Here is a 230686-nt window from a genome sequence, read left to right as displayed (position 1 = left end):
TTCCATAGAAAAAGGAAGAAAAACAAATTGGAAAAAATGCAATTGTGAAAGAAAAAGAACAATCTGCAAAAAATGCAATTGTAAAAGGTGTTATTGTGTGTTTTGTAACTGCAGTGATAGTTGGTGTTGCACTTGCATTTGCTACTGCCCTATCTGTACCAGCAATAATTGGACTAGCTGCAGGATCTGCGCTCATAGTTGGTGCTGGTCAATATATAATGTCAAAGCCTAAAACTGAAATGAAAGAAGTAAAGGAACTTGTGCCTAGAGAGACAGAAAAAGCACTTACTTGATTTTTGTTATCCTGTTGCTATCAGACTAGCCTGGCACCTTATATTTATTGGGATAACTGTTTTATTATGAATTAAGTCAAAAACTCTGTAATATATTGAAGCTTAAAGATATCTTTAGATATGGAAGTTATTGCAGAAAATAGGAAAGCAAGGTTTGAATATTTCATCTTAGAAGAATTTGAAGCGGGTATGGTCTTATTAAGCAGTGAAGTTAAATCGCTAAGAGAAAGAAAAGTAAATATTTCCGACGCCTACGTTGTTGAAAAGAATAGCGAAGTATGGCTGCACAATATGCATATTGCAGAATATAAAGCTGCGAACCGAAAAAATCATAAACCAAAAAGGGAACGTAAATTACTCTTGCATAAAAAGGAGATAAATAAACTAATTGGTCAAATCAAGACTGCTGGGATAACTGTTGTGCCGCTTTCGGTCTATTTTAACGATAAAGGATTTGCAAAAACTAAAATTGCCATTGTAAAAGGAAAAAAACTCTACGATAAGAGAGCAACCATAAAACAGAGAGAGTGGGATCGTGAAAAAAGTAGATTGTCTAAGAATAATTTATAGCAAAATATGTCTTTAAATCCAGTAATTTTCAGCATCGGTCCTGTTTCTATATATTGGTATTCTTTAGCATATGTTTTAGGTATAGTGTTTGCATATTGGTATTTACATAAGCTAGATGACCAAAAAATATTTACTAAGAATTTTTACGATTCGTTATTAACAGCCACTATTGTAGGTATTATCCTTGGAGGCAGACTTGGCTACGTATTGATATATGATCCAGTTCTTTATATAAGCAACCCTATCGAGATATTGAAGACCTGGGAAGGAGGGATGTCATTTCATGGTGGTGCTATAGGAGTTTTGCTTGCAGTAATAATCTCCTGCAGAAGACATAACATTCCTATATTTTATGCACTGGACCTAGTTTCTTGCGGAGTTCCCATAGGTTTATTTTTAGGTCGCATAGGCAATTTTATAAACGGAGAGTTATTTGGCAGAGTTACAACTATGCCATGGGGTATGGTATTTCCAGAGAGTGGTGATAATTTGCTGCGTCATCCAAGCCAGCTTTATGAGGCACTTTTTGAAGGACTGCTACTTTTTGCAGTTGCAAATTCACTGTTTTTCTTAACTAGAATAAGACTGTATCACGGTGCGTTAACTGGTATTGCAGTTATGTGGTATGGAATAGCACGTTTTTTCGTTGAGTTTTTTCGCGAACCAGACTATCAAATTGGCTATTTGTGGCTTGATTTAACTATGGGGCAGTTGCTTTCTATACCTATGGTTTTGCTAGGAATGCTTGTATATCTAGGCGCATTAAATTTAAAATTTAATACGAAATCTGTCACATAGAGAAAAGGTGAGTTCAATAGAAAAATGTAGCCAGAAGCCCCACATTATGCACAATTGTACGAATTTTCTGCGTTGCAGTAGAATGAATCGGTGGGCTTTGTTGCATCGCTAGCTATAATGGATTAAAGATAAAAAAGGTGGAGAATATCAGTAGCTTATTATTCTGGTATTTACAACAAGAACGGTCAGTGAATACCTAAATTTGAGTAAAAGAAATTTCACTACCACTCACTAATCCGGCTAAAATTCAAGAATTTCAATGCTTTAGCTATTTTCAATAGAATTAAATTTATTAATATAAATAACAAATTACTATTCTTAAATTTGATCAGATTGATTGCAAAAAAACAAGATTTTCAATAAGTTGCTTATAATCCTAATTATAGTTAGCCTTTCATAAGTAGCGATGCAACAAAGCCATCCCAGTGTCAGCTACTTTCATGACACCATCTGCTGTGCAGTTTACCTTCAAAAATGAATGTTCGTACAGCTATAGAATGAATCGCGGTATGACGTAGCTTCGCTATAGGCAATGAAGGAAATATTAACTATACTTCTTTTTACCATTGTTTATATTTCCTATTCACATATATTAATATTTTACTCACTTAAAGTAAGCTAACTACCGTTATTAATATTTTTGTAATAAAAATTGTATATGGTGCATGTAATCAAATTAAGAGGAAGATTGTGGAAATTACGCCATCAATAAAAAAAGAATTGAAGCAAAGTACTCTATATGTTTGCCTAGAAAAATGCAAAAGTGCATTTTGGTTTATCTTTTGGTTTAGTGCGGGAATCAATTTATTAATGTTATTCCTACCACTTTATACCTCTCAAGTGCTTGATCGGGTGATATCGAGCGAAAGTGTATCAACACTAACTATGCTGACAATTATCACTTTATCTGCATTTGCATGTTCTGCAATGCTTGAAACTTGTCGATATTTAGCCATGGCAAAAATAGGTGATTGGATCGATAAAACTGCAACACCAGATCTGATAGTAAGGTCAATCAGGCTAACGTCAGTGCAGAGCTCAACTTCAAGTGGTGAAGCAATACGAGATCTCGGAGTGATAAAAAATTTCATTACAGGAAATGGTATATTCTCACTGTTTGATACTCCATGGTCGTTAATTTACCTTGTTGTGATTTTCATGATACATACCTCCACGGGGTTTATAGCTATTACTGGAATTATTATATTAGTCTCTATGGCAATATGGAATGAACTTGCCACTAAACGAATATTACAAGAAACCAACGAAGAAACTATACGGAATATCAATGCTATAGATGTTGCAACAAGAAATGCAGAAGTGGTTGAAGCTATGGGCATGTCAGAATTCATAGTCTCTGATTGGTGTAAACGAAATGATCAGAACCGAGCAATGCAAATTAAAGCACAAAATCGCTCTAATGTAATTACTGGAATCACTAAATTTTTGCGCTCAACTCTGCAAATATCAGTGATTGGAACAGGTGCATTACTTGCAATCACAGCTCATAAGACTGCCGGTAGCATCATCGCTGCTTCAATTTTAATGGGTAGAGTATTAGCACCATTTGATGCTGCGGTTCATACTTGGAAGTTTTTAAATCAGGCTAGAATGTCATATGGAAGGCTACAAAGACTTATATTAACATCGCCAAAAAGAGAGCAAACGATGGCTCTACCAGAACCTGAAGGAAAATTGGAATTTTATAGAGTATTTTTTACTCCTTATGGAAGCAATAAGCCGACAGTAAAAGGAATATCATTCATTATAGATCCTGGAGGTGTAGTTGGTGTTATTGGTGCAAGTGCTTCTGGTAAATCCACTATCGCAAAATTAACTGTTGGTGTATGGAAGCCAATATCTGGTGTAGTCAGACTAGATGGCGCTGATGTATATACTTGGAATCGAGAAAATTTTGGTAATTATGTTGGCTACTTACCTCAGGATATTGAGTTATTTAACACTAGTGTCAAAGCTAATATTGCTCGCATGAGGCCAGATCCAAATCCTGAAGAAATAATCAAAGCAGCAAAAATTGCAGGAATACATGAACTAATACTAAGCTTACCAAATGGATATGATACAACAATAGGAGGTCCTGGAGGAGTAACGCTCTCTGGCGGCCAAAAACAGCTTCTTGGACTTGCCAGAGCTTTTTATGGTCACACAAAACTTTTAGTACTTGATGAACCAAACGCTAACTTAGATAGCAATGGAGAGGCATGCTTAATTAATGCAATTGGCATTGCAAGAAAACAAAATACTACTACTGTTATCATCACTCACAAGCTACCGTTATTGTCCGTAGTTGATAAGGTGATCCTCATGTCAGATGGTGTCATTTACGCTATGGGACCAAAAGATGAGATTTTGAGCAAATTAGTTGCTCCATCATCAAGTACCACAGAAGATGAGCGCTCTTCAGCAAATGGTTAGTTTACTTACAATAAATTCTGTATCTGAAATAACAACTGTTCCAGAAAAATATATATTTCTTTACCATTAGAAATAATATTACAAGAATAGTAAATAGATTAATAACTCTTATTAATTAAAGTCAATCGGCAGATATAGCTAAAGTGGCTTAGGTTTACCTACAATTTGAAAAACAACAAATTCGTCTTAATGAATTTTCTTAATTTGTTATCTAAATAACTTAATATTAGTGGTAATTTTATAAAAAAAATTATAATATAAATAATGTTGCTGCGAAAATTTATAACAATATTTCCCTCTAACGTTTAATGAATTTCAATAAATTGCCTTTTTAATTCTAGATAAGTATATGCTTTGTTAATATGTTTAGTTCAAAATCCAAAAGTAAGTTTATGCTTTCTATTGGAGAAGAAGGCATAATGTTACTATATTTTAAAAATAATACTTTAAATAAAAGGTATTTTGTTAAGGGCAAAAACGATAAAGCAGTTTCCGATTTAATTTCATGTCTTTCGTCAGATAAAAAAGCACCTTTATACCTGGTGCTTAATCATGCAGATCAAAATTACTCGCTACAGTTTATTACAAGGGCAAACAAGATTAGTGCCTATCTATCAGCAAAAACAAAGATGGAGCATTTTTCTCGTAATAATGACATAAGTTCAGTTTTTTTGGTTGAGAAGCCAAACAAATTCAATCAAAACTGGTGCTATCTTCTTGTTTCATCAAAAGCAAAGCATTTAGTAGAATATTGGTTGAATGTGTTTATTGAGATAGGCTCCAACTTTAAGGGAATATTAATGTTTCCTATAGAAATAAGTAATATAACAAAAAAGATTCTACATAAAGATCCTAATAATTGGAAAATTATAGTTGCTGCAACTAAAACGGGAGGCTATAGACAAGTGGTTCTTAAAGAGAATAAAATGGTATTTACGCGCTTAACATCATTTACTAATGATAATTTACCAGGAATTATCGCTGGTGGAATATATCAGGAAGTGCAAGATACTATTCGATCCTTAACTAAGTTTGGGTTTGAAAAAAATAACCCTATCGACCTTTGTATCATAGTGTCAGAAGATATTAAAGCTAGTTTATCAGTCATAAATTTTTCAGAGAACAGTGTGAACATATTAACTCCATATGAGTTAGGCAAACTATTAGGAGCAGAACTAGCTATAAGTGAAAAAGATAACTTTTGCGATACCATAATTTTGTTTCATAGCTTTAAGAATAAATTAGCAGCTATTTTTAATACAAAGGAAACTAAAGAATTTTATCTATTCAATTACCTTTATTTAAACTCTCCTCGAATTTTTCTATACTTCGCCCTGGTTTTAGTTATAATAAACACCCTTTGTTTGCTAAATTTGTATTCAAATTTCAATGTCGCTGATAATTTATCAGCAAAGCAGAACACCTTAAATAACCAATTAACAAAACTTAGCCAAAGCTATAATGTAAAAAAAATAGATGAAATTTATGATTTTATTAATATCAATAATATTTTATCAAAAATAGAATACTCTCCTCTTACACAAGTTAAGTATGTAGAAAAGTTAAAAATACCAGGTATAGAGCTTCGATCATTTGAATGGAATTATAATGAGGCAAAAAGTTATATTACCACAACTTTAAAGTTTAATTTTCAATCCGGTAAAAATATTTCTCATCAATACGAGAAACTACGAAAAAATTTAAACGATAATTTTCGTACCTATGACATTAATATTTCTAGCTTACCTGCTGCTAAAGAGCAAAATCTATCTATTGATGTTGAAATAGGAGAGGCAATGTAGATTAATGACTATCTCTCAATTAAAAAGAAAAGCTACAATTCAGTTTATATCGTATTTGTTATTATCTGTTGGATTAATAGGGTTATTAACATATGTTGTTATCTATAACGAAAAGATTTATAATAAAAACCAAATTGCGATTGATAAAATACGTTCTATTAATTTACAGATTACTGGAATTCAAAAAAAGGAAGTTGTTCTAAATAAAAACCTAGATTTATGGAAAAAAATTTCTTCTTCAAATTTACATAGTAGCAGATACATTGCAAATTTAAATTTCGAGCTTAGCAAGTTATATAAAAAGTACTATATATTAGAACCTGAAATATCAATTTCTATACCCGAAGAAGTTGAGCTCCACAACAAAAGTGAACGCACAAAAGTAATAAAAAGTGAAGTGGTCCTAAATTTAAGCTCAATCAGCGATAAGCATATTTTTTTATTTCTACAGTCTATTCCAAATCTGCCCGGTTATGTTATGATCAAATCTCTTATTTTAAATAAGCAGAGAAATATTGATGCTGCAACTATGAATCAGATTTTGAATGGTAATATGATAGAGATAGTGAGAGCTAATATAGTCTTTGATTGGTATACTATATTAAGTAGATAAGGTGATGAACATAAAGCTGTTTTTTATTTTTACGCTACTCATTTCCAATGTTAATGCATATTGCAGTTGTGAAGATATCATAGAAAGCATAGAAATTTGTAAGGAGTATTCTTGCCGACAATATATTGGCAATGAAGATTTTATTGAGCATAAAATATTAGGATTAAATAGTGGAAATTTATGCGTATATATAGAAAAACAAGGTAATGATGAAATGGTTTGTCATCATTCTCAGTATGGAATGATGATAGAAAAAAGATATTTTGAAAGTATTCTTAAAGTTGGCAATCAAGAAATCGACGATTTTATTGATATAGCAAATTTGCGTGCAAAAGAGTGTTTCTTTATCAACAATCAAAAACTAAGCTATACAGATCGGGACGATATAATAAGAGAAGCAGTGGAAAGTGACTTTGACGTTTTGTCACAATATAGTAACGTAAAAAGCATTTTTTTTGATGAAGAGCCAGTTAATAGAATGGTCAATGAAATGGAAAAGTTCAATTTACGATCTTCAAGAGCTGTAAAAGAGGAGGTATCAGATAATTTCAACTGTAAGGTAGTGAGTTTAGACTCAATTTTATATCTTTCTCCCGATACATGGAAAATATGGGTAAATGGAAAACTGTTTATAAATACCAAGGATTTAAAAGTGCACTCAGTCACTGAAAATTATGTAACTTTTGTATGGACCGTAGATCAAAAAGCAATAAAAAAGCATGCGAATGATTCTCAAAATGTATATTTTGGATATGGGAGTATTATGTTTACGCTTTATCCAAAACAAAAATTTGACTTGGATGGCTTATCTATTAAATAACTTAAATATACATGCGCTTGTAGCTCAGTTGGATAGAGCGTTGCCCTCCGGAGGCAAAGGCCGTGGGTTCGAATCCCTCCAAGCGCACTTTTAATTAAATTTGACAATAGTATTTTCACATAAGATAATAAAAGGATTTATTTAGAGCATAATTATGTCTGGTGGTACCATAAACAAAGTCATACTAGTTGGTAATTTAGGAAAAGATCCTGAAATTAGGACTACACAAAATGGAAAAGAAATGGCAAGTTTTTCAATAGCCACGTCTGAAAGTTGGACTGACAAACTTTCCGGTATGCGCTCTGAAAAGACAGAGTGGCATAATATCGTAATTTTTAGTGAAGGATTAGTAAAAATCGTCAAAGATTTTGCACGCAAAGGCAGTAAAGTTTATGTTGAAGGTTCTTTGAGAACTAGAAAATGGACTGACCAAAACGGTGGTGAAAGATACACAACAGAGGTGGTTCTATATAATTTTAATAGCGCTCTTACTCTCTTGGATTCACGAAATAGTGCGCCAAATTCTGATTACAAGCCAAGTGAATACAAACAAGGTGAAACAGAACAAAAAGATAAACACGAAAGTTTTGACAACGATATAAAAGATGAACTACTCGACGATGAAATACCATTTTAACAATTTAAATTGAAATCTACATTTTTATGGACTGCTTGTGTTACTCCTTTTAATTGCAATGGGGATAGCATAGATTATAGCAGTTTGCAGCGTTTACTGACAATGCAAGTTAAAGCTGAAAATGGCGTAGTGTTGCTAGGTAGCACAGGTGAGAGCCTATCGCTTACTGATTCTGAAAAGCGTACATTAGTTGAATTCGTATGTAAGCTAAAATTAAATACGAAAATTATAATTGGCGTACCAGGAGTGAATCTATATCAGACTCTTGAATGGCTTGATTTTTGCAAGGGTATGCCTATTCATGGCTATCTAATGACAACTCCCATTTATGCAAAGCCCGGAATTATGGGGCAGACTTTATGGTTTGAAAAGCTACTTGAAAAAGCACATGTGCCGGCTATGTTTTACAATATTCCATCGAGAGCAGGAGTGAGTCTTCACGCTGAAACTGTACACAACTTATCCAGTCACGAAAAATTTTGGGCTATCAAAGATTCAAGTGGCACTGTTGATACTTTAACTCAGTATAAGAAAGTTGCACCAAATATTGAGGTCTTTTGCGGAGATGATAATATGATATCTGATATGGCCGCTTATGGTGCGGCTGGCCTGGTTTCCGTTGCTGCCAATGTTTGGCCACGCATAGCGCATGAATACGTTAAGAAGTGCCTCAATGGCAGGAACCCTCAGGCAGATATCTGGCAACAGGCTTGCGAAGCGTTATTTATTGCCAGCAACCCAATACCCACTAAAGCACTTTTGCATGATATTGGGCTCATAGAACATCAAACTGTCCGCCTACCACTCAGCACAGAAGACTTGCCTTCTGTTGAAAAATTGAGGCAAGTCAATAAAATGATTCTTGGATGGAAAGAATTGGCTACTCTCTAAATAGTCTTGCAACTTTGATTTAATATACAATCCAAGTGTCATTTGAACACTCCCAAACTTATCACTTTATGCCACTGGTCTTCATCTAAAATTTCTACACCTAATTCCACTGCCTTTTTATATTTGGATCCTGGTTTTTCTCCTGCAATTAGGTAGTCAGTTTTAGCAGAAAGATGTGAGCTGACCTTTGCTCCTAGAGTTTTGGCTCTTACTTTTGCCTCTCCTCTACTCATAGCAAGTAGCTTACCAGTAAACACTATAATTTTATTATTTAAAACAGAGTTACTAGAGTTGGAGCTCACAGGAAGAATTTGAAGACAAGCAGTAAGATCATTTAACATTTTGATGTTATGTTCCTTAGAAAAAAATGATTCCAAAGATTCAGCCACTTTTTTTCCTATGCCGTCTATACCCACTAGCTCAGTATTATCTGATGACAGTTCAATCATCGAATTATACCAATTATCATAAGAAACATAATAATCTGCAAGCAATTCTGCTGCAACTTGGCCAATAAATCTAATACCTAAAGAAAATATAAACCTATCTAGAGTTATTACCCTTCTGCTTTGTATAGCATTTAATAAATGAGCTATTGATTTCTTGCCCCAACCAGACTGTTCTTCCAGATTAAATTCATCCAATCTTTCTTCTAAAGTAAAAATATCGGGAATTTGTTTTATCAGACCAAGGTCGTAAAAAAACTCTATCTGCTTATCACCAAGGCCAACAATGTCAAATGCATCTTTCGATACAAAATGCTTTAGTTTTTCTATTATTTGAGCTTTACAGGCAAATTCCTCAGGACATCTTACTGCAGCCTCTCCCTCAACCTGACGTACTTTACTACCACATTCAGGGCATACTTCAGGAAACACAAATTCAGGTGTATTTGGAAGACGAGAATCTCTGCTTACTTCAACGATCTGGGGAATTACATCACCTGCCCTTTTAATTGTTACAATATCTCCCTCTCTTATGTCTTTACGTTTTATCTCATCTTGGTTATGCAGACTTGCTCTACTAACTAGCACCCCACCAACATTGACTGGCACTAAATCTGCAACTGGAGTTAAAACCCCTGTTCTGCCCACCTGTATAAATATCTTGTTTAACTTTGTTTTTGCATAAACCGCAGAAAACTTGTATGCAAGTGCTGAGCGCGGTGCTTTGTGAGTATTCCCTAGACGATTTTGTAGTACCAAATCATTTACTTTATAGACTATTCCATCAATATCATAATCCAAGTTATAGCGACAGTTATAGACTTCATTATAGAACTTCAGCATTCCATCCAAACTACTCGTTAAGGACTGATGCTCATTTACGCAAAAACCAAGTGCCTCAAGCTTATTTAGTATTTCACTTTGACTTTTCTCTGCTCCACCAATCAAAGAATAAGCAAAATATCTAAGTGGTCTACTTGCTGTAATGTTTGCATCCAATTGCTTTAAAGAACCAGCAGCTGCATTTCGAGGATTGGCAAATTCATCGTTTTCATTTAACTTTAAAAAGTCGCTGTTACCGATGTATATTTCACCTCTTACTTCTAGTCTTCCTTGCACACCTTGCAAAAACTTAGGAAAGCCTTTTATTGTTGCAACATTGTGAGTGACATCTTCCCCTACAAAACCATCACCTCGAGTTGCAGCTTTAACAAATCTTCCATCCTCATAAATTGCAGAAAACGACAACCCATCAATTTTTGGTTCACATAATATCTCTATTTTGTCCTCAATTAAAAACCTCTTTATTTTAGACAAAAATTTCTCTACACCTTGTTCATCATAAGCATTCTCAAGGGAAAGCATAGGTTCTTGATGTTCCACCTTAGAAAACCTCTCATCAGGTGGAGCACCAACACTATCTTGTGTTGCATAAATTTCTGGCTCTATTTCAGCTAACTTTTTCTTCAGTTCATCATATTCAGCATCACTTATTTCTGGCTTATTTTTTTGGTGATACAAAACATTATGATAATTTATTTGATCTTGCAGTTTTTCTCTCATCTTTTCTAAGTTAGTCATGATACCAATATAATGCTACATTAGCCTTTGTCGTCAAGCTGTGAATTTTCTTGAATTTATCATATGGTCTTAATCCATCAAATATCAAAGGTGCCACAATGCTATAGCCATACTTATTCTTCTCTTGCTCAATTGTATTAGCAGATCTCGCTTGCTCTAGCCATATATTTATATAAAATTAAAATAAATTAGAGTAAACAATATTGCTATTTAAATGCTAACAAGATTCGCTCCAAGCCCAACTGGCTACCTCCACGTAGGAAACGTACGAACTGCCTTGGTTTGTTGGATGTACACACGCAATCAAAATGGAAAATTTTTACTCCGTTTTGATGATACTGACCTTCAGCGTTCAGATGTCAAATATATAAATGATATCATACAAGATTTGAAATGGATTGGTATCAATTGGGATGCAAGTTTCAAGCAATCAGAGCGCTTTGAGCGTTACAATGAGGTGTTTTTGCAGTTAATAAAAGAAGGGCATATTTATGCATGCTATGAAACAAGAGAAGAGTTAGACATTAAACGAAAATTGCAGTTAAAACAAGGACTTCCCCCTGTATATGACAGAAGCGCGTTACTTCTAACTGAGCAAGAGAAAATTAGTTATGAGCAAGAAGGAAGAAGACCACATTTTAGATTTAAGTTGGATAGAAATGAAGTTGTTAAATGGAATGATGAAGTTAAAGGTGAAATAAATATTGCAACAAGTCACATCAGCGATCCTGTGGTAAAAAGAGAAGATGGAATTTACACATACATGTTACCTTCTGTTACTGATGATGTTGACTTTAATGTAACTCATATTGTACGCGGGGAAGATCATGTAACTAATACCGCAGTGCAAATCCAAATGATTAAAGCATTAAAAGCGAAAATCCCTACATTTGCTCACCTTTCTCTGCTACATTTTGATGATAGCAAAATATCCAAGCGAACCGGCGTGCTGGACATTAAATCTATAAAAGAAGATGAAATTGAACCGATGGCACTAGTTAGTTATTTAGTGAAGCTTGGAACATCCAATCCAATTGAAGCTTGCGCCTGTATGCAATCTTTGATTGATTCATTTGACATTAAAAAATTTAGCTCAGCATGTACGCAATTTAGCTTGAGTGAAGCATACAAGCTAAATAGCAAAGTGCTGCAACAAATGCCATTTGAAATTATACAAGAACGTTTAAATCAAATTGGAGTGGACTCCTCAGAGTTTTGGTATTTTATAAAGAACAATATAGAAAGGTTTTCTGAGGTGGCCAAGTGGTGGAAAATATGCAAATCCGATATAGAGCCTGTGATTCTTGATAAGGAGCTTATAAAAATCGCGCTCAATACATTGCCTCAAGACGATTATAATGAAAACACATTATCAGAGTGGGTCACAACTATTCGGCACACAGTAGATATAAAGGCAAAAGACCTATTTATGCAGTTGCGCTTAGCTTTAACAGGAACAGAAACAGGACCAGAGCTCGCTAAATTATTAATTTTTATCGGCAAAGAAAATATCATTGCAAGGTTAAAAGAAAAGTGAAAACTAAAGAATTATAGCTAATGCAATCCCTACGTCATACCGCGATTCATTCGCGGTATCTCTTAGCCGCTAACAAGCAGCGGGATGACGATTGTCAGGGTGTCATCCAAGTAGCCTCTTTCTTGTCATCCCAGTGCCCAGACACTGGGATCCAGCCTTTCCATAATCATTAAAACATTGTATTTTAACTAAAACAGCTATTTTTATGCTCACCAACTTAATAAAATTCCTGGATCCCAGTGTTTGGGCACTGGGATGACAAAAAAAGGAGCACTGACCTCTCTTGGGCTCTTTTAGCTACAAACGTTAAGAAATTTACCAAATGAAAAAAAAGGCAAAAGAAGCCCCGTGGTTATTATCCGCTTTAAAATATTGGCGTTTTTTATGTTTTAAACGCTTGACAAGCGAGATTCAGCCGCTTTTAATTGCAACTAACTTACGCTGCAAATGTTTAAGAAATTTACTAGGCAGAAAAAAAGACAAAGAATCCCCGAGTTAGCTAGTCTTTTACTATCTCTGTCGAGTATTGGCATTTTTTGATGTCTTGTAACGCTTTATAAGCGCGTTCAGCTTATTTAGATAAAAATCTAGATGTAGATGAAGTTTTGTAAAGACATACAGTATCTATATACTGCAAAAAATTGAACATAAGACGCCGATACATTAAGTAATCCTTACCTTTTAATCTGCAGATTGGCGAAAGCAAATACAATAGCTTCACTATCATGATAAGGGAGCTGGCGGAGTTTGTCAAGTAAGTTTTTGTATTTTAATTTTAGAATTTTATAGGCTTTTGTTCTCATGAAAATTATGTTCTCATGAGTAAATTAATGTTATCCTTTTTTGTTGATCTAAAGTTTCTTATGTTCATACACTTACGTGTTCATAGTGTTTATTCGCTGCTTGAAAGCTCGGTTAAAATTGAGGAGCTGATCGGCCTTTGTTTGCGAAATAAAATGCCAGCGGTTGCAATTACTGATTCAGGTAATTTATTTGGTTCACTTGAGTTTGCAGAATATGCGGCAAGTAGGGGAATACAGCTAATAATAGGATGCAATATTATAGTTAAACATTCAGAACAAAATTTACCTATATTATTGCTTGCAAAAAATGAGCAAGGGTACACTAATTTAGTCACTTTGGTGAGTGAGTCTTTTAGAAAGCGCAAGAATAACAGCGATATTCCTTACGTTGATTTTGATGAGCTATTGAATTTAAGTACGGGTCTGATCGCTTTAACCGGTGGATATTTGGCTCAACTATTGTTGGGGCAAGATAAAGAAACGGTTGAAAAACTGCTTTCAGCATTCAATGGTCATTTATATGTTGAATTGCAGCGTCATGGGTTGAATAAAGAGCTAGAGCTTGAAGAAGCTTTGATAGACTTTGCTTATCAGCGCAATATACCACTAGTTGCAACGAACGATGTGTTTTTTCCAAATAGGTCTGACTATGAGGCTTATGATATATTAACGTGTATATCGGAGGGGAGTTATGCCCTGGAGAATAACAGAAAGAAGTTAACTACCGAGCATTACTTCAAGTCTGTGGCAGAAATGGAGGAGCTGTTCAGCGACATTCCCGAAGCAATTCATAACACTTTAGTGATAGCTAAGCGGTGCTCTTACATGCCAAGAAGCAGGCAGCCTATTTTGCCTAAATTTCCTTGTCGAGAAAATAAAACTGAGAATGAAGAACTGAGGGAGCAGGCAGTTGCAGGATTAGAATTCCGTATTGCGAATGAGACAGACATAGACCTTAAACAATACTACGATCGGCTGAATTACGAACTGAGTGTGATAACTTCGATGAACTACGCTGGCTACTTTTTGATAGTTTCTGATTTTATTCGTTGGAGCAAAGCAAATGGCATTCCAGTTGGTCCAGGAAGAGGCTCTGGTGCTGGATCAATTGTTGCTTGGGGCTTGCAGATTACAGACCTTGATCCAATAAAGTTTGGCCTAATATTTGAAAGATTTTTGAATCCTGATCGTGTATCGATGCCTGACTTTGATATCGATTTCTGCCAAGAGAAAAGGGACCTGGTTATTGATTATGTTCAGAAAAAGTACGGTTATGTTGCTCAAATAATCACTTTTGGAAAATTGCAAGCAAGGGCAGTATTGCGTGATGTTGGTAGAGTATTGCAAATGCCTTACTCTCAAGTGGATAAAATATCTAAAATGGTTCCATTTAATCCAGTAAATCCTGTAACTTTATCACAAGCGATAGAGTTTGATCAAAACCTGCAGAAAGAGCGGGATAGTGATGAGGTAATTGCAAAGCTTCTTGATATATCGCTAAGGCTCGAAGGAATATATCGTCACGTTTCAACTCATGCTGCTGGAATTGTAATATGTGATCAAAAGTTGGAAAATTTTGTTCCTGTGTACTACGATCCAAATTCGGCTCTGCCAATCACTCAATACAGCATGAAATATGTGGAGAAAGCTGGGCTAATAAAATTTGATTTTCTTGGACTTGGTACGCTAACGCTAATAGATCATGTATGTCGTTTAATTAATCGTGATGGAAAAAAGATTGATATTTCTTCAGTTCCTTTGAATGACCAAAAAACCTATGAGATACTCTCAAGCGGTGATTCAATTGGAGTGTTTCAGCTTGAAAGTTCGGGAATGAGAGAAGCTTTAATTAAACTAAAACCGGACTGTATTGAGGATATTATCGCTTTAATTTCCCTTTATCGTCCAGGACCTATGGATAACATTCCAACTTACGTTGCAAGAAAGCATGGACTTGAGAAGCCAGATTATATTCATCCGTTACTTGAGGAAGTATTAAAAGAGACATTTGGGGTAATAATTTACCAAGAACAAGTGATGGAAATAGCGCGTATTCTCTCTGGATATAGTCTCGCAGAAGCAGATTTGCTAAGACGTGCCATGGGTAAGAAAATTAAGGAAGAGATGGATAAACAACGTGAACTTTTTGTCCAAGGGGCAACAAAAAATGGCGTTGATTATGACAGGGCAAGTTATATTTTTGACCTTGTTGCAAAATTTGCTGGTTATGGGTTCAATAAATCTCATGCTGCAGCATATGCGGTTATATCTTATCAAACGGCTTACCTTAAAGCTAATTATCCATTAGAATTTTTTACAGCACTAATGAATCTGAATATTGATGATAGAGATAAACTGAATTTATTTTATCATGCAGCAAAGTTTAGTGGCGTTACCGTTCTTTCACCTGATATAAACAAGTCTCAAGCTGAATTCTCAATAGAGGATGAACGCATACGTTATGGTATTGCTGCCTTGAGGAATGTTGGTTTTTCTATAGCGGAAGGAATAGTGAACGTACGTTCAAGCGCTTGTAAGGACATATGGGAATTCATTCAAAATTCAGGTCATATAATAAATAAGAGAGCGCTAGAAAGCCTGATTAAATCCGGAGCATTCGATAGCGTGCATAAGAACAGAAAGCAGCTATATGAGTCAATGGACACGCTGATTTACTTTGCAAATAAAAACAAACAGGATAGAGAATCAAGTCAAGCTGCTTTGTTTGGTAGTCTTGATGTCCTCAAACCGAAACTTGAGAATGTGGAAGATTTTGATGAAGAGGAAAAATTAGAACATGAGTTATTTTCACTAGGATTTTATTTAACTAATCATCCGCTTGAAAAATTTAGAACTCTTCTGGAAAAGTTAAATATTGGGTTTATCGGAGAAAATAGAACAGCAAAAACTGCTGGGGTAATATTAAATGCACGTATGAGAACTTCAGAGCGTGGAAGGTTTGTTATCCTCACACTTTCTGATCCCCATAACGTTTCTGAAATAGCATTCTATAATAATGAAATAATAGAAGAAAAAAGAGATTTATTTTCACCAGGAACATTTGTGATAATTGATCTTGAAGCTTCGGAAAATACAACAAGATTGGCAGGCAAAGATATATCTGAGTTTACAAAAAGAATCACTTCTACAATAAAAGAATTAGTTCTCACCACTGAGTGCACGGATTCGCAAAAAGCCGCTATGGAATTAAACGCAATATTGAAAGATGAAGGCAGAACCAAAATAATGCTAAAACTTCTTCTCGAAAAACATAAAGTGAGCATCTTATTACCAGGTGCGTACTCAATTGCTCCTCAAGTTATGTATGAAATATCTAACTTAAGCTGGATTAAAGGCGTAGAAATTAACACAAATAACTTGCTTATATAAAAAAGCTTTATATAATGAAATATTTAATCGGTATTAAAGGAAGATATAGTGAATCTTTATGAATTTACTTTTATAACACAACAAGGATTATTACAGCAAGAAGTAGAGGAGATGATCCAAGAGCTAGCTGTTTCATTGAAAAATATTAAAGCAGATGTTATGTTCCAGCAAATCAGGGATATTCTGAAAAAAGGAAATGACAAGCTTACAACACAAGAGTTAGAAGTGCGTGCTGAAAACATTAAAGAAGGTCTAGTTGCTTACTCTGATTTCTTGGAAGATCTTACAAAAATTTTATGGGTTGAATTGGAAGAAGATCTTTCAAATTTGAAAGAAGTGAAGTCAAAAATCGATAAAGAGTTGAAAGATGACCTAAAAGATTTAGGAATAACGCAAGATTTTACAAAATTTCTAGGAGGCAGTACTAAAAGTGCGTTTATCCATAACGCAGTAAATGCTTTGAAGAGAAATATTTCAGAACATCTAATAAAGATTTTTCAAGATATTTTGAAAGATTTTAGAATAAACGGTCCAACTCAATCGAGCAAAGCGTTGGAAATGCTTTTGAAAAACATTGAAGCATCAGGATTAATCAAGTATGAACATTGGGGTCTTTTGGATTTTGCATATCACAAAAATAAAATGAAGAGCGGTCATTATTGTATAATGTGCATAAGTTCTACTGCAAGCATTCTGGATGAATTTATGCGTAGAATGAAACTTAATGAGAACGTTATTCGCCACTTTCCTGTGCAGGTTGATAAAATTTTTGAAGGTAAATCTCATATGATGAATAAACAAATTGAGGAGCAAAGCGCATAATGATGAAAAGACGAAATAGTTTTAATAATTCTTACGTATCTGTAAATAATAGGACTGGCTTTAGGCGTTCTAAAGTTTGCCCTCTTGCTGCGTCTAAAGATGAAGACATAGATTATAAGAATATAGATTTATTATCCAAGTTTACCTCTGACTATGGTAGGATATTACCTAGAAGATTAACAGGCGTATGTGCAAAAAAACAAAGGAAGTTACGCTTAGCGATCATAAGGGCACGTTTTTTAGCTCTTATTCCTTACTGTACTAAAAAAGTTTAGGTAATTTATGTTGATAATTTTAAAGGAAAATATAAGGACTTTAGGTAAGCTTGGTGAAGTTGTCAAAGTTAAACCAGGTTATGCACGTAATTTTCTTTTTCCACAAAGAAAAGCGGTGAAAGCTACCAAGGAAAATTTAACAAAGCTAGAGGAGCAACGTTTATTACTGGAAGAAGAGAATATAAAAAGATTAAATGTAGCAAAAGAGCTTGCATTGTCACTACATGATAAGTTTGTGGTATTGATAAAGCAAGCTTCAGAGGATGGTAAAATTTTTGGTTCTGTAACAACACGTGAAATTGCGAAAATTTTACTACAAGAAGGACATGTGATAGATCACCGTAGTTTATCTTTTGGTGGAGTAAGCATCAAAAACTTGGGTGAATACCAAGTAAACGTAGAATTACATAGTGAAGTAGTAGTACCAATTACTATATACGTCGTAAAATCCGAAACAGATGCAAATGAGCTAAGGCAAGTAAAATTGCAAAATCAGAAGTCTGAGCAACAAGAGGCAGAGCAAGATGCGAATAAAGAAGCTACTGATGGTGATGATAGCTGATCAAAGATGATCCCTTGTTATAGTCGTAAAGAAATGTCTGCCATGGCTAAGCTGGTGTCATCCCAGTGCTCCCCTCATGTCATCCCAGTGCGTGACACTGGGATCCAGTTTATTTCATCATGGACATTATTTTATGCTTCTAGAATCCGTTGTCCATTGAATAATTTGCAAATACTTTTATATCTGGATTCCAGTGTCACGCACTGGAATGACACCATTATTGGAATAAATCAAAAATGATTCCCCGCTATAGCAGAAAAGAAATGTCTTCCATTTGGGAGGAAAATAATAAATTTAATATATGGCTTAAAATAGAAAAATTAGCGTGTGAAGCTCAAGCAAAGTTAGGAGTGATTCCGAATAATATTGCTGAGAACCTCTCTGGTGCTATTGAATTTGATGTTGAATATATCAACGAAATTGAATCCATTGTAAAACATGATGTTATAGCTTTTCTGACATATGTTGCTGAAAAAGCGGGAGTTGATGTTCGTTATCTTCATTATGGAATGACAAGTTCTGATGTTTTGGATACATGCCTTGCGGTGCAACTGAAAGAGTCCTGTGATATTTTGCTCGAGAATCTAAAAAATTTACTTGCAGCATTGAAAAAAAAAGCTGAGGACTATAAAGATATTGTTTGTGTTGGACGCAGTCACGGAATGCATGCAGAACCAACAACTCTTGGAATAAAATTTGCCAGATTTTATGCTGAATTTAAACGCAATTATCAGAGATTAATTAGCGCGCAAAAAGAGATCTCAATTTGTAAAATATCAGGTGCAGTAGGCAATTTTGCAAATGTTGATCCGTTTGTTGAAGAATATGTAGCGAAAGAAATAGGACTCATACCTGAAATCATATCGTCTCAAGTCATTCCTCGTGATAGACATGCTATGTTCTTTTCAGTTTTGGGAGTGATTGCAAGCTCAATAGAAAATGTTGCTGTTGAAATTCGTCATTTGCAAAGAACTGAAATCGGCGAAATTTCTGAGCATTTTTCCACTGGGCAGAAGGGAAGCTCTGCTATGCCACACAAATGTAATCCTATTTTAAGTGAAAATCTGACTGGACTCTCACGTTTAATACGCAGTTATGTTTTTCCTGCGTTAGAAAATGTTGCATTGTGGCACGAACGTGATATATCACACTCGTCTGTGGAAAGATGCATTGCTCCTGATGCTTGTATAACAATGGATTTTGCTTTAGTGCGATTAACAGATTTGATAGATAAATTGGTGATCAATAAGGAAAACATTGAAAAGAACTTAAATTCTTCAAAAGGTTTAGTTTTCTCACAGCGTGTATTGCTTGAGTTAGTAAATAGTGGTTTGGCGAGGGAAGAGGCGTATAAAATTGTTCAGAGCAATGCAATGAAAGTGAAACAAAACAACAGTGATTTTCTGGCCGAATTGAAACAAGATAAACCCTTACTTAAGGTTATTAACTCGGAAAAACTTGAATCTTTGTTTGATTTGAAGTATTATACGAAACATATAGATCGTGTGTATAATAAGGTTTTTAATTAGGCTGAGTAGCTCAGTTGGTAGAGCAGGAGGATCATAATCTCTTGGTCGGGGGTTCAAGTCCCTCCTCAGCCACTCGAACTAAACTATGTTTAGCAAAGCAGTGCTATTGGTGAAACCCAGTGTCAGTTACTTGGAATGAGTTGTATATCCACTCAGGTGAGGAGACAATGGATAAGAGATTGTGAAAAGGGTTTAGCTTTTGGCCTATGATCTCTTTAAATGACAGAATTTCACTACAAAACTTAACTTTCTTCTATGCAGTTAGCTAAGTCAAGAAAGGTGAATCTATCTCTTGTTGTAAACGCAAGATCGACCACTTTACAATATTGTTCTTTATTCCAACTGAGGTGCTCTGGTAAGTGTGGAATTGATAGATCTTCAAATATTTTTTGCAGGTGTTTTGCAGGTAGTAAATTTTGCTTAATTAAACTGGAAATATTATGCCATTCTTTACAAATAATCTCTTGGATTTTTTGCTGCATAATTTGCTTCTGTTCAAAAGTTCTTACAAATTCGATATTATCAAAGCACTGAGTTATATGTTTTACATCTAAAGTGGTCGGTTTGATAATCGGGTTTTGTATTGATAATATCTTTTCCTGCAAATTAGCCATGGTAATCGTCGTAACAGCAATTTTTTCGCCATGTAGTAAGGAATGATCTCTTGTTACCATTTCCATTGCGTGAGCTACCATATGCTCTCCTTGGCTTGCAGAATAGCTGCCTTTTGATATTACCATTCCAAGTCCTGAAATTAGTAGAACTTCCATAAGTAATAGGACCACTTTTCTACTTCTTTTAGTAAGCGCCGTATACTCTCTTAGCAAAATTTGCTCCAAATCGCGAACAAGTGTAAAAGGTAATTCATTGTATTCTGTGCCAAGCAACAAATGAGATAGTAGCCAGTCAGCCTGAACTGTTGAACGACAAATGAAATCTGCAAATCCGCTTAATGTGAGACGCAGTGGTGCATTGGCAAGTATGTCTATATCTATATATACTGCTCTTGGAAGATGTGCTTTGAACGATTTTTTATATCCATTTACTAATATTGAAGCATTTGCAGAGGTATATCCATTCATAGAAGCGGCTGTTGGGAACGATATATAATCTTTTTTCTCGAGGTAGCTTGCATATTTGCAGATATCGTTAACAGTGCCGCTACCAAATGCAACTATTAAGTCACTGTCTTTTGCTTTGTTTCTAACTAGATTTACGGTTTCAAGAGAGGCAGCTCTGCTTGGTGTCATGCAAGTAGCTGACACTGGGATCCAGGAAAACAACTTATGGATTCCAGTGTCACGCGCTGGAATGACAGGTGGAGCTGGAATAATTAAGTTAGGAATTTTATTAAGTACGTTTTTGTTTAAAAGTTTTGCTGTATTTTTATCTGCAACTAGAAAGACGTCATTTCCGTGTCGTGTGCATATTTCATAGATATCATCAGCAAGGTAGTAATCTGTTATTACTTCCCTTAGAAAAGTTTGTTCGGTTTGATGTAATATTTGTTTTAAATAGTGCATAGAGTGTTTACAATATAGCAGTATAAGTATTTTAAGATTGACATGAAAATTGACCCTGTAGAGCTAACTAGGAAATTGATCTCTTTTGAGAGTATAACACCAGAAGACAGCGGGGCAATAGAGTATATAGCAACAATCTTCAAGAAGAGCGGCTTTGATTGTGAGATTTTAGAATTTGGTGATAAAGTTAAAAATCTTTATGCGAAATATATAAATGGAGTACCAAATTTGTGCTTTGCTGGGCACGTTGATGTTGTACCACCGGGTCAGTTAAAAGATTGGGCATTTGGTCCATTTAATCCAGAAGTGAGGGATGGAATGCTATATGGAAGAGGGGCCGCTGATATGAAAAGCGGAGTAGCTGCATTTATTGCTGCTATGGTAAATTTGATTGCAGAGAAGTTTCAATTTAATGGTTCGATAAGTGCATTGATTACCAGTGCTGAAGAAAGCATGGAAGAATATGGAACAAAGGCAGTTTTGGAATGGATGAAAAATAAGCAGAAAAAGATAGATTTTTGTGTGGTTGGCGAACCAACCAGTAGTAAGAAATTAGGTGATACCATAAAAATAGGCAGAAGAGGTTCTGTAACATTTGAATTAATTTGCCATGGAAAACAAGGGCACGTTGCCTACCCAGACCTAGCAGACAATCCAATATATAAGGTAATATCGATATTGAGTAAGGTAAAAAATACTACTTTTGATCATGGTAATAAATATTTTCAGCCTTCACATTGCGAAGTTACTACTATCGATGTTGGAAATAATACTAGCAATCTAATACCTGGCTCAGCAACTACACGTTTTAACATTCGATATAACAATGAACAAACACCGGGTGGCTTATATAAGCTGATTGATGAAATATGCTCTAGTGTAACTAACGATTATAAGCTTTTTATGCATAGCAGCAGGGACGTTTTCCTCTCTACTCCCGATAGGAATACTGATATTATGCTTGATGCAATAAATAAAGTTACCAGTATTGATGCTGCGTTGAGCACAAGTGGTGGCACATCTGACGCTGCGTTTATCAAAGATGTTTGTCCAGTGATTGAATTTGGTATAATCAACAAAACTGCACATCAGATAAACGAATGCGTATCAGTAAACGATATACACAAGTTAACAGCTATATATAAGGAATTTATAGAAAATTATTTCAATCCCACTAATAAAATATTGAATCAGGTCAACGTGGTTAGTAATATATCTAGTGGTCCATTGTTAGCTTAGATGTAATCAGATCTCTTGCATAACTGTTGTTTGAATAATAACTTGTATCATTCCAGCAAAATGTGTCAAGTAAGTTTTTTCGTTTCTATAGCTACTTGGATGACAAAAGAAGAAATACTAGACTTTATACCTTTTGCACTCAAATTCACATAAATCATGAATTATGCACGTTTCACACGAAGGTTTCTGTGCTTTGCAAACATATCTACCATGCAAAACTAGCCAATGATGAGCATAAAGCAGGTATTTTTTGGGAACCACATTTAAAAGAGATTGCTCTGTTTTAAACACATCTTTTTCTTTCACAAGCCCAATTCTATTGCTCACTCTAAAAACGTGAGTATCAACTGCCAATGTTGGAATGCCCAGCCCCGAATTTAAGAACACATTAGCGCTCTTTCTCCCCACTCCAGGCAAAGACACCAAATCATCAAAATTAGTAGGTACTTTGCTGTTGTATCGTTCTACCAATATTTTACTAAGCCCGATTATATTTTTTGCTTTGGAATTATATAAACCAATACTGCTTATGCATTTTTTCAGCTCACTCTGCCCAAAGCTCAGCATTTTTTCTGGCGTATCAGCGATATTAAATAGTTCTCTTGTAATTTTATTAACGCTTACATCAGTTGTCCGCGCTGATAAAACTATCGCAACCAGTAACGTAAAATGATTGGTATAATTTAGCTCTATTTTTGGCGCAGGATTTGATTGTTGAAACTTTTCAAATATTAGTTCTACTTTTTTTGAGTCCATTTCATTTACCACACCTCTTTTAAATATTTAAACAAAGAACCCCTCTTTCCCATCATACAAATACAATTTGTCCATTCTCACCACGTCAAAATTGTGTTCTTCAAGTTTGATTAGCAAGTTATTCACATCACTATTTGTAATAGCTTGCTTTTCATTATTTGCGATAAACCTACAGGTTATTTGATCACTTGAAGGTTTTGAGTTTCCTGGCCAAATCGCAAGACCTTTTGAGTATATTGCTATCATTTGCAGATTACTCGATTCAAATAACCTAACTATTTGGTCAAAGTTGCTGGATTTGTCCCAAGCAAGCGCTATATCACTACCTACTAGCTTTTTGGTTTTATAGTCCTGTTCATAGCTATTTTGTATTTCACTTATTTTGCTATTTGTACTGCTACCGACTGTAAGCTCAGATAATGTTTTCGGTTTTTTTCCTAGATTATCTATAACGGCTTCTGCAAATTCTTTGGTACCAATTTTCTGTTTACTCTTTTTCTCTTTATATAAATCGGCGGTATGTATTCCATCCTCCAAAGTCTTGAGCCATGCATCGTAAATTAGTTTTGCAGTACTCACTTGACTGATGTAGACCAACATATGCACTGCAGCATTCAAAAGTCCAGAAGGATTAGCTATGTTTTTTCCTGCAATATCAGGAGCAGAACCGTGCACTGCTTCAAACATTGCATATTCATTACCTATATTGCTACTTCCAGCGAGTCCAACAGATCCAGAGGTTTGCGCCACAATGTCCGATAATATATCGCCATATAAGTTCTCGGTTACTATAACATCGAAATTCTCCGGTTCTGTGGCAACACGTGCCATCCCAATATCGACTATATAATGTTCTGCCTTTATGTCCGGGTATTCCTTTGCAATACGATCAAACGCCGCATGGAAAGTTCCGTCAGTCATTTTCATTATGTTATCTTTAGTAAGACAAGTTACCTTCTTTCTACTATGTTTTTTTGCATATTCAAAAGCGTACCTGCATATTTTTTCTGAGCCGGATCTAGTAATAATTTTAGTGCATTGGTAAGAGTCACCAGTGAGCCTGTGCTCTATTCCGGTGTAAACGTCCTCTTCATTTTCACGTATTACTACGATATCAAACTTATCGAATTTATTTTCTATAACAGGATGATATGAAATGCATGGTCTGATATTTGCATACAACCCTAGATTTTTTCTGAGTGCAACGTTTAAGCTTTTGTGGCCTTTACCTTGAGGAGTTGTTGTTGGAGATTTTAATAATATTTTTGTCCTTTCAATTGATTCCCAACCACTTGGAGAAATTCCGTGAGACCATTCTTTACTATAAACACGCTCCCCTATTTCAATAATATCTATTGAGATTTTCGCTTCTGCTTCGCGCAATATCGACAGCACCGCTTCCATGATTTCTGGTCCGATACCGTCGCCATATGCAACTGTGATTGGTGTTGACATAACTTCCCTAGTTATAAATGATTTAATATTAATTTAAATAATAGAGTGGCACAAGTAGCTAATATTACCCAAGTTAGTATATTTACGGTTATTTAATAACGTATTTTTATATTATATGATGATATTATGAAATATAGGTGGGGTTATGAATACTGAAATAAATGTTAAAGTAAATTATGTAGGATTTACAAGGCGTATTGTAGCAGAAATACTTGACCTCATCATATTTTCCCCTCATTTTATCTTCGGTTTTATCTATGGTGTATTCATCGTATCATTACAAGATCAAGATAAAGACTCTTTTCAGGAACTTGCACAACTAGCAACAGAAATACCATTTATAGTTTCTACAGTGGTCGCAACATTAGTACTAACAATATCCAAAATATTAATGGTAACAAAACTTGGTGGTACCCCAGGAAAACTATTGTGTGGTATGCATATTAAAGATGCTAATACATTTACAAATGTTACCCTTATGCAAGCAACAATAAGATGTATTTCTAAGGGAAGCATCTGGATTATTTTTCGCTTTTTGCTTCATCTGCATTATCATGGTTATACTTTTCTATATCTTTTAATTGTGCTAATTTTATTTTTGTTTGCAGTATTTGATCAACGCAAACAGACTTTTTACGATAAAATTGCAAAAACAGTAGTGATAGACTATAAATCTAGTTGATATTTTTCTTTATAGGTAGTACATGGATAAAAAAGTAAACTACTCAACGATGACAAGACGTACTCTAGCATTTATAGTTGATTGTATTTTATTTATCGCAATACCATTTGGTTTAATGCTTACTTTTACCCACAATTTTGAGAGGTTATGATGTGAAGCATAACAATGCTCTCCTTAAGGTTTTCATAGCCCCGCCATAGAGTCATAGACCCTGGTAAATTATCACTTTTTCTATTCATAAATCACCCAATTTTCCTAACCAAATAATAGCTTGTTTTATGTTTGGAGGTTCTTCGGGTAATGTTGCTACCCGATACTCACGCATGTAAAGGACCTTCCACTCTTCGTTGCTTAAAATTTTAGTACAAATTTCCATGGGATTTGATAAAGCCACTTTTGTCAAATATAAAATTTTAAACGCGATTATACTTTTTATAGCAATTAACTTCTGTAATCTTTCTTTTGTAGCTAAGCGGGAGCTTTCTATCTTACATCCTGATTTTAAAATCCTAAAATACTCTTCAATTTTCCACCTTAGCTTATACCAATTTATCTTTTCTATGGCATCTAAAGTATTATTAATCGGTACATTAGTTAGTAGAGTCCAGTCGATAGCTTCCAATCCATCAGGAGGATTTGTTTCTTTTGCACTTACCACATATACAGGGATTTTATCACTTATTTTATGTATTGTATCTTTTGACCCATAAATGGAAGAAGATCTGATAGGTATATAGCCTTTCATATACTTAACTTCAATATTAGCTTTCCTTGATCTCTGGTTTCCACCTTTAGTAACTTCTAGAGAAATTTTCTTTTTTACTGGCAGTTGAGTGATGCGTGTTTGCAAATCTGTTTTTCCGACTTCAGTACAGATAAATCTTCTATTAGCTCGATTGCGGATTACATAAAAACTACCTAACGTCTCAGCCACCCATAAAAATTTGAAGATGTCTGCTTCCCTATCACCAAGGGTAACAAGTTGTACATTTGGAGGAAGGTTGTTTATAGTTTCTTTAAGAGCTGTTATCCACTTATAACTTTCTTTTTCTTCTATGGAGGTACGGTATTTTCTGTTTGCTTTTTCTTGTGCCGTTTCTTCTTCCCTAATAGAACGCGCCCAACATTGTTGGGAAGATAGACCTAAAGGTAATCCGTCTCTGCTGACTATTAAGGCACTATGCAACAGTAAACCCATTTTATGCTTTGTATAAGCTTTAGAAATACTGCCTAGTCTCTTGGTCTTTATACTTACTTTTACCCACAAATAAAAACATAGTATTGTATTTACTCAAATAATTTAATTTTATTAACCTGAAAGCTTATTAGATTAAAATTATTAAACTAAGAGTTATAATTTTAGCAACTAAAAGCTGTAAATTGCACCATATAAACAGTTATTTCAAGCAAAAGTTATGCCATTAAGAGCTATGCAACAAACATTTATATTTGTGGGTAATAGTAAGGTCTTTATATGAGAGTCAAAATCCAAATAACTTGTATCTTGAACTGAAAAGACCAACTGGTTTCCTTTTATTCTTTCCTTAGTTTCTTTATAATGGGAAGAATAAATTTCCTTATCTTCAAGCTTTTCATTGCTAAATAATCTATATGCACCCTTAGCTTCTTTCCACCCACTACAGCTTTGATTAATTGAACCAGATGCCTTACCCTCTATGCAATAACTTGTTTTTATAAGCCTTTTATTAAGCCTTTTATCTCCCAAATTAATGTGTTTTAACTCTCTTTCCAGCCATTTATCCCATAAGTGTTGAAAGTATCAAAAATAACGTGATATGAGATGATCAACGGCATGTAAATTACCTCCCGACAGTAAAACAATCGAACGTATAAAAGAGTCATTTAGATCCAATGTGAATTGCAGTAATGCTATTTTGAACCCATGTAGATTATTTTTGATTTTATAAACAAGAAATAACAAAGCCGTAATAATAATCATGTAAATATACACCTTCATGCCATTCATAGTATGGCTTAAAAAGTGCTTATATCCAAGATTTTGCTTTATAAATTTAAAGAACACTTCTATATCCCATCTGCGCCTATATAGCTCTGTTACTTCATAAGCTGGCATTTCAAACAAGTTTGTCAAAAACCATATTTCATCTCCAATTTTATTTCTGATTTTTATTAGCCGTAGATCATGCTTTTCTGCCACTTTACCTCGTGCACGATAAAGATTAACTATTATATCTTCTAAAATCTCTGATCCATCCGATTTTTGTTCTCTTATAACTTTGTTCCTGCTTATAACATCATGTTTTCTTCCTACTTTAACTCTTGTGATAAATTTGTACTCCTTTTCATCAAATTCGGCAAAAGTTCCAACTTTTCTGATTCCTCTATCAAATAATAAAATATCCTCTTTTTCAACTTTAGCTTCATTAATTGCTCTCACTAATGCTATATCTTCACTACTTTCTTCTTGTCCTTTACAAAATCTTATACTTGTCGGCAATTGATCCTTTAATCCTACACTCACTTTAACTTGACTGTCGTTACTTTTACCGCCTATTTTTAGCCCATCTTTTATGAGATATCCCGATAAATTTATGATCGTCGAATCAAACTTATGTAAGTTATTTGATGTTTTTTGGGGTAATAGCTTTTTAATCTTGCTCATCAAATCAATATATACTCCCTTAAAATATTCTGGATTTATAACTTTTAACCTTTTTGACAAACCACTGTATGTTACTGTACTTTTATCGCTATTCTTATCCATTATACACCTGTTTATTACCATTTCTAGCGCTCTTAGGCTTGTTTTTTGCCCCATTAATATTAACTTCATTAGACCTTTAAATATAATCTTGCCCAACAATTTAGTATTACATTTATCTACTTCACTTAATTTTCCTAGCCTTTCTAAATCCTCATCTTTTATTAAATTTAGTACTCTTTCTATTTGATCCATTATTGCCTCCATTTTCTTGCAATAATAGTTCTTTATGTCTTTTTTGTGTTACTTTCAACACTTATGCCATTTATCCCCTAAGCCATCTGTATATTGCACGCTTGTACTTGTTTCTATCATTTTGATCCTAAATTATTTAGCTTACTCACTTTTTACATTTGTGGGTAAAAGTAAGTATAAAGACCAAGAGACTAGGCAGTATTTCTAAAGCTTATACAAAGCATAAAATGGGTTTACTGTTGCATAGTGCCTTAATAGTCAGCAGAGACGGATTACCTTTAGGTCTATCTTCCCAACAATGTTGGGCGCGTTCTATTAGGGAAGAAGAAACGGCACAAGAAAAAGCAAACAGAAAATACCGTACCTCCATAGAAGAAAAAGAAAGTTATAAGTGGATAACAGCTCTTAAAGAAACTATAAACAACCTTCCTCCAAATGTACAACTTGTTACCCTTGGTGATAGGGAAGCAGACATCTTCAAATTTTTATGGGTGGCTGAGACGTTAGGTAGTTTTTATGTAATCCGCAATCGAGCTAATAGAAGATTTATCTGTACTGAAGTCGGAAAAACAGATTTGCAAACACGCATCACTCAACTGCCAGTAAAAAAGAAAATTTCTCTAGAAGTTACTAAAGGTGGAAACCAGAGATCAAGGAAAGCTAATATTGAAGTTAAGTATATGAAAGGCTATATACCTATCAGATCTTCTTCCATTTATGGGTCAAAAGATACAATACATAAAATAAGTGATAAAATCCCTGTATATGTGGTAAGTGCAAAAGAAACAAATCCTCCTGATGGATTGGAAGCTATCGACTGGACTCTACTAACTAATGTACCGATTAATAATACTTTAGATGCCATAGAAAAGATAAATTGGTATAAGCTAAGGTGGAAAATTGAAGAGTATTTTAGGATTTTAAAATCAGGATGTAAGATAGAAAGCTCCCGCTTAGCTACAAAAGAAAGATTACAGAAGTTAATTGCTATAAAAAGTATAATCGCGTTTAAAATTTTATATTTGACAAAAGTGGCTTTATCAAATCCCATGGAAATTTGTACTAAAATTTTAAGCAACGAAGAGTGGAAGGTCCTTTACATGCGTGAGTATCGGGTAGCAACATTACCCGAAGAACCTCCAAACATAAAACAAGCTATTATTTGGTTAGGAAAATTGGGTGATTTATGAATAGAAAAAGTGATAATTTACCAGGGTCTATGACTCTATGGCGGGGCTATGAAAACCTTAAGGAGAGCATTGTTATGCTTCACATCATAACCTCTCAAAATTGTGGGTAAAAGTAAGGTCTTTATATGAGAGTCAAAATCCAAATAACTTGTATCTTGAACTGAAAAGACCAACTGGTTTCCTTTTATTCTTTCCTTAGTTTCTTTATAATGGGAAGAATAAATTTCCTTATCTTCAAGCTTTTCATTGCTAAATAATCTATATGCACCCTTAGCTTCTTTCCACCCACTACAGCTTTGATTAATTGAACCAGATGCCTTACCCTCTATGCAATAACTTGTTTTTATAAGCCTTTTATTAAGCCTTTTATCTCCCAAATTAATGTGTTTTAACTCTCTTTCCAGCCATTTATCCCATAAGCCATCTGTATATTGCACGCTTGTACTTGTTTCTATCATTTTGATCCTAAATTATTTAGCTTACTCACTTTTTACATTTGTGGGTAAAAGTAAGGGTTATATGTTGCTGATTATTTCTTTATGGAGCAAAAATTATTTAATCCAATAAAAGGTGTCCTACCACAGGATAATTTTGCTAATCTAGTAATTGCTGCAGTGCTTACTATCGTAATAGTATATGCTTTATTTCAATTATCACAGGAACCACCACTTTCAACAGTCAATAAGATGACGAATGAAAATTTAGGACAGCCCGTGCAAAATAAGTTTAGAATTACATAAATGTAGCAACTTAAAAGCATATATTGTATAATGCTTATTCTTAAGTTAAGAGGTAATTTATGGATTTAAGTAAAATAACAGCAGGACCAAATGCGGTGAATGTGGTAATTGAAATAAGTGCGAATGCTGAGCCTGTAAAGTATGAATTTAATAAAGAGTTTAGGTTGTTACAAGTTGACAGATTTTTATCTACCTCAATGACTTATCCTTGCAATTATGGGTTTGTACCAAATACCTGCGCAGGTGATGGTGATCCTGTGGATGTTTTGGTGCTAACTCAGTTTCCCTTAGCATCTAGTGTTTTAATATCGGTGCGTCCGATAGGCGCATTACTCACTAAAGATGAAAAAGGAGAAGATGAGAAAATATTAGCTGTGCCTGTTTCCAGTGTTGATAGCTATTATGACAATATAAAGGACTATTCTGACTTATCTAAAAGCCTACTAGATAAAATTACTCATTTCTTTTCTCATTATAAAGATCTAGAAAAGGGAAAAACGGTAGCAGTTGGAGAATGGGTTGGTGTGGAAGAAGCAAAGAAAATCATTGAAAAAAGCAGAAATTAGTTTTTATTGATTTATAGCTAAAGTGGCTTAGGTTTGCCCACAATTTGAAAAACAACAAATTCGTCATTCCGCTACTTGTTAGCGGAATCTATACCGCGCACAACTGTACGAACATTGCAATATGGCACATAGTAAACGATGTCATTCCAGTGCGTGACACTGGGATCCAGACTTTCCGTAAAAACGTTATATTTTAACATAACACTTATATGCTCACCAACTTAGTGCTAATCAAAATCCTGGATCCCAGTGTCTGGGCACTGGGATGACAAGAAAGGGAGCACTGGAATTTTTGTTTCAATATTTGTACATTAGCCATGCATCTGAACAGACAATGGCGTCAACTTAAGGAAAAATATCAGCGATAGTGTATAAAATTTCTCTCTAAAACTTTTACCATTAAATTATCCAGAAGCCGCAGGAAACAGCACTTTTGTTTCTATTTTATTTCAACAAAGAAGTTTAAAATGTGTCCTTTTTAGGTGAAACATGCGTGCGCCAAGCAAAGTGCGTAAAGTCCAGTTGGTGAAAATCCAACCCAGGCAAAGCCTAGCCAGCAGGCTGGAACAAACCACTATGCTGCGTAAGGTAACGAGCGTAGTAAAGCTAGTGGAATGGACAACACAGGGTACAACGAAAGTGAAGGTATTGAGTCCCGAAATTCTCGATGTCATAGAGGTCGACACGTTGCATATAGTGGAAGACAGCAAGAAGGGTAACAATAGGGCAAGTTATCACTCACTCTATCGGGATCTGAGGCCGTATCACGTGTTGAGATGGAGTTTACGTAAACTTGGGAGATCCTTTGTATTCCTATTAAGGTACGTTGGAACAAGTCAACAAAGGCGAGTACTGACGGAAGATATAAAGGAAGTCGGACTGATTGATAGTACTCAGAGTGTGGGAAAGCCACATACAAGGGGAAGCGGTCAGCAATATAGTGACTGGTTTAGGAATTGCTATGCCAATACAACGGAGGTTGGAATAACGTGCAAAGAAAACTAAATCAGATAGCAGTAAGAGCCAGGCAAGATAAACGATTGAAATTTAATCGTTAATTCATCTGATAAACGCAGAGAATCTTGCTGAATGTTATAAAGAGCTAAAGCATAACAAAGCATGCGGTATAGACCAGGTGACAGTAGAAGCTTATGGAGAAAATCTTGAAGAGAAGCTCAACACTCTGGTGGATAGTATGAAAAGAAAGCGATATCAACCGCAACCAGTGAAAAGAGTATATATACCAAAAGCTGGAAGCAAAGAGAAACGCGGGCTTGGAGTACCGTCTACAGAAGATAAGTTAGTCCAGATAATGCTGAAGAAGATATTAGAAAATATTTATGAAGCTAACTTTCTGGATAACTCATATGGTTTTCGTCCTGGTAGAAGCTGTCATCAAGCGGTAAATGCACTAAATAAAGCAGTTATGTACAGACCAACTAACTATGTAGTAGAAGTTGATATCAAGAAATTCTTTGATAATGTCCAGCACAAATGGCTAATGAGATGCTTGAGAGAACGGATAACAGACCCAAACATACTGTGGTTAGTAAAACGATTTCTTAAGGCAGGAGTAGTCGAAGCAGGACATTATGAAGCAACTGAACTAGGCACACCTCAGGGGGGAATAGTAAGTCCTATACTAGCTAATATATAGTTGCATTATGTGCTGGATTTGTGGTTTGAAAAGAAATTCAAGCTAAGATCTAAAGGTTATATGGAGCTAGTTAGGTATGCAGACGATCACCTGATTTGCTGCGAAAGAGAAAAAGATGCTAGAGAACTCTTAGAGTCACTGAAACAAAGGCTAGGAAAATTTGGACTGGAAATATCTGAAGACAAAACAAGAATAGTAAAGTTTGGCAAAAAGGAGTGGCAACAAGGAATAAGGGAGAAACGAAAAACGGAAAGTTTCAACTTTCTAGGATTCACCCATTATGGTACAAGGAGTCGTAAAGGTAGAGTAATGGTAGGTCATAAAACCTCGAAAGAAAATCTATCTAGAAAACTTAAAGAAATCAAAGAATGGGTGAAAAAGATCCGAAATAAAGTTCACCTTAAAGACTTACTATTACCCACAAATATAAATGTTTGTTGCATAGCTCTTAATGGCATAACTTTTGCTTGAAATAACTGTTTATATGGTGCAATTTACAGCTTTTAGTTGCTAAAATTATAACTCTTAGTTTAATAATTTTAATCTAATAAGCTTTCAGGTTAATAAAATTAAATTATTTGAGTAAATACAATACTATGTTTTTATTTGTGGGTAATAGTAAGCCTTAAAGATTGGTGGTCAATACTTAAAGCAAAACTAACAGGACACTATAACTACTTCGGAGTTAGCGGAAATTACCGGTGGTTGAATAAATTCTTCTGGCGGGTAATCAAGCTAGCGTATAAATGGATAAACCGACGTAGTCAGAAGAAGAGTATGAATTCAAAGCAATTTATACACTATCTACAAGTTAATCCATTACCAAAACCAAGAATATGCTACTCATTATATACAAAATAGGAAATGCTGTGAATACTACATTGTGGAGCCGTGTGCGGGAAAGCTGCAAGCACGGTTCTGGTGGGGGAGTCATAGCGATAAAACTTAATCAGGAGGATTTAAAACTATGACTTCTACCAAACAAAAAGGAAAAAACCTTATTCTACAAATTAAAAATATAATATACTCGAAAACTTTTCAGAAAATCCATTGTGTTGAGTTTTACACGAACAAGAAAACTTCCTTTTTCGACAGTATTTTCTATGATTTTAAAGTTAGTTAAAAAAAGTTTGGGAATAGAATGTGAACTTATGGAGCCATTGACATGTACCCTCAAAGCAAGCTTTTTCTAAAGCAAGGTATAAGATTTGCCATACAGGCTTTCAAGAATTTAAGAGGTTGTCCACAAACCAGTAAATCAAGCATATTCCCTACTTAACATAACTTTACTCATAGCCAGATATATGAAACTTTCAGTAGATGTTGTAAGTAAATCGTACTCCTTTGATAGCCTTCTATTTCTATTGATCCAAGCAAAAGTCCTCTCTACCACCCACCTTCTCGGCTGTACTGAAAATCCAGGATCCCGTTGTGGCAATAGTTCTAGTGGTGTATCTTTATGCACCCAAAACCTACATGGAGGCCTTTTGACAATTTCAATATCTATCCCATATTCTCTCTTTACGTAATCCTTTAAATCTTTTCCTTGGTATCCCATATCAGCCCACATTTTCTTAATATTGCTGTATTTTTCCTTCATATTGTCCAATGCCATCTTCACCCCATCTCTGTCATTTTCGCTTGCAGCTCCTACATAGCAACCAAGCACAAATCCTTGAGTATCTGTGATTATATGTCTTTTTCTCCCCTTTACCTTTTTCGCACCATCATAACCTTTGACCCCCCTTTTTCCGTGGTTTTTACCGATTGACTGTCCACTATGCATGCGCTCGGCTTCCCATTTTTGACCTACTATATTTAGTGATATCATAGTTCATTTTCTCAAAAATTCCCTGCTTTTTCCATCTTCTAAACTGTTCATGCACAGCCTTCCACGGCGGAAAATCGTGTGGTAAATAGCGCCATTGACATCCTGTGCGCAGTATATAAAGAATTGCATCTACTATCTCACACTTACTGTATTTTGGTGGCCTTCCTCCTTTCTTGTACGATACTCTGAAGTGTTTTTCTATTCTTGCCCATTCCCTTTTACTTAAATCTGTTGGATATTTTTTCCTCATCTCTTACCTCAATATTCTTTCTTTATATACTACGTATTCCTTGGTTTGTGGACAACCTCTCAAATCTTACTATTACCCACAAATATGAGGTTCGTGAGCAAGTCGCCATCCTTCTGCTAAATCAAAGAGACGTTTATATCCTTTCCAAAGAGTAATTGGTCCTGGTTTTGGGTCGCTTTTTCTTGCTAAATGACCTCCAAGTTCACGAAACGGCTTCTTTTATAGTAGGGGCTATATTTGGACATGGTTTCCTGTGTATTTTAACATATAAAACTTTCCATTCTTCCTCAGCTAATAAGGCAGTACATGGTAATGTTGGGTTAGTTCTTGCAATTGATGTAATAAAGAAAATTCTCCAAGCAATAATGCTCATGACTGTTAAATACCTCATTAATCTTTCTGCTGTTCCAAGTCTACATTCCTCAACTTTGAGACCGGATTTAAAATTTTATGTAATATCTCTATTTTCCATCTAAGGCAATTGTAAGTTAAAAACGTGATATAAAAGAGATAAGAGAGAAAGATAACCCTGCTCACTAGGAATAGCGGGCGTGCGCGACCGAAAGGAAATTGGTATTACAACCGTTGGTATCAAGGTACGCTAGCCCTATCTCTCGATACGTTTGAATAGTTGCTTGGGACATATATATGCACCCGTTTACAATCTTAAATTAACTAAAACTATCGAGGTTTATTATGGTTACATCTTATCAAAATTTTATTGGCATTGACATCGGAAAATTTAAAAATGTCGTTGCAATTTACAAACAGAAGAATGCTGTCGAATTTGATAATAATGCTTCTGGTTGGCAACAATTATTTCAAGAGTTTTCAGATATTCTACCTAATGCTTTAGTGACTTTAGAAAATACAGGGAAATATGAGCTTGGCTTATCACATTTTCTTACCGACAAAAATATTGCCGTGCATCGAGCTAATACTCGTAAAGTAAAAAGCTTTATTTTATCTCACGGAACTTTAGCAAAGTCTAGATGCAAGAGCTCTTGCTCAATATGGATTTGAACGCCATAGAACTATCTCTCTATTTGTACCTACCTCTACAGAACAATCAACTTTGGCTGCACTTTGTCAACGTCGTGATGATATTACGCAAATGAGAACTCAAGAAAAATGCAGACTTGAAGCACCGGAAAATGATCATATAAAAGAAAGCTGTCAAAAGACCATTGAGTTTTTCGATAGTCAAATAAACGAACTCAATGATACTATACAAAAGATTATTGATGAAAGCCGCGAATTACAACAACGCCAAAAAATTCTTAAAACAGTTCCTGGAATAGGTAAAAAGTTATCACAAGATTTTTTGTGTTTAATGCCAGAGCTTGGTTACTTAAATAGAAAAGAAGTAGCAAGTCTTGCCGGAGTTGCACCGCATCCAAAAGAAAGTGGTAAAGCTGTTGGTTACCGAAGGATTACAGGTGGTAGAAGTAACGTTCGTTCAAAGCTCTTTACAGCCGCTATGGCTGCTACAAGGTCAAAATCTATACTTGGCGCCTTTTATTCTAAGCTTGTTGAAAGTGGTAAGAAGAAGATGGTGGCTATAACAGCCCTAATGCGTAAAATTATAGTAATTGCTAATACAAGACTTAAAGAAGCAATTAATTTGCATACTTAAAAATCTTCACAACGGTAACTGAAATTGGCTAATGAATATGTGCGTCCACACAGACTTAAAGCACATATTCATTAGCTTAAGCAGAAATTGCTGTGGTAGCTGTTTGATATAAAATTCTATTTCTATGACAAACGGGTTTTTATTGCCCATATAATTTGCAAAATTACACAAATAAAAAAATTTTTAAAAAACATAGTTGATACCAACTAATTTTTTCAACAGCTTCATCGAAAGTATTAACTGAAAGATTCGTTAATAGCATCCATTCTAGCGGTTTTTTTTAAGGGAAGGGGAGTTTTCTCAACAACATAAACTGCATAAAGTGGTAATTTAGGTAGTTCTTCCGTCTTATGCCTAATATTATTCTTAGATGGATTCATCATAAACTTTCCAAATCTAACTTCCAAACGTGCTGTTCTTTTTCTACCGTACCTGCACAATGAGAGGATTTAATAAATGCCCATAACTTCTGCTCACCTTTTTCAGGATATCGAGATTTTCTATTTACTGCTCTATCTCTGCATGCTCTAACTAGCACTGCCGAATTAAGACTATGTGCAAGCTCAAAAAAGTCATATATATCTGCTTCTCTATCGCATACAGTTATAGTCTCAGTTTGAGTTGGATCAATAATATTATTTGTTTTTCTTAAAGTTTCCAACCACTTTACGCTTTCTTTATCTTCAATGCGATCGCTCTTTTTTTTAAGGTTCTCAGTTTCTTCAGGTCTTGAATAAACTTTTTGATCTAGTATCCCTAGTACCAAACCTTCTATACTAACGGCAAGAGCTGTATGCATTATAATACCTTTTGCAGTATCATAACTGGACAAATTTGCTAATCCGCTTGTTTTTTTATGGTTATTATATACAATGTAACTGGTATCTTGAATGACAAGAACCCTCTTGTGAGCTTTTGTTCTTTCAACTGTTTTATCAATGTGTGAAGCTAGAATATCGACTTCTTTTACGTTCTCATTTTAAAAAAAACGATATGCTGCTTTTGCTTCTGACCAACTTCCGCATGCCTCATTAATTGAGCTTTCAGGTAAACTTATCAAACTGTCAGCAATATTTACTAATCGGTCAGTTAATCTTTTATCTCCAAGTACAGCATCTCCAAATTCATTTTTAGCCCATTCATTACTCTCGTTTGCCATTTTTATACCCTCAATATTTGCAAACTCTAATATTGTAATACTTTATTTATAAGTACATTTATATTTGTGGGTAATAGTAAGGAATGACACCGTCTTGGATGGAAACCAGTGTCAGCTACTTTCATGACACCATCATAAGGTGAAACTGGATCCCAGTGTTTGGGCACTGGGATGACAAGAAGAGAGCACTGGAATGACAGGAGAAGGGGGGCTACTACCGTCATAAAGGAACCAGTGTCAGCTACTCGGATGATACCTTCTTTCTACTTAGTTTGGGTTATGCAAGAAGTCTATTCGCGGTATAGATTCCGCTAACACGTAGCGGGATGACGGTTGTCGGTAAATCTAAGTCAGTTTAGCTATATGCTTTTAATTCCCCCAAAAGGAGAATGAAATATGTGAAATTCTAGTTGATATAATTTAATGAATGGTTAGTTTAAATTACTAATTTATTTAAGAGACTTTGATGATATTTAGCCCACTCGCTTTTCTATTTTCCATATCACGATGTGCTTGAATTATTTCATCAAATTTATATTTTTTATTGATCCGTACAGTTAAAAGTTTTTTTCTTATCATCTCGAAGATTTCCATTGTGGTAAGCACTAATGTGAATCTATCATGCTTATAATGGTATATTGAGGTTCCAGTTGCAAATAACGAACGTGAACTAAGTAAAGAAAAACTAATAGGAGCGTTACCTGATATCTGCCCATAGGAAACGTATATGCCGAACCTGCCTAAAGATTCAAAAGAGAGCTTACTTGTAGCGTAACCTATGGGGTCATACACTGCACCTACTCCTCTGTTTTGCGTAATCTCCATAATTTTAGAAACGAAGTCTTTATCATTGTAGTTTATTGCGTATGTGCAGCCACTTTGTAAAGCTATCTTCATTTTTTCATCAGAGCTTACAGAACCTATCACTACACCTTTTTTATCCTTTGCCCATTGACATATTATTTGCCCTAAGCCACCATTAGCTCCATAAACTAGCACGAAAGCACCAGGCCTGATTTTATAAGATTGATTAACTAAATAGTGAGCTGTCATACCTTTAAACAGCACTGCAGCAGCAACTTCATCAGATATGTCATCTGGAATTTTTATCAGATATTTCTGGTGTATAATGCGCTTTTCACAATATGCCCCTGGAGGAGCTGTGCAATATCCAACTCTGTCTCCAACTTTGAATCCATCACTGATTTTTTTACCAAGTTTTTCAATAACCCCAACTGCTTCCACTCCAAGCACTGATGGTAAATTTTTAATTTTGCGTGTACCTTTTCTGTGCTCTAAATCATAACGATTTAAGCCGATAGTTGTGTGACGCACTAAGACTTCCTCGCCTTTTGGCTCACCTATGCTCTTATCTACAAATTCTAATACTTCTGGTCCCCCAGTTTTTTTAATTTGTATAGCTCTAACCATGATGAATATTAAGACAAAAACTTTGATTATGTTATCTAACAATTAATATTTTGCAAAGTTATTGTTTTCACAATCAATAGACTTCTTGCGTTACCTCCTGTCATTCCAGTGTCAGCTACTTGGATGACACCCTATTGATTACTGAAATGACATGGTTTGCAAACATTCTGTTACTTAAGCTTAAAAAACGTGTATGACAGTGTTATTTCGCTCAAATCTTTTGTATTGTTATCAAGCATTATCTCAGGATCTATATAAAAAGATACGGGCATAGCTGCTTTTTGTTTTGGTAGCAACATTTGTTCTTCAAAACAAAAGCATGCAATTTTATTGAAATACTTACCTGCTTTGAAAGGCGTAACGTTATACACCGCCATTCCAAATGAAGGCTGATCAGATAGATTTTTTGCGTAATAAAACGCTAAACTTTGTTCTCCTATGTTTACGTCAACGTAGTTAGTTTCTGATTTAAACTCCCAAGGTAGATCGGACATTATATCAGCATTGAAATGGACCCTGATCTTTTGGTTAGTTATATTTGTTGTTGTGTTAGTTACTTTTCTTATTGTGCCACCATACCCAGTAGCTTTACAGAAAATGCTATATAGAGGTACCGATGCATATGCAAGACATATCATCGACACAACTAAAGATACTAAAAAGAAAACTATAGAATTCTTACTGCCTTTCCTTAAAAAGGAAAACATCTAATCCCTATTGTTGAACAAGTTAAGTAACCTGAGTAGATTGAGAAATATATTAATAAAGTCAAAATAAAGATTAGTTGCACCGAGTATTGCCAATTTAGTAGTAGCAACTTCTGATCCGTCATTATGTTTATAATAAACGTCCTTGATTCTTTGAGCATCATACGCAGTCATTAAGGTAAAGACTATTACTGATATGAACGATATTGCAAAGTGGAGAGGACTACTTCCAAGAAATAAATTTACTATAGACGCAATGATTAACCCCCAAACTCCCATAATCAAGAAAGAGCCCATACTTGTAAGATCTCTTTTTGTAGTATTGCCATATAAAGCCATAGAGCCAAACATGATTGATGTAATGAAAAACGCCCTTGCTATATTTTCTGCAGTATAAACTATAAAAACATAAGATAAGGAAAGCCCCATTAACACTGAGAACGAGAAAAATATAGTAACGGCAGACTGAGCACTTAGGTGTTGAATTCTATAAGACATGTAGAACACCAATGCAACCGGAGATAACATTACCACAAGCGATAGAACGGGATTAGAATAAATTACTTGAAAAAGACCAGAAAATACTGTTAAAAATGCAACAAGCCCTGTGACGCCCAAAGCTAAAGCCATGTAATTGTATACTTTAGTTAGGTAACTTCTAAGCCCAGCGCTATAGTAAACGCCTTGAGAGCGAATATCCTGTTCATTTCTCATATAAGACATAATATAACTCCTTTTGTCCATTATTTAACACATTATAATATAAAACCACATTTTTATCAAGTGTTTTTATTATAAACAGCTATGCGCTGGCATTTGTTTTAATATAAATAGAATATAGGCCTATTGCTGCTGCATTTGAAACATTTAAGCTGTCAATTACGTTTGATATTGGGATCTTTAAAAGATAATCACAATTTTCTTTAACTAACCTCCGCATTCCTTTCTCTTCAGAACCAAAAATAATTACTCTTTTTTTCTCAAGACTCTTTATTTCATCTATATTTTCTTTAGCATTGCAATCAAACCCGTAACACCAGTAGCCGACCTTTTTTAAATACTGCATAGTTTTTACTATATTTGTAACGTATATTAGCGGAACAATATCTAAAGCCCCACTTGCTGCTTTTGCAATAGATGCATTTTCACTCGGTGAATGGTTATGTGGTAAAACCAATGCGTTGACATTAAAACAAGCTGAAGTTCTTAAAATCGACCCAATATTGTGCGTGTCAGTGACTTGATCTAAAATGACTATAGTAGAGCTGTCGTTTGAGCTTTCAGCTACTTCTTCGATGCTTAAGTTATAAAGAATAGGGGCAACATTTAAAGCAATTCCTTGATGGTTAGCACCTTTAGATAAAACGTCATTAAGTATTTTGTTTTCTACTAATCGAACTTTAATGTCCTTACTATTTACACATTGCCTAATTTCTTTTTCATGTTCTCTATAGAAATTTTCTGTTACTAACAGTTCTATACACTGCCTATTTTTATTCTTCAGTGCTGACATGCAGGTGTGCTTTCCATACAGCCAAAAATTCTCATTAGTTTTTGACGATTTCATCGTATTATCGAAAATCGGGTTTTTATAGAATAAGCAACATTTTACTATGTTTGGATATTGTTGTAAAATTATACAATTCGATTAATGCGTTTATGTCGGACGATGAGTTGGATTGGCAAAAAAATGTTAAGCCAATAGAATGTGGAAAAGTTACTTTGAAAGTTGATCATAAAGTAAATATAAAGTCTATGGTTGATAAAGGTACCTCCGACTTACAAAGGAATTTTCTTAATACCAATAATGGTAACTCATCATTTTGTCTTGACAAAAACACAAAATCAAAAGTTGATAGGGGTAAATATTTTATAAGCGATAAGCTCGATTTGCACGGCTATAGTATAGAGGATGCTTACTGTAAATTGATAGATTTTATTATCAAAAATTATCGAGCAGGAAATAGATGTTTATTGGTAATTACGGGATACGGCAGTGCAACAAATAAAACAGACACTATAAAGAGTAACTTAAATAAATGGTTAAATGACACTAAAATCCAGCATATGGTTCTATACTACCAACAAGCTACGAAAAAACATGGTGGTAAAGGGGCTTTTTATGTTTTATTAAGAAGGAATAAAAACCTTGAGTCCTGATACTTAAAATTCCTTTTAAGCCTTAATTTTTCTTGTATAACCATACAGTGTTCGGCAGCGCGTGACGCACAACTGTGCGAACATTGTGATTTGGGTCTACCAGGAAGGATGTCTCCCAGTACCTTGTATCTTGAAAAAAGCATCTAATGCTTTAAGCTTAAGCATTAGATGGAGAAGGGAAAAACTCTGGGCAATACCTTAGATATAAAATCTGTGGGAAAGAAAAGAGTTCCCTTCTCAAAAGTAGAGGCTGGACGGTATCGTAGAAAAACCTAAATGGTTCTAATTCTGTATTCACAAGGTAAGCCTTACTTTTCATTTTTAATAGTAGTATATGGAGTTATATATGATCAACAACTTTTTAGGTATAGATGTTTCAAAAGAACGTTTTGATGTTTCTCTCTCATTCATAAGTAAAAAAGGAAAGCGTGAAACTAGGAAAAGGAAATTTAAAAATGATGATACTGGGTTTCAAGGTCTGCTGAACTTTCTACAAAAACATAACATAGAAGAAGTAAAAGCTTGCATGGAATCCACTGGTTGTTATAGCGAAGCTTTGGCTGAGTTCCTCCACAACGCTGGATATTTCGTTAGTGTTGTAAACCCAGCTTGCATAAGGTTTTATGCAAAAAGTAAGCTTACACGACAAAAGAATGACCAGACTGATGCAGAGATTATTGCAGATTATTGTCAAAGACAGAAACCTTCTCGTTGGACACTACCTTCTCTTGAAAAGAAAAAATTAAAACATCTTTATCGTTGCTCAAATGCGTTAAAGGATGAGTTAACATTAGCAAATAATCATTTAGAAAAAAAAGAGAGGCTGCCTAAAGAAGTTGCAAATGCTTGGGAAGACCTTGCAATGAACATAGAGCAAAAAATAGAAACAATAAAAAACTCCATACGCGAACTATTAAAACAACACAAAGAATTGTTGGAAGATTTTCAACTCCTATTAACTATTCCAGGAATAGGAGAGGAAACAGCAATAGCTATTTTAGCTGAAATTCCTGGTATAAAAGCCTTTATAAATGCTAGGCAATTGGCAGCATATGCTGGAATTATACCACAAAATATAACATCAGGCTCATCCGTACATGCCAAGCCCAGATTAAGTAAAACCGGTTCACGAACATTACGTAAGGCAATGTACTTTCCTGCTATAGCAGCTAAAAAGCACAATCCTATCATTATGGCTTCTTGCGAAAGATTAAAAGAGAAAGGCAAGCATGCTATGGCCATAGTTGGTGCTGCAATGCGTAAGTTACTTCATATAGTTTTTGGTGTTTTAAGTTCAAAAAAGGCCTTTGATCCAGATCATATCAAGAACTATAGGGCTAAAAGGTTAACTGAAGGTTTAGTACTTTAAAATCAAAAAATGCTTCTAATTCATCTTATGTAAAATGGCATCTTACACAAATTTATTGAATGTTGTTGGTTAGTGGATATGTTGATAAGTAAATTTCTGCTGTTTTATATGTAACTAATTTACTTATCAACATATCCACTAACTATAATCTGTGTACCGCTACACAGGATATGAATAAGAAGTATTTTTTGATTTTATGATGTAACTTGAGCAATTTTTATAATTTTTTTGTTGACTGGTGAGACGGTATCTTTACTGTTTTTAAGTGAGCCATTGCTTTAGAAAAGTCGCAATAATCTTGATCAGGTAGATATATCGTATTCAAATTAGCACGTAAATCCAGATTTACGCTATCCAAATCTCCTACTACAAGATCAGGTTTTACGCCAATTGATAGAAGCTTGTTTGCTCCTCCATCTACAGCAATAATAGGTATATCTCGTTTAAAAAACGATGAGCTCGGTATTTTTCCATTTAGCACTACAATAGAACGATATTGTTGTTGTGTACTGCAGTGCAGCACATGATCATGGTGCAGGTTTTGCATCGTAGTAACATTTTTGAATAATTGATATTATGCTAATCACTAATCCAGCAATATTGCTAAGCACCACAAAAATTGAGCTCTGGTAAAGACCATAGCCAATCCAAGACAATGAACAAATAAGATAGTTTACTAACATTAACATCGATACATCACGAGTAACTTTAGTGATATATGCTTTATATACTTGAGGTGATAATCCAATTAGAGATGCAATTAACGCAATGAAGCCGAAGCATTCTTCAATATTTATATACATACATTTTCCTACGCTTGCTTTAACAATATCAGGTTCAAAGGGTTGTACTTTATGTACTCTCAGCTTTTCTAGAGCACCCCTAATGCGTGTAATTTATAACATCATTTAGTCTATTAATCAAGAAATTAATAGTGACTTGCATTTATGAAACCCAATCGGCTTCTATGCTAATTATTATCTAAACTAATCGTCGGTTGTGCATCTTGCTCAGAGATTAGGGCAACCAACAAATTATTTATCAATTGAACCTTTTGCTTGCCATCTAATTGTAAGCTTTTGTTTTTTTCAAAATGAGCTATTACTTCCTCGACAATTCCTATTGCATTTTGCACTATATGCCTTCTTGCCGAAGTGATAGCATGTGCTTGTTGACGCCTTAACATTGCTTGTGCAATCTCGGACGAATACGCCAAATGCGATATTCTTGCTTCTGTAATCTCAATTCCTGCAATATCTAATCTTTGTTGTAACATTGACCGCAATTCATCTGAAATTTTATCAGAATTTTTACGTAAAGATTCCTCATTGCTCTCGCTGTCATACGGATAGTTACTAGCTAATTCTCTTATTACTGAGTCACTTTGTACAAAAACAAATTCGTGATAGTTGTTAACATTATAATACGCCTTTGCAGGACTGCTCACTCTCCAAACAATTACTGCAGAAATCTCTATTGGACTTCCATTTGCATCATTAACTTTTATTTTTTCTGTGTTAATATTCTGAAATTTTAGGGAAACTATATATTTGCTTGAAAAGGGAAGCGTTACACATATTCCAGACTTAAAATAAGTTCCAATATAATGACCAAAAAATTCTATCACTCTTGCTTCATTAGGGTCATTAATAAAAAATCCTTGAAGAAAAGTCAAAATTGAAACGGCAGCAACTCCAAGTGCAATTGTGCTGTCATATGCCAAAAAAAGCAGCGATAAAATTAATCCTAGCGCTATTAGTACAGGAAAAGCCCGAATTTGACTCAAATTTCTATCGTTTATCGTATTCTTATCCATATTGTCTTTAAACTTCTTTTTCACTTGAACTCTCTCTGTTGATCGTTTTGTTTATCTTATTTACAAATAGTTTAAACTCTCTTAATTCATGATCAGGCAATTTTACTTCAGTTTTATGTGCTATCGTAAGCGGATCAATGTGTTTGCCATTATATATAACTTCGTAATGTAAATGGGGTCCTGTTGCAACACCAGTGCTACCAACATAAGCGATGATCTGCCCCTGCTTTACTTTAGAGCCTAACTTTATATCGCCACTAAATCTACTTATATGCGCGTAACAGGTTGAATATTCATTTTTGTGTTTTATTTTGATGTAATTTCCATAGCCACCATTCTTTCCTATATATTCTATCACACCCTCTGCAGCAGCGTATATGGGAGTGCCAAGTTTAGCTGCATAATCCACTCCTTTGTGAAAAGCAATTTTACCGCGAACAGGATGCTTTCTATTGCCAAATTTTGAGGATATGCGATAATCTCCATTTAAAGGATTTGCAAAAATTTCGCCATTTTTTAAGCTTATTCCTTCTTTATTAAAATACCTTTCTTTGCCGTCTTGCGATTTATAATGATATAAACTAATAGCTTTCTTGTTTATTGTCAGTGAAGCATATAAAATTTTTTCTTCAGTCTTCTGATTATTAGGCAATCTCTCAAAAAGAACCTCCAATTTACTCTTCGGCACAATGTCTTTTTTAAAATCAACACCGAAATCTTTATATATGTTGATCAATTTCACCACTGTATTTGGCGCCAACCCTTGCTCAATTCCCGTGGCAAAAAAGGAAGATTTTATGGTACTGGATATGAATAATAACCTTCTATCATGGTTGCTTTCTGTCACCTCAAAATCCTCTCCTGTCATTCCAGCGCTTGACGCTGGAATCCAGTTTTTATTATACAATCGCTTGATGTGTTCATTTGTAATTGAATTTTCTGGATCCCAGTGTCTAGGCACACAACTGTACGAACATTGCAATTTGCGGGTGGTGTCATTCCAGTGCTTGACACTGGAATCCAGCTCTTTGACTGACAATGCTGCATAGTGTGCTTGAATTTTTCTGGATCCCAGTGTCTGGGCACTGGGATGACACCCTACACACTGGAACAGCACTGCAAGATCTGTTGATGTTTCAGTAGCATATGCTGGTAAAATACAAAGCAATACAAATATTACCAGCCTCATAGCTTATCAACAAAAGTAAAATTACCTTCCACATACTGTACATCGTCGTTATCTTCTAGCTCTTCAACCAATGCAGATAATTTATCAATCAACTCTTTATCGCTAATTTCAATCAGATCTTTTGGCTGCCATGAAAGACGAGCAAGTTCTGGTTCTCCGAATTTTGCATAAAAGGCATCGCGTACTTTACCAAAATCTTTTATTTCACAAGTTATAACGTGTAATCCTTCTTTGTCATTTTCCTCAACATTCAATACTTCTAATTCGATTCCATGACTGAATAAATCATCAAAATTCACACCCTCTGCTTTATAGACGATTAAGCCTACATGATCGAAAAGGTAACTAACACTTCCTGTTTCTCCTAAATTTCCACCTTTACGAGAAAAGATATAACGTACCTCAGAAGCAGTACGGTTGCGGTTATTAGTCAAGGCATGGACAATGAGTGCAGTGCCAGAAGGCCCATGACCTTCATATTGTATTTCCTCGTAATTTTCTCCAGCAACGTTACCAGTTGCATTTTTTATTGCTGTTTCTATTTTATCTTTTGGTAGATTTTCCTTGCGTGCAGCAAATATAGCAGAGCGAAGGCGCGGGTTGAGTTCGGGATCGGGCAGCCCTTGCTTTGCAGCAACTGTTATTTCTCTAATCATCTTCGTAAATTTTTGAGAGCGCTTTGCATCCTGAGCGCCTTTCCGATGTTTTATATTTGAAAATTGTGAATGACCAGCCATATTCAAATAGTTAAAAACCTAATTATATATCAAAGCATAGAAAAAGCTAAAGCAAATTTTCAAGCCTCCGGCTTGGCATCTTGCAGGTTTTCTGCTAATAACATACTTTCATACTGCTCAGCTTCTAAGTCAAGGCCAATAGCTGAATGGGCTGCTATTAAATAGTTAATAGACTTAGAAAAATATTTAGAATCCTTATAGCTTGCCATATTCTGGAAACGCTTAATTGCTGCTAAATATTCACCACGCCTCAGGTAAAATTTACCGATAGAATACTCTTTTGTTGATATATGTTCTGTGATTAATTTTGCTCTTTCCTTTATCTCGTCTACATATTCGCTGCCTGGAAAGAGATTAATGTACTCAGTGGCTAGCTCTAAAGTTTTATATGCAGTTTGCTGTCCAAGTTGCACTTTATTAATTTGCATGTAATAAGATAATACTCTTAAGTAGTATACATATGGTAAATCTTCACCATTTGAATAAACATATATATAATCATCCATATCACTTGCAGCACTGCTATAGTTACCCATATTATAGTGAGAGACCCCAGATAATAATTTTGCTTTCATTGCCCAATAAGAAAAAGGATACAAATCCTCTATCTTATGAAATGCCCTAATAGCTTGTTTATATTTTTTCTGGTCAAAAAGTTCAACTGCTTCTTCATATAGTTCAGTTTCAGTTTTTTCAAGATCATCCGCATACGATTGTGTAAAGGAGCAAATTAGGAAAATAAAGCACGTGATTAAAGTCTTATACATAAGATTTTTTTCGATCAAAATAAAGTATAGACCTAAATATTACTTAAATAAATAAATTTCTTAGGCAAGAGCCGGTCCTTCTTCTTTATAACTACGGTCAGAACTACCTGCATTTCTTGATTCACCTCGTCCTTCCACTTTTGGATCTTTCAGCGTCTTACTGTAGGAATGTATAGTTAAGACCTGTACAGCCATAAAAATTGCAATACCTATCAAGCCTAAAGTAGGTCCAACAGCAGGATTTAAGGACGATGCTAATGCTATTAACATTATCCTTCTTATTAAAAATACAGAAGAACCAGCAAGCGCCAATCCGGCTACAGATATATTGCTAGTTTTCTTGCTAGATTTCTCATCAAGATCAGACTTTTCTATTTCCTTTTTCTTATTTTTTTCATGCTTATCAATATAAGAAACAAGAGTTGCAAGAAAAGCAATTGCATTGGCAAGAAATAAAATTGCATCCTCTGCTGCTTCAAGTGAAGATGTTTCACCCATTATCATACCTACAATAACCAGTGCAGTTGTTATAGCCTCAATATAGATCAAACACTGACCTATATCAGAAATATTGTGCTCTTTTTCCTTTACTTCCTCTCCATTTTCAATAATCTCCAACTCTCGTTCTTTTTGTGCTATCTTCCTATTATTGTAAATTAAATATAGCGTACAAATAAGAGATAAGACTGTAAAAGGTAATATAGTGTGGCTTAGCGCGCCACTTATCACGCCAAGTAATACCTGATCGCTATATGTTTTTTCCAGTTCAATCGCCATCAGCAATGTAAATGGGACCATTGTTGCCAATGATGCACATTTTCTATATAGCTCTCTTTTTTTTAGTGCTAATAGTTCTTGTTCTAGCCTTTCTCTTTTGACTTCTTTATCAACTGTTGGCCAAAAATCCCAAAAAAACTCTTCTAATGGTTCAAAATCTCTTTTTTTCTTATTCTTTCCTGGAACCTTTTTAGTAGAAGAAAATTTGCCACTAGGTATTTTCATAATATTAACCTAATTAGTTGTAAGTTAATATAATTATACACCTTTTTGCTTTCTGAGTCAATATCACTAAGATATTAACTACTCTTGTCTATTAACTATTTCCTAGGAGATTTAATCAATCTGTTTGATGCCGGCTAGGATATAATTATAGCCTGACCACATAGTTATAATAGCTGCAACCCATAAACAAATCGCACCTGTATATTGAATCATATAATAATCGTTCATTATTAGCGCTACTACAGCAACCATCTGCAAAAATGTTTTAATTTTGCCAGCTTTGCTTACAGGTAGACTAACATTTGTAGCTATCAAAAACTCCCGCAAACCCGAGACTAATATCTCTCTACAGATGATGATAATCGATGGTACTATTGTAAAATCATTTATCTTATGCTTATAAACTAGCATAATTATCGTTGAAACCACTATTAATTTGTCAGCAATTGGATCAAATAGCTTGCCAAACTTTGATTGGACTTTCCACGCACGCGCCAGGTAACCATCAAAAAAATCCGTAATGCACGCAAACACAAAGATTGATATTGTTATCAGGCCTGCATATTTATTTTCTATATAAAAACTTAATATTATTGCTGGTATTGCAAGTGCACGAGAAATTGTAAGCAAATTAGGCACGTTTTTTTTAAGCATGTAATATCATCTTACGTAATAGGTAAACTTATACAGAAGTACAACAGAGTTCACAAGTTAATAGTTTACAATTGAACATTTATAAAAACTCCATATACTTAAAAAATACAAGCTTAAAATATAAGGATGTAATGATGAACGATGATTTAGATAGTACCACAAAACAAGAAGCGCTTAAGTATCACAGCAGAGGTGGTAACCCTGGTAAAATTTCAATCATGCCAACAAAACCTTTATCTACCCAGTATGATTTGTCACTTGCTTATTCCCCTGGTGTTGCAGCTCCGTGCCTTGAAATAGCTAAAAATCCTGAGGTTGTTTATGATTATACAGCAAAAAGCAACTGTGTTGCTGTCATTTCAAATGGCACTGCAGTGCTTGGACTTGGTAATATCGGTCCTCTTGCTGCAAAACCTGTCATGGAAGGCAAAGCTGTTTTATTTAAGCGTTTTGCTGATATTGATGCAGTTGATATAGAAGTTGGTACAGAAAATATAGAAGATTTCATCAATGCAGTAAGGTATCTTGGGCCAAGTTGGGGGGGGATAAATTTAGAAGATATAAGATCTCCCGATTGTTTTATAATAGAGAAACGCCTGAATGAACTGATGGATATTCCAGTGTTCCATGATGACCAGCATGGAACTGCGGTGGTTGTTGCAGCTGGCATAGAAAATGCTCTTGATATTGTTGAAAAGAAATTAGAGGACGTTAAGATCATTATGAATGGTGCTGGAGCAGCCGGTATTGCATGTTTAGAAATACTAAAGTCCATGGGCGCTAAAAATATAGTGCTATGTGATAAGCAAGGAGTAATATACAAAGGTAGAAACGAGGATATGAATGAGTGGAAGGAAAAGTATGCAATTGATACTTCCGAACGTTCTCTACTTGATACAATAAAAGGCGCTGATGTATTCATCGGACTATCTGCAAAAGATGTGTTAAATGAAGAGATGTTAAAGAGTATGGGCAAAGACCCGATTATTTTTGCTCTTGCCAATCCCGATCCAGAAGTAAGGCCTGAGTTTGCAAAATCTGTGAGGCCAGATGCAATAATTGCAACTGGTAGGTCAGATTACAACAACCAAGTCAACAACGTAATGGGTTTTCCTTATATATTTAGAGGGGCACTTGATGTACATGCAACAACAATAAATGATGAAATGAAAATTGCAGCTGCAGATGCAATAGCAAAGCTTGCCCGTGAGCCAGTACCAGGTGAGATATCTGCAGTCTATGGCGGTCGTAAAATGGGCTATGGACGTGAATATATAATACCTACTCCATTTGACCCAAGATTAATTTCTATAGTAGCTCCTGCTGTTGCAAAAGCCGCAGTTGATTCAGGTGTTGCAAGAAAGGCAATACAAGATTGGAGTAAATATGAAAATCAATTAAAATCTCGTCTTTCTAATGTTCTCAGCACGCTGAATTTACTATCTTCACATATGTAATTTATTGGATAAAGTTAAAAGTGATAAACCAACCCAAACTCTAAGCCATATATGCCAAACCTATTGGTAATGGTTGCAGTTGTTGATTCAACACGTGCAGTTTCATCAACTTTACTTCCTCCACCGGCAGGAATATATCCTTCACCAGCTAGTATCTTTATTCCTGGTACAATATCTTTAAATTGGTTATCAAGGATACCAAAATAGCGTAAACCAGCAAATGCTTGAGTTTGTGCTGTAAGTTGGTGATTGATACCAAGTTTTGCTTGGTAAGCCAAGGCATATCTGGTTTTTCCTAGAAATTTAACCCTAGTTACACCTGCACCAATACCAACATATGGGGTGAATGGCATTTTTGCTATATTAAAATCACGATATACATTGACCATTCCAGCTAAGTTATTAAAACCTTCATTTTTCATCTTAAATGCAGCTCTGAACTCTGCTTCAACACTACAATTTTCTTGAATGTGAATATCAACCTTTCCACTTCTCCAAGGTGAATTGCATTCCGCTCCAGTAGACGCATCATTGTGACGACGAAGTTCAATATATCTTGCTTTTTTCTTATCTGAATAATCTTCATCATATAAGTTAGTCTGAGAATATAAGCCTTCAAACTCAACTCTCATATTTTTGAATAAATACCCTATTGCAGCACTACCGGCAAACCCTGGAACATATTTAGGACTGTATCCAGCTTCAATTCGCTCCTTCTTATTAAAACTAAAAACCCCCTCTGTTATATTGTCACCTGCATCTTCTTTTCCTTCTAGAGAACCTATTGCATTGAAGAATGCTCCAAAATAGTTAGCTTTGATGTAAACATTCTCTAAGTTATTTATTTTATCATCGTAAGATAAGCACCTAAATGAAAAAGTTAGCAAAACCAATAGATATGTGAATTTAAATCTTTCGCCCACCACAAAGCCTCCCTGCATAACTTGTCATTCCATTATTATAGTATGCTTCTATTTTTTATGATAGCAACTTTTTATTGCGCTCAATCGTTTTAGATTTATAATGAAAGTATTGTAATTTAAAGCAAATCAATGACTATTGCAATTCACGAATTAGAGAGGATCATCAAACAATCGTTCCCCGACGCTGATATAAAGATTCATGATCTTGCTGGAGATGATGACCATTATCATTTAAAAATAAACTCCAAGTGTTTTCTTGGAAAGACAAAAATAGAACAGCATAAAATGGTATATAAAGCTCTGGAAGGTCAGTCTATACACGCCTTGCAACTGGAAACTAATACTTAAAAATAAGGTGAATTTATGAGCAATTTTGAACAAATAAAAAAAGATATAACAGAAAATGATGTGGTATTGTATATGAAAGGCACTTCTGATTTTCCTCAATGCGGATTCTCTGGACTCGTCGTGTCAATCCTAAAAAAATTGAACGTGAAGTTTAAGTATATTAACGTGTTGGAGAATGATGAAATACGTGAATCTATAAAAAAGTTTTCTGATTGGCCAACAATTCCACAATTATATATAAAGGAAGAGTTTATTGGTGGTTGCGACATCACTCGCGAGATGTACGAAAAAGGCGAACTGCAAAGTTTATTGAAGGAAAAAAAAATTATTGCGGAATAAGTACCAAGAAACCAGTGCCCAGACGCTGGATAACGTAGTATAGCTATGAAAAAGGATCTTATGTCTTAAACCGTATCCGTTCAGGCAATGGCGTCAACTTAAGAACTTTCATTAGCAAACTCTCCTAAAGACATGATGGCGTTTGGGCTTATCTACCTTATCGCGGCTATACAATCGTCCCGGTCGAATTTTAACTTTAGCGCGTATACTTGCTCTATCAAAAAGGGCTTGAAAGTTTTTTGGCGCAATAAGTACCTGATAGAGTTTCTGCCTCATTACACCAAATAAAACCGAAAAATTTAAACGATACTCAGCAATTTGATCTGGATTCCAAGGCCCTTGTGCATCACACATATGAAGCGACAATATATTACACATGACTAAGTTTGCCCAAAATTCTTGTAATACAGCCTCTAAATTTACGCCAGAAAAATTCTCTAATTCTGCACCTATTTTGAGTCGTTTATAGCACTCCTCTATATGCCACCTTAACACATAAGCTTTGCTGATATCTTCCAAAATAAATTTTACTCGGTCAAAAAGTGAAGTAATCAATACCTCTGTTTCTCAGTTGGCTAATGTCAGCACTATAACTCTTACTTTCTGTCCTTTCATTTTATTTTTTAGCTTTTCATTTTCTAATATAAAATCGAAATCTAATTCGCCAGCGTTCCCATAGCTTGCTATAATTTCTTTTTTGCAAGCGAAAAATAAAATCTACTTCCAAATCATAATGCTGCTGAATGAATTTTACTGAAGACGATCATAGATAAATAATAATTTCTTTTGATTTAATGAACGCATTTGAGTGATAACTTCGGGTAATTGCTCTTCCGCCAACGTTTGTTCACCTATATTCCAAGCCGCAAGACGAGCACTACAAATCAGCGAAGTACACAAATCAACAAACAAATTGCCAATGGTGGCATTGTGCCTGTTGTTCCATTTGGTTTAAAGCGGCCAAACTCGGATACAATTTCCTCAGAGCTGGGTAATCTCATACCAGAACCATCTGCTGCAATAAGCCTATAGCCTCTCCAACTCAGGCTCATCTTGATAGGCTGTTTGGATGCTTAAATTCTTTAAAACCTGTATGACAAATCTTATATCTTGCTTTAGAAAAAGCTTGCTTTGAGGGTACATGTCAATGGCTCCATAAGTTCACATTCTATTCCCAAACTTTTTTTAACTAACTTTAAAATCATAGAAAATACTGTCGAAAAAGGAAGTTTTCTTGTTCGTGTAAAACTGTTTTTTCCAACACAATGGATTCTCTGAAAAGCTTTCGAGTATATTATATTTTTAATTTGTAGAATAAAATTTTTTCCTTTTTGTTTGGTAGAAGTCATAGTTTTAAATCCTCCTGATTAAGTTTTATCGCTATGACTCCCCCACCAGAACCGTGCTTGCAGCTTTCCCGCACACGGCTCCACAATGTAGTATTCACAGCATTTCCTATTTTGTATATAATGAGTAGCATATTCTTGGTTTTGGTAATGGATTAACTTGTAGATAGTGTATAAATTGCTTTGAATTCATACTCTTCTTCTGACTACGTCGGTTTATCCATTTATACGCTAGCTTGATTACCCGCCAGAAGAATTTATTCAACCACCGGTAATTTCCGCTAACTCCGAAGTAGTTATAGTGTCCTGTTAGTTTTGCTTTAAGTATTGACCACCAATCTTTAAGGTGAACTTTATTTCGAATCTTTTTCACCCATTCTTTGATTTCTTTAAGTTTTCTAGATAGATTTTCTTTCGAGGTTTTATGACCTACCATTACTCTACCTTTACGACTCCTTGTACCATAATGGGTGAATCCTAGAAAGTTGAAACTTTCCGTTTTTCGTTTCTCCCTTATTCCTTGTTGCCACTCCTTTTTGCCAAACTTTACTATTCTTGTTTTGTCTTCAGATATTTCCAGTCCAAATTTTCCTAGCCTTTGTTTCAGTGACTCTAAGAGTTCTCTAGCATCTTTTTCTCTTTCGCAGCAAATCAGGTGATCGTCTGCATACCTAACTAGCTCCATATAACCTTTAGATCTTAGCTTGAATTTCTTTTCAAACCACAAATCCAGCACATAATGCAACTATATATTAGCTAGTATAGGACTTACTATTCCCCCCTGAGGTGTGCCTAGTTCAGTTGCTTCATAATGTCCTGCTTCGACTACTCCTGCCTTAAGAAATCGTTTTACTAACCACAGTATGTTTGGGTCTGTTATCCGTTCTCTCAAGCATCTCATTAGCCATTTGTGCTGGACATTATCAAAGAATTTCTTGATATCAACTTCTACTACATAGTTAGTTGGTCTGTACATAACTGCTTTATTTAGTGCATTTACCGCTTGATGACAGCTTCTACCAGGACGAAAACCATATGAGTTATCCAGAAAGTTAGCTTCATAAATATTTTCTAATATCTTCTTCAGCATTATCTGGACTAACTTATCTTCTGTAGACGGTACTCCAAGCCCGCGTTTCTCTTTGCTTCCAGCTTTTGGTATATATACTCTTTTCACTGGTTGCGGTTGATATCGCTTTCTTTTCATACTATCCACCAGAGTGTTGAGCTTCTCTTCAAGATTTTCTCCATAAGCTTCTACTGTCACCTGGTCTATACCGCATGCTTTGTTATGCTTTAGCTCTTTATAACATTCAGCAAGATTCTCTGCGTTTATCAGATGAATTAACGATTAAATTTCAATCGTTTATCTTGCCTGGCTCTTACTGCTATCTGATTTAGTTTTCTTTGCACGTTATTCCAACCTCCGTTGTATTGGCATAGCAATTCCTAAACCAGTCACTATATTGCTGACCGCTTCCCCTTGTATGTGGCTTTCCCACACTCTGAGTACTATCAATCAGTCCGACTTCCTTTATATCTTCCGTCAGTACTCGCCTTTGTTGACTTGTTCCAACGTACCTTAATAGGAATACAAAGGATCTCCCAAGTTTACGTAAACTCCATCTCAACACGTGATACGGCCTCAGATCCCGATAGAGTGAGTGATAACTTGCCCTATTGTTACCCTTCTTGCTGTCTTCCACTATATGCAACGTGTCGACCTCTATGACATCGAGAATTTCGGGACTCAATACCTTCACTTTCGTTGTACCCTGTGTTGTCCATTCCACTAGCTTTACTACGCTCGTTACCTTACGCAGCATAGTGGTTTGTTCCAGCCTGCTGGCTAGGCTTTGCCTGGGTTGGATTTTCACCAACTGGACTTTACGCACTTTGCTTGGCGCACGCATGTTTCACCTAAAAAGGACACATTTTAAACTTCTTTGTTGAAATAAAATAGAAACAAAAGTGCTGTTTATTGCACTCTTTGGATAATTTAATGATAAAAAATTTAGAGAGAAATTTTATACACTATCGCTGATATTTTTCCTTAAGTTGACGCCATTGAATGATCAGCTCAGTAATAGCAAGTTTAGCAACTGTTCCGTATACGATATATAATTTTAATTATTTTTCAATTAGTGGCATTATCACAAATTTAGTTGCTATACCAATAGTTACATTAATTATTATTCCACTTGGAATAATTTATGTCTTATTGATTCCTTTAGGTATTGAATGGATTATAGCGCCATTTATAGAGCGCCCAATTGACAGTATCTTGTATATAACAAATGCAATCGCTAGTCTTCAGTATTTGGTTATTCCCATTCGTACTTTTCCTGCCTCATCAATTATTATAATAACATTTGGGTTATTGTGGCTGTGCTTGTGGGAAAGAAATTGGCGCTTCTTCGGAATTTTCTTTATTGTGCTGGGTATTTTCTCTAGTGCTATGTATAGAACTCCTGATATCTTGATAAAGGCTGATAATGTTGCTGTAAAAGAAAGTGATAACTTACTATATTCTCTCACCAGAAAAAATAGGAACTTTGTTGTCAAAACATGGGCGAAGCAAAATGGGCAGAACCAAATTTTGAATCATAAAAAATACAATAACTCAGATAAAAGGCTAAAGTGTAACGATTATGGCTGCATATATAATAAAGGAAATAATAAATTAGTGCTGCTAGCTTATAAAAAAGAAGATATTTCAGAAAATTGTGATAAAGTTGATTTAACAATTCAATTAAGTGCTTACTATTACCCACAAATATAAATGTTTGTTGCATAGCTCTTAATGGCATAACTTTTGCTTGAAATAACTGTTTATATGGTGCAATTTACAGCTTTTAGTTGCTAAAATTATAACTCTTAGTTTAATAATTTTAATCTAATAAGCTTTCAGGTTAATAAAATTAAATTATTTGAGTAAATACAATACTATGTTTTTATTTGTGGGTAATAGTAAGAATTAAGTGAATTCGACTATTCAGCTTGCAACGCTAAAATTATTAAACATGCTGATCTAGAAACGTATGGCACACATTCTGTTTGGTTAACAAATCGTTACGTAAAGATTAATACAGTGCGCTCCAATAGGCCTTGGCACATGTTGAAAAATTAAGAAACTTGATTTTAAGGTTTGGTTAATGTATACCTAAATAAGTTTAAACTAGAAAAATGTTATGGTTACAGACACTCAAGATCCTTTCAAAGACTATTTTGATTTTTTAGGATTTAGAAAACTTTCTGACCAGCCCAGTAGAATTTTGAGCTCTATAAGAAAGTATTCTGGTACTATATCGATAGCAAGTACCATTGCTACTCTTATAGCATTTACTACCTTTTCTATTCAGCCTGTTATAGTAAGTATTGCTGGATTTGCGTTCACGCCAGCACCTCTTGCCTTTATTCCTCTTGCAGTTTTCTTATTTACTGCTGTTATAAACTTTATAAATACACAAAAAATAAAAGAGAATGAGATAGATAAAAAAGTAGGAAACTATCAAGTTGATGAACAGTACAGCCAGATTGTTCAAGAAGCCGAAAAAATTGAAATTGTAACAAATTTAGATCGTAAGAGGAAAAAGCTTTCAATAGTTTTACCAATTTCTAAGACGCAGAGAAAAATACTAGAAGATATAGAAGCAGAAAATAGAAATAGGATTCTCTTGTTTACAGGATCATATGTATTTGGTGCTATTATAGTAGTTTCAGCAATATCACAATCCATTAATGCTCCAATAATATTAATAGCTTTATTAGTCGCTATTCTTTTATGCATCATATCAACACTTAGCAATCTAATAAGTAATAGCGTGGATCATGAAAATCATACTATTAGAAAACACAGTTCTTTAGGTCTTCTATTTCCATACTGGTCTGGAAAGGGCATGGTTGTATCAGTAGTAGAAAATAAGCTTGGTAAAAGGGAAAATGAACTAATATCTCTAATGAAAAAACTACTTAGTCCGCTTTGCAACTCATTTGACAGTAACCTTAAAAAAGCTTGCGATTTACTTGATAATAGTCTTTTAAAGCCTGCAAATATTAACATTAAAGAAACGCTTGATCACCTAAAAAAAATCAGAGAAGACATCAAAAAAGATTTAGATTGGCTACATGCAGAAATTTCAGAAGTTTTAAACAACACTAAAGAATTGACAAAAAAAGCACATTCACTAGATATTGAAGGTACTTTTTCTAGGTTAGAGAATGCTATTAAAATTGCTGAAGATAAAATTGAACGATTTGAACCAAGCCGCTTTGTAGGCTGGCTTCAATCAACTACGCAGTCTAATAATAACGAGTTCCTTAGCATGCTAAAAAAGTTAAAAGAGGATACAGAAGAGGAAAAAACGGAATTGAAGGAGCAATTAAACGTAGTAAGGAATGAATTAGAAGAAATAAAAAAGAAGCAAGCTCAACCAAGTACGCCTGATTTAGAAGCTAACAATGGAAATAATACTAATAAATTATTAGTATTAGAAAATAAAGTCAAAGAACTACGTGACACAGTTAGAAAGTTAGAGCTGGAAGCAGAACAAAATAAGCTGCAGCAAAAGAAGGAAAAGTTAGAGCAAAAAAAATCTGAACAAGAAAAAACAGATGAATGGAAAGAAAAAATCAACGGCAAACCAAGTGACTTTCTATATTATTTATTAGAATCTATTAAGCTGGAAGAAAAAGATAATAAAGAAAAAAAGGTTGAGGCAACATTACGAGATTTTGATAATAAAGTTACAATCTACTGGAAAGATGGCTCTCAAACAATTTGCCATATTAAAAAACAAGGTGATCTGCAAATTGAGTCTAGTGCAACAATGTTTACAGACCCAAATGTTCAAGCAGCATGGGAAATGGCGCGGGGTAAATCACTATAGATCACTCAATAATAACCTTAAGTGTTAATAATGATAAAGAGAAATTAAGGTTAGACACCTATATAGCTGAAAAATGCAACATATCACGCAGTAAAGCTCAAAGATTGATACAAAATGAGCAGGTGAAATTACTTGGCATACCGATAATTAATAATGATCACATAGTAAAACCAGGTGAAGAGTATATAGTACATCTCGTTCAACCTGACATATCCACATCAATTGAGCCTAATTATGACATAAAACTTGATATCGTCTATGAAGATGAGGACATTATAGTTCTGAGTAAACAAAGTGGATTAACAGTGCACCCAGGTGCTGGGACAAACAATGATACGCTTTTGAACGCAGTTATCGCTCACCTTAATGTAAGACCAGGAATTGTTCATAGACTCGATAAAGATACTAGTGGGCTAATGGTAATTGCAAAAAATGAAGCAGCCCATAGTTTTTTGTCTGAATTGTTATCGAATCGCAAAATAAAGCGGGAATACTTAGCAGTAGTTTGGGGAACATTATCTTCCCAGCAGGGAACTATAGAAACTAACATTGCTCCCAAACGCGGTAATAAAGAAATGATGTGTGTAACAAAAATCACAGGCAAATTAGCAATCACTCACTATTTAGTGCAAAAAGTTATAGGACAAGTAAGCCTCGTTAAATGCACTTTAGAGACAGGCAGAACACACCAAATTCGAGTCCACATGAGCCACATAGGACATTCCATAGTTGGTGATCAAGTTTATGGAAAAAATAGTAGTAAAAGCACAAAATATGCTAAAAACTCTAGTTTCATTCGTAATTTCAATAGACAAGCACTACATGCTTATACACTGGGCTTATACCACCCAAAAAGTAAGGGATACATGGAATTTGTCTCTGATTTACCGCAAGATATAAAAACTTTAATTGGTGAGTTTGACAACATATCTTAATAACATTCGTATTAACCTGTCAATATTATCATCCATGTTATCAGGAAGTTAATTAATGAAAGAAAAACTGCTGCACTACCTAGATCTTTCACCTTTTTTGAAAGTATGTGTTGTTCACTGGAAATACGCTCAATTGTCGTTTCAAAAGCAGTGTTAACAATTTCCACAATTAACACCAGGAATAGACTGCTTATCATTACTGCACGTTCTAGATTACTTACATCCAAAACAAACAAAATTGAGACACATACTATAAAAAGCAGTAACTCCTGTCTGAACGCAATTTCTGATATAAAAGCTGATTTTATTCCTTCACAAGAGTATTGAATTGCTTTTATTAGACGAATAATGCCCTTCTTCATTATTATTCACAAAACCCTTTAATCAAAATTTTAACTCATTTGGATTTGCTACACCCTATAGCATTTTTATCATTTGTTCACCCTATTGGTTTTGAAATTAAGATTTACCGCAACTACAATAAGTACTCTTATCATCACATTTTGGTGTTAAGTCAGGATAGAACGTGAGTATAGCATCATTCTTTCTTACAAACACTGATTGATAATCGTCATCTTCCATTTCATATAGACACATTCCATCTTTTCCTAATTCCTTAAACGCCTTAGTTGCAGAAATTATCGGCATGAAGGTTATATGCGTATCCATTTGGGCATTTAACTTTCACTTCCCCATCCTTACCTAAATATTTCATTCCAAATGTATAAACTGGCGGCTTAATATCTGATTTATTGCATAGGGACTTATCATTCCAAATTGCACCTGCCCATTTATCTTCTTGAGCTTCAACATATCTACCTACAAAATGCATACCACCTAGTTTATCGTTTGGCTCACCACAAAAAATATGTCCAAACCCTATAGTTTCTTTTTCACTTCCACTATTTGTAAACCAAATGTTAGCCAGTTCATCTTTAAGTAACTCCAAATCCGCATCTGGCGTAATCACTTATATATTCCTTTCACTACTTCTTGATGCTGCGGACAACTAAGTAAAATTTTGAAATCTTCTTTATCTGGATGTGCTCCCCAATCTCCACAAACTTTCAACACTCCTCTATCGAAGTCAGTTAATTCTGAAACGGTGGCTGGTTGTGAACTGAAAAATGGTTCAAAATTGACTTCAACATTTTCTTCTACATAGCCGGTGTGAAAATAATGATCCTTAATATAAAAAATAAATCCTATTATTGGTATTATTAAACACAAAATTAGTTTAACTGTCTTCGACATAATCACGTTCACAAAAAAGCTAGCCTATAAGAAATAATTTAAAAAAGTTTTAATCTAATCGTTTTTGCAGAGCAGCAACTCCCGGCATTTCATCGCCACTTAACCAATCTAAAAATGCTCCTCCACCAGTGGAAACATATGTAAAATCCTTATCGGTAAGGCCTGCAGCGCTTATTGCAGATAGACTATCGCCTCCCCCTATTATGCTGGTTAACTTTCCTTTGTGCGTTAAGTCACTTACGATTTTCATTACCCCTATTGTACCGCTTGCAAAAGCTGAATGTTCAAAAACACCAATAGGTCCATTCCACAGCAGAGTCTTACTGCTTGCTATTATACTGCTTATTGTACTCAAAGTTTGTGATCCGATATCCAAAATTATATCACCGTCCAAAATGGACTCAGTTTTTCTTGAAATACTAGTGCTGTAATCAGAGTTTACTGCAACCAGAACGTCTTCTGGCACAACTATTTTGCAATTGTTTTTATTTGCTGTTTCAACAATATTATGTAGAAGGTCGTCAACACCATTTTGAAAGAAAGATTTCCCTATATTTACTTTGCTAAATGACAAAAAATTGTTGGCTATTGCACCACCTAGAACTAGGTAATCAACCTTTTCTGTTAGCTTCATAAGCACTTTTATTTTAGTTGATATTTTAGCTCCCCCAACTATCGCAGTAATAGGTTTAGCTTTAAACGATACAGCTTTTTCAAGACACTTTAGCTCATCTTGCAAGCAAAATCCCGCATAAGAAGGTAAAAATTCTGTAATGCGTGAAATAGAAGCGTGAGCTCTGTGAGAGCAAGAAAATGCATCATTTACATATATATCCGCTAGAGATGCTAGTTGTTTGGCAAAATTTGAGTCACTTTGCTCTTCCTCTTTATAAAATCTTAGATTCTCTAGTAATATTATATCTCCTGCATCCATAACACTTACTGCTCTTTGTACTTTTTCACCAACGCAATCGTCAATGAATTTCACTTTTTTATTTAGTAACTGCGATAAAGTGTCAATTACATTTTTTAGCGACAGATTATTGTCTCTGGCCTTTGGGCGTCCAAAATGTGATATAATAATAATCTTTGCACTCGCATTCACTAAATACTGAATAGTAGGCAATGCTCTCAAAATACGAGTGACATCACGAATTTCTCCATCTTTTATAGGAACATTGAAGTCAACTCTGAGTAAGACGGTTTTATTGTGAAGATCACAATTTTCTATACTAGGTATGTTCATTACAAAATTGAAGCTATAAAGTCACTATACAGCAGTTTGATCTAAAGTAAAGTTTTAAGCTTACGAACGTTTAAGGAAATTTGCATGCCAAACGCTTGACACTGGAACCTTATCGTCATGCCACCACGAACCGTCATACCGCGATTCATTCGCGGTATCTCTAGATCCCGCTAACAAGCAGCGGGATGACGATTGTCAGGGTGTCATCCATAAGTGTTGAAAGTATCAAAAATAACGTGATATGAGATGATCAACGGCATGTAAATTACCTCCCGACAGTAAAACAATCGAACGTATAAAAGAGTCATTTAGATCCAATGTGAATTGCAGTAATGCTATTTTGAACCCATGTAGATTATTTTTGATTTTATAAACAAGAAATAACAAAGCCGTAATAATAATCATGTAAATATACACCTTCATGCCATTCATAGTATGGCTTAAAAAGTGCTTATATCCAAGATTTTGCTTTATAAATTTAAAGAACACTTCTATATCCCATCTGCGCCTATATAGCTCTGTTACTTCATAAGCTGGCATTTCAAACAAGTTTGTCAAAAACCATATTTCATCTCCAATTTTATTTCTGATTTTTATTAGCCGTAGATCATGCTTTTCTGCCACTTTACCTCGTGCACGATAAAGATTAACTATTATATCTTCTAAAATCTCTGATCCATCCGATTTTTGTTCTCTTATAACTTTGTTCCTGCTTATAACATCATGTTTTCTTCCTACTTTAACTCTTGTGATAAATTTGTACTCCTTTTCATCAAATTCGGCAAAAGTTCCAACTTTTCTGATTCCTCTATCAAATAATAAAATATCCTCTTTTTCAACTTTAGCTTCATTAATTGCTCTCACTAATGCTATATCTTCACTACTTTCTTCTTGTCCTTTACAAAATCTTATACTTGTCGGCAATTGATCCTTTAATCCTACACTCACTTTAACTTGACTGTCGTTACTTTTACCGCCTATTTTTAGCCCATCTTTTATGAGATATCCCGATAAATTTATGATCGTCGAATCAAACTTATGTAAGTTATTTGATGTTTTTTGGGGTAATAGCTTTTTAATCTTGCTCATCAAATCAATATATACTCCCTTAAAATATTCTGGATTTATAACTTTTAACCTTTTTGACAAACCACTGTATGTTACTGTACTTTTATCGCTATTCTTATCCATTATACACCTGTTTATTACCATTTCTAGCGCTCTTAGGCTTGTTTTTTGCCCCATTAATATTAACTTCATTAGACCTTTAAATATAATCTTGCCCAACAATTTAGTATTACATTTATCTACTTCACTTAATTTTCCTAGCCTTTCTAAATCCTCATCTTTTATTAAATTTAGTACTCTTTCTATTTGATCCATTATTGCCTCCATTTTCTTGCAATAATAGTTCTTTATGTCTTTTTTGTGTTACTTTCAACACTTATGGGGCACTGGCCTACTTAACCGTCATACCGTCGCGGTATCTCAGCCGCTAACAAGTAGCGGAATGACGATTTATCAAACGCTGCTTAATTTTCCGTAACAGTTGAAAAAATCAATAGAAAATCAATATATCACTATAAATTCACGTATTTTGAGGCTATAATGGTTAATACGCTATATGGTATAATATGGACGATTTTATCAGAGTTAAGGGCGCAAGGGAACATAATCTGCAAGGTGTAGACGTCAATATACCGAAAAATAAGCTAGTTGTTATAACTGGGCTAAGTGGTTCTGGCAAGTCTAGCCTTGCATTTGATACGATTTATGCAGAAGGCCAACGCCGGTACGTTGAAAGCCTGTCAGCTTACGCGCGTCAATTTCTCAACATTCAGGATAAACCAGATGTTGAGTCGATTACAGGTCTCTCTCCTGCAATATCTATCAACCAGAAATCGATCTCAAAAAATCCAAGGTCAACAGTTGGAACTGTTACCGAAATTTACGATTACTTGCGCTTAGTATATGCACGAATAGGAGTTCCTTATTCACCTGCAACTGGATTACCAATAACAAAACAAACGGTGTCTCAAATTGTAGATACTATAATTGCGTTACCTTTAGAAACTAAGATATATATACTTGCCCCTGTTGTGCGTGGTAGAAAGGGAGAACATCTTAAAGAGATATTGGAAATTAAAAGACAAGGTTACGTAAGGTTCAAAATAGATGGTGAAGTGTACAGTGTAGATGACTTGCCTAAACTCGATAAGAACAAGAAACACGACGTTTTTGTGGTTGCAGATAGAATATCAATATTGGGCGATATAGGAAATCGACTGCCAAGTAGTATAGAATCCGCACTAAAACTTGGTAATGGTCTAATGTATGTAGAAATAGTAAACCTACCTGACAACCATAATTCCGAGTATAAAAATGGTCAAATTCTGACTTTTTCAGAGAATTTTGCATGCCCCGAGTCTGGTTTCACTCTTGAGGAAATAGAACCAAGATTATTTTCTTTTAACAGCCCTTACGGTGCATGTGGTTCGTGTAATGGGCTTGGTAAAAAACTAAGTGTTGATATAAAGCTAATAGTACCGGATGAAACTCTTTCAATATCTGAGGGTGCTTTAAAGCCAGTGGGATCAATGTTCCGTCAAGTGCACACAGGTTATGGATTTCTAAAAAGTGCAATTCTATCACTGGCTGAAAACTACAAATTTAACCTTGATATTCCGTGGAAGAACATAGATCAAGAAGTAAAAGATATGATACTCTTTGGCTCTAATAAATTTCAAGGTTTGATCAGTATCTTGGAGAACCAGATGGATTATGATGAAACACTTGTTGAGCGATATTGCTCTGTCACTCACTGCAGAGAATGTACTGGCTATAGATTGAAAAAAGAAGCGCTTACAGTAAAAATTGATAGCAAACATATAGGTGAAATATCTAGGCTCAGCATCGATGAATCCCTTAAGTGGTTTGAAAATTTGCCAGACAAGCTCACAGAACAACAGAAGCAAATCTCAAATAAAATACTAAGTGAAATAATCAAGAGGCTAACATTTTTAAAGAATGTAGGGTTGAATTACCTAACGCTTGATCGAGAATCTAGCACTCTCTCTGGCGGCGAGAGTCAGAGGATCAGACTTGCTTCGCAAATTGGCTCAGGATTAACGGGGGTTTTATATGTTCTTGATGAACCCTCGATTGGCCTTCATCAATGTGATAATGATCGGTTAATTGCCACACTAAAAAACTTAAGAGACATGGGTAACACTGTAATCGTTGTTGAGCATGATGAAGATACAATAATGGCTGCTGATTATGCGATTGATATTGGTCCTGGAGCTGGCGTAAATGGTGGAAAAGTTGTTGCAGAAGGAACACCAGACCAGGTGCAAAGAAATTCGGGGAGCATAACAGGGCAATATTTGAGTGGAGAGAAAAAAATTTTAATTCCAAGGAGAAGAAAGCAAGCAACTCAGTTCATAAAAGTAATAAATGCATGTGAAAATAACTTAAAAAATGTGAGCGTTAAATTTCCTATAGGGAATCTTATTTGTGTTACTGGAATATCAGGAGGGGGAAAATCAAGTTTAGTCATAGAAACGTTATATAAATATTCAGCACATAAGATACATCATTCGTCTGCAAGGTATGGTCAGTGTGATAGAATAGAAGGCCTTGAATATATAGATAAAGTTATAGAAGTTGATCAGTCGCCAATTGGTAGAACTCCTGCGTCAAATCCAGCAACATATGTCGGTATGTTTACTCATATAAGAAATTGGTTTGCAGGTCTTTCGGAGTCAAAAGCAAGGGGGTATAATATAGGCCGGTTTTCATTTAATACCAGAGGGGGAAGGTGTGAGGCTTGTAAAGGTGATGGGCACTTAAAGATAGAGATGCATTTTCTACCGGACGTTTACGTGAAGTGTGAGCAGTGTAAAGGACGAAGGTATAATCGGGAAACATTGGAAGTTACTTATAAAGAAAAATCAATCTCTGATGTGCTTGATATGACGATAGATCAAGCTTGTGATTTTTTTGAAAACCTTCCAATGGTAAAAGAAAAGTTGGTTTCTTTGCAGGAAGTGGGGCTTGGCTATATAAAACTCGGACAGTCGTCAACAACGTTGTCTGGGGGTGAAGCACAACGAATAAAGCTGTCCAAAGAGCTATCAAAACGATTTACCGGAAGAACATTGTATATTCTTGATGAGCCAACAACTGGATTACACTTTGAAGATATAAATAACTTACTAAAAATACTCCATAGATTAGTCGATCTGGGAAACACTGTTATAGTTATCGAGCACAATTTGCACGTTATAAAAACTGCAGATTATATAATAGACATCGGACCAGAGGGCGGAATAAAAGGCGGAGAAGTGATTGCTACTGGAACTCCAGGAGAAGTGGCAAAAATTCCAGAAAGTGTTACAGGCAGGTATCTTAAAACGTATTTATTATAAACTATTTCTTAATTATATTAGGCTAGGTTGCATATTTATGATTTGGAGATAAGAATGTCAGTATATCGATACTTTAGAAGGTACGTTGAATATGGAGTTGTACCTGCTAAGAAAGCAGAAGATAACACACTAGTTCCAGAAAATAGTTTCTATAAATCTGTACGTTACGTTGATAATGTGCTAGGACCTGTGAAAGATGTAATTTGTGGAGTTGAGAGTAAAGACAATTATAACAAGTATTATCAAGATAATGATAAACGTGGGTCACAGGGCAGAGAAAGTGTATTCATTGTGTGCACTTGGTGCTATTTTAGCAGCCAACATAATATTGCAACCTTTATGTTTGATACTATAACTAAAGTGACTTAGGTTTACCGACGATTTGATAAACGACAAATTCGTCATCCCGCTGCTTGTTAGCGGGATCTAGAGATACCGCGGCGGTATGACGTAGGAAAACCTGACTTGCACTAGCTACAGCACTCAGCAGTGGCTCAGTTTGAACTATATTGAAATGAAATAAAAAGTGAAAGAGTGTAAGCTTAAGTTACTTTAGCTATACTATATAAATTATTTTATAATATATTTAATGAGTTGTGAACCTTCTCTTACTAAAAAAAGCTACAAATCTCATATTTCCAAGCGTATGCGTAAGTTGCGAATGTATCATTGATGAAAATCTTAATCTGTGTAGTGAATGCAACAAAAAAATCAATTTTCTAACTAAGCATTACTGCAATGTTTGTGGCGTAGTAATCTCAGACAATATTTATACGTGTGGTAAGTGCATCATCAATCCTCCACCGTTTAAAGTATTAAGATCAGTTTTTGCTTATGATCAACATAGTAGAAACATGATTATAAATTTCAAATTTTTTGATAATTTGAATTACGTAAAAATCTATGCAAAGTGGATACACCAAGCTAATCAGGATACATTTCAGAACGCAGAGGTCATAATTCCTATACCGTTACATAAAATGCGCTTGTTTAAACGTAAATATAATCAAGCAGCGTTGCTTGCAAAAGAGTTGAGTAAGTTGTCCAATTTATCCTATACGCCATTTGCAATAAAACGCCTTCGCCATACTGTGCCTCAAGCTGGTCTTTCACTTAAACAGCGTGAAAAAAACTTAAAGAAGGCTTTTAAAACAAGCAACAAGAAAATTATCAAAAATAAAATCGTGATATTAGTTGATGATGTGGTAACAACCGGAGCAACTGTAAGATCTTGCTCTCAGGAAATTTTAAACTCCGGTGCAAAAGAAGTGAGAGTGCTATCACTTGCAAGAACGGTGAATGATTGGACCTCTTGCATAAAAAATTAGCAGTCAGTATCATCCAAGTAGCTTGACTACTTGGATCTATTTTTTTCTAGATTCCAGCGCCAGCGTCACGCACATAGCTGTACGAACATTGTTTGCCAAGGAGGGTGTCATCCCAGTGCTTGACACTGGGATCCAGGAAAGTTTGCTTGTAAACTGATTTGTTGAGTATGAAAAATAGCTGATCTTATACTAAATTGATAAGGCTGCATAAAAAGCTAAATTCTAGCATCAGCTACTTTCATGACACCAATTCCTGCCATCCACTGGATCTATGCTCTTTTTTTCCTGGATCCCAGTGGGCTTTGTTGCATCGCTACTTATGAAAGGCTAACTATAGTTAGGATTATAAGCAACCTATTGAAAATCTTGTTTTTTTGCAATCAATCTGATCAAATTTAAGAATAGTAATTTGTTATTTATATTAATAAATTTAATTCTATTGAAAATAGCTAAAGCATTGAAATTCTTGAATTTTAGCCGGATTGGTAAATGGTAGTGAAATTTCTTTTACTCAAATTTAGGTATTCATTGACCGTTCTTGTTATAAATACCAGAATAATAAGCTACTGATATTCCCTATCTTTTTTATCTTTAATCCATCATAGCTAGCGATGCAACAAAGCCATCCCAGTGTCAAGCACTGGGATGACATCACTTTTGCTTCAATATTCGCACATTAGCGGAGGTAAGCCCATTGCGAAAATCAGTATGTTAAGGCATGATTTTTAATAACCTCAACATCGCTAAATTCAAAAGTTTGGTTGCCTATAATTTGAAATTTCTCATTTCCCTTTCCTGCAACTAGCAGAATCATACCCTCGTTATAGGCAATATCTACGCCTTTCTCTATAGCTTCTCTCCTACCTCCTATCTCCAGTGCATCAGGGCAATGTAGCAAAATATCGTGGCGAATTTTTGCCGGATCTTCATCACGCGGATTATCATCTGTAATTATTACTTTATCTGCATACATTTGTGCTATTTTGCCCATTTCTGAACGTTTCGTCTGATCGCGATTTCCACCGCATCCAAAAACTAGAATTATTTTTTTGTTGATATGCCATTTTAAAGACAATAGGGCTTGTTTAAGCGCACTTGGAGTATGAGCGTAATCCACGAATGCAAAAGGTTTCACTTTTTCCATTCTTCCTGGTGGAGAAATGAGTTTTTCTACGCATATTTCTCTGTAATTTAATCCAGATATACCGATTGCACATAGCAGATTATATGCTTGAAATTTTCCTAAAACTGGGAAAAATGTATTGTAAATTTGGTTATCAATTTTTACTGTAAGATGTTGACCATTAGGGGTTGGTGTTTGCTCTAATAAAGTAATATCAGAGCCTTTTTTTCCATAAGTCACAACTTTATTACTGCGTTTTTCAGCTATTTTAAGCAATGCGCCGTATTCATCTATATCCGCATTTAAAATCGCTGTTTTTCCTTCTGGTAATACTTCGTAAAATAACCTTTTTTTAGTTTCTAAATATCCACCAAGACTTTTATGGTAATCTAAATGATCTTGCGAGAAATTAGTAAAAGCTGCAGCACTCAACTTTAATCCATGGATTCTGTATTGATCAATCCCATGACTTGATGATTCCAACACTAAGTGTTCTACACTTATACCACGCAATGTTGCGTAAAGGTCTTCTGCACCTGGAGTGGTAAGGCTGTTGCTATTACCTTTTCTGCCATTATTGATGCATGTTCCAAGTGTTCCAATAGACGCAGCATTATAGCCAGAGTTTTGCCAGATCTGGCGGCAAAATTCTACTACTGAAGTTTTACCATTTGTACCAGTTACAGCAGCAACATATTTGGGCTGTTTGAATTGATAAAACCTGCTGACTATTTCGCTGTATATTTCTTGAGGGTTTAGGTGTTCAAGCACTGCAAAACCCGGAGTATTTGTCATGCAAGTAGCTGACACTGGAATCCAGTTTTTATTATACAATTGCTTAGTGTGTTCATTTACAATTAAATTTTCTGGATCCAAGTAGTCAAGCACTGGGATGACATCTTTCTTGGCCCCTTGTATCACAACGTCTACACAGTTGTGTACGTAACACTGTGATTCAGTAGGAAGGATATGGATTCCAGTATCGCATGTTGCGTATTCTTTACTCCTTTCTGACACACAAACAAAAAGATAACCTTCCTTGACTCTCTTGGGATTACATGTAACGCCCTTGATTTCAATATCAAAGTTAACATCAATAATGTTATGCAGTAATTCTCTCAGTTTCATCTGCCAGCTTTGATATTCAAACATGGCAGTCTTGCTAGTGCAGCATTTAAATCAGAGATCAAATCCTCAGAATCTTCTAGTCCACAAAATATCCGCATGAAACTTCCACCATAATCTGAATTCATTACAGATCTTGACATAGATCTACGATCTATTGGTAATATCAAACTGTCACACCCTCCCCAAGAAGCACCAATACTAAAAATTTTCATATGATCAACCATGCAGCTTAGTTCTTCACATGAATATTCTCTATCCAGTATTATACTAAATACGCTACTTGCTCCTTTGAAGTAACTTTTCCATAATTCGTGTTGAGGATGGGAGGGAAGTGCTGGATACAAAACTTTTTTGATTTTTGAATGTTTTTCTAGCCACTTTGCCACTTCCATTGCTGTATTTTGGTGCCTTGCCATACGTGCATGCAGTGTTCTTAGTCCCCTATGTGCAAGGTAGCAGTCGTGCGATTGAATGGTTACTCCATAATTTTTATAGCTCTCATAAAGCAATTTAAAAGTTTCACCTTCAGCAACCATAGCTCCCATCACTAAATCTGAGTGACCGGCTAGATACTTTGTCACCGCATATAGTGCAACATCAACTCCATAATCAAGCGGCTTAAATAACAAAGGAGTGGCCCATGAATTGTCACAAACGGTTACAATTCCACGTTCTTTAGCAACTTTTACTATATGCTCTATATTCGAAATCTCAAACGTTACAGAACCAGGAGTCTCGATCATTATCAATGAAGTATTACTCTGAATTAAATCAGTTATATCCTGTGTTGGATCATAAAAAGTTACTTCTGTTCCTCTTTTTGGTAGCTCATTTTCTGCAAACCTCCTAAGCCTATAATAACTATTATCTTGAATTAAAACGTGCGAGCCTGCTTTAGCGAAAGTTAGAATAGCAAAAGTAAGTGCAAATAGTCCGGAAGGATAAATAAGCGCTTGTCCACTCCCTTCAATTTCAGCCAGTGCATTTGAAAGATAATGAACAGTAGGAGTACCAACATTACTGTAGCTATAATCCCTTGCAACACCATCATTGATTACATCGTATATACTTTCTCCATTTGCTGCATTTAAGTAGTCCTTGTAAGTAGGGAATAATATGGTAGAAGAATGATAAACTGGCGGGTTCATGGAACCTTTATAGTCATTAAATTTTCTTCCTGCTTTAACTAATATAGACTCTTCCTTCACATTTTTATTATTTATTTTTTAAATTGTACTCATCTTGCGTATACAAGTGAAGAGAAATTGCATGTATTAGCTCTATCTCACCCTTCAATAACTCATAAATCAACTTGTGTCTTTTTAGAACGCTCATTCCAATAAAGCCGTCAGATATTAATATTAATTTAATGTGCGAAGGTAATGTTGAAGATGAAGCAAAATAATGATCAGCATGCTTTGCTGATTCATCGATAATGTTGATATCAATTACATCTATCGAATCGCGTATCTTTTCTTCTATTGTTTTAATAATATCCATAATGGTTTCTTTAAGCAACAATATGCTCCTCTTGTCATCCCAGTATCAGCTACTGGGATGACAATCGCAATTACTTATTCTCTTCTTTATTATCTATGTCTTGATAATCAGAATCTACTACTTTTTCCTCTTTATCATTTGGATTTCCTTCTGATGAAAAGCCATTTTCAGCACTATTTTGTTGAGATGCTTGATACATAGCTTCTCCAAGTTTCATAGATAATTGAGAAAGATTAGTGACTTTCTGCTGTATTGAATCAGCGTCATCAATGTTATCAGATTTACTAACTTCTTTTAATTCGTTAACTGCATTTTCAATAGCAGATCTATCTTCTGGTGAAACTTTATCACCATACTCTGTCAGAGACTTTTCTGTAGAATGGACTAAGCTATCCGCTTGATTCTTCACTTCAATAAACTTTTTGCGCTTTTCATCTTCTTGCGCTTTTTCTTCAGCTTCTTTTACCATGCGATTTATTTCATCATCAGATAAACCACCTGAAGATTGAATGCGTATTTTTTGCTCTTTTCCAGTAGCTTTATCTTTTGCAGAAACGTGTGCTATTCCATTTGCATCTATATCAAATGTCACTTCAATTTGTGGCCTTCCGCGCGGAGCAGGAGGTATCCCTTCCAAACTAAACTGACCGAGTAGCTTATTATCAACTGCCAGTTTTCTTTCACCCTGATGCACCTTAATTGTAACAGCTGTTTGGTTATCTTCTGCAGTTGAAAACACCTGAGATTTTTTAGTAGGAATTGTAGTATTACGCTCAATAAGTGGAGTGAATACTCCTCCTAGAGTTTCAATACCAAGAGAAAGTGGGGTCACATCAAGTAGTAACACATCTCTTACATCACCTTGAATGATCCCCGCCTGTATTGCAGCTCCAATTGCTACAACTTCATCAGGGTTAACTCCTCTATGTGGATCTTTGCCAAAGAATTCTTTAACTTTCTCTATGACTTTTGGCATACGAGTCATGCCACCAACAAGAACCACTTCGCCAATTTGACTAGCAGATAAACCAGCATCCTCAAGAGCTTTTTTACAAGGAGCCATAGTTCTTTCGATTAAATCATTCACTAAGCTTTCAAGTTTTGCTCTCGTTAATTTCATATTTAAGTGTTTTGGACCACTTGCATCAGCTGTAATAAACGGTAGATTTATTTCCGTTTCCATTGCACTTGATAATTCAATTTTCGCTTTTTCAGCAGCTTCTTTGATTCTTTGCATAGCCATTGGATCATTTTTCAAATCAATGCCATTACTTTTCTTGAATTCATCTAGTAAATAACTCACTACTCCATTATCAAAGTCTTCACCTCCAAGATGGGTATCACCGTTTGTTGCTTTCACTTCGAAAACTCCATCACCTATTTCAAGTATTGAAACGTCAAATGTACCACCACCAAGGTCATATACTACTATTGTGTGCCCATGTTTCTTATCAAGACCATAAGCAAGTGCTGCAGCAGTCGGTTCATTTACTATTCTGAGTACATTTAATCCGGCAATTTTTCCTGCATCTTTTGTTGCTTGACGTTGAGAGTCGTTGAAGTATGCTGGCACTGTTATCACAGCATCTTTTACTTCCTCTCCAAGATAAGCTTCTGCTGCCTCTTTCATGTTTTGTAGTATAAATGCACCAATTTGACTAGGAGAATATTCTTTATTATCAGTTGTTTTAACCCATGCATCACCACTTTTTGCTGCAAATACTTTGTATGGTACACTTAGATTTTTCATCTCAGGATCACTATATTGACGGCCTATTAATCTCTTAGTAGCAAAAAAGGTATTACTTGCATTGGTGGTTGCTTGCCTTTTTGCTGGAGCACCAATCAACCTTTCTCCTGAAGAAGTCAATGCAACTATAGATGGAGTAGTTCTTGCCCCTTCTTTATTTTCTATTACCTTTGTATCCTTGCCCTGCATTATTGCAACACAAGAATTTGTTGTTCCGAGATCTATGCCTATTGCTCTTCCCATAATGAGTACCCCATTGTAAATATTATCTGATATAAGAATATATAAGTATAGGGCTCATTAATTACAAGCCCAATTTAGGTTTCTAATTAGTTATTAGAACTTAAAAGGCGCGAAAGCCACTTAGTCAGCCAAAAATTGCCTCGTAGTTTATTTGAATTATCAGCTTCTTCATTGCTGCTATCCCCAATTTGGTATCCAGAGTTCTGTAATGGCTTATAACCGTTTAAATTAACATCATCTCCTTGTTTTAAAACAAATGTATTTATATCTAAACTGTTATCAATACTAACGTTCAATGTAATATTAAACTCTTTTTCGATTGTAGAAACTGTATTGCGTTTGTTATTAAAAATGTGCGCTATAACTGCACTGTGTGCTACTAAATCAAAAGACTTATTTCGATTCTTGTTAGCAATATATTGTAAATCCCTTAGTATTGATGAAACAATTACTTCGTTTGATTTTACTCTTCCAGTACCTTTGCAGTGTAAACACTCTGTAGTATTAATTTCTTGTATGTTTGGTTTAATTCTTTGTCTTGAAAATACCATTAAACCAAAGTCACTTATGTAGCTAAATTGAACTTTAGCTTTATCATCTTTAAACGCTTGCTTTATAGCAGACTCAACAGCTCTGCAATACTGATATTTCAACATATCAATAAAATCGACTACTATTAATCCTGATAGGCCCCTAAGATTCACCTGTCTTGATATTTCAGGTACTGCTTCCATGTTGGTTCTATAAGCTGTTTCTTCTATGCTATCTTCTCCTGTCATCTTTCCTGAATTCACGTCTATCGAAACAAACGCCTCAGTTAAAGTTATTATCAAAGACCCACCAGATGGCAATTCTACTCTATTGCTATATAACTCAGAAATTTGATCTTCGATTCCGTAGTAAGTAAAGATCGGAGCATAACCTCTATACAATCTATAGCGCAACTTACTACCTTTTAGTGCATTGTTAGCATATTGCCTAACTGCCTCAAAAGCTTCCTTTCCAGACACTATAACTTCTATACCATCGCTACAAAAATCACGAACAGATCTCATAATTACATCTGCTTCATTGTAAATTAATGATGGAACGTTTACAGAGAAGGCATTTTTTTGAATGCTCTGCCATAATGAGGATAAGTAATTGTAATCCTGCTCAATTTCTTTCTTATTTTTTCCTGAACCAACAGTTCTTACTATTAAACCTGACCTTTTTGGCAAGTTTATTGAACTCAGTATCTCCTTTAACTGCTTTCTGACATTAGCATCTTCAATTCTGCGAGACACTCCACCTTTACTCATGGAATTTGGCATGAAAACACAGTATCTACCCACTAAAGTTATGTATGTTGTAAATGAAGCTCCTTTATTGCCTCGTTCCTCTTTAGTTAGCTGAACCAATACTTTTTGATTTACTGAAATAACATCTTGTAATTTGTATTTTTTATATAAAGGTACCTCTCTTACAAAACCACTACCTGACTCGTTGACATTCTTACTAGCTGCAGAATCTGAAGAGACATTTGCTATGGTATCGTTCCCTTTTTCTGTATAATCGTCATTTGAGTAGCTCTCAAAGATAGTTTCCTTTTCTTTTTCTGGAATATTGAAGTAATCTAGAGATATCTCGGAAAAAGACAAAAAACCTTGCTTATTTTTTCCATATTCGATAAATACGGCTTGCAAAGAAGGCTCTATACGCTTTATATAAGCAACGTATATATTACCTCTTAATTGTTTTTTTTCCTTGAATTCTTGTTCAAATTCTACAACCTTATTATTAACTGACAAGGCAACTCTTACCTCATTAGAACAGGTGGAATTTTCTATCAATAATAACCTTTTACCACTATTTACCACTTATTTACCGTTTGCTTTTCATTCTGAAGTTAACTTCATGCTACTTAATGCACTGTTGATTGTCAAGAATTTTACGATCTGCATTATTCGGTTGACTTTTAGTGTTTTGCGTAATAAACTCGCATAGAATTTATTATATCATTATAAGTATGGCGAAAAAAAATGCTTCTTTGCTCGTTAAGTTAGTTAGCACTGCAATCAAGACAACAAAAACTGGTGAAGAAAAATCAACAGGTTATTTTTATGTAAAAAAGCGTAATCCAAAAAAGCTTACCAAAAAACTGGAGTTTAGGAAGTATGACCCAGTAGTCAGAAGGCATGTGTTATTTAAAGAAGAAAAACTAAAGTAATTTTTTTATAAGGGATTTTATTATTATGCAAAATTTACAATTAAGTTATCCTATAATAGTAGAGTTGGGGGATGTGAAAGATACAAAACTGAAATTAATAAAGGTCATTGCACAATTAATAAGTAAGAAGTACACAACACAGAAAAAAGCAGCAAACGCTCTAAAGATTGATCAACCTAAAGTATCTCAAATCAATAGGTCAAAAATCGAAGGGTTCTCCTTAGAATACTTGCTTAACTTATTGATTGTATTGGGCCAAGACATAAACGTAAGAATAAAGCATAATTCTAAACCTGCATAATATGTAAAGGACAAATAAATGCAGAACAATAAAACAGTAAGCTAAAAGGGAACTTATTACTCAACAAAACAAGACTTAAAATTTTGTGCAATGTTATTGATTATAGCTAGATATGCATCTTTTCCAGGCTCTATGTCTGATCCAATAGGATCAAGAACTACCATTTTTGCGTCATTAGAAAGAGCATTAGGCTTTATGCTGTCTTCCTGTGAATGAGCAAATATACATTTAACGTTTTCTTCCTTCATTATCTTTTTTAGCTTCATTAAACTCCTCATACCTATGTAAGAATCCTCTTCTATGGAAAGAATGGCGCTTGGGTGATTTAAACCAAAATATTTTTCAAAATATTGATAAGCATCGTGAGTGACGATATATTTTTGATTTTTAAAATCATTCAGTTCTTTCATGATTTCTTTTACTTCTTGGTCTATTTTTTTTATAGCTTTTGTTGCATTAGAGTTGTATCGATGGGAATTTTCTTTATCTATGTTAGACAATGTTGCACTTACAGAAAGTATCATGCTCTTTGCATTTTCGGGACTCAGCCAAATGTGTAAATCTTTTTCATCTTTAATGTGAGTAATTTTTCTAGAAAATGAATGTGGCCGAGTAGGAAGTAGGTTGATTGCCTTTGACAATTGCACTAGTTCTTTATTATTTTTGGCGAAAGTTTGAACAAACGTCTCTAAGTTATCGTCAACATAAAATATAACGTCACTTGATTCTAAATTACTCGCATCAGATGGCTTTAATATATAATTATGCGCAGATGTTGCATAGCCAAGCAATTCCGGTTCTAAAATCCCTTCTGTAATAGAAGCTACAAGTGAGTGGATAGGTTTGATTGTAGCTACAACTTTTAAATTGGATGAAAAGGCGATATTATAGTATAGTGTAAATGAAAGTAATAGAAAAAAAGTCAGTAAATGTCTCATATAAACGTTGAGAAGAAGTTAAATTTTGTCAATAAATTGAATAATGTCAATAATCGTGTTCTAAAAATAGAAAATCTTGCTCTCACATATGATGGTAAAAGAATCCTTGACAATATCAATATGTTCATGGAAAGAGGAGACATAATTACAATACTTGGTCCAAATGGTGGAGGTAAAACCTCTTTAGTGAAAGCAATTGCTGGCATAAATAAAAGCTGTACCGGTAATATCGTATTTGCTGACAACATAAAAATTGGCTATATGCCGCAAAATTTTAGTATTAGTAATTTGATGCCAATAACAGTTGAATATTTCCTTTTAAATAGCTCCTTGAAAAGACTAAAGAAAAATCAATCCATTATTACAGAAACGATAGAGTTGGTTGGTATCGGTAACATTTTGAAGAATCAAGTGTTAGAAATTTCTGCAGGGCAAACACAATTATTGCTACTTGCACGTTGTTTAATTGCAGAGCCTGACTTGATCATTCTAGATGAACCAGTTAGTGCAATGGATATTAACGCGCGGGCTAAATTTTATGATATTATAAATAAAATAGCAAAAAAACGATTGGTATCGATTCTTATGACTTCTCATGATCTTAACTCTGCTCTACCATCCTCAGATTACATAATTTGTATAAATAATACTATCTATTGCCAAGGCAAGCCTGATGAGATTATGAAAAATAGAACCCTAAATGAAATATTTAGCAGTTACGCAGCGAAATGATTCAAAATATTTTGCGTCTTCTGCACATAACTACGGTGCTGACGCGTTACAATATATTACCTTATTTACTTCCACCATCAAAAAAATCAATAAATAAAATACAAGGCCACAAGCTAAAGTGTGCTCTTGAAAAATTAGGTCCGGTGTTCATTAAGTTTGGGCAGTCTATCTCATCACGTACTGATGTTTTAAATGAAGATATAACAAATAACTTGTTATTGATATGTGATAGATTGCCATCATTTTCACATAAAATAGCAGTTAAAACTATAGAAAGTGAGTTTAATTGTAAATTGAGCGACATTTTTTCAAGCTTTTCTGAAAAGCCAATTGCAGCAGCATCGATTTCTCAGGTGCATAGAGCGGTTACAACTGAGGGTAAGGAAGTTGCTGTGAAGGTTTTAAGGCCAAATATTGAGAAAACATTCTCAAGAGATATAAAAATGCTTTCTTGGCTTGCAGAAATTGCAGAAAAATTTAGCGAACAATCAAAAAGGCTGAGGCCAATTGAATTAGTTAAAACTTTTGCTGAAATTTGCCGATTAGAGTTAGATCTACGTTTTGAAGCTGCTCACTCTTCGGAACTAAAGAAAAACACAAAAAATGACAGAGGTTTTTATGTACCTGAAATAGATTGGAATAGAACTGCAAAAAAGGTTTTAACATTAGAATGGATAGAAGCAACGCCAATATACGAAGTTGAAAAACTGAATAATCATAAGCAAATAGCTATCAATCTTATAGAATCGTTTTGTAATCAGGTATACAGGGATTGTTTTTTTCATGCTGATATGCATCCTGGAAATCTAATGGTTGATAGTAATAACAATATTATTGCTCTGGATTGTGGAATCATGGGTAGAATAGATCGTGAGACATGCTATTACGTTATAGAGATACTCAAAGGCTTTTTAAATCGGGATTATGATCACGTTGCAAAAATGCACTTTAAAGCTGGTTACGTTTCATCACAGCATAGAAATTTTGTCACAGCTTGCAGGGCAATAGGTGAACCCATTATTGGGCAGCCTATACAGAAGATTTCATTTGCTAGTTTACTTGCTCAGCTATTAAAAATAACTGGTGATTTTGATATGAAAGTTCAAACACAATTGTTATTGCTGCAGAAAACTATGATTTTACTGGAAGGGACATGTAGAAAGATCTACCCAGAAATCAATATGTGGAAAGTAGTTGAAGCGTGGATAAGCAGTCAACATGAAAGTAAAATAGGGTATAGGGAAAAAATTAGAAGTTCTTATCCTGTAAAAACAATCCAAGGGATATTTAGCCTTATAGAAAAATTAAACCTAATAGCTGATAAAAAATTAGAAAACATCCAAATTAAAAATAAATCAAATGGAAAAGTCTATTTTTTATTGTGGTTTGTAATTATAATTCTAATCGTTAAACTTTTAATTTCTTAAACTATGGGAAAAAACTGCGTCAAATCCAATTTTTATTCAACTTAATTTTTAATCTGCAGGAGCCGAGTTGAGAATGTCCAATTTTCCACTTTCTTTATGTATCTGTTCAGCCAATGGCGTCAACTTAAGAACTTTCATTAGCAAACTCTCCTAAAGACATGATGGCGTTTGGGCTTATCTACCTTATCGCGGCTATACAATCGTCCCGGTCGGATTTTAACTCTTACTTTTACCCACAATTTTGAGAGGTTATGATGTGAAGCATAACCTCTCAAAATTGTGGGTAAAAGTAAGGGTTTGATTGCATTGCTCATTAATAAATAATATAATAAATCCTGCTAAAAGTCAAGCAATTAATTAATAAGTTAATATAATCCTCCAAAAGGAGCTCCTTACTTTTTGTTCAGCATGTCCATTGGATCAGACTCTTTAAGCTTGCTGTTTGCTGAATTTATTCATCACAATAGCTACAATGTGCTATCGAAGTTCTCTGTAATCTTAGTTGGTTCTTCTAGAATATTCAAAATATCAGTTGCACAATAAACCCGATCTCTCTTTCCTTGAGAAGTTTGTGAAACGATGCCTAAATCTTCAAGCTTTACGATTGCTCTTTGGGCTGTTGTAAATACGACACCTAAGTTTTCAACCACTTTCCTTATAGTAAAGTAAGGGTTTAAAGACTATTAACTAAATCATTGTCCCATTCAAATTTTGGTGGCAAGGGGCTTGGTATAAATGCCTGATAACCAGCGAATACTTTGCCTGATGGTGATCCTTTAATATACATTCATTCAACCTAGCGCACTATTTTTATAGTATATATTATTTTCAAATAAAGTCAAAAATGAAAATAAGGCTTTATCTTATTTGCGTGCATGAAAATAAGAAACTCTCTTATTATTGATTTTGCTCAAAAACGAAAATAGAAGAAGCTGCTGAACTTTATATATCCTGTTTTTCTGGAGAACTGCTATAAAACTTCTGAGTGAAGTCACTTAATTTTTACACATCTATTGTAGAGTAAGAAGAACCGAATTTGAAACAAAAATGCTAACTAATGCTTGGACTTTACTGACACTTACACTACTTGAAACTATACTTAGTGTAGACAATTTAATCTTTATTTCTCTAGCAATAGATAAGGTACCAAATGCGCTGAGAGAAAGAGTGCGCCTTATGGGCCTTGGATTAGCACTATTAATGCGTTTTGTAATACTATTTTTTACATCATCTATATTATCAATGCAAAAACCTATATTTCACACTGCATCAGCAAGGGATTTACTTATGATCGCAGGGGGATTATTCCTTATTGTTAAGAGCTCTATGGAGTTACGGGATGACATCTTTGTATGTAAGAAAAATAAAAAGAAAGCAAACGTTAAATCAAAATTTTTTTTAGTTGTGCTACAAATTATATTAATAGATTTAGTTTTTTCGGTTGATTCGATATTAACTGCTATAGCACTAACTTATAACATGGTAATAATTGCTACAGCATTTACATTTTCCATGCTAGCAATGCTGTTTTTATCAAGTTATACCGCCCAGTTAATCAAATCTAACCCAGGGTTAAAAATAATCGCCATTTTATTTATTTTACTTGTCGGTGTGTACCTCATACTTCATGGATTTCATATAGAATTACCAAAAGGATATTTGTATTCTTCATTTATGTTTGCACTGCTTGTGGAAATTATAAGCAAAATAAAGAAAATTAACCGTCATACCGCGATTCATTCGCGGTATCTCTAGATCCAGCTAACAAGCAGCGGGATCTTTTTGATTTACTCCCACTCAATAGTTGCGGGTGGTTTAGAAGTGATATCATAAACAACTCTATTTACTCCGGGAACATTATTAACAATTATACTGCCGACATTGCGTAAAAAATCCCAAAATACTAGCAAGTGTTGATCCTTATCTTCAAATGGAAATGCATCGGCTGTCATACCATCAGATGATGTTACAGCCCTTAAAGCACAAACATATCCATACGTACGACCATCTCCCATAACGCCTACAGTTTTTATTGGTAATAATACAGCAAAAGCTTGCCATATCTTATCGTATAGATCGTAATTTTTCATCGTATTAATATATATTTCATCTACTTCTTGCAATATTCGCACCTTTTCTTCATCGACTTCACTTATAATCCTCACTGCAAGTCCAGGTCCAGGAAATGGATGTTGAAATATTATCTCATCTGAAAGCCCAATTTCTTTTCCAAGTAGCCTTACCTCATCTTTAAAGAGGTAGCGTAAAGGCTCCACTAGCTTCAGGTTCATCTTTTCTGGCAACCCACCAACATTATGGTGAGACTTAATTGTACTAGTGTTGTCTGAGGCATGCCCTGACTCAACTACATCAGAGTAGATGGTACCTTGCATCAAAAAATCCACATCACCTATTTTTTTTGCTTCTTCTTCAAACACTTCAATAAAAGTGTTACCGATAATTTTTCGCTTTTCTTCTGGATCAGTTATTCCCTTCAACCTACTCAAAAATAAATTTGATTTATCAACGTAATTTATCGGAATCTCTTTCAACATAGCGATGGTTTGGTTCTTGCGTAACAACCCAGTATCGATAAAAATACAGTTCAATTGTTTTCCTATAGCTTTATATGTGAGAGCCGCTGCAACGCTTGAATCAACCCCACCACTTACTGCAGCGATTACTTTTTTCTCTCCTACTACATTTTTGATTTTTTCCTTTTGCTCCTCAATAAACGACTTCATTGTCCAGTCTCTTTTGCAATTTGCAATATCCAAGAAGTTAGAGAGCAATTTACTGCCATTTGTTGTGGGCTTAACCTCAGGATGGAACTGAGTACAGTAAATCTTCCGCTGTTCGTTGACAATCATTGCAATTGTTTGATTTATCACACCTGATGCGATAACAGTAAATCCCTGTGGTATAGTATCAACACTGTCCGCATGGTTCATTAATACATCCACTTCAGAATTAACATCCCAGGTATCCTTTACAATGGGGGATTCTTTTAGTATCTTGATTTTAGTTCTACCAAACTCCTGTTTGAAACTCTCTTTTACTTTTGCTCCAAAATAATGACAAATGAGTTGCTGTCCATAGCATATTCCAAGTATAGGAACGCTTGTTGCCTCATTAAGTTTTATAATTTCATGTACTACTCTACTTGTTTCAGAACAATCATCATTTACAGATTGTGGTCCTCCAGAGAGAATAAACCCATTGAATTTTGATATTGTTTCAAAACTGATGTTGCTTGGAAATATCTCACAATAAACACCCATTCCTCTTACTTGTCTTGCGATAAGCTGTGTAAACTGTGAACCAAAATCAATAATGGCAATTGCTGACAATTTGCTCCTCCATATTATTTAAAATGATATCTGATAATAAAGAAAATAATGGAGTAAGTAAACCAAGACCTGTTTAAAAGCTTTAACGCGTGGTACAAGTTAGCTATATAGCTAATTTTCCTACACCATACCGCTGCGGCGCTAACTAGTAGCGGAATGACAGCAATCTACGTCATACCGCCGCAGTATCTCAGCCGCTAACAAGTAGCGGGATGACGGTTGTCAGGCTAGCTGTCATCCCAGTGCTTGACACTGGGATGGCTTTGTTGCATCGCTCAAGTGAAAAGAACTGGCAGTTACTGACAAAATTCATTATAAATAGCCATTTAACTGTTGAAGAAAAAATATGCCACAAAAAATGAGAGTCAGTAACTGCCATGAATATAACAAATTTCTCCAAGAAAGAGGAAGCATTTTTTGTTATATCAATGACGCCATAGAAAATTGGTACGAGAATTGTCCAAAAATGCAGGGCGGCAACTATATTTATAGTGATAAAGTTGTGATTTTGGTGCATATAATCGTCAGTTTCTTTAGAATTGGTTTAAGACAAACAGTCGGGTTTATAAAAGGGTATTTGCAACAAATAGGAAGAGATTTGGCAGTTATCAGCTATTCACAAGCATCAAGAAGGTTTAAGAAACTTAATATTAAGATAAATGATTGCAGAATTGATAAAAATAATATGGAAGATATCGAAATTGCTATAGACAGTACAGGAATTAGTATATACAACAACACTCCTGGTCACAGCAAGGAAAATAGCACTGACAGAAAATATCGTGGCTATGAGCAAACGAGAAAATTGCACGTAATGTTGAATATAAACAACAAAAAAGCCATAGCTGTAAAATACAGTAACGGTGTCTACTCTGATCACTATGGAGCTTGTGATTTGCTAAAAGAAGTTGATTTTCAGCATGCCATAAAAGCACTATATGCAGATAGAGCATGTGATAGGCACAAGTTTTATAAGTTGTGTAACAAATACGATATAAAGACAAAAATTCCACCAATAAACAATGCGGCAGAACATCCAGAAATAGATTATATGTCTGACAGGAATGCTGCTATTAGGTTAATAAAATTATACGGTGAAGATGGCATGAAAGAATGGAAAAAAGAAGTAAATTATGGGAAAAGATCTTATATTGAAGGGTTTTTCTCAAGATTAAAGCAAATATTCGGATTTAGTTTTAGGAATAAATCTGAGATAAATCGAGAAAAAGAACTGCTAATCAAATGCTATTTGCTTAATAAATTCACTGATATTGGTATGGCTAAATTTGAGATAGTTACATGAATTTACCATAAATCACCATCTCATAAAGTGTGATGCAACAAAGCCCACTGGGATCCAGGAAAGTTTGCTTGTGAGCAAGCAAATTAGCATAGAAAAACGTTTTCGATGAGATTGCAGAAAGGCTGGATTCCAGCGTCACGCGCTGGAATGACACCTTCCGTATAAATATTAAAAGATTTACCAAATGAAAAAAAAGGCAAAAGAAGCCCCATGGTGGTTGGCTATTTACTATGTACTAAAATATCGGCGTTTTTTTTATTCTAAAACGCTTGATTAAGAGCGATTTAGCTGCTTTTAACTTGCAACTAACCTACACCGCAAGTGTTTAAGAAATTTACCAAGCAGGAAAAAAGGCAAAGAAACCCTAGGGTAGCTAGTATTCAAATTCTCCCTTGTCAATTTGACGTTTTTTGCTGTCTTAAACGCTTTGTAAGCGCGCTTCGGCTTATATAGGTAAAAACCTAAAAATTTTTAAAGACATGCGATGCACGTAGTGCGAAAAATTAAACATGAGACGCCAAATACCCTAAGTTTTTTGTCATTAACCTGCACAGATTGCGAAGATAAATAAATAGCTTCAGTTTCATGATAAGGGGGCTGGCGGAGTTTGTCAAGAAAGTTTTTTCGTTTCTATTCCCAATAAAAGTGCGTTATATGGTTATGCAAGAAGTCTATTTACCCATTTGCTTAACTTTCTCTCTACTTTTTTTGAGTAAGGCCGCTATTGGCATGACAGACATTCATCGTAGTCAATATCTGTTTTTTGTTGCAATATTTCACTTTTTTTGAATATGTCATGCGAGACCTTATCGGCTCTCTGCATTGATTGTGATCTGCAGTAATATAAGCTCTTCAATCCTTTTTTCCAAGCAAGCATGTGTATTTTGTGCAAGTAACGTTTATGTACGTTGGCAGGTAAGAACAGATTTACTGATTGAGATTGACAAATATACGAAGTTCTATCACTTGCATGTTCTATAATCCATCTTTGGTCAAGCTCGTACGCTGTTTTAAATGTCAATTTTTCATGCTCACTAAGAAAATCTAAATGCTGAACGGAACCCTCGTTTGTTGAAATTGAAGACCATATTTTATCATTGTCTTGATTTTTTTCTGCTAATAGTTTTTGCAAGAATTTATTTCGCACTACAAATGAGCCTGTAAGTGTCTTTTGTATGAATACGTTTGCTGCGTATGGTTCTATTCCAGGGGAGGTATTACCTGCAATAATGGAGATCGAGGCAGTAGGAGCAATAGCGAGTTTGTGTGTAAACCTTTCCATTAGATCAACTTCTTTGGCATCAGAACATGCTCCCTTTTCTTCTGCTAATTTTTTAGAAACTATATCTGCTTGCTCGCGTAAATACTTAAATATTTTTTTATTCCATTGTTGTGCTGTTACTGATTCAAAAGGAACCATTTTGCTTTGTAAAAATGAATGAAAGCCCATCACACCAAGACCAATACTGCGTTCTCTTATTGCAGAATATTTTGCTCGCTGCATTTCATTCGGTGCTTTATTTATGAAATCTTCCAATACATTATCAAGAAAGCGCATTATATCTTCTATGAAGAGTTTATTGTCTTTCCATTCTTCGTAGTACTCAAGGTTTACGGATGATAGACAACACACAGCAGTGCGTGACTTATTCAGGTGATCATAACCTGTGGTTAAAGTTATTTCACTGCATAGATTTGACATCTTGATGTCTAAGTTGAGCTTTTTGTAAGATTCTGGCTTATTGTTATTTGTTGCATCAAGGAAAATAATGTAAGGTTCTCCAGTTTCAACTCTTGCTGTTAATATTTTGATCCATATATCCCGCGCTTTTACAGTTGAAATAACCTTATTGTTGTGAGGGCTTATTAAATTCCATTCTTGATCATTCTCAACAGCCTGCATAAATTTATCTGTTACTATTACAGCATGATGTATATTTAACGCTTTGCGATTTGGGTCACCGCCTGTTGGCTTGCGTAAATCCAGAAACTCTTCTATCTCCGGATGAGATACAGGAAGATAAACTGCTGAACTTCCTCGCCTTAAGGATCCCTGACTAATTGCAAGTGTTAGAGCATTTTGCACTACAATAAATGGAACAATTCCTGATGTTTTGCCGCTACCCTTTACGCTTTCGCCTATTGAGCGTAAATTTCCCCAATAACTACCTATTCCACCACCACGTGCAGCAAGCCAAACATTTTCATTCCATAGATCAACTATCCCCTGCAAGCTGTCTTCGGTTTCATTAAGAAAGCAAGAGATAGGTAACCCTCTCTTAGTGCCACCATTGCTGAGTATTGGTGTTGAAGGCATGAACCACAAGTTGCTCATGTAGTCATAAAGATGCTGCGCATGTTCTTTATTATCAGAATAGTAATTAGCAATACGTGCAAAGAGGTCTTGATAACTTTCATTTTCTATTAAATACCTGTCTGATAGAACTGCTTTTCCAAAGTCGGTTAATTTGCTGTCCTTTGCGTAATTAATGGTAATGTTATTCATAAAATTCCTTTTATTCTTTTATTATATATAGATACTTAAAAGTCATTTTGAGCGATTTTTAAGTTAGGTTTTTCGGATTTTCTTGTTGATGCTGTAATGCAAACAAGATACCGTCAACCTGACTGCCATATATTTTACAGTAACTCATATAACTTATTTGCATATTTATTTCTTTTGCAACATGTTGAACATAACTTTCTGAGTGACGAAAATAGTCTCCTTTATTTACAAAGTCAATACCTTCACCTTCCTTTCTTCTTATTAAACATACAATAACTCCTTTTTTGCTCGTAGATCTTTTTGCTAATTTCAATTCTTCTTGAAAGTCATGTAGATAATGTAGCACTTCAGCAAAGATAATTACATCATACTGCTGGTTTTTCTCTTGTTTAAGAAACTCTTTCATTTCCATATGTATTAATTCATTGTAAACAGGCTTACCTTTTATAAAGCATCCTCTTGCGATATTTAGCATTCTACTTGAAATGTCAATTCCTGTTATGTGGTTTCCAATACTATTTATTTTTAAGAAATGACCACATATTCCAGTCCCACAACCAAGGTCAAGTATATTGAGCTCAGAAGTGGAGTTGTTGAAGATTTTTGTAATTATCATGTGTACAAGTTCATGCCCTCTATATTGTTTGGCAATCAACCAATGCTCAACAAAATATTCACCTGTGTAATCAAAATATTGTCTTATGAGGTTTTTTGGCAATTCTGTAATAAGCGCTGAGTTTGTCATTTTTTTTATATAGTAAGACGCCTCCTCGTGGTCATTATCTAATTTTAGTGTCCTTGTTAAATAATTATAAGCTTTGTTAGTATTCCCTACCGCAAAATGACACCTTCCGATGTTATACCAGATTATAGGTAAATGGGGGTAAAATATGCTAATTAACCAAAATCGTAACTTTGCATCTGATATGCTACCTTTATAAAAGTGATATAAACCGATTTCAATGTTGGTGTTTAACAGGTTCTTAGATTTTTTAAGAAGCACTGTCATTTCTTTATGAAGAGTATTATATTTATTCACAATGAAGTGTTTTACTTTCTTAATATTTAATACGCCAATGAGCTTAGACATACAATTTAAAGCAACGTTTTTTATAAAAGAGAGATTACTTTTCATACGTTAGAAATACTCCGAATGTTTATTATCATTTTTAGGCAATTGATTTTAACACATTTTATCTTACAAAATATCTTTTTTATTAATTTTTACTGTATATATAAGTTTACCACATATTTCTCAGATTATACTGTTTAGGATTGCTAGTATATTGTTGTTGATAATATAAGTAAATGTTTTGTGCAAAAAGGCGTTGACATATTATTTATTAGGTTATAATATATAAAAGATTAATTTAGTTTTTAGATGTTTGACAAGTTTTATGGTAGAGATTAATTTAATCTCAATTCAATTTTAATAATATTTAACTCTGCATATTCTGCATATAGTCGGATAAATAAATTATTAAGAGCACTTGATGGATGCCTTGGCGTTAAGAGGCGATGAAGGACGTGGCAGGCTGCGATAAGCTGTGGGGAATTGTCAACAAATTTTGATCCGCAGATTTCCGAATGGGGAAACCCAACTAGTTTAGCTAGTTATTACGTACTAAGTATGTAAAGCAAACTTGGTGAACTGAAATATCTAAGTAGCCAAAGGAAAAGAAATCAACCGAGATTCTGTTAGTAGTGACGAGCGAAAGCGGAAAAGGCTAGTGATTTAAGAATAAGAATTAGAATACTCTGGAAATAGTAACCATAGAAGGTGATAGTCCTGTATAAGTAGAAAGTTTTTAAATCCTTGAGTAGAGCGGGGCACGTGAAATCCTGTTTGAATATGGGGGGACCATCCTCCAAGCCTAAATACTCCTTAACGACCGATAGTGAACAAGTACCGTGAGGGAAAGGTGAAAAGAACCCCGGGAGGGGAGTGAAATAGAATCTGAAATCAAGTGCTTACAAACAGTTGGAGCTCTATATCAATTTATTGATATTTAGAGTGACAGCGTACCTTTTGCATAATGGGTCAGCGAGTTGATCTATGAAGCAAGCTTAAGCCGTTAGGTGTAGGCGTAGCGAAAGCAAGTCTGAATAGGGCGTTTTAGTTTTATGGATTAGACCCGAAACCAAGTGATCTAGTCATGACCAGATTGAAGGTGTGGTAAAACACACTGGAGGATCGAACCAGTTAATGTTGCAACATTATTGGATGAGTTGTGATTAGGGGTGAAAGGCCAATCAAACTTGGAAATAGCTGGTTCTCCGCGAAATCTATTTAGGTAGAGCGTTGTATGTATGTTGTTGGGGGTAGAGCACTGGATAGACTAGGGGGATTCACCGTCTTACCAAATCTAACTAAACTCCGAATACCAACAATTAATTATACAGCAGGCACACTACGGGTGCTAAGTCCGTGGTGAAGAGGGAAACAACCCAGATCACTATCTAAGGTCCCAAAATTACAGCTAAGTGGGGAAGGAAGTAGAAAAACCATTACAGCTAGGAGGTTGGCTTGGAAGCAGCCATCCTTTAAAGAAAGCGTAACAGCTCACTTGTCTAAATAAGTTTTTCTGCGCCGAAAATGTACCGGGGCTAAAGCTGTATACCGAAGATGTGAGTGCTTATTGATTTCGATCAATAGGCGCGGTAGCGGAGCGTTCCGTAAGTCTGTGAAGGTGGTTTGTGAAAACTGCTGGAGATATCGGAAGTGAGAATGCTGACATAAGTAGCGTAAAAGAGTGTGAAAAACACTCTCACCAAAAATCTAAGGGTTCCTACGTTAAGTTAATCTGCGTAGGGTTAGTCGGTTCCTAAGGCGAGTCCGTAAAGGAGTAGTCGATGGCAATTAGGTTAATATTCCTAAACCTCTTAAGTGTGACGGGTTTCGTATTTGTATAGATCTTATTGGATTGATCTATGCTTAAAAGAAGCTCCAGGAAATAGCACTTATATTTATGAGGCCGTACCGCAAACCGACACTGGTGGATGAGTAGAGTATACTAAGGTGTTGAAAGAATGATGTTGAAGGAACTCGGCAAATTATACCTGTAACTTCGGAAGAAGGGTAACCTGCTTTTAGGCAACTATGAGTAGGTGGCACAAAATAGGGAGTAGCGACTGTTTACTAAAAACACAGGACTCTGCAAACACGTAAGTGGAAGTATAGGGTCTGACGCCTGCCCGGTGCTGGAAGGTTAATAGGAAGGGTGCAAGCTCCGAATTGAAGCCCCAGTAAACGGCGGCCGTAACACTGACGGTCCTAAGGTAGCGAAATTCCTTGTCGGGTAAGTTCCGACCCGCACGAATGGCGTAACGATTTCTCCACTGTCTCCAACATCACTTCAGCGAAATTGAATTCCCCGTGCAGATGCGGGGTACCCGCGGTTAGACGAAGAGACCCCGTGCACCTTTACTATAGCTTTACATTGCTATTAAAAGTGTGATGTGCAGGATAGGTGGGAGACTTTGAAGTTATGGCGCTAGCTATAATGGAGTCAACCTTGAGATACCACCCTTTACACTTTTGATATCTAACTATGTTTCATTATCTGGAACTAGGACATTGTATGGTGGGTAGTTTGACTGGGGCGGTCGCCTCCTAAAAAGTAACGGAGGCGTGCGAAGGTAAGCTAGAGCTGGTTGGAAATCAGCTTGATAGTATAATGGCATAAGCTTGCCTGACTGCGAGGCTGACAAGCCAAGCAGAGACGAAAGTCGGTCATAGTGATCCGGTGATTCTGTATGGAAGGGTCATCGCTCAACGGATAAAAGGTACGCCGGGGATAACAGGCTGATGGTGTTCGAGCGTTCATAGCGACGACACCGTTTGGCACCTCGATGTCGACTCATCACATCCTGGGGCTGAAGAAGGTCCCAAGGGTTCGGCTGTTCGCCGATTAAAGTGATACGTGAGTTGGGTTTAGAACGTCGTGAGACAGTTCGGTTTCTATCTGCCGTGGGTGAAGGAAATTTGAGAAGGTCTGACTCTAGTACGAGAGGACCGAGATGGATATACCTCTGGTGTACCAGCTGTTATGCCAATAGCATCGCTGGGTGGCTATGTATAGATGGGATAATTGCTGAAAGCATATAAGCAAGAAACCCTCTTCAAAAAGATTTCCCAATTAAGGCCGTGGAAGACTACCACGTTGATAGGCTAGGTGTGGAAGCATGGTAACATGTGAAGCTAACTAGTACTAATAGCCTGATTGATTTATTTGCTTTCTATATGTGTGTATGCAGTGTTAAATATTAAGTTAAAATTGTTAAGTTAGAAATTTTTATTGACTTGGTGGCTATAGCAAAAATGAACCACCCGATCTCATCTCGAACTCGGAAGTGAAACTTTTTAGCGCTGATGGTACTTGAAAAGGGAGAGTAGGTCGCCGCCAAGTTTATAAAAATTTCTTTGTTAATTAGACAGTAGGTATACTTATATTTTAACTTTCTTGTTTTGTTACTATTCTTTAAGTTTTTACTTTAACTACGATATCTTTTTTTTCTTATATGTTCTTGGTCATTTTCTACATTATTTAGCATTGTTCCTACTTCCCCTAATTGATTCCCTTTTGAAGGAGAATTACTGATTTCTGGTAATATTACATTACCTCCCACTTTTTTAAATAATTCTTCTTGTTGGCGAAATGCTGACCTCCAATCTGTTCCTGTTCCTTTAGGAAGAAATAAGAATTGATACATCTGACCAAAGCCTGTGTTATTTACCTCTTTTATATGCTCTACCATTCACCACACCCATTAAATATTTTTAAAAATTTTACCTATATTATCATAAAAAATATAGTTGTAAATACCTTAATTGAGATTTTTTTTTATTTTATCTTTTTTAAGCAAATAGTTAGATCTTTTTGTAAATTTTTATAACTTGCTTGCATAATGTTTCTATGAGTTAGTATTATGTAGTAGTGCCCTATATTACTTATATTTAAAATGCTAATTTTAGCAAGCATTCGTAGTTGCCTTTTTATTTTATTTCTTTTTGCTGCTTTTCCGGTTTTTTTACTGATAGCCAGACCTACTCTAATAGTATGAATGTACTTTTCAGGTTCTCTTTCTTTTATAGCGTACAGTGATATATAAAGCCCACGATAAAAAAGACTGTTGAGTGCTAACTTATTTTTGAAAGCAGAAGAAAAATCTTTTTTTTTATACTTACTATGCGCATAATTTGTTACACCCTAATGAACGGCGCCTATTAAGGATTTTTCTTCCAGCTCTTGTTGCCATACGTGAACGAAATCCGTGTCTGCGCTTTCTTATCAAATTTTTTGGTTGAAATGTTCTCTTCATTGTTTTTATATTAATATAATTATTTATTTTAAATTGTTTTACTTTATTGTCAAATAATGGTGAACTTGTATGACATTTTCGTAGAATAAAATTTGATGCATGGAAGAATGAATTCGGTGATAGTCATACCTGTCTTACTAATCCTTTTATTTTGTTTTAGTAGGTTTCAAGAAGTAAATAAGGTTAAATCTTATCTATATCTTAGTTGTGTATGGATGCTAACTTGGTTGTTAGTATTCTATAATAATTGTTTTGTAACTTTTATTTCTATAGCGTTACTTTTTTTCATGCTTGCTTTTATCTTTAAAAATAAAAGAAATAAGATAATAAAACTTTCGTTATTTGTGGCTTTGGCCATATCATTTTTTATCACTTTATTTATAATGCTGTCTATTTTTATTCAATCCATTAGTTTTTTTAATAAAGTAGCTATTTCAGAATTCTTGTTTTGCTTGAAATGGGGCCACAATGTAGTCACTATCAATGAAGAGAAGATAGGATGTTTTGGTATAGTGCCGCTTTTAGTTGGTACATTACTTATAACTATTATAGCAATGTTAGTTGTCGTTCCGCTTGGTTTATTTTCTGCAATATATATTAGTGAATATGCGAGTGAGAAAGTGCGTTATATTGTTAATACAACTTTGCAAGTTTTGTCTGCTATTCCTACGGTTGTATATGGATATTTCGCGGTTGTGTTTTTGTCTTTCTTTATAAAGCAGGTAGCAAATTTTTTTGGTTTAAGTATACACTCAGAAAGTGCCTTAGTTGCCGGTTTATCGATTGGGATAATGATTCTTCCTTTTATTATTTCTTTACTCGAAGATGCCATAAGATCTGTTCCAAAAAGCTTGCGTTATGGCTTCATGGCACTTGGTGCAACTCCAGCGGAAACTATATGGCATATAACAATACCTTATGCAATGCCTACAATTTTAAGTGCAATTTTATTGTCAATTTCAAGAGTGATAGGTGAAACAATGATTGTGCTAATGGCTGTGGGAATCAACGCAAATTTGACTTTTAACCCTCTTAATTCAGTTACTACCATTACCGTGCAGATCGCTACATTACTTACCGGAGATCAGGATTTCAATAGTGTACAAACTCTTGCTGCTTATGCGCTTAGTTTAGTATTGTTTATTATTACTTGGCTATTAAATGCATTTGCATTGTTTGTAATGAAGCGTAACTAGTAAGCGTTTTAATGTTGCAAAATTTCTATTAATAATATAAAATTTATTTTCTTTAGAAGTTCTTTTATGGAATTATAGTGTTAGGTGATAAAAATAAAGAGATGAATATAGGTAGAGCGATTAAGGTAACTCAAGCAGTTGTTGATATAAAATTTGAAGGTGAATTGCCTAAAATATTTAATGCTTTAAAAAGCAAACTAAAATATAAGGATAAGGAGCTGGTTTTAGAAGTTTCGCAGCATATAGGTGACAATATAGTTCGTTGTATTGCTATGGATAGCACAGATGGCATGTCAAGGGGGGATGAATTTGTTGATACAGGTGCACCAATATCGGTGCCAATTGGGCGTTCAACTTTAGGAAGGATTTTTAATGTTGTTGGAGAGCTTATAGATGAGTGTGGTCCACTGAAGGGAAAGTATAACTTAGAGCCTATACACAGAGCACCTCCAAGTTTTACTGAACAGAGAATACAGGAAGAAGTTTTAGTTACGGGAATAAAAGTTATAGATCTTCTTGCACCTTATCTTAAAGGAGGAAAAATTGGCTTATTTGGTGGAGCCGGTGTTGGTAAAACAGTCCTAATAATGGAATTAATTAATAATATAGCAAAAGCTCATAAAGGATTTTCTGTGTTTGCCGGGGTAGGGGAGAGAACGCGTGAAGGTAACGATCTTTATCACGAGATGATCACTTCAAATGTAATAAATATAAATGAGCATGAAAAATCTCAAGCTGTTTTGGTTTATGGTCAGATGAATGAGCCTCCTGGAGCAAGGGCTAGAGTTGCTTTAACAGCACTTACTATGGCAGAGTATTTTCGTGACCGTGAAAACCAAGATGTTCTATTTTTTGTGGATAATATCTTTAGATTTACACAAGCTGGTTCTGAAATTTCTGCTTTACTTGGAAGAATACCGTCAGCTGTTGGTTATCAGCCAACCCTTGCAACTGATATGGGTGCAATGCAAGAAAGAATAGCTTCAACAACTTCTGGCTCTATTACTTCTGTGCAAGCTATATATGTTCCTGCGGACGATTTGACTGATCCAGCCCCAGCAACTACATTCTCTCACCTTGATGCAACCACAGTGTTGTCAAGGCAAATAGCTGAAATGGGAATATACCCTGCTGTTGATCCACTTGATTCAACTTCTCAGTCTTTATCTGCTGAAATCATTGGTGAAGAACATTATAATGTAGCTTCTGAGGTGAAACGTATATTGCAAACTTATAAATCACTGCAAGATATTATCGCAATACTTGGTATGGATGAGCTATCTGATGAAGATAAAATTATTGTTGATAGGGCTCGTAAGATTCAGAAATTTCTTTCTCAACCTTTTCACGTTGCAGAAATATTTACTGGCATGCCTGGTAAATTTGTTTCACTTTCTGATACTGTTTCCAGTTTTAAAGGGATTGTTGAAGGCAAATATGATTACTTACCAGAGGCTGCTTTTTATATGGTGGGGAATATAGATGAAGCAATAAAAAAGGCTGAATTAATACAAGCTGAAGCTAAATAAAAGTTAAAGATTATGAATACTTTTAAAGTGCAATTTTTCTCTCCTGATGATCAAATTTCATTCAGTGGAGTGGTTTCTCTTTCAGTAACTGGGCTCGAAGGGGAGCTTATGATTTTAGCTCACCATGCTCCTTACTTAATTTATTTATTGCCTGGTATGATTACTGTTAAAATGAGTAACCAAACAGAAAAGAAGGTTGTAATTGATAGTGGCGTATTAGAAGTTGCAAATAATAATTGTAGCATTATAACAAGTCAAATTCAGGTTTTTGATCGTGCAATTCATGATGAGAAATCGTTTAAAAATAAGAGAATTAGTATATATTTAAGTTATCTTGATGAGAAGTTTCTTTCTTAGTTATTTTAGGCAAAAAGTCAATTATCATTCAAGTGGCTATAAGATTTTTGCTCAGGGGGCTCTTTTTTGTCATCCCAGAAACCCCGGGGTGTCATCCCAGTGTCGGAGTACTTTAGGTGTATGATCCATAAGTGTTGAAAGTATCAAAAATAACGTGATATGAGATGATCAACGGCATGTAAATTACCTCCCGACAGTAAAACAATCGAACGTATAAAAGAGTCATTTAGATCCAATGTGAATTGCAGTAATGCTATTTTGAACCCATGTAGATTATTTTTGATTTTATAAACAAGAAATAACAAAGCCGTAATAATAATCATGTAAATATACACCTTCATGCCATTCATAGTATGGCTTAAAAAGTGCTTATATCCAAGATTTTGCTTTATAAATTTAAAGAACACTTCTATATCCCATCTGCGCCTATATAGCTCTGTTACTTCATAAGCTGGCATTTCAAACAAGTTTGTCAAAAACCATATTTCATCTCCAATTTTATTTCTGATTTTTATTAGCCGTAGATCATGCTTTTCTGCCACTTTACCTCGTGCACGATAAAGATTAACTATTATATCTTCTAAAATCTCTGATCCATCCGATTTTTGTTCTCTTATAACTTTGTTCCTGCTTATAACATCATGTTTTCTTCCTACTTTAACTCTTGTGATAAATTTGTACTCCTTTTCATCAAATTCGGCAAAAGTTCCAACTTTTCTGATTCCTCTATCAAATAATAAAATATCCTCTTTTTCAACTTTAGCTTCATTAATTGCTCTCACTAATGCTATATCTTCACTACTTTCTTCTTGTCCTTTACAAAATCTTATACTTGTCGGCAATTGATCCTTTAATCCTACACTCACTTTAACTTGACTGTCGTTACTTTTACCGCCTATTTTTAGCCCACCTTTTATGAGATATCCCGATAAATTTATGATCGTCGAATCAAACTTATGTAAGTTATTTAATGTTTTTTGGGGTAATAGCTTTTTAATCTTGCTCATCAAATCAATATATACTCCCTTAAAATATTCTGGATTTATAACTTTTAACCTTTTTGACAAACCACTGTATGTTACTGTACTTTTATCGCTATTCTTATCCATTATACACCTGTTTATTACCATTTCTAGCGCTCTTAGGCTTGTTTTTTGCCCCATTAATATTAACTTCATTAGACCTTTAAATATAATCTTGCCCAACAATTTAGTATTACATTTATCTACTTCACTTAATTTTCCTAGCCTTTCTAAATCCTCATCTTTTATTAAATTTAGTACTCTTTCTATTTGATCCATTATTGCCTCCATTTTCTTGCAATAATAGTTCTTTATGTCTTTTTTGTGTTACTTTCAACACTTATGCGCTGCGGCGGTATGATGTAGGGAAACCTTTCTTGGGTTAGCTATATCAATAGCATTGCTTTAAAAAGAGTGCCCATATTTTCAGTCAACCTTAAGAATTCACTAAAGATCCTATTCTTTTGTTCATCACTTGCGCTTTTCATTAAAGCCAGGGTTCTTTCTTTTATGCCAAAAAGATATAAAAATTCTCTTTGAGTTAAAATCTCGCAATCTACGTGTTTTAATGAATCTTTTAATGCTTGAAAGTTTACAAGTGCGGTAATATCACTATTACCAACATTCTCAAGAAAATTAGCATACTTATGTTGTTTTATCGATTGCAAAGTGCTCTTATATGCGGGGTATACATAACCGTAATCTACAATCAAAGCAGCTCCTTTATTATTATATATCTTCTTCTCAAGTTTTTTTAATATTTCAACCCCAACTGAACATATTTCCACCACTGCACCATTAAAAAATTTTCCATTTGTCATCTGAGTAGCTGACACTGGAATCCATGATTCTTTTTTTCTGGATTCCAGTGTCACGCACTGGCATGACACCAAGAGACTGCCATCATCTTGTTTTGTCACCATATTTTCATACCACCCCTCATCATGATATACAAACTGATCTATCGGAAGAGCGTCAAAGAACTCATTTGCTAAAAAAATGGTTGGTTGTTCTGGTAGGTTGTCAATATTTTTGTGCCAATTAACATCTAAGCTTTTTAATTTTTCCTTTTGTATCTTCCGTAAAGTAGGGCTTATTTCAACTAAGTGGATCAACATTGAATTAAAAAAGCTGCTGTATTTTTTAGTGACTCTTATTATATCGTGAATGAGTGTTCCTTTGCCTGGCCCAAGTTCAACTAGAGAAAATTTTGATGGCTTTCCTAATTTTTCCCATGTATGCATTATCCAAACTGCAATTACTTCACCAAATAATTGGCTGATCTCAGGTGCGGTAGTAAAATCACCATCCTTACCAAGCGGTAATTTACTTGTATAATAGCCGTATTTTTCATGGTACAAAACGGCATTCATGAAATCACTGATGGATATTGATCCTTGACTTTTGTCAATTAATTCGTGTATATAAGTGAGCATGTTATTAATAAATGTTTAACTATAGCGTGCCATAATATAAAATAGTAGAGTATTTATATATATAGTATAAACTTAAGTTTGTGAGTAATAGTGCTTCAGTTATGGACGACAAAAACACCGATTATGTTGCCCTTATACCTCAAGATGATAGTATTGAATACAAATTTGAAGAAGCTGTCAATTTTATAGAAAACAAGGTTATAAATGCTGATGGGCTAACTTTAGCGGAAGTGTTTCAAGTGCTAGTTCAAATGCTAAATGGTGATCTAGAATTGGTAAAAAAAGTACTAGCATGTGCTAATATTATGGCAAAGCATGGAATGAAGGTAGCAAAAGAGTCGCAATTAAGCAGAGCTGATGTTCGCCGAGCTTTGGAAGGTAGAGAAAGTGTTGTCAATAGACAAGATTTTATAAAGAAACCACCTCTTCCACCTGCTATAAAATCGACCAAAAAGAAAAGTAGAGGTCTTTAGATGGCTGAATCTATAAAAAAATTTACTGTACAATGTGACTTCAAAGGGCAAAGTTCACCTTTTGCAATATACATAGGAAATCCAAAAAGTGATGCTCATCCAATTCATCATCAAGATTCCTGGCTTGTAAAAGAACGTGGAGGGAATATTCCTAATAAAGTAAAAGAAAGTCTACAAAAATTATATAAACTATCTCAAGAAAATGGAGTCTCTTTCTCAGAGTTATGCGCGTATGCCATTACTGTGGTTAGTAATAATGATAAAAAAAGCGATAGCAAAAAATAGCAAACTGCTCTCTTATCATCCAATATCTTCTTCCTGTCTTTCCTATACCTTCTCTCTTGTCATCCCAGTGCTTGACACTGGGATCCAGCTAGGTTGGTGAATATAAAAGTAGCTAATCTCATTTATATTAAAACACTACGTTTTTGATGGGGTTGCGTGAAAAACTGGATTCCAGTGTCAAGCACTGGAATGACACCACCTGCCACACAAATTGCCTACAAATTACAATGTTCGTACAGTAAGTACTGAAATGACATCATTTACTATGTAATATTGTGTCATATTACAGATATATAGTTTAATCCCTCAATATTTCATTTATAGAGATTTTCGATCTCGTCTTTTCATCCACTTTTTTTACTATGACTGCACAATAGGTTGAAATATTATTTTTAGATGGAATAGACCCTGGTACCACTACAGAATAAGGTGGCACTTCGCCGTAAAATACCTTGCTAGTTTCTCTATCAATAATCTTTGTTGATGCCCCAATAAACACGCCTATGCCAAGGACTGATCCTTCTCTCACTACCACACCCTCGGCCACTTCGCTACGTGCTCCAATAAAGCAATTATCTTCTATAATGACAGGTGAAGCTTGAATAGGCTCAAGAACTCCACCTATTCCCACTCCACCGGAAATATGACAGTTTTTTCCTATTTGCGCACAGCTACCAATCGTTGACCAGGTATCTATCATTGTTCCTGAATCAACATATGCACCAACGTTGATAAAACTTGGCATTAGAACAACATTTGTGCCTATATAAGCAGATCGGCGAACAAAACACCCAGGAACTGCTCTAATTTTTAACCGGCGAAATTTTTCCTCATTCCATTCACTAAACTTGTTACCGATCTTGTCAAACCAGCAATTGGTATTGTCTATTATTTTGCTTTCTTCAGTGAGAAAATGTAATAATATTGCCTGCTTTATCCACTTATGTACTACCCATTCTCCACTTGATAGCTTTTCTGCTACTCTAATTTTGCCACTATCAAGGAGCTCAATTACCTCTTTAATTGCTATTCTTGCTGTTTTCTTTAGATTACAGTCATTAAATTTTTCTCTATTTTTCCAAATATCTTCTATCTCACTCTGTGTTTTTTTTAGTTGCAAACCTTCCATTTGTTATATATATATTGATATTAAATTTGTAGCTCTGTATCATTTGAGCTTGTTACTACTTTATACGTAAGTACTATGAAAATACAATGTTATAATTGTACTAAGACTTACTTAGTATCTCACAAGCAAATAGGTGCATCTGGAAGAAAGGTAAAATGTACGAACTGCAATCACATATGGCATGAATATCTAGAAGAAGTGTCAAACAAACAGCACTCTGCTAATATACAGGAAAAAAAAGTTAGTGGAAGAAATTTTTTACAAAATCTAGCATTTACCACTCTAGCTTTTGCAACAGCTACAGGGTTATGCGTCGTAATTGCTAACGGCATCTTTCCTAGAGAGATGAACAAAGCATACAAAACGATCAGTTTATACAAGGATTCAATAAGCTATAAATTAGGGTACAAAAAAGAACAAACAGAAAGTCCAAATGTAAAAAAACTTGCTGTAAATAAGTTTTATCAAGACTACCTTTTTTTATCTAATTTAAGATCTAGTTAAATAGGCATAAGCCGTCGCCGGTATCGGTATTCAGTTTCTATAGCTACTCAGATGGTGCGCATAGTATTAGGGTGACAGAGTTTTGAAAATAAGTTATTTTTTAGCAAAAAAGGCAGCTCATGAGTATTAAAATTGCACCTTCTATACTTTCAGCAGATTTTGCAAAATTAGGGGAAGAAGTAAGAAAAATTAGCGATTTAGGTGTGGATTACATACACATAGACGTTATGGATGGGAATTTCGTTCCAAATATTACAATTGGTCCTAGCGTTGTCTCTGCAATACGTAAATATAGCAATCTTCCTTTTGATGTGCATTTAATGGTCAAATCTCCTGGTAACCACATTGAAAGCTTTATAAATGCTGGTGCTGATATTATCACTGTACATGCAGAAGCAGAGATACACCTTGAGAGGTTGATAAGAAAGATAAAGTCATACAAAAATGTAAACGATGCAAAAAAACCGATTCAAGCTGGAGTCTCAATTGTTCCTTCAACTTCCCCAAGTGTGCTTGAATATATAATACATGAGCTAGATATTGTGCTGATTATGACAGTCAACCCTGGCTTTGGAGGGCAGGAATTTATTCATTCACAGTTGAACAAGATATCTACTATAAAAAAAATGATACAGGAGCGTAATCTTAAAACACAAATTTCAGTAGATGGTGGAATTAACTTTTCTAACGCAGCTGATATAATAAAAGCAGGCGCTGATATTTTAGTTGCGGGATCGGCGATATTCAAGGCTGAAGATATTAAGAAGGCCGTAAACGATCTTAAAAATCTATTGTTGTGACCCTATATAGCTAAAGTGGCTTAGGTTTACCTACAATTTGAAAAACAACAAATTCGTCATTCCGCTACTCGTTAGCGGAATCTATGCTGAGATACCGCGGCGGTATGACGTAGAAAAACCTTTCTTGGGTTGTATCCGTTCAGGCAATGGCGTCAACTTAAGGAAAAATATCAGCGATAGTGTATAAAATTTCTCTCTAAATTTTTTATCATTAAATTATCCAAAGAGTGCAATAAACAGCACTTTTGTTTCTGTTTTATTTCAATAAAGAAGTCTAAAATGTGTCCTTTTTAGGTGAAACATGCGTGCGCCAAGCAAAGTGCGTAAAGTCCAGTTGGTGAAAATCCAACCCAGGCAAAGCCTAGCCAGCAGGCTGGAACAAACCACTATGCTGCGTAAGGTAACGAGCGTAGTAAAGCTAGTGGAATGGACAACACAGGGTACAACGAAAGTGAAGGTATTGAGTCCCGAAATTCTCGATGTCATAGAGGTCGACACGTTGCATATAGTGGAAGACAGCAAGAAGGGTAACAATAGGGCAAGTTATCACTCACTCTATCGGGATCTGAGGCCGTATCACGTGTTGAGATGGAGTTTACGTAAACTTGGGAGATCCTTTGTATTCCTATTAAGGTACGTTGGAACAAGTCAACAAAGGCGAGTACTGACGGAAGATATAAAGGAAGTCGGACTGATTGATAGTACTCAGAGTGTGGGAAAGCCACATACAAGGGGAAGCGGTCAGCAATATAGTGACTGGTTTAGGAATTGCTATGCCAATACAACGGAGGTTGGAATAACGTGCAAAGAAAACTAAATCAGATAGCAGTAAGAGCCAGGCAAGATAAACGATTGAAATTTAATCGTTAATTCATCTGATAAACGCAGAGAATCTTGCTGAATGTTATAAAGAGCTAAAGCATAACAAAGCATGCGGTATAGACCAGGTGACAGTAGAAGCTTATGGAGAAAATCTTGAAGAGAAGCTCAACACTCTGGTGGATAGTATGAAAAGAAAGCGATATCAACCGCAACCAGTGAAAAGAGTATATATACCAAAAGCTGGAAGCAAAGAGAAACGCGGGCTTGGAGTACCGTCTACAGAAGATAAGTTAGTCCAGATAATGCTGAAGAAGATATTAGAAAATATTTATGAAGCTAACTTTCTGGATAACTCATATGGTTTTCGTCCTGGTAGAAGCTGTCATCAAGCGGTAAATGCACTAAATAAAGCAGTTATGTACAGACCAACTAACTATGTAGTAGAAGTTGATATCAAGAAATTCTTTGATAATGTCCAGCACAAATGGCTAATGAGATGCTTGAGAGAACGGATAACAGACCCAAACATACTGTGGTTAGTAAAACGATTTCTTAAGGCAGGAGTAGTCGAAGCAGGACATTATGAAGCAACTGAACTAGGCACACCTCAGGGGGGAATAGTAAGTCCTATACTAGCTAATATATAGTTGCATTATGTGCTGGATTTGTGGTTTGAAAAGAAATTCAAGCTAAGATCTAAAGGTTATATGGAGCTAGTTAGGTATGCAGACGATCACCTGATTTGCTGCGAAAGAGAAAAAGATGCTAGAGAACTCTTAGAGTCACTGAAACAAAGGCTAGGAAAATTTGGACTGGAAATATCTGAAGACAAAACAAGAATAGTAAAGTTTGGCAAAAAGGAGTGGCAACAAGGAATAAGGGAGAAACGAAAAACGGAAAGTTTCAACTTTCTAGGATTCACCCATTATGGTACAAGGAGTCGTAAAGGTAGAGTAATGGTAGGTCATAAAACCTCGAAAGAAAATCTATCTAGAAAACTTAAAGAAATCAAAGAATGGGTGAAAAAGATTCGAAATAAAGTTCACCTTAAAGATTGGTGGTCAATACTTAAAGCAAAACTAACAGGACACTATAACTACTTCGGAGTTAGCGGAAATTACCGGTGGTTGAATAAATTCTTCTGGCGGGTAATCAAGCTAGCGTATAAATGGATAAACCGACGTAGTCAGAAGAAGAGTATGAATTCAAAGCAATTTATACACTATCTACAAGTTAATCCATTACCAAAACCAAGAATATGCTACTCATTATATACAAAATAGGAAATGCTGTGAATACTACATTGTGGAGCCGTGTGCGGGAAAGCTGCAAGCACGGTTCTGGTGGGGGAGTCATAGCGATAAAACTTAATCAGGAGGATTTAAAACTATGACTTCTACCAAACAAAAAGGAAAAAATTTTATTCTACAAATTAAAAATATAATATACTCGAAAGCTTTTCAGAGAATCCATTGTGTTGAGTTTTACACGAACAAGAAAACTTCCTTTTTCGGCAGTATTTTCTATGATTTTAAAGTTAGTTAAAAAAAGTTTGGGAATAGAATGTGAACTTATGGAGCCATTGACATGTACCCTCAAAGCAAGCTTTTTCTAAAGCAAGATATAAGATTTGTCATACAGGTTTTAAAGAATTTAAGCATCCAAACAGCCTATCAAGATGAGCCTGAGTTGGAGAGGCTATAGGCTTATTGCAGCAGATGGTTCTGGTATGAGATTACCCAGCTCTGAGGAAATTGTATCCGAGTTTGGCCGCTTTAAACCAAATGGAACAACAGGCACAATGCCACCATTGGCAATTTGTTTGTTGATTTGTGTACTTCGCTGATTTGTAGTGCTCGTCTTGCGGCTTGGAATATAGGTGAACAAACGTTGGCGGAAGAGCAATTACCCGAAGTTATCACTCAAATGCGTTCATTAAATCAAAAGAAATTATTATTTATCTATGATCGTCTTCAGTAAAATTCATTCAGCAGCATTATGATTTGGAAGTAGATTTTATTTTTCGCTTGCAAAAAAGAAATTATAGCAAGCTATGGGAACGAATTGCATCTGGAGAATTAGATTTCGATTTTATATTAGAAAATGAAAAGCTAAAAAATAAAATGAAAGGACAGAAAGTAAGAGTAATAGTGCTGACATTAGCCAACGGAGAAACAGAGGTATTGGTTACTTCACTTTTTGATCGAGAAAAATTTACTTTGGAAGATATCAGCAAAGCTTATGTATTAAGGTGGCATATAGAGGAGTGCTATAAACGACTCAAAATAGGTGCAGAGTTAGAGAATTTTTCTGGCGTAAATTTAGAGACTGTATTACAAGAATTTTGGGCAAACTTAGTCATGTGTAATATATTGTCGCTTCATATGTGTGATGCACAAGGGCCTTGGAATCCAGATCAAATTGCTGAGTATCGTTTAAATTTTTCGGTTTTATTTGGTGTAATGAGGCAGAAACTCTATCAGGTACTTATTGCGCCAAAAAACTTTCAAGCCCTTTTTGATAGAGCAAGTATACGCGCTAAAGTTAAAATCCGACCGGGACGATTGTATAGCCGCGATAAGATAGATAAGCCCAAACGCCATCATGTCTTTAGGAGAGTTTGCTAATGAAAGTTCTTAAGTTGACGCCATTGTCTGTTCAGATACATGGCTAATGTACAAATATTGAAACAAAAATTCCAGTGCCCCTGTGATGTCATTCCAGTGCTTGACACTGGGATGACACCCATTTGTTCCTATAGTTGTCTTTTCTCGTCTACCTTATTTTGCCACTCTGCTAAACAGATACATTATCTGTAAATTGGTATTTACTACATCTTAATAACTATAGCGTAATCAATGCAGCATAGTAATTAACTTTGGAGTGAATATGCATGGGTCAGTCGAAAAATCAACAGTAAAATTAACTTCTTACGAACAAACAGGTGACAATAGCAAGATAACACTAAAAGATCCACCATCGCCTGAAGAAGCAGGAAATGCTATCTCAAGTGTACTGAATGTAGTACCACGTGTGCAGGGAATGTCACATGAAGAATCAGATGATGAGGAAGTGGATCCTACTTATGCATCTGTAAATCGACAAAAAGATGGTGATGGAGCACCACCGATTTTGCCAAAAGCTCCAGGTTTACAAGACAAAGAAGACAAAAATTTGTTTGGTCTTAGTACTGAAGTACTACCTCCTTCCCTAGAAGAAACAAAAGGTGAGACTCATGATTGGGTATCACAAACAGCAAGTTTAGGTTTAGGAGGATTATCTGGTAATGGATCAGAAGAACATATTTATGCAGCTATAGACCCAAATACAAAATCTTCGAAAAAGAGTTTAGACAGTGGAATAGGTGGTCAAAACTCAAAAGATGATTTAGGTGCGTCTTCAAATACTTTACCATCGTATAAAAGCAAAGATGACTCTGAAGAGTCTTTGTCACTAAATTCTGATATAGGTAGCACAACAAATAAAAAAACAAACAGATTCTTGCCAAGAGCAAAGTATGCCATGCAGCAGAAGGGTTTTATAATTTTTGGTGCAAGTGCTATTATACTCAGTATATCTGCAGCTTTATTATATTTACAAGATAAAGCAAAATTTATTGCATTTTTTACAAACAGCCCAAAATATATCACTATACCAGTTATCGCACTTGCTGCATTGCTTACAATTGGTCCAATATTTTTTGCAACAAGGCAATTTATAGATACTGAAGAACATTCCATTCAAAAAAAAGATGCGGATAAAATTTTAGCTGAGGTGTTGGAGCACCAGCCAAAAGATAAAGCTATAAAATCTGTAAGACTGGAATATAGCAATGGCACTCATTCAAATTTTGTACTTAATGCTTGGGAAGCTAAACAAGGCTTCACTAACATTGACGAAAAAGTAATTACTAGAACTAATAAAATAAAATCAGTAATTAACGACAGACCAATATTTACTGCATTATTTACTGGTGTAGTTGCTGCAAATATAGCGTTTCCTCTAGGGCTACTTGCAACACATGGTGTTAATGATGTACAAAAATTTTACCAAAACCCTTTGACTAATAACATAGGATTATCATTACTTATAGGTTCTGGTATACTTGCATTACTCATTGTGGGTTTTGGCATACATTATTATAGAAAAATAAATTGCACTAATCTTATATATTCGCAGGAAAAGATTGACCCTGAAAGCGTTAACAAGAAATTCATTGAAGAAATAAAACACGAAAGAACAAATGTTCTTGGGGAAAACCACGGTAAAGACGCTAAACGCAGCAGCTTAACGCTTGAGCAAGTTGTGGTTCAATCTCATAATTGTAAGGATGTTGTTTATAGTGTCGGTTAATAAAATGCATGATATAGCTAGTGCAGCCCTACGTCATACCGCCGCAGACCGTCATACCGCGATTCATTCGCGGTATCTCTAGATCCCGCTAACACGTAGCGGGATGACGATTGTCAGGGTAGCACCTCCCTCCCCTGTCATCCAAGTAGCTGACTGACCTTACCCAGAAAAAGTGGAGAGAAAGTTTGGAATGTTTTTCACAAAGAGAATGATGAATCAAAATGCTCAGGAATGCAATAGTTAATAGTGACGTTGTTTGTTATAAAAAATTTCTATGTATTCAAATATTGCAGTTCTAGTTTGTTGAGCAGAGTGTTGTGAAGTATCAATAAGTATTTCTCTTTTCAATGAGCTAAAGAAGCTTTCCACAACAGAATTGTCGTAACAACAACTTTTATGACTCATCTATGTTTTTTATGGATAAGAGATATTGATAACCTTGCGAAGTATATTGTGAACCTTGATCACTATGTAATAGTAGATTTTTGGCAGGTTTACGCTTGTTAACGGCCATTAATAAAGAGTCCATAACCAATTGTTTATTTATTGAACTGCTCATTGACCAGCCAACTACCATGCGTGAATATAGATCGATTATTGTTGCCAAATATAGCCATCCTTCTTTGGTTTTTATATAAGTAATCCCATACTTTATTTGGTTGATCGACAATAAAGTTTTGGTCTAATATATTGGGAGCTACTGTCCGTTTGTTGTTTCTTAATTTTAAATTTTCTTCTCAATATAGCCTGAATACCATTTTTCTGCATAATACTTTGCACTGTTTTTAAGTTGCAACTTTTACCCAAAGCCTTTAATTCAGCATGAATTTTAGGAGCTCCATATCTACATTTAGAAGCTTGATATATTTTTTGAATATCTGCTAATAACTCTTTATTTGCTGATTCTCTACTGCTTATTTTCCTTGTAGTCCACTTATAGTAGCCACTAGCAGAAAACCCTACATAATTCCTGCACTTTATAGTGTTTACTATGCTCTTTTATGAAAAAATATTTTACTCTTTTTGACTGGCCAGGGCTTTTTTTAAAATGTCTCTTTCTCTTGTTACTTTTGCTAACTCTTTCTGTAAATCAAATCTCTCTTTGTCATAAGGTGCTACATCTGGAAATGCATTTGCCGCTGACTTTTTTTCGTTATATTTCTTCATCCATTTTCCTAATACACTATCCCTTATTCCTAGATCTCTTGCTACTTTTGCAACTGGTTGACCTACCTTTCTTTGTTCATTTGCCAGCTTAACAGCTTCCAATTTAAATTCTGCCGTATATTCTCTTGCCATTTCTAATCCTCCAAAATTTTATTTTACCCAAAAAAACTCTTTTCTTTCTCTCCACTTTTTCTGGGTAAGGTCAGTCTGTCCAGGTTCCAAGATCGGTGTCAAAAATTGCTCAAACCATCCATTAAAAACATCCATATTACAGTGGCCTTCAAAGGTTAACGGAACAACTATCTTTCTTCCACTTAAGGCTGCAACCATACTGATTCGTTGAGTTTTCTTTCCAGATTTTAAGGCATAAAACCGCTGTCCTTTCTGGCAATATCCGTAGGGGTAGTCTTCGGTGTTATCAATGCCAGACTCATCTATATACACTAAGTTTTTAGGTTCTTTTGTCGCTATAATTTTCAAAAATTCAGCACGTTTTTCTTCGTTTCTTTCCTTGTATCCATATGTCTTTTTTTGCGCGTAAATCCAATTTTTTTAAGGGCTCGATAGATCGTTTGGATACTAACGTTGTTCCAAAGTTTAGCCATTTCCGATAGAGTCTTTCCTCCGTGTTCTCTGGCAAATTTGGCAAAGGTATCCCAGTCGGTAATTTTGTGATTGTAACCCCCATTTCCAAGTTTTTTTGATTGAAAGTCTCCTGTTTCTTTTCTTCTTTGCTGCCACTCCCATAAAGTAGTTCGTCCAATCTTAAATCTTGCTGCCACTGTTTCTCTGCTTTCTCCTTCATCTAGCGCTTCCATTGCTTTTTTTCTTAAATCATAACTATATGCTGCTGGCATTCAACCTCCTTATCATCATCTATCCTTATCCTATCACATCCGGACTTTTATGGAAAGAGCTATATTTTTATCAATTCTGCAATCATTTATCTTAATATTAAGTTTCTTAAACCTTCTTGATGCTTGTGAATAGCTGATAACTGCCAAATCTCTTCCTATTTGTTGCAAATACCCTTTTATAAACCCGACTGTTTGTCTTAAACCAATTCTAAAGAAACTGACGATTATATGCACCAAAATCACAACTTTATCACTATAAATATAGTTGCCGCCCTGCATTTTTGGACAATTCTCGTACCAATTTTCTATAGCGTCATTGATATAACAAAAAATGCTTCCTCTTTCTTGGAGAAATTTGTTATATTCATGGCAGTTACTGACTCTCATTTTTTGTGGCATATTTTTTCTTCAACAGTTAAATGGCTATTTATAATGAATTTTGTCAGTAACTGCCAGTTCTTTTCACTTGAGCGATGCAACAAAGCCATCCCAGTGTCACGCACTGGGATGACAAGAAGAGGGTACTTGAATAAGAGGCATTGCCCTCCTGGTAGACTCAAATTGCAATGTTCGTGTAGTTATGGATTCATTCGCGGTATCTCATCCGCTAACAAGCAGCGGAATGACGAGGTCTTTCGATAGTAAATCTTACCTATGTTAGCTATACCAAAAAATCAAGAGTAAAAAAGTCGTGTAACTCTATTTATTCATTAATAAAATCTTTGTCTTCTCCTAAAAATTAGTTAAAATGTAGGATATTTTGTGTTATTAAGTTAGCACTTGACTTAACTTTAGTTGTTACTTAGACTGCTAAAGTGGAATTTTAATTTTTTTTACGAGGACAATTATGCATTATAAAAAGTTTTTTTCAGCAGCCGCTTTAGCAACGTTGCTAAGTTTATCAAACTCTGCTTTTTCAGATCCTGTTGGTCCAATAAGTGATGAAGAAACTAGCTACTACGTTCGTTTGCAATACAACGGTGAAATTTTACCTCTTTTCACAAAAGTTGATGGTATTACCTATAAGAAAGACAATAGTGATTACAGTCCATTAAAAGCGTCTTTTATAGCTGGTGGTGGTGCGTTTGGTTACAAAATGGACGACATCAGGGTTGATGTTGAAGGAGTTTATTCATACCTAAACAAAAATGATGTTACAGATGCAAAATTTACGCCAGATACTATTGCAGACAGTTTAACAGCAATTTCAGGACTAGTTAACGTTTATTACGATATAGCAATTGAAGATATGCCTATCACTCCATATATTGGTGTTGGTGTTGGTGCAGCGTATATTAGCACTCCTTTGAAAGACGCTGTGAATGATCAAAAAAGTAAATTTGGTTTTGCTGGTCAAGTAAAAGCTGGTGTTAGTTATGATGTAACTCCGGAAGTCAAACTTTATGCTGGAGCTCGTTATTTCGGTTCTTTTGGTGCTCATTTTGATAAAGATGCTGCTGCAGGCAAAGACAAAGGGGAACTCAAAGTTCTTTACAGCACTGTTGGTGCAGAAGCTGGAGTAGCGTTTAATTTCTAGTCTATCTCAGTCTTGTTATCCCAGTGGGGTTTTTCTTGTCATCCAAGTAGCATGACACTGGGATCTAGAAAAAAGAAATGTGGATTCCAGTGTCAAGGCACTGGAATAACACTATTTGCTATGTGTTTAAGCTGTAACGTTTACCATTGTACTGGTAGAATATCATCTAAAGTTACATAATGTTATCCAATTAGCTAACACTGCGGCCTACTGTCTCCAAGAAATTAGATGAAAAATTTGTACTTTTTTCAAATCAAAGCTTGAATTTTTGCTGGAAAATCAATATATTATATGCATGAAGTTTTAATTTAAGTTGTTATGTTGACCCCAATGGCAAGCTTATGTGTCGATAGCAGAACCAATCTCATGCAATATATTGCTAGGGTGCAAAAATTTCCTATGCTGTCTCAAGAGGAAGAGGTACGATTAGCAAAAAATTGGAACCAATATAAGGATGTTTCTTCTGCTCATAAATTGATTACCAGCCATTTGAATTTGGTAGTGAAAATTGCAATGAAATTCAAAAATTATGGACTATTGTTGATGGACCTGGTCATGGAAGGAAATATGGGTTTAATGCATGCAGTGAAAAAGTTTAATCCTGATTTAGGGTTTCGTTTTTCAACTTATGCGGTGTGGTGGATTGAAGCTTCAATAAAAGACTTTATATTGAAATCTTGGTCGTTTGTGAAAATAGGCACAACGCAAGCACAAAGAAGATTGTTTTTTAGTTTACGTAAAATAAAAAAAAGAATTTTACAGTATACAAACAGGGAAACCTTAAATAATGAAGAAATAAAAGCAATATCTAATGAGCTTTCTGTATCCGAAGGAGACGTTCTGCAGATGAATTACCGTATGGCTTGTAAGGATCAGTCGCTAAACGATTGCATAAAAATAGGTGATGACTCTAAAAGGGAGCTACAAGATATGATCCCATGTAACTTGGTTAGTCAAGAAGTAACCTATCAGAATCATGAAGAAAAAGAATTAAAAGAAACAATTTTAAACAATGCACTAGCGAGCCTCAACGAAAGGGCAAGAGACATTTTTATCAGTAGATATTTGTCTGAAAACATTCAAACTCTGGATGAACTTAGTAAAAAATATTGTGTTTCAAGAGAAAGAATAAGGCAGTTGGCTGAGCAGGCGATGGCTAAGGTAAAACAATATATACAATCTGAAAGTTTGAAATTTGGTTTGCATGCGTAGTTTTTTTATATTTCTAATATTTTTTTCGATAGGCGCTTTTGCATCGGTTAGTGATGTACAATTGAAGGAAAAATATAAAGATTGGCTCGTGTATACTGCATTGGAAGATGGAGAGAAAGTATGTTATATTGTATCCTATCCTAAAAAAAAAAGCGAATATTATACAACCAATCGCAAGCCGTATGTAATGGTTAGTTATGTTGATAAAAAAGCAGATGAGGTAAGCGTTACCTCTGGTTTTCAGTATGATAAGGAGCCTGTAGCTCTCAATATCGACAAAAAAATTAAATATACACTGCCCATAATACAGGGAAGTTTTGCGTGGGCAGAGCATACAAAAATAGATCAAGATCTCATTCTAAAAATGAAGCAGGGATTATCAATGGTAGTTAATGGAAAAACAAAAACAGTGACCATTGATGATACTTATTCCCTACTTGGTTTTCAAAAAGCGTATCAAAAAATGCATGATTTATGCCATACAAAGTAAATTATTGTAACAGAATAGGTAATTTTCCAGTTGTAGTATAAAACAGACTGCCCTTTCGATAAATAGCACTTTACTTTATATGGGATGTGGATATCATTTAAAATATATTTTTGAGAGTTAGCAATGTCAGAGGTTGCAGGTGTAGATACAGAAATCAAAAAGCAAAATTCTGTGTGCGAGCAGATGCGTTTTAGCGTGAGCCGCACAAGTCTTTTAAATACATTATCCAGAGTAAGTGGAGTGGTTGAAAGGCGTAATGCAATAGATGTTTTGGCGTGTATAAATATCAAAGCACAACACGGCAGCATAAAATTAATGGCAACTGATCTTGACATTTCAATGTTTGCCTCACTTGCTGCAACCGTATTAACAGAAGGAGAAGTAAAAATTTCAGCGCATACTTTACATGACATAGTGAAGAAGTTACCCGCTGATTTGGATGTCAATTTTGAAGTAAACAACCAAGGAAAATTATTGATGTCTTGCGGAAATGCAAACTTTTCTTTACCGAATGTAGTTTCAAGCAGCTTTCCTGCTCTTGAAGAAGACAATTATAAACATGATTGTACTCTACTAAATACAGACCTGATAGACTTATTAACTAAAACAAAATTTGCTGTATCACTAGATGATACAAGGTATAATTTAAATGGAATATATCTACATACAGATGAGCAATTTCTGTACTGCGTTGCAACTGATGGCCATCGTTTATCATGTATAAAGAGGCCAAAGCCTGGGAACATCAATGGCGAATTTGGTGTGATCATTCCACGTAAAACTGTTATGGAGCTGTTAAAAATATTGGACGATTGTAATGAAATTAAAGTAAAACTCTCAGACAGAAAAATCAAGTTTACATGCGGTGAATATATTCTAATATCAAAATTAATAGATGGAACTTTTCCAAATTATAAAGCAGTTATTCCAGCATCTCAAGATAAGCATATGATTATTGAAAGTAAAAAACTTTCAGACGTTATAGATCGAGTTTCCGTTGTTGTATCTGATAAAGTAAAATCTATTAAATTCTCACTACAAGAAAAGCTGCTAACTCTGCATTCAAACTCCCAAGAGTGCAGTGATGCAACTGAATCCATAGAAGTGGACTACAATGAAGCCCCTATAGAAATAGGGTTCAACTCGCGTTATTTACTTGATGTTCTATCCTGCATAAAAAATAAATGTAAGTTTAGCTTAGCCGATGGTAATAGTGCTACAATTATCACTGATGAAGACGATTCAAGTGCATTATATGTAGTAATGCCAATGAGAACTTAAACTCGTCATCTCGCTGCTTGTTAGCGGAATCTGGAGATACCGTGGCGGTATGGCACTTATTTCACTAGCTTTTATTAAATTAGTAATCTATCTTTACCAAATATAAGCCAAAAGGTGGTGCAGTAACTCCAGCGGCACTTCTTTTGCATTGGTTTAATATATTTAGCATTTCTTGCGGATTGGTTCTATTTTTTCCAAATTCAACTAAAGTACCCACAATAATCCTCACTTGGTTATGTAAAAAGGAAATAGCAGATATTTTGATGTGTATATGATTCCCATTTTGTATTATATCGATATCATCAATTGTTCTTATCGGATTTGCGGCTTGACAATCTTTTGAACGGAAACTTGAAAGGTCATGTTTTCCAAGTAGATGTTTAGCAGCTCCACGCATAATATTTACATCAAGTGGGCTAAACACTTGCCATACATAACCCGTCTCCAGAGCGGCAGGAGCATAGCGATTAACTATTCTATATTCGTAATATCTTTTTTTTGCTGAAAACCGTGCGTGAAACGCATCATCTACAACTTCTGCATTAAGCACGACTATAGGAATTGATTTTAAATGATAGTTTATTGCATTCCTTATTCTATAAAGCTCAAATTCCTTTTCCATATCAAAATGAGCAACTTGTCCTAAAGCATGAACTCCTGCATCAGTCCTGCCACCACAGTACAAAGTAACTTTCTCACCACTAAAATTAAATATAGCATTTTCTATCTTCTCCTGGATTGAGTTAGCAGAGTGTTGCTGTTTTTGCCAACCAGAGAAATTACTACCATTATATTCTACCGTTATTTTGTATCGCACTGCATTACATCAAGCTCTATCTAAAATAGTCATTTTCTATCTTAACATAATTTATGGTCAAGCCTACAGTGCTGCCACTCCCATAAAGTAGTTCGTCCAATCTTAAATCTTGCTGCCACTGCTTCTCTGCTTTCTCCTTCGTCTAGCGTCTCCATTGCTTTTTTTCTTAAATCATAACTATATGCTGCTGGCATTCAACCTCCTTATCATTATCTATCCTTATCACATCCGGACTTCTATGAAAAGAGCTATAAGAGGTTGTCCACAAACCAAGGAATACGTAGTATATAAAGAAAGAATATTGAGGTAAGAGATGAGGAAAAAATATCCAACAGATTTAAGTAAAAGGGAATGGGCAAGAATAGAAAAACACTTCAGAGTATCGTACAAGAAAGGAGGAAGGCCACCAAAATACAGTAAGTGTGAGATAGTAGATGCAATTCTTTATATACTGCGCACAGGATGTCAATGGCGCTATTTACCACACGATTTTCCGCCGTGGAAGGCTGTGCATGAACAGTTTAGAAGATGGAAAAAGCAGGGAATTTTTGAGAAAATGAACTATGATATCACTAAATATAGTAGGTCAAAAATGGGAAGCCGAGCGCATGCATAGTGGACAGTCAATCGGTAAAAACCACGGAAAAAGGGGGGTCAAAGGTTATGATGGTGCGAAAAAGGTAAAGGGGAGAAAAAGACATATAATCACAGATACTCAAGGATTTGTGCTTGGTTGCTATGTAGGAGCTGCAAGCGAAAATGACAGAGATGGGGTGAAGATGGCATTGGACAATATGAAGGAAAAATACAGCAATATTAAGAAAATGTGGGCTGATATGGGATACCAAGGAAAAGATTTAAAGGATTACGTAAAGAGAGAATATGGGATAGATATTGAAATTGTCAAAAGGCCTCCATGTAGGTTTTGGGTGCATAAAGATACACCACTAGAACTATTGCCACAACGGGATCCTGGATTTTCAGTACAGCCGAGAAGGTGGGTGGTAGAGAGGACTTTTGCTTGGATCAATAGAAATAGAAGGCTATCAAAGGAGTACGATTTACTTACAACATCTACTGAAAGTTTCATATATCTGGCTATGAGTAAAGTTATGTTAAGTAGGGAATATGCTTGATTTACTGGTTTGTGGACAACCTCTAAATCGTGAAAAAGAACTGCTCATTAAGTGCTATTTGCTTAATAAATTTACTGACATTGGTATGGCTAAATTCGAAATGGCTACATGAATTTATCGTAAATTATTACCGTATAAGGTACGATGCGACAAAGCTATCCCAGTGTCAGCTACTCGGATGACACTGTCATAAAGGAACCAGTGTTAGCTACTTGGATGACAACCATTGTGCTTGAGGCAAAATTGACTATCACTTCTTTTTATAGAGCTTGCTCCAAACTTTGTTGTTAGTTAATACAAAAAACACTGTTAAAATTATAAAATACGCCACTACTTTTAATCCAAGTTTATGCCGGCGCTCTAATTCTGGCTCTGCTGCCCATTGTAAAAAATTTATCACATCATACGCCATATTTTCAACTGTGGCTTGCCTTGCACCATCATATTCCACCATTCCTTCAGAAAGTGGTGGCGCCATAGCTAATCTGCCTGTTGGAAAATACGAATTAAAATATAAATCATTTTCATCGTGTTCGCCGTTTTGATAGCCTGTTAACAATGAATAGACATAATTTGCACCATCATGCCTTGCTTTAATAATTAATGATAAGTCTGGTGGGACTGCACCATTGTTGCTTGCTGCAGCTGCTTCTTTTGTATCAAAAGGTGCAATAAAATAATCCGAAGGTATTCCAGGTCTATCGAACATTTCACCCAAATCATTTGGGCCATCTTTAACTTGATAAGAAGCTGCAATCTGTTTTACATCTTCTTCAGAAAAACCAACATTTTGCAAATTACGAAATGCTACCCTATTCATTGAATGACAAGCAGCACAGACTTCTTTATACACTTTATAGCCACGCTGAATTGACTCTCTATCGAAAGATCCGACAATTCCATCAAATTTCCAGTCTATTTTCTTATTTGGTGATGATTTAAATTCTTCTGCAGATATAAGACTAGATAGAAATAACATGCAGAAGATTGCAAATACATTAGATCCCATGCGTAACCACTGTTTTAGTAAATTTCGAATTGATGACAACGGAAGATAGTGGAATGACACTGTGTGTTGTATACAACGTTCGTACAGTTGTGTACATGATGCTGGAATCCATTTATTTTTTTTCTGGATCCCAGTGTCAAGCACTGGGATGACAGAAGAGGGTGCTGGGATGACAGAAGAGAGTTCTGGAATGACAGAAGAGGGCTCTGGGGTGAAAGAAGAGAGTTCTGGGATGACAGAGAATTTTGTAAGAGATCTGCTTTGAGTTGACATCACCTCATCTCCGGCACAGAATCACTTAAGGTTTTTGGTGGTTCTTTTGGCTTTTCATACTTACTAAGCAGTGGTAAAATCATCACAAAGTATGCAAAGTAGTAAAGAGTAGATAGCCTACTCATAGTGATGTAAGGCTCTTTTACCTCTTGTCCCCCAAGCCAGGCAAGAAGTGCAAAATTTATTGCAAAAACCCAAAAAAATTTCTTAAACACCGGACGATAAGCACCACTTTTAACTTTTGATCTATCAAGCCAAGGTAACAAAAACCACACTAAAATAGACGCAAACATGGTAAGCACACCAGTAAGTTTATCTGGAATTGAACGTAGCATTGCATAAAAAGGTAAAAAATACCACTCTGGCACTATGTGTACCGGAGTTACCATAGAGTCAGCTTCTATATAATTGTCTGGATGTCCAAGATAATTAGGAGCATAGAAAACAAATGCGAACAAAACTACAAAAAACAGACCAAAAGTTATGCAATCCTTGACTATATAATAAGGATAGAGAGGAATGGTATCCTTATCTGATTTTACCTCCACTCCACTTGGGTTACCAGAGCCAAACCTATGCAGAGCTATCACATGAAGCATAGCTAAAGCAATAATAACAAAAGGCAGAAGATAATGCAGAGCGAAAAAACGGTTAAGTGTTGGATTATCAACGGAAAAACCACCCCATAACCATATAACTATTTTATTGCCAACTAAAGGTATAGCAGAAAATAAGTTGGTTATAACTGTTGCACCCCAGAAACTCATTTGTCCCCAAGGCAATACATATCCCATAAAGGCAGTTGCCATCATTGCAAAAAATATAAATATACCAACAAACCACACCATCTCTCGTGGCCTCTTGTAAGATCCGTAATATAATCCACGCATTATATGAATATAAACTACCATAAAGAAAAGTGATGCTCCAACAGCATGAGTGTAGCGTATTAACCACCCGTAATTCACATCCCGCATTATGCGCTCTACACTATTAAACGCATAATCAACATGCGGAGTGTAGTGCATAGCAAGAAATATACCTGTTATTATTTGTAAAATTAGCGCTATACCAGCCAAAGAGCCAAAGTTCCAAGCATAATTTAAGTTTTTTGGCACTTGATAAGAAGCGGTGTGTTTTAGAAAAGAAAATATAGGCAATCTATATTCTATCCATCCTAATATGCCTTTTTCTTCTTTTATTGTTTCTTTCTTGTTATCTTCCTGCATAACTTAAACCTTTCTGAACACATGTCCATTGCTACTTTTATCTTATTTTTTTATTGTAGCAACTTATCCTTTACACACAAATAAAAACTTTAAAGCAATATTAATCACCTCTTCAGCAACTTATCACGTGCTGCATTTAACTTTTGTGCAAAATATTCCGAGCCTCCCTTATCCTTACTATTACCCACAAATAAAAACATAGTATTGTATTTACTCAAATAATTTAATTTTATTAACCTGAAAGCTTATTAGATTAAAATTATTAAACTAAGAGTTATAATTTTAGCAACTAAAAGCTGTAAATTGCACCATATAAACAGTTATTTCAAGCAAAAGTTATGCCATTAAGAGCTATGCAACAAACATTTATATTTGTGGGTAATAGTAAGTCCCTTATCTGGGTGAACTAATTTCATTAAATTTTGATATGCTTTATTGATTTCATTTTGACTTGCCTCAGGATTCAGCCCCAGTATCTTTAATGCTTCATCTTTGGACATGTTGTCACCAGTGTAATTTTCAGTACAACTTCTACTGCTATTAAATTCGTTCAAAAACTTACTCAATATAGAGTTCATCATGAAACTTATGTTATTTTTTTTTGTCAGGAAAAGAAAAAATACAACAACGCTAGGCAAGACAAATGTCACTACTATGAATATCAAAAAAAGGAAAAAGATGAATGACATGTATATTTTTTTATCATTTTATGATTAAATAGTAACAATTATAATCGTCATGGTAAATAACATGTTCATTCAGATTGAAGAAACACCTAATCCAAACACACTGACATTTCTCCCTGGATTTGCAATTCTAAACGAGGGAGAAACGGCTGATTTTTCAAATGCAGATGAAATAAAAAACTCCAAGTTAGCAGCAAATCTTTTTCAAACAGAACATGTAGTGAGAGTATTTTTTGGTCATGATTTTATTTCAGTGACAAAATCTGGTGGGATTAATTGGGATATATTAAAAGTGGAAATTTTAACTACAATTATGGATCACTTTACTTCAGGTGGAAAAGCACTAGATAAAGAAGGAGTGAATGATCCAGATAAGGAATTTTTTGATGAAAGTGATATAGAAATTGTAAATAGAATAAAAGAATTGATGGAAAGTTATATCAAACCTGCAGTTGCTCAAGATGGTGGCGATATCAAATTTCGTGGCTATAAAGACGGGATAGTTTATGTTGAATTACAAGGAGCTTGCTCTGGATGCCCAAGTGCTGCAATTACTCTTAAGCAAGGAGTGCAGAATATGCTGAGCTACCACATACCAGAGGTTGCAGGTATAGAGACCACACTATGACTAATCAAACAGTTAGAGGAACGAAAGACCTTCTATTTGATGAGTGGTATAAGTTTAAATACATTCAGCAAACAGCAAATAGAATCTCAAGTCTATACGGCTTTTTGCCCGCCCAAACTCCAATATTTGAGTACACGGAGGTTTTTACAAAAACCTTAGGTGATAGCTCAGATATCATCATTAAAGAGATGTATAGCTTCAATGATAAAGGGGGAAAGAGCATAACTTTACGTCCTGAGTTCACTGCAGCGATTGTCAGGCTACTCATTGAAAAAAAACTGCAAACGCCGATAAAATTATTTTCAACAGGGCCTGCATTTCGTTACGAAAGACCGCAAAAGGGAAGACAAAGGCAATTTCATCAGATAAATTTTGAGGTTTTTGGTATAGAAGATACAAAAGCTGATATTGAATTGATATCACTCGCTCAGCACTTACTAACTGAATTTGGCATCAATAAAAATGTAAAGCTGGAAATCAACTCTTTAGGTGATGGTGAAACAATCACTAAATATAGGGAAGCTTTGATCTTATACTTTACAAAGTATCAAAACGATCTATCAGAAGATAGCAAAAATAGGTTGATCAAAAATCCACTCAGAATACTGGATTCCAAGGATGAGAAAGATAAATCAATAATTTCTGATGCGCCTAAAATCAGCAATTATTATACGAAAGAGTCCTCAGATTTCTTTGAACAAATACTAAATGGATTAACAATTCTTGATATACCTTATACCGTAAACAATAAACTAGTTCGAGGTTTGGATTATTATTGCCACACAGTGTTTGAATTTGTTACAGAGGATTTAGGTGCACAAGGGGCAGTTTTTGCCGGTGGAAGATACGATAATCTAGTATCTTCAGTGGGTGGAAAACACACTCCAGCGATAGGATTTGCAGGAGGTATTGAACGCATAATGGAGTTAATCAATTATTCTCCGAAAGAAGAGCGACCTATTTACCTAATTCCAATTGGTAGAGAGGCTGAAAAACATGCTTTAACACTTGCAAATGAATTGCGCAGAAATGGTTTATATGTAATCTATGAATATAGCGGAACGCTCAGAACCCGAATGAAAAAAGCAAATCAAGCAAATGCTAAAGCTGCTTTAATCTTTGGCGATGAAGAATTGAGTAGTAAAACTTTAAAGATTAAAAACATGGATACAGGTGAAGAAAAAATAATTGCTCGCGATAACACAATAGAAAATATCTATTAGGAGCAATGCAAATGTTTTTCTCAGTCAGCTATAGAAGAAAATTCGTCTGCACAAGAATTTTTCATAGTATTCAATGTATCATAATCTGTAAAATCTAATTTTACCGGTGTAATAGTAATAAATCCTTCTTTTATTTTATTTATACTACCACTGCCTGAGTGCTCTCGAGACCAATTTAAGCTAAAAGAGCCATTCGAATTTTCAGTAAAAGTTAAATCCCCATCAATGTTATATTCACCTTGTTCAGCAAATTCTACTCCTTTTACTTTTTCCGTAGCAGGAAAATTTACACTCATCACTATGTTTTTAGGCCAACCAACCTTAACTAGCTTGGCAATAACCTTTGGTGCAAAAACCTTTGTATTGTGCCAGTCTATTTTATCATGATAAACTTGGCTCAGCGCAATAGAAGGTATAGACCTTGCAGCACCTTCCATTACAGCACCAATTGTTCCTGAATAACAAATATCGTCCCCGACATTTGATCCAATATTTACTCCGGACAATATTAAGTCTGGTTTTTTATTCATAACTTTATTTAGCGCAATAATGACACAATCTGCAGGAGCACCAGACACACTAAATTCCCTTTCACTATGTTGTTTTATTCCAATAGATTGTTTCACTGGATAATCAAGAGATCTTGCAGCTCCGCTTCTATCAGTATCTGGTGCCACTATCCATATTTCTGACGCAAAATTCCGTGCAACCTCTTTGAGTAATTTTATTCCTTCACTTCCAAAGCCATCATCGTTTGTTATCAATATTATCATATACAATACTCAGCTATACAGTTCCAAATTATGTAAACCACTGGCTGTAAATAAACTCATGAGGCTTTAAGTTTCTTTGCATAACTGTGGACTGTAACAAAGAACCTGCTGTAAATCAATAGATTTCTTGCACAGGCCATAACTGTCATTACAATAGAAACGAAAAAACTTACTTGACAAACTCCGCCAGCCCCCTTATCATGAAACTGAAGCTATTTATTTATCTTCGCAATCTGTGCAGGTTAATGACAAAAAACTTAGGGTATTTGGCGTCTCATGTTTAATTTTTCGCACTACGTGCATCGCATGTCTTTAAAAATTTCTGGGTTTTTACCTATATAAGCCGAAACGCGCTTACAAAGCGTTTAAGACAGCAAAAAACGTCAAATTGACAAGGGAGAATTTGAATGCTAGCTACTACGGGGTTTCTTTGCCTTTTTTCCTGCTTAGTAAATTTCTTAAACACTTGCGGTGTAGGTTAGTTGCAAGTTAAAAGCAGCTAAATCGCTCTTAATCAAGCGTTTTAGAATAAAAAAAACGCCGGTATTTTAGTACATGGTAAATAGCCAACCACCACGGGGCTTCTTTTGCCTTTTTTTTTATTTGGTAAATTTCTTAATGTTTGTAGCTAAACGACAACCGTCATCCCGCTGCTTGTTAGCGGGATCTAGAGATACCGCGAATGAATCGCGGTATGACGTAGGACTGCTGTCATTCCAGTCTGGAATCCAAAAAAAAGGATGATGTCATCCCAGTGCCCTGACTACTTGGATCCAGTTTTCTTTACAAATTCACAAAAAGTGCTTCATTCTATAACGCAAAACCCATACTCACCAAACCCAATGCATTACTTGCAATTAAGTTTCCTGGATCCAAGTAGTCAAGCTACTCGGATGACACCCTTTTGGATGGAGACCAGTGTCAGCTACTTGCATGACACCATTCTTTTTCCTGGATCCAAGTAGTCAAGCTACTCGGATGACACCTCTGGGCGCTGGGATGACAGGAGAAGGAGGCTACTTGCATGACACCATTCTTTTTTCTGGATCCAAGTAGTCAAGCTACTCGGATGACACCCCACTGGTGGCCCACACTACAATGTTCGTACAGTTATGAAATGAATTGCGGTATGACGTGTTGCTTGGGTCAGCTATAGTATTTCTTAAAATTAATAATAAATTTCTTGGCTAGCAAGAAGCTGTAAATTTTTTTGCGAGACCTAAGCCGGCTTTTGATATAGCTAAAGGTAAGGTCACTTACTTTCTGCTTAGCATATCCATCAAATCAGATTCTTTGAGTTTACTATGGTCAACTTTACTGAACTTATTTACCATAGAGCTCATTTGATTATACTGCTTAATTAGAAGATTAATGTCAGTTACAGTTGTTCCGGACCCCTTAGAAATTCTAAGTCTTCTTTTGCCATTTAAAATATCTGGATTTTGCCTTTCTTTTTCAGTCATTGAGTTTATGATGGCTATATATTTTTTCACTTTATTGTCATCTGGTACACTGCTACTTAGCTTTTTTGTAAATGAACTAGGAATGAATTTCATTATGTTGCTAATGCCATCCATTTTACTCAGAGTTTTTAACATTCCCACTAGGTCGTTTAGGTCGAATTTACCTTTTTTCACTTTCTTTTGTAACTTATCAATTTCTTCCTGACCAACAATCTCAGCAGCTTTTTCAACCAATGATACAACATCACCCATGCTAAGTATCCTTTTTGCAATTCTATCGGGATAAAAATCATCGAGGTCACTTAATTTTTCACCACAAGCAATAAATTTAATTGGACAATCGGCGATCATTTTCATAGAAAGAGCAGCACCACCACGTGCATCACCATCAACACGGGTGAGAATAATGCCGGTTACACCTATTACCTCATTGAATGATTTGGCAATGTTGACCGCATCCTGGCCTATCATTGCGTCGGCTACTAAAATAACTTCTGCAGGTGAAGCTATTTCCTTTACGGCTTTCAACTCATTCATCATATTATTGTCAATATGAAGCCTGCCTGCAGTGTCTAGTATTAATACATCATAATTATCGTTCTTTGCTATTGCTATTGCCCTTTTTGTAATTGTAATGGGCTTCTCATCTATTACTACAGGTAAAGTTTGCACATCTATTTGTTTACCTAGCACTTCAAGTTGTTTCTGGGCAGCAGGCCTATAAATGTCTAAAGAGGCAAGCATCACTTTTTTCTTTTGCTTTTTTAGTTTTAAAGCAAGCTTTCCTGAGGTAGTTGTTTTACCTGCACCTTGTAAGCCCACCATCATAATCACAGCAGGGGGTTTAACTGCTAGATTTAAGTCACTTTTCTCTGATCCGAGAACTGCAACTAAATTATCCTGTACAATTTTAATTATCATTTGTGCTGGAGAAACACTTTTTATGACTTTTTCCCCAATCACTTTATCTTTAATGTCGTTGATGAATTTTTTTGCAACTTCAAGTGAAACGTCAGCTTCAATTAAGGCTATGCGTATTTCACGCATGGCAAGATTAAAATCATCTTCAGAAATGATTGACTTTCCTCTCAGTTTACTAAATACAGAATTTAAACTTTCAGTTAACGATTTAAACATAATAGCATTAGTAGAATACTCATTAAAAAGAGAGAAGAAGCTGAAACAAAACTCACTGAGTTATAACTCAGCACTTCTTTAAGTTTAGTAATATTATTGAAGTATAAACCAACAAGTGGATTAGTCAAGTTTTGTACTACGCTGGCAAACATTTCTCTAGTTTTAGAGACTAACTGATTGAACAGCAAGATAATATAGGGTATGAAAGCTCTAAAAATCCAATCAACATCCATTTTAAAATTTACTCTCGGGTAAAATAACTTGCGTAAAGGAATAAACAATAAAGTGGTACATAGTAATAAATTAAATTGCGACCAAATATTTTTTGTGTTGTACGCAAGATTAAAAATTGAAGGCTTATTGTAAATAGGTAAGTAAGGATTGCCAGCGATTACGCATATAAATGCTAAAATAATCATAGTCATTTTGCCTCCTCTCTCTGCTAAAGGTTTTGACTTACTTTTTGCAATAAATAAGTAATAAAGAAACTTTAGCCCCACGCTTAAATGAAGCAGCAAATTTAGAAGCTTATATAAATTTTTATACCCTTTTAAGGCAACAGTGTTCATTTCAATTTCAGCTGTGATATATGATTTACTGATAAATCCAACGGTTCCAGGAAATGCAGCCATTGTAAGTATTGCGATTATAGCACACATGCCTTCCACTGACATCAGTTTACCCACTCCATTAAAACTAATTGTTTTTGTTTGTGAAATAATCGAATTACTGACCACAAACAATAATGATTGATAAACAAGAGAGAAGATTATATGCAGTATCAAAATTGGTATTGCTTTTTCCGAAGGACTGAGCAAACTTCCTGCAATAATCAGCAAGCCCATTTGTCCTACAACGTTATAGCATAAAAATCTGCGAATATTTTGCTCAAGAGAAGCAAATATAATGCTGTAAATTGCAGTGATGGTGCCTACAAGCGCTAATATTTCAGTACAATCTTGCCATAGGTTATAAGTGTGTAAAAGCATCACTAAAAAAGAGACTTTAGTGGTAAATAAAGAGAGATATGTGGTGCCATGTAGCGATGCAGCAGGATATGCATCAACAACCCAAAATGAAAAAGGAAAACAAGCGCAGTTTATCAATAAACCCAAAATTATCAGGTTAGTGCTTTGAAGTGCCAATCCTGCTATTAATATAACTCCAACGAAAAAGTGTACACAAGCGTACCTTATTGCAGGTCCACTATCTCTACAGCTAGCTGCGATAATAAAAAATGCACTGATGGTCATTAATTCACAGAATATTATAACCAATATCATATGTTCAGATAAAACTGCATAAAGTGAACTAATAGTGTAAGCAGCAAAAGATAGCATCTCTGAAAAAGTCAAATTTTGTGCTGGTAGAACAGCTAAAAATGCAACTGATAAAAAAGATATTAGTATGGTACGAAAAGATAAATCAAAATCTAGAATTGGGAGAGACCAATTTACTGCAATGCTCAAATTTTCAGGTAATTTTAGGACTATAACTATTAATACAGTCAGTAGAAGTAACAGTGACGATTTATAAAGTTGCACAATAATTAAAACCAATATGGTTTATGCTATCTCAATATATGAATAAAATCAATTTGCATATTAACCACTAATTAAACTAATTATCATATAATTATATCAGAGTTTAGAGGGTTATAGAGAAACCGGTCAGATTAGGTTTTTAATCTAATCTGACCGATAGCTTTAATAGTGAGGTAAGCTTTAATATAGCACTCCTAATTCATAACGCTACACTCGTGCATAATTTATTTTTAATTTGTGCACGAGCGTTAGTAAATTATTTACTTTTTGAAATAAAATTTGGCATCACTTTAATATTGAGACTTAGTAAACCTCAGTAGGTCTGCCAGTTGGGCCCATAAGAATTATTTGCTCGCCTTCTCTTAAGTGTCTGCATAAATTAGTGGAGCCGCCGATTTCCAGCACAATAGTGGAAATAATTCCTTTTTTTTTGTCTACTTCAGTGCCGGTTACGGCTATACCTTCCATAGCAAGGTTTGTATTATTGGCTTTTCTGCCATTGGTTTCAAAATTTTGCAATCTAAAGAATTGCCCAGGCTTAAAATTCTTTGCCGCAAGTGGTGCTTTAATCACTATTTCTATCACTTTATCTGTTAAATATTGAACTTTTATGACTTTTGCAGTGAATTGCTCTTTGATTCTATTGAAGAATTCTTTATTAGCCAGATCTTCAATGCTTGACCACGCATTTTTTTTCTGGCCCACAACATCACACACTGGAATGACAGAAACGAAGCTATTAACTCCACTCAAAAGCTGAGAAATAATAGGGTAGCCGTTTTTAGCACTTGCCATAGCTTTCACGACGCTGCCACTATACGAAGGGTGAAGATCACCAAAAAAGCTGATTGTTTTATTGCCTTGCTTATACACTAATATTCTATCTTTATTTTGCATTTTAGGAGAAAATATTGGGTCTATTTCTTTTCCTGATGAATTCAAATGAGTAAAATACCCATTACTTAATTTAAAATGCTTTTTATCTTCTGTTGCAATAACTGTATTTGGCTCAGTACCTGCTGCTATAAAAATAGAACGTGCTTTTATACGTTTGATTTCGCCGGATTTTGTGTCTATCAGTTTTATTAATTCAGCATGGTTATATTTATCCGTCACAACTTCAACTGGCTCTAAGTTTTCAATAAAGTAAATCCCTTCTGATAATGCGTTTTGCACCTCTTCGCTATTTAATCGATAACTTGGTGAATCTTTTAGCTCTTTTCTATATATAACTTTCACTCCCCCGAGGCTCTGCATTAACTCTAATATTTTTATTTCTCTATTCTCTTTTTTTGCTAACTTTTGCTTTTCTCGGATCAATTGTGCGTGCGATATAAACTCATTCGCAATTTCGCGCTCTTCTTCTGTCCAATCTTTTTCAACACAGTCCTTTCCATACTTATCAACTAATATCTCATAACGAAGAAGAAATTTTTCTACTTGAATTGGATAATACGCTAAAGCTTCAGTGGCAGTGTCAATCGCAGTAAGCCCCGCCCCTATGACAACTATCGGCATACGAACTTGCAGATTTGCTATAGAATCAAATTTAAGAGCGCCAGTCAGTTGTAACGACATCAGAAAATCAGATGCCATGCGTACTCCACGAGCTAGTATGTTTTTTATTTTGATCATTCGTGGCTTACCAGAGCCAAGTGCTAGGGCGATGTGATCAAAACCCGAGTTGAACGCGTCATCAACATTAATCGTGCCACCAAAACGAATGCCTCCATAAAGTGCGAAATGCTCACGTCTTTCCAGCAGTAATCTAATAATCTTTAAGTAATTCTTATCCCACCGAGAAGTAATACCATATTCTGCCACCCCACCAAACCCTCCTGCCGTGCGTTCACTCAATTTTTCGTGTTTGAAATCTTTAATTAGCTGGAAATTATCGATCAAAGGTTCAATCTTTAGTCCATCAATGGTGATAACGTTATGCCCATCATTCAACAAATGATGAGCTAAATTAAAACCAGCAGGACCAAGGCCTACAACTAGAACGTTTTTTCCGGTGTTTTCTCTTGGCAATGAACGCTGAAAATTTAAAGGATTCCAACGGCTGAGCAGAGAATATATTTCAAATCCGTACGGTAAACTGAGCACATCATCCAGAATCCTTGTTTCAATTGCTGGCACATTTACGGGTTCTTGTTTTTGATATATGCACGAATTCATGCAGTCATTGCATATTCTGTGCCCAGTGGCTGCACATAATGGGTTATCTATCATCACAATTGCAAGACTTGCTATGCTGTACCCTTCGCTTTTCACCAGATTCATTTCTGATATTTTCTGCTCTAGTGGGCAGCCGTGCAGTTCAACTTTTAGTGGAGATTGTTTAAAAGTATTGTCGTTATTAATTAGCCCCTTTGAGCAGCTGTCCTTACTTTGCTTATGACAAAATATGCAGTAGTGAGCATTATCTAGTGCTTTATTCAAACTCACCTTTTTGCTTGTTAGATCAAAACCGTATCGTCTTTTTACTTCATTTGAATACAGCACTTCAACTTTGTCCACTTCTTTTTTAGAAAATGGTATGAGGTTTTCGTGGTCGATTTTTTTATGAATACTGAATAATATACTCTGTTTATTTTTTACTCTCCACACTGCATATTGTGCTGCAAGTTCTATTTCTTCTTTGTGATTTTCTTTATCTTCAAACCAATGCATCACCTGCTCAGCAAAATTTTTTTCTGTTGTTGGCAAAGTGAGAAAATGACTTAGTTTGTTAGTAATATCTATATTCGCCACATTAGTGTATTTCTTCAATGCATAGCGTTGGACAAATAATCTTTTGCACTTATATATTACAGCAAAGTCGTTGTGCTTTTTCTTTAGCTCCTCTATTTCTTTTTCAACATTGAAAAGTTTTGCAATAAATTCATCAAGTAAATATGAGAGGTCTACTATTAACTGACTATCTGTCATCCAAGTAGCTGACCGTCCTTCTTGTTTTCTAGATCCCAGTGTCAAGCACTGGGATGACGGGGGGTGACACTGGGATGATGGGAGGTGACACTGGGATGACATCGAAGAAGAAGCTGCTTTTTCTCTTGCTTCAATTAATGAACAAAACAAGCTCTCATCACATGATTTGATATAATTCAAAAATGTCTCATCTAATTTTATTAATCCATTGCGAGTATATAGATTAGAAAATGAGATGTTGAAATTCAGCTTCATTGCTATACTATACAGTGTACATGCTGTTTCTTACAGATGAAGATTTTATTTATTTTGCAATACTGCTGAGATTGTTGCTTCTGCAACTTTTTCTTCGCTAACAGATGCAATACACCTAAATTTGTGTACACCTAAACACACACTTTGAATGTTAGCTTGAAGAATCAATGTGTCCCCTGGAGTAACTAGCTTTCTGAATTTTGCATTTTCAATGGATCTCAAGTAAACAACTTTATTTTCTATTGTTTCTTTACCTAGAACACATATAGCAGATGCCTGAGCTAGAGATTCAATTATCAAGACTCCTGGCATTATTGGATGACCAGGGAAGTGGCCAATAAAAAATGGCTCATTGAAAGTCACATTTTTGATTGCTTTTATACTTTTACCAGGATCACACTCTATAACTCTATCTACTAAGAGAAACGGATAAGAATGTGGTAATATTTTTATAATATCACTGATATTAAATTGCATAAGCCTACTCAATGCTTTGTAAAGCAAATTCAGGTACTTCCTTGTTTACATTTTTTAGTACCACATCTGATAAATCAACTTCGTCCATAGAGTATAAAACTTGGTTCTTTTTTGAAATAAATAGTACCAAATCTATGTTGTTTTTTTCTGCCGTTCTTTTAGCAACTTCTTTTATTTTATTAAAGACACTCTCTACTGCTTCTCTATAGCTTTCTTCTAAATGTAACATTTTTTTAGCGTAATTATCTCTAGTATTTACAGTATGCTTATTAAACTGTTCTGTCTTTTCTTTTTTTGCTTCTTCTGACAAAAGTTCAAATTCTTCTTTTGATGGCTTAAGTTTTTCTAACTCACTTTCAAATTCTTGTTGTAATCTAGAATTCTGCTCCTTTATTTGTTGTTGTATGTTTTGCAGAGCAAGAGATTCATTGATAACTTTATCACTATCAATAATGGCAGCCTTTGTGTTCTGAGGTTGATATCCTACAAACTTATACCCCACAAATAAGGAAATAATTAAGGCAATAACTGATATAAATAACTGTATATATTTCATTCAAATCCCCGCTTCAATAGAAAATTTAACATTTGGTGATGGTATTATATCATAAGATTCCTTTACTAAAGGAAACCCGAAATCCAATCTAAGTCTACCAAAAGGAGAAAGCATTGAAAAGCCAAAACCTGGTGACACTCTCACAAGCTTGCTATCATAGTATTTCCCTTCATACTTCTTATTTTTATCATCTAAGCCAAAAAGTGTCGCATAGTCAACAAATAGTGAGCCTTTGATACCAGCATAGTCATATAGTTTTGGTAGAGGAAAATCCACTTGCTGTGTTAGATTAAAATAAGTTTTGCCTCCTAATGAGCTTTTATTTTTGTCTTCTGCTCTTGGTCCAATACCGGAAAGGTCAAACCCTCTAATCTCATTACCCCCTTTAAAAAAGTGCTGGCCAATGTTTAGATTTTCATCAGTATAAGAAAAAATATGACCTGCCGCCATCTTAAAGCGTAGCGTTATATCATCGTCAATTTTGCTTAATATAGGGTGCGTATAAAAAGATAAGAATTCAGATTTTAGGAAATTCACGTTTCCTCCCAATCCTGAAATATCCTGACTTAAGCGCAGTAAATACCCTTCTTTTGGAGCATATAGATTATCCAGTTTATTATATGCCAACGTGTATCCCACTGATGAAATCTGATGTTTACCTTTTCGGTCCAGTATTATTTCAGAGATATCGGTGTCTTGTCCACCCTTATTATCCATGTGTATATGATTATACTTATAAGAATAGCGAAGGGAATTAGTTAAGTTCTCTGTGACTTTATATGATAACTTTGTAAAAAATCCCATATCGCAACTATCAAAAGTAGTGTTTGGTTTATCTTGTTTTTCATAAAATACACCCATGCCTAGTGACGTATCAGAATCGTTAAAATTATTTTCAACAAACTCTAAATCAGTAGAAAATACGTATTGACTTTTTTCAAGAGCAAAAGAGAGCTCTTTTCCAGTACCAAATAAATTACGGTCTTTGAGGTCAATTTTAATCAATGCTCCACCAGGAAGAGACACACCTCCTCCCAAATACAACGAAGTAGTGTTTTTTTCTTTAACACTTAAGTCAAGATTTACTGCATTATCATTAACTGCATAACTATTTACTTTCACTGTTTCAAAAAAATCACTACTCATTAGTTTTTTACGTGACTTTTGAATCTCAGATATATTGTACGCATCACCTTCTGCTACACTTAGCTTACTTCTGATCACTTTATCTAAAGTGCGATCGTTACCATCAATTGTAATTTGATTTATATAAATCTTTTTACCCGGCAGCACTCTGTAGGTTACATCTACAACATTGTCACGTTGTGCATACTCTGGATTAACTTTTGCAAATATATATCCTTTCTCATTTAAATATTTGTTTATTTTTTCTACTGTATTATTAATTTTAACTCTATTAAATATCTTATCGTTTTCCTCTGTTATAAAATCCAATATTTCTTCTTTTAGGCTCAAATCCTGAATTTCAGTTTCAATATTAACCTCATTATTTCCAAATAAATACTGCTGTCCTTCGTCAATCAAAAAAGTTAACTCTGTTTGATTGTTATTATCAACCTCAACAATTGGTTGAATATTATTTTGAATATATCCTTTAGATGAATAAAAATGATCGAGCAATTCTGTGTTAATCAATAGATATTGCGGTGAATAATGATTTCCGCCTTTAAAAATAGCTCTAAATAACTTACTAAATATGTCATTACTATGTCTTTTGATAACTTGCTCTAGCTCATTTTCAGAAAAGTTTTTATTGCCTATAAATCTTATATCCTTAATTTTAGAGGTTTTGCCTTCTTTTATTTTAAAAATTAGATTGACCCTATTGCCATCAAGCTTATTCAGGTCATATTCAATTTTAACACCAATCTTACCGTTATTTCTATAAGTAGTGACTAAATTCACTAAATCGTTTTGCAATTTTGTTTCAGTTAAAATAGTTAGCGACTTTGATTGAATCACATTACTTAGCAGCTCTTTGCTGTTAAATAACTTATTGCCTTTTAACACTACCTTGTTAATCAGTGGATTTTCTTGAATTTTTATTACTAAATTTTTTTTATCATCTATGTAAGCATTAACACTAGCAAATAACTTTGTTTTATATAGATCTTTTATAATTGAGTCTATATCATCGTCGTTTATATAATCACCAGATTTTAGTTTTATATAGAACCCTATTGTCTGGTTGCTTACCCTCTCATTACCAATACATTTGACATCTTTCACCTGCACTTTTTCCGCAGTTCCTAAAGCAACAAGCAGGGCAGGAAAAGAAATAAAAACCACTACCAGTATATAAAATAGCTTTTTCATATTTTATTTCAAAAAAGATCCCTAATATCATTTGACATTCCAGTTGCCATAAGCAAAAACAACACTAAAGCACCAAAAATAGCTGCATATTTTTGACATTTCAAGCTTAAATCCCTACGTATAACCGCTTCTATGATATAATGAAATAAATGCCCACCATCTAGCAGTGGTATTGGCAGCAAGTTAATTGCAGCTAAATTAGCTGAAATAATTGCCATGAAATACACAACCATAACGACCCCCTTTTTAGCTGATTGCCCTGAATACTTTGCGATTTTTATTGGCCCACCTATTTCATTGATACTCCTTTTACCAACAATAATGTGAAAGAGAGCTTTGATCGTTAAGCACATAGTGTGGTAAGTTTCACTTACTGATAAGCTCACAGCCCCAAGAAAAGACGACTGCTTTAATGTATTGACTGAAATAATCCCTATAGTTTCTCTTTCTATTGTGTTGCCAAAAACGTCTTTGTCCTTGATTATTAATGGAGTTAAACTGGTCCTGTGCTTCTCATTATTTCTGCTATACTCAATCTCCATTCTTGTTTTAGGATTCGACATTATCACACGTGAAATATCTTCAAAGTATTTTATTTTATGCTCATTGATTTGTGTAATAGTGTCACCTGGCAACAAACCAGCTTGCTTAGCTGCACTACCTTCGATTACATTTTCAATCACCGGTGGAGTGCGATAATAACCTGCTATGCTAAAAAATATTGTAAAAGCTATAACAGCAAATACCATGTTTGCAAAAGGCCCTGCAAAAACTACTGCTGCTTTTTTATGACGCGGTTTTGTATGAAATGAATACAATTTTTCTTCTTCCGTTAATTCTTGTTGATCAGCTGGGACACTCGCTGCATTAGTATCTCCTAGCATTTTAACATAACCACCCAATGGAACAACGCTTAATTTCCATCTAGTTCCAGACTTATCGTTAAAACCAAAAATTTCAGGACCAAAACCTATGGAAAAAGATTCAACTTTAACTTTGCATGCTTTGGCAACAACATAATGCCCATATTCATGCACGAATACTATGACAGAAATTATTAAAGAAAATGATAAAAAATAATATATTCCATCGCTAAATTGATGGATAAGATTAGAAATTAATTCCACCTGTATATTTAGATCTTAACAAAATGTTAAGTATATTAAAATGCGCCTCGCTTGACAAGTATTTAGTTTAACTTTTAAATTAAAAAAAGTTTAATTGTAATGACAGATACCTCACTACTCAGAAGAAAATTAATATATAGAAGCTGGCATAGGGGTTGCAAAGAAACCGATATACTTTTAGGGCATTTCGCATTGAAATATCTTGATAAATTTTCCTTAAGCGAACTAATCGAATACGAAAAAATAGTTGATCTTGATGATTACGAATTATATTGTTACATAACTCGTAAGACAAACCTCCCTCCTGGCTTGAATAGTCAGATAGTCAATTTAATTGCTTGCTTTATTGAAGCTAATCCTTTATGCACTCAAGATTAGTGATAATCTTATTTACCTTATCTAGTACCTCAGTATATTCTATTCTTTTCTCGTTTCTATACTTTTCGCGCTCTTGATTTACTTCATCTAATCGCTTTGTTAATTCTAAAATTTTATCCTCAAGAATTAGTGCTGCAAGTAAGAAATTTAATGCATCCGAACCCTTACCTCCAGTTTTTTGAGATACAGAACTAACTAACTTGTCAAAACTATTAGCAAGGCGTAATAAATGATTCCCCTTCCCACTTTCGCAAGATATTTTATATGTATTATTACGTATAACTATTTCTACTACTTGCATATGGTGCTAAAAATTTCTATCGTACAGTATAAACTCAAACCCCTACTTTCATCTTATTTATGGTATAAATTTTTATTCATTTATCAAATCAGATAATTTTTTACTGCTACGAAAATATGTTTTAAAGTATTGATTCTTTGTAAACTTCTGTAACATTAAATGGCTTGTTTCTTTCAAGTTATAACTTCTAACTGAAAAAGAACCAAACCCCCTAATTTCAACTCTATTATGATGTTTCAATGTGCTTGAAAGTATCCCAAAAAATCTATCAACTATAGCTGCTATAACAATCTTATCTAAAAAAGGATGTCTTTTTGCTACCCTCGCTATTATATCAGACTTTGTTGCCATTTATATGAAGCCAAAATAAGTAAACCTTATCACTTAGCAGATAATGCTATGTTATATTCTTCAACACCCAATACTTCAACTTCTATTTTTTCTGATATAGAGAATTTTTTATTCTCTGGTAAATGCTCTTGATCTATTAGAAGGGTTACATCGTTCTCAACTTCAACGACTAGTCCATTATCTTCTCTCTTACCTACAATAACCTGTATTTTATCACCTACCTTAACTTTCTTTATCAGTTCTTCAAGAGGATCATACTCTATTTGTTTTATTCCAAGGTAAATTCTTGCCCGATTCACGTTAGCCCTTATTACTTTTGCTTCTATTTTATCACCTACATTATACTTCTTTATCTCATCTGAACCATTTTTAGACCAACTAAAATCTTTCACATATATTGTCCCTTCTACGTTCTCATCTATTTCAGAATCACCGAAAGCAACAGATACATATGAGCCGGTATTATTCTTCACTTCACCAGAAACAATAGAACCAGGAGGATATTTATTGATAAATACTTGCCAAGGGTTGTCTACACACCTTTTCATGCTTAAACTCATCCTACTCTTAGCAATGTCAATACTGAGAATTTTTACATATACTTCTTGTCCCCTTGTTACGAGACTACTAACTGGTAAATTACTCTTAACCCAAGTTATTTCTGACGAGTGCACTAAACCTTCAATTCCAGGTCTAAGCTCAACAAATAATCCATAATCTTCTATGCTTGTTACATAACCCTTATGCACACTATCAACTGGATATTTTGACTCTGCATCTTGCCAAGGGCTATCTTCTAGCTGCTTCACACCCAAGGAAATTTTAGCATTTTCCTTGTCTATTTTTATAATTTTAACTTTTATAGTCTGACCACAAGTAAAAACTGCAGACGGATGACTTACCCTACTCCAAGAGATATCTGTAATATGTAACAATCCATCTATAACTCCCACTACATCTGATTCATGAATACCGACAAATACACCGTAATGAGTGATACTTTTTATTTTCCCTTCTATTATATCGCCTTCATTTAAAGATTCTAAAAATTTAATTTTTTCACCAGCGTGCAATTTTTCTAACACCAGCTTTCTTGATACTACAATATTGCCCTGCTTCTTATCCATTTTAAGCACGATGAACTTTTGTTCAGTTTCAATAAGGTGCTTCGCATCTTTTACTTGCTTCAAATCCACATGACTCAGCGGTAAAAAAGCGCTTATTCCGTCACCAAGATCAACAATAAAGCCACATTTAATTGAGCGTTTAATAACTCCGCTTACTTCAGCCCTTGTAACTGTATCTTCTTCCAACTTATTCCATTTTTCGTCCCTAATTGCTTTTTCACGACTAAGAACAACATTACCATGATAATCTTCAATTCTTTCCACATAAACTCTGATTTTCGAGCCAATAATGACCTCATCATTACAACCGAGTTCCTTGATCAGAATTCTCCCGTCAGATTTTAAACCAATATCAACCACAACGTCGTTAGGGTTTATTCTTGTAATTACACCTTCTACCACATCTCCTTCTTTAATTTTGTTAACAAAAGAATCTTCAAACAAGGTATTATCTTGATCCTCAAATTGGCCTTGACATATCTCTTCTATAAATTTGTTTGATGATAGCTTTCTGATAGTAACCGGTAGATTTACGACTGGATTATTATTATTCATACCTTTAACTTAAACTTTATTAGAACTCATATATTATATAATATTAACAATTATTGACAAGTAATTTTTCATTAACTCATTTCGAGAATTGTTTAAGCTATATAAAATATAGTGAGAAAATTATATATGTATCAAGAATATGCTATTTAAGAATAGCAAGTGGATTAGATCGTTCTCCAGAAGGTCCAGGCTAAAACCTGATGTTGATGAAATATTGGAAAAATATTCTATTCAAAACAGCAAGGAATCTATAGAGAAAATTGTAAATTCACAAAAAAGAATATGGGTAGAAATAGGCTTTGGCAACGGTGAAAATATGCTTTACCAGGTGCTCAATGAACCTGATCTATTATTTATAGGATGTGAGCCCTACTTAAAGGGGGTTTCTCGCTTGCTGACAAACATAGAAATACAGAACATAAAAAATATTTTAATGTGGACAGAAGATGCAAGAGAATTGATTGCAAATTTTCCTGATAACAGTGTTGAAAGATTCTTTATTCTCTTTCCAGATCCATGGCCAAAAAGAAGTCACAATAAAAGACGATTAATTAATACGGAATTTTTAAATTTATTAGCAAAAAAAATACTTATAACAGGGGAAATATTCATTGCAACCGATCATCAGGACTATGCAGAGTGGATAGCATCACATATAAAGCAGTGTAACTCTTTAATCTATAGGGAAGACGATTTCACAAGTTATACTCTTACAAAATACCACAGAAGAGCGCTCAAAGATCAGCGTAAAGTGAGGTTCTTTAAAGTAAGTGTTATTAATAATTTGCAGACTATGGATCAATAGAGTTTTTGCATATCTCTTTTACGTTAACTATAGATTAAAAATAATAAAAAAAGAGGGAGAAATAGAGTAAATTCCTTTAATTACTTCTCCTTATGAAGGAATAGACTTCTTGCATAACCCAAACTAAGTAGAAAAAAGGTATCATCCAAGTAGCCCCTTTCTCGTCATGCCGCTGCGAATCGTCATACCGCCGCGGCGCATAAGTGTTGAAAGTATCAAAAATAACGTGATATGAGATGATCAACGGCATGTAAATTACCTCCCGACAGTAAAACAATCGAACGTATAAAAGAGTCATTTAGATCCAATGTGAATTGCAGTAATGCTATTTTGAACCCATGTAGATTATTTTTGATTTTATAAACAAGAAATAACAAAGCCGTAATAATAATCATGTAAATATACACCTTCATGCCATTCATAGTATGGCTTAAAAAGTGCTTATATCCAAGATTTTGCTTTATAAATTTAAAGAACACTTCTATATCCCATCTGCGCCTATATAGCTCTGTTACTTCATAAGCTGGCATTTCAAACAAGTTTGTCAAAAACCATATTTCATCTCCAATTTTATTTCTGATTTTTATTAGCCGTAGATCATGCTTTTCTGCCACTTTACCTCGTGCACGATAAAGATTAACTATTATATCTTCTAAAATCTCTGATCCATCCGATTTTTGTTCTCTTATAACTTTGTTCCTGCTTATAACATCATGTTTTCTTCCTACTTTAACTCTTGTGATAAATTTGTACTCCTTTTCATCAAATTCGGCAAAAGTTCCAACTTTTCTGATTCCTCTATCAAATAATAAAATATCCTCTTTTTCAACTTTAGCTTCATTAATTGCTCTCACTAATGCTATATCTTCACTACTTTCTTCTTGTCCTTTACAAAATCTTATACTTGTCGGCAATTGATCCTTTAATCCTACACTCACTTTAACTTGACTGTCGTTACTTTTACCGCCTATTTTTAGCCCATCTTTTATGAGATATCCCGATAAATTTATGATCGTCGAATCAAACTTATGTAAGTTATTTAATGTTTTTTGGGGTAATAGCTTTTTAATCTTGCTCATCAAATCAATATATACTCCCTTAAAATATTCTGGATTTATAACTTTTAACCTTTTTGACAAACCACTGTATGTTACTGTACTTTTATCGCTATTCTTATCCATTATACACCTGTTTATTACCATTTCTAGCGCTCTTAGGCTTGTTTTTTGCCCCATTAATATTAACTTCATTAGACCTTTAAATATAATCTTGCCCAACAATTTAGTATTACATTTATCTACTTCACTTAATTTTCCTAGCCTTTCTAAATCCTCATCTTTTATTAAATTTAGTACTCTTTCTATTTGATCCATTATTGCCTCCATTTTCTTGCAATAATAGTTCTTTATGTCTTTTTTGTGTTACTTTCAACACTTATGCGCCGCGGCGCTAACACGTAGCGGGATGATGAGGCTTATCGTCATGCCACCGCGAACCGTCATACCGTCACGGTATCTCTTAGCCGCTAACAAGTAGCGGGATGACGGTTGTCAGGTTAGCTGTTATCCCAGTTTTTGACACTGGGATGACAACGAAGGGCTACTTGGATGACAGGGAAGGATGCTGGAATGAAGGTTTTTCAAATTGTCGATAAACCTAAATCTATAATAACTATTTGCCTTTTTTCTAGGTTATGCAAGAAGTCTACTGAATAACAGTAAGATTTTTCAATCCTGTTCCACAGCAAATTTTAGTGCCATGTGAGTAGTTATGGTGCTGTTAACAATCAAAATAACAAAAACTAAGATGGTGATTAGTAGTGTATAAATATTCAAGGATAAATTTTCAAATTGAGTTAGCATTTTAAAATACACAAAGGTTGGCATTATCATTGGCAAAACAAGAATTTGCGATACTCCTGATGCTAAGTTGTTTTGACCAATCATCAATGCATTTCCAGTAGCTGAAATATTAGTGATTATCAGCGTATTAAATAATAAAGACACTCCAACTGCTATTGAGTGTTCAATACTATTGCATAGAACTGCAAAGCTGAATATGGAAGAAATCACTGAAATTGGTAATCCAAATAATAGCCAGTGAGCGAAAATTTTATAAGCAACTATAAGCCTAGAAGAGAGTGGCTGTACAAAGATTTGCTCTAATATTCCATCATGATAATCAGATGTAAACAAATTATTTGTAGAAATCTGCAAAACAAATGTAGCACATATCCATGTTAATGTTAACATAACTTCTTGTTTATTGTTGTTTTTAAGTGTAAATGAAGATAAACTTAACATTATGATAAAAATACATACTATATAGGTAAAGTTCTTATCATCTATTACTAATTTTTTTACTGAGTCGATCATACTAGGCTTTTAAATGTTTATTATAAATTATAGTGTTTACTTTGAGGTAGTATAATTTTTTGTTCATAAATTATATAGGTTTTATTATTTTTTTAATAATGCAATTATGGAAAAGTTACCAAAAATAAAGTCACCAGAAGATTACACTCCTTCAGAAGATGAAGAATATATGAGCGTAAAACAACTGGAATACTTCAGCTTAAAGTTACAGTCAATACTCGCTGAGCTGGAGAAACAAGAACTAGAAGAGAATAGTATTGATACATACTATTCTGATGGAGATAGTGGAAACGAGGAATTAATCAAGCGTCGAAAAGATAGAAAAGAAAAAATTAAGGAGGCGTTAGAAAAAATAAAATTAGGCACTTATGGTTACTGCGATGGAACAGGAGAAGAAATAGGAGTCGAAAGACTTAAAGCTAATCCGCTTGCTATATATTGTATTGAAGAGCAAGAGAGAGTAGAAAAAGAAAAGAACGTGTACAACATTAACGATTAATTTACACATAAGTGGTGAGCCCATTGGACTTCAAGAGGAGCAAGAGGCGCTGAAGTATGTTATGCTATAAAGAAAGTGGAAAATTGGACATTCTCAACTTGACTCCTGCAGATTAAAAATTAAGTTGTATCCGTTCAGGCAATGGCGTCAACTTAAGGAAAAATATCAGCGATAGTGTATAAAATTTCTCTCTAAATTTTTTATCATTAAATTATCCAAAGAGTGCAATAAACAGCACTTTTGTTTCTATTTTATTTCAACAAAGAAGTTTAAAATGTGTCCTTTTTAGGTGAAACATGCGTGCGCCAAGCAAAGTGCGTAAAGTCCAGTTGGTGAAAATCCAACCCAGGCAAAGCCTAGCCAGCAGGCTGGAACAAACCACTATGCTGCGTAAGGTAACGAGCGTAGTAAAGCTAGTGGAATGGACAACACAGGGTACAACGAAAGTGAAGGTATTGAGTCCCGAAATTCTCGATGTCATAGAGGTCGACACGTTGCATATAGTGGAAGACAGCAAGAAGGGTAACAATAGGGCAAGTTATCACTCACTCTATCGGGATCTGAGGCCGTATCACGTGTTGAGATGGAGTTTACGTAAACTTGGGAGATCCTTTGTATTCCTATTAAGGTACGTTGGAACAAGTCAACAAAGGCGAGTACTGACGGAAGATATAAAGGAAGTCGGACTGATTGATAGTACTCAGAGTGTGGGAAAGCCACATACAAGGGGAAGCGGTCAGCAATATAGTGACTGGTTTAGGAATTGCTATGCCAATACAACGGAGGTTGGAATAACGTGCAAAGAAAACTAAATCAGATAGCAGTAAGAGCCAGGCAAGATAAACGATTGAAATTTAATCGTTAATTCATCTGATAAACGCAGAGAATCTTGCTGAATGTTATAAAGAGCTAAAGCATAACAAAGCATGCGGTATAGACCAGGTGACAGTAGAAGCTTATGGAGAAAATCTTGAAGAGAAGCTCAACACTCTGGTGGATAGTATGAAAAGAAAGCGATATCAACCGCAACCAGTGAAAAGAGTATATATACCAAAAGCTGGAAGCAAAGAGAAACGCGGGCTTGGAGTACCGTCTACAGAAGATAAGTTAGTCCAGATAATGCTGAAGAAGATATTAGAAAATATTTATGAAGCTAACTTTCTGGATAACTCATATGGTTTTCGTCCTGGTAGAAGCTGTCATCAAGCGGTAAATGCACTAAATAAAGCAGTTATGTACAGACCAACTAACTATGTAGTAGAAGTTGATATCAAGAAATTCTTTGATAATGTCCAGCACAAATGGCTAATGAGATGCTTGAGAGAACGGATAACAGACCCAAACATACTGTGGTTAGTAAAACGATTTCTTAAGGCAGGAGTAGTCGAAGCAGGACATTATGAAGCAACTGAACTAGGCACACCTCAGGGGGGAATAGTAAGTCCTATACTAGCTAATATATAGTTGCATTATGTGCTGGATTTGTGGTTTGAAAAGAAATTCAAGCTAAGATCTAAAGGTTATATGGAGCTAGTTAGGTATGCAGACGATCACCTGATTTGCTGCGAAAGAGAAAAAGATGCTAGAGAACTCTTAGAGTCACTGAAACAAAGGCTAGGAAAATTTGGACTGGAAATATCTGAAGACAAAACAAGAATAGTAAAGTTTGGCAAAAAGGAGTGGCAACAAGGAATAAGGGAGAAACGAAAAACGGAAAGTTTCAACTTTCTAGGATTCACCCATTATGGTACAAGGAGTCGTAAAGGTAGAGTAATGGTAGGTCATAAAACCTCGAAAGAAAATCTATCTAGAAAACTTAAAGAAATCAAAGAATGGGTGAAAAAGATTCGAAATAAAGTTCACCTTAAAGATTGGTGGTCAATACTTAAAGCAAAACTAACAGGACACTATAACTACTTCGGAGTTAGCGGAAATTACCGGTGGTTGAATAAATTCTTCTGGCGGGTAATCAAGCTAGCGTATAAATGGATAAACCGACGTAGTCAGAAGAAGAGTATGAATTCAAAGCAATTTATACACTATCTACAAGTTAATCCATTACCAAAACCAAGAATATGCTACTCATTATATACAAAATAGGAAATGCTGTGAATACTACATTGTGGAGCCGTGTGCGGGAAAGCTGCAAGCACGGTTCTGGTGGGGGAGTCATAGCGATAAAACTTAATCAGGAGGATTTAAAACTATGACTTCTACCAAACAAAAAGGAAAAAATTTTATTCTACAAATTAAAAATATAATATACTCGAAAGCTTTTCAGAGAATCCATTGTGTTGAGTTTTACACGAACAAGAAAACTTCCTTTTTCGGCAGTATTTTCTATGATTTTAAAGTTAGTTAAAAAAAGTTTGGGAATAGAATGTGAACTTATGGAGCCATTGACATGTACCCTCAAAGCAAGCTTTTTCTAAAGCAAGATATAAGATTTGTCATACAGGTTTTAAAGAATTTAAGCATCCAAACAGCCTATCAAGATGAGCCTGAGTTGGAGAGGCTATAGGCTTATTGCAGCAGATGGTTCTGGTATGAGATTACCGAGCTCTGAAGAAATTGTATCCGAGTTTGGCCGCTTTAAACCAAATGGAACAACAGGCACAATGCCACCATTGGCAATTTGTTTGTTGATTTATGTACTTCGCTGATTTGCAGTGCTCGCCTTGCGGCTTGGAATGTGGGTGAGCAAACGTTAGCAGAAGAACAATTACCTGAAGTCGTTACTCAAATGCGTTCATTAAATCAAGATAGATTATTATTTATCTACGACCGTCTTCATTAAAATTCATTCAGCAGCATTATGAATTGAAAGTAGACTTTATTTTTCGCTTGCAAAAAAGAAATTATAGCAAGCTATGGGAACGAATTTCATCTGGTGAATTAGATTTTGATTTTGTGCTAGAAAATAAAACGAAAAGCCAAAAAGTAAGAGTAATAGTGCTGACATTAGCCAACGGAGAAACAGAGGTATTGGTTACTTCACTTTTTGATCGAGAAAAATTTACTTTGGAAGATATCAGCAAAGCTTATGTATTAAGGTGGCATATAGAGGAGTGCTATAAACGACTCAAAATAGGTGCAGAGTTAGAGAATTTTTCTGGCGTAAATTTAGAGGCTGTATTACAAGAATTTTGGGCAAACTTAGTCATGTGTAATATATTGTCGCTTCATATGTGTGATGCACAAGGGCCTTGGAATCCAGATCAAATTGCTGAGTATCGTTTAAATTTTTCGGTTTTATTTGGTGTAATGAGGCAGAAACTCTATCAGGTACTTATTGCGCCAAAAAACTTTCAAGCCCTTTTTGATAGAGCAAGTATACGCGCTAAAGTTAAAATCCGACCGGGACGATTGTATAGCCGCGATAAGGTAGATAAGCCCAAACGCCATCATGTCTTTAGGAGAGTTTGCTAATGAAAGTTCTTAAGTTGACGCCATTGACCGTCCAGCCTCTACTTTTGAGAAGGGAACTCTTTTCTTTCCCACAGATTTTATATCTAAGGTATTGCCCAGAGTTTTTCCCTTCTCCATCTAATGCTTAAGCTTAAAGCATTAGATGCTTTTTTCAAGATACAAGGTATTGACGTTAATGTACGAAATGCTCTGCATCATACTCCATTACATCTAGCAGCAGGGATAGGACATGGAAATGTTGTCAAAATTTTAGTAAAAGAAGGAAAAGCCGAAATAGATGTCTTTGATGCACGAAATCAGACACCAATGCACTATGCAGTTAATAATAAAAAGTTGGAGATAGTAAAGTTACTGCTGAAGCTAGGAGCAGATGTAAATAGTGCACGTATGGGACAAAACTCAATGAAATTGTCGCCTGTGCATATAGCTGTAAGTAATACTAATTACGATGAAAGAGACTTATGTCTTGATATCCTCAAATCCTTAATAAAGGAGCCTAATGCTCAAGTTAATTTACAAGACTACGAAAATAAAACACCACTACATTACGCTGAAAGACTTAAAACAATAGAAGTTTTACTAACGCGAGAAGATATAGACCCTCTGGTAAAAGACTTACTATTACCCACAAATATGAGGTTCGTGAGCAAGTCGCCATCCTTCTGCTAAATCAAAGAGACGTTTATATCCTTTCCAAAGAGTAATTGGTCCTGGTTTTGGGTCGCTTTTTCTTGCTAAATGACCTCCAAGTTCACGAAACGGCTTCTTTTATAGTAGGGGCTATATTTGGACATGGTTTCCTGTGTATTTTAACATATAAAACTTTCCATTCTTCCTCAGCTAATAAGGCAGTACATGGTAATGTTGGGTTAGTTCTTGCAATTGATGTAATAAAGAAAATTCTCCAAGCAATAATGCTCATGACTGTTAAATACCTCATTAATCTTTCTGCTGTTCCAAGTCTACATTCCTCAACTTTGAGACCGGATTTAAAATTTTATGTAATATCTCTATTTTCCATCTAAGGCAATTGTAAGTTAAAAACGTGATATAAAAGAGATAAGAGAGAAAGATAACCCTGCTCACTAGGAATAGCGGGCGTGCGCGACCGAAAGGAAATTGGTATTACAACCGTTGGTATCAAGGTACGCTAGCCCTATCTCTCGATACGTTTGAATAGTTGCTTGGGACATATATATGCACCCGTTTACAATCTTAAATTAACTAAAACTATCGAGGTTTATTATGGTTACATCTTATCAAAATTTTATTGGCATTGACATCGGAAAATTTAAAAATGTCGTTGCAATTTACAAACAGAAGAATGCTGTCGAATTTGATAATAATGCTTCTGGTTGGCAACAATTATTTCAAGAGTTTTCAGATATTCTACCTAATGCTTTAGTGACTTTAGAAAATACAGGGAAATATGAGCTTGGCTTATCACATTTTCTTACCGACAAAAATATTGCCGTGCATCGAGCTAATACTCGTAAAGTAAAAAGCTTTATTTTATCTCACGGAACTTTAGCAAAGTCTAGATGCAAGAGCTCTTGCTCAATATGGATTTGAACGCCATAGAACTATCTCTCTATTTGTACCTACCTCTACAGAACAATCAACTTTGGCTGCACTTTGTCAACGTCGTGATGATATTACGCAAATGAGAACTCAAGAAAAATGCAGACTTGAAGCACCGGAAAATGATCATATAAAAGAAAGCTGTCAAAAGACCATTGAGTTTTTCGATAGTCAAATAAACGAACTCAATGATACTATACAAAAGATTATTGATGAAAGCCGCGAATTACAACAACGCCAAAAAATTCTTAAAACAGTTCCTGGAATAGGTAAAAAGTTATCACAAGATTTTTTGTGTTTAATGCCAGAGCTTGGTTACTTAAATAGAAAAGAAGTAGCAAGTCTTGCCGGAGTTGCACCGCATCCAAAAGAAAGTGGTAAAGCTGTTGGTTACCGAAGGATTACAGGTGGTAGAAGTAACGTTCGTTCAAAGCTCTTTACAGCCGCTATGGCTGCTACAAGGTCAAAATCTATACTTGGCGCCTTTTATTCTAAGCTTGTTGAAAGTGGTAAGAAGAAGATGGTGGCTATAACAGCCCTAATGCGTAAAATTATAGTAATTGCTAATACAAGACTTAAAGAAGCAATTAATTTGCATACTTAAAAATCTTCACAACGGTAACTGAAATTGGCTAATGAATATGTGCGTCCACACAGACTTAAAGCACATATTCATTAGCTTAAGCAGAAATTGCTGTGGTAGCTGTTTGATATAAAATTCTATTTCTATGACAAACGGGTTTTTATTGCCCATATAATTTGCAAAATTACACAAATAAAAAAATTTTTAAAAAACATAGTTGATACCAACTAATTTTTTCAACAGCTTCATCGAAAGTATTAACTGAAAGATTCGTTAATAGCATCCATTCTAGCGGTTTTTTTTAAGGGAAGGGGAGTTTTCTCAACAACATAAACTGCATAAAGTGGTAATTTAGGTAGTTCTTCCGTCTTATGCCTAATATTATTCTTAGATGGATTCATCATAAACTTTCCAAATCTAACTTCCAAACGTGCTGTTCTTTTTCTACCGTACCTGCACAATGAGAGGATTTAATAAATGCCCATAACTTCTGCTCACCTTTTTCAGGATATCGAGATTTTCTATTTACTGCTCTATCTCTGCATGCTCTAACTAGCACTGCCGAATTAAGACTATGTGCAAGCTCAAAAAAGTCATATATATCTGCTTCTCTATCGCATACAGTTATAGTCTCAGTTTGAGTTGGATCAATAATATTATTTGTTTTTCTTAAAGTTTCCAACCACTTTACGCTTTCTTTATCTTCAATGCGATCGCTCTTTTTTTTAAGGTTCTCAGTTTCTTCAGGTCTTGAATAAACTTTTTGATCTAGTATCCCTAGTACCAAACCTTCTATACTAACGGCAAGAGCTGTATGCATTATAATACCTTTTGCAGTATCATAACTGGACAAATTTGCTAATCCGCTTGTTTTTTTATGGTTATTATATACAATGTAACTGGTATCTTGAATGACAAGAACCCTCTTGTGAGCTTTTGTTCTTTCAACTGTTTTATCAATGTGTGAAGCTAGAATATCGACTTCTTTTACGTTCTCATTTTAAAAAAAACGATATGCTGCTTTTGCTTCTGACCAACTTCCGCATGCCTCATTAATTGAGCTTTCAGGTAAACTTATCAAACTGTCAGCAATATTTACTAATCGGTCAGTTAATCTTTTATCTCCAAGTACAGCATCTCCAAATTCATTTTTAGCCCATTCATTACTCTCGTTTGCCATTTTTATACCCTCAATATTTGCAAACTCTAATATTGTAATACTTTATTTATAAGTACATTTATATTTGTGGGTAATAGTAAGATAAATAATAGTGCAAATTTTTCTATGATATGCGGTAGTGGTGTATATGTAAGATCAATTGCTCGTGATCTTGGAATTGCATTAAATTGTTTTGGACACATTACAAAATTAAGAAGAACTATGGTAGGTGACTTTAGAGAAAATGAATCAGTGACAATTGAGCAACTTACTCTCCGATGTCATCCCAGTGCTTGACACTGGGATGGCTTTGTTGCATCGCTACTTATGAAAGGCTAACTATAGTTAGGATTATAAGCAACCTATTGAAAATCTTGTTTTTTTGCAATCAATCTGATCAAATTTAAGAATAGTAATTTATTATTTATATTAATAAATTTAATTCTATTGAAAATAGCTAAAGCATTGAAATTCTTGAATTTTAGCCGGATTAGTGAGTGGTAGTGAAATTTCTTTTACTCAAATTTAGGTATTCACTGACCGTTCTTGTTATAAATACCAGAATAATAAGCTACTGATATTCTCTACCTTTTTTATCTTTATCCATCATAGCTAGCGATGCAACAAAGCCCACTGGGATCCAGATATACAAATACTTACAAATCATGTAATGGACAAAAGATTCTAGGAGCATATGTCAAAAACAATGTTCGTGATGAAATAGGCTGGATCCCAGTGGGCTTTGTTGCATCACACTTTATGAGATGGTGATTTATGGTAAATTCATGTAACTATCTCAAATTTAGCCATACCAATATCAGTGAATTTATTAAGCAAATAGCATTTGATTAGCAGTTCTTTTTCTCGATTTATCTCAGATTTATTCCTAAAACTAAATCCGAATATTTGCTTTAATCTTGAGAAAAACCCTTCAATATAAGATCTTTTCCCATAATTTACTTCTTTTTTCCATTCTTTCATGCCATCTTCACCGTATAATTTTATTAACCTAATAGCAGCATTCCTGTCAGACATATAATCTATTTCTGGATGTTCTGCCGCATTGTTTATTGGTGGAATTTTTGTCTTTATATCGTATTTGTTACACAACTTATAAAACTTGTGCCTATCACATGCTCTATCTGCATATAGTGCTTTTATGGCATGCTGAAAATCAACTTCTTTTAGCAAATCACAAGCTCCATAGTGATCAGAGTAGACACCGTTACTGTATTTTACAGCTATGGCTTTTTTGTTGTTTATATTCAACATTACGTGCAATTTTCTCGTTTGCTCATAGCCACGATATTTTCTGTCAGTGCTATTTTCCTTGCTGTGACCAGGAGTGTTGTTGTATATACTAATTCCTGTACTGTCTATAGCAATTTCGATATCTTCCATATTATTTTTATCAATTCTGCAATCATTTATCTTAATATTAAGTTTCTTAAACCTTCTTGATGCTTGTGAATAGCTGATAACTGCCAAATCTCTTCCTATTTGTTGCAAATACCCTTTTATAAACCCGACTGTTTGTCTTAAACCAATTCTAAAGAAACTGACGATTATATGCACCAAAATCACAACTTTATCACTATAAATATAGTTGCCGCCCTGCATTTTTGGACAATTCTCGTACCAATTTTCTATGGCGTCATTGATATAACAAAAAATGCTTCCTCTTTCTTGGAGAAATTTGTTATATTCATGGCAGTTACTGACTCTCATTTTTTGTGGCATATTTTTTCTTCAACAGTTAAATGGCTATTTATAATGAATTTTGTCAGTAACTGCCAGTTCTTTTCACTTGAGCGATGCAACAAAGCCATCCCAGTGTCAGCTACTTGGATGACAGAGGGGGGTGGGATGACAGAAGATGATGGAGTGACAGGGAGTAATACAAAAAGTTTCGTCATCCCCATTGAATCGGCTTTAAAATCGATGTTCAAAGTTGAAATTTCCCTAGAAGATGCGGGGAAAATCAAAAAAGGTCAGGAAGTTGTATTAAATAACTTGCATAATTTAAAGAATCATGATATTTGTTGTACGGTGGTGGGTAGTGTACCTATTGCAATCTGCAGTTTTATTTATGGTTGTGTGAAACCTATTCGTGTTTTTAATATTTAAAATGAGGTTTAGATGTCGATAACATCCGAAAAGAAAAAGAGTTTGATAAATATATATGCAATTAAAGAAGATGATACAGGCTCATCTTTTGTACAATGTGCAATTTTGACCGAGAGGATCAGTAACTTAACTGAGCATTTTAAAGTGCACAAGCATGACCATCACTCTAAGCGTGGTTTACTTATATTGATAGGTAGAAGACGCAAGCACTTAAATTATATAAAGCGTAAATTTGGTAATGAAGCCTATCAGGAATTAATAGAGAAGTTAGGCATTAGAAAATAATCGAGGAATTTAATATGTTTAAAATTATAAAAAAATCTATAGAGTGGGGTGGTCGTGCCTTATCTTTAGAAACAGGAAAAATAGCACGCCAAGCTCATGGTTCAGTAGTTGTAAATTACGGTGATACTTCTGTTTTAGTAACTGTTGTACGTAAAAAGAAGGAAGAAAGCGTTGATTTCCTACCTTTAAATGTGCAGTTTATCGCAAAAAGCTATGCCATGGGTAAGATCCCTGGCGGGTTTTTTAAAAGAGAAGGCAAGCCATCTGATAGAGAAACTTTAATCTCAAGAGTAATAGATAGAAGTATAAGACCACTATTCCCAGAAGGATTTCATGATGAAATTAGTGTGGTGTGCAATCTATTAACTTATGATACAGTCAATCCTCCTGAAGTGCCAGCATTGATTGGTGCTGTTGCAGCTCTTGCAATTTCTGGTGTTCCCTTTCACTTTACTATAGCTGGAGTGATGGTTGGTTGTGATGAAAATAATAACTATATACTCAACCCTTCTGTTCAAGAGATGAAAGCAAGCAGCTTGGATCTGTTTTTGTCTGGTGATGAAAATTCAATTTTAATGGTTGAATCAGAAGTGAAAGAGCTCTCTGAAGAAAATGTTTTTAATGCAATAAAATTTGGCCATGAACACCTTAAGCCTGTCATTAAGCTCATAAAAGAGTTTGCTGATACAATTGGCAATAAACCTGAGAGCTTTGCCCCTATTGATGCATCAGATATAACACAAGAGCTCGAAAAATACGGTAAAGATTTTGAAAAAGCATATTCGCAAACAGTAAAACAAGAGCGAGTTCAAGCTCTAGAAGCGATTAGAGAGAATATATTGAATACTCTTAAAGAAACTGGAAAAGACGAAAAGTTAATTACGTATGCAGTAAAAAACTTTGAAAGATCTTTAGTACGTGAAATAATTAGGAAGAAAAGTGTAAGGATAGACGGTCGTAAGCATGATGAGATACGTCAGATAGAAGTTGAAGTTGATATTCTGTCCAAAACTCACGGTTCTGCACTATTTACAAGAGGCAATACTCAGGCACTGGTTGTTACTGCTCTTGGCACCACTCAAGATGAGCAAATTGTGGATGATATTGAAGGGGATAGACGTGAGCATTTCATGTTGCATTATAACTTTCCCTCATTTGCTGTTGGAGAAACTTCTGCTGCGCGTGCACCAGGAAGAAGAGAAATCGGTCATGGCAAACTTGCTTGGAAAGCAATTCATCCTGTTTTACCCGATAAGTCTGAATTTCCTTATACAATAAGAGTAGTGTCCGAAATTTTGGAGTCTGATGGTTCTTCTTCTATGGCAACAGTTTGTGGGACTTCTCTTGCTTTAATGGATACGGGTGTGCCAATAAAGGCCCCTGTTGCTGGAATTGCTATGGGTCTCATCAAAGATAAAGACGAGTATGTAATACTTTCCGATATACTTGGTGATGAAGATTATCTTGGTGATATGGACTTTAAAGTAGCAGGAACTAGTGAAGGGGTTACGGCGCTACAAATGGACATGAAAATTTCTGGTATAAGCTTTGAAATTGTTGAAAAATCTTTAGAACAGGCAAAAGCTGGAAGATTACATATTTTAGAAAAAATGAATGCAGTGATTTCAGAACACAGTGATGATGTCAAAGACCATGCACCAAGGATGTTATCATTTTACATAGATAAAGACAAAATTTCTGCTGCTATAGGTTCTAAGGGGAAAAATATACGCAGTGTGTGTGAAAGAAGTAATGCAAAAATTGAAATAGGAGATGATGGTAAAGTTTCTGTTTTTGCTACGAGTGGCACTGAAGCTGAAATTGCAAAGAGTATGATGATTGATTCAATAACAGAACTAGAACAAGGTTCTATAGTTGATGTCAAGGTTGTAAGAATAGAGAAGTCTATTGTAGAGCTTGAATTTCTTAATGGCAGAAAAGGAAAAATGCACATAAGTGAAGTAGCTAATGAACATATAGATTCTATAGAGAGCGTACTTAAACAAGATGATACTTTCAAAGCACTAGTAATTGACTTCGAAAAAGGTGGGTGTCCAAAGTTGTCAAGACGTCGGGTTGATCAAGAGACGGGAGAGTTTTTTGAAGGTGAGCTTTACAACGAGGAAAGGAAAGATGGTCCAAATGACAGGGATAATTATTACAATAATTCATTTAGTAGAAAACCTGGAGGAAGTCACCATAAGAGGCCTCCTCGTCCTCGTTCTGGTTTCAGCAACAGAAATAGGCCGAAATTTGGTAATAATGATTCATCATCAGGTTTTTATTAAGAGTAAACTTCTTGCGTTACCTCTCGTCATTCCAGTGCTTAACACTGGAATGACACCCTTTCTGGTGAAGGTTGTTCTCAAATCACAATGTTAGTACAATTGTGGTGTTAGCTATAGCTAACCCAAGGTATCCGTTCAGGCAATGGCGTCAACTTAAGAAAAAATATCAGCGATAGTGTATAAAATTTCTCTCTAAAACTTTTACCATTAAATTATCCAGAAGCCGCAGGAAACAGCACTTTTGTTTCTATTTTATTTCAACAAAGAAGTTTAAAATGTGTCCTTTTTAGGTGAAACATGCGTGCGCCAAGCAAAGTGCGTAAAGTCCAGTTGGTGAAAATCCAACCCAGGCAAAGCCTAGCCAGCAGGCTGGAACAAACCACTATGCTGCGTAAGGTAACGAGCGTAGTAAAGCTAGTGGAATGGACAACACAGGGTACAACGAAAGTGAAGGTATTGAGTCCCGAAATTCTCGATGTCATAGAGGTCGACACGTTGCATATAGTGGAAGACAGCAAGAAGGGTAACAATAGGGCAAGTTATCACTCACTCTATCGGGATCTGAGGCCGTATCACGTGTTGAGATGGAGTTTACGTAAACTTGGGAGATCCTTTGTATTCCTATTAAGGTACGTTGGAACAAGTCAACAAAGGCGAGTACTGACGGAAGATATAAAGGAAGTCGGACTGATTGATAGTACTCAGAGTGTGGGAAAGCCACATACAAGGGGAAGCGGTCAGCAATATAGTGACTGGTTTAGGAATTGCTATGCCAATACAACGGAGGTTGGAATAACGTGCAAAGAAAACTAAATCAGATAGCAGTAAGAGCCAGGCAAGATAAACGATTGAAATTTAATCGTTAATTCATCTGATAAACGCAGAGAATCTTGCTGAATGTTATAAAGAGCTAAAGCATAACAAAGCATGCGGTATAGACCAGGTGACAGTAGAAGCTTATGGAGAAAATCTTGAAGAGAAGCTCAACACTCTGGTGGATAGTATGAAAAGAAAGCGATATCAACCGCAACCAGTGAAAAGAGTATATATACCAAAAGCTGGAAGCAAAGAGAAACGCGGGCTTGGAGTACCGTCTACAGAAGATAAGTTAGTCCAGATAATGCTGAAGAAGATATTAGAAAATATTTATGAAGCTAACTTTCTGGATAACTCATATGGTTTTCGTCCTGGTAGAAGCTGTCATCAAGCGGTAAATGCACTAAATAAAGCAGTTATGTACAGACCAACTAACTATGTAGTAGAAGTTGATATCAAGAAATTCTTTGATAATGTCCAGCACAAATGGCTAATGAGATGCTTGAGAGAACGGATAACAGACCCAAACATACTGTGGTTAGTAAAACGATTTCTTAAGGCAGGAGTAGTCGAAGCAGGACATTATGAAGCAACTGAACTAGGCACACCTCAGGGGGGAATAGTAAGTCCTATACTAGCTAATATATAGTTGCATTATGTGCTGGATTTGTGGTTTGAAAAGAAATTCAAGCTAAGATCTAAAGGTTATATGGAGCTAGTTAGGTATGCAGACGATCACCTGATTTGCTGCGAAAGAGAAAAAGATGCTAGAGAACTCTTAGAGTCACTGAAACAAAGGCTAGGAAAATTTGGACTGGAAATATCTGAAGACAAAACAAGAATAGTAAAGTTTGGCAAAAAGGAGTGGCAACAAGGAATAAGGGAGAAACGAAAAACGGAAAGTTTCAACTTTCTAGGATTCACCCATTATGGTACAAGGAGTCGTAAAGGTAGAGTAATGGTAGGTCATAAAACCTCGAAAGAAAATCTATCTAGAAAACTTAAAGAAATCAAAGAATGGGTGAAAAAGATCCGAAATAAAGTTCACCTTAAAGATTGGTGGTCAATACTTAAAGCAAAACTAACAGGACACTATAACTACTTCGGAGTTAGCGGAAATTACCGGTGGTTGAATAAATTCTTCTGGCGGGTAATCAAGCTAGCGTATAAATGGATAAACCGACGTAGTCAGAAGAAGAGTATGAATTCAAAGCAATTTATACACTATCTACAAGTTAATCCATTACCAAAACCAAGAATATGCTACTCATTATATACAAAATAGGAAATGCTGTGAATACTACATTGTGGAGCCGTGTGCGGGAAAGCTGCAAGCACGGTTCTGGTGGGGGAGTCATAGCGATAAAACTTAATCAGGAGGATTTAAAACTATGACTTCTACCAAACAAAAAGGAAAAAATTTTATTCTACAAATTAAAAATATAATATACTCGAAAGCTTTTCAGAGAATCCATTGTGTTGAGTTTTACACGAACAAGAAAACTTCCTTTTTCGGCAGTATTTTCTATGATTTTAAAGTTAGTTAAAAAAAGTTTGGGAATAGAATGTGAACTTATGGAGCCATTGACATGTACCCTCAAAGCAAGCTTTTTCTAAAGCAAGATATAAGATTTGTCATACAGGTTTTAAAGAATTTAAGCATCCAAACAGCCTATCAAGATGAGCCTGAGTTGGAGAGGCTATAGGCTTATTGCAGCAGATGGTTCTGGTATTCGATTACCGAGCTCTGAGGAAATTGTATCCGAGTTTGAACCAAATGGAACAACAGGTATAATGCCACCATTAGCAAGGGTTTCTTTGTTTGTTGATTTATGTACTTCGCTGATTTGCAGTGCTCGCCTTGCGGCTTGGAATGTGGGTGAGCAAACGTTAGCAGAAGAACAATTACCTGAAGTCGTTACTCAAATGCGTTCATTAAATCAAGATAGATTATTATTTATCTACGACCGTCTTCAGTAAAATTCATTCAGCAGCATTATGATTTGGAAGTAGATTTTATTTTTCGCTTGCAAAAAAGAAATTATAGCAAGCTATGGGAACGAATTGCATCTGGAGAATTAGATTTCGATTTTATATTAGAAAATGAAAAGCTAAAAAATAAAATGAAAGGACAGAAAGTAAGAGTAATAGTGCTGACATTAGCCAACGGAGAAACAGAGGTATTGATTACTTCACTTTTTGACCGAGTAAAATTTACTTTGGAAGATATCAGCAAAGCTTATGTGTTAAGGTGGCATATAGAGGAGTGCTATAAACGACTCAAAATAGGTGCAGAATTAGAGAATTTTTCTGGCGTAAATTTAGAGGCTGTATTACAAGAATTTTGGGCAAACTTAGTCATGTGTAATATATTGTCGCTTCATATGTGTAATGCACAAGGGCCTTGGAATCCAGATCAAATTGCTGAGTATCGTTTAAATTTTTCGGTTTTATTTGGTGTAATGAGGCAGAAACTCTATCAGGTACTTATTGCGCCAAAAAACTTTCAAGCCCTTTTTGATAGAGCAAGTATACGCGCTAAAGTTAAAATCTTACTATTACCCACAAATATAAATGTTTGTTGCATAGCTCTTAATGGCATAACTTTTGCTTGAAATAACTGTTTATATGGTGCAATTTACAGCTTTTAGTTGCTAAAATTATAACTCTTAGTTTAATAATTTTAATCTAATAAGCTTTCAGGTTAATAAAATTAAATTATTTGAGTAAATACAATACTATGTTTTTATTTGTGGGTAATAGTAAGAGTTAAAATCCGACCGGGACGATTGTATAGCCGCGATAAGGTAGATAAGCCCAAACGCCATCATGTCTTTAGGAGAGTTTGCTAATGAAAGTTCTTAAGTTGACGCCATTGCCCGTTCAGCAGAGGTAGCAATTAAACTTTGTAACTTTTGAAAAAGATTATGATTGCATTTTTTCAATACTCTTTGCTTAAGATTTATATTTAACGCTGCTTAAAATCAGTGAAATGCACACCCCAGCAAACTACTCTGCCGAGCTTCCAACACTTTCACATTTACTATTTTGTCCCTGTATTTATCTTCAGAATCATCAATGCACACTGATTGCATATATGGGCTTTTACCAATAATTTGGTTTTGGTGTTTACCTTTTTTATCGCTAAATAGAACAGGTATAGTTTTACCTACCATACTCTGGTTAAACTCAAGTTGTTGCTTACTAATTAATTTCTGTAAACGAAGAAGGCGCTCTGTTTTAACCTCTTCTGGTACTTGATCTTTTCTTTCCGCTCCCGGTGTGCCTGGTCTTGGGCTGTATTTAAAACTATAAGCCTGAGCATATCTAACTTTTTCTACTAATTTCATAGTTTCTTCAAAATCTTTTTCGGTTTCTCCAGGAAAACCAACAATAAAATCAGAAGAAAATTCGATTTCAGGTTTCAATTTGCGAAATCTGTCTATTATTTCCAAATACTCCTCTGCAGTGTGTTTCCTGTTCATCGCGTGCAATATTTTATTCGAACCAGACTGCACAGGCAGGTGAACAAACGGCATGAGCTTTGGCTCTTCCGCATGTGCCAAGTAGAGAGATTCATGCATATCTCTTGGATGAGAAGTTGTATAACGAATCCTCTCTAGCTTTTCAATTTTAGCAATATGACTAATTAATTTTCCTAAATTCCACACTTCCCCTTCGCACTCCCCATGGTAAGCATTGACGTTCTGACCAAGCAAATTGATCTCATTTGCCCCATTTGCAACTAATTTCAATGCTTCACGAAATATTTCATTCATTGGCCGTGAATACTCAGCTCCACGAGTATAGGGCACTACACAAAACGTACAAAATTTATCACAACCCTCTTGTATGGCAAGAAACGCAGAAGACCCCTGGCTATTGCCATAGCATTCATCTGGCAATTTATCAAACTTTGCAACTTCAGGAAAATCAGTGTTTATTACATGACCTTTACTTCTGCTTGCTTTGACTATCAGCTCCGGTAAGGTAGCGATACTCTGCGAACCAACAACAATATCAACAAAAGGAGCCCTTCTGAACACTTCTTCTCCCTCTGCTTGCGCTACACACCCAGCCACCACTATAGTCATTTCTTTTCGTAACGAATGAATCTTCCCAAGCTCTGAGTAAAGTTTTTCTGCTGCCTTCTCTCTAATGTGACAAGTATTCAGTATCACTAAATCGGCTTTCCCTGCATCACTAACAACGTTGAACCCCAAAGGTTTAATTACATTTTCCATTAAAACGGAGTCATAAACGTTCATCTGACAGCCGTAAGTTTTAATATATAGGCCTTTCATATTTGGTATGTCTTTTTCAAAATTTCTTCACCCTACACGTAAATGTCTAACAGACCAGCGCGTGACGCTAGTGAACTTGCTAGCACAATAGATTTTGACAAAATTATACGAAAAACTGGATCCCAGTGTCAAGCACTGGGATGACAAGTTCTCGGCAACCCCTACGTCATACCATCACGGTATCTCTAGATCCCGCTAACAAGTAGCGGGATGACGGTTATCAGGGTGTCATGAAAGTAGCTAACACTGGCTTCCATCCAAGAGGGCAGTGCCCTCTTCTTGTCATCCCAGTGCTTGACACTGGGATGGCTTTGTTGCATCGCTACTTATGAAAGGCTAACTATAGTTAGGATTATAAGCAACCTATTGAAAATCTTGTTTTTTTGCAATCAATCTGATCAAATTTAAGAATAGTAATTTATTATTTATATTAATAAATTTAATTCTATTGAAAATAGCTAAAGCATTGAAATTCTTGAATTTTAGCCGGATTAGTGAGTGGTAGTGAAATTTCTTTTACTCAAATTTAGGTATTCACTGACCGTTCTTGTTATAAATACCAGAATAATAAGCTACTGATATTCTCTACCTTTTTTATCTTTATCCATCATAGCTAGCGATGCAACAAAGCCCACTGGGATCCAGGAAAAAGAATGGTGTCATCCGAGTAGCTTGACACTGGCATCCAGGAAACTTAATTGCAAGTAATGCATTGAGTTTGGTGAGTATGGGTTTTGCGTTATAGAATGAAGCACTTTTGGTGAATTTGTAAAGAAAGCTGGATCCCAGTGTCAAGCACTGGGATGACAAGAAAGGGAGCACTGGAATTTTTATTTCAGTATTGTACATTAGCCATGCATCTGAACAGACAATGGCGTCAACTTAAGAACTTTCATTAGCAAACTCTCCTAAAGACATGATGGCGTTTGGGCTTATCTACCTTATCGCGGCTATACAATCGTCCCGGTCGGATTTTAACTTTAGCGCGTATACTTGCTCTATCAAAAAGGGCTTGAAAGTTTTTTGGCGCAATAAGTACCTGATAGAGTTTCTGCCTCATTACACCAAATAAAACCGAAAAATTTAAACGATACTCAGCAATTTGATCTGGATTCCAAGGCCCTTGTGCATCACACATATGAAGCGACAATATATTACACATGACTAAGTTTGCCCAAAATTCTTGTAATACAGCCTCTAAATTTACGCCAGAAAAATTCTCTAACTCTGCACCTATTTTGAGTCGTTTATAGCACTCCTCTATATGCCACCTTAATACATAAGCTTTGCTGATATCTTCCAAAGTAAATTTTTCTCGATCAAAAAGTGAAGTAACCAATACCTCTGTTTCTCCGTTGGCTAATGTCAGCACTATTACTCTTACTTTTTGGCTTTTCGTTTTATTTTCTAGCACAAAATCAAAATCTAATTCACCAGATGAAATTCGTTCCCATAGCTTGCTATAATTTCTTTTTTGCAAGCGAAAAATAAAGTCTACTTTCAATTCATAATGCTGCTGAATGAATTTTAATGAAGACGGTCGTAGATAAATAATAATCTATCTTGATTTAATGAACGCATTTGAGTAACGACTTCAGGTAATTGTTCTTCTGCTAACGTTTGCTCACCCACATTCCAAGCCGCAAGGCGAGCACTGCAAATCAGCGAAGTACATAAATCAACAAACAAATTGCCAATGGTGGCATTGTGCCTGTTGTTCCATTTGGTTTAAAGCGGCCAAACTCGGATACAATTTCTTCAGAGCTCGGTAATCTCATACCAGAACCATCTGCTGCAATAAGCCTATAGCCTCTCCAACTCAGGCTCATCTTGATAGGCTGTTTGGATGCTTAAATTCTTTAAAACCTGTATGACAAATCTTATATCTTGCTTTAGAAAAAGCTTGCTTTGAGGGTACATGTCAATGGCTCCATAAGTTCACATTCTATTCCCAAACTTTTTTTAACTAACTTTAAAATCATAGAAAATACTGCCGAAAAAGGAAGTTTTCTTGTTCGTGTAAAACTCAACACAATGGATTCTCTGAAAAGCTTTCGAGTATATTATATTTTTAATTTGTAGAATAAAATTTTTTCCTTTTTGTTTGGTAGAAGTCATAGTTTTAAATCCTCCTGATTAAGTTTTATCGCTATGACTCCCCCACCAGAACCGTGCTTGCAGCTTTCCCGCACACGGCTCCACAATGTAGTATTCACAGCATTTCCTATTTTGTATATAATGAGTAGCATATTCTTGGTTTTGGTAATGGATTAACTTGTAGATAGTGTATAAATTGCTTTGAATTCATACTCTTCTTCTGACTACGTCGGTTTATCCATTTATACGCTAGCTTGATTACCCGCCAGAAGAATTTATTCAACCACCGGTAATTTCCGCTAACTCCGAAGTAGTTATAGTGTCCTGTTAGTTTTGCTTTAAGTATTGACCACCAATCTTTAAGGTGAACTTTATTTCGAATCTTTTTCACCCATTCTTTGATTTCTTTAAGTTTTCTAGATAGATTTTCTTTCGAGGTTTTATGACCTACCATTACTCTACCTTTACGACTCCTTGTACCATAATGGGTGAATCCTAGAAAGTTGAAACTTTCCGTTTTTCGTTTCTCCCTTATTCCTTGTTGCCACTCCTTTTTGCCAAACTTTACTATTCTTGTTTTGTCTTCAGATATTTCCAGTCCAAATTTTCCTAGCCTTTGTTTCAGTGACTCTAAGAGTTCTCTAGCATCTTTTTCTCTTTCGCAGCAAATCAGGTGATCGTCTGCATACCTAACTAGCTCCATATAACCTTTAGATCTTAGCTTGAATTTCTTTTCAAACCACAAATCCAGCACATAATGCAACTATATATTAGCTAGTATAGGACTTACTATTCCCCCCTGAGGTGTGCCTAGTTCAGTTGCTTCATAATGTCCTGCTTCGACTACTCCTGCCTTAAGAAATCGTTTTACTAACCACAGTATGTTTGGGTCTGTTATCCGTTCTCTCAAGCATCTCATTAGCCATTTGTGCTGGACATTATCAAAGAATTTCTTGATATCAACTTCTACTACATAGTTAGTTGGTCTGTACATAACTGCTTTATTTAGTGCATTTACCGCTTGATGACAGCTTCTACCAGGACGAAAACCATATGAGTTATCCAGAAAGTTAGCTTCATAAATATTTTCTAATATCTTCTTCAGCATTATCTGGACTAACTTATCTTCTGTAGACGGTACTCCAAGCCCGCGTTTCTCTTTGCTTCCAGCTTTTGGTATATATACTCTTTTCACTGGTTGCGGTTGATATCGCTTTCTTTTCATACTATCCACCAGAGTGTTGAGCTTCTCTTCAAGATTTTCTCCATAAGCTTCTACTGTCACCTGGTCTATACCGCATGCTTTGTTATGCTTTAGCTCTTTATAACATTCAGCAAGATTCTCTGCGTTTATCAGATGAATTAACGATTAAATTTCAATCGTTTATCTTGCCTGGCTCTTACTGCTATCTGATTTAGTTTTCTTTGCACGTTATTCCAACCTCCGTTGTATTGGCATAGCAATTCCTAAACCAGTCACTATATTGCTGACCGCTTCCCCTTGTATGTGGCTTTCCCACACTCTGAGTACTATCAATCAGTCCGACTTCCTTTATATCTTCCGTCAGTACTCGCCTTTGTTGACTTGTTCCAACGTACCTTAATAGGAATACAAAGGATCTCCCAAGTTTACGTAAACTCCATCTCAACACGTGATACGGCCTCAGATCCCGATAGAGTGAGTGATAACTTGCCCTATTGTTACCCTTCTTGCTGTCTTCCACTATATGCAACGTGTCGACCTCTATGACATCGAGAATTTCGGGACTCAATACCTTCACTTTCGTTGTACCCTGTGTTGTCCATTCCACTAGCTTTACTACGCTCGTTACCTTACGCAGCATAGTGGTTTGTTCCAGCCTGCTGGCTAGGCTTTGCCTGGGTTGGATTTTCACCAACTGGACTTTACGCACTTTGCTTGGCGCACGCATGTTTCACCTAAAAAGGACACATTTTAAACTTCTTTGTTGAAATAAAATAGAAACAAAAGTGCTGTTTATTGCACTCTTTGGATAATTTAATGATAAAAAATTTAGAGAGAAATTTTATACACTATCGCTGATATTTTTCCTTAAGTTGACGCCATTGAGCTATCAGCTATGTGTAGCTAACATTCTGCACGTCCATAAAAAACAAACCTTCTTTTTCGTCTTGAACGCTAATAATAGCGTGAGTGTTAAAAGGTAAAGGATCATTTGTATGTCCATGGCCTACCCCTTTCATTGTAAATACAGGAAAGTTAACACTTTTTGCAAACCTTTCTTTTACAACTTCAACAAGGTTATCGTTATAGCAGTTAACGAAATCCCCAAAGATTACTGCATGTACTCCATCAAAGATGTGAGCTTGTTTTAGGTGATCTAAACTGCGCTCTATTGCGTATGGGTAGACTCTTATGTCCTCTAAAAATAGAATTTTACCTTTCGCATTTATTTGCCAAACAGTTCCTATACTGTTTTCAACTAAAGTCATATTACCACCGATGATTTTAGACTTTAATCTGCCATCTTTTAGTCTAATGCCATTATTTATCATCTTTAGCTTATCAAATCTGATAGAATCCCGCTTGTTAAGAATTAACTCTTTCAATTTTTCAACAGAGCTTTCAGAAACGGAGTTATTTACTATCATTTCCAACATGGTGCCGTGAAGAGTTTGCCAATCATATTTAGCTTGTAGATGGATGTGCAAGGCAGTTATATCGCTATAGCCTATGAGGATCTTTTTGTTTTGAGCAATCCTTTCTTTTTTATCATTGGGTAACTTTTCTAGATAGGGAATTAACCGAGAAGCCCCTTCTCCTCCTCTGATACACCAGATTATTTTACTATCACCGGTTAGTGCACTAACCAAATCATTTGCTCTGAATTCATCAGAGTTGGAATAAAATGGATTATCATTACTATATATTTTCTCCGAAATATGGGGATTAAAATCCAAAGCTTCTACATATTCTTTTATAGTAGTCAGATCTGATTCTTTTCCCTTCGAAGAAGGAGCAATAATATCAACTTGGTCGATTGCATGAATACTTGTGTTAGCACATAAAGTGAGAATGAAATATAAAAGATAAACAATCATTAAAATATCTTATAAAACTCTTTTTTTAGTATATCATCCAATTCAGAGAGTGGAACTTTCACTCCTAGTTCTTCCATTGACGTGACGCCATAATCTTGCAGTCCACAAGGAATAATACCCTTATAATGAGAGAGGTCTGGAAAGACGTTAAGCGCTATGCCATGATAAGTTACCCATTTTCTTAAACGGATACCAAAAGCTGCAATTTTTTTTTCTACTCCGTTATGGTTTACCCAAATACCTATTCTATCTTCTCTAAACTCTCCAAGTATATTAAATTGCTTTAAAACATTTATGATCCACTTACTTAGATCTCTAATATATAGCTTTATATCGCATTTGTTTCTTTTTTTAAGGTTTAACATTAAATATATAATGCGCTGTCCTGGACCATGATATGTGTGTTTACCACCCCTTCCTGTTTTATATATGGGAAATAGTTTTTCAACAATATCATCAGCTGTTGCACTGATTCCTGCAGTATAAAGTGGAGGGTGCTGGAGTAGCCATACCAATTCGTCTGCTGAATTATTGTGAATTTGTTGAATTTTCTCTTCCATGGATTTTACAGCACAGTTATAATCAATAAGCTGATTAGATATTAGCCATTCTGTCATATTCTATTTCTTTTTTTTTAGTATAGCAGTTCGTTTTTTCCTGTTATTCCAGTGTGTGACACTGGGCGCAGCCTTTCTTATTCCTAATATACTTAATACTAACTTCTGTGCTATTTCTCCTTAACAAACATAGTACATGACAAATGTTTAATTATTTGTCAACACAGGTCCTCTTTACGTATAGGCAACTTTTTTTATTGAAAAATTCAGAAAAATGTTGTATAATTATTAGTAGATTTTAGGTAAAATATATGGCAAACTCAAAATTTAGCATAACTTTCAACAACGAAATTTCAGAGTGTCTTGCTGGACTGGCTAAAATAAGAAATAAGTCCATTAAAGAACTAACAGAGAAGCTAATACAAGAAGCAATTGAAAATGAGGAAGATAAAATACTAATTGAGCGTGCTGCTAAACGTAATGTTTCAGGTGTAAAGAAAATTAGAAGTGAGGATGTAGACTGGAATACAATATTATCTTCATAGAAAGCGTTCTTGAGAAAGACCTTCCAGCTCTTCCAAAAACAATAAGATTAAGGATCATAAATGCGATAAATAAGCGCCTTACAGTTGATCCCATTAACCTTGGTGAGCCATTATATTACAGATTTAAAGGACAAAGAAGATTAAGGGCTTACTATTACCCACAAATAAAAACATAGTATTGTATTTACTCAAATAATTTAATTTTATTAACCTGAAAGCTTATTAGATTAAAATTATTAAACTAAGAGTTATAATTTTAGCAACTAAAAGCTGTAAATTGCACCATATAAACAGTTATTTCAAGCAAAAGTTATGCCATTAAGAGCTATGCAACAAACATTTATATTTGTGGGTAAAAGTAAGTATAAAGACCAAGAGACTAGGCAGTATTTCTAAAGCTTATACAAAGCATAAAATGGGTTTACTGTTGCATAGTGCCTTAATAGTCAGCAGAGACGGATTACCTTTAGGTCTATCTTCCCAACAATGTTGGGCGCGTTCTATTAGGGAAGAAGAAACGGCACAAGAAAAAGCAAACAGAAAATACCGTACCTCCATAGAAGAAAAAGAAAGTTATAAGTGGATAACAGCTCTTAAAGAAACTATAAACAACCTTCCTCCAAATGTACAACTTGTTACCCTTGGTGATAGGGAAGCAGACATCTTCAAATTTTTATGGGTGGCTGAGACGTTAGGTAGTTTTTATGTAATCCGCAATCGAGCTAATAGAAGATTTATCTGTACTGAAGTCGGAAAAACAGATTTGCAAACACGCATCACTCAACTGCCAGTAAAAAAGAAAATTTCTCTAGAAGTTACTAAAGGTGGAAACCAGAGATCAAGGAAAGCTAATATTGAAGTTAAGTATATGAAAGGCTATATACCTATCAGATCTTCTTCCATTTATGGGTCAAAAGATACAATACATAAAATAAGTGATAAAATCCCTGTATATGTGGTAAGTGCAAAAGAAACAAATCCTCCTGATGGATTGGAAGCTATCGACTGGACTCTACTAACTAATGTACCGATTAATAATACTTTAGATGCCATAGAAAAGATAAATTGGTATAAGCTAAGGTGGAAAATTGAAGAGTATTTTAGGATTTTAAAATCAGGATGTAAGATAGAAAGCTCCCGCTTAGCTACAAAAGAAAGATTACAGAAGTTAATTGCTATAAAAAGTATAATCGCGTTTAAAATTTTATATTTGACAAAAGTGGCTTTATCAAATCCCATGGAAATTTGTACTAAAATTTTAAGCAACGAAGAGTGGAAGGTCCTTTACATGCGTGAGTATCGGGTAGCAACATTACCCGAAGAACCTCCAAACATAAAACAAGCTATTATTTGGTTAGGAAAATTGGGTGATTTATGAATAGAAAAAGTGATAATTTACCAGGGTCTATGACTCTATGGCGGGGCTATGAAAACCTTAAGGAGAGCATTGTTATGCTTCACATCATAACCTCTCAAAATTGTGGGTAAAAGTAAGCATATAACCCAACAGATAATACAAACATACCTAAAATAAGTTTACAGACTGTGTTTTTATGGTCTTTTTCTTTTTTCTTGCTGGTGATAGGATTTGGCCTACATTCATTCTCTTCTTGCAGCACTGAGTAGTATATATTATCAGGGCTCGTTATTAATTGTTCAAATTCATCACTATTTTGGTTTTTTAACAGTTGCTCTAGGGTGTTTTTTGTATTTATAGGATATATTAATCCATCCATTTTCAATGCTTTCTCTTGCCGATCCACATTCTCATGGTCGATTGTATATTTATCTCTACTTGATAATCCGATCATGTGTAGTTTGCCAGCTAAGAACATTATATAGCTCTCTATTAACTGATTCTCACATATCTCTAATACTTCTCTTTTTACTGTTTTGTTAGATGACGAAAGTTCTTTATAGTGACCACCCAAAGAAAAGAACAATGCTATATCTTTATCTGCTTTTATGTCATGAATGGAATAATAGCTGCTGATAACGCACTTATTTAATGCAAATTCTCTGTCATATTTGTTTAATGTATTTCCTTCACTTAGTAACTTTCTAAGACCAATGAGTACTTTATTTTCAAAATCTTCTTCTGTTTTAAATATTGGTTCTCTCTTTGGATTTGCTAAGATGTTAAGTAAATCTAATTTTCTTCCATCTACTACTTCATTTATATATTCATTTAACTCAGATCCTTTAATAACTTCATATATTTTATCTATGACATCTTTAGTATTCAGGTTATTGTTTTCACTTAGAATTTGATAAGCTTGAGCATAAATTAAAAACAGCCCTTGTAGACTAAATTTTAAGTTAAAATATTTATCTAATGGTTCCTCTTTTTTTCTAATGAATTCAGACAAACCAAAATGATTTCTGTGATCCATAAAACGACCTAAGTCAGCATGTTGAAAGCTACCTAAAAAAATAAATAACGTCTCTAATAAATTACCCTTACCAACAATTTTTATTAGTTCTTCAATTTCTTTTATCATTGCTGAAACCTATAATGTTCTACTTTATAGTATAAGGGATACATGGCAAAATAGCAATAAATGTTATTAGACTTCTTGCATAACCTAAACTAAGTAGAAAAAGATACCGTCTCACCAGTCAACAAAAAAATTATAAAAATTGCTCAAGTTACATCATAAAATCAAAAAATACTTCTTATTCATATCCTGTGTAGCGGTACACAGATTATAGTTAGTGGATATGTTGATAAGTAAATTAGTTACATATAAAACAGCAGAAATTTACTTATCAACATATCCACTAACCAACAACATTCAATAAATTTGTGTAAGATGCCATTTTACATAAGATGAATTAGAAGCATTTTTTGATTTTAAAGTACTAAACCTTCAGTTAACCTTTTAGCCCTATAGTTCTTGATATGATCTGGATCAAAGGCCTTTTTTGAACTTAAAACACCAAAAACTATATGAAGTAACTTACGCATTGCAGCACCAACTATGGCCATAGCATGCTTGCCTTTCTCTTTTAATCTTTCGCAAGAAGCCATAATGATAGGATTGTGCTTTTTAGCTGCTATAGCAGGAAAGTACATTGCCTTACGTAATGTTCGTGAACCGGTTTTACTTAATCTGGGCTTGGCATGTACGGATGAGCCTGATGTTATATTTTGTGGTATAATTCCAGCATATGCTGCCAATTGCCTAGCATTTATAAAGGCTTTTATACCAGGAATTTCAGCTAAAATAGCTATTGCTGTTTCCTCTCCTATTCCTGGAATAGTTAATAGGAGTTGAAAATCTTCCAACAATTCTTTGTGTTGTTTTAATAGTTCGCGTATGGAGTTTTTTATTGTTTCTATTTTTTGCTCTATGTTCATTGCAAGGTCTTCCCAAGCATTTGCAACTTCTTTAGGCAGCCTCTCTTTTTTTTCTAAATGATTATTTGCTAATGTTAACTCATCCTTTAACGCATTTGAGCAACGATAAAGATGTTTTAATTTTTTCTTTTCAAGAGAAGGTAGTGTCCAACGAGAAGGTTTCTGTCTTTGACAATAATCTGCAATAATCTCTGCATCAGTCTGGTCATTCTTTTGTCGTGTAAGCTTACTTTTTGCATAAAACCTTATGCAAGCTGGGTTTACAACACTAACGAAATATCCAGCGTTGTGGAGGAACTCAGCCAAAGCTTCGCTATAACAACCAGTGGATTCCATGCAAGCTTTTACTTCTTCTATGTTATGTTTTTGTAGAAAGTTCAGCAGACCTTGAAACCCAGTATCATCATTTTTAAATTTCCTTTTCCTAGTTTCACGCTTTCCTTTTTTACTTATGAATGAGAGAGAAACATCAAAACGTTCTTTTGAAACATCTATACCTAAAAAGTTGTTGATCATATATAACTCCATATACTACTATTAAAAATGAAAAGTAAGGCTTACCTTGTGAATACAGAATTAGAACCATTTAGGTTTTTCTACGATACCGTCCAGCCTCTACTTTTGAGAAGGGAATTCTTTTCTTTCCCACAGATTTTATATCTAAGGTATTGCCCAGAGTTTTTCCCTTCTCCATCTAATGCTTAAGCTTAAAGCATTAGATGCTTTTTTCAAGATACAAGATATTCTTAACACAACAGCAACTATAAAATATCCAGATAGCCAGAAAGTGACTTACACACCACTTACTTATGCTATGTTCTGGAAGGATAGCAAAGCTATTAAAGAAATTCTAGTAGCAGCTAAAGGGAACAGTACTCTTCTGAAAGATATTCTTAACACAACAACAACTATGAAATATCTAGACCGGGAAGTGACTTACACACCACTTGCTTATGTTATACTACGTAGAGATAGTATAGCTGTTGAGAAAGTGTTAAGAGTAGCTAAAGAAAACGGTATTCTGAGAGATATTCTTGACACAACAATAACTATAAAACATTTAGATAGCCGGGAAGTGACTTACACACCACTTGCTTTTGCTATGTTCCGGAAGGATAGCAAAATTATTAAAGAAATTCTAGTAGCAGCTGAAGAGAACAGTATTCTGAAAGATATTCTTGACGCAACAACAACTATAAAATATCTAGATGGTCAAGAAGAAATTTACACACCGCTTACTTACGCCATATCATGTAAAAATAGCAAAACTATTGAAGAAATTTTAAAAGTCTCTAAAGAAAACGATATTCTGAAAGACATTCTTGACGCAACAACAACTATAAAATATCTAGATGGTCAGAAAGAAATTTACACACCGCTTACTTACGCTATATCATGTAAAAATAGCAAAACTATTGAAGAAATTTTAAAAATCTCTAAAGAAAACGGTATTCTGAAAGATATTCTTGATGCAACAACAACTATAAAATGTCCAGATGGTCATGAAGAAACTTGCGCACCGCTTACTTATGCTATACTACGTAAAGATAGTATAGCTGTTGAGAAAATGTTAAGAGTAGCTAAAGAAAACGATATTCTGAAAGACATTCTTGACGCAACAACAACTATAAAACATTCAGATAGCCGGGAAGTAACTTACACACTACTTGCTTATGCTATACTGCGTGAAAATAGTATAGCTATTGAAGAAATTTTAAAAATCTCTAAGGAGAACAGTATTCTGAAAGATATTCTTAACGCAACAATAACTATAAAATGTCTAGATGGTCGGAGAGTAACTGTTACACCACTTGCTTATGCTATACTACGTAAAGATAGTATGGCTGTTGAGAAAATGTTAAGAGTAGCTAAAGAAAACGGTATTCTGAAAGACATTCTTGACGCAACAACAACTATAAAATATCCAGATGGTCAGGAAGAAACTTGCACACCACTTGCTTATGCTATACTACGTAAAGATAGTATAGCTGTTGAGAAAATGTTAAGAGTAGCTAAAGAAAACGGTATTCTGAAAGACATTCTTAACACAACAATAACCATAAAACATAAAAATAATCAAAAAGTAACTGATAAGTTACTTGCCGCATTACATGATCGCAAAGTTATTCAAAAAATTTTAGACATAGCTAGAGAAAATGATATTCTGAAAGACATTCTTAATGCAACAATAACTATAAAATATCCAGATAGTGAAGAAAAAATCTACACACCACTACTTATACAATATCATGTAAAAGCAACGAAGCTTTTAATACAACAAGAGCTATAAATCAAGATGGTCAGGAAAAAACTCACATCCCATTTCCTACCCTTGATAAAAGAGAAACTGAATTAAAATTAAAAGAAAAAAGACAAAGTAGAAGAGATGAGGGATTAAATTTTAACAATGGTAGTAGTGACAAAAATGTTGAAATAAAAGTTAATGGGGATATCTTGTTGCAGCATAGTAGTGGAATTGAAAATGAAATAAATCATACTGCTGTACGTAATGATGTAAGGGGGGTAAAGCCTCTAATAGAAAGTAGAGTAAATGTTAAAGTACAGAATATAAATGCAGTGATTGCAACTTCTGTGACACTTGAGTTGGTAGCTAGTAAAATAACATGTGTACTGTCAAAACCCACCACTAAATTGGAAGAAGTAGCTATAACATATTTTCAAGGTTTAGCACTATATTTGTGAAACTTAATTTATATGTGCTAAACAAGATGCTGATTAGTTTTATAGCTAACCCAAGAAAGGTTTCCCTACGTCATACCGCCGCGGTATCTCTAGATCCCGCTAACAAGTAGCGGGATGACGATTGTCGTTTAGCCATAAATATTTAAGAAATTTACCAAATAAAAAAAAAGGCAAAAGAAGCCCTGGGGTTATTATCTGCTTTAAAATATTGGCGTTTTTTATGTTTTAAACGCTTGACAAGCAAGATTTAGCTGCTTTTAATTGCAACTAACCTATGCTGCAAATGTTTAAGAAATTTACCAAGCAGAAAAAAAGACAAAGAATCCCCGAGTTAGCTAGTCTTTTACTATCTCTGTCGAGTATTGGCATTTTTTGATGTCTTGTAACGCTTTATAAGCGCGTTCAGCTTATTTAGATAAAAATCTAGATGTAGATGAAGTTTTGTAAAGACATACAGTATCTATATACTGCAAAAAATTGAACATAAGACGCCGATACATTAAGTAATCCTTACCTTTTAATCTGCAAATTGGCGAAAGCAAATACAATAGCTTCAGTTTCATGATAAGGGGGCTGGCGGAGTTTGTCAAGGAAGTTTTTCGTTTCTGTGAACCACCTGCTAACCGACAGCTAACATTAACTACCGATATCGTATCTGAAGAAGCCCCCTGGCCATTCTAAAAAATTTAATGCTGAGTACACCTTACTTTTGGCTTCCTCTATAGTGCTCCCTTCTGCTACTATATTTAGCACTCTTCCGCCATCGGAAACTAAGTTACCACTTTCATCGAATTTAGTACCAGCATGAAACACCAACACACCAGGAATGCTTTCAATCTTATCTAATCCTTTAATTACTTCTCCCTTTTGATAATCACCCGGATAGCCTTTACTTGCAACAACTACACAAACTGTAGATTTGTTGTTAAGTTCCACCATTTTGACATTTAACTTTCCTTCTGCAACTGACAACATCAATTTTAACAAATCGCAATTTGAATCAAATCTAGGTAATATAGATTGCGTTTCTGGATCACCGAATCTAACGTTATACTCGAGAAGTTTTGGGCTATCTTTGCAAATCATTAAACCAGCAAAGAGTACTCCTTTATAAGACGTACCCATGTTAACCAATGCTTGAGCTGTAGGGTATATTATTTTTTGGATAATTTTTTGCTCCATGTCCTTACTTATAATTGAAGGTGATGAGTACGACCCCATACCTCCAGTATTTTGGCTTTCATTACTTTCATCAACTCTCTTATAATCTTTTGCACACCCAAGAGTTACTACTTTCAACCCATCAATAAGAGCAAAAAAACTTACTTCTTCTCCAACTAAAAACTCTTCTATGATTATTTCTTCACCTGATTCACCAAATTTTTTCTCCACTAGCATTGAATTTATTGCTGAAAAAGCTTCGCTTTCTGTATTACATATAACCACCCCTTTTCCTGCTGCAATTCCATTTGCTTTCACTACAAGTGGAAACTTTATTTTATTGCTACGTATAAAATCTTTAGCTAACCCTTCATCAACAAAACACTCGTACTTGGCAGTTGGTATACCATATCGTTTACATAGTCCCTTGGTGAAAGACTTCGATCCCTCAAGTTTTGCAGTTGCTTGACTTGGAGCAAAAACATTTATTCCCTCCGCAACTAAATCATCAGCAAGCCCATCAATTATTGGTTGTTCTGGACCAATAACAACCAACTCTATATTTTCTCTCTTGCAAAATTGTGTAACATCCACTGAATTTTGAATATTTACATCCACAAGAGCCCCAAGATCTTTCATAGCTTGGCGACCAGGAGTTACATATAACTCAGTCAAGATAGGAGATTTTTTTAGAGCCCAAAGTAGAGCGTGCTCACGCCCACCAGAACCTATAACCAGAACCTTCATCTTTATTTCCTCGCTTTTCTATATGTCAAAATTATTATTTGCTTATAACAGTATCATTACTCATGTATTTTTGCAACACGTTTGGTATTGCAATCGACCCGTCAGAATTTTGATAATTCTCCATTATGGCAATAATCGTTCTTCCTATAGCTAAAGCTGAGCCGTTTAAAGTGTGAATATATTTTTTCATCTTTTTATCAGTTTCTGAAGAGTATTTAGCGTTCATCCTTCTTGCTTGAAATGCACCACAATTTGAGCAGCTTGATATTTCTCTATATTTATTTTGCCCAGGTAACCATACCTCTATGTCATAAGTCCTTTGTGCAGCAAAACCCATATCGCCACTGCAAAGCAGCATTACTCTGTATGGCAATTCTAATTTTTTTAATATCTCTTCAGCAACACTCGTCATACGCTCAAGCTCATCATTTGATTGGTCTTCAGTTGTGATACTAACCAATTCCACTTTACCAAATTGGTGTTGCCTTATCATACCTCTCGTGTCTCGCCCTGCGCTGCCTGCTTCTTTACGAAAACACTCCGAATATGCAGTAAAGCGAATAGGCAGTTCTTTTTCTTCCATTATTTTGTCAGCAACTAAATTTGTTAAAAACACTTCACTTGTGGGAATCAACCTCAATTCGTCGGTAGTTAAATACGAATCGTCAGAAAATTTCGGTAGCTGACCAACATTATACATAGCCTCGTTTTTCACCAAAGTCGGGTGGTACAGCTCAGTATAGCCAAATTCATTAACATGCATTTCAAGCATAAAATTTATTAGCGCTCGTCCAAGCTTAGCTAACTGTCCTTTTAATATCGTAAATCTTGATCCGGAAATTCTCGCCGCTTGTTCGAAGTCCATTAAACCTAATTTTTCTCCGAGTTCATAATGAGATTCTGGTACAAAATCAAACTGTCTTTTTCCTCCATATCTTCTCACCTCTAAATTAGAGTTCTCATCTGCGCCTATTGGCACATCTTGCGCAGGAATATTCGGCAAGTTAGATAAAACATTCACTAACTTATCCTTTTCTGCTTGTTCTTTTAAGCTGATTGCCTCTATCTCATTTGTGATGCTTTTTGACAACTCTATTTGCTCTTCACAGGGGCTCTTGCTCATTTTAAGCTTTTTTATTTCCTCTGTGATTTCATTGCGCTGCCTATTCAAATCCTGCAGTTTAGTGGTTAATGATCTTTTCTCGTGATCGATTTCTAATATCTCTTCCGCAGTAGATTCTCTAATTCCCCTGCTTTTCATTGCCTTTTCAAATCCTTCAGGGTTTTTGCGTATATATTCTATATCGTGCATATATTGTGCTATTACTAACATTGTTACTGTACTCCAAAAGCTCTTAATATTCAATATTTTCTCATACTACTAAAATTATTATGGTTGATTTTTTTGTTAGAATTTGTTAAAATTTAATTAACTTAGCGTTCATAGGGTGTAGTATGTTGGGCATTACAAAAAATAATCAAAAAGAGAGCACTTACTTTGCTGGTGAGGAATTCGTTATCTACGCTACTTGTGTATGCCTAGCAGCCACATTCGCTGCTGGCTGTTTAGGGGCGGTAATAGGATCCCCTCTATTGACCTTTCCACTTGCTATGCTCATCTCTAACCCCGTAGTTTGGGTTTTAATGGGAATAATTCTTACAGTAGCATACAAAATGGTTGTTGAACCTTTATTTTACTTAGCGAAGAACTATATTAATGGAAAAAGAGCTTCAAAGGGGGAAAAGAGTGAAGAAAAAGATACAGAACTACAAGATTTGCAAGGCAAGACTCCAGAAAAGCAAGCAAGACCGAAAACTCCTGATAGGGATAGTGGTGTTATTACATCGGAAATAGCTATAGATAATAATTCTTTTTTACATCAAACAGAGAAAGAAAAGAATTATAATTACAAATTAACTACTACTGATATTAGAGATATTGTAAAAAGCAAATATGGGTGGATAGCACACAAAAATAAAAAAGGCTTAAAAGATACTTCTGAAGGTGTGATTTTTGCTTGTCCTGACTCTACATCATCTTTAGAGCAAGAACTAAAAGAATATAAAAATAAAGTAGAACGAGAGGGTAGTGATTTAGTGTTCACTTCAATCCTTAATTTAAATGGAAACCATTGGGTAACACTGGGTGTTTCTTACGACGAAAAGAGTGAAAAGTTTAGAGCTTGCTATTGCGATTCATTTGGTGAACCATTACCAGAAGAGGTATCAAGTGCGCTACAGAAAACTCTAGGAATAGACAATAGTAGTATTAGAAACTCAAAAGCTAAACAACAAGATGATAAGTATAATTGTGGAATATTTGCCTTAGAGAATGCTAAGAAAATTACAGATATGCTGAAAGCAGGCAAATCGTTTGATGAAATTGATGATCAGCTAAAATATGAACTTAGTTCAGAGCAATTAATAGAGAAGAGAAAAGAATTTGCAAAAGCGTTGAAAAAGGATGAACAAAGCAGGGCTGGCACGCCAAGCCCTGTATTAGGTGGTCCAGGAAATATAAGTCGTAAAGATAGCGGAGTAAGTTTAGATTCAGTAGAAAGTAAGCAAACAAAAATTGTTCAATATAATACTACAGGTGATGGCAACTGCTTTTTCCATGCGGTATTTGGTGATAATAGCTCTGGTCAATATAAAACTGAAAAAGCACAAGATATGAGAATGGAATGGCACAAATTTTTAAGTCAATTTAACTCTTTGAATAATCCAAGGATGCCTGAGTTATTGAAGGAACAGATGCAGAAAGTTTTTGGTGCATTCTTAGAAAATCCAAATCATTTGATTGGTATGTCGGACTCAATAAAAGATTTGGTTCAGCATACAAACAGACGGGTAGAGAAGATCAAAAAAAAGACTAATAAATTAATAAAAAAGTTATGTTGTCTTACGACATTAAAAGAAAATGAAGTTATAGGTGATTTAAGAAGCATTAGTGCTAGTAATCTCAATATTAGTGAAAGAAAATATGATAGAAATTATAATAGTGATACTGCAGCAAATTCTTTTCTCAATGGCAAATCCATTTATAGATCTTATCTAGAGGCAATCAGCAGCCAAAGTTACCATGTTTTCATAGAAGAAATTTCTATCTTAGCTTCGCTGGCTAATATTGAAATTGACGTCTACTATAAAAATAATGGTAATGATGTAAATACATTGTTTCTGCCAAATGCGGGAATGATAAATGAAGGTTATCAGCAGAACAACGAGCTATGGGGAAATAAAGAACAAGAAACGGTATACTTGGCACCTGGTCATTATGAGAGAGCTGAGATAGTAGAGGTAGAGCCTTCTCTTATGGAAAAAGTAAGTTCGGCTATACAAAGTGTTGTAACAGTATGTGTAAATGCGCTAGGTTTGAACACATAGAATATATGTCCCTACAAGTAGGAAATTTGACAATTGATTCTCCAGTTATTTTAGCTCCAATGTCTGGAGTGACTGATTATCCGTTTAGAAGTATTGTGAAGAAACTTGGTGCAAGTTTGTTAGTTTCAGAGATGATTGCAAGCAGAGCTATGATTATGCAAACTCGCCAGAGTTTGCAAAAAGCAAAAGTCGATGCATTAACTGCTGTGCAGCTTGCTGGGTGTGAGCCAGATGTTATGGCGGAGGCTGCAAAATTAAACGAGGACATGGGAGCAAAAATTATAGACATAAACTTTGGTTGCCCTGTTAAAAAAGTTGTAAACGGTTATGCAGGATCAGCGCTAATGCGTGATGAGAAAAAAGCCGCTGAGATAATTGAAGCTGTGGTCAAAGCAGTGAATATGCCAGTTACGGTGAAAATGCGCACTGGATGGAACGATGAAAATCGCAATGCCCCGAGACTTGCGAAAATTGCCGAAGACTTAGGAGCAAAAATGATCACTGTGCATGGAAGAACAAGAGCGCAGCTTTATAATGGTCAAGCAGATTGGAAATTCGTTAGAAATGTTAAAGAGCAAGTGAAAATTCCAGTTATAGTAAATGGTGATATTAAAAATTTAAATGATATTCAGAATGCTCTCAAAGAATCTGGAGCAGACGGAGTGATGATAGGTCGTGGTGCCTACGGTAAACCTTGGCTGATTAATCAAGCAATGAACTTTCTCAGTGGAAGTGAAACTTCTGAGCCAACAGCTTCAGAGAGATTAAGCATCATACTCGAGCATTACGACAATATTCTTGAGTACTATGGAAATGACACAGGAATAAAGATGGCCCGCAAACACATAGGTTGGTACAGTAGCGGGCTTCAAGGCTCATCTGAATTTCGTGTGAGAGTAAATAACATGACAGATAGCACAGAAGTGAAAGAAAATATTATTGGCTTTTTTGGTCAAGAGACACACTAGCTGTACTCAATTCGACTGATCGTATGCCACTACGCTCTCTTCCTCACCAGAGTGTAAATGACAACCATTATCCATCAACCATTCCTCGTCATAAGTTTCAATATCAAAATATTTTTCATATTTATCCACATTATCACAAAGTGAAAGTGCTCTGATCTTATTCATAATCAAACCTGTACCAGCAGGAATTAATCTTCCTACTATAACATTTTCTTTTAATCCACTTAAAGGATCACTCTTCCCGCAGAATGCTGCTTCTGTAAGTACTTTTGTTGTCTCTTGGAAAGAGGCAGCAGAAATAAAGGAGCTAGTTTCAAGACTTGCCCTAGTAATCCCCTGCAGAATAGGAAGATAATGAGTAGGCCGTTTGCCAGAGTTACTCATAGCATCATTTTCCCTATCAACTTCCAGCTTGTCAATGCTTTCGCCAACCAAGTACATAGTATCACCAGGATCAGTAATTTCCACTTTTTGTAGCATTTGTTTTAAGATCACCTCTAAATGCTTATTGTCTATACGAACACCCTGCAATCTATAAACTTGCTGTATTTCAGAAATCATATAGTGCGCTAAAGCTTCTAACCCAAGCACACGTAAAATATCATGGAGATCAGGGTCACCATCCATCAATAGATCACCTTTACGTACAAAATCACCTTCATTGACTATTACATGCTTACTTCTTGATACCAAATATTCAACTGGAGAAATTTGTTCATCTACAGGTTTAATTAATATACTGCGTTTTCCTCTACGGTCTTTTTCAGAAAATGCTACATAGCCATCTATCTCACTAACAATAGCATGCTCTTTAGGACGACGTGCTTCAAATAACTCTATAACCCTCGGTAAACCACCAGTAATATCACGAGTTTTAACTGACTCTCTTGGTGTTCTTGTAATAACATCACCTGCATGAACCTTCTGGCCATCTTGTACATTGAGCACTGCACCGATTGGTATAAAATAACATGCTTCAACGCCACTTGCGAGTGTCATTACTTTACCATTATCGTCAAGCAGCACAATACGAGGACGTAAATTAGCTCCACCAGAATGCAATTTCCAGTCTTTTACTACTTTGCTTGATATTCCTGTAGATTCATCCATCACTTCAGTGATCGAAATTCCATCTTTTAAGTCCTGATAAGACACTGTACCAGTCTTCTCCGTGATAATAGGCAATGTATAAGGATCCCATTCCGCAACTTTATCGCCAATTTTTACTGACCCACTCTCATCTACATAAAGCTTAGCGCCGTAAGGTACACTGTGCTTCAACTTCTCACTACCAAGGCTATCAATCAACACGACTTCACAGGAACGGCTTATCACAATTTTATTTCCGTTTCTATCTATAATTATATTACTATTGTTTAACTTTATTTTAGCATTAATAGAAGCTATAATATTCGAGGATTCAACGCCTCTAGTCATTACTCCACCTATATGAAAAGTACGCATCGTTAACTGAGTACCTGGCTCTCCAACAGATTGAGCAGCTATAACACCAACTGCTTCACCTATTGAAACAATTTTACCAGTTGCAAGGTCTCTTCCATAACATAAAGAACATACACCAGGACTTATTTCACAAGTTAAAGGCGATCTAATTTTTACAACATCAAGACCTGCAATGCTGATTTGCTTTACTTTATCCTCATCAATTAATTCCCCTGCTTTTACTAATAATTCTTTTGTCACTGGGTTATATATATCATTTGCAGCTGTTCTACCCAGCACAACACTCTCTAGAGATGCAACTATAGTACTTCCTTCAACTGTAGCTCTCACAACAAGACCATTTTTTGTTTTACAGTCATGCTTTGTAACTATGCAATTTTGAGATACATCAACTAAACGACGAGTTAAGTATCCAGAGTTTGCAGTTTTAAGTGCAGTGTCAGCTAAACCTTTACGCGCACCGTGAGTAGAATTAAAGTATTCAAATACGTTCAATCCTTCACGGAAATTAGAAATTATAGGTGTTTCTATAATCTCACCAGAAGGTTTGGTCATGAGCCCTCGCATTCCTGCTAGCTGTTTCATCTGTGAAGTAGAACCCCTTGCACCAGAGTTAACCATCATATACACTGAGTTGTACTTACTATTTCCATCATATATAGATATTGCTTTTAACATATCATTAGCTATCATATCCGTACACTTAGACCATTCATCTATAACCTTGTTATACCTCTCACTTCTAGTTATTAGCCCATCTTGATATTGCATAGAGAATTTCTTAATTTCACCCCTCGCGTGATCAACATGTGTAGCTTTAGTTTCAGGTATAACCATATCACAACGACCAAAAGAGACACCAGAAAATGTGGCATACTCAAAGCCAAGTACCATTAATTTATCAGAAAATGCCACTGTAGCACTTTGACCACAGTTACGATATACCAAATCAACTATACCAGTTATTTCCTTGACTGTTAATATCTGATTTATTAGATCGAAGCCTAGATTCTCATGCTTAGGAAAAATTTGCCATAATATTAAACGGCCAGGAGTTGTACAAACAGTTTTATAGTGAGTTTCACCGCTGCTATTAATATACTCCATCCTATACTTTATACTAGAATGAATATGTAAAGTACCATCACTCAAGGAATGCTCAACTTCACAAAAAGCACCAAAAGATGGTAAATTATCTTCCTTAGGTTCTTGTAAAGTCAGATAATATATACCAAGTACTATATCTTTACTAGGAACTATAATCGGTCTGCCATTAGAAGGACTTAAAACGTTATTAGTGGACATCATCAACACCCTAGCTTCAAGCTGAGCTTCCAATGAAATTGGCACATGCACTGCCATTTGATCACCATCAAAATCAGCATTAAACGCCGTACAGACAAGCGGATGAAGCTGTATTGCTTTGCCTTCAATAAGGATTGGCTCAAAAGCCTGAATACCAAGTCTATGTAGCGTAGGCGCTCTATTCAACAAAACAGGATGCTCTTTTATTACCTCTTCAAGCATATCCCAAACTTCTGGTTTTTCTGCTCTTATCAACTTACTAGCAAACTTAATAGTTGGAGCCATACCATACATCTTAAGCTTTGAGTAAACAAAAGGTTTGAATAGTTCAAGAGCCATTCTTTTTGGTAATCCACACTGATTTAGTTTCAAAGTTGGACCAACAACTATTACAGAACGTCCAGAGTAGTCTACCCTTTTTCCTAAGAGGTTCTGGCGAAAACGACCCTGTTTTCCTTTTAACATATCACTAATGGACTTTTTATATCCAACAGCACCAGCTTTATTTACCAAAGTATTACGACGACTATTATCAAAAAGAGAATCAACTGCTTCTTGTAACATCCTTTTTTCATTACGAATCATAATCTCAGGAGGATTTAAGCTCAACAATTTCCTCAACCTATTATTTCTATTAATAATAGTCCTATAATGATGATTCAGATCAGAAACTGCAGGACGACCACTCTCAAGCGATACCAAAGGACGCAAATCAGGTGGTAAAATAGGTATAGTTGTAAGTATCATCCACTCAGGCCTATTTCCAGATTTAATGAAGTTTTCAACAATACGCAATCTCTTTATAATTTTCTTTCTTCTTATCTCAGAAGCAACAGATTCTAATTCTAGTCTTAAATCCTTCCTAATTTCATGTAAATCAAGGCGCGTTAGCAACTCTCTTATAGCTTCAACACCTTGCATAGCTACAAAACTATCGATCCCATAGCTATCTTTAGCTTCATTATAAGCTTTTTCACTAATAATCTCACCTTTTTCAAAAGGCGAAACAAGAGGATCTATTACGATATAATTATCGCTATATAAAATATTCTCAATATCTCTGAGAGACATATCCAATAATGCTCCAATTCTTGAAGGAAGCGATTTCAAAAACCATATATGAGCAACAGGAGATGCAAGCTCTATATGACCCATCCTTTCTCTTCTTACTTTAGAAGATGTAACTTCTACTCCGCATTTTTCGCATATGCGACCTCTGTGTCTTCTTTTTTTGTATTTTCCACATAAACATTCATCGTCATTGACAGGACCAAAAACCTTAGGGCAAAATAATCCACCTTTCTCAACTTTGAACGTACGATAATTTGCAGTTGAAACATCTTCTATCTCACCACAAGATATACGCTTAATACTTTCAGGGCTAGCAATCGATATGCTAACCTCATTAAAAGGTTGTGCAATGTTAGTGTGAGATATATCTTCAATCACTACATCATTTTGCTTTAAATCTACATTTAAACATAAAGAACGTAGTTCTTTTATCATCACATTAAAGGATTCAGGAATTCCACATTCAAAATTACTGTCACCTTTTATTATCGATTCATAAATCTTAACTCTACCATTAATATCATCAGACTTCACAGTTAACATTTCCTGCAAAGTATAAGCAGCACCATAGGCTTGTAATGCCCAACATTCCATTTCACCAAAACGCTGACCACCAAAATGAGATTTTCCTCCAAGAGGTTGTTGAGTAACCAAACTATAAGGCCCTACTGAACGCGCATGAATTTTACCATCAACCAAGTGGTGCAACTTAAGCATGTACATGTAACCAACTGTAACCTTGCGGTCGAATTTTTCACCACTGCAACCGTCATATAATACAGCTTGTCCAGAGTTATCTAAACCAGCAAGTTCAAATAATTTTGCTATTTGTTCATCTTTTGGACCCTCAAATACAGGTGCAGCAACAGGAACGCCATCACGTAATTTGCGTGCAAATTCAATGAGATTATTATCACTAATATTACGAATATCATTACAGATAGATACGTTACTGCCATAGCTATAAACCTCAATCAGAAAGTTACGTAAATTGCTGTATGAACTTTTACAAGAGTTCAAATAGTTCTCTACTAACTCATTCAACTCGTCATTTAGTGCATTCTTATTAGGTGTATTTAAAACAGAAGCCGTTATTTCATCATCATCAATATTTTCAATTTTTTTATTATCAAGGTATGCTACTGCAAATTGTGTAAAATTATCATCGTTAAGGGACCTAATTCCCTTGCAAAAAGCACTTTTGATCTTATTGATCTCATCGAGAATATTACTTACCTTTTCCCCTAATTTTCTACAAGCCCAACCTACATGCGTTTCCAGTATTTGCCCTACATTCATTCGTGAAGGAACACCAAGAGGGTTAAGAATAATATCAACAGGAGTACCATCTTCCAAATAAGGCATATCTTCCACTGGCACAACTCGAGAAATCACACCTTTATTTCCATGTCTACCAGCCATTTTATCCCCTGGTTGCAGACTATGTTTCACAGCAATGAAAACTTTTACTGACATCGACACACCTTGAGGCAGGTCATAACCTTCATGTAATTTTTCTACTTTTCGCTTAAACTGTGCTATTGCATGTGATACTTTTTCATCAAAATCTTTTTTTAAGCTCTTAACTTGCTCAGAAATGGATTGGTTTTTTAATCCTATACCCCACCATTGCTCACGTTCAATAGAGTCAAATTTTTCTCGATCTTGAGAACCAGAATTAATAAGAAGTTTCTTCAGTTCATCATAGAAATATTCACTAGTAACATTGATTATATAATCTCGCTCTTCCTCAAAGTCATTTATCTCTTTTTGTTTGATGAGTAATGCCCTTTCATTTTCTTCAACCCCCCTGCGTGTAAAGACTTGTACATCAATTACTGTCCCTTCAACATCTGGAGATGTATATAAAGAGGAATCCGCACAATCGAATGACTTTTCACCAAAAATTGTCATTAATAACTTCGTTTCAGGAGGCAATGAAAGAGAAGGTTTAGGTGTAACTTTACCTACCAGAATATAGCCTGGACCAACTCTTGTACCAATTTTCACTATACCACTATCATCCAAGTGATATAGATTTTCTTCATTAACACCAGGTATAGCACGAGTTATTTTTTCTGATCCTAAAGGGGTATCATGTACCACACAGTCAAATTCTTCTATATGAATAGAAGTAAAGAGATCTTTTTTAACAACTTCACTAGAAATAATAATAGAGTCTTCAAAATTATAACCTTGCCAAGACATAAAAGCGACTAGCAAATTTTTACCAAGCGCCAACTCACCACTATTAATTGCAGGACCATCAGCTATTACATCACCCTTTTTAACATAATCACCTACGCACACTAGCGGTCTTTGATTAATACAAGTATTATGGTTAGAACGCTGAAATTTCCTTAGATGATAAATATCTACGTCCAAGTAGTTAACCCTTTCTTTATCAAAAGCACGTATAACTATAGAGTTACTATCAGAACTATCAACTATGCCATCGCGTTTTGCTAAAACTACAGCACCAGAGCCAGAAGCTACAAAAGACTCCATACCAGTAGCAACCAGAGGAGCGGTAGGCTTCAATAAAGGTACGGCCTGACGTTGCATATTTGAGCCCATTAATGCTCTATTAGCATCATCATTTTCTAAAAATGGAATCAAGGAAGCTGCAACTGATATTACCTGCTTAGGAGATACGTCAATGTAACTAACTTGGTCGCTACTTACCATGACGAAGCTACCAGCATATCTACAGTATAGCATGTCATCAACAAAGCAATTATTTTCATCAAGCTTTACGCTAGTGTCAGCTATATGATGTGAGCCTTCGTCTATAGCAGAAAGATACTCAATTTGATCAGTAACAACCCTATTGACTACTTTTCTATAAGGGCTTTCAATGAAACCATATTTATTAATACGCGCGTATATAGCTAAGCTGTTGATTAACCCTATATTTTGCCCTTCAGGAGTCTCAATAGGGCAAATTCTTCCATAATGAGTTGGATGAACATCACGCACCTCAAATCCTGCCCGTTCTCTTGTTAAACCGCCAGGACCTAACGCGGATAACCTTCTTTTATGTGTTATTTCAGATAACGGATTAGTCTGATCCATAAATTGAGATAATTGAGAAGAATTGAAGAAATCTCTTAAAACATTAGTTAACACTTTTGGATTAATAAAATCAGATGGAGAAACTTTATCTAAACTAGAAGTGGACATAGAATCAACTATTGCGCGTTCCAATTTCAACAACCCAGTTCTAAATTGATTTTCTATAAACTCTCCAACTGATCTTACTCTTCTGTTTCCTAAATGATCAATATCATCTACAGATCCTTGACCGTCACGTAACAATACTATTTTTTTCACAATTTCAATAATATCTTCATGCGTTAAAACAGTTAAATCCTCATCATAATTTAATCCAAGGTAAGAGTTAAGCTTCAACCTACCAATGTTAGACAAATCATAATATTCCGGACTGAAGAAAAGATTACGGAAAAACTCTTCTACTATCTCTAAAACAGGAACTTCACCAGGACGCAAAACTCTATATATTTCATATAGTGCATCCTGATAAGACATGTTTTCATCTAAGAAAAGCGTATTTAATATATAAGGTCCAACAAACAAATTATCTATGTTCAACACTGATATTTCATCTACAGATAATAACTCAAGCTTCTTTATGTCTTCCAGCTTTATAGATTCACCAGCAGATAAAATTTTCGTAGAGCTAGCACTATCCATTAAATCTTCTGCGAGGAATAAACCACATATAGAATTAAAAGGAACCAGATACTCTTTCAATTCATTATCATATAGCTTTTTAGCTAGTCTTGAGGTAATACGAACGTTAGCTTTAAGCAGCACATTACCTTCAATATCCATTAAGTCGAAAGGCAGCCTCACTCCTTTAAATTTATCAGGAACAAAAGGCACTTTCCAACCATCTTTATGTTTTACATACTTTATTTTCTCATAAAATCTATCGAGTATATCATTATTTGATAGACCCAACGCCTTTAATAAAACTGAAATTGGCAATTTTCTTTTTCTATCAACACGAAAATACAAATGGTCTTTAACATCAAATTCAATATCAAGCCAAGAACCCCTATAAGGAATAATTCTAGCAGAATAGATCAATTTACCAGAATTGTAAGTTTTTCCCTTATCGCTATCAAAAAATACACCAGGAGACCTATGCATTTGTGAGACGATAACTTTTTCCACACCATTAATGATGAAAGTGCCCTTATCAGTCATCATAGGCAACCCACAAAAGTGGACTTTCTGCTCTTCTATAGATTTTACAACGGTTGCAAGTTTAGAATGATCTCCACTCTCTTTAATCGATTTATATTCATCAAGAGAAATACCATCCTGCATAACAACAAGACGTATAGAAGCAATAACCTGAGCAGAAAAAGTTACATCACGCTTTATACACTCAGATTCATCATACTTAGGATCATCTACCCTACAACTTATAAACTCAATAGTAGCCCTACGCAAAGGATCATTTATTGGAAAGATTGTATGAAAGATAACTTCAAGTCTTTCATTACCCTTATTCTTAGGAGTAAAAGAATCATATGATTCTTTTTGAACCTTAACCAAATCCAATAAAGAATCTTTTAAATCAATCGACCTAGAATAAGAAACTCTAGGAACAAAAGCACCAGAAGCGTACATATAAGAAGAATCAACCATTAAAATACCCCAAACTAATTAAAAGAGCTATATCAATATAAAATTAATACATTAAATATTATTCAAGCTCCACTTTAGTTGCTCCTGCTTCAATAAGTTTTTGCTTGATTTTTTCTGCTTCGTCTTTAGGAACATTAGCAGTCAAATCTTTAGGTAAAGATTCAACCAACTCTTTTGCTTCTTTTAAACCCAATGTAGAATTAACCTCTCTCACAGCTTTAATAACTCCTATTTTTTTACTCGCATCAATTTCTTTAATCACAACTTTATACTCAGCTTTTTCTTGAGCAGCAGGAGCAGCAGCATTATCACCAATAGGCGCCCCAGCACCAACAGCTCCACCAAGAAAAGAACCAGCAGGCAACCCTATTTTCTCTTCTAAAACTTTTACAAGTTCAGAAGCCTCTAATAGGTTTAAAGATAATATTTTATCAACCAAATCACTTGTTACATTACTCATAATTACCACCTTACTTAACAACAAATTTATTTTTTAGAACTATAATAATCCAAAACTCTCATAAGCCTCATAGAAGATGAATTAATAGACAACGCTAACCGAGCAGGAATATCATAAGATATTAAACGCATAATTTTAACACGCAATTCATCCAGAGAAGGCAACTTAGCCAGTTTATTAACATCTTCCACTGTTAACAATTCATTTAAATGAGCTGCGCAAATCACAGACATTTTTTCTTTGTTAGCATTAGTAAAATCAACTATTAATTTTGCAGCTTCTACTATGCCACTAGAGTATATAATAGCAACAGGACCGGAAAATTTGCCTGATAAATAAGAGAATTTACCAGTCCTTTCCAAAGCCAAGCGCGCTAGAGTGTTTTTAACTACTAATACCCCACCTGCTATAGACTTCAGACTATTCCTCAGAGTTAATGAATCATTAGCATTTATAGATTTAAAATTTACTAATATCAAGAAATCATTATTTACAAATACGTTTATTGTGCTCTGTATAAATTCATCCTTATCTTTACGCTTCACGGTATCACTCCCTTAAATTATATCTTCCACTTTGCCTATCTTATAAGCTTTACCCATAGTTGAATTTAAAAAAACACCCTTAAAGTAAATTCCTTTCGCAGAAATAGGTTTATTATCTTTAATTACTTTAAGAAAGGCTTTTAAATTTTCTAGCAAGTCATCAATATCAAATTTAATATTTCCTAATTTACCATGAATAACACCATTTTTATCTGTTCTAAATTTTACCTGACCAGACTTAATGGTTTTAATAGCTTCTGCAATGTTAGAAGTCACAGTACCAAATTTAGGGTTAGGCATCAGCCCTTTAGCACCCAATACTTTTGCAATAGGAGTGATTTTTGCCATAAAATCAGGAGTAGTAATGCACCAATCAACATCTAACTTTCTACCTTTTTTTATTTCTTCAACTAAATCCTCTCCTCCTGCAATATCAGCACCAGCTTTTTCAGCTTCTAATAAATGTTTATCTTGAGCGAAAACAGCTACTTTAATATTCTTCCCGATACCTTTAGGCAAAACTACTGTACCACGCACCTGCTCTTCAGATTTACGTGAATCTACGCCTAAATTGACCGCAATATCAACTGATTCATTAAATTTTGCTGAAGCAGACTCAACAATCTTCCTCAAACACTGCTTAGGATTATCATTATATGTATTCATTTACCTAACCTTCCACAACTTCTATACCCATAGATTTTGCAGTGCCTACAACCATTTTCACTGCTGAATCTTCATTATCCACTTTCATATCAACCATCTTGCACTTTGCTACTTTAATTATAGCAGACATAGGTAATTTAGCCACTAATTCTTTACCAGGATTACCAGAACTTTTACTTAATTTAGCCTCCTGCTTAAGTAAATAAGCCACAGGCGGACCGCTGACAGTAAAATCATGAGAGCGATCATCCTTTATGGAAATTCGCACTGTTACTAAATCGCCTACTTTATAATTAGCGTTAGCAGCACTAGTAACTTTATTAAAAGCTTCACAAAACTTAGGAACAGGTATACCACGTGGACCAAGTACTGAAGCAACTTTCGGTCCTGGAACTGCTTTCCCAGCTTCCATAAGTAAGTTAATCTTAGCAACTATAACACTCATAATTAATCCTCTATTTTCTCTACTTGAGCCAGATCAAGCTCTATTATTGTCGGCTTACCTAAAATCGATACTTCCACATTAATAATTTTTTTCTCATCGTTTACCATATTTACCTTACCAGTAAAATTTTGAAAAAGACCATCATTAATTTTCACTTTTTCACCTTTTTCATAACCATAACCTAACTTCTTTGTCTCTTGAGCATTATAAAGTGCATTACACATTGAGTGAATCTCATCATCCAAAATCACCTTTGGAATATTACCGTTTTTCAAAAATCCATAAACCTTAAGAGATTTTGGTATATTATTGATAAAATTCAATACTTCATCGCATAAATTCACGTATAAAAAGACATAACCAGGAAAGCATTTCCTTCGTGTAGCAATTTTCTTAGATTTCAACTCTACTTCACTTAGCTCTTCATATGGAATAAAAACTTCCTTAAAGTAATCATTAACACCCAATCTCATAGAATTTTCCAATATATGTTGGCGCACTTTCTCTTCACAATTAGAAGCAACTCTCAAGATATACCATTTATACCTATTAAATTCTTTACACTTTAAACTTATCTCATCATCTAAAATCATCTCAAAATTACCAGATTCGCCACTGCAGAATCCAGGCGTTTGATTCAAAATATTTTTGCTTTCATCACACAGATGCATATATACATACACTTCACATAATTCTTTTATATCAGACTTTGAATTACATACCGTTTGATAAGGAATAAACACTTCCTTAAAATAAACAGCATTACTTACCAATTCGCGTATACCTTGCTCATATCCATAATCAACTTTAATGATATACCATTTATATTCACATTCCATAAATAATTCCAAATAAAGCCTTAATTACGTAAAGAGACATAAAATCCACAAAACAGAAGAAAATCGAAAAGCATAATATAACAATCATTACAACAAATAGAGATGACAACACCTCCTGTTTCTTTACCCAAGCAATTCTTCGTATTTCTTGCTTTATATCACAGAAAAAACCACACAAACTTTTTAACATTTCCACCACAACATTAATGCAGGAGCGATAGGAATTGAACCTACAACCTCTGGTTTTGGAGACCAGCGCTCTACCAATTGAGCTACACTCCTATAACTCAAACTCTCACTCCAAAATTTCAGAAACAACACCAGAACCAACAGTTCTACCGCCTTCTCTTATCGCAAAACGCAATCCCTTATCCATTGCTATCGGTACTTGCAATTCTACTTCTACACTCACATTATCTCCTGGCATTACCATCTCCTTCCCATCTAGCAATTTTATGCTCCCAGTTACATCCGTTGTCCTTAAATAAAACTGTGGCTGGTAATTCGCAAAAAATGGTGTATGCCTTCCTCCTTCCTCTTTCTTTAATATATAAACCTCCGCCTTAAACTTTCTATGCGGTGTTATCGTCCCCGGTTTCGCTAATACTTGCCCTCTCTCCACTTCTTCTCTTTTTGTTCCTCTTAACAATATTCCTACATTGAGTCCTGCACTTCCCTTATCCAGCAACTTCTTAAACATCTCAACACCTGTGCATATCGTCTTTTGCGTCGCTTGCAGACCTATTATCTCTATCTCTTCTCCCGTCTTTATCTCTCCCTTCTCTATTCTTCCTGTTACCACTGTTCCTCGCCCCGATATCGAAAATACATCTTCGATTGGCAATAAAAATGGTAAATCCACAGGCCTTGGTGGAACCGCTACATATTCATCTAACTTTTCCATCAATTTGTCTATTGATTTCTTTCCATATTCGCTGCTGTCATCCTCCAGCGCCTTGAGTGCTGAACCAACCACCACAGGCACTTCATCCCCTGGAAATCCGTATTTACTCAGTAATTCCCTCACTTCCATTTCTACTAAATCTATCATATCAGCATCAGCAACATCAGCTTTATTTATATACACCACGATATATCCAACACCTACCTGCTTCGCCAGCAATATATGCTCTCTCGTTTGTGGCATTGGCCCATCAACCCCCGACACTACCAATATCGCCGCATCCATCTGTGCTGCACCTACTATCATGTTCTTTACATAGTCAGCGTGTCCAGGACAATCAACGTGTGCATAATGCCTTTTTTCCGTCTGATACTCAACATGCGCTGTTGCTATCGTTATTCCCCTCTTCCTTTCTTCTGGCGCTTTATCTATCTGATCGTACGCTACAAAATTTCCATAATGCTTCGTTATCGCCGCTGTTAACGTCGTCTTCCCATGATCCACATGTCCTATTGTTCCCACATTTACATGCGGCTTTCCAAATGCTTCCACTACTGCTGTCATAATTATTACCCTTAATTATACTCTAACTTTAACTCATCAACCACATATTGTGGCACTTGCTCATAACAAGAAAAATGCATACTATACTGCGCCCTTCCCTGAGACATAGAACGCAAAACGTTGATATAACCAAACATATTTGCAAGAGGTACCGAAGCAGTAATTATTTTACTATTATTACCTAAATCGAGCATATCAGCAACATTTCCTCTTCTACTATTTATATCACCCATAACATCACCCATATATTCTTCAGGAGTAATGATTTCAACTTTCATTATAGGCTCCAGCATTTTTGGACCAGCTTTATTTGCCATCTCTTTAAAAGCACCTTTAGCAGCAAGTTCAAAAGCTAAAGGACTAGAATCAACCTCATGAAAAGCACCATCAAGAAGGGTAGCCTTAAAATCAATCAACGGAAATCCCGAAATTATACCACCTTCTTTTATCAACTCCAAGCCATTTTCTACCCCAGGAATATACTCTTTTGGAATAGCACCACCTACAATTTTACTTTCAAATTGAAACCCAGAACCAGGCTCAAGAGGTTCAAATTTTATTTTAACCTTAGCAAACTGACCAGCTCCACCAGATTGTTTTTTATGAGTGTAATCAATTTCAACAGATTTAGTGATAGTTTCACGATATGCAACCTGAGGAGCACCGACGTTAGCCTCAACGTTAAATTCGCGCTTCATTCTATCAACAATAATCTCAAGATGGAGCTCACCCATGCCTTTCAATATAGTCTGGCCACTTTCCGCATTTACTGACATTCTCAAAGAAGGATCTTCTGCAACCAACCTATTTAGAGCAATACCTAATTTTTCCTGATCTGAAGTGGTTTTAGGTTCCACAGCAATTTCAATAACAGGCTCAGGAAATTCCATACGCTCCAATAATATAGGAAAATCAACAGAACATAAAGTATCTCCGGTGGTTGTTTTCTTTAGCCCAACTAAAGCAACTATATCTCCAGCCCTAGCCTCAGTTATATCTTCTCGGTTATTTGCATGCATAAGTAACATTCTGCCAATCCCTTCAGTTTCGTTTTTTAACGCATTTGAAGCGGTAGATTTAGACTTTAATTTACCAGAATAAATACGGATAAACGTCAAGCTGCCTACAAATTTATCCGTCATCACTTTAAATGCAAGAGCAACAAATTTCTCTTTTTCTGAAGGTTTGACCTCAATTTTCTTTTCTGAATCTTTAGGATCAATTCCAACAATTACATCAACATCAATAGGAGAAGGTAAAAAGTCAACCACACCATCTAAAAGTGGTTGTACGCCTTTATTTTTAAAAGCTGATCCACACAACACAGGAACAAATTTTCCTTTAATGGTCCCATTTCTCACGCATTTTTTCAGTAAATCCACTGGCAGATCATTAGACTCAAAGTAAGTATTCATCGCTTCATCATCCATCTCAGCTGCAGCATCTAATAAAAGATTTCGATATTCTTGAGCCTTATCAAGCAAATCAGAAGGAATATCTTCATAAGAAAATTTAGCGCCCAACGTTTCTTCTTGCCATATAATGGCTTTCATAGAAATAAGGTCAATTATACCTTTGAAATCTTTCTCACTCCCTATTGGTAAATGAATAACTAAAGGTGCTGCACCAAGCTTCGTCTTTATCATATCAACACATCGATAAAAATTTGCCCCTATTCTATCCATCTTATTAACAAAGCAGATACGAGGAACGCTATATTTATCAGCTTGACGCCACACTGCCTCAGATTGAGGTTCAACTCCAGCAACTCCATCAAATACAGCAACTGCACCATCCAAAACCCTTAAAGATCTCTCAACTTCAATAGTGAAATCAACGTGACCAGGAGTGTCTATTATATTGACCCTATGATCATTCCAAAAACATGTTGTTGCAGCAGATGTGATTGTAATACCACGCTCTTTTTCCTGCTCCATCCAATCCATAGAAGCTGCACCATCGTGCACTTCACCAATTCTATTTTGCTTACCAGTATAAAATAAAATACGCTCTGTTGTGGTAGTCTTACCAGCATCTATGTGAGCCATTATCCCTATATTTCTGTATTTAGATATTCCAATTTCCATATCACAATTAATTAGCTAACATTAAAAACGAAGATGAGAAAATGCCTTATTAGCTTCAGCCATTTTATATTTTTCTTCGCACATCTTAAACGCACCACCGCGTTTATTATAAGCATCCAGTATTTCAGATTGCAAACAATCAACAGTGGTTTTTCCACTCTTTTTTCGAGCAGCAGAAGTTGCTTTAGCAATCCACCTTAACGCTAAAGAAACCGCTCTATCTTGTCGAACTTCAACAGGTACTTGATAAGTTGCACCACCAATGCGTCGAGAACGCACTTCTATAGAAGGAGTAACATTTCCTACTGCTGTCTCAAAAATTGATAACCCACCTTCGCCTATTTTCTTTTCAGCTAAAGACAAAGCGTCATAGATAATCTTTTCTGCAGTAGATTTTTTACCACATTTCATGATTGTATTAATGAAACGCATCAGCAAAACACTGCCGTAACGCGAATCAGGACTTATTTCTCTTTTTTTTGCTTTATTCCGACGAGCCATAAACTTTAACCAGATTTCTTTACACCATATTTTGAACGAGCTTTCTTTCGATTTTGCACACCACGCAGATCAAGGGCACCTCTTATTATGTGATAACGCACACCTGGCAAATCTTTAACCCGCCCACCACGTATCAAAACAACAGAGTGTTCTTGTAAATTATGACCTTCACCAGGTATATAAGCCGTCACTTCACCATACCCACTAATTTTTACTCTGGCTACTTTACGGAGTGCTGAGTTAGGCTTTCTAGGAGTTGTAGTATACACCTTAGTGCAAACACCTCTCCTTTGAGGGTTGCTTTCTCCCAAAGCTGGTACCTTTTTCTTATGGGTCAATCCTAATCTACCCTTACGTATTAATTGATTTATCGTAGGCATATGTTATAAACTCAAGCTCATTAAAATAACTAAGTTTTTAGTTATAAAATAATAAACCTCAATAGTCAATATAAAAATAAACATTACTACTCTAATAATTAAGCTCAACTGCCTTGAAAGCCATCAGTAGACTTCTTGCACTACCTCCCAAGCCACAACTGTCATTCAGTAGAAACGAAAAAACTTACTTGACACCCTTCGCCAGCCCCATTATCATGGTACTGAAGGTATTCATTTATCTTCAATCTGTGCAGATTAAATGACAACAGTATTACGTAATTGGCGTCTTATTTTTAATTTTTTGCACTATGCACACTTTACGTCTTCACAACATTTCTGGGTTTTTACCTATATAAGCTGAAACGCGCTTATAAAGCGTTTAAGACAGTATAGTACGCCAATTTGCAGGATTAGAGAGTGACAACTAGCTAATACGGGATATCTTTTGCCTTTTTTTCTGCTTAGTAAATTTCTTAAACATTTAAACTAAGGTGAGTTGCATTTAAAAGCAGCTAAATTGCAGTGTTTAAGACTTAAAAAACGCCAATACTGAAAATAGACAATGACTAGGGCTTCTTTTGCCTTTTTTTTGCTTGGTAAATTTCTTAATATTTATGGCAACATGAACTGAGCAGGAAGGTGTCATTCCAGTGCTTGACACTGGAATCCAGTTTTCCATATAATCTCATCGAAAATGTTGTAACCACTTTCTGTGCTAGTTTGCTTGCTTATACCAACTCTCATTATTGGCCAGTCAAATAGGAGACATTGCAGAGTTGTTTAATTGTGGAGCTGGCAAGAGAAGTAATAAATTTGCACAAAGCACCCTCAAGCAGAGCAATTGTATCGTATATTTTATTGCGCAAAATGTTCTGTTTTATATATAACCAAAGCCTCTCAACAGGATTTAGCTCTTACTTTTACCCACAATTTTGAGAGGTTATGATGTGAAGCATAACAATGCTCTCCTTAAGGTTTTCATAGCCCCGCCATAGAGTCATAGACCCTGGTAAATTATCACTTTTTCTATTCATAAATCACCCAATTTTCCTAACCAAATAATAGCTTGTTTTATGTTTGGAGGTTCTTCGGGTAATGTTGCTACCCGATACTCACGCATGTAAAGGACCTTCCACTCTTCGTTGCTTAAAATTTTAGTACAAATTTCCATGGGATTTGATAAAGCCACTTTTGTCAAATATAAAATTTTAAACGCGATTATACTTTTTATAGCAATTAACTTCTGTAATCTTTCTTTTGTAGCTAAGCGGGAGCTTTCTATCTTACATCCTGATTTTAAAATCCTAAAATACTCTTCAATTTTCCACCTTAGCTTATACCAATTTATCTTTTCTATGGCATCTAAAGTATTATTAATCGGTACATTAGTTAGTAGAGTCCAGTCGATAGCTTCCAATCCATCAGGAGGATTTGTTTCTTTTGCACTTACCACATATACAGGGATTTTATCACTTATTTTATGTATTGTATCTTTTGACCCATAAATGGAAGAAGATCTGATAGGTATATAGCCTTTCATATACTTAACTTCAATATTAGCTTTCCTTGATCTCTGGTTTCCACCTTTAGTAACTTCTAGAGAAATTTTCTTTTTTACTGGCAGTTGAGTGATGCGTGTTTGCAAATCTGTTTTTCCGACTTCAGTACAGATAAATCTTCTATTAGCTCGATTGCGGATTACATAAAAACTACCTAACGTCTCAGCCACCCATAAAAATTTGAAGATGTCTGCTTCCCTATCACCAAGGGTAACAAGTTGTACATTTGGAGGAAGGTTGTTTATAGTTTCTTTAAGAGCTGTTATCCACTTATAACTTTCTTTTTCTTCTATGGAGGTACGGTATTTTCTGTTTGCTTTTTCTTGTGCCGTTTCTTCTTCCCTAATAGAACGCGCCCAACATTGTTGGGAAGATAGACCTAAAGGTAATCCGTCTCTGCTGACTATTAAGGCACTATGCAACAGTAAACCCATTTTATGCTTTGTATAAGCTTTAGAAATACTGCCTAGTCTCTTGGTCTTTATACTTACTTTTACCCACAAATAAAAACATAGTATTGTATTTACTCAAATAATTTAATTTTATTAACCTGAAAGCTTATTAGATTAAAATTATTAAACTAAGAGTTATAATTTTAGCAACTAAAAGCTGTAAATTGCACCATATAAACAGTTATTTCAAGCAAAAGTTATGCCATTAAGAGCTATGCAACAAACATTTATATTTGTGGGTAATAGTAAGGCTTTAAAACTAGCGGTTACATATATTAGTGAAGAAAATATTGTATTTAGTCATAGGGGTAGAAAAAGGATTAGAGTTGGTGGCTATCTGAAAAAGTGTGAAAAGAGAGCAGAGAAGCTACTTGACTTTAAGTCCGAATATAAAAGTGATCGTTATGCTAAGGCAACTTTCATAACTTGGAAAATTACAATTGATGCTATAGTGCAAAAAAAATTTGGGCCGGAAGCATTGAGCATTCTCGAGATAATGGCCTATTTTTCTCCTAATGAGATTTATATAGAAGAAATCTTTTCACAGCAAGTAGCTAATGATAAAGAAGCGTTGTGGAATGCTGTTGAGTTACTTAATCGATATTCAATGATTAAATTAAGGAAAGGAGTAGTAAATATTTACAGACTAGTGCAAAAGGTGACTAGATTAAAATTACAAGAGAAAGGCCGAGAAGAAGAGGTCTTAAGGAAAGCTCTAGAATTGATAAACAGTTATGATGTATTAATAGATAATTCTATTGTTGCATCTGTTTGGGGATATGTGAGTAAGTATGGTGAGTTAATTGACGAATTTTACTTTAATCCTATTTATGGTAGATGGAAATATACGCCGTTGCATTCACTTGCCGAAAGTGGCAGTTATGAGGCAGTTAGGTGCGTATTAACACATATGGAAGAAAAACACCCAGATAAATTTAATTGTGTTGTTAATGCTAGGGATGGATCTGACAGCACTCCATTGTGTTCAGGCAATGGCGTCAACTTAAGGAAAAATATCAGCGATAGTGTATAAAATTTCTCTCTAAAACTTTTACCATTAAATTATCCAGAAGCCGCAGGAAACAGCACTTTTGTTTCTATTTTATTTCAACAAAGAAGTTTAAAATGTGTCCTTTTTAGGTGAAACATGCGTGCGCCAAGCAAAGTGCGTAAAGTCCAGTTGGTGAAAATCCAACCCAGGCAAAGCCTAGCCAGCAGGCTGGAACAAACCACTATGCTGCGTAAGGTAACGAGCGTAGTAAAGCTAGTGGAATGGACAACACAGGGTACAACGAAAGTGAAGGTATTGAGTCCCGAAATTCTCGATGTCATAGAGGTCGACACGTTGCATATAGTGGAAGACAGCAAGAAGGGTAACAATAGGGCAAGTTATCACTCACTCTATCGGGATCTGAGGCCGTATCACGTGTTGAGATGGAGTTTACGTAAACTTGGGAGATCCTTTGTATTCCTATTAAGGTACGTTGGAACAAGTCAACAAAGGCGAGTACTGACGGAAGATATAAAGGAAGTCGGACTGATTGATAGTACTCAGAGTGTGGGAAAGCCACATACAAGGGGAAGCGGTCAGCAATATAGTGACTGGTTTAGGAATTGCTATGCCAATACAACGGAGGTTGGAATAACGTGCAAAGAAAACTAAATCAGATAGCAGTAAGAGCCAGGCAAGATAAACGATTGAAATTTAATCGTTAATTCATCTGATAAACGCAGAGAATCTTGCTGAATGTTATAAAGAGCTAAAGCATAACAAAGCATGCGGTATAGACCAGGTGACAGTAGAAGCTTATGGAGAAAATCTTGAAGAGAAGCTCAACACTCTGGTGGATAGTATGAAAAGAAAGCGATATCAACCGCAACCAGTGAAAAGAGTATATATACCAAAAGCTGGAAGCAAAGAGAAACGCGGGCTTGGAGTACCGTCTACAGAAGATAAGTTAGTCCAGATAATGCTGAAGAAGATATTAGAAAATATTTATGAAGCTAACTTTCTGGATAACTCATATGGTTTTCGTCCTGGTAGAAGCTGTCATCAAGCGGTAAATGCACTAAATAAAGCAGTTATGTACAGACCAACTAACTATGTAGTAGAAGTTGATATCAAGAAATTCTTTGATAATGTCCAGCACAAATGGCTAATGAGATGCTTGAGAGAACGGATAACAGACCCAAACATACTGTGGTTAGTAAAACGATTTCTTAAGGCAGGAGTAGTCGAAGCAGGACATTATGAAGCAACTGAACTAGGCACACCTCAGGGGGGAATAGTAAGTCCTATACTAGCTAATATATAGTTGCATTATGTGCTGGATTTGTGGTTTGAAAAGAAATTCAAGCTAAGATCTAAAGGTTATATGGAGCTAGTTAGGTATGCAGACGATCACCTGATTTGCTGCGAAAGAGAAAAAGATGCTAGAGAACTCTTAGAGTCACTGAAACAAAGGCTAGGAAAATTTGGACTGGAAATATCTGAAGACAAAACAAGAATAGTAAAGTTTGGCAAAAAGGAGTGGCAACAAGGAATAAGGGAGAAACGAAAAACGGAAAGTTTCAACTTTCTAGGATTCACCCATTATGGTACAAGGAGTCGTAAAGGTAGAGTAATGGTAGGTCATAAAACCTCGAAAGAAAATCTATCTAGAAAACTTAAAGAAATCAAAGAATGGGTGAAAAAGATCCGAAATAAAGTTCACCTTAAAGATTGGTGGTCAATACTTAAAGCAAAACTAACAGGACACTATAACTACTTCGGAGTTAGCGGAAATTACCGGTGGTTGAATAAATTCTTCTGGCGGGTAATCAAGCTAGCGTATAAATGGATAAACCGACGTAGTCAGAAGAAGAGTATGAATTCAAATGTAAAAGACAAGACTTAATCTGACAGACAAGAATTAACTGACAGAAGAATTGAGGTAGTCAAAACTAATATCAGTCTCTTGTGTAATGCTACTAATATTTTTCTGAAAAGCAACATGTTTGCTATCAAGAAAAGTCTGCATAGGCGTCTTACCATAGCAATATTTACCTGAATGCGGTCTTGTTTCATTGTAAGAACGCAACCAATAATCAACATCAATCTGTAGACCTTCCAAAGAATTGTAGATTTTCTTTCTGAAGATAATATTGTAACACTCATCTTGCATAGTTCTATGAAACCTTTCACATATGCCATTAGTCTGTGGAGAATTGGCTTTGGTCCTAGAATGATCGATATTTTCGATTCCCAAATAAAGCTGATAAGCGTGATTTTCAGGCTTACCACAATACTCTGTTCCTCGGTCTGTAAGGATACGCAATAATGGCACATTTTGCTCATCAAAAAATGGTATCACTCTATCATTCAGCAAGTCAGCAGCAGTAATAGCCGTTTTGTCTGTATAAAGCTTGGCAAATGCTACTCGAGAATAAGTATCAATGAAGGTCTGCTGGTAGATTCTTCCTATACCTTTTATATTACCTACATAATAGGTATCTTGAGAACCCAAATAACCTGAATGTTCGGTGTCAATTTCACCATGTGCTTCTCTTTGTTCTTTAACTTTTTCTAAAGCTGCAAGTTGCTCTTCGGTTAATATAATTCCATCTTGAGCTACTTTTGCTTCCAGTGCTTTAAGTCTTTTCTTGAAAGTTTCAAGATCATTTCTCAGCCATATAGATCTCACTCCTCCCTGAGAAATTATTATACCTCTTTTTCTCAGTTCATTTGCAGCTCTTTCTTGCCCATATGCTGGAAATTCTGTTGCTATACCAATCGCTGCTCTTTCTATATCGTCGGAAACTCTATTCGCTAATAGAGGTTTTTTCTTACTTATCTCATGTAATGCTTCTTCTCCTCCATTTTCGTACAACTCTTTGAATCGATAAAATGTATCTCTTGAGTATCCCATCACTTTGCATGCTTGAGATACATTTCCTAGTTGTTTTGCTAGTTCTAATAACCCTAGCTTTGGTTTTAGTATTTTTGTTTGTATTGTACTCATTTCTAACACTCCTTTCTTTTATTATTTTATAACTTACTTTTTTAAAGTGTCAGATCAAGTCTTGTTTAATACAATTCAAAGCAATTTATACACTATCTACAAGTTAATCCATTACCAAAACCAAGAATATGCTACTCATTATATACAAAATAGGAAATGCTGTGAATACTACATTGTGGAGCCGTGTGCGGGAAAGCTGCAAGCACGGTTCTGGTGGGGGAGTCATAGCGATAAAACTTAATCAGGAGGATTTAAAACTATGACTTCTACCAAACAAAAAGGAAAAATCTTATTCTACAAATTAAAAATATAATATACTCGAAAGCTTTTCAGAGAATCCATTGTGTTGAGTTTTACACGAACAAGAAAACTTCCTTTTTCGGCAGTATTTTCTATGATTTTAAAGTTAGTTAAAAAAAGTTTGGGAATAGAATGTGAACTTATGGAGCCATTGACATGTACCCTCAAAGCAAGCTTTTTCTAAAGCAAGATATAAGATTTGTCATACAGGTTTTAAAGAATTTAAGCATCCAAACAGCCTATCAAGATGAGCCTGAGTTGGAGAGGCTATAGGCTTATTGCAGCAGATGGTTCTGGTATGAGATTACCGAGCTCTGAAGAAATTGTATCCAAGTTTGGCCGTTTTAAACCAAATGGAACAACAGGTATAATGCCACCATTAGCAATTTGTTTGTTGATTTATGTACTTCGCTGATTTGCAGTGCTCGCCTTGCGGCTTGGAATGTGGGTGAGCAAACGTTAGCAGAAGAACAATTACCTGAAGTCGTTACTCAAATGCGTTCATTAAATCAAGATAGATTATTATTTATCTACGACCGTCTTCATTAAAATTCATTCAGCAGCATTATGAATTGAAAGTAGACTTTATTTTTCGCTTGCAAAAAAGAAATTATAGCAAGCTATGGGAACGAATTTCATCTGGTGAATTAGATTTTGATTTTGTGCTAGAAAATAAAACGAAAAGCCAAAAAGTAAGAGTAATAGTGCTGACATTAGCCAACGGAGAAACAGAGGTATTGGTTACTTCACTTTTTGATCGAGAAAAATTTACTTTGGAAGATATCAGCAAAGCTTATGTATTAAGGTGGCATATAGAGGAGTGCTATAAACGACTCAAAATAGGTGCAGAGTTAGAGAATTTTTCTGGCGTAAATTTAGAGGCTGTATTACAAGAATTTTGGGCAAACTTAGTCATGTGTAATATATTGTCGCTTCATATGTGTGATGCACAAGGGCCTTGGAATCCAGATCAAATTGCTGAGTATCGTTTAAATTTTTCGGTTTTATTTGGTGTAATGAGGCAGAAACTCTATCAGGTACTTATTGCGCCAAAAAACTTTCAAGCCCTTTTTGATAGAGCAAGTATACGCGCTAAAGTTAAAATCCGACCGGGACGATTGTATAGCCGCGATAAGGTAGATAAGCCCAAACGCCATCATGTCTTTAGGAGAGTTTGCTAATGAAAGTTCTTAAGTTGACGCCATTGCCTGTACTCTTAAGTTCTTTAGCTTTTGCATCCAAGCCTTGATTTAGCTTTTTCTTCTCCTGCGCAAACTGAGCTTGTGTATTTTTAAACTCTTCCAGCTTTTGGTTCGCATCATTCAGCTCTTGATCCTTGCTGTTAAGTTCCTCAGTTTTTTCATTCAAGCTTTGTTGTGTACTCTTTAGCGTTTCTTTTAGTTGACTCTTGTCTTGAGTCAATTGAGCTACTTTATCATTAAGCTCATCACACTCTTGTTCTTCTTGTTTCAATTTTTCTTCTAATTTTGGGGCATATTCAATCGGTATTTCAGAAAGCTTAATATCCTTATTTTCTTCCCTGACTTCTTCAAAGAATTTCTCGCCATCTATACATGTAAAGTTAAGTAGACAATTTATTAAGTGGTAAAATGGACTAAGCACGTAAGAAATATAAAAATACCTAGATGCATTGCTGTCTGATTTAAAATTTTCCTGCTTTACTTCCCGAATAAGTTTATAATAGGTATCAATTTTATGATAGTATGGCTCTAAATAATCTAGAACTTTATCCGTTTCTAGTTTTAATGGTTTACCTACATGTTTATAATGCGCACCAGCATTACCCTTACTATTACCCACAAATATAAATGTTTGTTGCATAGCTCTTAATGGCATAACTTTTGCTTGAAATAACTGTTTATATGGTGCAATTTACAGCTTTTAGTTGCTAAAATTATAACTCTTAGTTTAATAATTTTAATCTAATAAGCTTTCAGGTTAATAAAATTAAATTATTTGAGTAAATACAATACTATGTTTTTATTTGTGGGTAATAGTAAGAGCATTACCGTGTGGCAGACATGGTACTGGGTCTGATTGACAAGCTACTCTAATAGTCTTCTTTCCAAGACACTCACTGTAAACTTCAGCAGCATCATTGTAGAAAACTCTTGGGGAGCCAAAAGTTGCAACATTAATGTCTTTGGCTTCTTCTGTTTTATCAAGACATAAAGCAGCTATAGTAGCAAGAGCACCTCCCATGCTATGACCTGTAACATTAATTTTTAAACTTTTGATTCCTTCTAATCCTTTATCATTAGCATGCCCTTGTAATATCTTGTGTACGCTGGGCCAAGAGCGTTTGAATAAAGAGTAGAAACCAGAGTGGATATAATTATCTCAAGATAAAAATGATAACTTAGTCAAAGATGCACGAAGATCTTCCTTCAAATCATTCAAATCGCGAGTACCATGATAAGCTATAGTTACTTCTTTGTCTTTAATAAAAACATAACCAACATCTCGATTGTATGAATTGCTACCCGTCAAAGCATAGCCGACATTGTGTTGTTCTAATTTATAATCACTATCCGAGCAATATTTATCTTGAATGAGTTCATTGTCATAAAATTTTATTATTTGATAACCTGCTTCTTCAAACTGCCTTTTAGTTTCATATTCATCTTTCTTTAATTTCCTGTCCCCATCACCATAGGCAATTTTACTGAGAGTACACATTTCTAGTAATTTTTCTTTATCAAATTCTGCAATTTGTCCTGTTATCAGATCGGCAAGGTCAGAAGCATCATTTAACTCACTATTCTCAGAACGCTCTATATTCTTCCATATTTTAATTAAACTAGAAATGTCTTGATTCAAAAGCGCGTCGAGATCATGTTCATCTCGAGCTTCTAATTCACTCTTAATTGGTCCGAGCTTTTCAATTAAGACCTCTTTTATTAAAGTATTGCTAATATTTACAAAATCATCGCTAATAGAATTTTGATTATCAATAACACCTGGCATATTTCTTACTTACTACAAGCTTAATTAACTTAGTATACCACTATGCAATTATTTAGTCAAATAAGTTATCAATTTAATAAGATTAACCATAAATCTTTTCGTCTTCAACGGTACAAGCAATATTTGTTCAGGAGCGTTTCTGGGAGGAATATTACAGTAACTAGCGTTAACAGCAATTCAATTATTTACTTTCTTCACAAAACACAAAAAAAGTACGTATATTTGTGAGAGTTTTTTACGTAAAAGGGGTGTTTCAAAAACAAAAACGTAAAATTATTACAACAAAGCTAAGCGAATTAGTTCGTATATAAATGTGGCAAAATAGGCTAATATAGCTGGTTTTACGGTATAGTAGAATTATAATATAAAAAAGTTCGCACAGAACAAGTGGTAGACCATGCCATTCCAAGAAAAACACTTCTCACACTTGCTTGTTAATTATGTAAAAGTTAAATTATATTATTGATTTAATGATAAAAATATGAAAATATATACTAATTAAAGTGATGTTGTTAGCTATAAAAAAGTAACTTGCTTTAATGATTTTTGCTGCTATATATGCTATAAGTTTAATATAGTGGGTTTGATATGTTTGGATTAAATGAAGTACCAGATCTATCATCTGATGGTGGTGCTCGAAAAAGCGGTGTTACTAGAGAGCTTATTTCCATTTTTAGTCAGATAAAAAAGGCAGAGAATGAAGAGAGAAAAGAGGAGCTAAATCGACTTTTAGAGTCATTAAGGAAGAAATTGCCTGAGGGCTTTAAGATCGGAGCTGCTGTGGGTGAAGGGGATTGTTTTTTTGATTCAGCTGCTCAAGGATTGAATGAGCTAAAAGATAAAGGTCTAGTCGAAAATAGTGAAAGGTTTAATGTAAAATCATTAAGAAAAGATTGTACAAATGATGCTAGAAAATACAAAGATAAAATTGTAAAGGATGCAAATGAAGGTGGCTATTTTGTTCCACAGAAGAATGTTGCTTTTCCTCATTTTAAAAATATTAAGGATAAAAAGGGAAATGATGTTCCAGATGTGCAGGAGACTTTTGACAAATACTCGGACTATATTAAAAATGTGGCTACAGAAAATGGTCCTATTCCTATATGGGGAAGACTAGATATTGAAGGAAGAATGATATGTGACAAATATAAAGTAAAAATTAAAGTGATAGAACTTAAAGAAAAACCTATAGGTGATACAAATGTTATTGAAAGCGAACAAGGCAAAGGCACTAATGTTATTACTATGGTAAATTACAAGTATCACTTTGTACCACTTCTTAGTAACCTCGAAGAAGATATTGAAGGAGCTATACTAGTTTCTAGAGAAGAGGTTTATGGTATAGCAGATGAAGAAAGTCCTTCTTTGATTGAAGATATCAAAAATTATGATCTCGAAGAAGGAGCAGAACAGCAGTCACAAGCACAGAACCAATCTAATCGCGATTCTTTACAAGGCAAAATTCATTTTACTGCAATTGATATTTACCATGGGTTAAACCAAGTAACATTCGGTAGTGATGATTCAGGTAATTCTAGAGGATGGGCAGATATTGATTATATAAACAATTTTATGAACAAGGCAATTGCAAATAATGATAATCAGCTTGCCTATTATATTAGTCCTATTAACTTCGGGTTTAATGAAGAGGAGGCTATTAGAGATTCACTGAAACATATTTGTCGAAGAGTTGTAGATAATTCTGAAATAAATGATCATTATGGTACTGAGTTAGATAAGCCTTTTATTTTTATAGCTAACACTGAAACAGTTCTTGCTAATGATCCTACAGGTATTGATAAAAAAGAAGGAGGTTTTCACTGGATTAGCTGGGTATTGCTGCCTAAAAAACATGGGAATTTATTGGGTGAAGAAATAAGTAATGATCAGTATCAAGTTTTCTTTTTTGACTCTTTTGCCAAAAGAAAGATTCCTGAAAGATTAAAGGATGGTTTGACTAAGGGTACAACCTTTGTCGAAGATCAGATTACTGTAAAATTGCTCCCTTTTTGTAAAGAGAACGAAATAGTTTTTAATGATAATAACGAACTAACTGGTCAGCAAATGAATGGAAGCGACTGTGGTTGGTGGGCAGTTTATTATGCGTTGATGGCTGTTTATACTGGAGGAGTAGAGTTTCTTGATCCTTTGAAAGGAAAGAAACTATCTGCAGTACCTTTGCGTAATATAATGAACTTACAAGAGGCTAGTGTTATACAGCAGCAGTCCTTGCAAAATAGGGAAAATCATTATAAGGGGAGTAGCGTTTCAGCTAAAAGTTCTCTTGATCAATCTTCTAAAGAATTTATTCAATCTACCGAAAAGGGGAATTTGCGAGTACGCTTGCAGAATAGTGTTATTGATGACATTGCAAAGTACTCATATAAGTGGACTGAAGATAACAATGTGATTTGGGGAGTTGAAGGTCCTGGTAGGCTACCAATAGAATTAAATAAGTTCAAGAAGAATAAAGATAAAACATTAATATACATTGTCAATAAAGATGGTAACCACTGGGTAACATTGGTTGCTATCCATAATAATAGGCAAGGAGATATTTTTTTCTATGCAGACTCTTTTGGAGAAGAGATCGAAAAGTGTCTTGTAAATGGTCTTGGTAGAGGTGATACTGATAGTAATACGCAGAATAAAGTCTCTTATGGAAATAAGGTCAATCAGTATTCGGTAGATCGTAACAGTCAGAATATTGAAGAAAATAGCGATGATATCATTTTTGTTGAAGATACTGCTCCTCTTAAACAAGATGGAAATGATAATATACGGATGTCCTTAGATAAGTTTTTAGAAAGGGAAGGATACTCAAAGAATAGTATTCACAGTGTATCTTGCAAACAGCAGGATGACAATTACAATTGTGGAGTATTTGCTTTAGAAAATGCAAAAGCAATTTTGAATGTGGTGAAGGGTGGTGATTATAATGTTGCTAAGGTAGAAGAGAGCTTGAAAGCAGTAAACAAAGATATAGAATCTTTAAATATCTTAAGGAATTGTTTCGCTAGTAGTTTAACAAAAGTAAGTCCTATTAACAAACAGAGTTCTGTGGCATTTTCTAGTAGCTCTGAAAAAGGTATTGAAGAAAGTGTAGAGCAGGAACCCTTGCACAATACTGAAAATATTCCAAGAGAAAATGAGCAGGGTATTACGTTTCAAAAGAAACCAGGTAAGAAAAATTTTGATGATGGTAAATCCTATCAAAAGGGTGTGGTATCATATGAGGAGTTAGAAAAACAAACTCTCGGAAAGCTTAAGGAGATCTCAAGAAAGTATATTCTGACTGATGAGGAAAAAGAAAAGAAACTTTCTGATTTTATAGAGGGACAAGAGAAGGGTAGAAGAAAATTTAGCGAGTTGTGGGAAGGTTTTGTTAGCCTTTCTGAGGAGGAGAAGAAGAAAGCAATTTTGCGTATTTTCTTTTTTGCTGAGTTTTGGGATTCTAGTAAGGATGAAAATGAAGATGCCTTGCGTAATGTTGTGTGGAATGAACTTTACAAGCTAAATGCTCAAGATTACATATTTAGAGAATCTGTTGATTATCTCATATCTTTTGCTTCAAATCCTTTAGTTCCTATAGATATTTATACGAATAACAATAGATTGCAACGAGTACTATGTAGAGCTAAATCTTTTCTTTCAAATGATGAAATGGGCAACTTAATCATTAAAATTTGCATAGAAATCTTTAGTATGCATAATACCTTTAACAGGGGTGAATTTATTAAATCTACCAAGGTTATAGACCAACTATCTGCTCTGAGCAAATTTTGTGAAGTCGGTAGAAGGCAAGATAAAATTGCTGATTTAAAATTAGGTAATGATCAAGATTGTGAAATAATTTATTCACTGTTAGAAGAAAGATCACAGCTTAATATTAGGTCTGCTATAAGCTCTTTAATAGAAAAGATAAAATTAAAAGAAACAGAAGAGAAAGAAAATACCTTAGATATAAATAATTCTCTAGAGGACTTTATCAAGGATTTATGTAAAAATAAAAAAGATCCGAGACAAATTTACCAACGCAATCAAATAGAAGGGTTTCTCAAACAATATGATTATTACCTTATTACCTTCGCTATAGATGAAGTTATTCAATATAATGGATCGCCTTTAGAACAAGTATTAAGTATAGCTCAAGATTACTTTAGTGAGGAAGAGATGAATGCTATGTTGAAGAGGGCTTGTAAATATATTGTAGATCAGCGTGACAAAACTGTTGAGGGTATTGCTTTTGATAGCGAGAAAGCTTTCCGCTTGCTGTCCGACAAGCTTAATTCTATTAATCGTAAGAAGGAAGAAATTTTAAAATTTTTAGTAGATAAGTTAGGGAAGATTCAAGATTTTTCTGAGAATTGTCAGTCGAGTACGTTACAGCAAACACTGTTGTCTAAGTGAAGAAGGTCGCCCTTCCTCACTCGACTGCAAAACCGTACGTGAGACTTTGCGCCTCATACGGCTTCTCTCTAATTTGGTGCTTTTCATGCACACCTCCTGTGTAATTCATCGTGACAATGTCCATGTAACAAAGATAAGTTTGTGATCATATTGTTTCGTCTATTCCGGTCTTTGTGATGTATTTCTATTGTATCATCACTTTTAAACCATAGTCTACAATTATCGCATTTACTTTGTTGCAACCTCAATAATTTTATTACTCCTAGTGGCTTATCTGGTATTTTTCTCAGACGTTTACCCCAATATACCCAATCACCATCATATGGGGATCTGGTTTTTTGCACTTTGATATGTCGTTTAATAACATGATCGCTGTGTATAGTAAGACGTACCTTGTTACTTGTCATAAAGCGCCAGTTTTCGTTATTATACTTCTTAAAGTACTTTCTTTTTATCCAGCATCTCCCTTTGTTTGGGTGCCTAAAAACTGCCCACTTCCAGAGTTTTCTATGCATAATATTATCCAATGAGCTAAAGATTTTACATGAAACTACCGAGGAGTAATATTGACTCCATCCTCTGTTTATTGGATTGAGATCCTTTATCACACGTTCTTGTGGTGCTCCACGCATTTCTCTGAGTTTATGTTTAATAGCTAGTGTATGCTGTTTTATAGAATTACGACTTGGTTTGATTAATAACTTGTAACCTTTCTTACTTTCTTTTATTGGATATTGTCTTATTGAAAATCCAAGAAAATCAAATCCTGGTTTTGTTTCGTCAATGGTTCTTAATGTATGAGAAACTCTTGTTTTAGAGGGCTTTAATTTTAGTCCAATGGTTTCTAACCATTCTTCAACTAAAATTTTTGCTTTAAGAATAATCTCTTCGTTTTCATGTATGATGACAAAATCATCACAGTAGAAAATTACACTAATAGACTTTTGCGCGTTTCTATGCGATATCCTACCATATTTTCTTTTCATGCATTGAAAGAGTTCGTTTGTTAATGCTTTTTTGACATGTTGCTCTAATCCGTGTAATGCAACACAAGCTAGCAACGGTGAGATCGTCCCTCCTTGAATTGTACCACGTTTTGTGGATTGAAGCTTTCCATCTTCCATAACACCAGCTCCTAACCATCCTTTTATGATTTTCTTTAATGTTGGTGTGGTATTGAGCTTTTCAAGCAATTTATTATGGTTAATATTGTCAAAGCATCCAGAAATATCAGCATCTAATACATATGCTGTTTTCTGTTTTAGCACATCAAATATGGCTTCAATTGCATCATGACATGATCTACCAGGTCTAAAACCATAAGTGTTTGGCTCAAGTTTTGCCTCCCATTCTGGTTCTAAAGCCATTTTTACAAGTGTTTGTTTTGCTCGACACGATATAGTGGGTATACCAAGTGGGCGATGCTCCGATGGCTTACCAGATTTTGGAATCCAGACACGTCTTGATGGCTTTGCTTTTTCTTTTATATCTAAAGAATATGATAGTTGTAATCTTTCTTTTTGATTAAGGTTAGCTTTTCCATCAATACCTGCAGTCTTCTTCCCCCTATTGTCCTGTGTTACTTTCTTAACAGCGAGTGTTTTTGCACTTGTTGATTTGAGTAATAATCTCTGAAGATTATGCATCTTTTTGATATCATTACATTTAGAAGCTTGGTAAATTCGTTTTTGTAGCTTAAATGAAGATTTCTTTAGCTTGCGCCAAGGAATTCCATTCCATTCATACCTAACTTTTTGCTGGTCCATAACATATTCACTACTATTCACCACTTTACCTTCCAAATTAAAGTGTTTACGTCTGCATATCCCAGATATTACTTTGGGCATTAGCTTCTTAAACAATCCTTCCACATAGTAGCTTGTGGCTGGCTACTTACTTATATTTTAATGAATATAAGAGCTTCTATGTGGTTACTCTGTTCCATGGCTTCGTTTCACGTTAAACTTAGATTCCTACTATTTGCCGGAAGCTTGGAACATCAATAACTAAAGTCTTCAATCTTTAGTTCCCTTTTTGCTTCGTACCATTTTGGTCTATGCGTAGTTCAATCTCTTTTCGCATATTATGCTTTGACGACAATTCAAACATAGGTTTCTCTCGTAATCATATCTAACTCTGTTTGCAGGGATTCACCACGAGATTTAGTGTTACCTGCTTTTATCTCATGCTTGCATCCCAGAGGTTGCCACTCTTTGAAATGTGAGATATACATTATCCCTGATGTCTGGGAAGATGGAATTTAACCACCACAAAACCATGACCTTCCAGGTCGCACTGAAGAAAGCTCACCCTTAATTTGCGATATAGCAACTAGCCCAATTAATGCACAGAAAATCATGTAAAAACTAGCTGAAGTCTCTTGTCCTGTAACCTTGATAATTGTTGTGCATATAAATGGTGCAAGGCCGCCAAAAAATCCAGCAGCTATATTTCTTGATAAACCAAATCCACTGTACCGAACCTTTGTTGGAAATAATTCGCACATAAGTGCACTGACAGGACCAAGCGATGCAGCTATTGGAATTATAAAAAGAATGTGTGCCAGCAAGTAATTGCCACTACATAACATTGAAAAAACTGGATAACTTACTATTACAAAAGCTATAAATGCAAATTTCATAACTTTTTCTCTTCCTACCTTATCAGAAAGTATAGCAAATAATATTGTCAATCCTCCGAGCGCAATTTGACTCAGTATTTCCACTATATGATTAAAATGAGTATTTACTGTTAATATTTTATTCGTAAGCACATTGAAAAATACCAAATATATATAGAGAGACGCATTTTCAACCAAGTCAATACCTATTGATATTAGAACAGGCTTTTTGTAATTGTTTAATAACTCTTTTAGTGGCAATTTAGACGGATTTTTTTGTCTTTTATACTCTGGGCTTTCATCAAGTATATATCTCATATATATGCTAATTAATCCCATTGCTAAACTGAAAATGAAAGGTAATCTCCACCCCCAAGATTCAAAATCAGATACTTTTTTGCATATGAGTACCGCTATCAGGCTTAATATTGAACCAAGAATTGCACTTAATACCTCAATGCTGCCAAAAAATCCTTTTTTGTTTTTAGGAGCATGTTCTATTAAAAATGGTGCATTTCCTGCTTCTCCTCCAAGAGATATACCCTGCAATAATCTTAAACACACTACCAGCATTGACGCTAGTATTCCAATGCTTTGATAACCTGGAACAAAAGCAATTAATACGGTTGATAAAGTCATTAATATAATCGAGAGCAATAAGGCAACTCTTCTGCCATGTTTATCACCAATGTGACCAAATATAGCAGCACCGACTGGTCTCATTAAGAAACCCACTGCAAACACTCCAAAAGCCTTCAATACGCTGGTTAGTTGATCATCCGATGGAAAAAACACACCACCTATTATGTTTATTAAGTGGCCAAAAAGCATGTGGTCATACCACAATAAAGTGTTACAAATCAAACTTGAAAATATTACTTTTGTTATTTGCTGCATAATTTCCCTATAGCCTGTTTGATCTTATATATAAAAAAAAATGTGAACGTTATGTGAATATTATATTAACAATATTAAACCTTGATTTTAATATTATTGCTCATATATTCCGATAAGATACCATATTTTGGCAAGAAAATCTATGTACATAAATAAAATTGATGTGAAGAGTAGAGTAGGATATCTACACCAACTGTACTTAAATTTTTTGATATGACACACACTCCAGTTTTGTTAAAAGAGATGCTATCACTACTATCACCGCAGGATGGTGGCATATACGTGGACGCCACATTTGGAGCTGGAGGGTATAGCAAAGCAATATTGGAGTCAGCTGATTGCAAAGTATATGCAATTGATAGAGATGAAACGGTAACTAAGTTTTATGATGATTTAAGCGTTAGATATCCAGATAGAATAAAACTGTTCATTGAGAAGTTTAGTAATATTAAAAGTATACTAAGCAGCGTTGAGCCATCTCCTGTCATCCCAGTACTTGATACTGGAAAAAATAACTGGTCACGCGCTGGAATGACATCAAACGGGGTGGATGGAGTGGTCTTTGACATCGGAGTTTCATCTATGCAGCTTGATAACGGAGATAGAGGGTTCTCATTTTTACATGATGGTCCACTCGATATGAGCATGGATAACTCTTCTTATATAAACGCTTCAACGTTTGTTAACGCTTTACGCGAAGAAGAAATCGCAAATACTATATATAACTACGGAGGCGAACGTCATTCTCGCAAAATTGCAAGAGCAATAATAAATGCACGGAAGAAGAAAACTATCAAAACTACATTTGAGCTTGCGGATATTGTACGTTCCGTGGTATTTCGTGGAAAAAGCAAAATTGATCCTGCAACCAGAACATTTCAGGCAATCAGAATATGGGTAAACGATGAGCTGGGAGAACTTGAAAAGGGTATTAAAGCTGCATCTGAGATTTTAAGTGAGAATGGCAAATTAATTGTCGTCACCTTTCATTCCTTAGAAGATCGTATAGTCAAAACTTTTTTTAAAGATTTATGTGCTACTGATTGCAAGACATTCTCTCTGCTAAATAAAAAAGTGATCGAAGCAAGTATAGAAGAAGTAAGTGCAAATCCGCGTTCACGCTCAGCAAAACTAAGAGCTATACAGAGGTTGTCGTGAGAACTTTCTGCATCATCTCAATAGTTATGTTTTTTCTTAGCATTGTAGGACTATTTAAGGTAAAATTACATGTTCAGTCGTTAAATAGAGAGCTAATAAAAATAAAAAGTGAAATTAATTTAGTACAAAGTGATATAAAAGTTTTACAAGCAGAGTGGAGCTATTTGAATAATCCAAAAAGACTTGCAAGCCTTGTAAAGAAATACCTGAAAAATAACTCTTTAATACTGGCTAGCCAGGTTAAAAATCTTGACTCTTTAAATGGCCGCAGTGTGCTAGCACAACTTAAAATCCATGATCAACAGTGAGATTAAGTCTTATTTTTTACAGATGAGCACATCACAGTAAAACTTACTTTGTATCCGTTCAGGCAATGGCGTCAACTTAAGAACTTTCATTAGCAAACTCTCCTAAAGACATGATGGCGTTTGGGCTTATCTACCTTATCGCGGCTATACAATCGTCCCGGTCGGATTTTAACTTTAGCGCGTATACTTGCTCTATCAAAAAGGGCTTGAAAGTTTTTTGGCGCAATAAGTACCTGATAGAGTTTCTGCCTCATTACACCAAATAAAACCGAAAAATTTAAACGATACTCAGCAATTTGATCTGGATTCCAAGGCCCTTGTGCATCACACATATGAAGCGACAATATATTACACATGACTAAGTTTGCCCAAAATTCTTGTAATACAGCCTCTAAATTTACGCCAGAAAAATTCTCTAACTCTGCACCTATTTTGAGTCGTTTATAGCACTCCTCTATATGCCACCTTAATACATAAGCTTTGCTGATATCTTCCAAAGTAAATTTTTCTCGATCAAAAAGTGAAGTAACCAATACCTCTGTTTCTCCGTTGGCTAATGTCAGCACTATTACTCTTACTTTCTGTCCTTTCATTTTATTTTTTAGCTTTTCATTTTCTAATATAAAATCGAAATCTAATTCTCCAGATGCAATTCGTTCCCATAGCTTGCTATAATTTCTTTTTTGCAAGCGAAAAATAAAATCTACTTCCAAATCATAATGCTGCTGAATGAATTTTACTGAAGACGATCATAGATAAATAATAATTTCTTTTGATTTAATGAACGCATTTGAGTGATAACTTCGGGTAATTGCTCTTCCGCCAACGTTTGTTCACCTATATTCCAAGCCGCAAGACGAGCACTACAAATCAGCGAAGTACACAAATCAACAAACAAATTGCCAATGGTGACATTGTGCCTGTTGTTCCATTTGGTTTAAAGCGGCCAAACTCGGATACAATTTCCTCAGAGCTGGGTAATCTCATACCAGAACCATCTGCTGCAATAAGCCTATAGCCTCTCCAACTCAGGCTCATCTTGATAGGCTGTTTGGATGCTTAAATTCTTTAAAACCTGTATGACAAATCTTATATCTTGCTTTAGAAAAAGCTTGCTTTGAGGGTACATGTCAATGGCTCCATAAGTTCACATTCTATTCCCAAACTTTTTTTAACTAACTTTAAAATCATAGAAAATACTGCCGAAAAAGGAAGTTTTCTTGTTCGTGTAAAACTCAACACAATGGATTCTCTGAAAAGCTTTCGAGTATATTATATTTTTAATTTGTAGAATAAAATTTTTTCCTTTTTGTTTGGTAGAAGTCATAGTTTTAAATCCTCCTGATTAAGTTTTATCGCTATGACTCCCCCACCAGAACCGTGCTTGCAGCTTTCCCGCACACGGCTCCACAATGTAGTATTCACAGCATTTCCTATTTTGTATATAATGAGTAGCATATTCTTGGTTTTGGTAATGGATTAACTTGTAGATAGTGTATAAATTGCTTTGAATTCATACTCTTCTTCTGACTACGTCGGTTTATCCATTTATACGCTAGCTTGATTACCCGCCAGAAGAATTTATTCAACCACCGGTAATTTCCGCTAACTCCGAAGTAGTTATAGTGTCCTGTTAGTTTTGCTTTAAGTATTGACCACCAATCTTTAAGGTGAACTTTATTTCGAATCTTTTTCACCCATTCTTTGATTTCTTTAAGTTTTCTAGATAGATTTTCTTTCGAGGTTTTATGACCTACCATTACTCTACCTTTACGACTCCTTGTACCATAATGGGTGAATCCTAGAAAGTTGAAACTTTCCGTTTTTCGTTTCTCCCTTATTCCTTGTTGCCACTCCTTTTTGCCAAACTTTACTATTCTTGTTTTGTCTTCAGATATTTCCAGTCCAAATTTTCCTAGCCTTTGTTTCAGTGACTCTAAGAGTTCTCTAGCATCTTTTTCTCTTTCGCAGCAAATCAGGTGATCGTCTGCATACCTAACTAGCTCCATATAACCTTTAGATCTTAGCTTGAATTTCTTTTCAAACCACAAATCCAGCACATAATGCAAGTATATATTAGCTAGTATAGGACTTACTATTCCCCCCTGAGGTGTGCCTAGTTCAGTTGCTTCATAATGTCCTGCTTCGACTACTCCTGCCTTAAGAAATCGTTTTACTAACCACAGTATGTTTGGGTCTGTTATCCGTTCTCTCAAGCATCTCATTAGCCATTTGTGCTGGACATTATCAAAGAATTTCTTGATATCAACTTCTACTACATAGTTAGTTGGTCTGTACATAACTGCTTTATTTAGTGCATTTACCGCTTGATGACAGCTTCTACCAGGACGAAAACCATATGAGTTATCCAGAAAGTTAGCTTCATAAATATTTTCTAATATCTTCTTCAGCATTATCTGGACTAACTTATCTTCTGTAGACGGTACTCCAAGCCCGCGTTTCTCTTTGCTTCCAGCTTTTGGTATATATACTCTTTTCACTGGTTGCGGTTGATATCGCTTTCTTTTCATACTATCCACCAGAGTGTTGAGCTTCTCTTCAAGATTTTCTCCATAAGCTTCTACTGTCACCTGGTCTATACCGCATGCTTTGTTATGCTTTAGCTCTTTATAACATTCAGCAAGATTCTCTGCGTTTATCAGATGAATTAACGATTAAATTTCAATCGTTTATCTTGCCTGGCTCTTACTGCTATCTGATTTAGTTTTCTTTGCACGTTATTCCAACCTCCGTTGTATTGGCATAGCAATTCCTAAACCAGTCACTATATTGCTGACCGCTTCCCCTTGTATGTGGCTTTCCCACACTCTGAGTACTATCAATCAGTCCGACTTCCTTTATATCTTCCGTCAGTACTCGCCTTTGTTGACTTGTTCCAACGTACCTTAATAGGAATACAAAGGATCTCCCAAGTTTACGTAAACTCCATCTCAACACGTGATACGGCCTCAGATCCCGATAGAGTGAGTGATAACTTGCCCTATTGTTACCCTTCTTGCTGTCTTCCACTATATGCAACGTGTCGACCTCTATGACATCGAGAATTTCGGGACTCAATACCTTCACTTTCGTTGTACCCTGTGTTGTCCATTCCACTAGCTTTACTACGCTCGTTACCTTACGCAGCATAGTGGTTTGTTCCAGCCTGCTGGCTAGGCTTTGCCTGGGTTGGATTTTCACCAACTGGACTTTACGCACTTTGCTTGGCGCACGCATGTTTCACCTAAAAAGGACACATTTTAAACTTCTTTGTTGAAATAAAATAGAAACAAAAGTGCTGTTTCCTGCGGCTTCTGGATAATTTAATGGTAAAAGTTTTAGAGAGAAATTTTATACACTATCGCTGATATTTTTCCTTAAGTTGACGCCATTGACTGTTTGATGCTTTGTCTTATGAAGTCCTCAGGTTTTTTTGCTAAAGTGCTGTACGTTCATACAACATGGTATCGATTCTACTACGTAGTGCTCTAACACTCCATCTTTCAATACGACACATTTCTAAATGTAGCTACGCTTCAAGTCATCAGAAATTGCAATAATTTCTACAAAATGTGACCAACTTAATTGTTGTGACAGTGTCGCGACAATTTCTTGATCGGGAAAAAATTTGGAAAATTGCACCATACGAAATAATGAAGCTCTATCAAATCCACGTCCATATTTAATCTGAAGTTCTTTTGCAAGTTGGAAGATGATTCGTTTGCCATAGTCTGCACGTTTGTGCTTTAAGATATCTTGATCAATTCTGAAGCCAATTTCCCAATTTAACAATACTAGAGTAGAATTGAAGTGTGTAGCAAGATGATTCTTTGCTCTATCTATTAAATTACTAATATCCCCTAATAAGCTAGTAGTGATATCCATCAACGCTATTTTCAATAAAGAACCATTATAGCACAAAAACTTTCGATTTTAATGTATACACTTTTACCCTTACTATTACCCACAAATATAAATGTTTGTTGCATAGCTCTTAATGGCATAACTTTTGCTTGAAATAACTGTTTATATGGTGCAATTTACAGCTTTTAGTTGCTAAAATTATAACTCTTAGTTTAATAATTTTAATCTAATAAGCTTTCAGGTTAATAAAATTAAATTATTTGAGTAAATACAATACTATGTTTTTATTTGTGGGTAATAGTAAGACTTTTACCCCGAAAAAACATTACTACTTCCACTTACTACCTTAAAACCACATGAGGCTAAATCACCAACTCGTGCAATACCAATATCATTAACAAATACGCTGTTTGAACCTTGTATTAGCTTCTCTCCCAGAGTTAAGATATCTCCCTTTCTTAAAAACATCACTACTTCCACTCATACAAACATGTGCCGGTATTCCACTGCAATAATCCCCTACACAAACGATTGCTTTACCCATATGCTAGTTTAGATCTATTCTTTTTGCTTTGAGTTTTATTCCTTTTTTTGTCATCTCTATGCTTGATCCTCCTACTTTCAACATTAGTTTATCTACTACATCAATCTCAAGATGATGCTTCTCCTTGTCGTACGATAATTTTGTTCCATCCTGAAACTCAAAAATATGCGCATCTTTTCGGCATTCTGAGGGAAAATACTTCTGCTGATAAATTGCTGGTAACACTACCCCTAATGTGTAAAAGACAAGACTTAATCTGACAGACAAGAATTAACTGACAGAAGAATTGAGGTAGTCAAAACTAATATCAGTCTCTTGTGTAATGCTACTAATATTTTTCTGAAAAGCAACATGTTTGCTATCAAGAAAAGTCTGCATAGGCGTCTTACCATAGCAATATTTACCTGAATGCGGTCTTGTTTCATTGTAAGAACGCAACCAATAATCAACATCAATCTGTAGACCTTCCAAAGAATTGTAGATTTTCTTTCTGAAGATAATATTGTAACACTCATCTTGCATAGTTCTATGAAACCTTTCACATATGCCATTAGTCTGTGGAGAATTGGCTTTGGTCCTAGAATGATCGATATTTTCGATTCCCAAATAAAGCTGATAAGCGTGATTTTCAGGCTTACCACAATACTCTGTTCCTCGGTCTGTAAGGATACGCAATAATGGCACATTTTGCTCATCAAAAAATGGTATCACTCTATCATTCAGCAAGTCAGCAGCAGTAATAGCCGTTTTGTCTGTATAAAGCTTGGCAAATGCTACTCGAGAATAAGTATCAATGAAGGTCTGCTGGTAGATTCTTCCTATACCTTTTATATTACCTACATAATAGGTATCTTGAGAACCCAAATAACCTGAATGTTCGGTGTCAATTTCACCATGTGCTTCTCTTTGTTCTTTAACTTTTTCTAAAGCTGCAAGTTGCTCTTCGGTTAATATAATTCCATCTTGAGCTACTTTTGCTTCCAGTGCTTTAAGTCTTTTCTTGAAAGTTTCAAGATCATTTCTCAGCCATATAGATCTCACTCCTCCCTGAGAAATTATTATACCTCTTTTTCTCAGTTCATTTGCAGCTCTTTCTTGCCCATATGCTGGAAATTCTGTTGCTATACCAATCGCTGCTCTTTCTATATCGTCGGAAACTCTATTCGCTAATAGAGGTTTTTTCTTACTTATCTCATGTAATGCTTCTTCTCCTCCATTTTCGTACAACTCTTTGAATCGATAAAATGTATCTCTTGAGTATCCCATCACTTTGCATGCTTGAGATACATTTCCTAGTTGTTTTGCTAGTTCTAATAACCCTAGCTTTGGTTTTAGTATTTTTGTTTGTATTGTACTCATTTCTAACACTCCTTTCTTTTATTATTTTATAACTTACTTTTTTAAAGTGTCAGATCAAGTCTTGTTTAATACATATAAATTCACCTGCTGAAACATTTTCCACGTCCCAAGTATTCTTATTCACTACCCTTGCAATTTCCGCTGCCAGTGACCTTACAACCACCGAGGAATCCTCGACTGTTCCATCAACTACCACTCTCGCCTCAAATCTTGCTTTCAGGGCTAATTCCTCTGTTCCCGGATCTTTCCCTGGTTCTAAACTTGCAAGCTCTACAAACACTGCTGGCGCTATTATTTCCCGACGTACCGTTCTATACACTTCACATGTCTGTATTGCTGGTATCTCTTCCCTGAGCTTATTACAGATTGCCTGATGTAAATTTCCCCAGAACATTATTTCATATAACTCATTTGCTGATCAAAATACTTCTCAAATACTCTTTCTACTTCATTATCAACTAACTCTTTCATTGTTTCCCGAGCTTGCGTGTTTATTTTAATTTCATCTATTGGCAAAGACGTGGTATACCTTCTTTTGAATATTCCTATATGACCATTTTTCATTGTTGCTATAAATGCTCCTTCATATGTACGGCTTCCTGCCCTTGCTCCTATTTTTGTCTGTTTTATACTCCCAAGTTTTGCTACTCCTATCCACTGCGAACTGAGCTTTACTATCGACCATAAACGCTTTCTATTTGCTTTATCCACACTTAACTTTTTTCTCATTGCTTTTTTTGGTATTTGTTTTTCTTCGCTAACTTGTTTGACAGTTTGCGATCTTACCCATAGTGCTGTTTTGTTTAATGCTCTTACTGTTGCTAATTCTATTTTTCTTCTTTCAGCACCTATGCTTTGCATAACTTTTTCGATGCTATCGGTGACTTCGATGTTAATACGCATCTACACCCCTGACGCTTGAATTTTCCACAATACTCCTCCTAAGTGGTGCTACCTATGGCACATCTCTTCCTTATTACCTGCAATATTTCATCTGCTGATATTTGGATCAATGCAGCTATACACACCTTTTTTCTCAGTTGTAAAGTAGTAATCCCCAACTCCAAGATCAGTTACAGGCGTATGATACACATCTTCTGGAATGCTGACTATCTCTTCTATCATGCCTGACTTCTCATCTAATAGAAACATGATTCCCTTATTGCTCACAATAAATAATTTTCCATCTATCACCGGTCTAGCATAATATGTGTCTTTTAGTTTATCATTTAGCTCATCATTCACCACTAAGTTAGTACTCCAAATTATCTGACCATCAGGTATTGCAACTTTCATAACTTCATTCTTTGTGTTTACTACAAAAAATTCGTTACCATTTATATCATCGGGGTACAGCCATGGCATAATCCCACCACCACTGATATTTTTTGCTTCCATGGCCTTTAACCACAAAAGATCTCCTGATCCTATATCAATCGCAACAATGGTAGAATTGTTTGTAGCTATTAATGTGTTATTCTTTACTACTGGAGTAGTTGTGATATCTGCAAGCTGAGTGTCTAAAATATTTGTAGAAGGTAACTTATAAGACCACAACTTTTTCCCATCTTTGTCAAAAGCTACTAACTCTCCATTTGAAAATGGAACTATTAGCTTATCGTGTATAACCACAGGAGATATGTAATTTATTTGATTACTACTATTAAACATATGATAGAACCAGCTTGTATTACCATTCTCTATGTTCAGCATGTATAAATAGTTATCTACAGTCAAAATTGCTATTCTATTATTAAAAATTGTAGGGTTTCCTTTCACCAAAGACTTTAACTCCTTTTTCCACATAACTGCGTCTTCATTTATTTCATATTGTGTATTATCTCTATTTATTGCATATAGCACATTATCTATTGCTAAGTAAATTTCTCTACAATATTCACTGCAAGTAGCACTCATTCTACCAATTGTTTTATGACTACCAGATAAATCTACATCCTTCCAGTACCACCCTGTGTTGTACAATACCCCATCACCACCAATAATTAGCTCGTAACTTTCGTGTATAGGAATTGGTTGTATATAACCTTGAGAAAACTCTCTACTTGAATTATTCCACGGGTGACACCTATATTTATTTTTTATTTCTACAGTTTGTAGGTATGTTTCTATAGGAATCTTGATTGAAATGTCATCAATACAAAAAGACATTATTAATAAATGCTATGGCACGAAGCACATGGAGTCTGTGTTATTGAGTGATGACAATTTTTCTGTATACATTCGAAATCTCATGCGTGCAATTGAAAATTGCACCAAAATTTACCAAACAACTAAAAACATTCATTACTTCTCAGTTTATAAGTGTACAGATGCAGCAATAACAATTATAATGGAAGCCCATGATGCAAGAAGAAGAGAACGACAAAATGATCTCTCCCTTGGTAACATAAATCCATACAGTTTATTTAGCATATGAAATTTCATAAACTGTTAATTTTTTAAAATGGTTCTTATAAGAACCACAAAATTATCATAAATAGAAACAAAGAGTATAACAGTAAAAAAATCAAGGGTAACGCGCATACAAGGTTTATTATTAAATTTAATAATTATTTCCTTGAAGTAATAATAAAAGTACAGTAAACTTGTACGAGTGAAATTATAAATTTAATATGTTATTATAGGGTTATTCTAAAAGCAGAAAAGCAATTTAAATATCATTAAGTGTCTGCCGATGCTCCTTCATAATTGTTGATTAGTTTCGTATATAAATACCGGATTCCCAAAGATTGCATCATTGTGGTGCGGTATCTGTTATTAACCGGTCGTTTCCAAAATATTGCACTCATAAGTATGGCATATGTTCCAGTATACATTGTTAGATTTAATACGTATTGTTAAAGATATTAAGTGTCAGGCAGTTCACAAATCTGATTTGTCATTACATACAGTTTGTAGGTATGTTTCTATAGGAATCTTGATTGAAATGTCATCAATACAAAAAGACATTATTAATAAATGCTATGGCACGAAGCACATGGAGTCTGTGTTATTGAGTGATGACAATTTTTCTGTATACATTCGAAATCTCATGCGTGCAATTGAAAATTGCACCAAAATTTACCAAACAACTAAAAAACATTCATTACTTCTCAGTTTATAAGTGTACAGATGCAGCAATAACAATTATAATGGAAGCCCATGATGCAAGAAGAAGAGAACGACAAAATGATCTCTCCCTTGGTAACATAAATCCATACAGTTTATTTAGCATATGAAATTTCATAAACTGTTAATTTTTTAAAATGGTTTCTTATAAGAACCACAAAATTATCATAAATAGAAACAAAGAGTATAACAGTAAAAAAATCAAGGTAACGCGCATACAAGGTTTATTATTAAATTTAATAATTATTTCCTTAAAGTAATAATAAAAAGTACAGTAAACTTGTACGAGTGAAATTATAAAATTTAATATGTTATTATAGGGTTATTCTAAAAGCAGAAAAGCAATTTAAATATCATTAAGTGTCTGCCGATGCTCCTTCATAATTGTTGATTAGTTCGTATATAAATACCGGATTCCCCAAGATTGGATCATTGTGGTGCCGTATCTGTTATTAACCGGTCGTTTCCAAAATATTGCACTCAAAAGTATGGCATATGTTCCAGTATACATGTTAGATTTAATACGTATTGTTAAAGATATTAAGTGTCAGGCAGTTCACAAATCTGATTTGTCATTACATACAGTTTGTAGGTATGTTTCTATAGGAATCTTGATTGAAATGTCATCAATACAAAAAGACATTATTAATAAATGCTATGGCACGAAGCATATGGAGTCTGTGTCATTGAGTGATGACAATTTTTCTGTATACATTCGAAATCTCATGCGTGCAATTGAAAATTGCACCAAAATTTACCAAACAACTTAAAACATTCATTACTTCTCAGTTTATAAGTGTACAGATGCAGCAATAAAAATTATAATGGAAGCCCATGATGCAAGAAGAAGAGAACGACAAAATGATCTCTCCCTTGGTAACATAAATCCATACAGTTTATTTAGTATATGAAATTTCATAAACTGTTAATTTTTTAAAATGGTTCTTATAAGAACCACAAAATTATCATAAATAGAAACAAAGAGTATAAGAGTAAAAAAATCAAGGTAACGCGCATACAAGGTTTATTATTAAATTTAATAATTATTTCCTTGAAGTAATAATAAAAGTACAGTAAACTTGTACGAGTGAAATTATAAATTTAATATGTTATTATAGGGTTATTCTAAAAGCAGAAAAGCAATTTAAATATCATTAAGTGTCTGCCGATGCTCCTTCATAATTGTTGATTAGTTTCGTGTATAAATACCGGATTCCCCAAGATTGGATCATTGTGGTGCCGTATCTGTTATTAACCGGTCGTTTCCAAAATATTGCACTCAAAAGTATGGCATATGTTCCAGTATACATGTTAGATTTAATACGTATTGTTAAAGATATTAAGTGTCAGGCAGTTCACAAATCTGATTTGTCATTACATACAGTTTGTAGGTATGTTTCTATAGGAATCTTGATTGAAATGTCATCAATACAAAAAGACATTATTAATAAATGCTATGGCACGAAGCACATGGAGTCTGTGTTATTGAGTGATGACAATTTTTCTGTATACATTCGAAATCTCATGCGTGCAATTGAAAATTGCACCAAAATTTACCAAACAACTTAAAACATTCATTACTTCTCAGTTTATAAGTGTACAGATGCAGCAATAAAAATTATAATGGAAGCCCATGATGCAAGAAGAAGAGAACGACAAAATGATCTCTCCCTTGGTAACATAAATCCATACAGTTTATTTAGTATATGAAATTTCATAAACTGTTAATTTTTTAAAATGGTTCTTATAAGAACCACAAAATTATCATAAATAGAAACAAAGAGTATAAGAGTAAAAAAATCAAGGTAACGCGCATACAAGGTTTATTATTAAATTTAATAATTATTTCCTTGAAGTAATAATAAAAGTACAGTAAACTTGTACGAGTGAAATTATAAATTTAATATGTTATTATAGGGTTATTCTAAAAGCAGAAAAGCAATTTAAATATCATTAAGTGTCTGCCGATGCTCCTTCATAATTGTTGATTAGTTTCGTATATAAATACCGGATTCCCCAAGATTGCATCATTGTGGTGCGGTATCTGTTATTAACCGGTCGTTTCCAAAATATTGCACTCAAAAGTATGGCATATGTTCCAGTATACATGTTAGATTTAATACGTATTGTTAAAGATATTAAGTGTCAGGCAGTTCACAAATCTGATTTGTCATTACATACAGTTTGTAGGTATGTTTCTATAGGAATCTTGATTGAAATGTCATCAATACAAAAAGACATTATTAATAAATGCTATGGCACGAAGCACATGGAGTCTGTGTTATTGAGTGATGACAATTTTTCTGTATACATTCGAAATCTCATGCGTGCAATTGAAAATTGCACCAAAATTTACCAAATAACTAAAAACACTCATTACTTCTCAGTTTATAAGTGTACAGATGCAGCAATAAAAATTCTAATGGAAGCCCATGATGCAAGAAGAAGAGAACGACAAAATGATCTCTCCCTTGGTAACATAAATCCATACAGTTTATTTAGCATATGAAATTTCATAAACTGTTAATTTTTTAAAATGGTTCTTATAAGAACCACAAAATTATCATAAATAGAAACAAAGAGTATAAGAGTAAAAAAATCAAGGTAACGCGCATACAAGGTTTATTATTAAATTTAATAATTATTTCCTTGAAGTAATAATAAAAGTACAGTAAACTTGTACGAGTGAAATTATAAATTTAATATGTTATTATAGGGTTATTCTAAAAGCAGAAAAGCAATTTAAATATCATTAAGTGTCTGCCGATGCTCCTTCATAATTTTTGATTAGTTTCGTATATAAATACCGGATTCCCCAAGATTGGATCATTGTGGTGCGGTATCTGTTATTAACCGGTCGTTTCCAAAATATTGCACTCATAAGTATGGCATATGTTCCAGTATACATGTTAGATTTAATACGTATTGTTAAAGATATTAAGTGTCAGGCAGTTCACAAATCTGATTTGTCATTACATACAGTTTGTAGGTATGTTTCTATAGGAATCTTGATTGAAATGTCATCAATACAAAAAGACATTATTAATAAATGCTATGGCACGAAGCACATGGAGTCTGTGTTATTGAGTGATGACAATTTTTCTGTATACATTCGAAATCTCATGCGTGCAATTGAAAATTGCACCAAAATTTACCAAATAACTAAAAACACTCATTACTTCTCAGTTTATAAGTGTACAGATGCAGCAATAAAAATTCTAATGGAAGCCCATGATGCAAGAAGAAGAGAACGACAAAATGATCTCTCCCTTGGTAACATAAATCCATACAGTTTATTTAGCATATGAAATTTCATAAACTGTTAATTTTTTAAAATGGTTCTTATAAGAACCACAAAATTATCATAAATAGAAACAAAGAGTATAAGAGTAAAAAAATCAAGGTAACGCGCATACAAGGTTTATTATTAAATTTAATAATTATTTCCTTGAAGTAATAATAAAAGTACAGTAAACTTGTACGAGTGAAATTATAAATTTAATATGTTATTATAGGGTTATTCTAAAAGCAGAAAAGCAATTTAAATATCATTAAGTGTCTGCCGATGCTCCTTCATAATTTTTGATTAGTTTCGTATATAAATACCGGATTCCCCAAGATTGGATCATTGTGGTGCGGTATCTGTTATTAACCGGTCGTTTCCAAAATATTGCACTCATAAGTATGGCATATGTTCCAGTATACATGTTAGATTTAATACGTATTGTTAAAGATATTAAGTGTCAGGCAGTTCACAAATCTGATTTGTCAGTACATACAGTTTGTAGGTATGTTTCTATAGGAATCTTGATTGAAATGTCATCAATACAAAAAGACATTATTAATAAATGCTATGGCACGAAGCACATGGAGTCTGTGTTATTGAGTGATGACAATTTTTCTGTATACATTCGAAATCTCATGCGTGCAATTGAAAATTGCACCAAAATTTACCAAACAACTAAAAACATTCATTACTTCTCAGTTTATAAGTGTACAGATGCAGCAATAACAATTATAATGGAAGCCCATGATGCAAGAAGAAGAGAACGACAAAATGATCTCTCCCTTGGTAACATAAATCCATACAGTTTATTTAGCATATGAAATTTCATAAACTGTTAATTTTTTAAAATGGTTCTTATAAGAACCACAAAATTATCATAAATAGAAACAAAGAGTATAAGAGTAAAAAAATCAAGGTAACGCGCATACAAGGTTTATTATTAAATTTAATAATTATTTCCTTGAAGTAATAATAAAAGTACAGTAAACTTGTACGAGTGAAATTATAAATTTAATATGTTATTATAGGGTTATTCTAAAAGCAGAAAAGCAATTTAAATATCATTAAGTGTCTGCCGATGCTCCTTCATAATTGTTGATTAGTTTCGTATATAAATACCGGATTCCCAAAGATTGCATCATTGTGGTGCGGTATCTGTTATTAACCGGTCGTTTCCAAAATATTGCACTCATAAGTATGGCATATGTTCCAGTATACATGTTAGATTTAATACGTATTGTTAAAGATATTAAGTGTCAGGCAGTTCACAAATCTGATTTGTCATTACATACAGTTTGTAGGTATGTTTCTATAGGAATCTTGATTGAAATGTCATCAATACAAAAAGACATTATTAATAAATGCTATGGCACGAAGCACATGGAGTCTGTGTTATTGAGTGATGACAATTTTTCTGTATACATTCGAAATCTCATGCGTGCAATTGAAAATTGCACCAAAATTTACCAAACAACTAAAAACATTCATTACTTCTCAGTTTATAAGTGTACAGATGCAGCAATAACAATTATAATGGAAGCCCATGATGCAAGAAGAAGAGAACGACAAAATGATCTCTCCCTTGGTAACATAAATCCATACAGTTTATTTAGCATATGAAATTTCATAAACTGTTAATTTTTTAAAATGGTTCTTATAAGAACCACAAAATTATCATAAATAGAAACAAAGAGTATAACAGTAAAAAAATCAAGGTAACGCGCATACAAGGTTTATTATTAAATTTAATAATTATTTCCTTGAAGTAATAATAAAAGTACAGTAAACTTGTACGAGTGAAATTATAAATTTAATATGTTATTATAGGGTTATTCTAAAAGCAGAAAAGCAATTTAAATATCATTAAGTGTCTGCCGATGCTCCTTCATAATTGTTGATTAGTTTCGTGTATAAATACCGGATTCCCCAAGATTGGATCATTGTGGTGCCGTATCTGTTATTAACCGGTCGTTTCCAAAATATTGCACTCAAAAGTATGGCATATGTTCCAGTATACATGTTAGATTTAATACGTATTGTTAAAGATATTAAGTGTCAGGCAGTTCACAAATCTGATTTGTCATTACATACAGTTTGTAGGTATGTTTCTATAGGAATCTTGATTGAAATGTCATCAATACAAAAAGACATTATTAATAAATGCTATGGCACGAAGCACATGGAGTCTGTGTTATTGAGTGATGACAATTTTTCTGTATACATTCGAAATCTCATGCGTGCAATTGAAAATTGCACCAAAATTTACCAAACAACTTAAAACATTCATTACTTCTCAGTTTATAAGTGTACAGATGCAGCAATAAAAATTATAATGGAAGCCCATGATGCAAGAAGAAGAGAACGACAAAATGATCTCTCCCTTGGTAACATAAATCCATACAGTTTATTTAGTATATGAAATTTCATAAACTGTTAATTTTTTAAAATGGTTCTTATAAGAACCACAAAATTATCATAAATAGAAACAAAGAGTATAAGAGTAAAAAAATCAAGGGTAACGCGCATACAAGGTTTATTATTAAATTTAATAATTATTTCCTTGAAGTAATAATAAAAGTACAGTAAACTTGTACGAGTGAAATTATAAATTTAATATGTTATTATAGGGTTATTCTAAAAGCAGAAAAGCAATTTAAATATCATTAAGTGTCTGCCGATGCTCTTCATAATTGTTGATTAGTTTCGTATATAAATACCGGATTCCCCAAGATTGCATCATTGTGGTGCGGTATCTGTTATTAACCGGTCGTTTCCAAAATATTGCACTCAAAAGTATGGCATATGTTCCAGTATACATGTTAGATTTAATACGTATTGTTAAAGATATTAAGTGTCAGGCAGTTCACAAATCTGATTTGTCATTACATACAGTTTGTAGGTATGTTTCTATAGGAATCTTGATTGAAATGTCATCAATACAAAAAGACATTATTAATAAATGCTATGGCACGAAGCACATGGAGTCTGTGTTATTGAGTGATGACAATTTTTTCTGTATACATTCGAAATCTCATGCGTGCAATTGAAAATTGCACCAAAATTTACCAAATAACTAAAAACACTCATTACTTCTCAGTTTATAAGTGTACAGATGCAGCAATAAAAATTCTAATGGAAGCCCATGATGCAAGAAGAAGAGAACGACAAAATGATCTCTCCCTTGGTAACATAAATCCATACAGTTTATTTAGCATATGAAATTTCATAAACTGTTAATTTTTTAAAATGGTTCTTATAAGAACCACAAAATTATCATAAATAGAAACAAAGAGTATAAGAGTAAAAAAATCAAGGTAACGCGCATACAAGGTTTATTATTAAATTTAATAATTATTTCCTTGAAGTAATAATAAAAGTACAGTAAACTTGTACGAGTGAAATTATAAATTTAATATGTTATTATAGGGTTATTCTAAAAGCAGAAAAGCAATTTAAATATCATTAAGTGTCTGCCGATGCTCCTTCATAATTGTTGATTAGTTTCGTATATAAATACCGGATTCCCCAAGATTGCATCATTGTGGTGCGGTATCTGTTATTAACCGGTCGTTTCCAAAATATTGCACTCAAAAGTATGGCATATGTTCCAGTATACATGTTAGATTTAATACGTATTGTTAAAGATATTAAGTGTCAGGCAGTTCACAAATCTGATTTGTCATTACATACAGTTTGTAGGTATGTTTCTATAGGAATCTTGATTGAATGTCATCAATACAAAAAGACATTATTAATAAATGCTATGGCACGAAGCACATGGAGTCTGTGTTATTGAGTGATGACAATTTTTCTGTATACATTCGAAATCTCATGCGTGCAATTGAAAATTGCACCAAAATTTACCAAACAACTAAAAACATTCATTACTTCTCAGTTTATAAGTGTACAGATGCAGCAATAAAAATTATAATGGAAGCCCATGATGCAAGAAGAAGAGAACGACAAAATGATCTCTCCTTGGTAACATAAATCCATACAGTTTATTTAGCATATGAAATTTCATAAACTGTTAATTTTTTAAAATGGTTCTTATAAGAACCACAAAATTATCATAAATAGAAACAAAGAGTATAAGAGTAAAAAAATCAAGGTAACGCGCATACAAGGTTTATTATTAAATTTAATAATTATTTCCTTGAAGTAATAATAAAAGTACAGTAAACTTGTACGAGTGAAATTATAAATTTAATATGTTATTATAGGGTTATTCTAAAAGCAGAAAAGCAATTTAAATATCATTAAGTGTCTGCCGATGCTCCTTCATAATTTTTGATTAGTTTCGTATATAAATACCGGATTCCCCAAGATTGGATCATTGTGGTGCGGTATCTGTTATTAACCGGTCGTTTCCAAAATATTGCACTCATAAGTATGGCATATGTTCCAGTATACATGTTAGATTTAATACGTATTGTTAAAGATATTAAGTGTCAGGCAGTTCACAAATCTGATTTGTCATTACATACAGTTTGTAGGTATGTTTCTATAGGAATCTTGAATTGAAATGTCATCAATACAAAAAGACATTATTAATAAATGCTATGGCACGAAGCACATGGAGTCTGTGTTATTGAGTGATGACAATTTTTCTGTATACATTCGAAAATCTCATGCGTGCAATTGAAAATTGCACCAAAATTTACCAAATAACTAAAAACACTCATTACTTCTCAGTTTATAAGTGTACAGATGCAGCAATAAAAATTCTAATGGAAGCCATGATGCAAGAAGAAGAGAACGACAAAATGATCTCTCCCTTGGTAACATAAATCCATACAGTTTATTTAGCATATGAAATTTCATAAACTGTTAATTTTTTAAAATGGTTCTTATAAGAACCACAAAAATTATCATAAATAGAAACAAAGAGTATAAGAGTAAAAAAAATCAAGGTAACGCGCATACAAGGTTTATTATTAAATTTAATAATTATTTCCTTGAAGTAATAATAAAAGTACAGTAAACTTGTACGAGTGAAATTATAAATTTAATATGTTATTATAGGGTTATTCTAAAAGCAGAAAAGCAATTTAAATATCATTAAGTGTCTGCCGATGCTCCTTCATAATTTTTGATTAGTTTTCGTATATAAATACCGGATTCCCCAAGATTGGATCATTGTGGTGCGGTATCTGTTATAACCGGTCGTTTCCAAAATATTGCACTCATAAGTATGGCATATTTCCAGTATACATGTTAGATTTAATACGTATTGTTAAAGATATTAAGTGTCAGGCAGTTCACAAATCTGATTTGTCAGTACATACAGTTTGTAGGTATGTTTCTATAGGAATCTTGATTGAAATGTCATCAATACAAAAAGACATTATTAATAAATGCTATGGCACGAAGCACATGGAGTCTGTGTTATTGAGTGATGACAATTTTTCTGTATACATTCGAAATCTCATGCGTGCAATTGAAAATTGCACCAAAATTTACCAAACAACTAAAAACATTCATTACTTCTCAGTTTATAAGTGTACAGATGCAGCAATAACAATTATAATGGAAGCCCATGATGCAAGAAGAAGAGAACGACAAAATGATCTCTCCCTTGGTAACATAAATCCATACAGTTTATTTAGCATATGAAATTTCATAAACTGTTAATTTTTTAAAATGGGTTCTTATAAGAACCACAAAATTATCATAAATAGAAACAAGAGTATAACAGTAAAAAAATCAAGGTAACGCGCATACAAGGTTTATTATTAAATTTAATAATTATTTCCTTGAAGTAATAATAAAAGTACAGTAAACTTGTACGAGTGAAATTATAAATTTAATATGTTATTATAGGGTTATTCTAAAAGCAGAAAAGCAATTTAAATATCATTAAGTGTCTGCCGATGCTCCTTCATAATTGTTTGATTAGTTTCGTATATAAATACCGGATTCCCAAAGATTGCATCATTGTGGTGCGGTATCTGTTATTAACCGGTCGTTTCCAAAATATTGCACTCATAAGTATGGCATATGTTCCAGTATACATGTTAGATTTAATACGTATTGTTAAAGATATTAAGTGTCAGGCAGGTTCACAAATCTGATTTGTCATTACATACAGTTTGTAGGTATGTTTCTATAGGAATCTTGATTGAAATGTCATCAATACAAAAAGACATTATTAATAAATGCTGATGGCACGAAGCACATGGAGTCTGTGTTATTGAGTGATGACAATTTTTCTGTATACATTCGAAATCTCATGCGTGCAATTGAAAATTGCACCAAAATTTACCAAACAACTAAAACATTCATTACTTCTCAGTTTATAAGTGTACAGATGCAGCAATAACAATTATAATGGAAGCCCATGATGCAAGAAGAAGAGAAACGACAAAATGATCTCTCCCTTGGTAACATAAATCCATACAGTTTATTTAGCATATGAAATTTCATAAACTGTTAATTTTTTAAAATGGTTCTTATAAGAACCACAAAATTATCATAAATAGAAACAAAGAGTATAACAGTAAAAAAATCAAGGTAACGCGCATACAAGGTTTATTATTAAATTTAATAATTATTTCCTTGAAGTAATAATAAAATGTACAGTAAACTTGTACGAGTGAAATTATAAATTTAATATGTTATTATAGGGTTATTCTAAAAGCAGAAAAGCAATTTAAATATCATTAAGTGTCTGCCGATGCTCCTTCATAATTGTTGATTAGTTTTCGTGTATAAATACCGGATTCCCCAAGATTGGATCATTGTGGTGCCGTATCTGTTATTAACCGGTCGTTTCCAAAATATTGCACTCAAAAGTATGGGCATATGTTCCAGTATACATGTTAGATTTAATACGTATTGTTAAAGATATTAAGTGTCAGGCAGTTCACAAATCTGATTTGTCATTACATACAGTTTGTAGGTATGTTTCTATAGGAATCTTGATTGAAATGTCATCAATACAAAAAGACATTATTAATAAATGCTATGGCACGAAGCACATGGAGTCTGTGTTATTGAGTGATGACAATTTTTCTGTATACATTCGAAATCTCATGCGTGCAATGAAAATTGCACCAAAATTTACCAAACAACTTAAAACATTCATTACTTCTCAGTTTATAAGTGTACAGATGCAGCAATAAAAATTATAATGGAAGCCCATGATGCAAGAAGAAGAGAACGACAAAATGATCTCTCCCTTGGTAACATAAATCCATACAGTTTATTTAGTATATGAAATTTCATAAACTGTTAATTTTTTAAAATGGTTCTTATAAGAACCACAAATTATCATAAATAGAAACAAAGAGTATAAGAGTAAAAAAATCAAGGTAACGCGCATACAAGGTTTATTATTAAATTTAATAATTATTTCCTTGAAGTAATAATAAAAGTACAGTAAACTTGTACGAGTGAAATTATAAATTTAATATGTTATTATAGGGTTATTCTAAAAGCAGGAAAAGCAATTTAAATATCATTAAGTGTCTGCCGATGCTCCCTTCATAATTGTTGATTAGTTTCGTATATAAATACCGGATTCCCCAAGATTGCATTCATTGTGGTGCGGTATCTGTTATAACCGGTCCGTTTCCAAAATATTGCACTCAAAAGTATGGCATATGTTCCAGTATACATGTTAGATTTAATACGTATTGTTAAAGATATTAAGTGTCAGGCAGTTCACAAATCTGATTTGTCATTACATACAGTTTGTAGGTATGTTTTCTATAGGAATCTTGATTGAAATGTCATCAATACAAAAAGACATTATTAATAAATGCTTATGGCACGAAGCACATGGAGTCTGTGTTATTGAGTGATGACAATTTTTCTGTATACATTCGAAATCTCATGCGTGCAATTGAAAATTGCACCAAAATTTACCAAATAACTAAAAACACTCATTACTTCTCAGTTTATAAGTGTACAGATGCAGCAATAAAAATTCTAATGGAAGCCCATGATGCAAGAAGAAGAGAACGACAAAATGATCTCTCCCTTGGTAACATAAATCCATACAGTTTATTTAGCATATGAAATTTCATAAACTGTTAATTTTTTAAAATGGTTCTTATAAGAACCACAAAATTATCATAAATAGAAACAAAGAGTATAAGAGTAAAAAATCAAGGTAACGCGCATACAAGGTTTATTATTAAATTTAATAATTATTTCCTTGAAGTAATAATAAAAGTACAGTAAACTTGTACGAGTGAAATTATAAATTTAATATGTTATTATAGGGTTATTCCTAAAAGCGAGAAAAGCAATTTAAATATCATTAAGTGTCTGCCGATGCTCCTTCATAATTGTTGATTAGTTTCGTATATAAATACCGGATTCCCCAAGATTGCATCATTGTGGTGCGGTATCTGTTATTAACCGGTCGTTTCCAAAATATTGCACTCAAAAGTATGGCATATGTTCCAGTATACATGTTAGATTTAATACGTATTGTTAAGATATTAAGTGTCAGGCAGTTCACAAATCTGATTTGTCATTACATACAGTTTGTAGGTATGTTTCTATAGGAATCTTGATTGAAATGTCATCAATACAAAAAGACATTATTATAAATGCTATGGCACGAAGCACATGGAGTCTGTGTTATTGAGTGATGACAATTTTTCTGTATACATTCGAAATCTCATGCGTGCAATTGAAAATTGCACCAAAATTTACCAAACAACTAAAAACATTCATTACTTCTCAGTTTATAAGTGTACAGATGCAGCAATAAAATTATAATGGAAGCCCATGATGCAAGAAGAAGAGAACGACAAAATGATCTCTCCCTTGGTAACATAAATCCATACAGTTTATTTAGCATATGAAATTTCATAAACTGTTTAATTTTTTAAAATGGTTCTTATAAGAACCACAAAATTATCATAAATAGAAACAAAGAGTATAACAGTAAAAAAATCAAGGTAACGCGCATACAAGGTTTATTATTAAATTTAATAATTATTTCCTTGAAGTAATAATATAAAAGTACAGTAACCTTGTACGAGTGAAATTATAAATTTAATATGTTATTATAGGGTTATTCTAAAAGCAGAAAAGCAATTTAAAATATCATTAAGTGTCTGCCGATGCTCCTTCATAATTGTTGATTAGTTTCGTATATAAATACCGGATTCCCCAAGATTGGATCATTGTGGTGCCGTATCTGTTATTAACCGGTCGTTTCCAAAATATTGCACTCAAAAGTATGGCATATGTTCCAGTATACATGTTAGATTTAATACGTATTGTTAAAGATATTAAGTGTCAGGCAGTTCCACAATCTGATTGTCCATTACATACAGTTTGTAGGTATGTTTCTATAGGAATCTTGATTGAAATGTCATCAATACAAAAAGACATTATTAATAAATGCTATTGGCACGAAGCACATGGAGTCTGTGTTATTGAGTGGATGACAATTTTTCTGTATACATTCGAAATCTCATGCGTGCAATTGAAAATTGCACCAAAATTTACCAAACAACTTAAAACATTCATTACTTCTCAGTTATAAGTGTACAGATGCAGCAATAAAAATTATAATGGAAGCCCATGATGCAAGAAGAAGAGAACGACAAAATGATCTCTCCCTTGGTAACATAAATCCATACAGTTTATTTAGTATATGAAATTTCATAAACTGTTAATTTTTTAAAATGGTTCTTATAAGAACCACAAAATTATCATAAATAGAAACAAAGAGTATAAGAGTAAAAAAATCAAGGTAACGCGCATACAAGGTTTATTATTAAATTTAATATTATTTCCTTGAAGTAATAATAAAAGTACAGTAAACTTGTACGAGTGAAATTATAAATTTAATATGTTATTATAGGGTTATTCTAAAAGCAGAAAAGCAATTTAAATATCATTAAGTGTCTGCCGATGCTCCTTCATAATTGTTGATTAGTTTCGTATATAAATACCGGATTCCCCAAGATTGGATCATTGTGGTGCCGTATCTGTTATTAACGGTCGTTTCCAAAATATTGCACTCAAAAGTATGGCATATGTTCCAGTATACATGTTAGATTTAATACGTATTGTTAAAGATATTAAGTGTCAGGCAGTTCACAAATCTGATTTGTCATTACATACAGTTTGTAGGTATGTTTCTATAGGAATCTTGATTGAAATGTCATCAATACAAAAAGACATTATTAATAAATGCTATGGCACGAAGCACATGGAGTCTGTGTTATTGAGTGATGACAATTTTTCTGTATACATTCGAAATCTCATGCGTGCAATTGAAAATTGCACCAAAATTTACCAAATAACTAAAAACACTCATTACTTCTCAGTTTATAAGTGTACAGATGCAGCAATAAAAATTCTAATGGGAAGCCCATGATGCAAGAAGAAGAGAACGACAAAATGATCTCCCTTGGTAACATAAATCCATACAGTTTATTTAGCATATGAAATTTCATAAACTGTTAATTTTTTAAAATGGTTCTTATAAGAACCACAAAATTATCATAAATAGAAACAAAGAGTATAAGAGTAAAAAAATCAAGGTAACGCGCATACCAAGGTTTATTATTAAATTTAATAATTATTTCCTTGAAGTAATAATAAAAGTACAGTAAACTTGTACGAGTGAAATTATAAATTTAATATGTTATTATAGGGTTATTCTAAAAGCAGAAAAGCAATTTAAATATCATTAAGTGTCTGCCGATGCTCCTTCATAATT

General features: G+C 34.8%; 182 protein-coding genes, 3 tRNA genes, 2 rRNA genes, 37 pseudogenes and 1 riboswitch (1 of these 225 cut by a window edge). Of the genes and pseudogenes, 114 read left to right on the top strand and 110 right to left on the bottom strand.

What is annotated here, in order from left to right:
• The 11 genes from NL281_RS01140 to dapA all read left to right on the top strand — a co-directional run.
• Positions 1–8, top strand: the 3' portion of a protein-coding gene (locus NL281_RS01140; RefSeq protein ID WP_253303435.1) for an ankyrin repeat domain-containing protein. The gene continues 1633 nt to the left of window position 1, outside the view; 8 of the gene's 1641 nt are visible here — the last part of the coding sequence; the start codon falls outside the window, past its left edge; its stop codon occupies positions 6–8.
• Positions 9–44: 36 nt separating this feature from the next.
• Entirely contained in the window at positions 45–293 is a 249-nt protein-coding gene (locus tag NL281_RS01135) for a hypothetical protein (protein WP_253303434.1), read from the top strand.
• Between the two features lie 120 nt (positions 294–413).
• On the top strand, positions 414–863 hold the full coding sequence (gene smpB, locus NL281_RS01130; protein ID WP_007548863.1) for an SsrA-binding protein SmpB: 450 nt from the start codon (positions 414–416) through the stop codon (positions 861–863).
• 6 nt (positions 864–869) lie between these two features.
• Positions 870–1661 (top strand): prolipoprotein diacylglyceryl transferase, encoded by a 792-nt coding sequence (lgt, locus tag NL281_RS01125; protein ID WP_155969071.1) that lies wholly within the window; start codon positions 870–872, stop codon positions 1659–1661.
• 690 nt (positions 1662–2351) lie between these two features.
• A complete protein-coding gene (locus NL281_RS01120; protein WP_253303433.1) occupies positions 2352–4097 on the top strand; it encodes a type I secretion system permease/ATPase in 1746 nt (581 codons plus the stop codon).
• Positions 4098–4459: 362 nt separating this feature from the next.
• The gene (locus tag NL281_RS01115) at positions 4460–5899 is read left to right on the top strand and encodes a hypothetical protein (RefSeq protein WP_253303432.1); all 1440 of its coding nucleotides are present in this window, start codon (positions 4460–4462) and stop codon (positions 5897–5899) included.
• Positions 5900–5903: 4 nt separating this feature from the next.
• Positions 5904–6512, top strand: a complete 609-nt coding sequence (locus NL281_RS01110) for a hypothetical protein (RefSeq protein ID WP_065094800.1) — start codon at positions 5904–5906, stop codon at positions 6510–6512.
• Between the two features lie 4 nt (positions 6513–6516).
• Positions 6517–7332, top strand: a complete 816-nt coding sequence (locus NL281_RS01105) for a hypothetical protein (RefSeq protein WP_065094808.1) — start codon at positions 6517–6519, stop codon at positions 7330–7332.
• 13 nt (positions 7333–7345) lie between these two features.
• Positions 7346–7419: transfer RNA gene (locus tag NL281_RS01100), tRNA-Arg, on the top strand.
• Between the two features lie 67 nt (positions 7420–7486).
• Entirely contained in the window at positions 7487–7969 is a 483-nt protein-coding gene (gene ssb, locus NL281_RS01095) for a single-stranded DNA-binding protein (RefSeq protein WP_010082448.1), read from the top strand.
• A gap of 9 nt (positions 7970–7978) precedes the next feature.
• The gene (dapA, locus tag NL281_RS01090) at positions 7979–8860 is read left to right on the top strand and encodes a 4-hydroxy-tetrahydrodipicolinate synthase (protein ID WP_253303431.1); all 882 of its coding nucleotides are present in this window, start codon (positions 7979–7981) and stop codon (positions 8858–8860) included.
• A gap of 38 nt (positions 8861–8898) precedes the next feature.
• Here the strand turns inward: dapA and ligA are convergent, their stop codons facing one another.
• Complete coding sequence (ligA, locus tag NL281_RS01085; protein WP_253303430.1) at positions 8899–10887, bottom strand: NAD-dependent DNA ligase LigA; 1989 nt, start codon at positions 10885–10887, stop codon at positions 8899–8901.
• A gap of 214 nt (positions 10888–11101) precedes the next feature.
• Between ligA and gltX the strand changes: the two genes are divergently transcribed.
• From gltX to NL281_RS01050, 7 genes are all read left to right on the top strand, one after another.
• Positions 11102–12424, top strand: a complete 1323-nt coding sequence (gene gltX / locus NL281_RS01080) for a glutamate--tRNA ligase (protein WP_253303429.1) — start codon at positions 11102–11104, stop codon at positions 12422–12424.
• 863 nt (positions 12425–13287) lie between these two features.
• A complete protein-coding gene (gene dnaE, locus NL281_RS01075) occupies positions 13288–16617 on the top strand; it encodes a DNA polymerase III subunit alpha (protein ID WP_253303699.1) in 3330 nt (1109 codons plus the stop codon).
• A gap of 48 nt (positions 16618–16665) precedes the next feature.
• Positions 16666–17439 (top strand): 30S ribosomal protein S6, encoded by a 774-nt coding sequence (locus NL281_RS01070; RefSeq protein WP_253303428.1) that lies wholly within the window; start codon positions 16666–16668, stop codon positions 17437–17439.
• Positions 17439–17714 carry a 30S ribosomal protein S18 gene (gene rpsR / locus NL281_RS01065; RefSeq protein ID WP_007548890.1) on the top strand — a complete coding sequence of 92 codons (276 nt, stop codon included), beginning with the start codon at positions 17439–17441 and terminating at the stop codon, positions 17712–17714. The genes NL281_RS01070 and rpsR overlap by 1 nt, the downstream gene beginning before the upstream one ends.
• A 7-nt stretch (positions 17715–17721) precedes the next feature.
• Positions 17722–18276, top strand: coding sequence for a 50S ribosomal protein L9 (rplI, locus tag NL281_RS01060; RefSeq protein ID WP_006279792.1), 555 nt, complete (start codon positions 17722–17724; stop codon positions 18274–18276).
• Positions 18277–18512: 236 nt separating this feature from the next.
• On the top strand, positions 18513–19805 hold the full coding sequence (purB, locus tag NL281_RS01055) for an adenylosuccinate lyase (RefSeq protein ID WP_253303427.1): 1293 nt from the start codon (positions 18513–18515) through the stop codon (positions 19803–19805).
• Positions 19805–19877: transfer RNA gene (locus tag NL281_RS01050), tRNA-Met, on the top strand. The genes purB and NL281_RS01050 overlap by 1 nt, the downstream gene beginning before the upstream one ends.
• 170 nt (positions 19878–20047) lie before the next feature.
• Here the strand turns inward: NL281_RS01050 and NL281_RS01045 are convergent.
• The gene (locus NL281_RS01045) at positions 20048–21328 is read right to left on the bottom strand and encodes an iron-containing alcohol dehydrogenase (protein ID WP_253303426.1); all 1281 of its coding nucleotides are present in this window, start codon (positions 21326–21328) and stop codon (positions 20048–20050) included.
• A gap of 42 nt (positions 21329–21370) precedes the next feature.
• Here NL281_RS01045 and dapE point away from each other — a divergent pair, with 42 nt between their 5' ends.
• Complete coding sequence (gene dapE, locus NL281_RS01040; protein WP_182320691.1) at positions 21371–22567, top strand: succinyl-diaminopimelate desuccinylase; 1197 nt, start codon at positions 21371–21373, stop codon at positions 22565–22567.
• Between the two features lie 117 nt (positions 22568–22684).
• On the opposite strand, the gene nth is transcribed toward dapE, so the two are convergent.
• Positions 22685–23323: an endonuclease III gene (nth, locus tag NL281_RS01035; protein WP_006279797.1), complete on the bottom strand. Its 639-nt coding sequence runs from the start codon at positions 23321–23323 to the stop codon at positions 22685–22687.
• 27 nt (positions 23324–23350) lie between these two features.
• Entirely contained in the window at positions 23351–24778 is a 1428-nt protein-coding gene (gene icd / locus NL281_RS01030; protein WP_006279798.1) for an isocitrate dehydrogenase, read from the bottom strand.
• A gap of 145 nt (positions 24779–24923) precedes the next feature.
• On the opposite strand from icd, the gene NL281_RS01025 reads away from it, so the two are divergent.
• Together NL281_RS01025 and NL281_RS08435 are read left to right on the top strand one after the other, a co-directional pair.
• A complete protein-coding gene (locus NL281_RS01025) occupies positions 24924–25460 on the top strand; it encodes an RDD family protein (protein WP_006279799.1) in 537 nt (178 codons plus the stop codon).
• A gap of 22 nt (positions 25461–25482) precedes the next feature.
• Positions 25483–25611 carry a hypothetical protein gene (locus tag NL281_RS08435; RefSeq protein WP_256469377.1) on the top strand — a complete coding sequence of 43 codons (129 nt, stop codon included), beginning with the start codon at positions 25483–25485 and terminating at the stop codon, positions 25609–25611.
• A gap of 84 nt (positions 25612–25695) precedes the next feature.
• Here NL281_RS08435 and NL281_RS01020 read toward each other — a convergent pair whose 3' ends face one another.
• The 3 genes from NL281_RS01020 to NL281_RS01010 all read right to left on the bottom strand — a co-directional run bounded on the left by NL281_RS01020 (position 25696) and on the right by NL281_RS01010 (position 28410).
• A complete protein-coding gene (locus tag NL281_RS01020; RefSeq protein ID WP_253303376.1) occupies positions 25696–26727 on the bottom strand; it encodes an IS4 family transposase in 1032 nt (343 codons plus the stop codon).
• Between the two features lie 135 nt (positions 26728–26862).
• Positions 26863–27213 carry an IS4/Tn5 family transposase DNA-binding protein gene (locus tag NL281_RS01015; RefSeq protein ID WP_370274043.1) on the bottom strand — a complete coding sequence of 117 codons (351 nt, stop codon included), beginning with the start codon at positions 27211–27213 and terminating at the stop codon, positions 26863–26865.
• A 27-nt stretch (positions 27214–27240) separates the two neighbouring features.
• Positions 27241–28410, bottom strand: a complete 1170-nt coding sequence (locus tag NL281_RS01010; RefSeq protein ID WP_253303197.1) for an IS4 family transposase — start codon at positions 28408–28410, stop codon at positions 27241–27243.
• Positions 28411–28556: 146 nt separating this feature from the next.
• Between NL281_RS01010 and NL281_RS01005 the strand changes: the two genes are divergently transcribed.
• The gene (locus NL281_RS01005) at positions 28557–29588 is read left to right on the top strand and encodes an IS4 family transposase (RefSeq protein ID WP_253303376.1); all 1032 of its coding nucleotides are present in this window, start codon (positions 28557–28559) and stop codon (positions 29586–29588) included.
• Positions 29589–29623: 35 nt separating this feature from the next.
• Here the strand turns inward: NL281_RS01005 and NL281_RS01000 are convergent, their stop codons facing one another.
• On the bottom strand, positions 29624–30046 hold the full coding sequence (locus NL281_RS01000; RefSeq protein WP_253303424.1) for an IS4/Tn5 family transposase DNA-binding protein: 423 nt from the start codon (positions 30044–30046) through the stop codon (positions 29624–29626).
• Positions 30047–30127: 81 nt separating this feature from the next.
• On the opposite strand from NL281_RS01000, the gene NL281_RS00995 reads away from it, so the two are divergent.
• The 5 genes and pseudogenes from NL281_RS00995 to NL281_RS00975 all read left to right on the top strand — a co-directional run.
• Positions 30128–30328 carry a hypothetical protein gene (locus NL281_RS00995; protein ID WP_253303423.1) on the top strand — a complete coding sequence of 67 codons (201 nt, stop codon included), beginning with the start codon at positions 30128–30130 and terminating at the stop codon, positions 30326–30328.
• A gap of 59 nt (positions 30329–30387) precedes the next feature.
• Entirely contained in the window at positions 30388–30894 is a 507-nt protein-coding gene (gene ppa / locus NL281_RS00990) for an inorganic diphosphatase (protein ID WP_010082061.1), read from the top strand.
• Between the two features lie 1195 nt (positions 30895–32089).
• A pseudogene (gene ltrA, locus NL281_RS00985) lies at positions 32090–33022 on the top strand (group II intron reverse transcriptase/maturase).
• A 135-nt stretch (positions 33023–33157) separates the two neighbouring features.
• Positions 33158–33412: a hypothetical protein gene (locus NL281_RS09065; RefSeq protein WP_253303193.1), complete on the top strand. Its 255-nt coding sequence runs from the start codon at positions 33158–33160 to the stop codon at positions 33410–33412.
• Positions 33413–33518: 106 nt separating this feature from the next.
• Positions 33519–33796 (top strand): annotated as a pseudogene (locus NL281_RS00975) (IS4-like element ISWosp8 family transposase); the annotation flags it as partial.
• A 13-nt stretch (positions 33797–33809) separates the two neighbouring features.
• Here NL281_RS00975 and NL281_RS00970 read toward each other — a convergent pair.
• Positions 33810–34632: pseudogene (locus tag NL281_RS00970) on the bottom strand (IS5 family transposase).
• Positions 34633–34704: 72 nt separating this feature from the next.
• Positions 34705–35112: pseudogene (locus NL281_RS00965) on the bottom strand (IS4 family transposase); the annotation flags it as partial.
• A gap of 216 nt (positions 35113–35328) precedes the next feature.
• Between NL281_RS00965 and NL281_RS00960 the strand changes: the two are divergent.
• Positions 35329–36268 (top strand): annotated as a pseudogene (locus NL281_RS00960) (IS110 family RNA-guided transposase).
• Positions 36269–36461: 193 nt separating this feature from the next.
• Here the strand turns inward: NL281_RS00960 and NL281_RS00955 are convergent.
• The 5 genes and pseudogenes from NL281_RS00955 to rlmB all read right to left on the bottom strand — a co-directional run.
• Positions 36462–37427 (bottom strand): annotated as a pseudogene (locus NL281_RS00955) (IS4 family transposase); the annotation flags it as partial.
• A 453-nt stretch (positions 37428–37880) separates the two neighbouring features.
• Positions 37881–38858: a quinone oxidoreductase family protein gene (locus tag NL281_RS00950; RefSeq protein ID WP_253303422.1), complete on the bottom strand. Its 978-nt coding sequence runs from the start codon at positions 38856–38858 to the stop codon at positions 37881–37883.
• Between the two features lie 170 nt (positions 38859–39028).
• Positions 39029–39565: a cytochrome c oxidase assembly protein gene (locus NL281_RS00945; protein ID WP_006279376.1), complete on the bottom strand. Its 537-nt coding sequence runs from the start codon at positions 39563–39565 to the stop codon at positions 39029–39031.
• On the bottom strand, positions 39566–40288 hold the full coding sequence (locus NL281_RS00940) for a Bax inhibitor-1/YccA family protein (protein WP_010962942.1): 723 nt from the start codon (positions 40286–40288) through the stop codon (positions 39566–39568).
• A gap of 79 nt (positions 40289–40367) precedes the next feature.
• Positions 40368–41132 carry a 23S rRNA (guanosine(2251)-2'-O)-methyltransferase RlmB gene (gene rlmB, locus NL281_RS00935; protein ID WP_253303421.1) on the bottom strand — a complete coding sequence of 255 codons (765 nt, stop codon included), beginning with the start codon at positions 41130–41132 and terminating at the stop codon, positions 40368–40370.
• A 92-nt stretch (positions 41133–41224) separates the two neighbouring features.
• Between rlmB and NL281_RS00930 the strand changes: the two genes are divergently transcribed.
• On the top strand, positions 41225–41725 hold the full coding sequence (locus NL281_RS00930) for a Smr/MutS family protein (protein WP_253303698.1): 501 nt from the start codon (positions 41225–41227) through the stop codon (positions 41723–41725).
• A gap of 346 nt (positions 41726–42071) precedes the next feature.
• Positions 42072–43094: an IS110-like element ISWen2 family transposase gene (locus NL281_RS00925; RefSeq protein WP_253303218.1), complete on the top strand. Its 1023-nt coding sequence runs from the start codon at positions 42072–42074 to the stop codon at positions 43092–43094.
• 217 nt (positions 43095–43311) lie between these two features.
• Here NL281_RS00925 and NL281_RS00920 read toward each other — a convergent pair whose 3' ends face one another.
• The 8 genes from NL281_RS00920 to pgsA all read right to left on the bottom strand — a co-directional run bounded on the left by NL281_RS00920 (position 43312) and on the right by pgsA (position 49259).
• Entirely contained in the window at positions 43312–43641 is a 330-nt protein-coding gene (locus NL281_RS00920) for a hypothetical protein (RefSeq protein WP_253303420.1), read from the bottom strand.
• Complete coding sequence (locus NL281_RS00915) at positions 43622–43897, bottom strand: SemiSWEET family sugar transporter (protein WP_006280002.1); 276 nt, start codon at positions 43895–43897, stop codon at positions 43622–43624. Before NL281_RS00915 ends, NL281_RS00920 begins: the two co-directional genes overlap by 20 nt.
• Positions 43886–43988: riboswitch (TPP riboswitch) on the bottom strand. (Overlaps the previous gene by 12 nt.)
• Before the next feature lie 76 nt (positions 43989–44064).
• Positions 44065–44910: an SPFH domain-containing protein gene (locus NL281_RS00910; RefSeq protein WP_010962624.1), complete on the bottom strand. Its 846-nt coding sequence runs from the start codon at positions 44908–44910 to the stop codon at positions 44065–44067.
• Between the two features lie 7 nt (positions 44911–44917).
• On the bottom strand, positions 44918–45778 hold the full coding sequence (locus NL281_RS00905; RefSeq protein WP_410543423.1) for a M23 family metallopeptidase: 861 nt from the start codon (positions 45776–45778) through the stop codon (positions 44918–44920).
• Positions 45779–46095: 317 nt separating this feature from the next.
• Positions 46096–46836, bottom strand: a complete 741-nt coding sequence (locus tag NL281_RS00895) for a YebC/PmpR family DNA-binding transcriptional regulator (RefSeq protein ID WP_253303419.1) — start codon at positions 46834–46836, stop codon at positions 46096–46098.
• Positions 46837–46895: 59 nt separating this feature from the next.
• Positions 46896–47603 (bottom strand): outer membrane protein assembly factor BamD, encoded by a 708-nt coding sequence (locus NL281_RS00890; protein WP_253303695.1) that lies wholly within the window; start codon positions 47601–47603, stop codon positions 46896–46898.
• Positions 47604–47663: 60 nt separating this feature from the next.
• Entirely contained in the window at positions 47664–48605 is a 942-nt protein-coding gene (locus tag NL281_RS00885) for a hypothetical protein (protein ID WP_253303418.1), read from the bottom strand.
• Positions 48606–48716: 111 nt separating this feature from the next.
• Positions 48717–49259 (bottom strand): CDP-diacylglycerol--glycerol-3-phosphate 3-phosphatidyltransferase, encoded by a 543-nt coding sequence (gene pgsA / locus NL281_RS00880; RefSeq protein ID WP_253303417.1) that lies wholly within the window; start codon positions 49257–49259, stop codon positions 48717–48719.
• 134 nt (positions 49260–49393) lie between these two features.
• Between pgsA and NL281_RS00875 the strand changes: the two genes are divergently transcribed.
• Positions 49394–50716 (top strand): malic enzyme-like NAD(P)-binding protein, encoded by a 1323-nt coding sequence (locus NL281_RS00875; RefSeq protein ID WP_077188090.1) that lies wholly within the window; start codon positions 49394–49396, stop codon positions 50714–50716.
• A 14-nt stretch (positions 50717–50730) separates the two neighbouring features.
• On the opposite strand, the gene NL281_RS00870 is transcribed toward NL281_RS00875, so the two are convergent.
• Positions 50731–51639 (bottom strand): P44/Msp2 family outer membrane protein, encoded by a 909-nt coding sequence (locus tag NL281_RS00870; RefSeq protein ID WP_233417545.1) that lies wholly within the window; start codon positions 51637–51639, stop codon positions 50731–50733.
• 129 nt (positions 51640–51768) lie between these two features.
• On the opposite strand from NL281_RS00870, the gene NL281_RS00865 reads away from it, so the two are divergent.
• Together NL281_RS00865 and grxD are read left to right on the top strand one after the other, a co-directional pair.
• Positions 51769–51987, top strand: a complete 219-nt coding sequence (locus NL281_RS00865; protein ID WP_006280012.1) for a BolA/IbaG family iron-sulfur metabolism protein — start codon at positions 51769–51771, stop codon at positions 51985–51987.
• Between the two features lie 15 nt (positions 51988–52002).
• Positions 52003–52326: a Grx4 family monothiol glutaredoxin gene (gene grxD, locus NL281_RS00860; protein WP_006280013.1), complete on the top strand. Its 324-nt coding sequence runs from the start codon at positions 52003–52005 to the stop codon at positions 52324–52326.
• A gap of 111 nt (positions 52327–52437) precedes the next feature.
• Here the strand turns inward: grxD and NL281_RS00855 are convergent.
• Positions 52438–53675 (bottom strand): annotated as a pseudogene (locus NL281_RS00855) (IS4 family transposase).
• 106 nt (positions 53676–53781) lie between these two features.
• Positions 53782–54879, bottom strand: a pseudogene (ltrA, locus tag NL281_RS09060) (group II intron reverse transcriptase/maturase).
• Between the two features lie 864 nt (positions 54880–55743).
• On the opposite strand from ltrA (NL281_RS09060), the pseudogene NL281_RS00845 reads away from it, so the two are divergent.
• From NL281_RS00845 to NL281_RS00835, 3 genes and pseudogenes are all read left to right on the top strand, one after another.
• A pseudogene (locus tag NL281_RS00845) lies at positions 55744–56442 on the top strand (ComEC/Rec2 family competence protein); the annotation flags it as partial.
• A gap of 421 nt (positions 56443–56863) precedes the next feature.
• On the top strand, positions 56864–58561 hold the full coding sequence (locus NL281_RS00840) for an MraY family glycosyltransferase (RefSeq protein ID WP_253303416.1): 1698 nt from the start codon (positions 56864–56866) through the stop codon (positions 58559–58561).
• Positions 58552–59496 carry an RluA family pseudouridine synthase gene (locus tag NL281_RS00835; protein ID WP_253303694.1) on the top strand — a complete coding sequence of 315 codons (945 nt, stop codon included), beginning with the start codon at positions 58552–58554 and terminating at the stop codon, positions 59494–59496. The genes NL281_RS00840 and NL281_RS00835 overlap by 10 nt, the downstream gene beginning before the upstream one ends.
• A gap of 11 nt (positions 59497–59507) precedes the next feature.
• Here the strand turns inward: NL281_RS00835 and NL281_RS00830 are convergent, their stop codons facing one another.
• The 4 genes and pseudogenes from NL281_RS00830 to NL281_RS00810 all read right to left on the bottom strand — a co-directional run bounded on the left by NL281_RS00830 (position 59508) and on the right by NL281_RS00810 (position 63391).
• Entirely contained in the window at positions 59508–59858 is a 351-nt protein-coding gene (locus NL281_RS00830) for a diacylglycerol kinase (RefSeq protein ID WP_151807638.1), read from the bottom strand.
• Positions 59859–59955: 97 nt separating this feature from the next.
• Positions 59956–60750: pseudogene (locus tag NL281_RS09055) on the bottom strand (EndoU domain-containing protein).
• 49 nt (positions 60751–60799) lie between these two features.
• Positions 60800–61996: a phosphoglycerate kinase gene (locus NL281_RS00815; RefSeq protein ID WP_253303413.1), complete on the bottom strand. Its 1197-nt coding sequence runs from the start codon at positions 61994–61996 to the stop codon at positions 60800–60802.
• A gap of 225 nt (positions 61997–62221) precedes the next feature.
• A complete protein-coding gene (locus tag NL281_RS00810) occupies positions 62222–63391 on the bottom strand; it encodes an IS4 family transposase (protein WP_253303197.1) in 1170 nt (389 codons plus the stop codon).
• Between the two features lie 239 nt (positions 63392–63630).
• Here NL281_RS00810 and uvrA point away from each other — a divergent pair, with 239 nt between their 5' ends.
• From uvrA to NL281_RS00795, 3 genes are all read left to right on the top strand, one after another.
• The gene (uvrA, locus tag NL281_RS00805; RefSeq protein WP_253303412.1) at positions 63631–66426 is read left to right on the top strand and encodes an excinuclease ABC subunit UvrA; all 2796 of its coding nucleotides are present in this window, start codon (positions 63631–63633) and stop codon (positions 66424–66426) included.
• Positions 66427–66480: 54 nt separating this feature from the next.
• Positions 66481–66795 (top strand): hypothetical protein, encoded by a 315-nt coding sequence (locus NL281_RS00800; protein ID WP_010082388.1) that lies wholly within the window; start codon positions 66481–66483, stop codon positions 66793–66795.
• A 227-nt stretch (positions 66796–67022) separates the two neighbouring features.
• Positions 67023–67754 (top strand): ComF family protein, encoded by a 732-nt coding sequence (locus NL281_RS00795; RefSeq protein WP_253303411.1) that lies wholly within the window; start codon positions 67023–67025, stop codon positions 67752–67754.
• 703 nt (positions 67755–68457) lie between these two features.
• Here the strand turns inward: NL281_RS00795 and murE are convergent.
• From murE to NL281_RS00770, 5 genes and pseudogenes are all read right to left on the bottom strand, one after another.
• Complete coding sequence (gene murE / locus NL281_RS00790) at positions 68458–70005, bottom strand: UDP-N-acetylmuramoyl-L-alanyl-D-glutamate--2,6-diaminopimelate ligase (RefSeq protein ID WP_253303410.1); 1548 nt, start codon at positions 70003–70005, stop codon at positions 68458–68460.
• Positions 69980–71213 (bottom strand): annotated as a pseudogene (gene metC, locus NL281_RS00785) (cystathionine beta-lyase). Before metC ends, murE begins: the two are co-directional and overlap by 26 nt.
• Positions 71214–71220: 7 nt before the next feature.
• Positions 71221–71505, bottom strand: coding sequence for a BolA family protein (locus tag NL281_RS00780; protein ID WP_077188332.1), 285 nt, complete (start codon positions 71503–71505; stop codon positions 71221–71223).
• A gap of 70 nt (positions 71506–71575) precedes the next feature.
• Positions 71576–73498, bottom strand: a complete 1923-nt coding sequence (dnaK, locus tag NL281_RS00775) for a molecular chaperone DnaK (RefSeq protein ID WP_012673300.1) — start codon at positions 73496–73498, stop codon at positions 71576–71578.
• 86 nt (positions 73499–73584) lie between these two features.
• A complete protein-coding gene (locus NL281_RS00770; protein WP_253303408.1) occupies positions 73585–75357 on the bottom strand; it encodes an Rne/Rng family ribonuclease in 1773 nt (590 codons plus the stop codon).
• A 149-nt stretch (positions 75358–75506) separates the two neighbouring features.
• Here NL281_RS00770 and rpmG point away from each other — a divergent pair, with 149 nt between their 5' ends.
• Both rpmG and NL281_RS00760 read left to right on the top strand, forming a co-directional pair.
• Complete coding sequence (rpmG, locus tag NL281_RS00765; RefSeq protein ID WP_015589280.1) at positions 75507–75707, top strand: 50S ribosomal protein L33; 201 nt, start codon at positions 75507–75509, stop codon at positions 75705–75707.
• 25 nt (positions 75708–75732) lie between these two features.
• Positions 75733–76008, top strand: a complete 276-nt coding sequence (locus tag NL281_RS00760; protein WP_010082632.1) for a helix-turn-helix domain-containing protein — start codon at positions 75733–75735, stop codon at positions 76006–76008.
• Positions 76009–76064: 56 nt separating this feature from the next.
• On the opposite strand, the gene NL281_RS00755 is transcribed toward NL281_RS00760, so the two are convergent.
• Positions 76065–76946, bottom strand: coding sequence for a zinc ABC transporter substrate-binding protein (locus tag NL281_RS00755; RefSeq protein WP_012673303.1), 882 nt, complete (start codon positions 76944–76946; stop codon positions 76065–76067).
• Between NL281_RS00755 and NL281_RS00750 the strand changes: the two genes are divergently transcribed.
• Positions 76938–77678, top strand: coding sequence for a metal ABC transporter ATP-binding protein (locus NL281_RS00750; RefSeq protein WP_006279528.1), 741 nt, complete (start codon positions 76938–76940; stop codon positions 77676–77678). The genes NL281_RS00755 and NL281_RS00750 overlap by 9 nt on opposite strands.
• The gene (gene ubiB, locus NL281_RS00745) at positions 77675–79105 is read left to right on the top strand and encodes a 2-polyprenylphenol 6-hydroxylase (protein ID WP_236514429.1); all 1431 of its coding nucleotides are present in this window, start codon (positions 77675–77677) and stop codon (positions 79103–79105) included. The genes NL281_RS00750 and ubiB overlap by 4 nt, the downstream gene beginning before the upstream one ends.
• A gap of 137 nt (positions 79106–79242) precedes the next feature.
• On the opposite strand, the gene NL281_RS00740 is transcribed toward ubiB, so the two are convergent.
• Positions 79243–79419 (bottom strand): hypothetical protein, encoded by a 177-nt coding sequence (locus NL281_RS00740; RefSeq protein ID WP_253303407.1) that lies wholly within the window; start codon positions 79417–79419, stop codon positions 79243–79245.
• 153 nt (positions 79420–79572) lie between these two features.
• Positions 79573–79755 carry a hypothetical protein gene (locus NL281_RS00735; RefSeq protein ID WP_006279522.1) on the bottom strand — a complete coding sequence of 61 codons (183 nt, stop codon included), beginning with the start codon at positions 79753–79755 and terminating at the stop codon, positions 79573–79575.
• 397 nt (positions 79756–80152) lie between these two features.
• Here NL281_RS00735 and NL281_RS00730 point away from each other — a divergent pair, with 397 nt between their 5' ends.
• A complete protein-coding gene (locus NL281_RS00730; protein ID WP_253303406.1) occupies positions 80153–80860 on the top strand; it encodes a TerC family protein in 708 nt (235 codons plus the stop codon).
• Between the two features lie 32 nt (positions 80861–80892).
• Here the strand turns inward: NL281_RS00730 and guaA are convergent, their stop codons facing one another.
• On the bottom strand, positions 80893–82455 hold the full coding sequence (gene guaA, locus NL281_RS00725) for a glutamine-hydrolyzing GMP synthase (protein WP_174516112.1): 1563 nt from the start codon (positions 82453–82455) through the stop codon (positions 80893–80895).
• Positions 82456–82667: 212 nt separating this feature from the next.
• Between guaA and NL281_RS00720 the strand changes: the two genes are divergently transcribed.
• Positions 82668–82817 carry a hypothetical protein gene (locus NL281_RS00720; protein WP_253303405.1) on the top strand — a complete coding sequence of 50 codons (150 nt, stop codon included), beginning with the start codon at positions 82668–82670 and terminating at the stop codon, positions 82815–82817.
• On the top strand, positions 82802–83758 hold the full coding sequence (locus tag NL281_RS00715) for an IS5 family transposase (protein ID WP_253303014.1): 957 nt from the start codon (positions 82802–82804) through the stop codon (positions 83756–83758). The genes NL281_RS00720 and NL281_RS00715 overlap by 16 nt, the downstream gene beginning before the upstream one ends.
• 721 nt (positions 83759–84479) lie before the next feature.
• Here NL281_RS00715 and NL281_RS00710 read toward each other — a convergent pair.
• Together NL281_RS00710 and NL281_RS00705 are read right to left on the bottom strand one after the other, a co-directional pair.
• Positions 84480–86264 (bottom strand): ribonucleoside-diphosphate reductase subunit alpha, encoded by a 1785-nt coding sequence (locus NL281_RS00710; RefSeq protein WP_253303404.1) that lies wholly within the window; start codon positions 86262–86264, stop codon positions 84480–84482.
• A gap of 58 nt (positions 86265–86322) precedes the next feature.
• Positions 86323–87399: a methyltransferase domain-containing protein gene (locus tag NL281_RS00705; protein ID WP_253303403.1), complete on the bottom strand. Its 1077-nt coding sequence runs from the start codon at positions 87397–87399 to the stop codon at positions 86323–86325.
• A gap of 335 nt (positions 87400–87734) precedes the next feature.
• On the opposite strand from NL281_RS00705, the gene NL281_RS00700 reads away from it, so the two are divergent.
• Both NL281_RS00700 and rrf read left to right on the top strand, forming a co-directional pair.
• A 23S ribosomal RNA gene (locus NL281_RS00700) occupies positions 87735–90500 on the top strand.
• Positions 90501–90566: 66 nt separating this feature from the next.
• Positions 90567–90673: ribosomal RNA gene (rrf, locus tag NL281_RS00695) — 5S ribosomal RNA — on the top strand.
• An 85-nt stretch (positions 90674–90758) separates the two neighbouring features.
• Here the strand turns inward: rrf and NL281_RS00690 are convergent.
• From NL281_RS00690 to rpmH, 3 genes and pseudogenes are all read right to left on the bottom strand, one after another.
• Complete coding sequence (locus tag NL281_RS00690) at positions 90759–91022, bottom strand: hypothetical protein (protein ID WP_077188558.1); 264 nt, start codon at positions 91020–91022, stop codon at positions 90759–90761.
• 86 nt (positions 91023–91108) lie between these two features.
• A pseudogene (gene rnpA, locus NL281_RS00685) lies at positions 91109–91384 on the bottom strand (ribonuclease P protein component); the annotation flags it as partial.
• Between the two features lie 67 nt (positions 91385–91451).
• Complete coding sequence (gene rpmH / locus NL281_RS00680) at positions 91452–91586, bottom strand: 50S ribosomal protein L34 (RefSeq protein WP_006279898.1); 135 nt, start codon at positions 91584–91586, stop codon at positions 91452–91454.
• A gap of 107 nt (positions 91587–91693) precedes the next feature.
• On the opposite strand from rpmH, the gene pstC reads away from it, so the two are divergent.
• From pstC to NL281_RS00665, 3 genes are all read left to right on the top strand, one after another.
• A complete protein-coding gene (pstC, locus tag NL281_RS00675) occupies positions 91694–92782 on the top strand; it encodes a phosphate ABC transporter permease subunit PstC (protein ID WP_253303759.1) in 1089 nt (362 codons plus the stop codon).
• Between the two features lie 101 nt (positions 92783–92883).
• Positions 92884–94311, top strand: coding sequence for a F0F1 ATP synthase subunit beta (atpD, locus tag NL281_RS00670; RefSeq protein ID WP_253303758.1), 1428 nt, complete (start codon positions 92884–92886; stop codon positions 94309–94311).
• A 12-nt stretch (positions 94312–94323) separates the two neighbouring features.
• On the top strand, positions 94324–94668 hold the full coding sequence (locus NL281_RS00665; RefSeq protein ID WP_006279902.1) for a F0F1 ATP synthase subunit epsilon: 345 nt from the start codon (positions 94324–94326) through the stop codon (positions 94666–94668).
• 143 nt (positions 94669–94811) lie between these two features.
• Here the strand turns inward: NL281_RS00665 and NL281_RS00660 are convergent, their stop codons facing one another.
• Positions 94812–95981: an IS4 family transposase gene (locus NL281_RS00660; protein WP_253303402.1), complete on the bottom strand. Its 1170-nt coding sequence runs from the start codon at positions 95979–95981 to the stop codon at positions 94812–94814.
• Positions 95982–96076: 95 nt separating this feature from the next.
• Positions 96077–97126: a class I SAM-dependent methyltransferase gene (locus tag NL281_RS00655; RefSeq protein ID WP_182320464.1), complete on the bottom strand. Its 1050-nt coding sequence runs from the start codon at positions 97124–97126 to the stop codon at positions 96077–96079.
• 101 nt (positions 97127–97227) lie between these two features.
• Here NL281_RS00655 and NL281_RS00650 point away from each other — a divergent pair, with 101 nt between their 5' ends.
• The 3 genes and pseudogenes from NL281_RS00650 to NL281_RS09050 form a co-directional block, all read left to right on the top strand.
• Entirely contained in the window at positions 97228–97599 is a 372-nt protein-coding gene (locus tag NL281_RS00650; protein WP_022626336.1) for a hypothetical protein, read from the top strand.
• Positions 97600–97884, top strand: a complete 285-nt coding sequence (locus NL281_RS00645) for a DUF2610 domain-containing protein (RefSeq protein ID WP_064125056.1) — start codon at positions 97600–97602, stop codon at positions 97882–97884.
• A gap of 147 nt (positions 97885–98031) precedes the next feature.
• Positions 98032–98127, top strand: a pseudogene (locus tag NL281_RS09050) (WPE palindromic element domain-containing protein); the annotation flags it as partial.
• Positions 98128–98182: 55 nt separating this feature from the next.
• On the opposite strand, the gene dapD reads toward NL281_RS09050, so the two are convergent.
• Positions 98183–99013 carry a 2,3,4,5-tetrahydropyridine-2,6-dicarboxylate N-succinyltransferase gene (gene dapD, locus NL281_RS00640; protein WP_253303401.1) on the bottom strand — a complete coding sequence of 277 codons (831 nt, stop codon included), beginning with the start codon at positions 99011–99013 and terminating at the stop codon, positions 98183–98185.
• 75 nt (positions 99014–99088) lie between these two features.
• On the opposite strand from dapD, the pseudogene NL281_RS08580 reads away from it, so the two are divergent.
• From NL281_RS08580 to NL281_RS00605, 6 genes and pseudogenes are all read left to right on the top strand, one after another.
• Positions 99089–99184, top strand: a pseudogene (locus tag NL281_RS08580) (MJ0042-type zinc finger domain-containing protein); the annotation flags it as partial.
• 27 nt (positions 99185–99211) lie between these two features.
• Positions 99212–99517 (top strand): hypothetical protein, encoded by a 306-nt coding sequence (locus NL281_RS00630; RefSeq protein ID WP_253303762.1) that lies wholly within the window; start codon positions 99212–99214, stop codon positions 99515–99517.
• 119 nt (positions 99518–99636) lie between these two features.
• Entirely contained in the window at positions 99637–100317 is a 681-nt protein-coding gene (gene rpe / locus NL281_RS00625) for a ribulose-phosphate 3-epimerase (protein WP_155968294.1), read from the top strand.
• 1007 nt (positions 100318–101324) lie between these two features.
• Positions 101325–102422, top strand: a pseudogene (gene ltrA, locus NL281_RS09045) (group II intron reverse transcriptase/maturase).
• A gap of 106 nt (positions 102423–102528) precedes the next feature.
• Positions 102529–103766: pseudogene (locus NL281_RS00610) on the top strand (IS4 family transposase).
• A gap of 262 nt (positions 103767–104028) precedes the next feature.
• Positions 104029–105492, top strand: coding sequence for a hypothetical protein (locus NL281_RS00605; RefSeq protein ID WP_253303400.1), 1464 nt, complete (start codon positions 104029–104031; stop codon positions 105490–105492).
• A 197-nt stretch (positions 105493–105689) separates the two neighbouring features.
• Here NL281_RS00605 and NL281_RS09040 read toward each other — a convergent pair.
• From NL281_RS09040 to NL281_RS00585, 3 pseudogenes are all read right to left on the bottom strand, one after another.
• Positions 105690–106791: pseudogene (locus NL281_RS09040) on the bottom strand (IS3 family transposase).
• Between the two features lie 72 nt (positions 106792–106863).
• Positions 106864–107516 (bottom strand): annotated as a pseudogene (locus NL281_RS00590) (IS630 family transposase); the annotation flags it as partial.
• Positions 107517–107558: 42 nt separating this feature from the next.
• Positions 107559–107915, bottom strand: a pseudogene (locus NL281_RS00585) (transposase); the annotation flags it as partial.
• Between the two features lie 448 nt (positions 107916–108363).
• Between NL281_RS00585 and NL281_RS00580 the strand changes: the two are divergent.
• The 4 genes from NL281_RS00580 (at position 108364) to dnaN (ending at position 112036) form a co-directional block, all read left to right on the top strand.
• Positions 108364–109053, top strand: a complete 690-nt coding sequence (locus tag NL281_RS00580; RefSeq protein WP_182320883.1) for an acyloxyacyl hydrolase — start codon at positions 108364–108366, stop codon at positions 109051–109053.
• A gap of 318 nt (positions 109054–109371) precedes the next feature.
• On the top strand, positions 109372–110265 hold the full coding sequence (locus NL281_RS00575) for an RNA polymerase factor sigma-32 (RefSeq protein WP_174515941.1): 894 nt from the start codon (positions 109372–109374) through the stop codon (positions 110263–110265).
• Positions 110258–110755: an invasion associated locus B family protein gene (locus NL281_RS00570; protein ID WP_006279310.1), complete on the top strand. Its 498-nt coding sequence runs from the start codon at positions 110258–110260 to the stop codon at positions 110753–110755. Before NL281_RS00575 ends, NL281_RS00570 begins: the two co-directional genes overlap by 8 nt.
• Positions 110756–110878: 123 nt before the next feature.
• A complete protein-coding gene (dnaN, locus tag NL281_RS00565) occupies positions 110879–112036 on the top strand; it encodes a DNA polymerase III subunit beta (protein WP_236514700.1) in 1158 nt (385 codons plus the stop codon).
• Positions 112037–112115: 79 nt separating this feature from the next.
• Here the strand turns inward: dnaN and truA are convergent, their stop codons facing one another.
• Positions 112116–112853, bottom strand: a complete 738-nt coding sequence (truA, locus tag NL281_RS00560; RefSeq protein ID WP_253303399.1) for a tRNA pseudouridine(38-40) synthase TruA — start codon at positions 112851–112853, stop codon at positions 112116–112118.
• A 71-nt stretch (positions 112854–112924) separates the two neighbouring features.
• Positions 112925–113047: pseudogene (locus NL281_RS00555) on the bottom strand (IS630 transposase-related protein); the annotation flags it as partial.
• A gap of 119 nt (positions 113048–113166) precedes the next feature.
• On the opposite strand from NL281_RS00555, the pseudogene NL281_RS00550 reads away from it, so the two are divergent.
• Positions 113167–113989: pseudogene (locus NL281_RS00550) on the top strand (IS5 family transposase).
• 250 nt (positions 113990–114239) lie between these two features.
• On the opposite strand, the gene NL281_RS00545 reads toward NL281_RS00550, so the two are convergent.
• Positions 114240–114998, bottom strand: coding sequence for a cytochrome c1 (locus NL281_RS00545; RefSeq protein WP_253303398.1), 759 nt, complete (start codon positions 114996–114998; stop codon positions 114240–114242).
• 61 nt (positions 114999–115059) lie between these two features.
• Between NL281_RS00545 and NL281_RS00540 the strand changes: the two genes are divergently transcribed.
• Positions 115060–115263, top strand: coding sequence for a hypothetical protein (locus NL281_RS00540; protein ID WP_253303397.1), 204 nt, complete (start codon positions 115060–115062; stop codon positions 115261–115263).
• A 7-nt stretch (positions 115264–115270) separates the two neighbouring features.
• Here NL281_RS00540 and NL281_RS00535 read toward each other — a convergent pair whose 3' ends face one another.
• Together NL281_RS00535 and NL281_RS00530 are read right to left on the bottom strand one after the other, a co-directional pair.
• On the bottom strand, positions 115271–116500 hold the full coding sequence (locus NL281_RS00535) for a cytochrome b (protein ID WP_253303396.1): 1230 nt from the start codon (positions 116498–116500) through the stop codon (positions 115271–115273).
• Positions 116501–116844: 344 nt separating this feature from the next.
• Positions 116845–117078, bottom strand: a complete 234-nt coding sequence (locus tag NL281_RS00530) for a J domain-containing protein (RefSeq protein ID WP_253303395.1) — start codon at positions 117076–117078, stop codon at positions 116845–116847.
• 172 nt (positions 117079–117250) lie between these two features.
• On the opposite strand from NL281_RS00530, the gene NL281_RS00525 reads away from it, so the two are divergent.
• Positions 117251–117814, top strand: coding sequence for a NifU family protein (locus tag NL281_RS00525; protein WP_253303757.1), 564 nt, complete (start codon positions 117251–117253; stop codon positions 117812–117814).
• Positions 117811–119037: a histidine--tRNA ligase gene (hisS, locus tag NL281_RS00520; protein ID WP_253303394.1), complete on the top strand. Its 1227-nt coding sequence runs from the start codon at positions 117811–117813 to the stop codon at positions 119035–119037. Before NL281_RS00525 ends, hisS begins: the two co-directional genes overlap by 4 nt.
• Positions 119038–119057: 20 nt before the next feature.
• Here hisS and surE read toward each other — a convergent pair whose 3' ends face one another.
• Positions 119058–119810, bottom strand: a complete 753-nt coding sequence (surE, locus tag NL281_RS00515; protein ID WP_253303393.1) for a 5'/3'-nucleotidase SurE — start codon at positions 119808–119810, stop codon at positions 119058–119060.
• 933 nt (positions 119811–120743) lie between these two features.
• Here surE and NL281_RS08430 point away from each other — a divergent pair.
• Positions 120744–120866: a hypothetical protein gene (locus NL281_RS08430; RefSeq protein ID WP_256469374.1), complete on the top strand. Its 123-nt coding sequence runs from the start codon at positions 120744–120746 to the stop codon at positions 120864–120866.
• A gap of 200 nt (positions 120867–121066) precedes the next feature.
• Here NL281_RS08430 and ffh read toward each other — a convergent pair whose 3' ends face one another.
• The 7 genes from ffh to rseP form a co-directional block, all read right to left on the bottom strand.
• Complete coding sequence (ffh, locus tag NL281_RS00510; protein WP_095742798.1) at positions 121067–122410, bottom strand: signal recognition particle protein; 1344 nt, start codon at positions 122408–122410, stop codon at positions 121067–121069.
• On the bottom strand, positions 122395–123954 hold the full coding sequence (locus NL281_RS00505) for a proton-conducting transporter transmembrane domain-containing protein (RefSeq protein ID WP_253303756.1): 1560 nt from the start codon (positions 123952–123954) through the stop codon (positions 122395–122397). The genes ffh and NL281_RS00505 overlap by 16 nt, the downstream gene beginning before the upstream one ends.
• Positions 123955–124257: 303 nt before the next feature.
• Complete coding sequence (locus NL281_RS00500) at positions 124258–127140, bottom strand: FAD-dependent oxidoreductase (RefSeq protein WP_370273988.1); 2883 nt, start codon at positions 127138–127140, stop codon at positions 124258–124260.
• 45 nt (positions 127141–127185) lie between these two features.
• The gene (fabZ, locus tag NL281_RS00495; protein ID WP_065094742.1) at positions 127186–127617 is read right to left on the bottom strand and encodes a 3-hydroxyacyl-ACP dehydratase FabZ; all 432 of its coding nucleotides are present in this window, start codon (positions 127615–127617) and stop codon (positions 127186–127188) included.
• A 4-nt stretch (positions 127618–127621) separates the two neighbouring features.
• On the bottom strand, positions 127622–128173 hold the full coding sequence (locus NL281_RS00490; protein WP_253303391.1) for an OmpH family outer membrane protein: 552 nt from the start codon (positions 128171–128173) through the stop codon (positions 127622–127624).
• A complete protein-coding gene (gene bamA, locus NL281_RS00485; protein WP_253303390.1) occupies positions 128174–130510 on the bottom strand; it encodes an outer membrane protein assembly factor BamA in 2337 nt (778 codons plus the stop codon).
• A gap of 8 nt (positions 130511–130518) precedes the next feature.
• Entirely contained in the window at positions 130519–131637 is a 1119-nt protein-coding gene (gene rseP / locus NL281_RS00480) for an RIP metalloprotease RseP (RefSeq protein WP_213863231.1), read from the bottom strand.
• Between the two features lie 99 nt (positions 131638–131736).
• Here rseP and NL281_RS00475 point away from each other — a divergent pair, with 99 nt between their 5' ends.
• Complete coding sequence (locus NL281_RS00475) at positions 131737–132015, top strand: FAD assembly factor SdhE (protein WP_006279484.1); 279 nt, start codon at positions 131737–131739, stop codon at positions 132013–132015.
• On the opposite strand, the gene NL281_RS00470 is transcribed toward NL281_RS00475, so the two are convergent.
• From NL281_RS00470 to NL281_RS00460, 3 genes are all read right to left on the bottom strand, one after another.
• Complete coding sequence (locus NL281_RS00470; protein WP_010082086.1) at positions 131990–132316, bottom strand: cell division protein ZapA; 327 nt, start codon at positions 132314–132316, stop codon at positions 131990–131992. The genes NL281_RS00475 and NL281_RS00470 overlap by 26 nt on opposite strands.
• Before the next feature lie 72 nt (positions 132317–132388).
• On the bottom strand, positions 132389–132667 hold the full coding sequence (locus NL281_RS00465; RefSeq protein ID WP_010963035.1) for an HU family DNA-binding protein: 279 nt from the start codon (positions 132665–132667) through the stop codon (positions 132389–132391).
• A 29-nt stretch (positions 132668–132696) separates the two neighbouring features.
• A complete protein-coding gene (locus NL281_RS00460) occupies positions 132697–134349 on the bottom strand; it encodes a 30S ribosomal protein S1 (protein ID WP_012673366.1) in 1653 nt (550 codons plus the stop codon).
• A 139-nt stretch (positions 134350–134488) separates the two neighbouring features.
• On the opposite strand from NL281_RS00460, the gene trmB reads away from it, so the two are divergent.
• Positions 134489–135154 carry a tRNA (guanosine(46)-N7)-methyltransferase TrmB gene (gene trmB, locus NL281_RS00455; protein WP_012673367.1) on the top strand — a complete coding sequence of 222 codons (666 nt, stop codon included), beginning with the start codon at positions 134489–134491 and terminating at the stop codon, positions 135152–135154.
• A gap of 215 nt (positions 135155–135369) precedes the next feature.
• Here trmB and NL281_RS00450 read toward each other — a convergent pair whose 3' ends face one another.
• On the bottom strand, positions 135370–136539 hold the full coding sequence (locus tag NL281_RS00450; protein WP_253302993.1) for an IS4 family transposase: 1170 nt from the start codon (positions 136537–136539) through the stop codon (positions 135370–135372).
• A gap of 342 nt (positions 136540–136881) precedes the next feature.
• On the bottom strand, positions 136882–137529 hold the full coding sequence (locus NL281_RS00445; protein WP_253303389.1) for a heme exporter protein CcmB: 648 nt from the start codon (positions 137527–137529) through the stop codon (positions 136882–136884).
• Between the two features lie 106 nt (positions 137530–137635).
• On the opposite strand from NL281_RS00445, the gene NL281_RS00440 reads away from it, so the two are divergent.
• From NL281_RS00440 to NL281_RS00420, 4 genes and pseudogenes are all read left to right on the top strand, one after another.
• A complete protein-coding gene (locus NL281_RS00440; RefSeq protein WP_064124828.1) occupies positions 137636–138028 on the top strand; it encodes a TraR/DksA family transcriptional regulator in 393 nt (130 codons plus the stop codon).
• 1002 nt (positions 138029–139030) lie between these two features.
• Positions 139031–140128, top strand: a pseudogene (ltrA, locus tag NL281_RS09035) (group II intron reverse transcriptase/maturase).
• Positions 140129–140234: 106 nt separating this feature from the next.
• Positions 140235–141457: pseudogene (locus NL281_RS00425) on the top strand (IS4 family transposase).
• A 105-nt stretch (positions 141458–141562) separates the two neighbouring features.
• A pseudogene (locus tag NL281_RS00420) lies at positions 141563–142072 on the top strand (ankyrin repeat domain-containing protein); the annotation flags it as partial.
• A 6-nt stretch (positions 142073–142078) separates the two neighbouring features.
• Here NL281_RS00420 and NL281_RS00415 read toward each other — a convergent pair.
• Positions 142079–142486: pseudogene (locus tag NL281_RS00415) on the bottom strand (IS4 family transposase); the annotation flags it as partial.
• A gap of 216 nt (positions 142487–142702) precedes the next feature.
• On the opposite strand from NL281_RS00415, the pseudogene NL281_RS00410 reads away from it, so the two are divergent.
• A pseudogene (locus NL281_RS00410) lies at positions 142703–143642 on the top strand (IS110 family RNA-guided transposase).
• 193 nt (positions 143643–143835) lie between these two features.
• Here NL281_RS00410 and NL281_RS00405 read toward each other — a convergent pair.
• Positions 143836–144801 (bottom strand): annotated as a pseudogene (locus tag NL281_RS00405) (IS4 family transposase); the annotation flags it as partial.
• A 66-nt stretch (positions 144802–144867) separates the two neighbouring features.
• On the opposite strand from NL281_RS00405, the gene NL281_RS00400 reads away from it, so the two are divergent.
• Complete coding sequence (locus tag NL281_RS00400) at positions 144868–145077, top strand: pseudouridine synthase family protein (protein WP_253303388.1); 210 nt, start codon at positions 144868–144870, stop codon at positions 145075–145077.
• 486 nt (positions 145078–145563) lie between these two features.
• Here the strand turns inward: NL281_RS00400 and NL281_RS00395 are convergent, their stop codons facing one another.
• Positions 145564–146520 carry an IS5 family transposase gene (locus tag NL281_RS00395; protein ID WP_253303014.1) on the bottom strand — a complete coding sequence of 319 codons (957 nt, stop codon included), beginning with the start codon at positions 146518–146520 and terminating at the stop codon, positions 145564–145566.
• Between the two features lie 126 nt (positions 146521–146646).
• On the opposite strand from NL281_RS00395, the gene NL281_RS00390 reads away from it, so the two are divergent.
• The 5 genes and pseudogenes from NL281_RS00390 to NL281_RS00365 all read left to right on the top strand — a co-directional run.
• Positions 146647–146907 (top strand): hypothetical protein, encoded by a 261-nt coding sequence (locus NL281_RS00390; protein WP_253303387.1) that lies wholly within the window; start codon positions 146647–146649, stop codon positions 146905–146907.
• A 12-nt stretch (positions 146908–146919) separates the two neighbouring features.
• Complete coding sequence (gene rpsO, locus NL281_RS00385; RefSeq protein WP_006279944.1) at positions 146920–147192, top strand: 30S ribosomal protein S15; 273 nt, start codon at positions 146920–146922, stop codon at positions 147190–147192.
• A gap of 14 nt (positions 147193–147206) precedes the next feature.
• Positions 147207–149480 carry a polyribonucleotide nucleotidyltransferase gene (pnp, locus tag NL281_RS00380; protein ID WP_095742791.1) on the top strand — a complete coding sequence of 758 codons (2274 nt, stop codon included), beginning with the start codon at positions 147207–147209 and terminating at the stop codon, positions 149478–149480.
• 1003 nt (positions 149481–150483) lie between these two features.
• Positions 150484–151581 (top strand): annotated as a pseudogene (ltrA, locus tag NL281_RS09030) (group II intron reverse transcriptase/maturase).
• Positions 151582–151687: 106 nt separating this feature from the next.
• A pseudogene (locus NL281_RS00365) lies at positions 151688–152848 on the top strand (IS4 family transposase); the annotation flags it as partial.
• 432 nt (positions 152849–153280) lie between these two features.
• On the opposite strand, the gene miaB reads toward NL281_RS00365, so the two are convergent.
• From miaB to lipB, 5 genes and pseudogenes are all read right to left on the bottom strand, one after another.
• Entirely contained in the window at positions 153281–154600 is a 1320-nt protein-coding gene (miaB, locus tag NL281_RS00360) for a tRNA (N6-isopentenyl adenosine(37)-C2)-methylthiotransferase MiaB (RefSeq protein ID WP_253303386.1), read from the bottom strand.
• A gap of 895 nt (positions 154601–155495) precedes the next feature.
• Positions 155496–156718, bottom strand: a pseudogene (locus tag NL281_RS00355) (IS4 family transposase).
• Between the two features lie 106 nt (positions 156719–156824).
• Positions 156825–157922 (bottom strand): annotated as a pseudogene (gene ltrA / locus NL281_RS09025) (group II intron reverse transcriptase/maturase).
• A gap of 872 nt (positions 157923–158794) precedes the next feature.
• Positions 158795–159778: an LD-carboxypeptidase gene (locus NL281_RS00345; RefSeq protein WP_253303385.1), complete on the bottom strand. Its 984-nt coding sequence runs from the start codon at positions 159776–159778 to the stop codon at positions 158795–158797.
• Positions 159778–160395 carry a lipoyl(octanoyl) transferase LipB gene (gene lipB / locus NL281_RS00340; protein ID WP_141456645.1) on the bottom strand — a complete coding sequence of 206 codons (618 nt, stop codon included), beginning with the start codon at positions 160393–160395 and terminating at the stop codon, positions 159778–159780. Before lipB ends, NL281_RS00345 begins: the two co-directional genes overlap by 1 nt.
• Before the next feature lie 251 nt (positions 160396–160646).
• Between lipB and NL281_RS00335 the strand changes: the two genes are divergently transcribed.
• Both NL281_RS00335 and NL281_RS00330 read left to right on the top strand, forming a co-directional pair.
• Positions 160647–160880 (top strand): DUF6290 family protein, encoded by a 234-nt coding sequence (locus tag NL281_RS00335; protein ID WP_010081986.1) that lies wholly within the window; start codon positions 160647–160649, stop codon positions 160878–160880.
• A gap of 346 nt (positions 160881–161226) precedes the next feature.
• Positions 161227–162258: an IS4 family transposase gene (locus NL281_RS00330; RefSeq protein WP_253303376.1), complete on the top strand. Its 1032-nt coding sequence runs from the start codon at positions 161227–161229 to the stop codon at positions 162256–162258.
• 94 nt (positions 162259–162352) lie between these two features.
• Here NL281_RS00330 and NL281_RS00325 read toward each other — a convergent pair whose 3' ends face one another.
• Both NL281_RS00325 and NL281_RS00320 read right to left on the bottom strand, forming a co-directional pair.
• The gene (locus tag NL281_RS00325) at positions 162353–163381 is read right to left on the bottom strand and encodes a WD1261 family protein (RefSeq protein ID WP_253303384.1); all 1029 of its coding nucleotides are present in this window, start codon (positions 163379–163381) and stop codon (positions 162353–162355) included.
• A gap of 353 nt (positions 163382–163734) precedes the next feature.
• A complete protein-coding gene (locus NL281_RS00320; RefSeq protein ID WP_253303218.1) occupies positions 163735–164757 on the bottom strand; it encodes an IS110-like element ISWen2 family transposase in 1023 nt (340 codons plus the stop codon).
• Positions 164758–164938: 181 nt separating this feature from the next.
• Between NL281_RS00320 and NL281_RS00315 the strand changes: the two genes are divergently transcribed.
• Both NL281_RS00315 and NL281_RS00310 read left to right on the top strand, forming a co-directional pair.
• On the top strand, positions 164939–166531 hold the full coding sequence (locus NL281_RS00315) for a WD_0033/WD_0034 family tandem repeat-containing protein (protein ID WP_253303383.1): 1593 nt from the start codon (positions 164939–164941) through the stop codon (positions 166529–166531).
• Positions 166532–166698: 167 nt separating this feature from the next.
• A complete protein-coding gene (locus NL281_RS00310; protein ID WP_233641040.1) occupies positions 166699–166944 on the top strand; it encodes a hypothetical protein in 246 nt (81 codons plus the stop codon).
• A gap of 636 nt (positions 166945–167580) precedes the next feature.
• On the opposite strand, the gene purD is transcribed toward NL281_RS00310, so the two are convergent.
• Positions 167581–168852, bottom strand: a complete 1272-nt coding sequence (purD, locus tag NL281_RS00305; protein WP_253303382.1) for a phosphoribosylamine--glycine ligase — start codon at positions 168850–168852, stop codon at positions 167581–167583.
• 34 nt (positions 168853–168886) lie between these two features.
• Complete coding sequence (gene serS / locus NL281_RS00300) at positions 168887–170164, bottom strand: serine--tRNA ligase (protein WP_253303755.1); 1278 nt, start codon at positions 170162–170164, stop codon at positions 168887–168889.
• Positions 170165–170307: 143 nt separating this feature from the next.
• On the opposite strand from serS, the gene NL281_RS00295 reads away from it, so the two are divergent.
• Both NL281_RS00295 and dusB read left to right on the top strand, forming a co-directional pair.
• Positions 170308–172239 (top strand): Ulp1 family isopeptidase, encoded by a 1932-nt coding sequence (locus NL281_RS00295; RefSeq protein ID WP_253303381.1) that lies wholly within the window; start codon positions 170308–170310, stop codon positions 172237–172239.
• A gap of 5 nt (positions 172240–172244) precedes the next feature.
• Positions 172245–173207: a tRNA dihydrouridine synthase DusB gene (dusB, locus tag NL281_RS00290; RefSeq protein WP_012673040.1), complete on the top strand. Its 963-nt coding sequence runs from the start codon at positions 172245–172247 to the stop codon at positions 173205–173207.
• Between the two features lie 6 nt (positions 173208–173213).
• Here the strand turns inward: dusB and NL281_RS00285 are convergent, their stop codons facing one another.
• From NL281_RS00285 to NL281_RS00220, 14 genes and pseudogenes are all read right to left on the bottom strand, one after another.
• Positions 173214–181727, bottom strand: a complete 8514-nt coding sequence (locus tag NL281_RS00285) for a DNA-directed RNA polymerase subunit beta/beta' (protein WP_253303380.1) — start codon at positions 181725–181727, stop codon at positions 173214–173216.
• A 58-nt stretch (positions 181728–181785) separates the two neighbouring features.
• Entirely contained in the window at positions 181786–182187 is a 402-nt protein-coding gene (gene rplL / locus NL281_RS00280; RefSeq protein WP_007551887.1) for a 50S ribosomal protein L7/L12, read from the bottom strand.
• A gap of 26 nt (positions 182188–182213) precedes the next feature.
• Positions 182214–182732 (bottom strand): 50S ribosomal protein L10, encoded by a 519-nt coding sequence (gene rplJ / locus NL281_RS00275; protein WP_006279539.1) that lies wholly within the window; start codon positions 182730–182732, stop codon positions 182214–182216.
• Between the two features lie 12 nt (positions 182733–182744).
• A complete protein-coding gene (gene rplA / locus NL281_RS00270; RefSeq protein WP_077188473.1) occupies positions 182745–183398 on the bottom strand; it encodes a 50S ribosomal protein L1 in 654 nt (217 codons plus the stop codon).
• A gap of 4 nt (positions 183399–183402) precedes the next feature.
• Positions 183403–183843 (bottom strand): 50S ribosomal protein L11, encoded by a 441-nt coding sequence (locus NL281_RS00265; RefSeq protein WP_253303379.1) that lies wholly within the window; start codon positions 183841–183843, stop codon positions 183403–183405.
• Positions 183844–183845: 2 nt separating this feature from the next.
• Entirely contained in the window at positions 183846–184682 is an 837-nt protein-coding gene (gene nusG / locus NL281_RS00260; protein ID WP_065094731.1) for a transcription termination/antitermination protein NusG, read from the bottom strand.
• The gene (secE, locus tag NL281_RS00255) at positions 184672–184872 is read right to left on the bottom strand and encodes a preprotein translocase subunit SecE (RefSeq protein ID WP_022626186.1); all 201 of its coding nucleotides are present in this window, start codon (positions 184870–184872) and stop codon (positions 184672–184674) included. Before secE ends, nusG begins: the two co-directional genes overlap by 11 nt.
• A gap of 19 nt (positions 184873–184891) precedes the next feature.
• Positions 184892–184964, bottom strand: a tRNA-Trp gene (locus NL281_RS00250).
• Between the two features lie 13 nt (positions 184965–184977).
• Complete coding sequence (tuf, locus tag NL281_RS00245; protein WP_253303378.1) at positions 184978–186150, bottom strand: elongation factor Tu; 1173 nt, start codon at positions 186148–186150, stop codon at positions 184978–184980.
• Between the two features lie 11 nt (positions 186151–186161).
• Positions 186162–188237, bottom strand: a complete 2076-nt coding sequence (fusA, locus tag NL281_RS00240; protein ID WP_253303377.1) for an elongation factor G — start codon at positions 188235–188237, stop codon at positions 186162–186164.
• 21 nt (positions 188238–188258) lie between these two features.
• Positions 188259–188738 carry a 30S ribosomal protein S7 gene (rpsG, locus tag NL281_RS00235; RefSeq protein ID WP_007549313.1) on the bottom strand — a complete coding sequence of 160 codons (480 nt, stop codon included), beginning with the start codon at positions 188736–188738 and terminating at the stop codon, positions 188259–188261.
• Positions 188739–188743: 5 nt separating this feature from the next.
• Entirely contained in the window at positions 188744–189118 is a 375-nt protein-coding gene (gene rpsL, locus NL281_RS00230) for a 30S ribosomal protein S12 (RefSeq protein ID WP_006279787.1), read from the bottom strand.
• A 743-nt stretch (positions 189119–189861) separates the two neighbouring features.
• Positions 189862–190032 (bottom strand): annotated as a pseudogene (locus tag NL281_RS00225) (IS630-like element ISWpi10 family transposase); the annotation flags it as partial.
• A 116-nt stretch (positions 190033–190148) separates the two neighbouring features.
• Positions 190149–191180 (bottom strand): IS4 family transposase, encoded by a 1032-nt coding sequence (locus NL281_RS00220; RefSeq protein ID WP_253303376.1) that lies wholly within the window; start codon positions 191178–191180, stop codon positions 190149–190151.
• Between the two features lie 148 nt (positions 191181–191328).
• Between NL281_RS00220 and NL281_RS00215 the strand changes: the two genes are divergently transcribed.
• Positions 191329–192162 carry a hypothetical protein gene (locus NL281_RS00215; RefSeq protein ID WP_253303375.1) on the top strand — a complete coding sequence of 278 codons (834 nt, stop codon included), beginning with the start codon at positions 191329–191331 and terminating at the stop codon, positions 192160–192162.
• An 820-nt stretch (positions 192163–192982) separates the two neighbouring features.
• Positions 192983–194026, top strand: a pseudogene (gene ltrA / locus NL281_RS09020) (group II intron reverse transcriptase/maturase).
• 15 nt (positions 194027–194041) lie between these two features.
• Here the strand turns inward: ltrA (NL281_RS09020) and NL281_RS00200 are convergent.
• Complete coding sequence (locus tag NL281_RS00200) at positions 194042–195130, bottom strand: IS481 family transposase (RefSeq protein WP_253303703.1); 1089 nt, start codon at positions 195128–195130, stop codon at positions 194042–194044.
• Between the two features lie 291 nt (positions 195131–195421).
• Between NL281_RS00200 and NL281_RS00195 the strand changes: the two are divergent.
• Positions 195422–196611 (top strand): annotated as a pseudogene (locus NL281_RS00195) (IS4 family transposase).
• Here NL281_RS00195 and NL281_RS00190 read toward each other — a convergent pair.
• The 3 genes from NL281_RS00190 to NL281_RS00180 form a co-directional block, all read right to left on the bottom strand.
• Positions 196595–197251, bottom strand: coding sequence for a coiled-coil domain-containing protein (locus tag NL281_RS00190; RefSeq protein WP_253303374.1), 657 nt, complete (start codon positions 197249–197251; stop codon positions 196595–196597). The pseudogene NL281_RS00195 and the gene NL281_RS00190 overlap by 17 nt on opposite strands.
• A 180-nt stretch (positions 197252–197431) precedes the next feature.
• Complete coding sequence (locus NL281_RS00185; RefSeq protein ID WP_370274079.1) at positions 197432–197782, bottom strand: lipase family protein; 351 nt, start codon at positions 197780–197782, stop codon at positions 197432–197434.
• Between the two features lie 9 nt (positions 197783–197791).
• The gene (locus NL281_RS00180) at positions 197792–198418 is read right to left on the bottom strand and encodes a hypothetical protein (RefSeq protein ID WP_253303373.1); all 627 of its coding nucleotides are present in this window, start codon (positions 198416–198418) and stop codon (positions 197792–197794) included.
• Positions 198419–199006: 588 nt separating this feature from the next.
• On the opposite strand from NL281_RS00180, the gene NL281_RS00175 reads away from it, so the two are divergent.
• On the top strand, positions 199007–202828 hold the full coding sequence (locus NL281_RS00175; RefSeq protein ID WP_253303372.1) for an OTU domain-containing protein: 3822 nt from the start codon (positions 199007–199009) through the stop codon (positions 202826–202828).
• Between the two features lie 83 nt (positions 202829–202911).
• Here NL281_RS00175 and ltrA (NL281_RS00170) read toward each other — a convergent pair whose 3' ends face one another.
• The 3 genes from ltrA (NL281_RS00170) to NL281_RS00165 all read right to left on the bottom strand — a co-directional run bounded on the left by ltrA (NL281_RS00170) (position 202912) and on the right by NL281_RS00165 (position 206345).
• Positions 202912–204699, bottom strand: a complete 1788-nt coding sequence (gene ltrA / locus NL281_RS00170; protein ID WP_253302976.1) for a group II intron reverse transcriptase/maturase — start codon at positions 204697–204699, stop codon at positions 202912–202914.
• A 230-nt stretch (positions 204700–204929) separates the two neighbouring features.
• Entirely contained in the window at positions 204930–205061 is a 132-nt protein-coding gene (locus tag NL281_RS08420; RefSeq protein ID WP_256469361.1) for a hypothetical protein, read from the bottom strand.
• Positions 205062–205088: 27 nt separating this feature from the next.
• On the bottom strand, positions 205089–206345 hold the full coding sequence (locus NL281_RS00165) for an MFS transporter (RefSeq protein WP_253303371.1): 1257 nt from the start codon (positions 206343–206345) through the stop codon (positions 205089–205091).
• Positions 206346–206558: 213 nt separating this feature from the next.
• Between NL281_RS00165 and rsmH the strand changes: the two genes are divergently transcribed.
• Positions 206559–207503, top strand: a complete 945-nt coding sequence (rsmH, locus tag NL281_RS00160; protein WP_006279684.1) for a 16S rRNA (cytosine(1402)-N(4))-methyltransferase RsmH — start codon at positions 206559–206561, stop codon at positions 207501–207503.
• Entirely contained in the window at positions 207500–207811 is a 312-nt protein-coding gene (gene ftsL, locus NL281_RS00155; protein WP_007548286.1) for a cell division protein FtsL, read from the top strand. The genes rsmH and ftsL overlap by 4 nt, the downstream gene beginning before the upstream one ends.
• Before the next feature lie 89 nt (positions 207812–207900).
• Here ftsL and NL281_RS00150 read toward each other — a convergent pair.
• The 9 genes and pseudogenes from NL281_RS00150 to NL281_RS00110 all read right to left on the bottom strand — a co-directional run bounded on the left by NL281_RS00150 (position 207901) and on the right by NL281_RS00110 (position 215747).
• Positions 207901–209138, bottom strand: a pseudogene (locus NL281_RS00150) (IS4 family transposase).
• Between the two features lie 106 nt (positions 209139–209244).
• Positions 209245–210402 carry a group II intron reverse transcriptase/maturase gene (gene ltrA, locus NL281_RS00145; RefSeq protein ID WP_253303141.1) on the bottom strand — a complete coding sequence of 386 codons (1158 nt, stop codon included), beginning with the start codon at positions 210400–210402 and terminating at the stop codon, positions 209245–209247.
• A gap of 928 nt (positions 210403–211330) precedes the next feature.
• Positions 211331–211711, bottom strand: coding sequence for a DUF1016 N-terminal domain-containing protein (locus tag NL281_RS00140; RefSeq protein ID WP_253303370.1), 381 nt, complete (start codon positions 211709–211711; stop codon positions 211331–211333).
• 273 nt (positions 211712–211984) lie between these two features.
• Entirely contained in the window at positions 211985–212155 is a 171-nt protein-coding gene (locus NL281_RS00135) for a PAAR domain-containing protein (protein WP_370273983.1), read from the bottom strand.
• Positions 212156–212222: 67 nt separating this feature from the next.
• Positions 212223–212456 (bottom strand): annotated as a pseudogene (locus NL281_RS00130) (phage baseplate assembly protein V); the annotation flags it as partial.
• Positions 212457–212489: 33 nt separating this feature from the next.
• Positions 212490–213578: an IS481 family transposase gene (locus NL281_RS00125; protein ID WP_253303703.1), complete on the bottom strand. Its 1089-nt coding sequence runs from the start codon at positions 213576–213578 to the stop codon at positions 212490–212492.
• Positions 213579–213651: 73 nt separating this feature from the next.
• A pseudogene (locus NL281_RS00120) lies at positions 213652–213972 on the bottom strand (hypothetical protein); the annotation flags it as partial.
• A complete protein-coding gene (locus NL281_RS00115) occupies positions 213972–214439 on the bottom strand; it encodes a phage tail protein (protein WP_253303369.1) in 468 nt (155 codons plus the stop codon). The pseudogene NL281_RS00120 and the gene NL281_RS00115, both read right to left, overlap by 1 nt.
• 129 nt (positions 214440–214568) lie before the next feature.
• Positions 214569–215747 carry an outer membrane protein assembly factor BamB family protein gene (locus tag NL281_RS00110; RefSeq protein WP_253303368.1) on the bottom strand — a complete coding sequence of 393 codons (1179 nt, stop codon included), beginning with the start codon at positions 215745–215747 and terminating at the stop codon, positions 214569–214571.
• On the opposite strand from NL281_RS00110, the gene NL281_RS00105 reads away from it, so the two are divergent.
• The 20 genes from NL281_RS00105 (at position 215725) to NL281_RS00010 (ending at position 230341) form a co-directional block, all read left to right on the top strand.
• Complete coding sequence (locus NL281_RS00105; protein ID WP_253303367.1) at positions 215725–216015, top strand: hypothetical protein; 291 nt, start codon at positions 215725–215727, stop codon at positions 216013–216015. The two genes, NL281_RS00110 and NL281_RS00105, sit on opposite strands and share 23 nt — an antisense overlap.
• Positions 216016–216414: 399 nt before the next feature.
• Entirely contained in the window at positions 216415–216702 is a 288-nt protein-coding gene (locus tag NL281_RS00100; protein ID WP_253303366.1) for a hypothetical protein, read from the top strand.
• Positions 216703–217216: 514 nt separating this feature from the next.
• The gene (locus tag NL281_RS00095; protein ID WP_253303365.1) at positions 217217–217477 is read left to right on the top strand and encodes a hypothetical protein; all 261 of its coding nucleotides are present in this window, start codon (positions 217217–217219) and stop codon (positions 217475–217477) included.
• A gap of 538 nt (positions 217478–218015) precedes the next feature.
• A complete protein-coding gene (locus NL281_RS00090) occupies positions 218016–218276 on the top strand; it encodes a hypothetical protein (RefSeq protein WP_253303362.1) in 261 nt (86 codons plus the stop codon).
• 538 nt (positions 218277–218814) lie between these two features.
• Positions 218815–219216 carry a hypothetical protein gene (locus NL281_RS00085; protein ID WP_253303364.1) on the top strand — a complete coding sequence of 134 codons (402 nt, stop codon included), beginning with the start codon at positions 218815–218817 and terminating at the stop codon, positions 219214–219216.
• Between the two features lie 397 nt (positions 219217–219613).
• Complete coding sequence (locus NL281_RS00080; RefSeq protein WP_253303364.1) at positions 219614–220015, top strand: hypothetical protein; 402 nt, start codon at positions 219614–219616, stop codon at positions 220013–220015.
• A 397-nt stretch (positions 220016–220412) separates the two neighbouring features.
• Positions 220413–220814 (top strand): hypothetical protein, encoded by a 402-nt coding sequence (locus NL281_RS00075; RefSeq protein WP_253303357.1) that lies wholly within the window; start codon positions 220413–220415, stop codon positions 220812–220814.
• A 397-nt stretch (positions 220815–221211) separates the two neighbouring features.
• The gene (locus tag NL281_RS00070; protein WP_253303363.1) at positions 221212–221613 is read left to right on the top strand and encodes a hypothetical protein; all 402 of its coding nucleotides are present in this window, start codon (positions 221212–221214) and stop codon (positions 221611–221613) included.
• Between the two features lie 397 nt (positions 221614–222010).
• On the top strand, positions 222011–222271 hold the full coding sequence (locus NL281_RS00065; protein WP_253303362.1) for a hypothetical protein: 261 nt from the start codon (positions 222011–222013) through the stop codon (positions 222269–222271).
• A 538-nt stretch (positions 222272–222809) separates the two neighbouring features.
• The gene (locus NL281_RS00060) at positions 222810–223040 is read left to right on the top strand and encodes a hypothetical protein (protein ID WP_253303361.1); all 231 of its coding nucleotides are present in this window, start codon (positions 222810–222812) and stop codon (positions 223038–223040) included.
• Positions 223027–223212, top strand: coding sequence for a hypothetical protein (locus NL281_RS00055; protein ID WP_253303360.1), 186 nt, complete (start codon positions 223027–223029; stop codon positions 223210–223212). The genes NL281_RS00060 and NL281_RS00055 overlap by 14 nt, the downstream gene beginning before the upstream one ends.
• Positions 223213–223609: 397 nt before the next feature.
• Positions 223610–223789, top strand: coding sequence for a hypothetical protein (locus NL281_RS00050; protein ID WP_253303359.1), 180 nt, complete (start codon positions 223610–223612; stop codon positions 223787–223789).
• Positions 223720–223983, top strand: a complete 264-nt coding sequence (locus NL281_RS00045) for a hypothetical protein (RefSeq protein WP_253303358.1) — start codon at positions 223720–223722, stop codon at positions 223981–223983. Before NL281_RS00050 ends, NL281_RS00045 begins: the two co-directional genes overlap by 70 nt.
• A 1224-nt stretch (positions 223984–225207) precedes the next feature.
• Positions 225208–225609 carry a hypothetical protein gene (locus NL281_RS00040; RefSeq protein WP_253303357.1) on the top strand — a complete coding sequence of 134 codons (402 nt, stop codon included), beginning with the start codon at positions 225208–225210 and terminating at the stop codon, positions 225607–225609.
• Between the two features lie 505 nt (positions 225610–226114).
• The gene (locus NL281_RS00035; protein WP_253303356.1) at positions 226115–226315 is read left to right on the top strand and encodes a hypothetical protein; all 201 of its coding nucleotides are present in this window, start codon (positions 226115–226117) and stop codon (positions 226313–226315) included.
• A 496-nt stretch (positions 226316–226811) separates the two neighbouring features.
• The gene (locus NL281_RS00030) at positions 226812–227117 is read left to right on the top strand and encodes a hypothetical protein (RefSeq protein ID WP_253303355.1); all 306 of its coding nucleotides are present in this window, start codon (positions 226812–226814) and stop codon (positions 227115–227117) included.
• Positions 227118–227718: 601 nt separating this feature from the next.
• Positions 227719–228015, top strand: coding sequence for a hypothetical protein (locus NL281_RS00025; protein WP_253303354.1), 297 nt, complete (start codon positions 227719–227721; stop codon positions 228013–228015).
• A gap of 567 nt (positions 228016–228582) precedes the next feature.
• A complete protein-coding gene (locus tag NL281_RS00020) occupies positions 228583–228726 on the top strand; it encodes a hypothetical protein (protein ID WP_253303353.1) in 144 nt (47 codons plus the stop codon).
• 487 nt (positions 228727–229213) lie between these two features.
• On the top strand, positions 229214–229501 hold the full coding sequence (locus NL281_RS00015) for a hypothetical protein (protein ID WP_253303352.1): 288 nt from the start codon (positions 229214–229216) through the stop codon (positions 229499–229501).
• Between the two features lie 510 nt (positions 229502–230011).
• Positions 230012–230341 carry a hypothetical protein gene (locus tag NL281_RS00010; protein ID WP_253303351.1) on the top strand — a complete coding sequence of 110 codons (330 nt, stop codon included), beginning with the start codon at positions 230012–230014 and terminating at the stop codon, positions 230339–230341.
• The last annotated feature ends 345 nt before the right edge of the window (positions 230342–230686 follow it).

The sequence above is a fragment of the Wolbachia endosymbiont of Phyllotreta cruciferae genome (genome assembly GCF_918697765.1).
GTDB classification, from domain to species: Bacteria; Pseudomonadota; Alphaproteobacteria; order Rickettsiales; family Anaplasmataceae; genus Wolbachia; species Wolbachia pipientis.
This window is presented reverse-complemented; position numbering and strand designations above follow the sequence as displayed.

What these genes read in the sequence shown, in the direction of transcription:
- hisS (WP_253303394.1), top strand. Translation starts at nt 117,811, where the DNA reads ATGACTAATCAAACAGTTAGAGGAACGAAAGACCTTCTATTTGATGAG.
- NL281_RS01110 (WP_065094800.1), top strand. Translation starts at nt 5,904, where the DNA reads ATGACTATCTCTCAATTAAAAAGAAAAGCTACAATTCAGTTTATATCG.
- NL281_RS00605 (WP_253303400.1), top strand. Translation starts at nt 104,029, where the DNA reads ATGCATGGGTCAGTCGAAAAATCAACAGTAAAATTAACTTCTTACGAA.
- NL281_RS00950 (WP_253303422.1), bottom strand. Translation starts at nt 38,858, where the DNA reads ATGGTTAGAGCTATACAAATTAAAAAAACTGGGGGACCAGAAGTATTA.
- dnaE (WP_253303699.1), top strand. Translation starts at nt 13,288, where the DNA reads ATGTTCATACACTTACGTGTTCATAGTGTTTATTCGCTGCTTGAAAGC.
- NL281_RS00545 (WP_253303398.1), bottom strand. Translation starts at nt 114,998, where the DNA reads ATGGGATCTAATGTATTTGCAATCTTCTGCATGTTATTTCTATCTAGT.
- nth (WP_006279797.1), bottom strand. Translation starts at nt 23,323, where the DNA reads ATGGACTCAAAAAAAGTAGAACTAATATTTGAAAAGTTTCAACAATCA.
- rsmH (WP_006279684.1), top strand. Translation starts at nt 206,559, where the DNA reads ATGACACACACTCCAGTTTTGTTAAAAGAGATGCTATCACTACTATCA.
- NL281_RS00065 (WP_253303362.1), top strand. Translation starts at nt 222,011, where the DNA reads ATGTTAGATTTAATACGTATTGTTAAAGATATTAAGTGTCAGGCAGTT.
- NL281_RS00030 (WP_253303355.1), top strand. Translation starts at nt 226,812, where the DNA reads ATGTTAGATTTAATACGTATTGTTAAAGATATTAAGTGTCAGGCAGTT.
- rlmB (WP_253303421.1), bottom strand. Translation starts at nt 41,132, where the DNA reads ATGAAATCGTCAAAAACTAATGAGAATTTTTGGCTGTATGGAAAGCAC.
- pnp (WP_095742791.1), top strand. Translation starts at nt 147,207, where the DNA reads ATGTTTAAAATTATAAAAAAATCTATAGAGTGGGGTGGTCGTGCCTTA.
- NL281_RS00915 (WP_006280002.1), bottom strand. Translation starts at nt 43,897, where the DNA reads ATGTATATAAATATTGAAGAATGCTTCGGCTTCATTGCGTTAATTGCA.
- NL281_RS00755 (WP_012673303.1), bottom strand. Translation starts at nt 76,946, where the DNA reads ATGAGACATTTACTGACTTTTTTTCTATTACTTTCATTTACACTATAC.
- NL281_RS01045 (WP_253303426.1), bottom strand. Translation starts at nt 21,328, where the DNA reads ATGCACTATTTAAAACAAATATTACATCAAACCGAACAAACTTTTCTA.
- NL281_RS00115 (WP_253303369.1), bottom strand. Translation starts at nt 214,439, where the DNA reads ATGCAAAGCATAGGTGCTGAAAGAAGAAAAATAGAATTAGCAACAGTA.
- NL281_RS00920 (WP_253303420.1), bottom strand. Translation starts at nt 43,641, where the DNA reads ATGCAAAACCTGCACCATGATCATGTGCTGCACTGCAGTACACAACAA.
- purD (WP_253303382.1), bottom strand. Translation starts at nt 168,852, where the DNA reads ATGAAGGTTCTGGTTATAGGTTCTGGTGGGCGTGAGCACGCTCTACTT.
- NL281_RS00940 (WP_010962942.1), bottom strand. Translation starts at nt 40,288, where the DNA reads ATGTCTTATATGAGAAATGAACAGGATATTCGCTCTCAAGGCGTTTAC.
- NL281_RS00395 (WP_253303014.1), bottom strand. Translation starts at nt 146,520, where the DNA reads ATGCCACAAAAAATGAGAGTCAGTAACTGCCATGAATATAACAAATTT.
- NL281_RS00450 (WP_253302993.1), bottom strand. Translation starts at nt 136,539, where the DNA reads ATGGAGGCAATAATGGATCAAATAGAAAGAGTACTAAATTTAATAAAA.
- pstC (WP_253303759.1), top strand. Translation starts at nt 91,694, where the DNA reads ATGAATTCGGTGATAGTCATACCTGTCTTACTAATCCTTTTATTTTGT.
- NL281_RS08430 (WP_256469374.1), top strand. Translation starts at nt 120,744, where the DNA reads ATGACACCATTCTTTTTCCTGGATCCAAGTAGTCAAGCTACTCGGATG.
- icd (WP_006279798.1), bottom strand. Translation starts at nt 24,778, where the DNA reads ATGTCAACACCAATCACAGTTGCATATGGCGACGGTATCGGACCAGAA.
- NL281_RS00750 (WP_006279528.1), top strand. Translation starts at nt 76,938, where the DNA reads ATGTCTCATATAAACGTTGAGAAGAAGTTAAATTTTGTCAATAAATTG.
- NL281_RS01115 (WP_253303432.1), top strand. Translation starts at nt 4,460, where the DNA reads ATGTTTAGTTCAAAATCCAAAAGTAAGTTTATGCTTTCTATTGGAGAA.
- smpB (WP_007548863.1), top strand. Translation starts at nt 414, where the DNA reads ATGGAAGTTATTGCAGAAAATAGGAAAGCAAGGTTTGAATATTTCATC.
- purB (WP_253303427.1), top strand. Translation starts at nt 18,513, where the DNA reads ATGATTCCCCGCTATAGCAGAAAAGAAATGTCTTCCATTTGGGAGGAA.
- NL281_RS00575 (WP_174515941.1), top strand. Translation starts at nt 109,372, where the DNA reads ATGTTGACCCCAATGGCAAGCTTATGTGTCGATAGCAGAACCAATCTC.
- NL281_RS00490 (WP_253303391.1), bottom strand. Translation starts at nt 128,173, where the DNA reads ATGAAATATATACAGTTATTTATATCAGTTATTGCCTTAATTATTTCC.
- NL281_RS00780 (WP_077188332.1), bottom strand. Translation starts at nt 71,505, where the DNA reads ATGGATATTATTAAAACAATAGAAGAAAAGATACGCGATTCGATAGAT.
- bamA (WP_253303390.1), bottom strand. Translation starts at nt 130,510, where the DNA reads ATGAAAAAGCTATTTTATATACTGGTAGTGGTTTTTATTTCTTTTCCT.
- NL281_RS00655 (WP_182320464.1), bottom strand. Translation starts at nt 97,126, where the DNA reads ATGCTCACTTATATACACGAATTAATTGACAAAAGTCAAGGATCAATA.
- rplL (WP_007551887.1), bottom strand. Translation starts at nt 182,187, where the DNA reads ATGAGTAATGTAACAAGTGATTTGGTTGATAAAATATTATCTTTAAAC.
- NL281_RS00110 (WP_253303368.1), bottom strand. Translation starts at nt 215,747, where the DNA reads ATGTCTTTTTGTATTGATGACATTTCAATCAAGATTCCTATAGAAACA.
- fabZ (WP_065094742.1), bottom strand. Translation starts at nt 127,617, where the DNA reads ATGCAATTTAATATCAGTGATATTATAAAAATATTACCACATTCTTAT.
- NL281_RS00500 (WP_370273988.1), bottom strand. Translation starts at nt 127,140, where the DNA reads ATGAAGCTGAATTTCAACATCTCATTTTCTAATCTATATACTCGCAAT.
- ubiB (WP_236514429.1), top strand. Translation starts at nt 77,675, where the DNA reads ATGATTCAAAATATTTTGCGTCTTCTGCACATAACTACGGTGCTGACG.
- NL281_RS00895 (WP_253303419.1), bottom strand. Translation starts at nt 46,836, where the DNA reads ATGGCTGGTCATTCACAATTTTCAAATATAAAACATCGGAAAGGCGCT.
- ssb (WP_010082448.1), top strand. Translation starts at nt 7,487, where the DNA reads ATGTCTGGTGGTACCATAAACAAAGTCATACTAGTTGGTAATTTAGGA.
- NL281_RS00645 (WP_064125056.1), top strand. Translation starts at nt 97,600, where the DNA reads ATGGCTGAATCTATAAAAAAATTTACTGTACAATGTGACTTCAAAGGG.
- NL281_RS00875 (WP_077188090.1), top strand. Translation starts at nt 49,394, where the DNA reads ATGAACGATGATTTAGATAGTACCACAAAACAAGAAGCGCTTAAGTAT.
- lgt (WP_155969071.1), top strand. Translation starts at nt 870, where the DNA reads ATGTCTTTAAATCCAGTAATTTTCAGCATCGGTCCTGTTTCTATATAT.
- NL281_RS00125 (WP_253303703.1), bottom strand. Translation starts at nt 213,578, where the DNA reads ATGAGTACAATACAAACAAAAATACTAAAACCAAAGCTAGGGTTATTA.
- rpe (WP_155968294.1), top strand. Translation starts at nt 99,637, where the DNA reads ATGAGTATTAAAATTGCACCTTCTATACTTTCAGCAGATTTTGCAAAA.
- trmB (WP_012673367.1), top strand. Translation starts at nt 134,489, where the DNA reads ATGCTATTTAAGAATAGCAAGTGGATTAGATCGTTCTCCAGAAGGTCC.
- NL281_RS00315 (WP_253303383.1), top strand. Translation starts at nt 164,939, where the DNA reads ATGCTTAAGCTTAAAGCATTAGATGCTTTTTTCAAGATACAAGATATT.
- murE (WP_253303410.1), bottom strand. Translation starts at nt 70,005, where the DNA reads ATGAAACTGAGAGAATTACTGCATAACATTATTGATGTTAACTTTGAT.
- NL281_RS00200 (WP_253303703.1), bottom strand. Translation starts at nt 195,130, where the DNA reads ATGAGTACAATACAAACAAAAATACTAAAACCAAAGCTAGGGTTATTA.
- NL281_RS00295 (WP_253303381.1), top strand. Translation starts at nt 170,308, where the DNA reads ATGTTGGGCATTACAAAAAATAATCAAAAAGAGAGCACTTACTTTGCT.
- NL281_RS00095 (WP_253303365.1), top strand. Translation starts at nt 217,217, where the DNA reads ATGTTAGATTTAATACGTATTGTTAAAGATATTAAGTGTCAGGCAGTT.
- atpD (WP_253303758.1), top strand. Translation starts at nt 92,884, where the DNA reads ATGAATATAGGTAGAGCGATTAAGGTAACTCAAGCAGTTGTTGATATA.
- NL281_RS00055 (WP_253303360.1), top strand. Translation starts at nt 223,027, where the DNA reads ATGCGTGCAATTGAAAATTGCACCAAAATTTACCAAATAACTAAAAAC.
- NL281_RS00175 (WP_253303372.1), top strand. Translation starts at nt 199,007, where the DNA reads ATGTTTGGATTAAATGAAGTACCAGATCTATCATCTGATGGTGGTGCT.
- NL281_RS00715 (WP_253303014.1), top strand. Translation starts at nt 82,802, where the DNA reads ATGCCACAAAAAATGAGAGTCAGTAACTGCCATGAATATAACAAATTT.
- NL281_RS00720 (WP_253303405.1), top strand. Translation starts at nt 82,668, where the DNA reads ATGACGGTTGTCAGGCTAGCTGTCATCCCAGTGCTTGACACTGGGATG.
- NL281_RS00890 (WP_253303695.1), bottom strand. Translation starts at nt 47,603, where the DNA reads ATGTATAAGACTTTAATCACGTGCTTTATTTTCCTAATTTGCTCCTTT.
- NL281_RS00885 (WP_253303418.1), bottom strand. Translation starts at nt 48,605, where the DNA reads ATGAAAATACCTAGTGGCAAATTTTCTTCTACTAAAAAGGTTCCAGGA.
- NL281_RS00105 (WP_253303367.1), top strand. Translation starts at nt 215,725, where the DNA reads ATGTCATCAATACAAAAAGACATTATTAATAAATGCTATGGCACGAAG.
- NL281_RS00085 (WP_253303364.1), top strand. Translation starts at nt 218,815, where the DNA reads ATGTTAGATTTAATACGTATTGTTAAAGATATTAAGTGTCAGGCAGTT.
- dnaK (WP_012673300.1), bottom strand. Translation starts at nt 73,498, where the DNA reads ATGGGAAGAGCAATAGGCATAGATCTCGGAACAACAAATTCTTGTGTT.
- dnaN (WP_236514700.1), top strand. Translation starts at nt 110,879, where the DNA reads ATGTCAGAGGTTGCAGGTGTAGATACAGAAATCAAAAAGCAAAATTCT.
- NL281_RS00570 (WP_006279310.1), top strand. Translation starts at nt 110,258, where the DNA reads ATGCGTAGTTTTTTTATATTTCTAATATTTTTTTCGATAGGCGCTTTT.
- rpmH (WP_006279898.1), bottom strand. Translation starts at nt 91,586, where the DNA reads ATGAAGAGAACATTTCAACCAAAAAATTTGATAAGAAAGCGCAGACAC.
- NL281_RS00080 (WP_253303364.1), top strand. Translation starts at nt 219,614, where the DNA reads ATGTTAGATTTAATACGTATTGTTAAAGATATTAAGTGTCAGGCAGTT.
- NL281_RS00345 (WP_253303385.1), bottom strand. Translation starts at nt 159,778, where the DNA reads ATGATTGTTTATCTTTTATATTTCATTCTCACTTTATGTGCTAACACA.
- NL281_RS00010 (WP_253303351.1), top strand. Translation starts at nt 230,012, where the DNA reads ATGTTAGATTTAATACGTATTGTTAAAGATATTAAGTGTCAGGCAGTT.
- NL281_RS00335 (WP_010081986.1), top strand. Translation starts at nt 160,647, where the DNA reads ATGGCAAACTCAAAATTTAGCATAACTTTCAACAACGAAATTTCAGAG.
- NL281_RS00060 (WP_253303361.1), top strand. Translation starts at nt 222,810, where the DNA reads ATGTTAGATTTAATACGTATTGTTAAAGATATTAAGTGTCAGGCAGTT.
- NL281_RS00865 (WP_006280012.1), top strand. Translation starts at nt 51,769, where the DNA reads ATGACTATTGCAATTCACGAATTAGAGAGGATCATCAAACAATCGTTC.
- NL281_RS00995 (WP_253303423.1), top strand. Translation starts at nt 30,128, where the DNA reads ATGGAGCAAAAATTATTTAATCCAATAAAAGGTGTCCTACCACAGGAT.
- NL281_RS00390 (WP_253303387.1), top strand. Translation starts at nt 146,647, where the DNA reads ATGACAGAAGATGATGGAGTGACAGGGAGTAATACAAAAAGTTTCGTC.
- NL281_RS00810 (WP_253303197.1), bottom strand. Translation starts at nt 63,391, where the DNA reads ATGGAGGCAATAATGGATCAAATAGAAAGAGTACTAAATTTAATAAAA.
- NL281_RS00705 (WP_253303403.1), bottom strand. Translation starts at nt 87,399, where the DNA reads ATGAAAAGTAATCTCTCTTTTATAAAAAACGTTGCTTTAAATTGTATG.
- NL281_RS00535 (WP_253303396.1), bottom strand. Translation starts at nt 116,500, where the DNA reads ATGCAGGAAGATAACAAGAAAGAAACAATAAAAGAAGAAAAAGGCATA.
- NL281_RS00045 (WP_253303358.1), top strand. Translation starts at nt 223,720, where the DNA reads ATGTCATCAATACAAAAAGACATTATTAATAAATGCTATGGCACGAAG.
- dapE (WP_182320691.1), top strand. Translation starts at nt 21,371, where the DNA reads ATGAAAATTGACCCTGTAGAGCTAACTAGGAAATTGATCTCTTTTGAG.
- NL281_RS01010 (WP_253303197.1), bottom strand. Translation starts at nt 28,410, where the DNA reads ATGGAGGCAATAATGGATCAAATAGAAAGAGTACTAAATTTAATAAAA.
- NL281_RS01025 (WP_006279799.1), top strand. Translation starts at nt 24,924, where the DNA reads ATGAATACTGAAATAAATGTTAAAGTAAATTATGTAGGATTTACAAGG.
- NL281_RS00740 (WP_253303407.1), bottom strand. Translation starts at nt 79,419, where the DNA reads ATGAGCAATGCAATCAAACCCTTACTTTTACCCACAATTTTGAGAGGT.
- rpsR (WP_007548890.1), top strand. Translation starts at nt 17,439, where the DNA reads ATGATGAAAAGACGAAATAGTTTTAATAATTCTTACGTATCTGTAAAT.
- NL281_RS00180 (WP_253303373.1), bottom strand. Translation starts at nt 198,418, where the DNA reads ATGCCAGGTGTTATTGATAATCAAAATTCTATTAGCGATGATTTTGTA.
- NL281_RS01105 (WP_065094808.1), top strand. Translation starts at nt 6,517, where the DNA reads ATGAACATAAAGCTGTTTTTTATTTTTACGCTACTCATTTCCAATGTT.
- NL281_RS00465 (WP_010963035.1), bottom strand. Translation starts at nt 132,667, where the DNA reads ATGGCAACAAAGTCTGATATAATAGCGAGGGTAGCAAAAAGACATCCT.
- rplA (WP_077188473.1), bottom strand. Translation starts at nt 183,398, where the DNA reads ATGAATACATATAATGATAATCCTAAGCAGTGTTTGAGGAAGATTGTT.
- NL281_RS00665 (WP_006279902.1), top strand. Translation starts at nt 94,324, where the DNA reads ATGAATACTTTTAAAGTGCAATTTTTCTCTCCTGATGATCAAATTTCA.
- NL281_RS00265 (WP_253303379.1), bottom strand. Translation starts at nt 183,843, where the DNA reads ATGAGTGTTATAGTTGCTAAGATTAACTTACTTATGGAAGCTGGGAAA.
- NL281_RS00660 (WP_253303402.1), bottom strand. Translation starts at nt 95,981, where the DNA reads ATGGAGGCAATAATGGATCAAATAGAAAGAGTACTAAATTTAATAAAA.
- NL281_RS00930 (WP_253303698.1), top strand. Translation starts at nt 41,225, where the DNA reads ATGTCGGACGATGAGTTGGATTGGCAAAAAAATGTTAAGCCAATAGAA.
- miaB (WP_253303386.1), bottom strand. Translation starts at nt 154,600, where the DNA reads ATGAAAGGCCTATATATTAAAACTTACGGCTGTCAGATGAACGTTTAT.
- NL281_RS00475 (WP_006279484.1), top strand. Translation starts at nt 131,737, where the DNA reads ATGACAGATACCTCACTACTCAGAAGAAAATTAATATATAGAAGCTGG.
- rpsG (WP_007549313.1), bottom strand. Translation starts at nt 188,738, where the DNA reads ATGGCTCGTCGGAATAAAGCAAAAAAAAGAGAAATAAGTCCTGATTCG.
- NL281_RS00525 (WP_253303757.1), top strand. Translation starts at nt 117,251, where the DNA reads ATGTTCATTCAGATTGAAGAAACACCTAATCCAAACACACTGACATTT.
- NL281_RS00580 (WP_182320883.1), top strand. Translation starts at nt 108,364, where the DNA reads ATGCATTATAAAAAGTTTTTTTCAGCAGCCGCTTTAGCAACGTTGCTA.
- NL281_RS00925 (WP_253303218.1), top strand. Translation starts at nt 42,072, where the DNA reads ATGATCAACAACTTTTTAGGTATAGATGTTTCAAAAGAACGTTTTGAT.
- serS (WP_253303755.1), bottom strand. Translation starts at nt 170,164, where the DNA reads ATGCACGATATAGAATATATACGCAAAAACCCTGAAGGATTTGAAAAG.
- NL281_RS01000 (WP_253303424.1), bottom strand. Translation starts at nt 30,046, where the DNA reads ATGATAGAAACAAGTACAAGCGTGCAATATACAGATGGCTTATGGGAT.
- NL281_RS00015 (WP_253303352.1), top strand. Translation starts at nt 229,214, where the DNA reads ATGTTAGATTTAATACGTATTGTTAAAGATATTAAGTGTCAGGCAGTT.
- NL281_RS00905 (WP_410543423.1), bottom strand. Translation starts at nt 45,778, where the DNA reads ATGACAGGAGAGGATTTTGAGGTGACAGAAAGCAACCATGATAGAAGG.
- NL281_RS00320 (WP_253303218.1), bottom strand. Translation starts at nt 164,757, where the DNA reads ATGATCAACAACTTTTTAGGTATAGATGTTTCAAAAGAACGTTTTGAT.
- surE (WP_253303393.1), bottom strand. Translation starts at nt 119,810, where the DNA reads ATGATAATATTGATAACAAACGATGATGGCTTTGGAAGTGAAGGAATA.
- NL281_RS00325 (WP_253303384.1), bottom strand. Translation starts at nt 163,381, where the DNA reads ATGATAAAAGAAATTGAAGAACTAATAAAAATTGTTGGTAAGGGTAAT.
- NL281_RS00040 (WP_253303357.1), top strand. Translation starts at nt 225,208, where the DNA reads ATGTTAGATTTAATACGTATTGTTAAAGATATTAAGTGTCAGGCAGTT.
- NL281_RS00830 (WP_151807638.1), bottom strand. Translation starts at nt 59,858, where the DNA reads ATGAAGAAGGGCATTATTCGTCTAATAAAAGCAATTCAATACTCTTGT.
- rpsL (WP_006279787.1), bottom strand. Translation starts at nt 189,118, where the DNA reads ATGCCTACGATAAATCAATTAATACGTAAGGGTAGATTAGGATTGACC.
- NL281_RS00760 (WP_010082632.1), top strand. Translation starts at nt 75,733, where the DNA reads ATGCAAAATTTACAATTAAGTTATCCTATAATAGTAGAGTTGGGGGAT.
- NL281_RS00215 (WP_253303375.1), top strand. Translation starts at nt 191,329, where the DNA reads ATGCCATTAAGAGCTATGCAACAAACATTTATATTTGTGGGTAATAGT.
- NL281_RS00690 (WP_077188558.1), bottom strand. Translation starts at nt 91,022, where the DNA reads ATGGTAGAGCATATAAAAGAGGTAAATAACACAGGCTTTGGTCAGATG.
- NL281_RS00530 (WP_253303395.1), bottom strand. Translation starts at nt 117,078, where the DNA reads ATGAACTCTATATTGAGTAAGTTTTTGAACGAATTTAATAGCAGTAGA.
- lipB (WP_141456645.1), bottom strand. Translation starts at nt 160,395, where the DNA reads ATGACAGAATGGCTAATATCTAATCAGCTTATTGATTATAACTGTGCT.
- NL281_RS00910 (WP_010962624.1), bottom strand. Translation starts at nt 44,910, where the DNA reads ATGGATAAGAATACGATAAACGATAGAAATTTGAGTCAAATTCGGGCT.
- gltX (WP_253303429.1), top strand. Translation starts at nt 11,102, where the DNA reads ATGCTAACAAGATTCGCTCCAAGCCCAACTGGCTACCTCCACGTAGGA.
- NL281_RS00165 (WP_253303371.1), bottom strand. Translation starts at nt 206,345, where the DNA reads ATGCAGCAAATAACAAAAGTAATATTTTCAAGTTTGATTTGTAACACT.
- NL281_RS00075 (WP_253303357.1), top strand. Translation starts at nt 220,413, where the DNA reads ATGTTAGATTTAATACGTATTGTTAAAGATATTAAGTGTCAGGCAGTT.
- dapD (WP_253303401.1), bottom strand. Translation starts at nt 99,013, where the DNA reads ATGGAAGGTTTGCAACTAAAAAAAACACAGAGTGAGATAGAAGATATT.
- NL281_RS00440 (WP_064124828.1), top strand. Translation starts at nt 137,636, where the DNA reads ATGGAAAAGTTACCAAAAATAAAGTCACCAGAAGATTACACTCCTTCA.
- secE (WP_022626186.1), bottom strand. Translation starts at nt 184,872, where the DNA reads ATGTTAAAAAGTTTGTGTGGTTTTTTCTGTGATATAAAGCAAGAAATA.
- NL281_RS00945 (WP_006279376.1), bottom strand. Translation starts at nt 39,565, where the DNA reads ATGTTTTCCTTTTTAAGGAAAGGCAGTAAGAATTCTATAGTTTTCTTT.
- NL281_RS08420 (WP_256469361.1), bottom strand. Translation starts at nt 205,061, where the DNA reads ATGTATATCTCACATTTCAAAGAGTGGCAACCTCTGGGATGCAAGCAT.
- ligA (WP_253303430.1), bottom strand. Translation starts at nt 10,887, where the DNA reads ATGACTAACTTAGAAAAGATGAGAGAAAAACTGCAAGATCAAATAAAT.
- NL281_RS00445 (WP_253303389.1), bottom strand. Translation starts at nt 137,529, where the DNA reads ATGATCGACTCAGTAAAAAAATTAGTAATAGATGATAAGAACTTTACC.
- NL281_RS00050 (WP_253303359.1), top strand. Translation starts at nt 223,610, where the DNA reads ATGTTAGATTTAATACGTATTGTTAAAGATATTAAGTGTCAGGCAGTT.
- NL281_RS08435 (WP_256469377.1), top strand. Translation starts at nt 25,483, where the DNA reads ATGGATAAAAAAGTAAACTACTCAACGATGACAAGACGTACTCTAGCA.
- nusG (WP_065094731.1), bottom strand. Translation starts at nt 184,682, where the DNA reads ATGGAATGTGAATATAAATGGTATATCATTAAAGTTGATTATGGATAT.
- NL281_RS00815 (WP_253303413.1), bottom strand. Translation starts at nt 61,996, where the DNA reads ATGAACATACCTAGTATAGAAAATTGTGATCTTCACAATAAAACCGTC.
- uvrA (WP_253303412.1), top strand. Translation starts at nt 63,631, where the DNA reads ATGGACGATTTTATCAGAGTTAAGGGCGCAAGGGAACATAATCTGCAA.
- NL281_RS00070 (WP_253303363.1), top strand. Translation starts at nt 221,212, where the DNA reads ATGTTAGATTTAATACGTATTGTTAAAGATATTAAGTGTCAGGCAGTT.
- NL281_RS00090 (WP_253303362.1), top strand. Translation starts at nt 218,016, where the DNA reads ATGTTAGATTTAATACGTATTGTTAAAGATATTAAGTGTCAGGCAGTT.
- dusB (WP_012673040.1), top strand. Translation starts at nt 172,245, where the DNA reads ATGTCCCTACAAGTAGGAAATTTGACAATTGATTCTCCAGTTATTTTA.
- rpsO (WP_006279944.1), top strand. Translation starts at nt 146,920, where the DNA reads ATGTCGATAACATCCGAAAAGAAAAAGAGTTTGATAAATATATATGCA.
- ffh (WP_095742798.1), bottom strand. Translation starts at nt 122,410, where the DNA reads ATGTTTAAATCGTTAACTGAAAGTTTAAATTCTGTATTTAGTAAACTG.
- rplI (WP_006279792.1), top strand. Translation starts at nt 17,722, where the DNA reads ATGTTGATAATTTTAAAGGAAAATATAAGGACTTTAGGTAAGCTTGGT.
- NL281_RS00840 (WP_253303416.1), top strand. Translation starts at nt 56,864, where the DNA reads ATGGTTACAGACACTCAAGATCCTTTCAAAGACTATTTTGATTTTTTA.
- fusA (WP_253303377.1), bottom strand. Translation starts at nt 188,237, where the DNA reads ATGGAAATTGGAATATCTAAATACAGAAATATAGGGATAATGGCTCAC.
- NL281_RS00710 (WP_253303404.1), bottom strand. Translation starts at nt 86,264, where the DNA reads ATGAATAACATTACCATTAATTACGCAAAGGACAGCAAATTAACCGAC.
- NL281_RS00800 (WP_010082388.1), top strand. Translation starts at nt 66,481, where the DNA reads ATGTCAGTATATCGATACTTTAGAAGGTACGTTGAATATGGAGTTGTA.
- NL281_RS00650 (WP_022626336.1), top strand. Translation starts at nt 97,228, where the DNA reads ATGGACGACAAAAACACCGATTATGTTGCCCTTATACCTCAAGATGAT.
- rpmG (WP_015589280.1), top strand. Translation starts at nt 75,507, where the DNA reads ATGGCGAAAAAAAATGCTTCTTTGCTCGTTAAGTTAGTTAGCACTGCA.
- pgsA (WP_253303417.1), bottom strand. Translation starts at nt 49,259, where the DNA reads ATGCTTAAAAAAAACGTGCCTAATTTGCTTACAATTTCTCGTGCACTT.
- NL281_RS00470 (WP_010082086.1), bottom strand. Translation starts at nt 132,316, where the DNA reads ATGCAAGTAGTAGAAATAGTTATACGTAATAATACATATAAAATATCT.
- ppa (WP_010082061.1), top strand. Translation starts at nt 30,388, where the DNA reads ATGGATTTAAGTAAAATAACAGCAGGACCAAATGCGGTGAATGTGGTA.
- NL281_RS00285 (WP_253303380.1), bottom strand. Translation starts at nt 181,727, where the DNA reads ATGGTTGATTCTTCTTATATGTACGCTTCTGGTGCTTTTGTTCCTAGA.
- NL281_RS00730 (WP_253303406.1), top strand. Translation starts at nt 80,153, where the DNA reads ATGCTAACTAATGCTTGGACTTTACTGACACTTACACTACTTGAAACT.
- grxD (WP_006280013.1), top strand. Translation starts at nt 52,003, where the DNA reads ATGAGCAATTTTGAACAAATAAAAAAAGATATAACAGAAAATGATGTG.
- NL281_RS00460 (WP_012673366.1), bottom strand. Translation starts at nt 134,349, where the DNA reads ATGAATAATAATAATCCAGTCGTAAATCTACCGGTTACTATCAGAAAG.
- tuf (WP_253303378.1), bottom strand. Translation starts at nt 186,150, where the DNA reads ATGACAGCAGTAGTGGAAGCATTTGGAAAGCCGCATGTAAATGTGGGA.